Source organism: Prochlorococcus sp. MIT 0603 (genome assembly GCF_000760215.1).
Lineage (GTDB): Bacteria > Cyanobacteriota > Cyanobacteriia > PCC-6307 > Cyanobiaceae > Prochlorococcus_E.
This window is the reverse complement of sequence record NZ_JNAW01000001.1, coordinates 1-230,686: the sequence shown is the minus strand read 5'-3', so window position 1 is coordinate 230,686 and position 230,686 is coordinate 1. Positions and strand designations below refer to the sequence as shown.

Annotated in this window: 230 protein-coding genes, 2 tRNA genes and 2 pseudogenes; 119 read left to right on the top strand and 115 right to left on the bottom strand. The window is 36.6% G+C overall.

Translation table 11 applies throughout. From position 1 onward, the window contains the following. Positions 1-88 precede the first annotated feature (88 nt). The 6 genes from EV07_RS01170 to EV07_RS01145 all read left to right on the top strand — a co-directional run bounded on the left by EV07_RS01170 (position 89) and on the right by EV07_RS01145 (position 6,487). Complete coding sequence (locus EV07_RS01170; RefSeq protein WP_052043796.1) at positions 89-334, top strand: DUF2555 domain-containing protein; 246 nt, start codon at positions 89-91, stop codon at positions 332-334. Further along, positions 324-1,607 carry a bifunctional phosphopantothenoylcysteine decarboxylase/phosphopantothenate--cysteine ligase CoaBC gene (gene coaBC / locus EV07_RS01165; protein WP_052043797.1) on the top strand — a complete coding sequence of 428 codons (1,284 nt, stop codon included), beginning with the start codon at positions 324-326 and terminating at the stop codon, positions 1,605-1,607. Before EV07_RS01170 ends, coaBC begins: the two co-directional genes overlap by 11 nt. 221 nt (positions 1,608-1,828) lie before the next feature. Continuing rightward, positions 1,829-2,620: a photosystem II manganese-stabilizing polypeptide gene (locus tag EV07_RS01160; RefSeq protein ID WP_036916508.1), complete on the top strand. Its 792-nt coding sequence runs from the start codon at positions 1,829-1,831 to the stop codon at positions 2,618-2,620. A gap of 134 nt (positions 2,621-2,754) precedes the next feature. Beyond that, positions 2,755-3,927 carry a sulfate adenylyltransferase gene (sat, locus tag EV07_RS01155; protein WP_036916507.1) on the top strand — a complete coding sequence of 391 codons (1,173 nt, stop codon included), beginning with the start codon at positions 2,755-2,757 and terminating at the stop codon, positions 3,925-3,927. A 48-nt stretch (positions 3,928-3,975) separates the two neighbouring features. Further along, a complete protein-coding gene (gene ftsH / locus EV07_RS01150; RefSeq protein ID WP_036916506.1) occupies positions 3,976-5,826 on the top strand; it encodes an ATP-dependent zinc metalloprotease FtsH in 1,851 nt (616 codons plus the stop codon). Further along, entirely contained in the window at positions 5,810-6,487 is a 678-nt protein-coding gene (locus tag EV07_RS01145; protein ID WP_052043798.1) for a bifunctional 4-hydroxy-2-oxoglutarate aldolase/2-dehydro-3-deoxy-phosphogluconate aldolase, read from the top strand. The genes ftsH and EV07_RS01145 overlap by 17 nt, the downstream gene beginning before the upstream one ends. Before the next feature lie 90 nt (positions 6,488-6,577). On the opposite strand, the gene aroC is transcribed toward EV07_RS01145, so the two are convergent. From aroC to EV07_RS01130, 3 genes are all read right to left on the bottom strand, one after another. Further along, positions 6,578-7,666 (bottom strand): chorismate synthase, encoded by a 1,089-nt coding sequence (gene aroC / locus EV07_RS01140; protein ID WP_036916505.1) that lies wholly within the window; start codon positions 7,664-7,666, stop codon positions 6,578-6,580. Positions 7,667-7,821: 155 nt separating this feature from the next. After that, positions 7,822-8,904, bottom strand: coding sequence for a photosystem II q(b) protein (psbA, locus tag EV07_RS01135; RefSeq protein ID WP_036916504.1), 1,083 nt, complete (start codon positions 8,902-8,904; stop codon positions 7,822-7,824). Between the two features lie 277 nt (positions 8,905-9,181). Beyond that, positions 9,182-10,108, bottom strand: coding sequence for an aspartoacylase (locus EV07_RS01130; protein ID WP_036916503.1), 927 nt, complete (start codon positions 10,106-10,108; stop codon positions 9,182-9,184). A 54-nt stretch (positions 10,109-10,162) separates the two neighbouring features. Between EV07_RS01130 and EV07_RS01125 the strand changes: the two genes are divergently transcribed. The 3 genes from EV07_RS01125 to EV07_RS01115 all read left to right on the top strand — a co-directional run bounded on the left by EV07_RS01125 (position 10,163) and on the right by EV07_RS01115 (position 12,249). Beyond that, entirely contained in the window at positions 10,163-11,131 is a 969-nt protein-coding gene (locus tag EV07_RS01125; protein WP_036916502.1) for a glutathione binding-like protein, read from the top strand. Between the two features lie 46 nt (positions 11,132-11,177). Continuing rightward, complete coding sequence (locus tag EV07_RS01120) at positions 11,178-11,801, top strand: DUF2301 domain-containing membrane protein (RefSeq protein WP_036916501.1); 624 nt, start codon at positions 11,178-11,180, stop codon at positions 11,799-11,801. Positions 11,802-12,030: 229 nt separating this feature from the next. Further along, on the top strand, positions 12,031-12,249 hold the full coding sequence (locus EV07_RS01115) for a CP12 domain-containing protein (protein ID WP_036916500.1): 219 nt from the start codon (positions 12,031-12,033) through the stop codon (positions 12,247-12,249). A gap of 56 nt (positions 12,250-12,305) precedes the next feature. On the opposite strand, the gene EV07_RS01110 is transcribed toward EV07_RS01115, so the two are convergent. The 5 genes from EV07_RS01110 to hemB form a co-directional block, all read right to left on the bottom strand. Next, positions 12,306-12,488 (bottom strand): hypothetical protein, encoded by a 183-nt coding sequence (locus EV07_RS01110; protein WP_036916499.1) that lies wholly within the window; start codon positions 12,486-12,488, stop codon positions 12,306-12,308. A gap of 82 nt (positions 12,489-12,570) precedes the next feature. Next, positions 12,571-13,560 carry an Obg family GTPase CgtA gene (gene cgtA / locus EV07_RS01105; protein WP_036916498.1) on the bottom strand — a complete coding sequence of 330 codons (990 nt, stop codon included), beginning with the start codon at positions 13,558-13,560 and terminating at the stop codon, positions 12,571-12,573. Positions 13,561-13,792: 232 nt separating this feature from the next. After that, positions 13,793-16,213 carry an endonuclease MutS2 gene (locus EV07_RS01100; protein WP_052043799.1) on the bottom strand — a complete coding sequence of 807 codons (2,421 nt, stop codon included), beginning with the start codon at positions 16,211-16,213 and terminating at the stop codon, positions 13,793-13,795. 18 nt (positions 16,214-16,231) lie between these two features. Further along, positions 16,232-16,636 carry a VOC family protein gene (locus tag EV07_RS01095; RefSeq protein WP_036916497.1) on the bottom strand — a complete coding sequence of 135 codons (405 nt, stop codon included), beginning with the start codon at positions 16,634-16,636 and terminating at the stop codon, positions 16,232-16,234. A gap of 55 nt (positions 16,637-16,691) precedes the next feature. Continuing rightward, complete coding sequence (hemB, locus tag EV07_RS01090) at positions 16,692-17,690, bottom strand: porphobilinogen synthase (protein WP_036916496.1); 999 nt, start codon at positions 17,688-17,690, stop codon at positions 16,692-16,694. A gap of 523 nt (positions 17,691-18,213) precedes the next feature. Here hemB and EV07_RS01085 point away from each other — a divergent pair. Genes EV07_RS01085 through EV07_RS01075 form a run of 3 tightly spaced genes read left to right on the top strand, consistent with a single transcriptional unit; the run spans position 18,214 to position 21,176 of the window. Beyond that, entirely contained in the window at positions 18,214-19,869 is a 1,656-nt protein-coding gene (locus tag EV07_RS01085; RefSeq protein WP_036916495.1) for a SulP family inorganic anion transporter, read from the top strand. A gap of 25 nt (positions 19,870-19,894) precedes the next feature. Next, entirely contained in the window at positions 19,895-20,890 is a 996-nt protein-coding gene (locus tag EV07_RS01080; RefSeq protein ID WP_036916494.1) for a sodium-dependent bicarbonate transport family permease, read from the top strand. A gap of 4 nt (positions 20,891-20,894) precedes the next feature. After that, positions 20,895-21,176 (top strand): P-II family nitrogen regulator, encoded by a 282-nt coding sequence (locus EV07_RS01075; protein ID WP_036916493.1) that lies wholly within the window; start codon positions 20,895-20,897, stop codon positions 21,174-21,176. A gap of 64 nt (positions 21,177-21,240) precedes the next feature. Here the strand turns inward: EV07_RS01075 and EV07_RS01070 are convergent, their stop codons facing one another. Next, positions 21,241-22,197, bottom strand: a complete 957-nt coding sequence (locus EV07_RS01070; RefSeq protein ID WP_036916492.1) for an NAD(P)/FAD-dependent oxidoreductase — start codon at positions 22,195-22,197, stop codon at positions 21,241-21,243. A gap of 246 nt (positions 22,198-22,443) precedes the next feature. Here EV07_RS01070 and EV07_RS01065 point away from each other — a divergent pair, with 246 nt between their 5' ends. Genes EV07_RS01065 through EV07_RS01055 form a run of 3 tightly spaced genes read left to right on the top strand, consistent with a single transcriptional unit; the run spans position 22,444 to position 24,705 of the window. Then, positions 22,444-22,656 carry a hypothetical protein gene (locus EV07_RS01065; RefSeq protein WP_036916491.1) on the top strand — a complete coding sequence of 71 codons (213 nt, stop codon included), beginning with the start codon at positions 22,444-22,446 and terminating at the stop codon, positions 22,654-22,656. 40 nt (positions 22,657-22,696) lie between these two features. After that, on the top strand, positions 22,697-23,014 hold the full coding sequence (locus tag EV07_RS01060) for a hypothetical protein (RefSeq protein WP_036916490.1): 318 nt from the start codon (positions 22,697-22,699) through the stop codon (positions 23,012-23,014). After that, positions 23,011-24,705 (top strand): ABC1 kinase family protein, encoded by a 1,695-nt coding sequence (locus EV07_RS01055; protein WP_081936913.1) that lies wholly within the window; start codon positions 23,011-23,013, stop codon positions 24,703-24,705. Before EV07_RS01060 ends, EV07_RS01055 begins: the two co-directional genes overlap by 4 nt. Before the next feature lie 31 nt (positions 24,706-24,736). On the opposite strand, the gene eno is transcribed toward EV07_RS01055, so the two are convergent. Next, on the bottom strand, positions 24,737-26,035 hold the full coding sequence (gene eno, locus EV07_RS01050; RefSeq protein ID WP_036916489.1) for a phosphopyruvate hydratase: 1,299 nt from the start codon (positions 26,033-26,035) through the stop codon (positions 24,737-24,739). A 145-nt stretch (positions 26,036-26,180) separates the two neighbouring features. On the opposite strand from eno, the gene gloA reads away from it, so the two are divergent. The 11 genes from gloA to EV07_RS00995 all read left to right on the top strand — a co-directional run bounded on the left by gloA (position 26,181) and on the right by EV07_RS00995 (position 35,791). After that, positions 26,181-26,582 carry a lactoylglutathione lyase gene (gene gloA / locus EV07_RS01045; RefSeq protein WP_036916488.1) on the top strand — a complete coding sequence of 134 codons (402 nt, stop codon included), beginning with the start codon at positions 26,181-26,183 and terminating at the stop codon, positions 26,580-26,582. 36 nt (positions 26,583-26,618) lie between these two features. Then, on the top strand, positions 26,619-29,345 hold the full coding sequence (locus EV07_RS01040; RefSeq protein WP_193742682.1) for an ATP-dependent Clp protease ATP-binding subunit: 2,727 nt from the start codon (positions 26,619-26,621) through the stop codon (positions 29,343-29,345). A 79-nt stretch (positions 29,346-29,424) separates the two neighbouring features. Further along, positions 29,425-29,667, top strand: a complete 243-nt coding sequence (gene secE / locus EV07_RS01035; RefSeq protein ID WP_052043801.1) for a preprotein translocase subunit SecE — start codon at positions 29,425-29,427, stop codon at positions 29,665-29,667. 95 nt (positions 29,668-29,762) lie between these two features. Then, entirely contained in the window at positions 29,763-30,380 is a 618-nt protein-coding gene (gene nusG / locus EV07_RS01030) for a transcription termination/antitermination protein NusG (protein WP_081936912.1), read from the top strand. Positions 30,381-30,492: 112 nt separating this feature from the next. Beyond that, a complete protein-coding gene (gene rplK, locus EV07_RS01025) occupies positions 30,493-30,918 on the top strand; it encodes a 50S ribosomal protein L11 (RefSeq protein WP_036916734.1) in 426 nt (141 codons plus the stop codon). A gap of 81 nt (positions 30,919-30,999) precedes the next feature. After that, entirely contained in the window at positions 31,000-31,704 is a 705-nt protein-coding gene (gene rplA, locus EV07_RS01020; RefSeq protein ID WP_036916485.1) for a 50S ribosomal protein L1, read from the top strand. A 247-nt stretch (positions 31,705-31,951) separates the two neighbouring features. Then, a complete protein-coding gene (rplJ, locus tag EV07_RS01015; RefSeq protein WP_036916484.1) occupies positions 31,952-32,479 on the top strand; it encodes a 50S ribosomal protein L10 in 528 nt (175 codons plus the stop codon). A gap of 56 nt (positions 32,480-32,535) precedes the next feature. After that, complete coding sequence (gene rplL, locus EV07_RS01010; protein WP_036916483.1) at positions 32,536-32,928, top strand: 50S ribosomal protein L7/L12; 393 nt, start codon at positions 32,536-32,538, stop codon at positions 32,926-32,928. A gap of 76 nt (positions 32,929-33,004) precedes the next feature. Next, positions 33,005-33,505 (top strand): ribonuclease H family protein, encoded by a 501-nt coding sequence (locus EV07_RS01005; protein WP_036916482.1) that lies wholly within the window; start codon positions 33,005-33,007, stop codon positions 33,503-33,505. Then, complete coding sequence (locus tag EV07_RS01000) at positions 33,495-34,673, top strand: quinone-dependent dihydroorotate dehydrogenase (RefSeq protein WP_036916481.1); 1,179 nt, start codon at positions 33,495-33,497, stop codon at positions 34,671-34,673. The genes EV07_RS01005 and EV07_RS01000 overlap by 11 nt, the downstream gene beginning before the upstream one ends. After that, positions 34,664-35,791, top strand: a complete 1,128-nt coding sequence (locus EV07_RS00995) for a pyridoxal phosphate-dependent aminotransferase (protein WP_152557501.1) — start codon at positions 34,664-34,666, stop codon at positions 35,789-35,791. The genes EV07_RS01000 and EV07_RS00995 overlap by 10 nt, the downstream gene beginning before the upstream one ends. Here EV07_RS00995 and EV07_RS00990 read toward each other — a convergent pair. Next, complete coding sequence (locus tag EV07_RS00990) at positions 35,772-36,845, bottom strand: UDP-N-acetylglucosamine--N-acetylmuramyl-(pentapeptide) pyrophosphoryl-undecaprenol N-acetylglucosamine transferase (RefSeq protein WP_036916480.1); 1,074 nt, start codon at positions 36,843-36,845, stop codon at positions 35,772-35,774. The two genes, EV07_RS00995 and EV07_RS00990, sit on opposite strands and share 20 nt — an antisense overlap. Positions 36,846-36,901: 56 nt before the next feature. On the opposite strand from EV07_RS00990, the gene EV07_RS00985 reads away from it, so the two are divergent. After that, positions 36,902-37,660: a hypothetical protein gene (locus EV07_RS00985; RefSeq protein ID WP_036916479.1), complete on the top strand. Its 759-nt coding sequence runs from the start codon at positions 36,902-36,904 to the stop codon at positions 37,658-37,660. 16 nt (positions 37,661-37,676) lie between these two features. On the opposite strand, the gene EV07_RS00980 is transcribed toward EV07_RS00985, so the two are convergent. Further along, positions 37,677-38,885 carry a phosphoglycerate kinase gene (locus tag EV07_RS00980; protein ID WP_036916478.1) on the bottom strand — a complete coding sequence of 403 codons (1,209 nt, stop codon included), beginning with the start codon at positions 38,883-38,885 and terminating at the stop codon, positions 37,677-37,679. A 341-nt stretch (positions 38,886-39,226) separates the two neighbouring features. Here EV07_RS00980 and ylqF point away from each other — a divergent pair, with 341 nt between their 5' ends. Together ylqF and EV07_RS00970 are read left to right on the top strand one after the other, a co-directional pair. Next, the gene (gene ylqF / locus EV07_RS00975) at positions 39,227-40,090 is read left to right on the top strand and encodes a ribosome biogenesis GTPase YlqF (RefSeq protein ID WP_036916477.1); all 864 of its coding nucleotides are present in this window, start codon (positions 39,227-39,229) and stop codon (positions 40,088-40,090) included. Continuing rightward, positions 40,090-41,046: an RluA family pseudouridine synthase gene (locus EV07_RS00970; RefSeq protein WP_036916476.1), complete on the top strand. Its 957-nt coding sequence runs from the start codon at positions 40,090-40,092 to the stop codon at positions 41,044-41,046. The genes ylqF and EV07_RS00970 overlap by 1 nt, the downstream gene beginning before the upstream one ends. Positions 41,047-41,055: 9 nt before the next feature. On the opposite strand, the gene EV07_RS00965 is transcribed toward EV07_RS00970, so the two are convergent. Beyond that, complete coding sequence (locus EV07_RS00965; protein ID WP_036931440.1) at positions 41,056-42,669, bottom strand: ABC transporter ATP-binding protein; 1,614 nt, start codon at positions 42,667-42,669, stop codon at positions 41,056-41,058. 55 nt (positions 42,670-42,724) lie between these two features. Between EV07_RS00965 and EV07_RS00960 the strand changes: the two genes are divergently transcribed. Next, positions 42,725-45,046, top strand: coding sequence for a RelA/SpoT family protein (locus EV07_RS00960; RefSeq protein WP_036916475.1), 2,322 nt, complete (start codon positions 42,725-42,727; stop codon positions 45,044-45,046). Between the two features lie 244 nt (positions 45,047-45,290). Here EV07_RS00960 and EV07_RS00955 read toward each other — a convergent pair whose 3' ends face one another. After that, positions 45,291-45,755 (bottom strand): DUF2062 domain-containing protein, encoded by a 465-nt coding sequence (locus EV07_RS00955; RefSeq protein WP_036916474.1) that lies wholly within the window; start codon positions 45,753-45,755, stop codon positions 45,291-45,293. A gap of 71 nt (positions 45,756-45,826) precedes the next feature. Between EV07_RS00955 and mnmE the strand changes: the two genes are divergently transcribed. The 4 genes from mnmE to EV07_RS00935 all read left to right on the top strand — a co-directional run bounded on the left by mnmE (position 45,827) and on the right by EV07_RS00935 (position 51,092). Next, the gene (gene mnmE / locus EV07_RS00950) at positions 45,827-47,194 is read left to right on the top strand and encodes a tRNA uridine-5-carboxymethylaminomethyl(34) synthesis GTPase MnmE (RefSeq protein ID WP_036916725.1); all 1,368 of its coding nucleotides are present in this window, start codon (positions 45,827-45,829) and stop codon (positions 47,192-47,194) included. 99 nt (positions 47,195-47,293) lie between these two features. Further along, entirely contained in the window at positions 47,294-48,163 is an 870-nt protein-coding gene (nadC, locus tag EV07_RS00945; protein WP_052043802.1) for a carboxylating nicotinate-nucleotide diphosphorylase, read from the top strand. Next, the gene (argS, locus tag EV07_RS00940) at positions 48,163-49,962 is read left to right on the top strand and encodes an arginine--tRNA ligase (protein WP_036916473.1); all 1,800 of its coding nucleotides are present in this window, start codon (positions 48,163-48,165) and stop codon (positions 49,960-49,962) included. Before nadC ends, argS begins: the two co-directional genes overlap by 1 nt. Next, a complete protein-coding gene (locus EV07_RS00935) occupies positions 49,962-51,092 on the top strand; it encodes a pyridoxal phosphate-dependent aminotransferase (RefSeq protein WP_036916472.1) in 1,131 nt (376 codons plus the stop codon). The genes argS and EV07_RS00935 overlap by 1 nt, the downstream gene beginning before the upstream one ends. Here EV07_RS00935 and EV07_RS00930 read toward each other — a convergent pair. From EV07_RS00930 to prfB, 6 genes are all read right to left on the bottom strand, one after another. Then, positions 51,076-51,753, bottom strand: a complete 678-nt coding sequence (locus EV07_RS00930; RefSeq protein WP_241433972.1) for an MBL fold metallo-hydrolase — start codon at positions 51,751-51,753, stop codon at positions 51,076-51,078. The genes EV07_RS00935 and EV07_RS00930 overlap by 17 nt on opposite strands. A gap of 80 nt (positions 51,754-51,833) precedes the next feature. After that, positions 51,834-52,427, bottom strand: a complete 594-nt coding sequence (locus tag EV07_RS00925) for an anthranilate synthase component II (protein ID WP_036916470.1) — start codon at positions 52,425-52,427, stop codon at positions 51,834-51,836. 10 nt (positions 52,428-52,437) lie between these two features. Then, entirely contained in the window at positions 52,438-52,899 is a 462-nt protein-coding gene (locus tag EV07_RS00920; protein ID WP_036916469.1) for a diacylglycerol kinase family protein, read from the bottom strand. Then, the gene (gene ybeY / locus EV07_RS00915; RefSeq protein ID WP_036916468.1) at positions 52,899-53,477 is read right to left on the bottom strand and encodes an rRNA maturation RNase YbeY; all 579 of its coding nucleotides are present in this window, start codon (positions 53,475-53,477) and stop codon (positions 52,899-52,901) included. The genes EV07_RS00920 and ybeY overlap by 1 nt, the downstream gene beginning before the upstream one ends. A 2-nt stretch (positions 53,478-53,479) precedes the next feature. Then, positions 53,480-53,671: a DUF3285 domain-containing protein gene (locus EV07_RS00910; protein WP_036916467.1), complete on the bottom strand. Its 192-nt coding sequence runs from the start codon at positions 53,669-53,671 to the stop codon at positions 53,480-53,482. After that, positions 53,671-54,805, bottom strand: a protein-coding gene (prfB, locus tag EV07_RS00905) for a peptide chain release factor 2 (RefSeq protein ID WP_152557502.1) whose coding sequence is annotated in 2 segments (ribosomal slippage) — positions 53,671-54,729 and positions 54,731-54,805 — 1,134 coding nt in all. Because the reading frame shifts where the segments join, the coding sequence is not laid out codon by codon here. The genes EV07_RS00910 and prfB overlap by 1 nt, the downstream gene beginning before the upstream one ends. 78 nt (positions 54,806-54,883) lie before the next feature. Here prfB and grxC point away from each other — a divergent pair. Together grxC and gshB are read left to right on the top strand one after the other, a co-directional pair. Then, positions 54,884-55,141, top strand: a complete 258-nt coding sequence (gene grxC, locus EV07_RS00900) for a glutaredoxin 3 (protein WP_036916465.1) — start codon at positions 54,884-54,886, stop codon at positions 55,139-55,141. An 11-nt stretch (positions 55,142-55,152) separates the two neighbouring features. Beyond that, positions 55,153-56,079, top strand: coding sequence for a glutathione synthase (gene gshB / locus EV07_RS00895; RefSeq protein WP_036916464.1), 927 nt, complete (start codon positions 55,153-55,155; stop codon positions 56,077-56,079). Here the strand turns inward: gshB and EV07_RS00890 are convergent. Then, positions 56,043-57,470 carry an isochorismate synthase gene (locus EV07_RS00890; RefSeq protein ID WP_036916463.1) on the bottom strand — a complete coding sequence of 476 codons (1,428 nt, stop codon included), beginning with the start codon at positions 57,468-57,470 and terminating at the stop codon, positions 56,043-56,045. The two genes, gshB and EV07_RS00890, sit on opposite strands and share 37 nt — an antisense overlap. Positions 57,471-57,549: 79 nt before the next feature. Here EV07_RS00890 and menA point away from each other — a divergent pair, with 79 nt between their 5' ends. The 3 genes from menA to EV07_RS00875 all read left to right on the top strand — a co-directional run bounded on the left by menA (position 57,550) and on the right by EV07_RS00875 (position 60,723). Next, positions 57,550-58,506 carry a 2-carboxy-1,4-naphthoquinone phytyltransferase gene (menA, locus tag EV07_RS00885; RefSeq protein ID WP_036916462.1) on the top strand — a complete coding sequence of 319 codons (957 nt, stop codon included), beginning with the start codon at positions 57,550-57,552 and terminating at the stop codon, positions 58,504-58,506. 106 nt (positions 58,507-58,612) lie between these two features. Continuing rightward, entirely contained in the window at positions 58,613-59,494 is an 882-nt protein-coding gene (locus EV07_RS00880) for an o-succinylbenzoate synthase (protein WP_241433962.1), read from the top strand. After that, complete coding sequence (locus EV07_RS00875) at positions 59,491-60,723, top strand: AMP-binding protein (RefSeq protein WP_036916461.1); 1,233 nt, start codon at positions 59,491-59,493, stop codon at positions 60,721-60,723. Before EV07_RS00880 ends, EV07_RS00875 begins: the two co-directional genes overlap by 4 nt. On the opposite strand, the gene EV07_RS00870 is transcribed toward EV07_RS00875, so the two are convergent. Together EV07_RS00870 and EV07_RS00865 are read right to left on the bottom strand one after the other, a co-directional pair. After that, entirely contained in the window at positions 60,710-61,177 is a 468-nt protein-coding gene (locus EV07_RS00870) for an acyl-CoA thioesterase (RefSeq protein WP_036916460.1), read from the bottom strand. The two genes, EV07_RS00875 and EV07_RS00870, sit on opposite strands and share 14 nt — an antisense overlap. A 5-nt stretch (positions 61,178-61,182) precedes the next feature. Continuing rightward, positions 61,183-62,367, bottom strand: coding sequence for an NAD(P)H-quinone oxidoreductase subunit H (locus tag EV07_RS00865; protein WP_036916459.1), 1,185 nt, complete (start codon positions 62,365-62,367; stop codon positions 61,183-61,185). Positions 62,368-62,410: 43 nt separating this feature from the next. On the opposite strand from EV07_RS00865, the gene rsmH reads away from it, so the two are divergent. After that, a complete protein-coding gene (rsmH, locus tag EV07_RS00860; RefSeq protein WP_036916458.1) occupies positions 62,411-63,337 on the top strand; it encodes a 16S rRNA (cytosine(1402)-N(4))-methyltransferase RsmH in 927 nt (308 codons plus the stop codon). On the opposite strand, the gene EV07_RS00855 is transcribed toward rsmH, so the two are convergent. Next, on the bottom strand, positions 63,326-64,474 hold the full coding sequence (locus tag EV07_RS00855; RefSeq protein WP_036916457.1) for a cysteine desulfurase family protein: 1,149 nt from the start codon (positions 64,472-64,474) through the stop codon (positions 63,326-63,328). The genes rsmH and EV07_RS00855 overlap by 12 nt on opposite strands. A gap of 84 nt (positions 64,475-64,558) precedes the next feature. Between EV07_RS00855 and EV07_RS00850 the strand changes: the two genes are divergently transcribed. Beyond that, positions 64,559-65,287 carry a response regulator transcription factor gene (locus EV07_RS00850; RefSeq protein WP_036916718.1) on the top strand — a complete coding sequence of 243 codons (729 nt, stop codon included), beginning with the start codon at positions 64,559-64,561 and terminating at the stop codon, positions 65,285-65,287. A gap of 27 nt (positions 65,288-65,314) precedes the next feature. On the opposite strand, the gene bchM is transcribed toward EV07_RS00850, so the two are convergent. Together bchM and EV07_RS00840 are read right to left on the bottom strand one after the other, a co-directional pair. Beyond that, complete coding sequence (gene bchM, locus EV07_RS00845) at positions 65,315-66,028, bottom strand: magnesium protoporphyrin IX methyltransferase (RefSeq protein WP_036916456.1); 714 nt, start codon at positions 66,026-66,028, stop codon at positions 65,315-65,317. Positions 66,029-66,056: 28 nt separating this feature from the next. Next, the gene (locus EV07_RS00840; RefSeq protein WP_036916455.1) at positions 66,057-67,214 is read right to left on the bottom strand and encodes an N-acetylglucosamine-6-phosphate deacetylase; all 1,158 of its coding nucleotides are present in this window, start codon (positions 67,212-67,214) and stop codon (positions 66,057-66,059) included. A gap of 107 nt (positions 67,215-67,321) precedes the next feature. On the opposite strand from EV07_RS00840, the gene purE reads away from it, so the two are divergent. After that, on the top strand, positions 67,322-67,831 hold the full coding sequence (purE, locus tag EV07_RS00835) for a 5-(carboxyamino)imidazole ribonucleotide mutase (RefSeq protein WP_036916716.1): 510 nt from the start codon (positions 67,322-67,324) through the stop codon (positions 67,829-67,831). A gap of 11 nt (positions 67,832-67,842) precedes the next feature. On the opposite strand, the gene cysC is transcribed toward purE, so the two are convergent. Next, positions 67,843-68,445 carry an adenylyl-sulfate kinase gene (cysC, locus tag EV07_RS00830; RefSeq protein WP_036916454.1) on the bottom strand — a complete coding sequence of 201 codons (603 nt, stop codon included), beginning with the start codon at positions 68,443-68,445 and terminating at the stop codon, positions 67,843-67,845. A 73-nt stretch (positions 68,446-68,518) separates the two neighbouring features. Continuing rightward, positions 68,519-68,842, bottom strand: a complete 324-nt coding sequence (locus EV07_RS00825) for a translation initiation factor (RefSeq protein WP_036916453.1) — start codon at positions 68,840-68,842, stop codon at positions 68,519-68,521. Positions 68,843-68,888: 46 nt separating this feature from the next. Here EV07_RS00825 and trpB point away from each other — a divergent pair, with 46 nt between their 5' ends. Then, a complete protein-coding gene (trpB, locus tag EV07_RS00820; protein WP_036916452.1) occupies positions 68,889-70,139 on the top strand; it encodes a tryptophan synthase subunit beta in 1,251 nt (416 codons plus the stop codon). 23 nt (positions 70,140-70,162) lie between these two features. Here trpB and EV07_RS00815 read toward each other — a convergent pair whose 3' ends face one another. After that, positions 70,163-70,516, bottom strand: coding sequence for a rhodanese-like domain-containing protein (locus tag EV07_RS00815; RefSeq protein WP_036916451.1), 354 nt, complete (start codon positions 70,514-70,516; stop codon positions 70,163-70,165). A gap of 68 nt (positions 70,517-70,584) precedes the next feature. Here EV07_RS00815 and EV07_RS00810 point away from each other — a divergent pair, with 68 nt between their 5' ends. From EV07_RS00810 to EV07_RS00775, 8 genes are all read left to right on the top strand, one after another. Continuing rightward, positions 70,585-72,198, top strand: coding sequence for a DUF3352 domain-containing protein (locus EV07_RS00810; RefSeq protein ID WP_036916450.1), 1,614 nt, complete (start codon positions 70,585-70,587; stop codon positions 72,196-72,198). Positions 72,199-72,269: 71 nt separating this feature from the next. Then, positions 72,270-73,448: a citrate synthase gene (locus tag EV07_RS00805; protein WP_052043803.1), complete on the top strand. Its 1,179-nt coding sequence runs from the start codon at positions 72,270-72,272 to the stop codon at positions 73,446-73,448. A gap of 69 nt (positions 73,449-73,517) precedes the next feature. After that, a complete protein-coding gene (gene nuoH, locus EV07_RS00800) occupies positions 73,518-74,636 on the top strand; it encodes an NADH-quinone oxidoreductase subunit NuoH (protein WP_193742688.1) in 1,119 nt (372 codons plus the stop codon). A gap of 122 nt (positions 74,637-74,758) precedes the next feature. Further along, positions 74,759-75,412: an NAD(P)H-quinone oxidoreductase subunit I gene (gene ndhI, locus EV07_RS00795; protein WP_036916448.1), complete on the top strand. Its 654-nt coding sequence runs from the start codon at positions 74,759-74,761 to the stop codon at positions 75,410-75,412. A 1-nt stretch (position 75,413) separates the two neighbouring features. Beyond that, positions 75,414-76,016 (top strand): NADH-quinone oxidoreductase subunit J, encoded by a 603-nt coding sequence (locus EV07_RS00790; RefSeq protein ID WP_036916447.1) that lies wholly within the window; start codon positions 75,414-75,416, stop codon positions 76,014-76,016. A 34-nt stretch (positions 76,017-76,050) separates the two neighbouring features. Further along, the gene (nuoK, locus tag EV07_RS00785; protein WP_036916710.1) at positions 76,051-76,377 is read left to right on the top strand and encodes an NADH-quinone oxidoreductase subunit NuoK; all 327 of its coding nucleotides are present in this window, start codon (positions 76,051-76,053) and stop codon (positions 76,375-76,377) included. Between the two features lie 12 nt (positions 76,378-76,389). Beyond that, positions 76,390-77,310 (top strand): NAD(+) kinase, encoded by a 921-nt coding sequence (locus EV07_RS00780; protein WP_036916446.1) that lies wholly within the window; start codon positions 76,390-76,392, stop codon positions 77,308-77,310. A gap of 2 nt (positions 77,311-77,312) precedes the next feature. Further along, positions 77,313-77,813 carry a CYTH domain-containing protein gene (locus EV07_RS00775; RefSeq protein ID WP_036916445.1) on the top strand — a complete coding sequence of 167 codons (501 nt, stop codon included), beginning with the start codon at positions 77,313-77,315 and terminating at the stop codon, positions 77,811-77,813. Positions 77,814-78,044: 231 nt separating this feature from the next. On the opposite strand, the gene pedR is transcribed toward EV07_RS00775, so the two are convergent. After that, positions 78,045-78,332, bottom strand: a complete 288-nt coding sequence (pedR, locus tag EV07_RS00770) for a photosynthetic electron transport-dependent transcriptional regulator PedR (protein ID WP_036916707.1) — start codon at positions 78,330-78,332, stop codon at positions 78,045-78,047. 79 nt (positions 78,333-78,411) lie between these two features. On the opposite strand from pedR, the gene EV07_RS00765 reads away from it, so the two are divergent. Then, positions 78,412-79,305: a methylenetetrahydrofolate reductase gene (locus EV07_RS00765; protein WP_036916444.1), complete on the top strand. Its 894-nt coding sequence runs from the start codon at positions 78,412-78,414 to the stop codon at positions 79,303-79,305. On the opposite strand, the gene EV07_RS00760 is transcribed toward EV07_RS00765, so the two are convergent. The 5 genes from EV07_RS00760 to EV07_RS00740 form a co-directional block, all read right to left on the bottom strand. Continuing rightward, positions 79,286-80,464, bottom strand: a complete 1,179-nt coding sequence (locus EV07_RS00760) for a nucleotidyltransferase family protein (RefSeq protein WP_036916443.1) — start codon at positions 80,462-80,464, stop codon at positions 79,286-79,288. The genes EV07_RS00765 and EV07_RS00760 overlap by 20 nt on opposite strands. 59 nt (positions 80,465-80,523) lie before the next feature. After that, on the bottom strand, positions 80,524-81,408 hold the full coding sequence (locus EV07_RS00755; protein WP_036916442.1) for a segregation/condensation protein A: 885 nt from the start codon (positions 81,406-81,408) through the stop codon (positions 80,524-80,526). Between the two features lie 187 nt (positions 81,409-81,595). After that, entirely contained in the window at positions 81,596-83,236 is a 1,641-nt protein-coding gene (locus EV07_RS00750; protein ID WP_036916706.1) for an NAD(P)H-quinone oxidoreductase subunit 4, read from the bottom strand. A gap of 133 nt (positions 83,237-83,369) precedes the next feature. Then, the gene (locus EV07_RS00745) at positions 83,370-85,373 is read right to left on the bottom strand and encodes an NAD(P)H-quinone oxidoreductase subunit 5 (protein ID WP_036916441.1); all 2,004 of its coding nucleotides are present in this window, start codon (positions 85,371-85,373) and stop codon (positions 83,370-83,372) included. A 34-nt stretch (positions 85,374-85,407) separates the two neighbouring features. After that, complete coding sequence (locus EV07_RS00740; RefSeq protein WP_036916440.1) at positions 85,408-86,145, bottom strand: NnrU family protein; 738 nt, start codon at positions 86,143-86,145, stop codon at positions 85,408-85,410. A gap of 98 nt (positions 86,146-86,243) precedes the next feature. On the opposite strand from EV07_RS00740, the gene EV07_RS00735 reads away from it, so the two are divergent. After that, positions 86,244-87,200 carry a LysR family transcriptional regulator gene (locus tag EV07_RS00735; protein WP_036916439.1) on the top strand — a complete coding sequence of 319 codons (957 nt, stop codon included), beginning with the start codon at positions 86,244-86,246 and terminating at the stop codon, positions 87,198-87,200. Between the two features lie 9 nt (positions 87,201-87,209). On the opposite strand, the gene EV07_RS00730 is transcribed toward EV07_RS00735, so the two are convergent. Continuing rightward, on the bottom strand, positions 87,210-87,689 hold the full coding sequence (locus tag EV07_RS00730) for a DUF3172 domain-containing protein (protein WP_193742689.1): 480 nt from the start codon (positions 87,687-87,689) through the stop codon (positions 87,210-87,212). Between the two features lie 164 nt (positions 87,690-87,853). Then, a complete protein-coding gene (locus tag EV07_RS00725) occupies positions 87,854-88,201 on the bottom strand; it encodes an NAD(P)H-quinone oxidoreductase subunit M (protein ID WP_036916437.1) in 348 nt (115 codons plus the stop codon). Between the two features lie 92 nt (positions 88,202-88,293). On the opposite strand from EV07_RS00725, the gene pds reads away from it, so the two are divergent. Then, entirely contained in the window at positions 88,294-89,703 is a 1,410-nt protein-coding gene (pds, locus tag EV07_RS00720) for a 15-cis-phytoene desaturase (RefSeq protein ID WP_036916436.1), read from the top strand. Positions 89,704-89,741: 38 nt separating this feature from the next. Beyond that, a complete protein-coding gene (locus tag EV07_RS00715) occupies positions 89,742-90,653 on the top strand; it encodes a phytoene synthase (protein ID WP_152557503.1) in 912 nt (303 codons plus the stop codon). A 27-nt stretch (positions 90,654-90,680) separates the two neighbouring features. Here EV07_RS00715 and EV07_RS00710 read toward each other — a convergent pair whose 3' ends face one another. Next, positions 90,681-91,115 carry an RNA recognition motif domain-containing protein gene (locus tag EV07_RS00710; RefSeq protein ID WP_036916435.1) on the bottom strand — a complete coding sequence of 145 codons (435 nt, stop codon included), beginning with the start codon at positions 91,113-91,115 and terminating at the stop codon, positions 90,681-90,683. Positions 91,116-91,192: 77 nt separating this feature from the next. Further along, complete coding sequence (locus tag EV07_RS00705; RefSeq protein WP_036916434.1) at positions 91,193-92,422, bottom strand: CCA tRNA nucleotidyltransferase; 1,230 nt, start codon at positions 92,420-92,422, stop codon at positions 91,193-91,195. Here EV07_RS00705 and EV07_RS00700 point away from each other — a divergent pair. Both EV07_RS00700 and tsaB read left to right on the top strand, forming a co-directional pair. Beyond that, positions 92,421-92,672, top strand: coding sequence for a Ycf34 family protein (locus tag EV07_RS00700; RefSeq protein ID WP_036916433.1), 252 nt, complete (start codon positions 92,421-92,423; stop codon positions 92,670-92,672). The genes EV07_RS00705 and EV07_RS00700 overlap by 2 nt on opposite strands. Continuing rightward, a complete protein-coding gene (tsaB, locus tag EV07_RS00695) occupies positions 92,669-93,346 on the top strand; it encodes a tRNA (adenosine(37)-N6)-threonylcarbamoyltransferase complex dimerization subunit type 1 TsaB (RefSeq protein ID WP_052043804.1) in 678 nt (225 codons plus the stop codon). The genes EV07_RS00700 and tsaB overlap by 4 nt, the downstream gene beginning before the upstream one ends. Positions 93,347-93,919: 573 nt before the next feature. Here tsaB and EV07_RS00690 read toward each other — a convergent pair. Genes EV07_RS00690 through rpaB form a run of 5 tightly spaced genes read right to left on the bottom strand, consistent with a single transcriptional unit; the run spans position 93,920 to position 98,620 of the window. Beyond that, on the bottom strand, positions 93,920-94,570 hold the full coding sequence (locus EV07_RS00690) for a lysophospholipid acyltransferase family protein (protein WP_152557504.1): 651 nt from the start codon (positions 94,568-94,570) through the stop codon (positions 93,920-93,922). A gap of 1 nt (position 94,571) precedes the next feature. Continuing rightward, on the bottom strand, positions 94,572-95,468 hold the full coding sequence (gene fabD, locus EV07_RS00685; protein ID WP_036916431.1) for an ACP S-malonyltransferase: 897 nt from the start codon (positions 95,466-95,468) through the stop codon (positions 94,572-94,574). Positions 95,469-95,495: 27 nt separating this feature from the next. Further along, the gene (locus EV07_RS00680; RefSeq protein WP_036916430.1) at positions 95,496-96,515 is read right to left on the bottom strand and encodes a beta-ketoacyl-ACP synthase III; all 1,020 of its coding nucleotides are present in this window, start codon (positions 96,513-96,515) and stop codon (positions 95,496-95,498) included. A gap of 57 nt (positions 96,516-96,572) precedes the next feature. After that, positions 96,573-97,865 carry a phosphate acyltransferase PlsX gene (plsX, locus tag EV07_RS00675; RefSeq protein WP_036916429.1) on the bottom strand — a complete coding sequence of 431 codons (1,293 nt, stop codon included), beginning with the start codon at positions 97,863-97,865 and terminating at the stop codon, positions 96,573-96,575. An 11-nt stretch (positions 97,866-97,876) separates the two neighbouring features. Continuing rightward, the gene (gene rpaB, locus EV07_RS00670) at positions 97,877-98,620 is read right to left on the bottom strand and encodes a response regulator transcription factor RpaB (RefSeq protein WP_036916428.1); all 744 of its coding nucleotides are present in this window, start codon (positions 98,618-98,620) and stop codon (positions 97,877-97,879) included. A 110-nt stretch (positions 98,621-98,730) separates the two neighbouring features. Here rpaB and radA point away from each other — a divergent pair, with 110 nt between their 5' ends. Continuing rightward, positions 98,731-100,116 (top strand): DNA repair protein RadA, encoded by a 1,386-nt coding sequence (radA, locus tag EV07_RS00665; protein WP_036916427.1) that lies wholly within the window; start codon positions 98,731-98,733, stop codon positions 100,114-100,116. A gap of 19 nt (positions 100,117-100,135) precedes the next feature. Here radA and EV07_RS00660 read toward each other — a convergent pair whose 3' ends face one another. Then, complete coding sequence (locus EV07_RS00660; RefSeq protein ID WP_036916426.1) at positions 100,136-100,657, bottom strand: photosystem I assembly protein Ycf3; 522 nt, start codon at positions 100,655-100,657, stop codon at positions 100,136-100,138. A gap of 203 nt (positions 100,658-100,860) precedes the next feature. Here EV07_RS00660 and EV07_RS00655 point away from each other — a divergent pair, with 203 nt between their 5' ends. The 3 genes from EV07_RS00655 to EV07_RS00645 are packed head-to-tail and all read left to right on the top strand — an operon-like array spanning position 100,861 to position 104,741. Beyond that, on the top strand, positions 100,861-103,134 hold the full coding sequence (locus EV07_RS00655; protein WP_081936916.1) for a heavy metal translocating P-type ATPase: 2,274 nt from the start codon (positions 100,861-100,863) through the stop codon (positions 103,132-103,134). Then, positions 103,131-103,778, top strand: coding sequence for a dTMP kinase (tmk, locus tag EV07_RS00650; protein ID WP_036916424.1), 648 nt, complete (start codon positions 103,131-103,133; stop codon positions 103,776-103,778). Before EV07_RS00655 ends, tmk begins: the two co-directional genes overlap by 4 nt. Positions 103,779-103,781: 3 nt before the next feature. After that, the gene (locus EV07_RS00645; RefSeq protein ID WP_036916423.1) at positions 103,782-104,741 is read left to right on the top strand and encodes a hypothetical protein; all 960 of its coding nucleotides are present in this window, start codon (positions 103,782-103,784) and stop codon (positions 104,739-104,741) included. 4 nt (positions 104,742-104,745) lie between these two features. Here the strand turns inward: EV07_RS00645 and EV07_RS00640 are convergent, their stop codons facing one another. The 4 genes from EV07_RS00640 to EV07_RS00625 form a co-directional block, all read right to left on the bottom strand. Continuing rightward, positions 104,746-105,543 carry a response regulator transcription factor gene (locus EV07_RS00640; protein WP_036916422.1) on the bottom strand — a complete coding sequence of 266 codons (798 nt, stop codon included), beginning with the start codon at positions 105,541-105,543 and terminating at the stop codon, positions 104,746-104,748. A 286-nt stretch (positions 105,544-105,829) separates the two neighbouring features. After that, positions 105,830-105,901: transfer RNA gene (locus tag EV07_RS00635), tRNA-Asn, on the bottom strand. A gap of 43 nt (positions 105,902-105,944) precedes the next feature. Next, on the bottom strand, positions 105,945-106,643 hold the full coding sequence (locus EV07_RS00630; RefSeq protein WP_081936911.1) for an energy-coupling factor ABC transporter ATP-binding protein: 699 nt from the start codon (positions 106,641-106,643) through the stop codon (positions 105,945-105,947). 8 nt (positions 106,644-106,651) lie between these two features. After that, positions 106,652-106,912, bottom strand: coding sequence for a hypothetical protein (locus EV07_RS00625; protein ID WP_036916421.1), 261 nt, complete (start codon positions 106,910-106,912; stop codon positions 106,652-106,654). Positions 106,913-107,021: 109 nt separating this feature from the next. Between EV07_RS00625 and cysK the strand changes: the two genes are divergently transcribed. Together cysK and EV07_RS00615 are read left to right on the top strand one after the other, a co-directional pair. Next, positions 107,022-107,990, top strand: coding sequence for a cysteine synthase A (gene cysK / locus EV07_RS00620; RefSeq protein WP_036916691.1), 969 nt, complete (start codon positions 107,022-107,024; stop codon positions 107,988-107,990). Positions 107,991-108,014: 24 nt separating this feature from the next. Then, on the top strand, positions 108,015-108,671 hold the full coding sequence (locus EV07_RS00615; protein WP_036916420.1) for a J domain-containing protein: 657 nt from the start codon (positions 108,015-108,017) through the stop codon (positions 108,669-108,671). 7 nt (positions 108,672-108,678) lie between these two features. Here EV07_RS00615 and ndhO read toward each other — a convergent pair whose 3' ends face one another. Continuing rightward, complete coding sequence (gene ndhO / locus EV07_RS00610; RefSeq protein WP_036916419.1) at positions 108,679-108,927, bottom strand: NAD(P)H-quinone oxidoreductase subunit O; 249 nt, start codon at positions 108,925-108,927, stop codon at positions 108,679-108,681. Positions 108,928-109,006: 79 nt separating this feature from the next. On the opposite strand from ndhO, the gene EV07_RS00605 reads away from it, so the two are divergent. Beyond that, on the top strand, positions 109,007-109,942 hold the full coding sequence (locus EV07_RS00605; RefSeq protein WP_036916418.1) for a TIGR01777 family oxidoreductase: 936 nt from the start codon (positions 109,007-109,009) through the stop codon (positions 109,940-109,942). 25 nt (positions 109,943-109,967) lie between these two features. On the opposite strand, the gene EV07_RS00600 is transcribed toward EV07_RS00605, so the two are convergent. The 3 genes from EV07_RS00600 to EV07_RS00590 are packed head-to-tail and all read right to left on the bottom strand — an operon-like array spanning position 109,968 to position 112,045. Then, entirely contained in the window at positions 109,968-111,182 is a 1,215-nt protein-coding gene (locus EV07_RS00600) for a lipid-A-disaccharide synthase-related protein (RefSeq protein WP_036916417.1), read from the bottom strand. 1 nt (position 111,183) lies between these two features. Then, entirely contained in the window at positions 111,184-111,603 is a 420-nt protein-coding gene (locus EV07_RS00595) for a tetratricopeptide repeat protein (RefSeq protein WP_036916416.1), read from the bottom strand. A 46-nt stretch (positions 111,604-111,649) separates the two neighbouring features. Continuing rightward, positions 111,650-112,045 carry a HesB/IscA family protein gene (locus EV07_RS00590; RefSeq protein ID WP_036916415.1) on the bottom strand — a complete coding sequence of 132 codons (396 nt, stop codon included), beginning with the start codon at positions 112,043-112,045 and terminating at the stop codon, positions 111,650-111,652. Positions 112,046-112,155: 110 nt separating this feature from the next. On the opposite strand from EV07_RS00590, the gene zds reads away from it, so the two are divergent. Further along, complete coding sequence (gene zds, locus EV07_RS00585; protein WP_036916414.1) at positions 112,156-113,616, top strand: 9,9'-di-cis-zeta-carotene desaturase; 1,461 nt, start codon at positions 112,156-112,158, stop codon at positions 113,614-113,616. 2 nt (positions 113,617-113,618) lie between these two features. After that, positions 113,619-114,077: an SRPBCC family protein gene (locus EV07_RS00580; RefSeq protein ID WP_036916413.1), complete on the top strand. Its 459-nt coding sequence runs from the start codon at positions 113,619-113,621 to the stop codon at positions 114,075-114,077. Positions 114,078-114,103: 26 nt separating this feature from the next. On the opposite strand, the gene EV07_RS00575 is transcribed toward EV07_RS00580, so the two are convergent. From EV07_RS00575 to EV07_RS00560, 4 genes are read right to left on the bottom strand one after another with little or no spacing between them, the layout of a single operon-like run. Next, entirely contained in the window at positions 114,104-114,907 is an 804-nt protein-coding gene (locus EV07_RS00575; protein ID WP_036916412.1) for a uroporphyrinogen-III synthase, read from the bottom strand. 35 nt (positions 114,908-114,942) lie between these two features. Beyond that, positions 114,943-116,583 (bottom strand): glycoside hydrolase family 3 N-terminal domain-containing protein, encoded by a 1,641-nt coding sequence (locus tag EV07_RS00570; RefSeq protein ID WP_036916689.1) that lies wholly within the window; start codon positions 116,581-116,583, stop codon positions 114,943-114,945. Positions 116,584-116,585: 2 nt separating this feature from the next. Continuing rightward, on the bottom strand, positions 116,586-116,978 hold the full coding sequence (gene rbfA, locus EV07_RS00565) for a 30S ribosome-binding factor RbfA (RefSeq protein ID WP_036916411.1): 393 nt from the start codon (positions 116,976-116,978) through the stop codon (positions 116,586-116,588). A 2-nt stretch (positions 116,979-116,980) separates the two neighbouring features. Continuing rightward, positions 116,981-117,187, bottom strand: coding sequence for a DUF751 family protein (locus tag EV07_RS00560; RefSeq protein WP_036916410.1), 207 nt, complete (start codon positions 117,185-117,187; stop codon positions 116,981-116,983). A gap of 59 nt (positions 117,188-117,246) precedes the next feature. Here EV07_RS00560 and EV07_RS00555 point away from each other — a divergent pair, with 59 nt between their 5' ends. Both EV07_RS00555 and EV07_RS00550 read left to right on the top strand, forming a co-directional pair. Next, positions 117,247-117,972 carry a glutathione S-transferase family protein gene (locus EV07_RS00555; RefSeq protein WP_036916409.1) on the top strand — a complete coding sequence of 242 codons (726 nt, stop codon included), beginning with the start codon at positions 117,247-117,249 and terminating at the stop codon, positions 117,970-117,972. A gap of 12 nt (positions 117,973-117,984) precedes the next feature. Next, the gene (locus EV07_RS00550) at positions 117,985-118,245 is read left to right on the top strand and encodes a chlororespiratory reduction protein 7 (protein ID WP_036916408.1); all 261 of its coding nucleotides are present in this window, start codon (positions 117,985-117,987) and stop codon (positions 118,243-118,245) included. Here the strand turns inward: EV07_RS00550 and EV07_RS00545 are convergent. After that, positions 118,220-118,798, bottom strand: coding sequence for a shikimate kinase (locus EV07_RS00545; RefSeq protein ID WP_036916407.1), 579 nt, complete (start codon positions 118,796-118,798; stop codon positions 118,220-118,222). The genes EV07_RS00550 and EV07_RS00545 overlap by 26 nt on opposite strands. 53 nt (positions 118,799-118,851) lie before the next feature. Between EV07_RS00545 and EV07_RS00540 the strand changes: the two genes are divergently transcribed. The 5 genes from EV07_RS00540 (at position 118,852) to petL (ending at position 122,750) form a co-directional block, all read left to right on the top strand. Next, on the top strand, positions 118,852-119,754 hold the full coding sequence (locus tag EV07_RS00540) for a 6-pyruvoyl trahydropterin synthase family protein (RefSeq protein WP_036916688.1): 903 nt from the start codon (positions 118,852-118,854) through the stop codon (positions 119,752-119,754). Positions 119,755-119,757: 3 nt separating this feature from the next. Further along, positions 119,758-120,429, top strand: coding sequence for a RibD family protein (locus EV07_RS00535; RefSeq protein ID WP_275040986.1), 672 nt, complete (start codon positions 119,758-119,760; stop codon positions 120,427-120,429). Continuing rightward, positions 120,426-121,586 carry a GNAT family N-acetyltransferase gene (locus EV07_RS00530; RefSeq protein ID WP_081936910.1) on the top strand — a complete coding sequence of 387 codons (1,161 nt, stop codon included), beginning with the start codon at positions 120,426-120,428 and terminating at the stop codon, positions 121,584-121,586. Before EV07_RS00535 ends, EV07_RS00530 begins: the two co-directional genes overlap by 4 nt. 595 nt (positions 121,587-122,181) lie before the next feature. Next, a complete protein-coding gene (locus EV07_RS00520; RefSeq protein ID WP_052043806.1) occupies positions 122,182-122,583 on the top strand; it encodes a DUF4346 domain-containing protein in 402 nt (133 codons plus the stop codon). 74 nt (positions 122,584-122,657) lie between these two features. After that, entirely contained in the window at positions 122,658-122,750 is a 93-nt protein-coding gene (gene petL, locus EV07_RS10170; RefSeq protein WP_081936909.1) for a cytochrome b6-f complex subunit PetL, read from the top strand. 92 nt (positions 122,751-122,842) lie between these two features. Here petL and rimO read toward each other — a convergent pair whose 3' ends face one another. Then, entirely contained in the window at positions 122,843-124,234 is a 1,392-nt protein-coding gene (gene rimO, locus EV07_RS00515; RefSeq protein ID WP_052043807.1) for a 30S ribosomal protein S12 methylthiotransferase RimO, read from the bottom strand. A gap of 134 nt (positions 124,235-124,368) precedes the next feature. Here rimO and EV07_RS00510 point away from each other — a divergent pair, with 134 nt between their 5' ends. Next, positions 124,369-125,310, top strand: coding sequence for a vitamin K epoxide reductase family protein (locus tag EV07_RS00510; protein WP_036916404.1), 942 nt, complete (start codon positions 124,369-124,371; stop codon positions 125,308-125,310). Between the two features lie 5 nt (positions 125,311-125,315). On the opposite strand, the gene nadB is transcribed toward EV07_RS00510, so the two are convergent. Together nadB and EV07_RS00500 are read right to left on the bottom strand one after the other, a co-directional pair. Then, positions 125,316-126,989 carry an L-aspartate oxidase gene (gene nadB, locus EV07_RS00505; RefSeq protein WP_036916403.1) on the bottom strand — a complete coding sequence of 558 codons (1,674 nt, stop codon included), beginning with the start codon at positions 126,987-126,989 and terminating at the stop codon, positions 125,316-125,318. A 13-nt stretch (positions 126,990-127,002) separates the two neighbouring features. Then, on the bottom strand, positions 127,003-127,695 hold the full coding sequence (locus EV07_RS00500; protein WP_241433961.1) for a DUF3120 domain-containing protein: 693 nt from the start codon (positions 127,693-127,695) through the stop codon (positions 127,003-127,005). Between the two features lie 275 nt (positions 127,696-127,970). On the opposite strand from EV07_RS00500, the gene EV07_RS00495 reads away from it, so the two are divergent. The 5 genes from EV07_RS00495 to EV07_RS09710 all read left to right on the top strand — a co-directional run bounded on the left by EV07_RS00495 (position 127,971) and on the right by EV07_RS09710 (position 133,230). Further along, the gene (locus EV07_RS00495) at positions 127,971-129,338 is read left to right on the top strand and encodes a TIGR03279 family radical SAM protein (protein ID WP_036916402.1); all 1,368 of its coding nucleotides are present in this window, start codon (positions 127,971-127,973) and stop codon (positions 129,336-129,338) included. A gap of 3 nt (positions 129,339-129,341) precedes the next feature. Then, positions 129,342-130,994: a TolC family protein gene (locus EV07_RS00490; protein ID WP_052043808.1), complete on the top strand. Its 1,653-nt coding sequence runs from the start codon at positions 129,342-129,344 to the stop codon at positions 130,992-130,994. Positions 130,995-131,003: 9 nt separating this feature from the next. Further along, complete coding sequence (locus EV07_RS00485) at positions 131,004-131,813, top strand: inositol monophosphatase family protein (protein WP_036916401.1); 810 nt, start codon at positions 131,004-131,006, stop codon at positions 131,811-131,813. A gap of 139 nt (positions 131,814-131,952) precedes the next feature. Next, positions 131,953-132,894, top strand: a complete 942-nt coding sequence (locus tag EV07_RS00480) for a YihY/virulence factor BrkB family protein (protein WP_036916400.1) — start codon at positions 131,953-131,955, stop codon at positions 132,892-132,894. A 177-nt stretch (positions 132,895-133,071) separates the two neighbouring features. Continuing rightward, positions 133,072-133,230, top strand: coding sequence for a hypothetical protein (locus EV07_RS09710; protein WP_193742683.1), 159 nt, complete (start codon positions 133,072-133,074; stop codon positions 133,228-133,230). On the opposite strand, the gene xseB is transcribed toward EV07_RS09710, so the two are convergent. The 5 genes from xseB to EV07_RS00450 all read right to left on the bottom strand — a co-directional run bounded on the left by xseB (position 133,231) and on the right by EV07_RS00450 (position 135,681). After that, positions 133,231-133,539: an exodeoxyribonuclease VII small subunit gene (gene xseB, locus EV07_RS00470; RefSeq protein WP_052043809.1), complete on the bottom strand. Its 309-nt coding sequence runs from the start codon at positions 133,537-133,539 to the stop codon at positions 133,231-133,233. Then, the gene (gene xseA / locus EV07_RS00465; protein ID WP_036916398.1) at positions 133,539-134,693 is read right to left on the bottom strand and encodes an exodeoxyribonuclease VII large subunit; all 1,155 of its coding nucleotides are present in this window, start codon (positions 134,691-134,693) and stop codon (positions 133,539-133,541) included. The genes xseB and xseA overlap by 1 nt, the downstream gene beginning before the upstream one ends. 45 nt (positions 134,694-134,738) lie before the next feature. Further along, on the bottom strand, positions 134,739-134,888 hold the full coding sequence (locus tag EV07_RS00460; RefSeq protein WP_036916397.1) for a chlorophyll a/b-binding protein: 150 nt from the start codon (positions 134,886-134,888) through the stop codon (positions 134,739-134,741). An 85-nt stretch (positions 134,889-134,973) separates the two neighbouring features. After that, the gene (locus EV07_RS00455) at positions 134,974-135,357 is read right to left on the bottom strand and encodes a hypothetical protein (protein ID WP_036916396.1); all 384 of its coding nucleotides are present in this window, start codon (positions 135,355-135,357) and stop codon (positions 134,974-134,976) included. 54 nt (positions 135,358-135,411) lie between these two features. After that, positions 135,412-135,681: a DUF2973 domain-containing protein gene (locus tag EV07_RS00450; RefSeq protein WP_342626372.1), complete on the bottom strand. Its 270-nt coding sequence runs from the start codon at positions 135,679-135,681 to the stop codon at positions 135,412-135,414. Positions 135,682-135,840: 159 nt separating this feature from the next. Here EV07_RS00450 and EV07_RS00445 point away from each other — a divergent pair, with 159 nt between their 5' ends. Beyond that, positions 135,841-136,995, top strand: a complete 1,155-nt coding sequence (locus EV07_RS00445) for a trypsin-like peptidase domain-containing protein (RefSeq protein ID WP_036916394.1) — start codon at positions 135,841-135,843, stop codon at positions 136,993-136,995. Positions 136,996-137,042: 47 nt separating this feature from the next. On the opposite strand, the gene EV07_RS00440 is transcribed toward EV07_RS00445, so the two are convergent. Continuing rightward, positions 137,043-138,761, bottom strand: a complete 1,719-nt coding sequence (locus EV07_RS00440) for an ABC-F family ATP-binding cassette domain-containing protein (protein ID WP_036916393.1) — start codon at positions 138,759-138,761, stop codon at positions 137,043-137,045. Between the two features lie 87 nt (positions 138,762-138,848). On the opposite strand from EV07_RS00440, the gene EV07_RS09705 reads away from it, so the two are divergent. Then, positions 138,849-139,010, top strand: coding sequence for a hypothetical protein (locus tag EV07_RS09705; RefSeq protein WP_193742684.1), 162 nt, complete (start codon positions 138,849-138,851; stop codon positions 139,008-139,010). Between the two features lie 2 nt (positions 139,011-139,012). Here EV07_RS09705 and EV07_RS00435 read toward each other — a convergent pair whose 3' ends face one another. Then, positions 139,013-139,243 carry a hypothetical protein gene (locus EV07_RS00435; RefSeq protein ID WP_036916673.1) on the bottom strand — a complete coding sequence of 77 codons (231 nt, stop codon included), beginning with the start codon at positions 139,241-139,243 and terminating at the stop codon, positions 139,013-139,015. Positions 139,244-139,276: 33 nt separating this feature from the next. Beyond that, positions 139,277-139,633, bottom strand: a complete 357-nt coding sequence (locus tag EV07_RS00430; protein WP_036916392.1) for a hypothetical protein — start codon at positions 139,631-139,633, stop codon at positions 139,277-139,279. 208 nt (positions 139,634-139,841) lie between these two features. On the opposite strand from EV07_RS00430, the gene EV07_RS00425 reads away from it, so the two are divergent. Further along, a complete protein-coding gene (locus EV07_RS00425) occupies positions 139,842-140,141 on the top strand; it encodes a ribbon-helix-helix domain-containing protein (protein WP_036916391.1) in 300 nt (99 codons plus the stop codon). A 7-nt stretch (positions 140,142-140,148) separates the two neighbouring features. Here the strand turns inward: EV07_RS00425 and EV07_RS00420 are convergent, their stop codons facing one another. The 5 genes from EV07_RS00420 to EV07_RS00400 all read right to left on the bottom strand — a co-directional run bounded on the left by EV07_RS00420 (position 140,149) and on the right by EV07_RS00400 (position 146,574). Then, entirely contained in the window at positions 140,149-141,282 is a 1,134-nt protein-coding gene (locus EV07_RS00420) for an anhydro-N-acetylmuramic acid kinase (protein WP_036916390.1), read from the bottom strand. Next, complete coding sequence (locus tag EV07_RS00415; RefSeq protein ID WP_036916670.1) at positions 141,283-141,987, bottom strand: potassium channel family protein; 705 nt, start codon at positions 141,985-141,987, stop codon at positions 141,283-141,285. It abuts the gene before it with no gap. A 23-nt stretch (positions 141,988-142,010) separates the two neighbouring features. Next, positions 142,011-143,414 (bottom strand): TrkH family potassium uptake protein, encoded by a 1,404-nt coding sequence (locus EV07_RS00410; RefSeq protein ID WP_036916389.1) that lies wholly within the window; start codon positions 143,412-143,414, stop codon positions 142,011-142,013. 62 nt (positions 143,415-143,476) lie between these two features. Beyond that, positions 143,477-145,291: an SLC13 family permease gene (locus EV07_RS00405; RefSeq protein ID WP_036916388.1), complete on the bottom strand. Its 1,815-nt coding sequence runs from the start codon at positions 145,289-145,291 to the stop codon at positions 143,477-143,479. A gap of 95 nt (positions 145,292-145,386) precedes the next feature. Beyond that, positions 145,387-146,574, bottom strand: a complete 1,188-nt coding sequence (locus EV07_RS00400) for an NAD(P)/FAD-dependent oxidoreductase (protein ID WP_036916387.1) — start codon at positions 146,572-146,574, stop codon at positions 145,387-145,389. A 58-nt stretch (positions 146,575-146,632) separates the two neighbouring features. Between EV07_RS00400 and EV07_RS00395 the strand changes: the two genes are divergently transcribed. Continuing rightward, the gene (locus EV07_RS00395) at positions 146,633-147,412 is read left to right on the top strand and encodes a phosphoadenylyl-sulfate reductase (protein WP_036916386.1); all 780 of its coding nucleotides are present in this window, start codon (positions 146,633-146,635) and stop codon (positions 147,410-147,412) included. Further along, positions 147,399-148,085, top strand: a complete 687-nt coding sequence (locus EV07_RS00390) for a type III pantothenate kinase (protein WP_081936908.1) — start codon at positions 147,399-147,401, stop codon at positions 148,083-148,085. The genes EV07_RS00395 and EV07_RS00390 overlap by 14 nt, the downstream gene beginning before the upstream one ends. A 2-nt stretch (positions 148,086-148,087) precedes the next feature. On the opposite strand, the gene bcp is transcribed toward EV07_RS00390, so the two are convergent. Next, a complete protein-coding gene (gene bcp / locus EV07_RS00385; protein WP_036916662.1) occupies positions 148,088-148,555 on the bottom strand; it encodes a thioredoxin-dependent thiol peroxidase in 468 nt (155 codons plus the stop codon). A gap of 13 nt (positions 148,556-148,568) precedes the next feature. Between bcp and EV07_RS00380 the strand changes: the two genes are divergently transcribed. After that, on the top strand, positions 148,569-149,210 hold the full coding sequence (locus EV07_RS00380) for a 4'-phosphopantetheinyl transferase family protein (protein WP_052043810.1): 642 nt from the start codon (positions 148,569-148,571) through the stop codon (positions 149,208-149,210). 57 nt (positions 149,211-149,267) lie between these two features. On the opposite strand, the pseudogene EV07_RS00375 reads toward EV07_RS00380, so the two are convergent. The 5 genes and pseudogenes from EV07_RS00375 to EV07_RS00355 all read right to left on the bottom strand — a co-directional run. Continuing rightward, a pseudogene (locus EV07_RS00375) lies at positions 149,268-150,566 on the bottom strand (AAA family ATPase); the annotation flags it as partial. A 36-nt stretch (positions 150,567-150,602) separates the two neighbouring features. Beyond that, the gene (locus EV07_RS00370; RefSeq protein ID WP_036916383.1) at positions 150,603-152,264 is read right to left on the bottom strand and encodes an alpha-D-glucose phosphate-specific phosphoglucomutase; all 1,662 of its coding nucleotides are present in this window, start codon (positions 152,262-152,264) and stop codon (positions 150,603-150,605) included. Positions 152,265-152,324: 60 nt separating this feature from the next. Next, positions 152,325-152,495 (bottom strand): hypothetical protein, encoded by a 171-nt coding sequence (locus EV07_RS09535; RefSeq protein WP_036916382.1) that lies wholly within the window; start codon positions 152,493-152,495, stop codon positions 152,325-152,327. 18 nt (positions 152,496-152,513) lie between these two features. Next, entirely contained in the window at positions 152,514-153,626 is a 1,113-nt protein-coding gene (locus EV07_RS00360; RefSeq protein WP_036916381.1) for a DUF4912 domain-containing protein, read from the bottom strand. 298 nt (positions 153,627-153,924) lie between these two features. Beyond that, a complete protein-coding gene (locus tag EV07_RS00355) occupies positions 153,925-154,299 on the bottom strand; it encodes a hypothetical protein (protein ID WP_036916650.1) in 375 nt (124 codons plus the stop codon). 81 nt (positions 154,300-154,380) lie between these two features. Here EV07_RS00355 and sufB point away from each other — a divergent pair, with 81 nt between their 5' ends. The 4 genes from sufB to EV07_RS00335 are packed head-to-tail and all read left to right on the top strand — an operon-like array spanning position 154,381 to position 159,071. Beyond that, the gene (gene sufB, locus EV07_RS00350) at positions 154,381-155,823 is read left to right on the top strand and encodes a Fe-S cluster assembly protein SufB (RefSeq protein ID WP_036916380.1); all 1,443 of its coding nucleotides are present in this window, start codon (positions 154,381-154,383) and stop codon (positions 155,821-155,823) included. A 31-nt stretch (positions 155,824-155,854) separates the two neighbouring features. After that, the gene (sufC, locus tag EV07_RS00345) at positions 155,855-156,616 is read left to right on the top strand and encodes a Fe-S cluster assembly ATPase SufC (protein WP_036916379.1); all 762 of its coding nucleotides are present in this window, start codon (positions 155,855-155,857) and stop codon (positions 156,614-156,616) included. Beyond that, the gene (sufD, locus tag EV07_RS00340; RefSeq protein WP_036916378.1) at positions 156,613-157,836 is read left to right on the top strand and encodes a Fe-S cluster assembly protein SufD; all 1,224 of its coding nucleotides are present in this window, start codon (positions 156,613-156,615) and stop codon (positions 157,834-157,836) included. The genes sufC and sufD overlap by 4 nt, the downstream gene beginning before the upstream one ends. 2 nt (positions 157,837-157,838) lie before the next feature. After that, the gene (locus EV07_RS00335) at positions 157,839-159,071 is read left to right on the top strand and encodes an aminotransferase class V-fold PLP-dependent enzyme (RefSeq protein WP_052043811.1); all 1,233 of its coding nucleotides are present in this window, start codon (positions 157,839-157,841) and stop codon (positions 159,069-159,071) included. Here the strand turns inward: EV07_RS00335 and EV07_RS00330 are convergent. Beyond that, complete coding sequence (locus EV07_RS00330; RefSeq protein WP_081936907.1) at positions 159,068-161,023, bottom strand: alpha/beta hydrolase family protein; 1,956 nt, start codon at positions 161,021-161,023, stop codon at positions 159,068-159,070. The genes EV07_RS00335 and EV07_RS00330 overlap by 4 nt on opposite strands. 63 nt (positions 161,024-161,086) lie before the next feature. Here EV07_RS00330 and def point away from each other — a divergent pair, with 63 nt between their 5' ends. From def to EV07_RS00310, 4 genes are all read left to right on the top strand, one after another. Continuing rightward, the gene (def, locus tag EV07_RS00325) at positions 161,087-161,692 is read left to right on the top strand and encodes a peptide deformylase (RefSeq protein ID WP_036916376.1); all 606 of its coding nucleotides are present in this window, start codon (positions 161,087-161,089) and stop codon (positions 161,690-161,692) included. Positions 161,693-161,822: 130 nt separating this feature from the next. Continuing rightward, positions 161,823-162,164 carry a histidine triad nucleotide-binding protein gene (locus tag EV07_RS00320; protein WP_036916375.1) on the top strand — a complete coding sequence of 114 codons (342 nt, stop codon included), beginning with the start codon at positions 161,823-161,825 and terminating at the stop codon, positions 162,162-162,164. Between the two features lie 218 nt (positions 162,165-162,382). Further along, positions 162,383-164,374, top strand: coding sequence for an ABC transporter ATP-binding protein/permease (locus tag EV07_RS00315; RefSeq protein ID WP_036916374.1), 1,992 nt, complete (start codon positions 162,383-162,385; stop codon positions 164,372-164,374). Positions 164,375-164,383: 9 nt separating this feature from the next. After that, the gene (locus EV07_RS00310; protein WP_081936906.1) at positions 164,384-164,632 is read left to right on the top strand and encodes a chlorophyll a/b-binding protein; all 249 of its coding nucleotides are present in this window, start codon (positions 164,384-164,386) and stop codon (positions 164,630-164,632) included. 33 nt (positions 164,633-164,665) lie between these two features. Here the strand turns inward: EV07_RS00310 and EV07_RS00305 are convergent, their stop codons facing one another. Together EV07_RS00305 and psbX are read right to left on the bottom strand one after the other, a co-directional pair. Next, complete coding sequence (locus tag EV07_RS00305) at positions 164,666-165,637, bottom strand: Ycf66 family protein (RefSeq protein WP_036916373.1); 972 nt, start codon at positions 165,635-165,637, stop codon at positions 164,666-164,668. Positions 165,638-165,723: 86 nt separating this feature from the next. Next, a complete protein-coding gene (psbX, locus tag EV07_RS00300) occupies positions 165,724-165,900 on the bottom strand; it encodes a photosystem II reaction center X protein (RefSeq protein WP_036916372.1) in 177 nt (58 codons plus the stop codon). 85 nt (positions 165,901-165,985) lie between these two features. Between psbX and EV07_RS00295 the strand changes: the two genes are divergently transcribed. Further along, positions 165,986-166,300: a YggT family protein gene (locus EV07_RS00295; RefSeq protein WP_036916371.1), complete on the top strand. Its 315-nt coding sequence runs from the start codon at positions 165,986-165,988 to the stop codon at positions 166,298-166,300. 19 nt (positions 166,301-166,319) lie between these two features. Here the strand turns inward: EV07_RS00295 and accC are convergent, their stop codons facing one another. Then, positions 166,320-167,666, bottom strand: a complete 1,347-nt coding sequence (gene accC / locus EV07_RS00290; RefSeq protein WP_036916370.1) for an acetyl-CoA carboxylase biotin carboxylase subunit — start codon at positions 167,664-167,666, stop codon at positions 166,320-166,322. 109 nt (positions 167,667-167,775) lie between these two features. Between accC and EV07_RS00285 the strand changes: the two genes are divergently transcribed. Both EV07_RS00285 and EV07_RS00280 read left to right on the top strand, forming a co-directional pair. Next, a tRNA-Leu gene (locus tag EV07_RS00285) sits at positions 167,776-167,857 on the top strand. 11 nt (positions 167,858-167,868) lie between these two features. Continuing rightward, complete coding sequence (locus EV07_RS00280) at positions 167,869-169,167, top strand: glycosyl transferase (RefSeq protein WP_152557506.1); 1,299 nt, start codon at positions 167,869-167,871, stop codon at positions 169,165-169,167. 16 nt (positions 169,168-169,183) lie between these two features. Here the strand turns inward: EV07_RS00280 and EV07_RS00275 are convergent, their stop codons facing one another. From EV07_RS00275 to EV07_RS10095, 4 genes are all read right to left on the bottom strand, one after another. Continuing rightward, positions 169,184-170,254, bottom strand: a complete 1,071-nt coding sequence (locus EV07_RS00275; RefSeq protein ID WP_036916369.1) for a PRC-barrel domain-containing protein — start codon at positions 170,252-170,254, stop codon at positions 169,184-169,186. 61 nt (positions 170,255-170,315) lie between these two features. Next, positions 170,316-173,909, bottom strand: coding sequence for a chromosome segregation protein SMC (gene smc, locus EV07_RS00270; RefSeq protein WP_036916368.1), 3,594 nt, complete (start codon positions 173,907-173,909; stop codon positions 170,316-170,318). 48 nt (positions 173,910-173,957) lie between these two features. Beyond that, a complete protein-coding gene (locus EV07_RS00265; RefSeq protein ID WP_052043812.1) occupies positions 173,958-174,368 on the bottom strand; it encodes a hypothetical protein in 411 nt (136 codons plus the stop codon). 391 nt (positions 174,369-174,759) lie between these two features. Beyond that, on the bottom strand, positions 174,760-174,891 hold the full coding sequence (locus EV07_RS10095; protein WP_152557507.1) for a hypothetical protein: 132 nt from the start codon (positions 174,889-174,891) through the stop codon (positions 174,760-174,762). 242 nt (positions 174,892-175,133) lie between these two features. On the opposite strand from EV07_RS10095, the gene EV07_RS00250 reads away from it, so the two are divergent. Both EV07_RS00250 and EV07_RS00245 read left to right on the top strand, forming a co-directional pair. Beyond that, complete coding sequence (locus EV07_RS00250; protein ID WP_036916365.1) at positions 175,134-175,598, top strand: glycine zipper domain-containing protein; 465 nt, start codon at positions 175,134-175,136, stop codon at positions 175,596-175,598. Further along, on the top strand, positions 175,598-175,987 hold the full coding sequence (locus EV07_RS00245) for a phage holin family protein (RefSeq protein WP_036916364.1): 390 nt from the start codon (positions 175,598-175,600) through the stop codon (positions 175,985-175,987). Before EV07_RS00250 ends, EV07_RS00245 begins: the two co-directional genes overlap by 1 nt. Here EV07_RS00245 and EV07_RS00240 read toward each other — a convergent pair. The 7 genes from EV07_RS00240 to EV07_RS00210 form a co-directional block, all read right to left on the bottom strand. Beyond that, positions 175,981-177,105, bottom strand: coding sequence for a THUMP domain-containing class I SAM-dependent RNA methyltransferase (locus EV07_RS00240; RefSeq protein ID WP_036916363.1), 1,125 nt, complete (start codon positions 177,103-177,105; stop codon positions 175,981-175,983). The genes EV07_RS00245 and EV07_RS00240 overlap by 7 nt on opposite strands. 382 nt (positions 177,106-177,487) lie before the next feature. Beyond that, positions 177,488-178,492 (bottom strand): GDP-L-fucose synthase family protein, encoded by a 1,005-nt coding sequence (locus EV07_RS00235; protein WP_036916362.1) that lies wholly within the window; start codon positions 178,490-178,492, stop codon positions 177,488-177,490. Between the two features lie 14 nt (positions 178,493-178,506). Next, positions 178,507-179,634: a GDP-mannose 4,6-dehydratase gene (gene gmd / locus EV07_RS00230; protein WP_036916361.1), complete on the bottom strand. Its 1,128-nt coding sequence runs from the start codon at positions 179,632-179,634 to the stop codon at positions 178,507-178,509. A 95-nt stretch (positions 179,635-179,729) separates the two neighbouring features. Continuing rightward, complete coding sequence (locus EV07_RS00225) at positions 179,730-182,192, bottom strand: hypothetical protein (RefSeq protein ID WP_036916360.1); 2,463 nt, start codon at positions 182,190-182,192, stop codon at positions 179,730-179,732. Between the two features lie 9 nt (positions 182,193-182,201). After that, complete coding sequence (locus EV07_RS00220; protein WP_036916359.1) at positions 182,202-183,143, bottom strand: lysylphosphatidylglycerol synthase transmembrane domain-containing protein; 942 nt, start codon at positions 183,141-183,143, stop codon at positions 182,202-182,204. Continuing rightward, positions 183,144-184,538, bottom strand: coding sequence for a glycosyltransferase (locus EV07_RS00215; protein WP_036916358.1), 1,395 nt, complete (start codon positions 184,536-184,538; stop codon positions 183,144-183,146). Between the two features lie 58 nt (positions 184,539-184,596). Continuing rightward, the gene (locus EV07_RS00210) at positions 184,597-186,048 is read right to left on the bottom strand and encodes an ArnT family glycosyltransferase (RefSeq protein ID WP_193742685.1); all 1,452 of its coding nucleotides are present in this window, start codon (positions 186,046-186,048) and stop codon (positions 184,597-184,599) included. Positions 186,049-186,485: 437 nt separating this feature from the next. Here EV07_RS00210 and EV07_RS00205 point away from each other — a divergent pair, with 437 nt between their 5' ends. Then, positions 186,486-188,324 (top strand): ABC transporter ATP-binding protein, encoded by a 1,839-nt coding sequence (locus EV07_RS00205; RefSeq protein ID WP_036916356.1) that lies wholly within the window; start codon positions 186,486-186,488, stop codon positions 188,322-188,324. Positions 188,325-188,347: 23 nt separating this feature from the next. Here EV07_RS00205 and argJ read toward each other — a convergent pair whose 3' ends face one another. Then, positions 188,348-189,616, bottom strand: coding sequence for a bifunctional glutamate N-acetyltransferase/amino-acid acetyltransferase ArgJ (gene argJ / locus EV07_RS00200; RefSeq protein ID WP_413293956.1), 1,269 nt, complete (start codon positions 189,614-189,616; stop codon positions 188,348-188,350). Positions 189,617-189,629: 13 nt separating this feature from the next. Between argJ and coaE the strand changes: the two genes are divergently transcribed. Beyond that, complete coding sequence (gene coaE / locus EV07_RS00195; protein ID WP_052043813.1) at positions 189,630-190,262, top strand: dephospho-CoA kinase; 633 nt, start codon at positions 189,630-189,632, stop codon at positions 190,260-190,262. A gap of 3 nt (positions 190,263-190,265) precedes the next feature. Here coaE and gatB read toward each other — a convergent pair whose 3' ends face one another. Continuing rightward, positions 190,266-191,744: an Asp-tRNA(Asn)/Glu-tRNA(Gln) amidotransferase subunit GatB gene (gene gatB / locus EV07_RS00190; protein ID WP_036916354.1), complete on the bottom strand. Its 1,479-nt coding sequence runs from the start codon at positions 191,742-191,744 to the stop codon at positions 190,266-190,268. A gap of 106 nt (positions 191,745-191,850) precedes the next feature. Between gatB and EV07_RS00185 the strand changes: the two genes are divergently transcribed. Further along, a complete protein-coding gene (locus tag EV07_RS00185) occupies positions 191,851-192,963 on the top strand; it encodes an FAD-dependent oxidoreductase (protein WP_036916353.1) in 1,113 nt (370 codons plus the stop codon). A gap of 42 nt (positions 192,964-193,005) precedes the next feature. Here the strand turns inward: EV07_RS00185 and ndk are convergent, their stop codons facing one another. Continuing rightward, complete coding sequence (ndk, locus tag EV07_RS00180) at positions 193,006-193,461, bottom strand: nucleoside-diphosphate kinase (RefSeq protein WP_036916352.1); 456 nt, start codon at positions 193,459-193,461, stop codon at positions 193,006-193,008. Between the two features lie 148 nt (positions 193,462-193,609). Here ndk and speA point away from each other — a divergent pair, with 148 nt between their 5' ends. Beyond that, positions 193,610-195,562: a biosynthetic arginine decarboxylase gene (gene speA, locus EV07_RS00175; protein WP_036916351.1), complete on the top strand. Its 1,953-nt coding sequence runs from the start codon at positions 193,610-193,612 to the stop codon at positions 195,560-195,562. Between the two features lie 2 nt (positions 195,563-195,564). Here the strand turns inward: speA and alaS are convergent, their stop codons facing one another. Then, positions 195,565-198,243, bottom strand: coding sequence for an alanine--tRNA ligase (alaS, locus tag EV07_RS00170; protein ID WP_036916350.1), 2,679 nt, complete (start codon positions 198,241-198,243; stop codon positions 195,565-195,567). Positions 198,244-198,440: 197 nt separating this feature from the next. Between alaS and EV07_RS00165 the strand changes: the two genes are divergently transcribed. The 6 genes from EV07_RS00165 to EV07_RS00140 all read left to right on the top strand — a co-directional run bounded on the left by EV07_RS00165 (position 198,441) and on the right by EV07_RS00140 (position 207,254). Beyond that, a complete protein-coding gene (locus tag EV07_RS00165) occupies positions 198,441-201,626 on the top strand; it encodes a DEAD/DEAH box helicase (RefSeq protein WP_036916349.1) in 3,186 nt (1,061 codons plus the stop codon). Positions 201,627-201,632: 6 nt separating this feature from the next. Then, on the top strand, positions 201,633-202,526 hold the full coding sequence (locus tag EV07_RS00160) for an SWIM zinc finger family protein (RefSeq protein WP_036916347.1): 894 nt from the start codon (positions 201,633-201,635) through the stop codon (positions 202,524-202,526). Between the two features lie 116 nt (positions 202,527-202,642). Further along, positions 202,643-204,415 (top strand): diflavin flavoprotein, encoded by a 1,773-nt coding sequence (locus EV07_RS00155; RefSeq protein ID WP_052043814.1) that lies wholly within the window; start codon positions 202,643-202,645, stop codon positions 204,413-204,415. A gap of 14 nt (positions 204,416-204,429) precedes the next feature. After that, a complete protein-coding gene (locus EV07_RS00150; protein ID WP_036916345.1) occupies positions 204,430-206,250 on the top strand; it encodes a diflavin flavoprotein in 1,821 nt (606 codons plus the stop codon). Between the two features lie 30 nt (positions 206,251-206,280). Beyond that, entirely contained in the window at positions 206,281-206,823 is a 543-nt protein-coding gene (locus EV07_RS00145; RefSeq protein WP_241433959.1) for an NAD(P)H-dependent oxidoreductase, read from the top strand. Positions 206,824-207,020: 197 nt separating this feature from the next. Continuing rightward, a complete protein-coding gene (locus EV07_RS00140) occupies positions 207,021-207,254 on the top strand; it encodes a hypothetical protein (RefSeq protein ID WP_152557509.1) in 234 nt (77 codons plus the stop codon). Between the two features lie 16 nt (positions 207,255-207,270). Here EV07_RS00140 and mrdA read toward each other — a convergent pair whose 3' ends face one another. The 5 genes from mrdA to cbiD form a co-directional block, all read right to left on the bottom strand. Then, positions 207,271-209,064: a penicillin-binding protein 2 gene (gene mrdA / locus EV07_RS00135; RefSeq protein ID WP_081936905.1), complete on the bottom strand. Its 1,794-nt coding sequence runs from the start codon at positions 209,062-209,064 to the stop codon at positions 207,271-207,273. Between the two features lie 26 nt (positions 209,065-209,090). Next, positions 209,091-209,462 carry a hypothetical protein gene (locus tag EV07_RS00130; RefSeq protein ID WP_052043815.1) on the bottom strand — a complete coding sequence of 124 codons (372 nt, stop codon included), beginning with the start codon at positions 209,460-209,462 and terminating at the stop codon, positions 209,091-209,093. A gap of 9 nt (positions 209,463-209,471) precedes the next feature. Further along, positions 209,472-210,083: a hypothetical protein gene (locus EV07_RS00125; RefSeq protein ID WP_036916340.1), complete on the bottom strand. Its 612-nt coding sequence runs from the start codon at positions 210,081-210,083 to the stop codon at positions 209,472-209,474. A 371-nt stretch (positions 210,084-210,454) separates the two neighbouring features. Beyond that, positions 210,455-212,041: a glutamine-hydrolyzing GMP synthase gene (gene guaA / locus EV07_RS00120; RefSeq protein WP_036916338.1), complete on the bottom strand. Its 1,587-nt coding sequence runs from the start codon at positions 212,039-212,041 to the stop codon at positions 210,455-210,457. Positions 212,042-212,093: 52 nt separating this feature from the next. Continuing rightward, the gene (cbiD, locus tag EV07_RS00115; RefSeq protein ID WP_036916336.1) at positions 212,094-213,242 is read right to left on the bottom strand and encodes a cobalt-precorrin-5B (C(1))-methyltransferase CbiD; all 1,149 of its coding nucleotides are present in this window, start codon (positions 213,240-213,242) and stop codon (positions 212,094-212,096) included. A 75-nt stretch (positions 213,243-213,317) separates the two neighbouring features. Here cbiD and EV07_RS00110 point away from each other — a divergent pair, with 75 nt between their 5' ends. Next, entirely contained in the window at positions 213,318-214,469 is a 1,152-nt protein-coding gene (locus tag EV07_RS00110) for a pyridoxal-phosphate-dependent aminotransferase family protein (RefSeq protein ID WP_036916333.1), read from the top strand. A gap of 49 nt (positions 214,470-214,518) precedes the next feature. Here the strand turns inward: EV07_RS00110 and EV07_RS00105 are convergent, their stop codons facing one another. Then, the gene (locus tag EV07_RS00105) at positions 214,519-214,815 is read right to left on the bottom strand and encodes a LysR family transcriptional regulator (protein WP_036916331.1); all 297 of its coding nucleotides are present in this window, start codon (positions 214,813-214,815) and stop codon (positions 214,519-214,521) included. Between the two features lie 422 nt (positions 214,816-215,237). Here EV07_RS00105 and EV07_RS00100 point away from each other — a divergent pair, with 422 nt between their 5' ends. Continuing rightward, positions 215,238-215,630: a DUF6554 family protein gene (locus tag EV07_RS00100; protein ID WP_036916329.1), complete on the top strand. Its 393-nt coding sequence runs from the start codon at positions 215,238-215,240 to the stop codon at positions 215,628-215,630. A 123-nt stretch (positions 215,631-215,753) separates the two neighbouring features. After that, positions 215,754-216,164, top strand: a complete 411-nt coding sequence (locus EV07_RS00095; RefSeq protein ID WP_036916327.1) for an HNH endonuclease — start codon at positions 215,754-215,756, stop codon at positions 216,162-216,164. Between the two features lie 2 nt (positions 216,165-216,166). On the opposite strand, the gene EV07_RS00090 is transcribed toward EV07_RS00095, so the two are convergent. Continuing rightward, positions 216,167-216,439 carry a hypothetical protein gene (locus EV07_RS00090; RefSeq protein WP_193742686.1) on the bottom strand — a complete coding sequence of 91 codons (273 nt, stop codon included), beginning with the start codon at positions 216,437-216,439 and terminating at the stop codon, positions 216,167-216,169. Positions 216,440-216,452: 13 nt separating this feature from the next. On the opposite strand from EV07_RS00090, the gene EV07_RS00085 reads away from it, so the two are divergent. Both EV07_RS00085 and pdxA read left to right on the top strand, forming a co-directional pair. After that, positions 216,453-217,328, top strand: coding sequence for an SDR family oxidoreductase (locus tag EV07_RS00085; RefSeq protein WP_413293948.1), 876 nt, complete (start codon positions 216,453-216,455; stop codon positions 217,326-217,328). Positions 217,329-217,474: 146 nt separating this feature from the next. Next, on the top strand, positions 217,475-218,506 hold the full coding sequence (gene pdxA, locus EV07_RS00080) for a 4-hydroxythreonine-4-phosphate dehydrogenase PdxA (RefSeq protein ID WP_036916321.1): 1,032 nt from the start codon (positions 217,475-217,477) through the stop codon (positions 218,504-218,506). Between the two features lie 13 nt (positions 218,507-218,519). Here pdxA and accB read toward each other — a convergent pair whose 3' ends face one another. Together accB and efp are read right to left on the bottom strand one after the other, a co-directional pair. Beyond that, positions 218,520-219,038, bottom strand: a complete 519-nt coding sequence (accB, locus tag EV07_RS00075) for an acetyl-CoA carboxylase biotin carboxyl carrier protein (RefSeq protein ID WP_036916319.1) — start codon at positions 219,036-219,038, stop codon at positions 218,520-218,522. A 5-nt stretch (positions 219,039-219,043) separates the two neighbouring features. After that, complete coding sequence (gene efp, locus EV07_RS00070; RefSeq protein ID WP_036916630.1) at positions 219,044-219,604, bottom strand: elongation factor P; 561 nt, start codon at positions 219,602-219,604, stop codon at positions 219,044-219,046. Positions 219,605-219,667: 63 nt separating this feature from the next. Between efp and EV07_RS00065 the strand changes: the two genes are divergently transcribed. Both EV07_RS00065 and thiL read left to right on the top strand, forming a co-directional pair. After that, positions 219,668-220,744, top strand: a complete 1,077-nt coding sequence (locus tag EV07_RS00065) for a peptidylprolyl isomerase (protein WP_036916317.1) — start codon at positions 219,668-219,670, stop codon at positions 220,742-220,744. Further along, complete coding sequence (gene thiL / locus EV07_RS00060; RefSeq protein WP_036916315.1) at positions 220,737-221,741, top strand: thiamine-phosphate kinase; 1,005 nt, start codon at positions 220,737-220,739, stop codon at positions 221,739-221,741. The genes EV07_RS00065 and thiL overlap by 8 nt, the downstream gene beginning before the upstream one ends. 22 nt (positions 221,742-221,763) lie before the next feature. Here thiL and gap read toward each other — a convergent pair whose 3' ends face one another. Further along, positions 221,764-222,786, bottom strand: coding sequence for a type I glyceraldehyde-3-phosphate dehydrogenase (gap, locus tag EV07_RS00055; protein ID WP_036916314.1), 1,023 nt, complete (start codon positions 222,784-222,786; stop codon positions 221,764-221,766). Between the two features lie 187 nt (positions 222,787-222,973). Between gap and murC the strand changes: the two genes are divergently transcribed. Genes murC through EV07_RS00040 form a run of 3 tightly spaced genes read left to right on the top strand, consistent with a single transcriptional unit; the run spans position 222,974 to position 225,688 of the window. Continuing rightward, positions 222,974-224,413, top strand: a complete 1,440-nt coding sequence (gene murC / locus EV07_RS00050; RefSeq protein WP_036916312.1) for a UDP-N-acetylmuramate--L-alanine ligase — start codon at positions 222,974-222,976, stop codon at positions 224,411-224,413. A 9-nt stretch (positions 224,414-224,422) separates the two neighbouring features. Further along, the gene (gene murB, locus EV07_RS00045; protein WP_036916310.1) at positions 224,423-225,307 is read left to right on the top strand and encodes a UDP-N-acetylmuramate dehydrogenase; all 885 of its coding nucleotides are present in this window, start codon (positions 224,423-224,425) and stop codon (positions 225,305-225,307) included. A 33-nt stretch (positions 225,308-225,340) separates the two neighbouring features. Further along, complete coding sequence (locus tag EV07_RS00040; RefSeq protein WP_036916308.1) at positions 225,341-225,688, top strand: YbaB/EbfC family nucleoid-associated protein; 348 nt, start codon at positions 225,341-225,343, stop codon at positions 225,686-225,688. Here EV07_RS00040 and rsgA read toward each other — a convergent pair. The 5 genes from rsgA to msrB all read right to left on the bottom strand — a co-directional run bounded on the left by rsgA (position 225,675) and on the right by msrB (position 229,362). After that, the gene (gene rsgA / locus EV07_RS00035) at positions 225,675-226,595 is read right to left on the bottom strand and encodes a ribosome small subunit-dependent GTPase A (RefSeq protein ID WP_036916306.1); all 921 of its coding nucleotides are present in this window, start codon (positions 226,593-226,595) and stop codon (positions 225,675-225,677) included. The genes EV07_RS00040 and rsgA overlap by 14 nt on opposite strands. After that, the gene (locus EV07_RS00030) at positions 226,582-226,812 is read right to left on the bottom strand and encodes a sulfurtransferase TusA family protein (RefSeq protein ID WP_036916304.1); all 231 of its coding nucleotides are present in this window, start codon (positions 226,810-226,812) and stop codon (positions 226,582-226,584) included. The genes rsgA and EV07_RS00030 overlap by 14 nt, the downstream gene beginning before the upstream one ends. Next, on the bottom strand, positions 226,812-227,939 hold the full coding sequence (gene dnaJ, locus EV07_RS00025; RefSeq protein WP_036916302.1) for a molecular chaperone DnaJ: 1,128 nt from the start codon (positions 227,937-227,939) through the stop codon (positions 226,812-226,814). The genes EV07_RS00030 and dnaJ overlap by 1 nt, the downstream gene beginning before the upstream one ends. 44 nt (positions 227,940-227,983) lie before the next feature. Continuing rightward, positions 227,984-228,769 carry a nucleotide exchange factor GrpE gene (gene grpE / locus EV07_RS00020; RefSeq protein ID WP_052043817.1) on the bottom strand — a complete coding sequence of 262 codons (786 nt, stop codon included), beginning with the start codon at positions 228,767-228,769 and terminating at the stop codon, positions 227,984-227,986. A gap of 86 nt (positions 228,770-228,855) precedes the next feature. Next, entirely contained in the window at positions 228,856-229,362 is a 507-nt protein-coding gene (msrB, locus tag EV07_RS00015) for a peptide-methionine (R)-S-oxide reductase MsrB (RefSeq protein ID WP_036916300.1), read from the bottom strand. Between the two features lie 54 nt (positions 229,363-229,416). Here msrB and dusA point away from each other — a divergent pair, with 54 nt between their 5' ends. Further along, positions 229,417-230,415 (top strand): tRNA dihydrouridine(20/20a) synthase DusA, encoded by a 999-nt coding sequence (gene dusA, locus EV07_RS00010; protein ID WP_036916298.1) that lies wholly within the window; start codon positions 229,417-229,419, stop codon positions 230,413-230,415. Positions 230,416-230,425: 10 nt separating this feature from the next. Here the strand turns inward: dusA and EV07_RS00005 are convergent. Further along, a pseudogene (locus EV07_RS00005) lies at positions 230,426-230,686 on the bottom strand (RNA recognition motif domain-containing protein); the annotation flags it as partial.

Here is a 230,686-nt window from a genome sequence, read left to right as displayed (position 1 = left end):
TTTTAAAATGAGCACTCAAAATTTTAAAAGATATCTCAAGTCAATAAAGCAACTGAAAAGGAATTGATTCTATATACAATAAAAAACCATGACCAATCAAAACAAGGAAAATGGATGTTCAGATTCAGATGTAAAGATAACAGAAGAACTTCTCTTCACTTTTGATGATAAATCAACTGCTCAACTTGCCGAAAGACTCGAAGAAGAAGATTATCTCAGCCCATTTGAAAGCTTAAATGACTGGCATCTTCTTCGAGCATTAGCTATACATCGGCCAGAATTAACTCTTGATTATCACCATTTAATTGATCAGGAGCCATTTGATGAAGATTGAAGGGCAACAAAAATTAAAAAACCATAGAATCCTTGTTATTGCTTCAGGGAGCATTGCTGCTGTAAAGACTCCCCTTTTAATTAGCCAATTAATAAAAGCTGGGGCTGAAGTTCGCTGCGTGATAACTAGCAGCGCATCTGAATTAGTGAGTCCATTATCTTTGTCAACGCTTAGTAGAAATTATTGCTATCAAGATCAAGATCAATGGGACCCAAAAACCATAAGGCCTCTGCATATAGAGCTATCAGAGTGGGCAAATGTAGTTGTTGTAGCACCATTAAGCGCTTCATCACTTTCCAGATGGGTAAATGGGCTTGGCGAAGGTTTAGCAGCAAGTGTACTTTTAGCTTCAGAGAAACCAGTAATTGCAGTTGCAGCAATGAATACTGCTATGTGGGACAACCCAGCAGTTAAAAAGAACTGGATAGCCCTTAAAGAGTTTAAAAATGTAACCGCATTGTCTCCATCTGAAGGTCTCTTGGCATGCGATCGAATCGGAGAAGGTCGAATGAGTAATCCAGACATAATCCAATTAGCTATAGAGAGTGCAAAGGTTCAGATGGAAAAGAAAGTGGAATTTGAGAAGGACTGGGAAGGAATAAACCTTCTGGTATCTGCTGGGAAAACAATTGAAGACATTGATGCAGCAAGATATATAACTAATAGAAGTAGTGGAAAAATGGGAATTCTTCTTGCTCAAGCCGCAAGATTCAGAGGTGCAACTGTGCATTTAGTCCATGGTGAGCTGCAAATCAAACCATCACTATTAGAAGGTTTGAATAGTTTTCAAGTTAGAAGTGCTCAAGATATGTACAAAACCATGGAAAAACTTCAGAAAGAATCAGATGTAATTGCTATGACAGCAGCAGTGGCAGATATTAAAACAAATACACATGCAAATATTAAAGTCTCCAAGCGTGACCTTTTGGAAACACTGAAAGATAGATTTGAAATCGTTCCCGATTTATTAAAAAATTTAATTTCAAATAAAAAAGAGAATCAAATTTTCCTTGGTTTTGCTGCCTTAACTGGCAGTGATGAAGAAATAAAAAGGCTGGGTATTTCCAAAAAGGACCAAAAAGGATGTGATCTCTTAATGGCAAACCCTATTGACAGATTGAATCAAGGATTTGGATCCGAATTCAATGGAGGTTGGCTTATAGGGCCAGAACAACATGTAGAAAAAATTCCGGTCGATTGCAAATTATCGCTGGCTCATCATTTATTAGATGTGCTAAAAACTAATTTTATTGACCAAATCAAAATAAAATAACAACAGACCCAAGATTTCGTTAACAACGCTTAAAACAGTGAAAATGGCTGTGCCAGAATGAATCCTAGCGAAATTGGCCGTTTTTCAACGCCATAATTAAGCTACGAGTTGTTTAGAGCTGGTAAAGGCTATACATAAGGCGCATTTCCCCCTGTAAGCTCCGAACTGAGTAATAGGGCGGTTTTTATACCGCGTTCATTTGGCCTTTTGGCTTCACATCCATGAGATTTCGTCCTTTGCTAGCCCTGGTGCTTGCTTTCTGTCTCGCCTTTATAGCTGCCCCACTTAGTGTCTCTGCCTCTGGAGAAAGAGGTAATGCAAGATTTGCCGATGTTGTTAATACCGGCAAAGCAAATGATTGCCCAACAATATCTGCTGGATCTCAGGGATCACTCAGTATTGATGGAGGTCTTACTGACATCTGCATGCACCCCAGTGAGGTGTATGTAAAGGTTGCTAAATCAAAAAGAGCAAAAGCTGAGTTTGTACCAGCAAAAATTATTAGCCCAAGAAACAACACAACCGTTGAACAAGTCTATGGTGATGTTTCTGGAAGCACCTTCAAAGAGCAAGGTGGAATTGACTTCCAATTAATCACTGTTCTTTCTCCAACTGGAGAGGAATTTCCCTTTGTCTTCTCTGCTAAATCAATGGCAGTTGATTTTAAAGGAAAATCAATATCGCCAGGTGCTGAAGCATCAGGAACCACTTATACACCTAGCTATCGCACAGGTGACTTCTTAGATCCAAAAAGCCGGGCTAAGGATACAGGTGTTGAATACGCTCAAGGCCTAGTTGCCTTAGGTGGTGATGACGAGGATCTTGCAAAAGAAAACATCAAAAGAGACCTAGATGGCAAAGGGGTAATCACCCTTTCAATTGATAGTGTTGATTCTGATACTCAAGAATTTGCAGGATCTTTTGTAGCCATCCAACCTTCAGATAATGATCTTGGATCTAAAGACCCCGTTGACGTTAAAATCGTTGGCGAACTATATGGTCGCAAAGCCTAAAAGTTAAGCACTTCGTTTTAATCAAAACCGTAAGGCAAACAAAAAGAAGGGAGGCAACTCCCTTTTTTTTGTGATATCACACTAGTTTTTTTTCACCCTATCTGGGAGAATCTCCGGGGGCCAATAAATCAGTAATGACATCCAACCAATCATTATCTAATCCTAGATCTGAAGTTATAGAACCATATGGTGGGAAGCTAGAAAATTTAATGCTTCCAGAAGAATCTCGAGAAGAAAGTAAAGCAGCTGTTTTCACAACATTAGATTGCTCAGATCGTAATGCTTGTGATATTGAGCTGCTTTTAATTGGTGGCTTCTCTCCTCTGCAAGGATTTATGAATCAGGCAGATTATCAATCTGTCGTAAATACGAATAGAACAACATCGGGGTACTTATTTGGTCTACCAATTGTTATGGATACCGACCGTGATGATCTGAACATTGGAGACAGAGTCCTTCTGCGTTATCAAAATCAAGATCTAGCGATATTAACAATTTCAGATAAATGGATACCAGACAAGGTTCTTGAAGCGAAGCAGTGCTATGGAACTACATCGTTAGAGCACCCTGCTGTCAGAATGATTGCAATGGAACGGAAACAATTCTACCTAGGTGGAAAACTCGAAGGATTAAAACTTCCCCATAGAGTTTTCCCTTGCAAAACACCATTAGAAGTTAGAGAGGAACTCCCCATCAATCAAGATGTGGTTGCATTTCAATGCAGAAATCCTATACATCGTGCTCATTACGAACTATTCACCAAAGCTCTCGATGCGAAAAATGTAAGCAAGGGTGCCGTCGTTTTAGTTCATCCAACATGTGGACCCACCCAACAAGACGATATTCCTGGAGAAGTTCGTTTTAAAACTTATGAGCGTCTTGCTGCTGAAGTGAAAAATCCAAATATCAGATGGGCATATCTACCCTACTCAATGCATATGGCTGGTCCTAGAGAAGCGCTGCAGCATATGATCATCCGCAAAAACTATGGGTGTTCACACTTCATAATTGGTCGTGATATGGCAGGTTGCAAATCTCAATTAACAGGAGAAGACTTTTATGGCCCTTATGACGCTCAGAACTTTGCAAAAGAATGTGCTCCAGAGCTAGGAATGCAAACTGTGGCTTCTTTAAATCTTGTTTATACGAAAGAAGAAGGCTATGTCACTGCTGATCATGCTAAGAGTTGTGGTTTAAGCATTAAAAAATTAAGTGGTACTCAATTCAGAGAAATGCTTCGCAATGGAGAAGAGATCCCAGAATGGTTTGCATTTCGTAGTGTGGTGGAAGTACTACGTGGTGGCTAACAGATAACGCATAATTCTATTAAAATTGTTGTATCACGATTAAGACCTTTGAACAAACGCTGGCGAAACATAGCTATCTACTTCCTTATGGTTGTAGTAATAATATTTGTTGGGACTGCCTTTTTAGACAGACCCAATCAACCTCAAGAATCGAGAACACTTAGATATAGTGATTTCATTGAGGCTGTTCAAGAGAAACAAATTAGCAGGGTCTTCATCTCTCCTGATAATGGGACAGCACAGATAATTGAAAATGATGGTACTCGAGCAAAAGTAAATCTTGCTCCTGACAATGATCTCTTGCAACTGCTTACTGAAAACGATGTGGATATTGCAGTTCAACCAACACAACAAGCAAATCCCTGGCAGCAAGCAGCGAGCAGTTTAATCTTTCCAGTACTTCTTTTAGGAGGATTATTTTTTCTATTCAGACGTTCTCAGGGCGGCGGGGGCGGCGGAAATCCAGCAATGAGTTTTGGAAAAAGCAAAGCTCGCTTACAAATGGAGCCTTCTACTCAAGTTACATTTGGAGATGTGGCTGGCATTGAAGGTGCAAAACTAGAACTTTCAGAAGTTGTAGATTTCTTAAAGAATCCTGATCGATTTACTGCCGTTGGAGCAAAGATCCCCAAAGGGGTTCTTCTTGTTGGTCCTCCTGGAACAGGCAAAACTCTTTTAGCTAAAGCTGTTGCTGGAGAAGCTGCAGTACCATTCTTCTCAATATCAGGTTCAGAATTTGTAGAAATGTTCGTTGGTGTAGGAGCAAGTCGTGTAAGAGATCTTTTTGAACAAGCCAAAAAGAATGCTCCATGCATTGTCTTTATTGATGAGATTGACGCAGTGGGACGTCAAAGAGGGGCTGGTCTAGGTGGTGGTAATGACGAAAGAGAGCAGACTCTCAACCAGTTACTCACTGAGATGGATGGGTTTGAAGGCAATACAGGAATTATCATTGTTGCTGCAACTAATAGACCAGATGTTCTGGACTCTGCTCTATTAAGGCCTGGCCGTTTTGACAGGCAAGTCGTTGTTGACAGGCCTGACTATGTAGGGCGTCTTCAAATCCTAAAAGTCCATGCTAGAGAAAAGACTCTTTCAAAAGATGTTGATCTAGATCAAGTTGCAAGGAGAACTCCAGGTTTTACTGGAGCAGATCTGGCCAATTTGCTCAATGAAGCTGCAATTCTAGCTGCCAGAAGAGAGCATACTGAAGTAAGCAATTTAGAAATTGGTGATGCTATTGAAAGAGTAATGGCAGGACCGGAGAAAAAAGACCGTGTAATGAGTAATAAACGTAAAGAATTAGTTGCCTATCACGAAGCTGGTCATGCTCTAGTTGGAGCAGTAATGCCAGATTATGACCCTGTTCAAAAAATCTCGATTATTCCTCGAGGTCAAGCTGGAGGTCTTACATTTTTCACACCCAGCGAAGAAAGAATGGAATCTGGTCTTTATTCAAGGTCTTATTTACAAAATCAGATGGCAGTTGCATTAGGGGGAAGAGTTGCAGAAGAAATAGTCTATGGAGAAGACGAAGTCACAACTGGAGCATCTAATGATCTAAAACAAGTTGCACAAGTTGCAAGGCAAATGGTTACTCGATTTGGGATGAGTGAAAAAATAGGCCCAGTTGCATTAGGCCGTTCACAAGGTGGCATGTTTCTAGGAAGAGATATAGCGGCTGAAAGAGACTTTTCAGAAGATACTGCTGCAACAATTGATGATGAAGTGTCGTCTTTGGTTGATATAGCTTATAAAAGGGCAACTAAAGCACTTGAAGACAATAGATCTGTTCTTGATGAACTTGCTGAAATGCTCGTTGAGAAAGAAACAGTAGATGCGGATGATCTTCAACAATTATTGATCAAACGTGAAGTAAAAGTTGCTGAATACATCTAAAACAAAATCTTATAGATTATGGGAAGCCAAACAAGATGCATTAATTGCTTCGATAACTTCCCAACCTTTAATTGTATTGATAAGAATCTCTGAAGAAGATCTTGAGAGGTTATCAACAGCTTCAATAGTCGATTTAATAAATACTCTAAATTATTCTGGTATTAGAAACATAGAAATAGCCTGGTCAGAGCATCCAAATTGGATTCTTTTTATCAAAGAAATTAGAAATCAATTTAGGGAAATATCTTTTGGAGTAGCATCCATTAACAATACTAAAGCGTTAGAAGTAATTAAAGATCTTGGATTTAGCTTTGCAATGTCACCCTGTTGGAATGAAGAACTTCAATACAAGTCTAGAGAATTAGGGCAATTAGTGATACCTGGTCTATTTTCCCCCACAGAAATTCAACATGCATTTACATGGGGTTTTAGAGTGATTAAACTCTTCCCCGCATCAATTTTAGGGATTGACTATTTAAAACATTTAAAAAATACTTTAACCCCTTTACCACTAATTATTGCAGCTGGTGGAATGGAGATTAAGGATATTAAGCCATGGATTAGTGAAGGTTATAATGCAATTGTTCTAGGTAAATCATTGATAGAAAATAATCACATAGATCCTACTTTCGCTTCATCCATAAAAGCAGTGTTTAAATAAGTTAGAGTCTATTAAATAGAGAAGTCTTATAAGTTACGAAAAGTTTTATAGAAGAATGTAGTGTTTAAGTTGAGAGCTTATCCTTAATCCTTACCACAAGCTGCACTGACCTTGATTCCTTAAGAGGTGATCCGTCAAGACAATGGAAACCATTGCTTCAACCATTGGGACTGCTCTAGGTAAAACACATGGATCATGCCTACCTTTTGCCGCAAGCATAGTTTGATTACCTTCTGAATCAATAGTTTGCTGCTCCTTACGAATTGTCGCTGTTGGTTTAAATCCAACTCTAAGGATGATTGGCTCTCCATTACTAATACCTCCTTGAATGCCTCCTGAATTATTTGAAGCAGTTTTCAAGCCATTCCCATCGGAAGACAAAAAAGCATCATTATGTTCACTCCCTTTTAAGAATGTGCCCCCAAAGCCTGATCCAACTTCAAACCCCTTACTTGCTGGTAAAGACATTAAAGCCTTAGCGAAATCAGCCTCTAATTTGTCAAAGACAGGCATTCCTAGTCCTCCTGGTACATTTCGAACAACACATTCGATCAAACCACCACATGAATCACCTTCCCTACTAATCTCTTCAATCCTTTTGATCATTAAATTTGCAGTTTCAAGATTTGGACAACGAACAATATTTGACTCAATATCTTGAAAACTAATTTGATTTATATCTATCTGAGCTTCTATATCATGAATTCGCCTTACCCAGGCAAGGACCTCGGTTTTATAAGCCTTGTGAAGTATTTGCTTGGCAATTGCTCCAGCTGCAACTCGTCCGATTGTTTCTCGAGCAGAAGCTCTTCCCCCTCCACTAACAGCTTGAACCCCATATTTCAAGTGATAAGTTCCATCAGCATGAGATGGTCTGAAAACATTCTTTATACCCTTGTAATCTCCTGGCCTTTGATCTTGATTCCGTACCATCATTGCTATCGGTGTACCAAGAGTTTTTCTTTCAACTATTCCGCTCAAAATTTCTACTTGATCTAATTCCTTTCTAGGCGTGGTGATTTTACTCTGCCCAGGTCTACGCCGATCAAGTTCATTTTGTATTTTGCCAATATCTAATTCCAATCTAGGAGGACATCCTTCAACGATGACACCAACCCCTCCACCATGAGATTCACCAAATGTGGATACACGGAATAAAGCACCAAAACTACTTCCCATAAATTCTTTAATCTCCTGAATTAAGAAGAGTGTTCTTATCAAAAATCCTAATCAATCATTCGCTCATTTAAAAGGGATTAAAAAAAATCCCCCTCTTAATAATAAAGAGGGGGATCATAATTCAAGCTAAGAGCTTGAGGTTAGTTGATAACTAATTATCCAATTGAAGGAGCAACTAATGCCACAGAAGTGGATTCAGCAGCTGCCAAATCAAGAGGGAAGTTGTGAGCATTACGCTCATGCATCACTTCCATACCGAGGTTTGCACGGTTAAGTACATCTCCCCATGTAGGAACAACTTTTCCATTTGCATCAACCACTGATTGGTTGAAATTGAATCCATTTAGATTGAATGCCATGGTGCAGATGCCCATAGAAGTCAACCAAATACAAACAACTGGGAAAATTGCTAAGAAGAAGTGAAGACTGCGACTATTATTGAAGCTTGCATATTGGAAGATCAAACGACCGAAGTAGCCATGAGCTGCAACGATGTTATAGGTTTCTTCTTCTTGGCCAAACTTATAGCCATAGTTCAAAGATTCAGTCTCGGTGGTTTCACGAATAAGTGAAGAAGTCACCAAAGAACCATGCATTGCTGAGAACAAGCTTCCACCAAACATACCTGCAACACCAGCCATATGGAATGGGTGCATAAGTATATTGTGCTCTGCCTGGAACACAAACATGAAGTTGAATGTTCCTGAGATACCTAAAGGCATTCCATCAGAGAAAGATCCCTGACCAAATGGGTAAACAAGGAAAACAGCGAAAGCCGCAGAAACTGGTGCAGAGTAAGCAACACAGATCCATGGGCGCATACCTAAACGATATGAAAGTTCCCACTGACGGCCCATCCAACCACAAATACCAATGAGGAAGTGGAAAATAACAAGCTGGTAAGGACCGCCGTTATAAAGCCACTCATCAAGAGTTGCAGCTTCCCAAATCGGGTAGAAGTGAAGGCCTATTGCATTACTAGATGGAACAACAGCACCAGAAATGATGTTGTTTCCATAAATGAAAGATCCTGCTACAGGCTCACGGATGCCATCAATGTCAACTGGAGGAGCTGCTATGAAAGCAACTACAAAACAAATTGCTGCCGCTAGAAGGCAAGGGATCATCAATACACCAAACCAACCGACATAGATACGGTTGTCAGTAGAGGTAACCCACTCACAGAACTGCGGCCAACCTTTGAGCAGCGCAGAACGCTGCTGCCTAATGGTGGTCATGAGGACGTGAAATAAGTCCCAAACGGGACATTTTTATGTAAGAACGGGAGTAATAACCCGCCAGGAGGACTTTAAATGAAAAGCTGCAATAACGCGAGGCTTGTTAACAGGTTCTTATTAAGAAAATATAAAAATTGATCCAAACCAAGCCTCAAAAGACTTCAAAAGAATTTCTAAGTAAATAATACAGCCGATGCTTCAATTTCATTAACAAGTCTAAAGATTAAAAAGTCTTAAGAGAGCCATGGATTTCCTCTAAAAACAGATCAACCTTCATTTAAGAACCAATCAAACGATACAAAGCATCTTTCCAAGCAGGATCAAAGGTCAAAACCTCTCTCTTAGTCAAACTCATGGCAATATTTTTCTCTACATATGCAGCTTCATTTATAAAAACTGGCACAACCTCTTCAGATTCTAAAGATTGGTCTAAAAATCTAATCTCATTCCCATTGAGATCTGTAAATAATGGATGACCATATCTGATTGGATACCAATCTCTACCTTGAAGATCACTGTGAATAAATGCTGAAGGTCTTCCTAAAGAATCTCTAGGGAAATCAATGTTTTTTAAATGTCTATGAACTAGAAGCTTTTCGGGAAAAGAAGCACCACAATTAATGTATTTAGAGATCTCTTCAATACAAGATTTGACCGTATGAAATGTCTGGCTAATAATTCGACTATGAAGCAATCCTTGAGGAACAGGGCCTATTTCAACTACAAATCCACAAGGCCAAGACTCAACCATAAAACCTTGTTGAGATAGATCACCTTCATATAAATAAATAGGCACACCAAGTCGGTTTTGAATTAAAGACACTAATGCTAAATCAACTGGACGTCTTCCATAGACAACAAGACTAGTCCCCATAGATGATGTCGTGCTGTGGAGGTCAATAACTATTTGGCATGGGTTAGAACCATATTGACCATACTTATCCACTAATTCTCTAGCTCGATCAATTTCAATGCAATTGACTTGAGACGAATTCAAATTTTCTCGTAGAAAGCTTCTATTTAAATCTCTGTCTAAATACCTTTGAACTTTCTCACGTGCATCAGGATTACCTATCTCAGCAACAACCTTCAAACCGCTTTGATCAATCAGATTTAGATCCTTCTGCCACTGATCAAAAATCCAAGGTGCATTAATTTCATTCCCATGTGTACCTGCAACCAATAACAATTGAATGCTAGACATCACAAATTATCAAGACAATCAGGGATAGTTGAAAATATCTACCAAATAAATCCAATGTCAATACCTCCAGCAATAGTTGCAGCAGCCCGAAATGGTTGGAAGTGGCAATGGAATAAATTAATGAATGGTCTTGCACCTGCTGACCATTCAGGTAATTACAAACGCAAACCTAGCCAGGCAAGGAATTCCACCCCTCCAACAAGAGAAGAGCTCTTACATAGAACGCAAAGTGAATTGCCAGTTTTAATCATCGGAAGAAGCTGCCCGTGGGCACAGAGGACATGGATAATATATGAACTAAGGAATCTGAAAAATAACTTAAACCTTCTAATCGCTTGGGCTGATCATAAAGAAGGTTTATGGAAAATCTCGCCGCCTTGGAAGGGTTACAAAACACTTCTAGAAATTTACAAATTTTGTGATTCACCTCCCACCTATAGGGCAACAGTTCCAGTCCTAATTGATCCAAAACCTGCTAATAAAACAAATCCCTTATTAGTTGGCAATGAGAGTGCGCAACTCTTAGAAACTTTGAATGAATGGCCTGTAGACAATGGCGCACCTAATTTTTACCCAAAAGATCTTCAACCAGAAATCAATGCATGGCAAGAAGCAATCCAAGAGTCAGTAAACAACGGTGTTTATAAATGTGGTTTTGCTAGAAGCCAAGTTGCTTATGAAAAAGCAAGCGAAGAGTTATTTCATTCACTCAAAAATATAGAAGAAAGTCTTTCGATAAAAGGACCTTGGCTATGTGGGGACAAACTTACTCTGGCTGATATAAGATTATTCCCAACAATTATTAGATGGGAAAGTGTTTACTCTCCTTTATTTAGCTGTAGCCAAGAGTTTTTGTCTTCTTTTCCAAAACTGATTGCTTGGCGAAAAAGATTTTATAATCTGCCAAGAGTCTCAAAGACTTGTAATGCATTCCATTGGCGTAATGATTACTTTGGAGCATTATTCCCACTGAATCCAAGCAATATCATCCCAAAAGGACCTAAAATTGAAGAGATAGTTTGATCAAATTCAACTCTTTGCTGTCAAATTAAATCACCTTAGGACAACCATGGAAAATGCCTTATCAATAGAACTTCAAGGAATGTATGGGAAATATGTGATAACAAATGATGATCGGTTAGAAGTAAGAAACTATAGAATTGCACTATTGATATGTGGCTTATCATTCACAGCAGGTTTATCTCATTGGTTGATCATTGGGCAAGGTTATGCATGGATCTGGCTTATTCCAATGACTATTTCCTTGGGATTAGCTTTGAATTGGATTCACATTTATATTCGCTTTCTTCATAGAACTCTTCAATTCTTATGGGCTTTAGGGTCTTTAGGGATTGCTATTCTCATTTTCAAAGGGGATTCTCACGAATTACTATCTAACCTTGCTTCCAGACCGAGCTTAACAATATTGATTGGGCCTTATTTTGCAGCAATGACTGGATTAGGCTTTAAAGAATTCTTTTGTTTTCAACGACCAGAGGCTATTGGATTGACATGCTTACTGCCTATAAGCCTAGGAAGTCATTTTTTGGGAATAATAAGTAATCAAATAGCAATGATATTGATTTGTTTGTCGGCAGGACTGTTATTAATTCTTGCATTAAGAAAATTTGGCATGGATGCAGCTTCGGATATTGGTGACAAAAGTGTTTTTGAATATCTAAAAACGAAGTAAAAACTGCCTCTGGGAATTAGAGCTGTCTCCAAAAAACAATTCGAATTTCTAAATTAACCTTATGAATAACTTTGACTTTAAAACAAACTGCAGCCCTAACAGGCAAAAATGTATCTCAAGCTACAAAGGAAATACATGGTGTTGTAAACCAAACCAACTAATAGTGGCAGAAATCTCTAAAGTATTTAATGTAAATACGTTGAAAGCTAAGGCTTAAAGCAACGAAACAATGAACTCAATCGACGAACACATCCAGAAGGATCAATCAGAGATTCTTTCTGCCAAAGCCGAAGGCAATGCCCCCAAAGCAAGACATCTTGAAGAAGAACTACATTCACTAGAGGAATATAAAGAACACCATCCTGAGGACAAGCACGATCCAAATGCACTAGAGTTATTCTGTGATGCAAATCCAGATGAACCAGAATGTTTGGTTTATGATGATTAAAAAAGTGGGCCTATGCCCACTTTTTTAATGGTTACAAATTCAGACCTTTTTAAAATTTAATAATCCATATTGAAGTCTGAAGGACTTCCAGTAAGTGAACAAACAACTGCTTCTTCATTCTTCATTTCCCTAACCTCTTTAATAGGACGCCCCATACGTCTCAATACTTCAACATCTTGTGGTGTTTGGCATCTAGCGATTACACCACCTTGATCATCAAAACAAGTGTAGAAAGTCATAGAAAAAATAACCTTATACTAGTTATGACCAATTCTGTGAGTATCGACAACCATACATTGGCTATAAAACATAGAAAAATTGTTAAGTCTCTAGTTTTTCCCAAACTTTTTTGAGCAGAAGATCTAAGCCTTCATTCATTGCAGCAGAAATAACAAACAAGTCGTTTCCAAATGAAGGGTTTAAATTTTCTATGAGAACCTCAATCTTTTGCTGATTTATAAGCTCTTTCTTATTCAAGACTAAAATTCTTGGGCGATCGATAAGTCCATGGTCATAAGCTAAAAGTTCTTTCTCAACAACTTGAATATCTTCCAAAGGATCTAAAGATGAAGCATCTACAAGGTGAATCAACAATTTTGTCCGTTCTATGTGCCTTAAGAACTCATGTCCTAATCCAATACCTTGAGCAGCACCAGCTATTAAGCCAGGAATATCAGCAAAAACAGTTCCATCTCCACTTGGCTTGCGTACAACACCAAGGTTGGGAATTAATGTAGTGAAAGGGTAATCAGCAATTTTGGGTCTTGCAGATGAAAGAACAGAAATCAATGTGCTTTTCCCTGCATTTGGCAATCCAATAATTCCTACTTCCGCTAATAATTTTAATTCAAGATTTAATAACCATTCTTCTCCATCCCTACCTTCTGAGAATTTTTCAGGAGCACGGTTTCTATTACTTAAATAATGAGCATTCCCAAGACCTCCATTACCCCCAAAAGCCACCACTAAAGTTTCGCCATGAATTGTCAAATCACCAAATATTATTCCTGTTTCCATATGTCTAACTTCTGTGCCACATGGAACTTTCAAAATAAGATCATTCCCAGATGCACCAGTGCATTTATTAGGACCTCCTCTACAACCATCTTCAGCAAGAATTATTTTTTTGAATTTAAAATCCAATAAAGTTTGAAGATTGGAATCGGCCAGGAATACAACTTTCCCACCATTACCGCCATCTCCCCCTGAAGGGCCACCAGCAGGCACATACTTTTCTCTTCGAAAAGCAACTATTCCATCGCCACCACGTCCGGCTCTAACTGTTATGTGTGCTTGATCTATAAACTGCATTGTCGTGTATTAATAGCAATGAAAGATAGACGAGGTAGGGCTCCTCGATACTTGGGTAATGTAAGTAATAAAGACCCTGAACAGTCATTTAAGCTCCTCATGCATAATAACTAAAGCAGACAATCGGTCATGTCGAAAACCGAGAGAAAATATTTGATAACACATATCAAATTCATTTCAGCCTTTAGTCGTTCCAAGATTAAAAAATGATCTAAATTTCTCAAGAGTTGAATTACTTCACCCAAACAACGCTACATCCTGGACCACCATCAAAATGCTCAGCAATTGTAATTTTTTCGACATAATCAAGATTTTCCAACCACTCAATCAAACCCTTTTTCAACCTTCCTGTCCCAACGCCATGAATAATCCATAACGGGCCAGATGTATTACGTAATTTCTCTTCAACCACGGCTTCAGCTTCGTACACTCTCAAACCTCTTACATCAATTGTATTTCTTTTAGTGCGAACAGTAGGATTACCACCTAATTGAAGATTAGATTTTATATTGACTACAGGATGTTGATTTAAAGGCATAGGTTTTTGTCCATCTAAGCTTTCAACAAAATTCAAATCAACTGTACTTCTAAATACTCCACACATTACTGTAAGTTCTGAACCATCCTCTGATACTGCAATAACTTCACCCGATTTGCCTATCGAAGTTAATCTGACACGATCCCCTTTTTTAGGTAACCAATTATTATTATCTTTATTCATCCGTTGCTGTTGAAAAGCTTTTATTTGCCTTAACCTCTTACCACTTATTCGCGCAGTCTCACCATCCGCTGATCCATCACGCAAACGACGGATTAATTCTTTCACCTCCTTTTGTCCATCTCGAATAGAACTCTCTAATTCCTGGCGTCCTCTTTCCTGAAAGTCTTGAGATTCTAAACATTGTTTTTGCCAACGACTAATCAATTCCTCATGAAGAATCTCCGTACGAGCTAAAAGTGCAGCAGCTTCTTCTGCTGCCTCTTGCTGCCTATGCCGCTGCTCCTCAAGCCCTTCTATAACATGGTTTACATTGTCCACACCATTGCTTGTCAAAAGTTCTTGGGCTTTATTCATAACACTTCTCTCTAAACCTAATCGACGTGCGATTGCTAAAGCATTGCTTCGCCCAGGAATACCCCATTGAAGATGATAAGTAGGACTCATCGTTTCACTATCAAATCCAACAGAAGCATTCTCAAATCGTGAATCGCTATACTTCAAAGCTTTTAATTCGCCAAAATGTGTAGTTGCAACTGTCAATCTTGCTTTATCAGCCAATGCAAGCAACAAAGCGGTCGCTAATGCAGTTCCTTCTGTTGGATCAGTACCTGCCCCTAATTCATCAAGTAAAACTACTGACGGTCCAGAACATATAGCAATGGATTCCAAAATACGAGTAATTCGAACAATATGTCCACTAAACGTTGATAAATTCTGTTGAAGGGATTGTTCATCTCCAATATCTGCCAGGACTTGATTAACCCAAGGCAAAGATGGCTCCCCAGAACACGGCAACAACAATCCACACTTTGACATAAGTATTGCTAAACCTATACTTTTCAATGCAACTGTTTTTCCTCCCGTATTAGGCCCTGTAATAGCAATGACTCTCTGAGAAGAAGATACCTCAAAACTTGTTGGAATAACTGTATCGCCTTGTTCATAATGCTCTTTCCAAACAAGTAAAGGGTGACGAAACTCTTCAATGAGAAATGGACTATCAGAGTGTTCATTAAGACTAGGTGCAATACCCCCCAACCAATCGCTATATCTTGCTCTTGTTAAAGCAAAGTCTAATTCCAATAAAGCTTTATAAAGTTGATGAAGAGCAAGATGATTATCAGCAACTTCCCTACTCCACAGAGCTAATAATTTCTGCTCTTCTACTAAAATTTTGGCTTGAAGTGCTGCAATTCTATTGCCTAAAGGAATGATGATTTTTGGCTCTATAAAATAAGTATTTCCTGAAGCAGAAGTGTCATGAATGGTTCCTTGAACATGATCAATTGCACCAGACTTCAAGGCTATTACTGGTCGATTATATCGTTCAGATATGACAGTATCCTGAAGGACAGAATGCAGTCTCCTCATAAGATCCCTTAAGAAATCTTTCCTTTCCTGTCCTAACGCATGAGCCTGTCGACGAAATCCAGCTAATTGATCACTTGCCCGATCTGCTATGCGCCCACCATCTTCGATCCCAAATTCAATTAATTTCTGCAATTCGGGCAATGCTATCAAATTCGAGGCTAAGGAAGATATTGTTGGTCGACTCATTGGGTCATTTAGCTGCCGACGCAATCGCCTGGCAGCTCTTAATGTTTCAGAAACTTCTAACAACTCCATCCCGGACAAGACCCCTCCTTTTGAGCATCGCAACAAAATCGTCTCTAAATCTTTAACTCCAACAAAACTAATACCTCCTTCTAACTCTTTATCTAAAGTACTTATCTCTAATGTTTCAGAAAGCAATCTTCTGCTGATGAGCAAATTACTTGGTATTAAAGAAGTGATACATATACGTCGGCCTTGAATAGTGCTTGCAAATGATGAGAGCTGTTCACAAAGAAGTGGCCACTCCAACAGCTCAAGTGTTTCTTGAGAAGCAAGCTGAGCAATACTTAATTTCGAATTCTTTTGTTGAAAACCCATTCAAGAATTACTCATACTTTATTGATTTGATGGAATACCCTCAGGAGGGAGGTAAAGCATTTCCAACCAATTGCCTTCAGGGTCTTGCAAATAAAAAGAAGAGGTACCATCTCGATGAGCATGCAAACTCCCAACTTTAATCCCAGCCTGATGTAATTGCTTATGAGCATGCTCTACCTCAGCTTTATCAGAGAAGTGAAAAGCAAAATGTGGGCCTGCTGCTTTATAACCTGGGCCTAATAAGGCAAGTCCATCTTTATTAGGGCCTGCTTCTAAATAACACCATTCTGCATCATCCCAAACAACCGTCATCCCAAGGCTTGTATAAAAGGACTTAGCCCTATCTACATCTTTTACACGTATAGCTACATGCCCGAGTCTTCTAACATTTAAGCTACTGTTTCCTGAATTTTGTTGATTCATAATAGAAAACTAGACAGAATTTAATACAAGAAAAATGCCGATACACTTGATGTTTTTACCCTTTCAACCATGCAGCAGCATCACATGCGTGATAAGTCAATACAAGATCAGCCCCTGCTCTTTTAAAGCTCAACAAAGTTTCTAAAACAACTAATTTTTCATCAATCCAACCTTTTTGTGAAGCAGCTTTAATCATCGAGTACTCACCACTAACGTTATAAGCAGCAATAGGCAATTCAGATTCTTGTCTTAAACGATAAATAATATCGAGATAGGCTAAACCTGGCTTAACCATCAAAATATCAGAACCTTCTTGTTCATCAAGCTGAGCTTCAGTAATAGCTTCTCGCGAATTGGCAGGATTCATTTGATAGCTAGCCTTATCTTTAGGTATAGGTTTTGTACTCTCTAAACGTGGAGCAGAGTCAAGCGCTTCTCTAAACGGGCCATAATAAGCTGAAGAATATTTTGCGGTATAACTAATAATCCCTACATCCTCAAATCCTTCATCATCCAAAGATTCACGAATAGCACCAACTCGTCCATCCATCATGTCACTAGGTCCTATCAAATCAGCTCCAGCTTGGGCCTGAACAATAGCCTGTTTACACAAATGCTCTACAGTTTCATCATTTAAGACAATACCTTCGGCACTGACAATGCCATCATGCCCATCAATAGAGTATGGATCTAATGCAACATCGGTCATTATTGTCATATCAGGAATTTCTTGTTTTAGACGTCGAATAGCCTTAGGTATTAAACCATTTTCGTTAAAACACTCTTCACCACCTTCAGTCTTCAGTTCGTCAGCAATTTTAGGGAACAAAACAATGCATCTAATGCCCAAGTTCCACGCTCGTACAACCTCCCCAACCAATGTATCTAGAGTCCAACGATTGGCCCCTGGCATTGCTGATATGGCCTCGATTTCATTACCTTCATGCACAAATAGAGGGTAAATAAAGTCTGAGGCAGTAATTACATTCTCTGTCACCATGCTTCTCAAAGCAGAAGTTCTACGAAGTCGACGTGGTCGATATGTAAGTTCCATATGTTTAAGAACAAATGCAATTAATTAATGATGATCGTAAAGCCTTTATAGGCAAGCAGAGAGAATCCAATTCTTAGGGCCTCGATTGAGAGCAGATCATTGAATTTAATAAGCAGTAGATGAGCTTACGAAAAAAGCGATGATAACATCTTCTAAAAAGAAGAAAAGACTGTCCCAACAACCACTCTGCAGTGGCTAACCTTTCCTTGTAATATTAGGCTTTTGCCTGAAAAACGCATTTTGTTGGACAATCAACCTAATCACTCCATCTCAGCCTAGGCTGTAACAATTCCAGAGTGAAAAATTTTATCAAACGATACCATTGATTCTTTTTTTGAAATGCGTCTAAATTTCCTACCCATATAGCTCAACTTAAATATCTATAATAAATCATCCACTATTCTCAGTATTTTTCTATTGATAATTACCTTGTATCTGTAGCCTCGAATCGTGGCAACACTTAGCAATAAAGACCCGTAACAAGATATGCTGCTCAGAGTTAAGTGAATTTAGTTTCTCAAAAGTGTCCTTAATTCATGGTTTTCACCTAAAGAATGTACGAGGTGATGTTCTAGGTGGACTTACTGCAGCAGTAGTTGCCCTTCCACTAGCACTTGCTTTTGGCAATGCTGCTCTTGGTCCTGGCGGCGCAATATATGGTCTATATGGCGCAGTAGTTGTTGGTTTCCTGGCAGCATTATTTGGGGGCACACCTGCTCAAGTAAGTGGTCCTACTGGGCCTATGAGTGTAACGGTGGCAAGTGTTGTTGCAACCCTTGCGGCTGCAGGAGTTTCCGAAGACCTTTCGGCTGGAGAAATCTTGCCTCTTGTAATGGCGGCAGTAGTTCTTGGTGGATTATTTCAAATTCTTTTTGGCATTTTAAAACTTGGAAAATACATAACACTTGTTCCTTACTCAGTTGTTTCAGGCTTTATGTCTGGTATTGGTGTAATTATTATTTGTTTGCAAATTGGGCCTCTTCTTGGAATTAGTACTAAAGGTGGTGTAATAGCTTCACTATCAACTGTTGCATCTAATTTCGAACCTAATGGAGCAGCAATAGGTGTTGCTGTAATGACTCTTGGAATAGTTTTTTTAACCCCAAGAAGAATTAGTCAATGGGTACCGTCTCCGCTTTTAGCACTATTAATAGTTACTCCTATTTCTATTATTCTTTTTGGCGAAACTGCAATAGATAGAATCGGAGAAATACCAGAAGGGGTGCCATCTCTAACTATTCCTAGTTTCACTCAATATGCGCCAATAATTGTAAAAGCAGGCTTAGTTCTAGCAGCTTTAGGTGCAATAGATTCACTTCTTACATCTTTAGTGGCAGATAATATTTCTCAAACAAGGCATAATTCTGATAGAGAATTGATAGGTCAAGGAATCGGTAATGCTGTAGCAGGATTATTTACAGGGTTGCCAGGGGCTGGGGCAACAATGAGAACAGTGATAAATGTAAAGTCTGGAGGTTCCACTCCCTTATCAGGGATGGTTCATTCGATAGTTCTTTTAATTGTCCTCTTAGGAGCAGGGCCTTTAGCTGCACAAATCCCCGAAGCACTTCTTGCAGGAATTTTAATCAAAGTTGGTCTAGATATTATTGACTGGGGATTTCTTTTAAGAGCACATAGGCTTTCGCTAAAAACAGCCGTAGTTATGTACGGCGTGCTTTTTATGACTGTTTTCTGGGATCTGATTTCTGCAGTTTTAGTGGGTGTTTTCGTAGCAAATATGCTCACAATTGATTCAATAACACAAACTCAGTTGGAAGGCATGGATGCTGATAATCCATTAAATTCAAAAAGCGAAGATCTTCCACTTCCAGATGATGAGCAAACACTTCTAGACAACTGCCAAGGAGAAGTAATGTTATTTAGACTTAAAGGCCCTCTTAGTTTCGGAGCAGCTAAAGGGATAACTGAGAGAATGATGCTTATCAGAAAATATAAGATTCTTATATTAGATATCACAGATGTTCCAAGATTAGGGGTTACAGCAACTCTTGCTATTGAGGATATGATCCAAGAAGCAAGCATAAACTCAAGGAAAGCCTATGTAGCAGGGGCTACAGGGAGAGTAAGAGATAGACTTGCAAGATTTGGTGTCAAAGGCCTATTAAATACAAGAAAAGAAGCTTTAGAAGCTGCTCTTAATGAACTTAAATCTATTTAAAAAGGAATCCTAAAGATTATTACTTATGGAGCCTAATCTTGTACTTCAAAATGTATTAACACCTCCAGTTTTATTCTTTTTTCTTGGAATAATTGCTGTTGTTTTACGTTCTGATCTAGAGATACCAGCACCTTTGCCAAAATTATTTTCCCTATACCTTCTTCTTGCAATTGGGTTCAAAGGAGGCATGGAGCTTGAGCAAAGTGGCTTAGGAGGACAAGTCCTGCCAACAGTGACTTCAGCAATAGCTATGTCTTTAGTAATTCCACTTATTTGTTTTGCAATACTAAGGTTAAAGCTTGATGTATTTAATTCCGCAGCAATTGCAGCAGCCTATGGATCAATAAGTGCTGTTACTTTTATTACAGCAGAAAGCTTTTTAGAAAGTCAAAACATTCATTTTGATGGCTTCATGGTTGCTGCACTAGCATTGATGGAGTCACCCGCAATAATTGTTGGTTTATTACTTGTCAAGATAGCAAGCACAAAAAATAGGCCTAATTCAAGAAAAATGGAATTAAGCACAATCTTTAGAGAATCGGTTCTTAATGGATCAGTTTATTTACTACTAGGCAGCTTACTCATTGGATTCTTAACGGCTGCACATAATCCGATAGGAGTAGAAAAAATGCAACCATTTACAGGAAAACTTTTCTATGGTGCAGAATGCTTCTTTTTACTAGATATGGGAATAGTTGCTGCTCAGAGATTACCAGGCTTACGAAAAGCAGGCTCATTTCTTATTTTCTTTGCAGTTCTAATGCCTCTTTTTAATTCAATTCTAGGCATTTTTGTTGCCAAAGCTTTAGGACTTGAACCTGGAAATGCGCTCTTATTTGCTGTTCTTTGTGCTAGCGCATCATATCTTGCAGTTCCTGCTGCCATGAGAATGACAGTTCCCGAAGCTAAAGCAAGTTATTATATTTCCACCACACTTGGTCTAACATTTCCTTTTAACATTGTGATAGGCATACCCTTATACATGGGACTTGTTAATAAACTAATTCCTTATTCTGGCTAAATAAATGAAGCGACTAGATCTTGTTTTTAGCGAAAGAGAATTAGATGCAATAATCACAGCCCTAGAAAATGCAGGTGTTCCTGGGTATACAGTCATGAAGCATGCAACAGGCAGAGGTCCTGAAACAATAGTTTCAGAAGATATGGAGTTTTCAGGGCTAGGCGCAAATGCCCATGTAATAGTCTTTTGCAATGATGAGATTATTAATCGAATAAGAGAGAATGTAAAATCAATACTTAATTATTATGGTGGTGTTGCATATGTTTCAGAAGCCATTGAGCTATAAACTTTAAATAGAAAAGTAGAATATTAATTTATTAGAAATAGTTAAGCTAATAAGGGAAGATACCTTATGAATGGACCCAGTCTACTCGTATTGACTTCCGACTATTCAAATATCTATCTATTGCCATAGCAGCAATACATCCATCAGAAGCAGCTACAACAGCTTGCTTAAAAGGTGTATTTCTAATATCTCCTATAGCCCAGACTCCTTCAGATGTAGTTGCCATGAAATCATCCACTACCACACCTCCATCCTCTTTTAATGCAAGTTGATCTGCTAGAAAATCAGTAATAGGCTTTGAGCCACTCATATAAACAAATACGCCGTCAACGGGTAATGATTGAGTTTCTTCATCAGAACGCTTTTTTAAAATAATTGAAGTAACGCCTGCCTCGCTACCTTCAATTTTCATCAACCTTGTTTTACTCCAATGCTTAACTTTGGAATGTTGCAATAGAGCTTTTGCATGCAAATCATCTTCTTTCGGGTCATTGGATGTAATCCAATGAACGGTTGAGGCGAACTTTGTAAGGAACTGTGCTTCCTCAATAGCTTCCTTATTCATACCAACAACAGCCGCCTCTCTGTCTTTATAAAAAGCTCCATCACAAGTAGCGCAATAACTAACTCCTCTCCCCAAGAACTCTGCCTCTCCTTTAAAAGAAGCAGGTCTTCCCATAGCACCACTAGCAACGACTAGAGCCCGGCCCTTGAAAGTGCCTTCAGGTGTATAAACAGTTTTCCATGATCCATTAATATCTACTCCAAAGACCTGGGCTCGGCGATAGTCAGTTCCATATTGTATTGCCTGGTCGCGCATTAATTCCAGCAAGCTCTCCCCACTTATATCAGTTGGAACCCCAGGGTAATTAGCAATTTGATGAGTAATTGCAAGTGCTCCTACAGAAGGGTTTTTATCCAGAATGACCGTTTTCAAATCAGCCCTTGAAGTATAAAGAGCACAACTACATCCAGCAGGACCTCCTCCGACTATTACTACATCAGTTTCAATTGTTTCCAAGATGTTTTAATCTCCTTCGAAATTAACAATATTCTTTCAATAGCATAAAAGAAACAGACCCTAAAGGTTGAACGTCTTAGGAGCACTAAACAATCTTTATGAAAAGCCCATTGAAAGTCTCCATACAAAGCATATATCTCCTATAGAAAATATAAAAATATCTCTACAAGATTAAAAAATTCCTAATACTCATTCTCAGACTGCCCGTCACAGAATTAGGTTTACCTAGCATGAGCTCAAATCTGCATGAATATCACCAAAAGCAATCTAAAGAAAATTACAAATATCTGGATTATGCCATTTTTATTTGGTGGTTTTCTTGCAATAGGATATGAAGGCACAAAAAAAGCGTTGATCAGGCTTCAAGCCTCAAGTAAAGAATCGCTCACTTTACAAATAAAAAATCCATCCTCTGGGGATTGGCTTCAACACTTTCCAATACACCAAAAAGATAATTGAATCAAAATCTTATAAAGTCTATTTTAATAATGAAGCAACAATGAACTCCTCTGAAGCCTTATTCAGAGCTACTGTAAAACGACTTAAAGCTCGTCTAGAAAAATCAATAAATTATTCGGCGACAGAAACCGTCGAATTCATAAAAGATGCACCTGATCTTATTAAAAAAGAATGGGAAGACATCAAAAAAGAAATCATTGCAGAAGCATCGCTTTATGATGAGCTAGACAATGAAGAACAAAGTTTAAAGGAAGTCCAGATAGCAGGAAAACAAAAACCCTCATCTTCTCAAAAAAGCATAAGTAAAATAAGGGAAAAGATTATATACCTAACTAAGAATCTTGAGGAATTAAATTGATAATTCAAGGCTTATTACTGAAATTTTCACGAAGATATTTCCGTGCAATCACAATTTGGATATCTGTATTTACATTATTATTCTATCTATGGTTAGACTCACAAAGATGGTCTTATATAAATGGTTTCTCGTCAAAGAATGAACAAGGTAGACAAAAAGTTAGAGCCAAGTGGTTAACAAGAAAATTAATTAATCTAGGCTCTGCATTTATAAAGCTTGGGCAATTAATTTCAGCAAGACCTGATGTATTACCAAGAAACTGGATTATAGAGCTGGCAGATTTACAAGATCGAGTTCCACCTTTTGGTTTTGAAAAAACACAAGAAATCATAGAAAAAGAACTTGGCGATCGTTGCAAGGAGATCATTGATATTGATAAGAAGCCACTTGCAGCAGCTTCAATAGCGCAAGTTCATAAAGCATGCCTAAGCAGTGGGCGCAAAGTAATTTTCAAAGTACAGAGACCTGGATTAGAAGGCTTATTCAAACTTGATCTCGAAATAATGCAACAAGTAGCAGGTTTCTTGCAAAAAAATAAATCTTTTAGCAAAGGAAGAGATTGGGTTGCCATGGCAAAAGAATGTAAAAAGGTTTTATTAAAAGAACTTGATTTCAAAATAGAGGCTCAATATGCAGCAAGGTTCCGTCAACAATTCTTAGATGAGCCGAAAATCAAGGTTCCAGGCGTTGTATGGGAACTAAGTACAAAAAAAGTTCTTTGCTTGGATTATCTTCCAGGGATCAAAATAAATGATCAGTCAGAACTAAGAAATAACAATATCGACCCTTCAAAGATCGCCGAGCTAGGTGCATCTAGTTACTTAAAGCAACTTATTCAATTCGGTTTTTTCCATGCAGATCCTCATCCTGGGAATCTTGCAGTCGCATCAGATGGTTCTCTCATCTTCTATGACTTTGGGATGATGGGAATGCTTTCAACTAGGCTAACAAATAGGATTGGAAGCATGGTAAGAGCTGCAGCGCTTCAAGATGCACCTCAGCTTGTCAAAGAATTGCAAGATGCTGGCTTGCTCGCCAAAGGAATCGATTTAGGTCCTGTTAGACGGTTGATTCGAATAATGTTAAAAGAAAGGCTTACTCCACCATTCGACTCAAAGACAATTGAAAAACTATCTGTAGACCTTTATGAATTAGTTTATGGACAGCCATTTAGATTGCCTGTTGAGTTAATTTTTGTCATGAGAGCTCTGTCTACTTTTGAAGGAGTAGGAAGAAGTCTCGATCCAAGCTTTAATCTAATAGCAATAACAAAGCCATACCTAATTCCTCTAATGACTTCAAACAATTCCAACTCTAATGATTTAATAAATGAAATAGGTAGACAGTTTGGAGAGATAGGTAGCAAAGCAGTAGGCCTACCTAAACGGCTAGATGAAAATCTCGAAAGACTAGAGCAAGGTGACCTCCAACTACAAATAAGGCTAGGTGAATCGGATAGACAGCTTAGGCGAATGATTATTGCTCAACAATCAATGGGACAATCAATACTATTAGGTTGTCTTGGTATATCTGCTGCACTTTTAGGGTCCAACGGTAAAAATATCTTCGCGTTATTCCCTATAGCTATAGCTTTACCAATTACTTTGAAATGGTTAAGGCTACAAATGAGAATAAGAAGAGATGAGAATATTGAAAGGCTTCAGGAAAATAAAAAAGAAAGGCTAACTTAATTCAAAATAATGAATTTTCAAATTTAAATCATTAAGAAAATGAGCCTCTAGGGCCTAATCCTATAGCACCTGCATAAACAGCTTGTGCACCCAATTCATCTTCAATGCGAAGTAATTGATTATATTTAGCTATCCTTTCACTCCTGCTTAAAGAGCCTGTTTTTATTTGTCCAGCCCTTGTTCCAACTGCAAGATCAGCAATTGTAGTATCTTCAGTTTCTCCGCTCCTATGACTAATAACACTTGTATAGCCTGACCTTGTTGCGAGTTCTATGGCTTCTAGAGTTTCTGTCAAAGAACCAATTTGATTCACTTTAATCAAAATAGAGTTGGCTATATTCTGATCAATTCCTTTTTGTAATCGCCTTGAATTAGTTACAAACAAATCATCACCAACTAACTGTACATTTTTTCCTAATTCCTTAGTTAACAATTGCCAACCTTCCCAATCATCTTCAGCTAAACCATCTTCTATTGAGATAATTGGGTAAGAATTCACTAATGATTTCAATTCATCTATCATTTGCCGACTAGAAAGCTTATGAGTTCCAAAGCAATAAGATCCATCTTGAAAAAATTCAGTACTTGCTACATCTAAAGCCAATGAAATTTGTTCGCCTGGCAGAAAACCAGCTGTATCTATTGCTTGAATAAGCAAATCCCCAGCTGCTTTATTGCTTGTGAGATTAGGAGCAAATCCACCTTCATCTCCCACAGCAGTAGATAAACCCTTTTCTGAAAGTAAGTTTTTCAATGAATGAAAAACTTCTGCGCCCATACGCAGAGCTTCCCGAAAATTATTAGCCCCATGAGGGACCAACATAAACTCCTGAAAATCAAGATTATTTGCAGCATGTGCACCGCCATTAATCACATTCATTAATGGAACTGGCAATAAGGAAGACATTGGGTTCCCCAAATAGCGATAAAGCGGCATTCCCAACGCATTAGAAGCAGATCTAGCGGCTGCAATACTTACGGCCAGGATGGCATTTGCTCCAAGATTGGATTTATTTTCAGTGCCATCCAGTTCTTTCATTATGTTATCGATAGTTACTTGATCAGAAGCAGGCAAACCACAAAGAGATGGAGCTATACGTTCCTCAATGTTTTCAACAACTTTCCTTACACCCTTCCCCATATATCGATCACCACCATCTCGTAATTCATGAGCTTCATAAGCACCTGTACTCGCTCCACTTGGAACAATCGCTCTACCTTTAGCGCCCCCCTCAAGTAAAACTTCAGCCTCAACTGTGGGGTTACCCCTCGAATCAAGTACTTCTCTTGCAAAGATGGTATCAATCACTAAATCCAAAGAATCAATCACGTTAGAAAATTAGGCTTTACTAGATCTTATGATTTTCAAGGGCCTTTGACTTCCATTATTTTAGGGTTCTGGGATTTGACAGCTTTCTTAAAACTGTAAATACCAAGCAAAATAGAGATAACTTAAGAGAAAGAGTTGCTTAAACATGCAAATACTTCATACCATGCTTCGTGTCGGGGATCTGGAAAAATCCATTCGGTTTTACACCAAAACATTAGGCATGAAGCTTTTAAGACAAAAAGATTACCCCAATGGACGATTTACTCTGGCATTTCTTGGCTATGGCGCTGAAAGCAATTCAACCGTGCTTGAGCTTACTCACAATTGGGATACTTCGAGTTATCAATTAGGTAATGGTTTTGGTCATATCGCTTTAGGTGTTGAAAATATTTATGAAACTTGCACATTTATTGAAAAGAATGGTGGGACAGTTATTCGTCAACCTGGTCCCATGAAACATGGGAAAACAATTATTGCTTTCATCGAAGACCCAGATGGCTACAAAATTGAATTAATTAATATCTCCTCAAGGGATCTCCAAAACTGATTCAAAATCTTTATTCAGACAATCAGATCTAAATCAATGCAACAAAGTCTTACATCAAATCCTGATCATTTTAGTGAAGACGCATGGAATCTATTACTTGCAAGTGAAATAGAAGCTCGTCGATGGAGACATGAGTATTTAGATATAGAACACATTCTTCAAATACTTTTTAGTGAAGAAAAGTACAGAAATATTATTCAAGCAATACCTATCAATGACTCTGATCTCCTAGATAAACTGGAAGGGTTTCTTGCAGGAATAGAAACAACAGATTCAGATCAATTGTTTATAGGTGAGGATCTTGAAATACTACTAGATACTGCAAATAGTTTCCGTAAAAGATGGGGGTCAAATTATATAGAAATATCCCACTTACTTATTGCACTAGGTAGAGACAATAGAATTGGTAATGAACTTTTCAAAGAGTTTGGATTAACAAGCGAAATATTAGAGGGAGAACTAAGGCGGTTACCTAAATTAACCAAAGACAATATAATTAATAAATCTAACTATAAAACTGTAAATTCTACTAATAAAGATGGATTATCAAATAATGATAAAAGTAACTTTATTGAACCTAAGATAAATAATTCTGAAAAGGCTTTAATTATTGAAAAAGAACCTAATGCCTTAGAAATCTATGGTAAAGATCTTACCTTGGCAGCCAATTCTGGTGACTTCGATCCTGTCATTGGGAGGGATGATGAATTACATCTAACAATGAAAGTATTATCTCGAAGAAGTAAAAATAATCCTGTGCTCATTGGATCTCCTGGAGTTGGGAAAACAGCAATGGCTCAGTTATTAGCACAAAAAATAATTAAAGGAGAAGTTCCAGATTCAATGAAGGGTTTAAAGCTAATTTCACTTGATATAGGAGCTTTAATAGCAGGAACGAAATTTAGAGGGCAATTTGAAGAAAGATTAAGGGCTGTATTAAAAGAAGCAAGTAATACTAATACAGGTGTTGTTTTATTTATCGATGAAATACATACAATTCTTAGCAACGAGAGATCAACTACAGATGCAGGAAACTTATTAAAACCTGTTCTTGCTAATGGAGAGATTAGATGCATTGGTACAACTACACCAGAGAACTATCGTCAAACCATTGAGAAGGATCAAGCTCTTAACAGAAGATTCCAAAAGGTTAATATTAAAGAGCCTTCTATAGACTTAAGCATTGAAATTTTAAGAGGTGTTAAAGAGCGATATGAAAATCACCACAAAGTAAAAATTTCCGATGAGGCTTTAATAACAGCAAATTGTTTAGCTGATAGATATATCAGTGATCGCTGTTTGCCAGATAAAGCAATCGATCTTATTGATGAAGCTGCTGCTCAAATAAGAATGGAACTAACATCTAAACCTAAAGCAATTGAAGAAGCTGAATCAAATCTTGAAAAAATTCAAATAGACTTGGGTGAAAATAATCCTGTAAAGTCTGAAGATAAAACTGAAGAAATTAGATCTCAAAAGTACTTTCTAGAGAGAAAGCTAAGTGAACTAATTGAGGAATGGAATCATCAAAAAGAAATTATAGATGAATTAAATGATCTCTCTAAAGAAGAAAAAGATATTAATTTTTTAATTACTGAGGCTGAGGAAAATGGTGATTTAGAAGAAGCTGCAAAACTTCAATTCAATGATCTTCATTTCTTACAAAGAAAGTTTATTGATATCGAGAAAACTTTAAAAGAGTTAAAAATTCAGGGAAAAGCACTTATAAAAAATGAAGTCGAGTCCGACGATATTGCAGATATAGTGGCTCGTTGGACAGGGATACCAGTCAATAAAGTCCTTGCTGATGAAAGGCAAAAGTTATTAGAACTAGAAAATGATTTATCAGAAAAAGTCATTGGTCAAACACAAGCTGTTAAAGCAGTTGCTGCAGCAATAAAAAGAGCACGTGCTGGCATGAAGGATAGTCGAAGACCTATTGGATCTTTTCTTTTTCTAGGACCAACAGGAGTAGGTAAAACAGAACTTGCCAAAACTCTTGCCGCTTCTTTGTTTGATGAGTCAGAAGCACTAGTAAGACTAGACATGAGTGAATTCATGGAGCGCAATGCAGTAGCACGATTAATTGGCGCTCCTCCTGGATATGTGGGATATGAACAGGGGGGGCAACTGACAGAAGCAATTAGAAGACGCCCTTATTCAGTTCTTTTATTAGATGAAGTAGAAAAAGCTCACCCAGAAGTATTCAATATCCTTTTACAAGTGTTAGATGATGGCCGTTTAACAGACTCTCAAGGTAGAACAATTGATTTCAGGCATACAGTACTAGTCATGACAAGTAATCTAGCAAGCAGAGAAATTTTAAAAAATGCAAAATTATTTCAAACTAATGATTTTGATAAGAAAGAATTAGAAGCAAAACTCACAGATAGTATTGATATTGAGCTTGGTAAGAATTTTCGACCTGAATTTTTAAATCGAATTGATGAAGTGATCCGTTTCCAGCCACTTTCAAAAAATGATCTCAAACAAATAATCCAGCTTCAATTAGCCGATCTCTCAAAATTATTAGCCGAACAAGGTTTAGAACTTCGTATAGACACTACTACAATTGAAACTCTTGCTCTTGAAGCATATGAACCTGAATATGGTGCAAGACCACTAAGACGAATCATCAGACGTCGCATAGAGAACCCTCTAGCAACAAAAATATTAGAGAACGAGTTCCTTGGGACTAAAGCAATACGCGTTAGAGCTTCTAAGGAAAGCCCAAAATCATTAGAATTTTCTCCTGAACAATAATACTTATCTTCGCTATATAATCTATTATTTATATATAATCAATAGCTTAAAAGGGATCACTTCCTCAAGCTTATATAAAGTGACCAGTTCAACTCCTCAAGAGACACCAAATCCAATCACACCTGAAGGCGAGAATAAACCGACTCCCAAAAAAGGTTTTCTTGGCTCTACTATTGATGAATTAAAGCTAGTTGTATGGCCAAGCCGTCAACAACTATTTAGCGAATCAATCGCAGTCATCCTTATGGTTACTCTATCTGCAGCATTAATAGCTTCTGTCAGTCGTTTTTTCGGCTGGGGAGCATCACTCATCTTCCGTTGAATCAATAAAGTTTCAACACCTTTCCATTTCACTCATCTATTTTTAATTTAAACGTGTCAGAAATTGATCCCACACCCCAAGAACCTAACAAGGTGATGGATCCTATTATTCCTTCATCAGGAGAGGAGCCAAATTTATCTGGTAATACATCTATTGCTCGTTGGTATGCAATTCAAGTTGCATCAAGTTGTGAAAAGAAAGTAAAAGCTACCCTTGAGCAAAGAGCAGTAACACTAGGTGTTAGTACTAGAATCCTAGAAATCGAAATACCTCAAACACCTGCTGTAAAACTAAAAAAAGATGGGAGTCGACAATCTACTGAAGAGAAAGTCTTCCCTGGTTATGTCCTAGTTCGCATGATTTTGGATGAAGACACAATGATGGCAGTTCGAAGTACTCCTAACGTTATTAATTTTGTTGGAGCTGAAGACCGACGAGCAACTGGAAGAGGTAGAGGTCATATCAAGCCAAGGCCACTTAGTCGCCAAGAAGTCAATAGGATTTTCAAACGAGCAGCTGAGAAGAAAACTGTGGTTAAGCTCGATTTGGCTGAAGGAGATCAAATCATTGTAACTTCAGGGCCTTTCAAAGATTTCCAGGGAGAAGTTATAGAAGTTTCAGGTGAGCGAAACAAATTGAAGGCGCTTCTTTCAATCTTTGGAAGAGAAACTCCTGTAGAACTAGAATTCTCTCAGATCAGTAAACAGAACTAACTGATTCATTGCTCATGCATAATGTATGGGCAGACAAACAAGTAGGTTTACTAAAACCTTTTCGAAGCTTTCCTTTATCAAGGCATTTCGTAATTCATCATTTTCAATAAATATGGCAAAGAAAATTGTTGCTGTTATCAAGTTAGCCCTTCAGGCTGGCAAAGCTAATCCAGCGCCACCAGTTGGACCTGCTCTAGGACAACATGGTGTAAATATCATGGCTTTTTGCAAAGAATACAATGCAAGAACACAAGAAAAAGCAGGGTTTGTTATACCTGTAGAAATTTCTGTATTTGAAGATAGAAGTTTCACCTTCATAACTAAAACCCCTCCAGCCTCAGTTTTAATTACAAAAGCTGCAGGTATTTCAAAAGGTTCTGGAGACTCAGCCAAGGGTCAAGTAGGTAGTATTAACCGTGCTCAACTTGAAGAAATCGCTAAAACAAAATTGCCTGATCTCAATTGCAATAGCATTGAATCAGCAATGAAAGTAATTGAAGGGACTGCTCGAAATATGGGCGTTTCCATAAATAAGTAACTCTCTTCTCGATCTCCTTCAAAGTAGACTTTTATCAATTATCAGGGGGAGACATCCTTGTCGCAATAACCCCAAAAACCCATGACAAAAATCTCAAAAAGAATGGCTAGCCTTACCTCAAAGGTTGAGGCAAAGTCTTATTTACCTATCGAAGCAATCAAATTAGTAAAGGAAACTGCAAACGCTAAATTTGATGAGACGATAGAAGCTCATGCTCGATTAGGTATAGATCCAAAATATACTGACCAACAACTCAGGACAACAGTTGCATTACCAAAGGGTACTGGGCAAAAAATACGAATTGCCGTTATAGCAAAAGGCGAAAAAGTAAGTGAAGCAACCGCTTCAGGTGCAGACTTGGCTGGTGAAGAAGATCTTATTGATTCAATTAATAAAGGAGAAATGAACTTCGATCTCCTTATAGCAACTCCTGACATGATGCCTAAAGTAGCGAAGTTAGGACGAGTGCTTGGACCTAGAGGTTTAATGCCAAACCCTAAAGCAGGAACAGTTACTACAGACTTAGATGGTGCAATTAAAGAGTTTAAAGCTGGAAAACTTGAATTCAGAGCTGATCGAGCAGGAATTGTTCATGTACGTTTTGGTAAAGCAAGCTTTTCTGCAGAAGATCTTTTAGAAAACCTAAAAGTCTTGCACGAAACAATCGATCGCAATAAACCCAGTGGATCCAAAGGTCGTTACTGGAAAAGTCTTTATATCTCTTCAACCATGGGTCCTTCCATAGAAATTGATATTACTGCTTTACAAGACAGCAAAGAAGAATAAGCACCTCTTTAGTGTATGTTTAACTCATTGGTTGACACCAAACGGGCATGCGCCCGGCCAAAGACAGCAGGTAGTAATTTTTTCTTCAAAATCAATTTTTGTTGAGAAAGTCATATAAAGCCTGCCGAGGTAGACGCAAAGATTTTCCAACTCTGGATTGAATCGACAGCGGCCTCGAATCTCTTATAAATATTGAGATAAATTCGGCCGTGTGTCCGGCTTCTTCCCCCGATTCGATCCAATTACTATGGGCCGCACGCTGGAGAGCAAAAAACAAATTGTCGAAGAGATTAAAGGCCTCCTCGATGAAGCTGAAATGGCTTTAGTTCTTGATTACAAGGGCTTATCCATTAAAGAAATGTCCGATCTGCGTGCTCGTTTAGAAGCAAGCAGTGGCATTTGCAAAGTGACTAAAAACACTTTGATGCGTAAAGCTATTAATGGAAATTCGTCTTGGTCAGGCCTTGAATCACTCTTAACTGGGACAAATGCATTCGTTCTTGTAAAAGGCGATGTGGGTAGTGCCCTAAAAGCCGTACAAACATTCCAAAAAGAAACTAAAAAGTCCGAGACGAAAGGAGGCCTTTTTGAAGGCAAACTTCTAACTCAGGATGAAATCAATGCAATTGCTGCTCTACCTTCAAAAGAAGTACTTATGGCACAAATTGCAGGGGCATTAAATTCCATCACAGCCAAGATTGCTGTTGGTATTAATGAAGTTCCTTCTGGTCTTGTTAGATCGCTTAATCAACATGCTGAGAATAGCGAAAGCTAATTAGCTCAATCTTCGACTAAATCTTTTTCTCCCTAAATACTTGTTGAATTACAATCATGTCTTCAAAAACAGACGAGATTCTTGAGTCACTCAAAACTCTTTCCTTGCTAGAAGCCTCTGAGCTTGTTAAACAAATAGAAGAGGCCTTTGGGGTTTCAGCAGCACCATCTGCTGGTGTCGTAATGGCAGCACCAGGTGCTGGCGGTGGTGGTGGCGAAGCTGCTGCTGAAGAAAAAACCGAATTTGATGTTGTACTCGAAAGCTTCGATGCTTCTGCTAAAATCAAGGTATTAAAAGAAGTTCGTAATGCTACTGGTTTAGGCCTTGGAGATGCAAAAGCAATGGTCGAAGCAGCTCCGAAAACCATCAAGGAAGGAGCTTCTAAAGATGAAGCTGAGGCCCTCAAAAAAGCCATAGAGGAAGTTGGAGGTAAAGTAAGCCTGAAGTAATATCCATCTATTCTTCAGCAAGAATAATCAAACCCTCTAAATTACGCCGGTCTAAACGACCGGCTCTTTTTTTCAAATGATTAATAGACATGGGCGGGCAATAGCAGCAGCAACTGATGGTGCTTGTAGTGGCAATCCTGGTCCAGGAGGATGGGGGGCACTAATCCATTTTGAAGATGGTTGCATTGAAGAATTAGGTGGCTTTGAACCTAAAACAACGAATAATCGTATGGAACTCAAAGCTGGGCTAGAAGTATTAAAAAAACTAAGGGATCTAGAGAGGCATCCAAATCTTAAAATTAAAACAGATAGCAAATATTTAATTGATGGATTTGAAAATTGGATGACAGGATGGAAGAAAAAAGGATGGAAAAAATCTAATGGGAAACAAGTACTAAATGAAGATCTATGGAAAGAGTTAGATAACTCTCGCCTATTAGATGTATCTTTTCAATATGTCAAAGGACATAATGGTGATCCAGACAATGAAAGAGTCGATTATATCGCTGTGTGCTTTTCAAAAAAAATTGCGATAAAACTTCAATGTGATTATGACAAGCAACAAAATGGAAAATAAGTCACAACCAAAATTTTTCTCAAGTCAATATTTATACAAGCAATTTCTTGGTCCAATATTAGCTAATGATGAAGGAATAGATGCAGAGAACTTAACTCAACTTACCCTTCATAGCCTGCGACAAGCATCTCTTTATAAAGATTGGCCAGGAGTTTCGCATGCATTAACATCTTTAGCTAAAGAACTAAGTTTTGCAGATATTAAATTAGAACAAAACTTATTTGGGTGTAACTTTAAGAATCCCATAGGTCTTGCGGCAGGTTTTGATAAGGATGGTATTGCAGCTTCTATTTGGAATAACTTTGGTTTTGGGTTTACAGAACTTGGGACAGTAACTTGGCATGCGCAGTTAGGCAATCCGAAGCCTAGGCTTTTTCGACTTTCCAAAGAAAAAGCCGCTTTAAATCGTATGGGCTTTAATAATAATGGTGCTAAGCAAATGAAAAAAACACTAGAAAAACAAAAAGTTCCACCACCTGGCAGTAGAGCATCAATTATCGGTCTTAATTTTGGAAAATCAAAAGTAACCCCTCTTGAACAAGCAGCAGATGATTACGCTTCTTCTCTTGAAATACTCTCAGTATTTGCTGACTATGCAGTAATCAACGTAAGTTCTCCAAACACCCCAGGGCTAAGGAAATTACAAGATTCACATCAATTAAGTCGATTAATCAAACGACTCCGGCGTATTCCCTCCTGCCCGCCTCTATTGGCCAAAATTGCGCCAGATATAGACAATGATCAAATAGATAATCTTGTGGAAGTAGCCTATCAAGAGGGCTTAGCGGGGATTATAGCGGTTAACACTAGTCTCAACCGACTAGGTCTAGAGAATAGAATCATCACTCGAACTGGGAACCCCCTAAGCCTAGAAGATGGTGGTCTTAGCGGAAACCCACTACGTAATAGAGCTGTTGAAATAATGAAATTACTTAGAAAAAGTGCTGGAAAGGACTTGACTCTCATTGGCGTAGGAGGGATTGACTCCCCCGAAAGTGCATGGCAGCGTATTACCGCTGGCGCATCACTAATCCAGGTATATACAGGGTGGATTTTCCAAGGTCCCATATTAGTTCCAAATATTCTCAAAGGCTTAACTTCTCAGCTCAATCGACATGGACTTCAAAGCATCGAAGAGGCCGTTGGCAGTGAATTGCCATGGATTTAGCAAATTGTCCTTCAAAGGACATATCTAACAGCAATATGTTGAAACATGGTGGAAACCTTGAACAAGAAGCAAGAAGATTAGGAGTGGATATAAATTCTATAATTGACGCAAGTGCTTCCTTGACTCCATTCCCATTACCTCCATACCTACGTCATACATTAATACAATCCCTACATAGTGAACAGATTAGGTTTTACCCGGACCGCAACCATTCAGCCTTAAGAGAGGCAATAGCTCATTATCATAGTGTCAAAGCTTCTATGGTCTTACCTGGCAACGGGGCATCAGAATTGATCACGTGGGCCGGGCGTGATGCAGCAAGAACAGGAGTTAGCATATTGCCCTCGCCAGGGTTTTCTGATTACAAAAGAGCCTTGGAATGTTGGAATGCTCAATATATATATTCACCTCTTCCTTTGAAATGGAATTCCAACTTTCCTCAATCATTTCCCTTGCCACCATCTAAGAACGTCATATGGATTACCAACCCTCACAATCCTACAGGACAATCTTGGAGCCTCAATTCTTTAGAAGTTCTGCTTAGAACACATAGCCTAGTGATCTGCGACGAAGCATTTCTTCCACTAGTACCTAATGGGGAAAAAGAATCACTGATCCCATTAGTTCCTGACTACCCAAATCTTGTTGTTCTTAGAAGTCTTACTAAACTTTTTTCAATAGCAGGTTTACGATTAGGGTATGCCATTAGTTCAGCCAAACGACTTGAACAATGGCAAGCATGGAGGGATCCATGGCCTCTAAATGGATTAGCAATAGCATTAGGAATAATGCTTATGACTGAAGAAGGGCCTTTACGGCGTCAGATCGTTAAAGTCCAAAAGTGGATAGAACAGGAAGGATCTTGGCTTCAAGAGAATCTAGAAAGGCTTTCTGGATTAATTGCTCACCCATCATCAACAAATTTTCAACTAATCGAAAGCAATACTTCACTTTTAAGATTTCGTGAAGAACTTGCTCAAAAACAAATCTTATTAAGAGATTGCAGATCCTTTCAAGGACTAGGAGATAACTGGTTACGAATCAGTCTGCAGGAAAAATCAAGCAATCGCACAATAATAAAAGCAATGCAAGAAGTCATTAACCGTGATTTTGAATAACGTCAACGAGCTGTAGATGAGCATCTCTAATAGCAATCTTTTTCATACCTTCTCTCATCTTGGCAAGCAAATCACTCTGCATATCTCTAGAAGAAAAATAACTGTTTAGCAAAGTATTTAATGCTCTTCGCAAAGATTTGTGTCCAGCAGTATTTTGATGAACTATGACTGCTGCACCAAATTCTGCCGCATAAGCAGCATTGTAATCTTGATGATTGTCTGCCGCATACGGATAAGGAACAAAAATTGTGGGTGCATTACATATAGCAAGTTCGGTTAGAGCACCTGCTCCTGATCTGCTAATCACTAAATCAGCATGCTGTAATAAACCAGGGATTTCATGAGTAAATTCCTTTTCTACAAAGTTCTTATCGAAAAATTCAGATTTTTCATCATTCTTGCCTGTAATAAGGACTATTCGACATCCTTGTCCTAATAACCAAGGAACATTCTTTCTTACCATACTATTTAAACCAACAGCTCCTTGACTCCCCCCCATCGCCACGATTAATGGCCCTACTCCTTTGGGAACCCAAGATGGCAAAGGATTATCAATTAAGAATTCTGCCCTCACTGGAGTGCCTGTAAAGCATATCCTGCAATTCTTCAAGTCCTTAGCTGCATTTGGCAATCCAAGTGCAACTTGACTGCAAAGTCTTCCCAATAAACGTGTGGATTTTCCAGGGAAAGCATTGGACTCATGCAAAATCACAGAAATCCCACACAACTTTGCAGCAATAATCGCAGGCGCAGCAATATAACCACCTGTAGTAAAAACTGTTTCAATATTTTTCCTTCGAAGTAAACGAATTACAAAAAATGTAGACGCAATCAATTTAATGATTTGAACAATTTTTTTAATTCCTTTATTGGCTTGCAAACCTTCAATAGGGATTTTTGTCATTTCAAACTTGGCTGGGACCACTTCACTCTCAAGACGATTAGGGACGCCAAGCCAACTTATGTCCCATGAACCTGGTAATGCATTACATACAGAAAGTGCAGGGAAGATATGACCTCCCGTGCCGCTTGCAGCAATTAAAAGCCTAGGCATGAAGGATCCCTAGCCGTACTTACAATTAAGTTATAAGTAACTCAAGCAAGTCTGAAATGCAAAAAACTTTGAAATCTATTTTTTCTTTAGGGTTGTTTATCCTATTAACTTTTGTTCCTTGCGGTTTGTTGCAAGCTGCAGAGATTGAAATCCTTAGCGAGAGGCTACAAAATTCTCTAAATACTAATAAAAAAAGAGAATTATTTACTTTCCTTTCGGAAGAAATAGCTAAGGATATTGTTGAAGAGTATGATCAGTTTATTAAGAATTTTCCAAATGCTAAGTGGGAAATCAAGCCTATTAAAAAGAAAGGAAGTAATCAAAATTTTATTAAAATCATAGTGAGTGGGGACAAAGAAAAAGGTGATCATAAATATAGCTTAATGTCACAAAAAGAGATTGTAGTTATTGAGGATAGTGGAAAGATAGTAAGCAAAAAAATTCTAAGTGATTATTCAATTTTGAAAACTGGGAAAAACTTGTTAAATGTAAATATCAATATTCCAGATGCAGTTCTAACTGGTAGTAAATATGATATAGACATAATACTTGAGAAGCCTTTAGGAAGCTCAATAATTGCAGGAGGTATAATCTCTTTAACCCAGAAAAGTAAAGCAAAGAATAATAATCAAGCTATAGAACTAATCCCAATGGGTTCAGGAGGGATATTCAAATCAACTAGAGCCCCTATCAAAGCTGGCGAACAAAGATGGGGGGCTTTATTAGCTCACCCTGAAGGACTAATATCCATAACTAAAATGGTAAGAGTAGTATCAGATCCTAAAGAATTATTGCCACAAATTATTTATCCCTAGAAGATCGTATCTGCAATCAATTCTGATCATCTAAAGCAGCAACACCTGGAAGGATTTTCCCTTCAAGTAACTCCAAACTTGCACCTCCACCCGTTGAAATATGAGACATTTTGGAGGCCAATCCAGCCTTTTCAACTGCAGCTACTGAATCACCTCCTCCAATAATAGTGCAACAACCTTTTAGACTTAAATCAGCCAATGTTGTTGAAATAGCGTTCGTACCATTTGCAAATTTATCAAACTCAAATACTCCCATAGGACCATTCCAAATAACAGTCTTACAATCAGCTAAAGAATCCTGGAATAATTTTACTGATTCAGGACCTATATCTAAACCCATCCATCCTTCTGGGATTGAATCAATCGAGGCTAACTGACTATTTGCATCAGGTGAAAAATCATCTGCAAGAATAACGTCACTAGGCAATAACAACTCAACTCCTTTTGCTTTTGCTTTTTCTTCCAGAGACTTAGCAAGCTCAAGCTTGTCATCTTCAACTAAGCTTTTGCCTACTGTTAAACCTCTTGCTTTATAAAAGGTAAAAATCATACCTCCACCAATTAAAACCTTGTCACACTTATCAATCAATGACTCTAAAACGCCAATCTTACTGCTTACTTTAGAACCACCCACAATTGCCGCCAGAGGTCGCTGAGGAGAATCAATTGCACCTTGCAAATATTTAAGTTCTTTTTCCATTAAGTAACCAGCAACACTTGGAGCTAAGTACTTGGTAACACCCTGAGTAGATGCATGTGCTCTATGAGCTGCTCCAAATGCATCATTCACATACACTTCAGCTAAAGAAGCTAATGTTTTTGCAAAATTGGCATCGTTCTTTTCTTCCTCAGCAAAAAAACGAACATTTTCAAGCAAAATAACATCACCATCATTCATTACATCGATTTTTGCTTTTGCATCAGGCCCAATACAACTATCGGTTTTATTAACATTTTTACCTAATAGCTGACCCAATCGACTAGCTACAGGATTTAAACGCATGGAATCATTCACCTGTCCTTTAGGCCTTCCAAAATGAGCCGCAAGGATAACTTTTGCTTCCTTCTCTATCAAATGTTCAATAGTTGGGAGAGCAGCACGAATTCTAGTGTCATCGGTTATGCCCCCTTCATCATTTAAGGGAACATTAAAATCAACTCTAACCAAAACTCTTTTGCCACTTAGGTCCTCTACGCCGAGACTAGAAAGAGAACGCTTTGCCATGGATTACCTTTGAAATATTAAAACCCGATGAGACTAACTCGAGAACAGTACAAACAGATTTTCTATCAGCCAGAGCAATTATCTGACCACAGCCATAAATCCTCAAAGCCATTGCAAAACCACTAAATTTCTAACTAAATAAATGCGTTGGATTAAATTAATGTTAACTAAAAGCTCAGTTGTCAATATTTTAAGAGTCCCAATCTAAGGTTCTTCTCATTGATAAATATCAAAAAAAACCTTATGTCATCTTCAAAGGCAAGGTAAGTATTACTCTAAGTGAAGAGATTCAAATCACTGCATCCCTCATCACTGCTCTTTAGTTCAGTATTCATTCTGCCGTGAGCAATCAAATTATCCAGTGGTATCCAGGCCACATAGCGAAAGCTGAAAAGCAACTTAATGTCAATCTTGAGAAAGTAGATCTTGTTATAGAGGTTAGAGATGCTCGCATCCCTCTGGCTACTTCGCATCCATGTCTTGAAAAATGGATTACACACAAAAAACACTTACTTGTTATTAATCGCTTAGATATGATCCCCAAGAAAGCCTTCGAACTTTGGGATCAATGGTTCAAAAAACAAGGTCAATCTGTATTATGGTGCAATGCCAAAGATGGAACAGGGGTAAGGAAGATCAGAGAATCAGCTATACGTCTAGGTGAAGAGTTGAACAATCGTCGTACATCTAGGGGTATGCGCCAAAGAGCTGTTCGAGCACTAACACTAGGTTTTCCCAATGTAGGAAAGTCAGCTCTAATAAATAGATTATTAAACAAGAAGGTTGTACAAAGTTCAAGACGTGCCGGAGTTACGAGATCTCTAAGATGGGTTCGAATAGACCAACAGTTAGATTTACTAGACGCACCTGGTGTATTACCAACCCAATTAGAAGATCAAGAGGCGGCCTTGAAACTTGCTCTATGCGATGACATTGGTCATGCTGCATATGATGTTGAAGTTGTAGCAATACGATTTCTAGGATTACTTAATGAATTACAAAAAATAAATTTTGCAGAAAAACCAATTGAGATTCTTCAAACCCGTTATGGAATTGATTTCGAAACAGACCCCAAAGATGGATATCTATGGTTGAGGAATGCAGCTCAAAAACATACTTCAGGTGACATCAGTCGCATGGCTCTAAAGCTATTAGATGATTTTCGAAAAAGCTTGATTGGGCCAATCTCTCTTGAGCTTCCATAATGTTTGACAATCAAACAGAATCATTTGGGGAAGGAGAAGGCAAACTAGTGATACTTCGTTACCTCAAACCATTACCAATGCGTCTAGATAGGTGGCTAGTTAGTCAGAGACCAGAGCAAAGTAGATCCAGTATTCAAAAATTTATTGAGAATGGGTTGGTGCTAGTTAATGGAATCGCAGGGAAAGCTAAAACACCTCTTAGGACAGGGGATGAAATTCAACTATGGGTTATTCCACCAGAACCACTACCATATCTCCAACCAGAAAAAATGTCCTTAGACATTCTTTTTGAAGATACACACTTGATTATCATTAACAAACCTGCTGGCCTAACAGTACACCCTGCTCCAGGCAATAAAAGCGGAACATTGGTCAACGGCTTATTGCATCACTGCACTGACCTTCCTGGTATTAACGGTAAGCTACGTCCTGGAATAGTACATCGACTAGATAAAGACACTACGGGTTGTATCGTTGTTGCAAAGACTCAAGAAGCCTTAGTAAGGCTACAGCTACAGATTCAAAAGCGAATCGCCTCCAGAGAATACCTAGCTTTAGTGCATGGAGTTCCTGATGGCGATGCAGGACAAATAGTAGGAGCTATAGGCCGTCATCCAACTGATAGAAAAAAATACGCAGTAGTCAATGATGAATCAGGTAGGTACGCCTGTACTCACTGGAAACTAAAGGAAAGGCTCGGCGACTATTCACTTGTAAGCTTTAAATTAGACACAGGGCGTACACATCAAATTCGTGTGCATTCAGCTTATATAGGACATCCCATTCTTGGGGATTCTACATATAGCCGTTGCAAAAAATTGCCTACAAAAATTCCAACTCAACTCTTGCATGCAATTCATCTTGGTTTAAAGCATCCAATATCACATGAAGATATGTTGTTTAAAGCACCATTACCAGATGTATTTTTAAAGACACTTGGAATATTACGTAAATGAATAGATCACTTACATCAAGGAAGTAATTCGTGGAGAAGAGTTAACAAGTTTGATTGTCAAGGGAGATTTAGGGTTACGCATTAGTTCATCAGCAAGTCCTTCTTCAATAATCCTTCCTTGATCCAATACAATTATCCTATGACAAAATGCACTAGCAACAGACAAATCGTGAGTAATAAAAATAATTGCTAATCCAAGATTCTTTTGTAAAGAGCGAAGCAAATCTAATATTTCCGTCTGGATCTCAACATCCAACATACTTACACTTTCATCACAAATAAGAATTTCTGGGTTTAAAGCTAAAGCTCGGGCAATAGCTACTCTTTGTTGTTGACCTCCTGAAAGCTGATGAGGGAAACGGTTCTGAAAATCTTCTACAGGTATTAATCCGACTTGCTCTAAAAGAAACCTAGATTTTTCTTTAGCAGTAGACTTTGTCGCTAAGTCATGTATCAAAAAGGGGTCCGAAATGGCCTCTAGTACAGTCATTGTAGGATTCAAAGAGGCAAACGGATCTTGAAAAACCATTTGCAAGGACTGTCTCGGTAGTCTTAGCGCATTCCCCTTTGTTTTAGCAAGATTCCTTCCTGATACTTTCACCACCCCTCCTCGAATTGGTATTAAACCCAGAAGGGCTCGACATAAAGTACTTTTTCCACAGCCAGATACTCCTACTACTCCTAGAGTTTCTCCAACTCTCAATGAGAAGCTCACTTCATCAAGTGCTTTAATCCAATTTGTCTGCCAAGGCAAGCCTCTCAACGCATGCCAGCAACGCAATCTATCAACTTCTAAAATTACTTTTTTGTCATTTGGTTTTGCTATACAAATCAATTTCTCACGAGCTATAGCTGCGGTTACTAACCTCTTAGCTAAAAGGGATTTTGGAGAAGCTATCAAAGCTTGATTAGTGCTTTCTTCCACTATCTTTCCCTGCTCAAGTATTGCCATTTTTGAACACCATCTGGAAGCAAGAGCAAGATCATGACTTATTAACAAAAGAGAGCTGCCAAGCTCATCACAAAGAACACTTAATTCATCCATAATCTGATTAGCAATAGCAACATCAAGACTGGATGTAGGTTCATCAGCAATAATCAAAGGTGGATTCAAGGCAATGGCCAAGGCAATCGCCAAACGCTGTCTCATTCCACCACTAAATTCATGCGGATAAGAATCAAAACGTCTTGGGTTAATCCCTACCTTATCCAGTAACTCTTCTGCTCTAAATCTCATCCAAGAAGGACTTTTGTTTGGCTCATGTGATCGCAATGTGTCCAAAAGATGCTCCCCAATAGTCATTAATGGATTAAGTCTTGAACCAGGATCCTGAAAAACTAACCCAATCATTTCACCTCGCACTCTCTCTAAGTCATTGTTAGGTAATCTCATTAAATCCTGACCATTCAGAAGAACCTCTCCTCTGTAGAGGCTGCCAGGTGGGATTATTTGTAATAAAACCTTAGCAACAGTGCTTTTACCAGATCCCGAACTACCCAGCAAGGCAAGGCGTTCCCCCCTCTCAAGCTTTAAATTCAATTCATCCAACACCCACTTTTTACTATTCGGGTATGAAACACTCAAATCTTTAATATTTAAGATATTCTTGTGAGAACAATGCATAAGTTTTAGCAAGGCTGCTGAAGCCTGAATAAAATGAATTAACGCAATTGGTCGTATGTTAAACGCCACTTCTGCGTCTAATAAAACACAGCCCAAGTCGGACGCTCTGTCAGATGAACCTCAATTGAGAGTCGATCTCATTGAAAATTCAGATGACTATGGCATCCCACTCCCAGAATGGTTGATAAATTGCGTAGAGCAAGTGCCATCTCCTATTGGAGAATGCTGTCCCATTGATTCCGAAGCATTACTAGCATCTGCTTTCGATTTAGCATTTCGACTACATAAAGGGCAATTTAGAGTAAGTGGTGATCCATACATAGTTCATCCTGTTTGTGTGGCAGACCTATTAAAGGAGATAGGCGCTAGTCCTAAAGTCATTGCCGCAGGTTTTCTTCATGATGTTGTAGAAGATACCAGTATTAATCTTGACCAGCTAGAAAGTCTTTTTGGAAGTGAAGTTCGTGGATTAGTTGAAGGAGTAACCAAATTAGGGGGCATTCATTTCCCAAACAGAACTGAAGCTCAAGCAGAAAACTTACGAAAAATGTTTCTAGCAATGGCTAGGGATATTCGTGTTGTTCTTGTAAAGCTGGCAGATAGATTGCACAATATGCGAACAATAGATGCACTCCAGCCTGAGAAGCAACAAAGAATTGCACTGGAAACAAGAGAAATCTATGCTCCTTTAGCTAATAGACTTGGGATTGGACGCTTCAAATGGGAATTAGAAGACTTAGCATTCAAACTGCTTGAACCAGATGCATATCAGGAAATGCAACAAGAAGTAGATACAAAAAGAAGTGAACGGGAAAAAAGATTAGCAAGAACAGTGGAAAACCTAAGAAGCCGTCTCACAAAATCAGGGCTAACAAATTTTGACATTACAGGTCGTCCCAAGCATCTCTTTGGCATATGGAGCAAAATGAAGCGACAAGACAAAAAATTCCACGAAATTTATGACATTGCAGCACTAAGGATTATTGTTCCGAATTTAGAAACATGTTACAGAGCTTTAGCAGTTGTCCATGATACATTTCGCCCAATACCAGGACGTTTTAAAGATTACATTGGGCTTCCAAAAGATAATGGCTACCAGTCTCTTCATACAGCTGTTATTGGTAGACATAGAGCAATTGAAGTGCAAATACGAACTCCTGAAATGCACCAAGTTGCTGAATTTGGCATAGCTGCACACTGGAAATACAAAGAGGGTGGCTCGCCAGCCGCAAATGATACAGAACGTTTTAGTTGGCTTCGACAGCTGGTTGATTGGCAACAAGAAGAAGGAGGTTCTGATTACAATGACTATCTTTCATCTATTAAAGAAGATTTATTTGATGAGGAGGTTTTCGTTTTTACTCCGAAAGGCGATGTTGTTGGCCTGAGGAAAGGCTCGACAGCTGTTGACTTTGCATATCGCATACACTCAGAAATAGGGAATCACTGCCATGGAACCCGTATTAACGACAAGCTTTGTCCATTAGCCACGCCCCTAAGCAATGGTGATTTCATAGAGATCATTACTAGCAAAACAGCTCACCCTAGCCTTGACTGGTTAAATTTTGTAGCCACTCCTACTGCAAGGAATCGCATAAGACAGTGGTACAAAGTCAGTCATAGAGATGAAACTATTCAAAGGGGAAAAGATCTTTTAGAAAGAGATTTAGGCCGCAAAGGCTTTGATACACTACTAAACAGCGAGGCAATGATGAAGGTTGCAGAGCGATGTAATTTAAAGTCAACAGATGATCTATTGGCAGCACTAGGGTTTGGAGCGATTACATTACATCAAATTCTCAATCGTCTACGTGAAGAGATACGTCTTCAAAATATGAATACTGTTTCTTCAGATAAGTATAATGATGTAGATCAACATTTAACTAATAACAATAATCCCATACTTGTCGGCAAATCTTCTATTAAAACATCGCCAATTCTAGGTCTAGAAGGATTAGATTATCGTTTTGGTGGATGTTGCAGCCCCCTACCCGGAGAAGAAATTATTGGTACTGTTGCTCTAGGAAACCATGGAATCACAATACATCGACAAAATTGTATTAATTTAGGTTCTATTCCAACCGAAAGGCAGTTGCCTGTGAAATGGAATCAAAATTCACTTAATCAGCATAATAAATTTTCCACTCAAATAAGAATTGAAGTTATTGACCGCGTGGGTGTACTAAAAGATATTTTGATGCGTCTTTCCGAGAATGCAATCAATGTAAGTGACGCACGTGTCCAAACTGCATTTGGGAAGCCAGCTTGCATAGAACTCAAAATTGAATTACAAAACTCTGATCAACTGAAAAGCACTATAAATAAAATCCGAAACATGGCAGATGTTCTTGATATTGCACGAACAGAACTGACCTGACTATTAGGAGTTTTAGTGTTATACAAGCTATCAATCAAAGGGAATATTTTTGATCTCACAAAATTTCAAATCTTCAATTAACAAGCTATGGCAAGATTATTGTGATGTTGTAGAAGCAATAACATACCCCAAGAAATAAATTACATTTTTATAATGACTAGTTATTTAATTGCCTTGAAGACTTGGTGATGGGAAAACTCTCTCGACTATAATTGCTCTTTACCTCTCCATTTCAAAAAGCAAACTACATCAAAGTATTTTTATTTGAAGATGATTTAAACCCGATATAGGAAGCCAATCCTAAAAGCAATCCCAAAGCCAATCCAAGAATCAACGAGCCTAGCAAAATTTTACTACTGACAATCCAACCCTGATCCCAAATTTGTCGCTTAGTCAATTTGTGGAGATCATTAAATGAGCTAGCTCCCCCCAAAAAGAATGCTCCAATCTTATAATTAAACCAATAAAGAGGGATATAAGTGAAAGGATTACTTATCCAAGTAGCAGTAACTGCAAGCAAATGATTCCCCCTAAACAAACTAGCAAGACAGATTCCCATGAGAGATTGCAAGCCAAAAAAAGGGAAACACCCACTAAACACCCCAACTGCTATCCCACGGGCCCTTTCTGCAGGGGTGCCCTCATGACGCCAGATCCAAAGCATAGACCTTCTAACTCTTTTGCTCAAGTTGAGAAGGATTTGAAGCATTTGAACACCTCCTATGCTCTAAAGCACGAATATGAATTTAATCGTACGCAATAAAATTGAATGATTCATTTATGAACTCAACTTTCCCTACAGAAGAAACAATCGCAGCTATCTCTTCAGCAATCGCACCAGGGCAAGGAGCTGTTGCGATTATCAAGATATCTGGCCCTTCGGCAAAAAAAGTTGTTTCAAATATCGTCAAAATTCCAGGAAAACAGGTTTGGGATACACATACAATTCTTTACGGTCATGTCATAAATCAAACAACTAAAAAAAATATCGATGAGGTTTTAATTTTAACAATGGAAGCCCCTCGTAGTTTTACAGGGGAAGACGTAGTGGAAATCCATTGCCATGGGGGGGTAATTGTCGTTCATGAGGTGCTTGATGAGGTTTTAAAACAACCCAATACCAGAAGAGCATTCCCTGGGGAGTTTAGTCAGCGTGCTGTTATCAATGGAAGACTTGATATAACACAAGCAGAAGCAATTCAAGAATTAATAAGTGCTAGAAGTCAAAAAGCAGCCCAACTAGCAATAGCTGGCATAGATGGAGATATTACTAATCGCATAAATTTTTTAAGAGAAAAGCTGCTTGATCAACTTAGTGAAATAGAAGCTCGCATTGATTTTGAAGAAGATTTGCCACCATTAAACCCAAAAGCAGTATTAACTGAAGTGATTTCAATACGTCAAGAACTAATTCAACTGATTTCTGATGCTAAACAAGGTTCATTAATACGTAATGGGCTCAAAGTCGCACTTATAGGATTACCAAATGTTGGGAAAAGTTCTTTACTCAACCTTCTTTGTAAAAATAAAAAAGCCATCGTAACAGAATTACCTGGAACTACAAGAGATGTCTTGGAAAGTGAGATTGTTCTAGAAGGAGTTCCAATTACACTTCTTGATACTGCAGGAATTCGAGACACAAACAATGAAATTGAAAAGATCGGAGTCTCTTTAAGCAAGAAAATATTAATGACCGCAGATGTGGTTTTACTTCTATTTGATGTGAGTCAAGGATGGACAACTAATGATCAAAAGATTCTGAATCAGATTCCAAAACAAACTCCCAGATTAATAATAGGTAATAAGGCTGATATTAATATTCAAGATATACCTATAGATTCAGATGCTACCATCAGTGCCCAAACAGGAGAAGGCCAGGAAGAGATGGTGAGAAAATTATTACGCACCTGCGGTGCTAATGAAACAGGAGGATTAGAATTAGCCCTAAATCAAAGACAATTGGATTTAGTCAAACGTGCAAGCAATTCTTTAGATCAGATTGAAGAAATCTCTAAACAGGGTTTACCTTGGGATTTCTGGACTATAGATTTAAGGGAAGCTATTTCCAAATTAGGAGAATTGACAGGCAAAGAAGTCACAGAAGCATTGCTTGACCGAATATTTTCAAGATTTTGTATAGGGAAGTGAAACAACATAGTATCTACAAGTATCCTCTAACTTTTCTAAAACAATGAAAAATAAGTACACTTGATCAAATACATATCTATTCGCATTATCCTTTAACTCTTGCAAATTATCACACCATATATTAAGAACCTCTTTGAGACCTGGCTGAATGAAGATATAGGTCGAGGTGATCTAACTCAATCAGCTATGAACAATAGTCACATTGTTAAGGCACACTGGGTAAGCAAGCAAGCTGGAATCTTCTGTGGAGGAGAGCTCGTAAAATGTCTTTATGAATATCTGGACCCATCGATCATAATCTCTGTAAACAAAGCGGATGGTGAAAGTTTAATTACAGGAGAAAGGGTACTCGAATTAAGCGGGCCTGTTGCTTCTCTCCTGGCAGGGGAGCGAACTGCGTTAAACCTAGCAATGCACCTTTCAGGCATAGCTACAGAAACTAAGAAACTGGTTTTAGAACTTGAAGGTACAGGTGTTCAATTAACTGATACCAGGAAAACAACTCCAGGTCTTCGTCAATTAGAGAAATATGCTATTAGATGTGGAGGCGGTATTAATCATCGTTTAGGGCTCGATGATGCAGCTATGTTAAAAGAGAATCACATAGCTTGGAGCAATGGAATATCAAACTCAATCAAAAGCCTTAGGATGAGCATACCTTGGACTACAAAAATTATTGTCGAAGCTGAAACAGCTCAACAAGCAAAAGAGGCTATATCAAGTGGTGCTGATGGAGTACTTCTTGATGAGATGTCTCCATTAATGATACGTAAAATTATTCCTGACTTACGAGAAATAGCAAGTAAGTCATCTAAGCAAATTGTTATTGAAGCCTCTGGAATTGATCCTACGCAAGTTAAGAATTATGCCTCTACAGGAATTGACATAATTTCTAGTAGTGCACCAATCACAAGAAGCAGTTGGATAGATTTGAGTATGCGTTTCAACGAAAATGGAGACAATGAATAATGTATTACATTTACCAATTATTAAATCAACAAATTAAACATGCTTTAGATTCTGCATACCCTGAAGCAACATTAGCAACTAAAGAGTCAAGTGAGTTCTTCAACTCTCAGTTAGTACCGACAACAAAACCTGAGTTTGGAGATTTTCAAATTAATAGTGCAATGGTACTTGCCAAGCAATTAAATAAGCCGCCACGTGAAATTGCAAAGACCATTGTTTCTGAACTTCAAAACAATGATCAATTCAATGATCTTTGTTGTCCACCTAAAATAGCTGGACCTGGATTCATCAATTTAACTATTCAAAAAACTTGTCTTACTAGGGAGCTGGTTTCCAGAGTCAACGATGACTTTCTTGGTATACCACGTGTACAAAGTGACGATGATAAGCCAATAATTGTTGATTTCTCTAGTCCTAATATCGCGAAAGAAATGCATGTTGGACATTTACGTTCAACCATTATTGGCGATGCAATTGCACGTATTCTGAGTTTTCGTGGTTATACAGTACTTCGTTTAAACCATGTTGGTGATTGGGGGACGCAATTCGGCATGCTCATAACATATCTTAAGCTGACTGTTCCAGAAGCATTAACTACAGCAAATTTTATAGGAATTGGAGATTTAGTTGATTTTTACCGTCAAGCAAAAAAATGCTTTGATGAAGATGAACACTTCCAAAAATGCTCAAGGGAAGAAGTAGTTAAGCTGCAGCGAGGTAATCAAGAAAGTTTAAAAGCTTGGAAACTCCTATGTGAGCAATCTCGCCAAGAATTCCAAACAATATATGATCGACTTGATATCCAACTTTCTGAAAGAGGTGAGTCCTTTTATAACCCTTTCCTACAAAATGTAGTCGATGATCTCACACAATTAAATTTATTAGTTGAAGACGAGAAAGCAAAGTGTGTCTTTTTAAATGGTATGAATAGAAAAAATGGCAATCCTTTAGCGTTAATCATTCAAAAATCTGATGGTGGTTTTAACTATGCAACAACAGACTTAGCTGCAATTCGATACCGATTGAAAGAAGAACCTTCAGGTGATGGCGCTAGTCGAATAATCTACGTTACTGATTCTGGACAATCCAGCCATTTTGAAGGAGTCTTTCAAGTTGCAAAACGGGCAAACTGGGTCCCCGAGGACTGTCGAATCGAACATGTCCCATTTGGACTAGTTCAAGGGGAAGATGGGAAAAAGCTGAAAACACGTTCTGGCGAAACAGTACGTCTTAAAGATCTTCTTGATGAAGCAATTGACAGAGCTAAACAAGATATTGAAAGGCGCCTTAATGAAGAAGGGCGCAATGAAAGTGAATCTTTCATCAATGAAGTGTCTGAAAAGGTTGGGATTGCAGCAGTGAAATACGCTGATCTCAGTCAAAACAGAATTACTAATTATCAGTTTTCTTTTGACCGTATGCTTTCACTGCAAGGCAACACAGCTCCATATCTTTTATATGCATTAGTCCGTATCGCCGGCATCAGCAGGAAGGGTGGAAATCTTAGCTCATCAACAGATCAACTGAAATTCACAGAGCCTCAAGAATGGAGATTAATTAGAGAAATTTTAAAATTTGATGATGTTATCCTAGAAGTGGAGGAGGAATTATTACCTAATCGACTCTGCAATTATTTATTTGAATTAAGCCAAACATTCAATCGATTCTATGAGCAAATCCCTGTCCTTAAAGCTGAAGAACCATCAAGGTCATCTAGATTAACTCTATGTCGACTTACTAGAGATATTCTGAAGCAAGGAATGTCTCTTTTAGGTATTCAAACTTTAGAGAGAATGTAATGAAACTCTTTGAGAAACTCTCATCTAAGAATATACCTCAAGCACGACTTGAGGTGGAAAGAATGACTCCTTATTCTGCTCCTTTAGAAGGTCGCCGAGGATTCCTTCGGCTTGACTTCAATGAAAATACCATTGGTCCTAGCCCAAAAGTATTAGAGGCAATTAAAAATATCACTTCAGAAGAAATTTCAATTTATCCAGAATACCAAGGTCTTAAAGAAGTATTCGCAGAGCATATCAATTCCTCTGTGGTAGTAGCACCTATTAAGTCTAATCAAGTTGGGCTCTTCAATGGAGTAGATGCTGCAATCCATGCTATTTTCCATTCATATGGAGAACATAAGGGGAAATTACTCACTACAGTCCCAACTTTTGGTTACTACTATCCTTGTGCATCTATGCAAGGGATGGAAGTCATTGAGGTTCCTTATAAAGAAAAGAATTTCCAATTCCCTTACGATGCAATATATAAATTACTGATTGATTTGACTCCAAAGATTTTAATGATATGCAACCCTAACAATCCTACAGGTACAAGCCTTCCAGCAAAGAAAGTTTTAGAGTTAGCGAAAGCATCACCTGAAACATTAGTCGTAATTGATGAGCTTTACGAGGCATTCTTAGGTGATAGTGTTTTATCAGTAGTCGATTTCAATCAAATACCTAATCTAATTGTATTAAGATCGCTCTCCAAGACCTCAGGCTTAGCGGGCTTGCGAATGGGATTTGCTATAGGAGATTCTAGGATCATTGATCGTATTAGTCGTGTGACTGGACCTTACGATGTCAATAGTTTTGCTGTTACTGCAGCATTTGCAGCACTTAAAGATCAAAAATATATCGATAATTACGTTGCTGAGGTGTTAGAAGCTAGATTATGGATTCAAAAAAAATTAATGGAAGGAGGAGTCCAACATCATATAGGTGCTGGAAATTATTTTCTACTATGGCCAAAGCGAGAAAGCAAGTCAATCGAAAATTGTCTAAAATCATCTGGAATCCTGGTTAGGAATATGCAGCAAAAGCATTTAATAACTGGTTCACTAAGAGTTAGTATTGGAACTACTGATCAAATGAAAAGTTTTTGGGAGATATACAAAAAAGCAGACCAAGTTATGGCATCAGATTGATAATTGTCTTTTTAGGGAGAGTATTGGAAAGGACATAGGTCCTACCGACCTTTCTACTTTCAATTCCTTTTGTGGCATCTAAGAATGGCTGAATACCTGTTTGATCACAGTTTTCCAAGGGTTTACCTCGTACATATTGAACAGGAATAACAACTCTAGGGTTCAACTGATTGACAATTTGAGCAGCTTCCTTGGCGTTGTAAACCTTAGCACCACCTCCAACACCTATGAATAAAACATCTGGTCGCCCTAAAAGCAACTTATCCTGAGAATCTAAAGGACCTGCTATACCTCCTAAATGTACAAAATTCAAGCCACCTTGATTCCATTGCCAAAATGTTCCATATCCAAACCTTCTTCCGCCTAAACGATCATGAGGATTAGAGAAGCCCTCCAACCTCAAGCCATTAATCCGATATGACCCAGGTTTGACAAAAAACACACCTTTTTTTTTCCAATAACCCTCATCAGGTAACTCAGAACTAGCCAAAATAATATCTGGATTGGCAATTGGTTCTATCAATCTAGCTGCACATCCAACTGCTTTAAATGGGTTCAACAATACTGAGTGGCCACCACCTTTTACTAACAAAGAGCTGTGACCAAAACTTGTAATCTCCAAAACTTCGGCAATGCCAGGTGAAATGAAAGCAAAGACCATTGCAATGGAAATAGATAATTGCTTAAAAAAAGATTTTGACGATAAAGATGCAGGAGTCATAGGTAGATAGAAAAGTTTTGTTAGGCCTCAGCCAATCCTAAGAAATTACTAAGCAAAAGATGTCCGGATTCTGTAAGTACACTTTCGGGATGAAACTGTACTCCATGCAAACAAGGAAAATCTCTATGGCGAAGCCCCATAATTGTGCCATCTTCAAGCCACGAAGTCACTTCAAGACATGCAGGTAGGGAAGCCTTATTGGCAATTAAACTGTGATATCTCGTCGCAACGAGAGGGTTGGAAATTCCCGTATATATTCCATCACTGTTATGAAAAACCTTTGATGTTTTTCCATGCATAAGTTCATTGGCTCTAACTATTTTTCCACCAAAAGTTTGAGCAATTGCTTGATGACCTAAACAAACACCAAGAATAGGTTGGGAACCAGCAAGCTCAGTTAAAATTTCCAAACAGACTCCAGATTGATCAGGATCACCAGGTCCAGGTGAAAGGACAATAGCTTGTGGCTTTAAATCCTTGATTTTAGAAATAGATATTGCATCATTGCGTTCTACCACAATTTCTTTTGCCCACGAGTATTTTGAAGCCAACTCGCCAAAGTACTGCACCAAATTAAAAGTAAAGCTGTCATAATTGTCAATAACTAATAACATAGAGCGATTTTCAACCTCCTAATTTTTTCAAAAGCGAAGGAAGAATTAAAAGAAGAGCAATGATTACAGAACTAGTTGCAGAAATAAGTACAGAAGCAGCAGCACAATCTTTAGCAACTCGAGCCAAAGGGTGAAAGCGTCTACCAATAGATAAATCAACTACAGCTTCAATAGATGTGTTAATTAATTCCAAAATCAGAACCGTCGAAATAGTAAGAGCAATGATTGAAAGGCTCGTAAAAGATAAATTCAAGAAAATTCCAAATACAGCAACAGATATGCCAATGAAAATATGAATGCGAAAATTTCGTTGACTTCGAAATGCATATCTAATACCTTGCACTGCATATTGAAAACTAGAAAATAAGTTTTTTGAAATAATCCATGACCTTCTTCTTGGAAAACTATTGATATGATTAGATGATTCTGTAACTGAATCAATCTTATTTTGTTTAAAATTCGGAATACTCATTAATCTTCAGCAATACGATTCTGAGAATGTGAACCTAACTTGATTTTGATTAATTGCTCTTGCATTTTCAACATTTTATCAAGACTAGATGAAGAAGGATGATCCCAACCCAGCAAATGCAAAAGACCATGACTTACAAGCCATCTTAATTCTTCTAATAAAGAATGGTTGTTGATCTTTGCTTGCTTAAGAGCTGTCTCCACAGAAACAATAATATCGCCCAATTCTACAAATTGATCAGAAGGAAGAACAATATCATTATCTAAAACCGGGAAGGAAAGAACATCCGTTGGCATCATTTTATTCCTCCAATCTTGATTCAGTTTTTGAATCAACAAGTCATTAGTAAATACTAGTCCTAGACTTAGCCGATTATTTGTTCTTATCATCTCTGGATAAGTTAGCTTAGGGTTATTTCTTACACAATCAATCCAGCATGCTAAGGCATCACGCCAAATTTCAAAACCAGTAAGAATACTTTTACTTTCATGATCAAGATCATCCTCTATTATCTCTGGTACAAAGCCACTAAATGTCAAGTCAACCATTAGATCTTTTGAAATTAAAGGTTGATGCATTTTCAATGAGGAATAGATGGTCTACCAATAGCAGCTATAACGAGAATAAAAGCAATGAAACCAATAGCAGTTAAACCAAAATGAAAAATACTTTGACTACCTTTCTTTACCATATTTTTCATAGCTAATTTTACAAAACTTGCTGGTGGCGTTCTTTTATTAGAAGAGTTTTTTAAAGAGTGATCTTGTTTCATTAATTTGAATTACCTATTTCATTATGTTCTTTTTCAATTCCTTGTAACAAAAGAGATTGAATAAAGAAATCTAAGTCCCCATTCATAACACCCTCAACATCTGTAGATTCTTTATGTGTTCGCAAATCCTTAACCATTTGATAAGGGTGGAAAACATAGTTTCTAATTTGATTTCCCCAAGCCGCCTCAACCATGTCACCTCGAATATCTGCAATCTCTGCAGCACGTTGTTCCTGAGCAATAATCATCAGCTTTGCTTTTAATAAAGCCATAGCCTTCTCTTTATTTTGAAGTTGAGAACGTTCTTGAGTACAGCGAACAGCTAATCCAGTTGGAATATGAAGAATCCGGACTGCAGTCTCAACCTTGTTGACATTTTGTCCTCCAGCTCCTCCTGATCGACTAGTAGTAACTTCTAGATCTTTATCAGGAATATTCAACTTCACATCTTCATCAAGTTGAGGCATAACTTCTACCCCAGCAAAACTTGTTTGGCGTTTTCCATTTGCATTGAAAGGGGAGATTCTTACAAGACGATGTGTACCTTTCTCGTTTTGCAAATATCCATATGCATAACGTCCCTCTATCTCAATGCTGGCACTTTTTATGCCGGCCTCTTCTCCTTCTGACAGTTCATTGAGTGTTGCTTTCATTCCATGCGCTTCTGCCCAACGGGTATACATTCTCAAAAGCATCTTCGCCCAGTCTTGCGCATCTGTACCACCAGCTCCAGCTTTTATTGCCAAGACTGCTCCCCCCTTATCATAAGGACCACTTAAAAGTCGTTCAAGCTCCCAAAGATCAAGATCATTTTCTAGTTTGCTTAAGCCCTCTTGAGCCTCTATAAGCATCTCTTCATCAGGCTCAAGACCATATAGGTCTAAACAAGCCTTTGCGTCATCAAGAGAGCTCTGCCATTCACGTATTTTCTTAAGTTGATCTTTAACTTCATCCAATTGGCGCATTTTTCTTTGAGCCTTCCCTTGATCATTCCAAAACTCAGGTTGAGCAGCAATTTGCTCAAGATCAAGTTTACGTGCATTTAATGCGGGTATGTCAAAGATAGTCCTGAGCTTTGCTCAGGCGATCAGTTAATAGTGAAATGGACCTTTTGAAATCAGTCAGATCATGCACAGCAAGAAACCAAAAACAACTAAAAAAATACCATCATTACAATGCTACTTACAATAAATAAGAAACCTACATAAACTCATGGTAAAAGTTGAGATATACACATGGCAATACTGCCCGTTTTGTATTAGAGCAAAAGCTCTTCTTGAAAAAAAAAGAATTAATTTTGAGGAGTACCCAATCGATGGAGACCAAGAAGCTCATACAAAAATGTCTATTAGGGCAAATGGTCGAACTACAGTCCCTCAAATATTTATTAACGAAAAAGGAATCGGTGGTTGTGACGAACTTTATGAGCTTGAAAGCACTAATCAATTAGATCAGCTAATCAACCCATAACAATAAATACCATGAAACAGCTATTTATCGTTGATCCGATTGAGTTAATTAATCCGTCTAAGGATTCTTCAGCAGCATTAATAGAGGCGGCTTATAGAGCATCTCTTGACATTTGGGTATGCACCCCTGCAGATCTTCAAGCAAAAGGGGCAAAAGCCGGAGTAATCGCAAGAAATGCAATTCCTTGTCCATGGATAAAACTGGGAGAACCTAAAAATCTTGCTCTAAATGAATTTCATTGCATTTGGATGCGTAAAGACCCACCTGTCGATGAAGCCTATTTATATGCAACCCACCTATTAGAAGTCGCTGAACGAGAAGGAGTACTCGTTCTAAATAAACCAGCCTCACTCCGAGCATGGAACGAAAAGCTTGGCGCACTAAGATTCAGCAAGCTCATGGCTCCCACGCTTGTTGCAAGTCGAGTCAATGAATTAAAGGCTTTTGCTAAAGAGCAAGGAGAAGTAGTTTTAAAGCCATTGGGTGGGAAAGGCGGTCAAGGTGTAATTCGCGTCGCGGATGCTGCTGCAGGGATTGATGCACTTCTGGAACTAGTAACATCTCAAGAACAAATACCGGTGATGATGCAGAAATTTCTACCCAAAGTAATTGAAGGTGATAAGAGAATCCTGTTAATTAACGGTAAGCCTTTAGGAGCTATTAACCGTAGGCCAAAAAAAGGAGATTTTAGAAGTAATCTAGCGTTAGGAGGACAAGCCGAAACAACAACACTTTCAATCCGTGAAACAGAGATTTGTGAAGAACTAGGCTTATCACTTAAAAGAGAAGGTCTCTTCTTTGTAGGAATTGATGTTATTGGAGGAATGTTAAGCGAAATCAATGTGACAAGTCCTACAGGTATTAGAGAAGTAGAGCGTTTAACTAACATCCCACTTGCTGATCAAGTAATAGAACGTCTACTAAAAGACTTCCCATAAGTAGGAAAATGAAGGTTTAATTGATCGGCAAGAACCATTAGTTTTAATTTCACTTCGTGCAATTCACTCTCGACAGATGATCCTTTGACAAGACCTGCACCTGCCATTAAATGTAGATGTTTTTCTCGTGTATAAGCACATCGAATAGCAACTCTAAACTCGGCATTGCCAGAATTATCTACCCATCCAATAGGGGCTGCATAACATCCCCGATCAAAAGGTTCGAGGGTACGTAACCATTGTATTGATTGACCCCTTGGCAAACCTGCGACAGCTGGAGTGGGATGCAATATTTCCACCAACTGAATAGCAGAAAGCCCCTGGGCATGAGCCTTAATTGGAGTATGTAAGTGAATTAAATGACCATGCCTTGCTAATCGAGGGTGTCTCAAACGATTGGGATCTAAGCCATTATCTATTAATTGTTTCTTGATTGAAGAAACAACTAGTTCATGCTCTCTCAAGTTCTTTTCAGAATTTAGCAAAGAGACCCCTTCATCATTTTGTCCTGCTGTGCCTGCAAGAGCATCAGTCTGAAGATTACCTTGCTTCAAACTCAATAATCTTTCTGGCGAGGCTCCAAAAAATGATTCATTTTCAAACCGCTTCCAAAGGAAACGACAACTGCCCCGTTGATGCTTTCGTAAACTCGCCAGTAATACAAGTGGATTTAAAGGCTTTTTCAAGATAACTGATTGCCTCACAGCAAGCACCAGTTTCTTCAACTGACCAGAATCAACCAAATCTATTCCCTTTATAAGAGCTAACCGATAACTCTCCTCCCACTCTTGAAACTCTGGAATAACAAAATCTATTTCCTTTGGGTTATTAAGCTGTTCAGACCCTGAAATTGGTATAGAAAGTTTCTCACGCATCAACCAAAATTGCTCTACAAAATCTCTAACACCAGCTTCGTCTGCAACAACAGCATTAAAACGTAAATATGCCCTTCCAGCCTGACAAGTTAACTGCCAACGAGGAAGTACAGCCTGAACTGCGGGTCTAGTTTGAATAGCAATCTCACCATCAGCCGCTTGTTCGAAAAACGTAAATGCAAATAGAATTTTTGGTTTTGCGTGAATGGGGGTATGTGGGGATACATCAATTAACCGAGAAAGGGTCTCATGACTGAATCTTTCTGCTAATTCAAACCTCCTTTGACCAATTAATTCAAAATTTTGACATTGACCAGCAGCCGCTATAGATAAGCCCGGAGATTGATCCCATAAGAAACTAAATTGCAATTGATGAGAAATTACAGTTAATTGATGAAGTGGATCAATAGTATTAATTGGTAATGCCAGGCTTAACACACACTCATCAGATCGCCTTAAACTCCAGCCTCTTAAAGAAGCTTGAAGAGTTTCACTGAATGTTAGGCCAGTCTTCATACCTAAATTAAATGATAATCAACGAAACTAATCAAATGAATAAACCTAATTCACATTAGAGGCAGGAATTCAAAATCCTATGAAAGACAAAAATGCTGTTGCATCACTTCATTCTTCAAGTAAGCACAGAAAAAAATTATGGCAAAAGGCTATTAAATGGCCCTTATATTCAGTTGCAATTATGCCTATAGTGTTAGCGGCAGGTTGGAAATATTGGATTGGAGAGGTTGTTCGTATAGATCAACTATTCGGTTTTCTAATTGCATCCATTACTCTTTTGATCTGGGAGAATCTAACAAACGACCTTTTTGATGCATCAACAGGAGTAGATGAATTTAAACTTCATTCAGTAGTTGCACTAACAGGCAAAAAAGGATTAATACGCAACCTTGCTTATTTAATGCTTTTTGGAGGCCTTTCACTAATTTTAATCCTAGCCATAAGAAGTCACTCTGCCGTTTTTGCCTTAGTGCTAGGGAGTTGCTTCCTAGGCTATCTATATCAAGGCCCACCTTTTCGACTTGGCTATCAAGGGTTAGGAGAACCCTTATGTTGGATTGCTTTTGGGCCTTTAGCGACTGCCGCGGGCCTATTAGTTCTTTCACCTAATTACAATAATGCAAATACAATCCCTTGGAAAACAGCAATATTACTAGGAGCAGGTCCTGCTGTCGCAACAACTTTGGTGCTTTTCTGTGCAAACTTCCATCAGGTAATCGAAGATTCTATTCATGGAAAAAAAACATTACTAGTTCGACTAGGCACAAAAAGAGCAGCCTCACTTGTGCCTTGGTTTATTATGCTTAGCTTTGGATTGGAATTAGTCCCAATCATCAATCGGCAATGGCCTATAACAGCTTTACTTGCAATTATTGGATTACCTCCAGCAATAGGCTTAATACGTTTACTAAAAAGACATCACAATCATCCAAATGAAATTAGTGAAAGCAAATTTTTAGCTTTGCGTTTTCAGGCTCTTAATGGAATTGGTTTGAGCATTGGTTTTATTGCAGGTCGTTTCTTTACGACATATTGATGAATTCAAATTATATATGCCTTTAAAACTAAGAACCAAACCCTTTTCCTTCCACTTAGCAAGGTCTCTCAAAAGATCACAAGGGGTCATAAAGAGAAAGGAAGGTTTGCTTATCAAGCTTGAAGATCCATCAGGTAACTTCGGATGGGGAGAAATCTCTCCCTTCAATGCATCAGAGCTTTACTTCTGCAAAACAATACTTGAAGGTCTAGGCAATTCACCTTCTAGACAGAACTTAGAAGAAGAGATCAATAATTGGCCAGGGAGTCTTGGATTTGCAATAGGTGCTGCTCTAGCAGAAATGGACTACTTAATTGGGAATAATTCCAATCAAAAGTGGCTGCAGTCTTCAACATCTGCTGTGTTATTACCTAATGATGAATCATTGCTAAAAAAAACTCTTGATTCGACACTGGAAAATCATTCTAAATTGCAGCACAAATTAACGTTCAAATGGAAGGTTGGTATTAAGTCAAATGACTTAGAAGAAAGATTACTTCAGGAAATTCTTTATAAGCTACCTGCCAATGCAAATCTAAGAATTGACGCCAATGGAAGTTGGGAGCGAAGCCAAGCTAAGGCATGGATGAGCCAATTACAGCATGAGCCAAGACTAGAATGGTTAGAACAACCATTGCCTATGGATGATATTGAAGGACTAAAGAAATTGTCTCAACATATTCCAGTCGCACTTGATGAATCTCTACTTCTAAAACCATCGTTACGTAAAACTTGGAAAAGCTGGCAAATACGTCGTCCATTAATAGAAGGAGATCCTCGCTACCTACTAAAAGAATTAAATGAGAATGTTGGATATAGAGTTATCAGTACATGCTTTGAGACAGGCATAGGTCGACGATGGGTTGAGCATCTGGCTTCACTACAACAACAAGGTCCTACACCTACATTGCCTGGCTTGGCCCCAGGATGGTGTCCCGATGGTCCTCTTTTCAGTAATAATCCTCAATCAGTTTGGGAGGCAGCATGAAAAGAGTTTCTACTATATTTTGCGATCGCCAACAAGTTGAAGAATGCTCAAACTCTCTTGCCCATGAATTAGGCAATGGGAAGTGGGTTGAATTGCTCCCTAAGAACACCAATCAAAATTTTTCCAAAAGAATAATCTCAACACAAGAAGTTGGCATTATTATAAACGGTGGTGGTAGTAGTGGTATAAATAAGCAATGTCTACATCCATGTAGCAATCTAGATAAATCGGCATTAGCTACAGCACAATGGCTTGAAAGACAAGGGTTAAAACCTCAGGAATGCCAAATTATCAATCCTTTACCACTCCACCATGTCAGCGGTTTACTACCTTGGTGGAGAAGTCGTTGTTGGAATACCAATCATATTTGGATAACACCTAAATTAATCAATAATCCAAGGCTACTAATGGAAACCAGTCATTATCTTATTGATAAAGGGTTAGGTCCAATGCTTACATCCTTAGTTCCAACCCAACTAACCCGACTAATTCAACATCCTGAAGGTCTGAATTGGCTCAAACTATTCTCTGTTATATGGGTAGGAGGTTCTGCTATACCCGAAAACTTAGCTGAAAGAGCAAGGAACTTAGAGCTTCAGCTAGCACCATGTTATGGGACAACAGAAACGGCAGCAATGGTAAGCATTCAAAGTCCAAAGGATTTCCTTTCAGGCATTAATAGCCTGGGGGAACCATTAAGTGATGTTGAATTACGGATTGGAAAATCAAATGCATTGCAAATCCGTACTCAACGATTAGCCAAAGTCCTTAACAAAGATGGAAGTCTTCAATCTCTTGGAGACAAAGAAGGATGGTGGGAGTCAGGAGACAATGCCGAATTAATACTCTCTCATCACGTACAGCAACTAAGCATTATTGGAAGAAGAGATACAGCTATTAATTCAGGGGGTGAGATTATCTTTCCAGAAAAACTTCAAGCTCGTCTACTGAATGCTGCCCAAAAAAACGGCATCGCAATAAAAAGGATTTTAATGCTATCCACTAAGGATGAGGAATGGGGAGAACGGTTAGTAGCACTTGTAAGATTCAAAACTACTAAACAAACTAATCCACATCAATCTTTACAGAAACTTAAAAGGCTTACCGAAGAATGGCCTTGCTTTGAAAGACCAATTCAATGGCACAATTGTCCAGAACTATCACCAAATCAATTAGGAAAATGGGAAATCACAAAATGGCAATCCTGGTTAGAAGCTAAAGAGAGCTAATACCTTTATTTAATGAAGAGGCTTCTAACCAAAGTTGAATACCTTCTGGGAGAGAACAAGGATGACGTGTTTCAATATTAATAGAACGATGTCTAATAAGAGCAACCGCAACAATATTTTTTCCTTGATAGAAATTGTATTTCACTTGAAAACTTCCAGGATCTAACTTGATTGGAACAAGCTCAATCTCCAAGTTTTCTGCTATTCGAATAGGTGCAAAAAAATCAGCTTCACAATGGACAATTGGTAAAGCAATCGATATCAAAGACTTGTGATCTATAATTGAAGGGAAAACATCAACAGCATTAATTCCATACCTCTCTAAACTTTCCTCCCAAGCCTCATGACACCAACGGAATAGGTTATGAAAATGAATAACTCCTGCAGTATCAATATCACCAAAACGAGAAGCACGTTGTAAATGTAGCCAATCAGGAGGCTTCTTAGATAACACTGCAATTAACGATCTACTGAACCCATTATGACGTCTATTGAGCCAAGAATTGCCATGATATCAGCAACTTTGGCACCCTTTAAAATATGAGGCAAAATTTGTAGATTATTTAGATCAGCAGCTCTAATTTTAAATCTCCATGGAGTCACATCATTAGTCCCTTGAATAAAAACACCTATTTCACCTTTTCCAGATTCCAACCGTGTATATAACTCTCCGTGAGGAATTTTAAAAGTTGGTGCAACTTTTTTAGCAACATACTGATAATCAAATCCCGAAAAAGAACTCTTTTTTCCCTCTACTTCACGATATGCCTCAAGGTTCTCTGTAGGCCCACCAGGAATCTGCTCACAAGCTTGATTTAATATCCTTAAAGATTGACGCATCTCTTCAATCCGAACTCGATACCTAGCATAACAATCACCTTCTTGTTCAAATGCAACATCCCAGTCAAAATCGTCATAACACTCATAATGGTCAACCTTTCTTAAATCCCAAGGGACTCCAGATGCACGTAACATTGGGCCAGAAAGACTCCAATTAATTGCTTGATCCTTTTCGATAGTGCCCAAACCCTCTATACGCCGCCGAAATATTGGGTTGTTGGTGATTAGTTTCTCGTATTCATCAATCTTAGGGCCAAACCAATCGCAAAAGTCTTTACATTTCTCAAGCCATCCCCAAGGCAAATCACAAGCAACGCCACCTATACGAAAGAAATTATTATTAATCAACCTTTGACCTGTAGCTGCCTCCCAAAGGTCATAAATCATTTCACGCTCTCTAAATATATAGAAGAAAGGAGTTTGGGCACCTACATCTGCCAAGAACGGGCCTAACCAAAGCAGATGGTTGGCAATCCTATTTAACTCAAGCATTAACACACGTATATAACTTGCCCGCTTAGGTATAGAAATATTTGCCAACCGTTCAGGAGCATTTACAACAATTGCCTCATAAAACATACCGGCGGCATAATCCATCCGACTGACGTACGGAACAAACATTACATTTGTTCTGTTTTCAGCAATTTTCTCCATCCCCCGGTGTAGGTATCCAATTACTGGCTCACAATCAATTACATCTTCACCATCAAGGGTGACTACTAAGCGCAAAACACCATGCATGGAAGGATGATGCGGGCCAAAATTCACCACCATTGGCTCCGTTCGCGTTTCCAGCTGCGACATGTGGCGAAATTTTTAATAGATACTTAGATATTAGGAAGTAGTCATGAAAGAAGAATCCAACTTGGTCAAATCAAAATTCAAACACACACCTGTACTATCTAAAGAAATAATTGAAGCAATTCGCCAACTCCCTGCAAGCCTACTCAATAAAAGCAAGGTTATTGATGCAACTCTGGGGGGGGGAGGGCATGCCAGCTTAATCCTAGAAAAATTTCCAAATCTTCACATAATCGGCCTAGATCAAGACCCAACTGCCATAACTGCTGCATCAAAAAAGCTACTGAAATTTGATTCAAGGGTAAAAATTATTTCATCAAACTTTGCAGATTTTTTTTCTGAAGAAAAAGTATCGTTTATTTTGGCTGATCTAGGTGTCAGCAGTCCACAAATTGATCAAGCATCTAGAGGGTTTAGTTTTCGCCTAGATGGACCACTAGATATGCGCATGAATCCTGAAAAAGGAATCAAAGCGCAAGATTTAATAGAACAAACTGATGAAAAAGCATTAGCAGATTTAATCTATAAATATGGTGAAGAAAGATTCTCAAGGCGCATAGCAAAGCGAATAAAGAATGATTTATCAAGAAAAGGTTCTTATGAAGGTACTGCCTCGCTTGCATATGCAATAGCAAGTTGCTACCCACCTAAAATGCGAAATGGGCGAATTCATCCTGCAACCAGAACCTTTCAAGCTTTACGTATTGCTATTAATAATGAATTAGAAAATCTTGAAACCCTTCTAAAAAATGCTCCAAACTGGCTACTACCTGGTGGAGGTTTTGGGATCATTAGTTTTCATTCTTTAGAAGACAGATTAGTTAAACATTCTTTTATTAATGATGAACGTCTAGAAAGAATCACTCGCAAACCAATTACTGCAAGCTCTGATGAAAAGTCAATCAACCCACGAAGTAGAAGCGCAAAGTTCAGATTAGCTATCAAAAAGCAACCTAAAATATTAGCCTCTTAACTGATACACAACCTTTGAAATAATATTGATAGCAATATCCACCTCATCGAAATTTGTTGCGCGACCTAAACTAAGACGCAATGAAGCTTCAGCTTCTTGTGTGCTTCTTCCAATTGATAAAAGAACATGGGAAGGAGCACCATTGCTGCATGCAGAACCACTGCTGCAAGAGATAAAAGGTCGCAACTGTTTATGTAATTTACTGCCAATAACTCCTTTTACTGTAAAATTCAAATTATTAGGAAGTCGCTTTTCCAAAGAGCCATTAAGTATTAAGTCAGGAATTTTTTGATTCAAGCCTTGCCATAATTCATTTCGCATATCTTTTATGTTCTTTGCATAAAAAGATTGGTTTTGATTAGCAATTTCAGCTGCTTTTACAAAGCCAACAATCAAAGGTACAGGAAGGGTACCAGCTCTTAAACCATTCTCTTGATCACCTCCCCATTGCAAAGGTTCGATAATGCAATCTTCTCCTACAACTAATAAACCAATGCCTTTAGGGCCGTATATTTTATGACCACTAAAACTCATTAGATCAATTCCTATATTACTAAAATCAATAGTTAAGTTTCCAAAGCCTTGTGACATATCAGAATGAAAAGCAACCCCACGTTGATTACATAGAGAAGCAATTTCAGAAATAGGTTGTACAACACCTATTTCATTATTTGCAATCATTACACTTACTAATAAAGTATCTTCTAAAAATGAGTCTTTTAAGCTTTCCAAAGAAATAATTCCGTCTAAGTCTGGGGTTAACTCTGTAATATGAAACCCTTCTTTTCTAAGTTGTCTAATTGGTGCAATTACAGAATTATGCTCAGTTGAAAGTGTAATTAAATGACCAGGAAAACCATTCTGACGCGCCTTTGCCCTTGCATGGCCAAGCAAAGCTAAATTATTTGCTTCCGTCGCTCCACTAGTGAAAATCAATCTTTTGGGAGAGATTTTCAGCAAGTCTGCTAATTGTTCACGTGCCAAACTGATGGCAGCTGAAGCCTTAATGCTAATTCGATTGTTACGACTAGAAGGATTACCCCAATCCTGATTCCAATAAGGAAACATTGCCTCAAGAACCTTGTTATCACAAGGGGTGGTTGATTGGTAATCAAAGTCAAGAGGGGTTGTCTTCATTAAATGATTCGTAAAAGTCTCTCAAACACCAATATCCTGGATGATATTGCTTTAAAAGTCCTAAACCTCCCAAAACTAAATTTCATGAATGAACAACAAGTGTCAACTCTAGAAGATCAGCAAAAAGCTCGCGTCTTACTAGTAGATGATGAACCTGGGATTAGAACTGCTGTAAAAGCCTACTTAGAAGACGAAGGTTTTGAAGTTCAAACTGCAATAGATGGCGAAGATGGCTTACAAAAAGCAAAACAAATGATGCCTGATGTTGTCCTTACTGATGTAATGATGCCTAGATATGACGGATACGACTTATTAAAAAAACTTCGTGAAGATGAACGGTTGGGGGGAACACCAGTAATTTTCCTCACAGCCAAAGGAATGACCTTAGATCGCACTCAAGGATATCAAGCAGGAGTAGATGACTATATTTCGAAACCATTTGATCCTGATGAATTAATAGCGAGAGTCAAAAATGTCGTTAGGCGTCAAGAAAGATTATTGGCTGAGGCAGCTCGTTTTGCTGATACAGATGTTGGGCAAATGGCCAAACAAATTACTGAAATCAAGTCGATGCTGACTCAAAATGATACTAATTCTTCAAGGAAGGATCTGATTATTCCAAATTTTACTCCCAGGGAAGCAAGCGTTCTTCAGCTAGTAGCAGAAGGTTTAATGAATAAAGAAATTGCAAGACAACTAGAAACATCTATTCGAAATGTAGAAAAATACGTAAGTCGTCTATTTATTAAAACTGGAACTTCTAGTAGAACAGAGCTGGTTAGATATGCTCTAGAAAATCATTTAGTTACATAATATCTTTGTCGTTAATCAGCAACTAAACTATACCCTTTCAAATTCTATTAATTGTGAAAAATAAAAAGGTGCTTGATTTAATTTTCTGCGCTTAATCTTGAAACCACATTTCAATGCAGAGTTTACTATTCCTTTTTCTTTAAGTATATAAGCACGAGTAGTTTTGCTTGGCCCTGGGAAAAATTGGCCTATTAATTTCAACAAAGCCAAGAAAGGCGTATATGGAGCAAAGCTTACAATCAATCTTTTTTCACTCATATCACATAAATGACGAACCATTTCTTCTGCTGCAATTTGTGGATAATGAATAAATACATCCAAGCAGATTACTGTATGGAATGAACCCTCCAAATTCTCTAAATCAGAAGTATGAAAAGTCACTCTATCTAAATTTAGTCCATCGATTTCGGCTCTGCGCTTAGTTTCTTTAACCATTGCGTCAGAAATGTCACTAGCAAAAACAGAAGCTGCTCCCATTGATATCAGAGGCAAAGTAAGACTCCCAACACCACATCCAGCATCACAAAAACTCATTTTTCTAATCCCTTCATTTTCTTGAATCCAAGACAACACATCATCAACCGTTTTTTGGTGACCTAGCCGAATATTCCTCTGAACCTTATTGACTTCATCACTATTGCTATAAATCCGATTCCATCTTTCAAAACCAGTCCCATTAAAGTAATCTAAGACTTCAGCCTTCTCAGACTGCTTTAATTTGTTTAGACCTTTCTCGTTCATTTAAATAATCATTAATAAACGAAGAATACTACTTAGCTGATTTCCAATTAAGAGAATAAGAATCAAAATTTAAATTCCATCTCAAAAATTTTTCCAAAGAATGGCCAACAAAAAATTCTTTAATGCCTTTTCCTTTTTCTAATACATGTCTAGGGGAGACTGTGGCTGCCCAAATAGCAAAAGAAGGATCTTTGGTCCACTTGGCAAGTCGTTTACAACCCTCTAATAAAGAAAGAGTTGTTCCAGCCAAAGTGCCATCATCTAATCTACAAACCCCTTCATCAATAAATACTAATCTTTGATCCCACTGATATTGTTTTGCTTCCAATCCATAAGGAGATAAAGCATCACTAACCAAGAACAGGCTATCTCTAGCTAACTTTTGAAGAATAATTACCATATTTGGATGTACATGGATTCCATCAGCAATAAGTCCCATTGAAATCTGGCCATGAGATATTGCTTCACCTACTGGGCCTGGATCTCTATGATGAAGTCCTGGCATAGCATTAAAAGCATGAGTAATCATGCTTATTCCTAAATCAAAAGAAGATCTACAGATATTCGAATTAGCTGATGAATGGCCTAAAGAGACAAGAATTCCAAGATCATTCAATCTTTTAATAACTTCTGAAGAGCCTGGTAATTCAGGAGCCATCGTTACCAAAGCAATTTCTCGTTCAAAGCCATTAATCCTTTTATCTAAAGCCGATAAACTTGGCAAACAAAAGTGATTATGATTATGAGCCCCTTGATAATTCATTGATAAAAAAGGCCCCTCAAGGTGAGCTCCCAGTAGTTTTGATCTATTAATACAAGTTTCCTTTCGAGCTAATTGTATAACCGCTAGAGATCTTCTTAAAGATTCAATACTGCAGCTTACTAATGTTGGTGAAATAGCTTCTATTCCATCTCTCCAAAGTAAATTCAAGAATTCATTTAACTTGGGTAATTGTTTAAAGTCTAAATCAGTAAATGCTAGTCCAAGCCCCCCATTGATTTGAAGATCTATACCTCGTGGACTTAGCCAATCACCAGCCCAATCTTCTCCAATTTCGGATATTTCACTTTGCATTGGATTCAAAGAAAGAATGTGGTCATTCTCATCAATCTGAATCGACCACAATTTTTCCTTCAAAGAGAAAAAATGTGGATCTGGTATCTGAACATTAATGAGATTACGCATTTAAGTAGATTCTTTTAATAGCCTATGCAGAGTTTCGAGATTCTCGTCATTATTAATATTGAACCCTGCTTAATAATAAAGTGATTTCAGCAGATGCTGATCAATCAATGATAGTCGCTGTAGTGATGGGTAGTGATTCAGATCTACCTTCTCTAGAACCAGCAATTAAGCTTTTAGAGGGGTTTAGCCTAAAAGTAGAGACTAGGATTCTTTCAGCCCATAGAACTCCTATTCGTATGGTTGATTTTGCTAACCAAGCAGAAGACAAAGGTCTAAAAGTTATTATTGCTGGAGCTGGTGGAGCAGCCCATTTACCAGGAATGATCGCATCGATTACAAGCCTCCCAGTTATTGGAGTACCAATAGAATCAAAAGCATTAAAAGGAATTGATTCCTTATATTCAATTGTTCAAATGCCAGCTGGAATACCAGTTGCAACAGTAGCTATAAACGGTGGTTTAAATGCTGGTTTATTAGCAGCTCAAATCTTGAGCACATCAATACCATCACTAAAATCTAAAATATTAAAATATAGAGATGATCTTAGAAATAACGTTATAAAAAAAGATAACAAGCTAAATAGCTTGGGAGCATCAACTTATTTAACACAGATGTGATTTAGGTTGAATCAAATAATTTTTAATTCAATTAACTTAGTAATAACAACCTCAACACATTCTTCTAAGTCTTTGATTCCAGTATCAATAATTAAATCTGGATTTTCAGGGGCCTCATAAGGACTAGAAATTCCTGTAAAATCTTTAATATGTCCTGCCCTAGCTTTAGCATAAAGTCCTTTTGTATCTCGTTTTTCGCAAACATCTAAATTTGCAGCACAAAAGATCTCAAGAAAATCGTTTTGATTGACCAAATTTTTAGCTTTTTCCCGATCACTTCGAAAAGGGGAAACAAAAGCCGTTAAAACTATTACTCCAGCATCAAGAAATAATTTTGAAACTTCGCCAATGCGACGAATATTTTCTTCCCTATCAACATCAGAAAAACCCAAATCTTTGCATAAGCCATGTCGAATATTGTCGCCATCCAAAACATAGGTAGAAAAACCCTTTTCAAATAAATAAGAATTCACAGCATTTGCCAACGTACTTTTCCCTGACCCTGATAAGCCTGTGAACCAAAGGATTATACTTTTATGACCTTTTTGCCCTTCAACAGACTGACGATCAACTGAAGCTTTATGCCAAACAATATTTGAAGCATTGTCAGTCATTTTTTCTAATGATTTGTAGGTATTTCAATAACAATTTTTACATGGGAGCGGGATAAATTAACCCTTGAGTTAATTATCCACCAGATTGTTTTGGTTGAAACCCCTCTTTCTTGAGCAGTTCAATTGCTTGTTGAATCTGATCCCCTTGCAACTCAATAATGCCTTCTTTGAAGGTTCCACCAGAACCACATCTGGTTTTCAGTTTCTTTAAGAGGATTTTTGAATCTTCATGGTTTAAACCTAATCCTTTAATAACAGTTACCATCTTTCCACTCTTTCCAACTCTTGTCCTTTGAACTCTTACTGTCCTATCACCCTTTAACGGACTATTTGAATAGCTTTCCACATTAGTATTAGTTTCAAGATTTTCAAATTCTCGCCAATTCCCTTGAGGCATTTTTTTCGAAGTCTTTAACCTATTAAATATATTCCTCCTTAACAAGGTGAAAAGTACATTTTCTTCTCAAATCAAAAATCAAAGTCTTCATATAAGTGAACGCCCATCTCCCTTGGGAAGATTTGGACGCTATGGAGGGCAATATGTACCTGAAACACTTATTCCTGCTCTAACTGAACTAGAGAAAGAAGCAAAGGAAGCATGGCTAGACGAAACCTTTACTAGTGAACTCTCTCTATTATTAAAAACATATGTAGGTAGACAAACACCTTTATATGAGGCGAAAAGACTTAGCGAATATTACCAAAACAAAAAAGGCGGACCAAGGATTTGGCTAAAGAGAGAAGACTTAAATCACACAGGAGCTCATAAAATAAACAATGCCCTAGGGCAAGCCTTGTTAGCAATGAGGATGGGAAAAAAAAGAATTATCGCAGAAACTGGTGCTGGACAACATGGTGTCGCAACAGCAACTGTATGCGCAAGATTCGGACTGGATTGTGTTATCTACATGGGTAAAGAAGATATGAGAAGACAGTCTTTAAATGTATTCCGTATGAAATTACTTGGCGCAAAAGTTCAGCCAGTCTCTGCCGGCACAGCCACATTAAAAGATGCCACCAGTGAAGCAATTCGAGATTGGGTTACCAACGTAGAAACGACACACTACATTCTTGGATCAGTCGCTGGTCCCCATCCTTATCCAATGCTAGTAAGAGATTTTCATGCAGTAATTGGCGAAGAAACAAAAGATCAATGTCTTGAAGCATTTGGACGTTCACCAGATATCCTCCTTGCTTGCGTAGGAGGAGGATCAAACGCAATGGGTTTATTCCACCCCTTTGTAGAAGATAAGTCAGTAAGAATGATTGGAGTCGAAGCTGCTGGGGAAGGAGTCAATACAAAACATCATGCTGCAACAATTACCCAAGGACGAATAGGGGTCTTACATGGGTCAATGAGCCTTCTACTGCAAGACTCAGATGGGCAAGTCAAGGAGGCTCATTCAATTAGTGCTGGGCTCGATTATCCAGGAGTTGGTCCTGAGCACAGCTATTTGAAAGAAATAGGCAGAGCTGAATATGCTGCTGTCACTGATAAAGAAGCTCTTGACGCCCTTCAACTACTAAGTAAAAAAGAAGGCATTATTCCAGCACTAGAAACAGCGCATGCTTTAGCTTTTCTGGAAAAGCTTTGTCCCACTCTTTCAGCAGGCATAGAAATTGTTATTAACCTCTCTGGACGTGGTGATAAAGATGTAAATACAGTTGCAGAAAAGCTGAATTCAACCAATTGAAGATTTTCTTTTAGAACTGCTAATTAATAGCGCTTCACAGAAGGATCAATTGATTGACTCCAAGAGTCTATCCCTCCCTCTAGGTTCCAAACTTGGTATCGAGAATCTTGTTCTATTAACCAGATACCAAAATTAAAACTTCTGATTCCAGAGTGGCATATAGCTACAACTGGTTTCTCTATAGGTAATTGGTATGAAATATCTTTAGCCCAAGAAGTAAAATCACTTAAAGGCAAATGAAAAACTTTGTAGGTAAATGGGGCAATAAGCAATTCTTCTTTCTCTCTAACATCTACCAAACTAAGGCTTGGAGAGGCTTCATTAAGAAACTCTTTTAATTTCTCAGGAGAAATTTGACTAGGATTTTTCTGATTCATTTCTTTATCTTAAAGAATCAAAAAAGAATTCACGCTTATCTTATATAGAAGGATAAGCAAGCAAACTTTTGAGAAATCTAAAGTTACCACAGGCTGTTATTAGATTAGTTTTAATAACAGTTCTGCTACTTATCATTGCGTTTGGGATATGGAAAACTACCAATCACAAAGAGTCTTCCATTCTAACGAATAAACAATTAGAACTTCCTAAAGCAGCAAAATATTTTTCAAACGATGCTTACCTGACAATTCATTTTTATTTTAATCCTAATAAAATACCAAAATATTTTGAATCATCAGCTAACAACAAAAAAAGAAATGTTCCTTACAAAAATGGAATTAAGATTAGAGATGGTTTATTTGATTTAACTAGTCTAGACTTTAATACTGATTTATCAGATTGGATAAGTTCGAATTTCAGTTTTACTATTTCAAATTCCTACGGAAAAACAAATAGTCAAAACTGGATTCTAGCTTTGGAGGCAAGATCAAACGAAGAAGCAAAGACTTTTCTCAATAGATATTGGGGAGATAAATCATCGAATAAAGCTGATATCAAGAGAGATATGTATCAAAGTCAAGAGGTAATTTATACAGAATCATTGTCCACTAAAGGCAAGAATGGGAATATAGCAATGACATTAGGTGAGGACAGTATAGTTCTAATTTCATCTAACAAAGAAATGCTTATTCAAGCAATTAAAATAAGCAAGGATTCAAAGGCTAATCAACTCAATAATATTCAGCTTAAGAATTCAATAAAAGATTTGGATCAGGGCTTAGCTTTAATACATGCATCAAACAAGGCATTGAATTCATTTATTAAAACGCCTGAATATAGTTATGAAGACATGACTTATAATGGCTTTGTAGGTTCAATAAATTTAAAAGGAAAGGACATTTTTTTAGATGGATTTTGTATACTTAAGGACAAAATTACAGCTAGCGAATATCAGATAAATTCAGGCTATGAGTTAATAGGCAATGAAATCAATGGTGCTCTTGAAATTTCTATTTTGAGTGAAGATAGGAAAGTTATAAGTAGAGATAGTACTGATATTTACTCTCTATATATTAAAGGATTATTAGAAGAGATAATTAATGAATTTGACTCTAATGTAGCAAAGCAGATAATAGAGTTAGGAAAAGGTCCATTAGTATTAATTAAGAAAAAAGATGGGTGGATTATTGAGTCAGATGATTACGGACAAGTCCAAAAGATAGAAACAATTATAGAAGAAAGAGGTTTTAATAAATCAGTTCTACATGTGAAAGATAAGGATATAATAGTTTGGTCCAAACTAATTACAAAGGAGATTAATTCAGATTATAAATTAATACCTGATATAGGAGTAATTCTATTTGAGGAGCAAAATAAGCTTATTTGGACTAATTCAATATCTTCAATTGATAGCTTTTATCAAGAAGATTCATCATACCCTGATAAAAATGAATTGCTAAAAATTAATGTTAGCGATAACAAGAATTTTCACCAACAATTATACCTTAGGGAAAATTCTGCAGAAAAATTCTTAGCAAATTGGGGACCATTTCAATTACTAAAAACAATATCTAGTGGGCCATCAAAGCCAAAAATCAAATCCCTAAATTTAGCTCTTGGGACAAAAGATGAAAATCAGGAGTCCAAATTAAATTTCAAAGCAATGCTTTCAATCAATTGAAATATTTGCTTTGACAAACTGATCCATCGCTTAATAGGAAGGATTTCTCACTATCGTTATAGTGGCAAGTATTGGAGCATGAATCTATAGAAAACCTCGAAAATAAAAGCACAGCAATCTTAAGACCTGGACTTGAAGGAGTGCCAGTTGCTCAGTCTGCCATTTGTGATATCAATGGAACTAAAGGGGAGCTGAAATACAGAGGATATCCAATCGCAGAGTTAGCAGCCAAAAGCAGCTTCTTAGAAACAACTTATCTGCTTATCTGGGGAGAACTACCAAGCTCTCAAGAATTAAGGGACTTCGAAAATGCAATACAAATGCATCGCAGATTAAGTTTCAGAGTGAGGGATATGATGAAATGCTTTCCAGCGACTGGGCATCCTATGGATGCACTTCAATCAAGCGCTGCATCTTTAGGTTTATTTTACTCAAGAAGGGCAATTGATGATCCTGAATATATCTACGACGCAGTAGTTAGGTTAATTGCAAAAATCCCTACAATGGTTGCAGCATTTCAACTAATTAGGAAAGGGCAAGATCCAATACAACCAAGAGACGATCTACCCTATTCAGCAAATTTTCTTTATATGCTCACTGAACGCGAACCAGATCCTCTAGCAGCAAGGGTTTTTGATAGATGTTTAATTCTTCATGCAGAGCACAGCTTGAATGCAAGCACATTTAGTGCTCGAGTAACGGCAAGCACACTCACAGATCCATACGCAGTCATTGCATCAGCAGTTGGAACACTCGCAGGTCCATTACATGGAGGGGCAAACGAAGATGTTATCGCAATGCTAAAAGAAATTAATTCACCAGATCAAGCAAAGTCATTTTTGACAAATGCTATAAACCAAAAAAGTAAAATCATGGGCTTTGGTCATAGAGAATATAAAGTCAAAGACCCCAGGGCTACTCTCTTGCAAAGTTTTGCAGAAGATTTATTTGCAAGATTTGGTAAAGACGAAATGTATGACATTGCAAAAGCTGTAGAAGAACAAGCTTCTCCCTTACTAGGGCCAAAAGGTATTTATCCAAATGTTGACTTTTATTCAGGTCTTGTTTATCGAAAACTAGGGATACCAAGAGATTTATACACACCTATTTTTGCTATTTCAAGAGTAGCTGGATGGCTTGCTCATTGGCGAGAACAGTTGAGTACTAATCGCATTTTCAGGCCAACCCAAATTTATACAGGTGAGAAAACTAGAACTTGGAAACCATTAGAGGAGCGAACAACGAAGTAATAGGACTAAATTAGTAGTAATTGATTATCCAGAATGGTCACTACGCTTAAATCAGTTTTAATTGCTGTAGTGAACGAAGGTTTAAACCTTGAGGAAAGCTTCAGCAATCTTTTAGAAGGTATAGGTTTCTCATCAAGCATTTCTCACCTTCTTTGGCTGCCACTGCCAATGCTTTTGGTGTTAACAGTGGCTTTAATAGGTGTCCTAGTGACTGTATGGCTGGAAAGGAAAATATCGGCAGCAGCACAACAAAGAATCGGACCAGAATATGCTGGGGCATTAGGAATTTTACAACCTATGGCCGACGGCTTAAAACTTCTTGTCAAGGAAGATGTTATACCTCAAAAAGCTGATGGTTTACTTTTTACACTTGGACCTGTTTTAGTTTTAATTCCAGTAATTTTATCTTGGTTAATCATCCCATTTGGCCAGAATTTGTTGATCAGCAATGTAGGAATAGGAATTTTCTTATGGATTGCCTTAAGTAGTATTCAACCAATTGGATTATTAATGAGTGGATATGCATCCAATAACAAATATTCACTCCTTGGTGGCCTTAGGGCAGCAGCACAATCAATCAGTTACGAGATACCACTTGCTTTAGCTGTTCTAGCAGTAGTCATGATGAGCAATTCATTGAGCACAATTGATATTGTCAATCAACAAAATAGTATTGGTTTCCTTAGCTGGAATATATGGCGACAACCTGTTGGGTTTCTGATTTTTTGGATATGTGCTCTTGCCGAATGTGAAAGACTCCCCTTTGATCTGCCTGAAGCAGAAGAAGAACTGGTTGCTGGATATCAAACTGAATATGCAGGAATGAAATTCGCCTTATTTTATTTAGGGAGTTATATCAATTTAGTTTTATCGTCTTTGTTGGTATCTGTTCTATATCTAGGTGGCTGGGGATTCCCTATCCCAGTTGAATGGATAGCCAATATTTTAGATCAACCTATCAATGCCTCGGTGATTCAAATCATTACTGCCTCTTTAGGCATAGTGATGACAGTGTTCAAGACTTACCTTTTAGTATTCGTAGCAATATTACTTAGGTGGACAACTCCTAGAGTCCGAATTGATCAATTACTTGACCTTGGATGGAAATTTTTACTACCAATTTCTCTAGTCAATTTACTATTTACTGCAGCTCTAAAGCTTGCATTTCCAATAGCCTTTGGTGGTTGAGAGGCCCAGAAGTAATTAGCAATTGAAAACAATTCACATTTTTAAAAATAAAGCTACTTATTTCTCTAGAAATCGCTGTAAGATCTAATTAATAGGTTCACCAAATAATTAAAGAAATTACAATGGGTACCTTTTTTCAAAAAATAACTGAATACAGTGAAAATGCTGTAAGTGCAGGTAAATATCTATTGCAAGGTTTAGCAGTTACATTTGATCATATGCGTAGAAGACCTATAACAGTGCAATACCCATATGAAAAATTAATACCTTCGGAACGATATAGAGGCAGGATTCATTATGAATTTGATAAATGTATAGCTTGTGAAGTTTGTGTAAGAGTGTGCCCAATTAATTTACCTGTAGTTGATTGGGTAATGAATAAAGAAACCAAAAAGAAAGAGCTTCGCAATTACTCAATAGATTTTGGTGTTTGTATTTTCTGTGGAAATTGTGTTGAATATTGCCCTACTAATTGTCTTTCAATGACAGAAGAATATGAGCTTGCAGCTTTTGATAGGCATAGTCTTAATTTTGATAATGTAGCACTTGGAAGACTTCCCACAAATGTAACTTCAGATCCATCAGTCAGGCCATTAAGAGAACTAGGTTATTTACCTGTAGACATTATGGACCCTCATGAATTGCCTAACGATGCATCTAGAGCTGGCAACTTACCTTCAGAATTAATTGATTTAATCAAAAACAAAAAGTTAGCCCAAAGTAAAACTGAAGGATCAAATATCAATGCAGATGAATCTACTTTAGATCAGGAATAAAATGAGTATTGCAAGTGTTACTGAACAGATTTGCTTCTTAATTTTATCAAGCATTATTATTAGCGGAAGTCTAGGAGTTGTTTTGATAGAAAATATTGTTTATTCCGCTTTTTTACTTGGTGGCGTTTTTATGTCTGTCGCAGGTTTATACCTTTTATTAAATGCAAGTTTTGTTGCTGCTGCTCAAGTTCTTGTCTATGTAGGAGCAGTCAATGTTTTAATTCTTTTTGCAATAATGCTAGTTAATAAACGTGAAGAACTTCAACCAATCAAAGGTTTAAGAGTAAGGAAATTCTTTTCTGGAGCAGTATGTGCAGGACTACTTGTACTTTTATTTAGAGTAGATTTAACTACAAATTGGTCAACACCAGGTCCTCAGGCTATAGGAGAAGAGGCAACAGAAAGAATTGGCGAGCATCTCTTTACTGATTATCTTCTGCCTTTTGAATTGGCATCTGTACTTTTGTTGATGGCAATGATTGGAGCAATAGTTTTAGCCCGGAGAGATGTTTTATCTTATAAATTTAGTGAAAATGATTTTAACAATAAAGAAGTTATTGCAAATACAAGTGGTGGTAGCTTAATTGATCAATCTGAAGATTGATCAATTAAAAATTGTAGCTTCAGTATTAGATTCTATGTTCAATTTAAAAGAGCCAATACCTTTGGAGGCTTATTTATTGGTAGGTTCAATGCTTTTTTGCATAGGTGTTTGGGGCCTAATTAATAGCAGGAATGCAGTGCGCGTATTAATGAGCATTGAGCTAATGCTCAATGCTGTTAATATAAATTTAATGGCATTCTCCTCCTATATTGATGGTAATCTAATTAGAGGCCAAGTGTTCACTGTCTTCGTAATTACAGTTGCAGCAGCGGAAGCTGCTGTTGGACTAGCAATACTACTATCTCTATATCGCAATAGAACAACTGTAGATATGGAAAGCTTTAATCTCCTTAAATGGTAAATATATAAAAATATGAAACTAAATTTAGTTTGGATTATATATAAGTCAAATAGTAAATCAGCAGAAAAAGAAGCATCATTTTGTTCTGATCAACTTCAATCATTAGGGATTAAAGTAGTCTCTGCCCAAAGTGGTATTGAAGCAAATACTTTTCCCGATCTTTTAGAACAATCACTAATTTTACCTGATTTAGCTTTAGTTTTAGGGGGTGATGGAACCGTTCTTGGGGCGGCAAGATATCTTGCAAGTCATCACATACCTATTTTAAGTTTTAATGTTGGGGGCAATCTTGGTTTTCTTACACATGATCGGCAAATTTTAAAAAGTAAAAGTTTATGGAAAAGAATTAAAAATGATCATTTTGCTATAGAGAGGAGAATGATGCTTCAAGGTAGTTTGGGTAGTCATAAATCAATTAATCCTCAAATAGTAAAAGGAAATATCTTCTGGGCATTAAATGACATTTACTTTCGTGCATACCGTGATGAAATTTCACCAACATGTACTCTTGAAGTTGAAATAGATGGTGAATCTGTAGATATTTATAAAGGTGATGGTCTAATTGTATCTACTCCTACTGGTTCAACCGCATATGCAATGGCAACTGGAGGGCCAATACTGCACCCTGGAATTGAAGCAATAATTGTTAGCGCAATATGTCCAATGAGTCTATCCAGTCGACCCATTGTTGTGCCTGCAGGTTCAAATCTGACTATTAAACCTATCGGGGTCAAAAAAGGTAGGGTGAAAGTTTGGCAGGATGGTGTGGGAAGTGCTCTCATTGAAGAAGGACAATATTGCTCAATTCAAAAAGCTAGACATCTTGCTCAAATGGTAATTCTCGAACAAAGTCCTTCCTATTTCAGAACCCTCACAAAAAAGCTTCATTGGGCAGGCAGCTTGGCAAATGTAAACACGAATCCTACTAATTAGAAATGGGTCTTGAAATCGAGCGTCGCTTTATTGTCCAAGGGAATGCATGGAAAGAATTGTCAACTGAAGTCAAAGCATTCCACCAAGGTTATTTCTCAACAAGTTTTGAAGAGTGGATCGTTAGACTTAGAATAATTAATGAAAAACACTCTGAAATCACACTGAAAGCTCGGGCAACTGAAATGATAAATCATGAATTCGAATATCCCATCCCTATAAAAGATGCTCTATACATGTGGGATCTAATCTCCAATAAAATTAAAAAAAAGCGACATATTCTCAATTTTGAACAAGGCAAATGGGTTGTTGATTGTTTTGAGGGTAAAAATTTCCCTCTTGTACTAGCAGAAGTAGAATTAAATTCAGAAAAAGAAAAGATTACAAAGCCAAGTTGGTGTAGTCATGAAATAACTGGAGTAAAGTCATTCAGCAATGCAGCACTCGCTAAATCACCAATCACTGAATGGTCTATAACAGAACGTCAACGTTTCAATCTTCAATAAATAAAAGCCCCTAGCTCTCTTAATATTCTTTTTATATTTCCTTTCTACCTGGATTCTTCTTAGCAATCTAATTTTCAGGAGGTCTGACTTTGTATAACTTATACGATATAGACGGTATCCTCCGTTTCACTGGTTCTGACAAGGAGTCCTGTATAGCCTATGCAGAGCTTTTAGATATTTCCTCTGAAGAATACTCGTTAATTAACTTACCCGATCCAAACATATTAGACCTTAAGTATCAGTCGAAGAATCCTCAGTCTCATCTGGCAAAGAACAACAATTAAAACCATCCCTACAGATTTTCCCATGATCCATAGCCCAATTCAAAAGAGCAACCCGATTCTTAGATCCAGTTTTCGTAAACATATTGCTCACATGATTATCTACAGTACGTTTACTAATGGTTAACTTTTGAGCTATCTCTTGATTAGTTAGCCCGTCAGCAACTAGTTCAATAATCTCCATCTCTCTTGCCGAAAGGGACATTTGAACCGAATTGGAGAAATCTCCTGAAAACATGCCCTCCATCTCGACTTATTTAATTCATATTACGCAGGCTAGGGTCATTGATAAGCAATAGTAATTATCTCATAAGAAATTGAATTCCATTCTTCAAAAATCTCTTGCATCTAGTGACATTACAATCACTGCTGAAGTCATGCCTCCAAGAGGAGGAGATATCTCTAAAACCCTTGCTGCTGCTGAAAATCTGAACGGGTTCGTACATTCAGTCAATGTTACTGATGGGAGCAGAGCAATAATGAGAATGAGTAGTCTTGCGGTTTGTAAATTACTACTAGAAAACAACATAGAGCCTATCCTTCAAATAGCATGCAGGGATAAAAATCGTATTGGAATACAAGCAGAAATCCTTGGAGCACATGCACTTGGAATTAGAAATCTACTATGTCTTACTGGCGATCCAGTCCGGGCAGGAGATCAACCAAATGCAAGGCCAGTGCACGATTATGAATCGGTAAAACTTCTCAAACAAGTTGCTGCATTCAATAAAGGCGAAGACCCTGTTTCTGGATTGCTACCTAATGGACCAACTGAATTATTCCCTGGTGCAGCTGCAGACCCTAATTCAACAAATGCAAATAGCTTAAGAAAAAGATTAGAAAGGAAGAAACTTGCAGGAGCTCGCTTCGTCCAAACTCAGATGATTATGGACGCTAGAAATCTAGAGCAATTCTGCAAAGAAATTTCAGATCCACTTGAGTTACCTGTTTTAGCAGGTGTCTTCTTACTGAAATCTGCCAAGAATGCTGAATTTATAAACAAGGTAGTGCCAGGTGCATGCATTCCAACTTCTATAGTAAATAGACTTGCAAATGCTAAAGACCCTTCTTTGGAAGGTATACAAATAGCCGCTGAACAAGTCAGAAGATTTACTGGGATAGCAAAAGGAGTACATATTATGGCAATAAAAGCAGAGCATCACATACCTGCCATACTCAATCAAGCGAAAATCAACTTGCCGAGCCTATAAGATCTGTCCCTAATAACTCCGCCATAGCCTTTTGCTGAGGTGATGGTTCACCTAAATCTTGCCTTCGTGAATCTGTAATCAACCAATCAAGAGCAGCTTCCTGCAAATCAAAATGATCACCATTTTTATCAACGCAATACCTACCAAAAACTAACTTTTCTAATAGTTGAACTCCAGGACCTATACGAGAATAATCAAAAATAATTGAATTATCTATAGTTGCTCCTTCACAAATACAACAACTTGGTCCAATCATCGAAGGTCCAATAATTGTTGCCCCATCTTCTATACGTGTCATTCCACCCACATAAATGGGTCCTTTAACATTAATTTTATCCCAATTCGCAGCAACATTTAAGCCAGTAAATATGCCTGGCCTTACTTCTTTACCTGGAATATCTACTTGACGTACTTCACCCAACAAAACATTACGAATTGCTTTCCAATAATCAGGAACTTTACCTATATCAACCCATTCAAAGTCCATAGATAATGCAAAAAACGGTGCCCCTTCTTCAACTAATTTAGGGAAAAGATCTGATCCAATATCAAACGGCTTATTGGAAGGTATATATTCAAAAATCTCAGGTTCAAACAAGTATATCCCTGTATTAATCTTATTACTAAGAGCTGAATCTATCGAAGGTTTTTCTTGAAAAGCTTTTACCCTATCTTGATCATCAGTAACCACAACACCATAACTAGTTACTTGATCCTTAGGGACAGATTTTGTAATCAGAGTAGCTAAAGCTCCTTTCTGCTTATGCCGTTTGACTGCTTCAGTAAGATCTAAATCTATTAAGGCATCTCCACAAAGGACAACAAAAGTATCATCAAAAAACTGTTGGAAATCTTGAATTTTTTTCAGCCCTCCCGCTGAGCCAAGGGCATCTCCAACAAGCTCACCATCTTCTATTCGCCCCTCAAAGCTATAAGCAATCTCTACTCCAAACCTTTGTCCATCTCTGAAATAATTCTCTATTTCTTCTGCTAAGTGAGAAACATTCACCATTATTTCTTTAAAACCATGTTCCTTCAAAAGTTCCAACAAAAATTCCATTACAGGCTTCTGAATGATTGGAATCATTGGTTTAGGAACTACATGGGTAATAGGTTGAACACGGGTCCCTTTACCTGCAGCTAGAATCATCGCCTTCATAGGCGTTTTAGGCCTCATTTTTCAATAGGCCGAATAATAAAAGGTATTTATACCACTAATCATGCTGCAGCGGGAGAAGAAGCTGTCACGTCTAATTGATTTATAGGAAGTTGAGCAATCATTCCTGGCTCTAGAATTCTTCTTAATTTTAATGGTGCATATAAAAATCCTTCTTGAGTCAGCTCTATTTTTCCTTGTGAAGATAAAAATAACAAAGCCCAAAAAACACCCACTCGATCAGTATCTAAATCATCACATGCAACATCCTTCCAATTTATTACCAAGAAATTAAAATCTACCCAATGCAAAGCCTGCTCCCAGTTATTTAAAAACAAACCTAAAGCAGCAGTAGTCTCAGGTAATTTCTCTCTATGAGCTAAAGATGTCACTTGTTCAATAATTTGTTTATCACTAAATCTTTTTTCCCTTCTTCTTCTTCGACTATTAAGCTCATCAGCCTCAATTGTTTCAGCAATCGACTCAAGTTGTTCTATAAGCTCTCCTAAAGAGACAGCTCTTCTAAAAGGGGGTGGGGCTACTGGGCGGCGATAAAGATGTTTCTCGGGCTTCAAAGGAAGATCGAGTCTTGGATCCAGCCATCCTTGTTCGGCAAAAGATACTTCAAAAGATTCTTCAAGATCATCTTCAATAGGGAAAGTGTCAGATTCTAAAACTTCTGCTTTCAAACCAACTAGCACAGAAGCTGCTAGAAAAGCCTCACTACTATCAGCTAAATCCCTTTCAAAAGTACCACCAGATTGAGATAAAACTCTCTCAGAAAAATCAATTCTCTGACGCAATTGATCTAAAAATCCATCTATTACAGGAATTACGTCTATATCCCAAGGGTCTATATCTCCATTCTCTGCAGCATCCTGCAGTAAACGTATGGCAAGCCGAGCACCTGCTGCATTGGATTTATTTTCAAGCCCCTCTACAGGCAAAGTAATTAAGCTTCTTCAATAAAATTAGCGAGAGTATGCTGTTCTTGCCAGGTAAAGAAAAAACCAGAAATACTATTAAAGTAATTTAATAGTATTAACTATCTTAGAAAAATTAAAACCTTTATCAAAAGGATACTTTTAATAAATGAATTATATTCTTAATTGCTTAATTAAAAAATAATATCTTCTAACTTCCAGAATTATAAATAGTTAATTTAGGAGCCTGACTAGAAGGTTGTGAAAACTCAACCTTCCCAGAACTTACTTCATCAGACATAAGAATCCTTTCTATAGCAAGCTTATCTCTCGCGACTAATCCATCTATAGAAGCTGTATACGTCTCAGTCATAATTCTGGGATACAAGCCAATACCTATTATCGGGACAAGAAGACTGCCAATGATATAAATCTCTCTTGGCTCAGCATCTACAAGCTCTCTTTTAGCAAGTAGATCAACATTTTCTTTTCCAAAGAAGATTTCCCTAAGCATAGAAAGTAAATAAATAGGGGTGAGGATTACTCCAATCGCTGCAAGCCCTGCTATCACAATTCTAAAAGGCAAGGTATACGCTTCATCCGTTACAAAACCAGCAAAAACCATTAATTCAGAAACAAATCCACTCATTCCAGGGAGAGCTAAAGAAGCTAATGAGCAAACAGTCCAAAGTGCGAACATAATTCGCATTTTTTGGCCAACACCCCCCATTTCATCAAGTTGAAGAGTATGTGTACGATCATAAGTTGCGCCAACCAAGAAAAAGAGACTGGCACCTATCAATCCGTGGCTAATCATTTGAAGCATTGCGCCACTAGTTCCTAAAGAACTAAAACTCCCTATTCCAATAAGCACAAAGCCCATATGACTTATTGAGCTATACGCAATTTTTCTTTTTAAGTTTCTTTGGGCAAAGGAAGTAAGCGCAGCATAAATAATATTTACAACACCAAGAACAATTAACAAGGGAGCAAATTGTGCATGAGCATCAGGAAGCAATTGAGCATTAAATCTTAAAAGCGCATATCCACCCATCTTTAACAAAATTCCAGCAAGAAGCATATGAACGGGAGCTGTGGCTTCTCCATGAGCATCAGGCAGCCAAGTATGTAAAGGGACTATTGGTAACTTGACTCCAAAGGCAATCAGTAATCCTCCATAACAGAGCAATTGAAAACTAGTCCCAAAATTCTGATTAGCTAAATGTGTAAATTCAAAATTTGGAGAACCCCCTCCAAAAAAGCCCATTGCTAAACCTGCAAGGAGAATAAATAAAGAGCTTCCTGCTGTATAAATGATGAATTTTGTAGCCGCATATTGTCGTTTTTTACCTCCCCATATAGCTAATAATAAATAAACTGGCAAAAGCTCTAATTCCCAAGCCAAAAAGAAAAGAAGCATATCTTGAACTGCAAAAACTGCTATCTGCCCCCCATCCATTGCCAAGATCAAAAAGAAAAATAGCTTTGGTTTGAAACTCACAGGCCATGCTGCAAGAACAGCTAATGCTGTAATAAAGCTCGTTAAAAGAATAAGAGGCATAGAAAGACCATCTGCACCAACAGACCAGGTCAGTCCTAAATCAGGCAACCAAGAAACTCTTTCTGAAAGCTGTAAACCTTCTTGGGAAGGGTCGTAACCCTTTAAGTAAGCAGCAACTGTAATTAAAAATGTTATTAAGGCTATTGCTAATGCATACCACCTCACTTGTTTGCCATCTCCCTCATCGGGTATGAAAGGCACTAAAAGCGAACAACCAATTGGGAATAGAATAGACAAACTTAACCAAGGGAAATCAGCCTGGATAGGCTCTGGCACTTGACCAGGAATCATTGCCAAAAATACATCTGAGACGCAGTGAAGCACTAAATTAATTTTCCCTACTCTTTTGGAGTGTAGAAATACTTACGGGTCTCGCATCCAATCGATAGGGGATGACACACACAATAAAAATTCTTCTTGAAAATTAATTCCCAAGAACTCCAAAAAGAGCCACTAAACCTATGACTCCTCCAAAAACAATTAATGCATAGAACTGAGCTCTACCTGTCTCGAAATATTTCAAACCCTCTCCGCTTCCTAAAGTTAAAAGGCCTGTCAAATTAACGACACCATCAACAACTTTTGCATCAACCTCTAAGACTTCACGAGCCAATCTCCTGCTGCCTTTAACAAAAACCTTTTCATTAAAATCATCCAGATACCATTTGTTAGAGAAAAACGAATTAATAAATGAAAATCTCTGTACTACGGATGATTTTAAGTCTACTTTTTTTAAATAATAAGCTAAAAATGCCAAAGAAATACCAGCAATAGATATAGCAACTGATCCAAAAGCTAAGGGAAGGAATTCTCCCCAACTAAAATTCGCTGACATTGCCATAGCCTCCTCAGAATTTAACAATTTCGCAAAGCCACTATTCCAAGGAATACCTACAAACCCAATTAAAACAGAAGGAACAGATAACACTATTAAGGGGACTGTCATAGGCCATGAAGACTCATGTATAACTCCTGAGCCATGGAAATCATCCTCCTCTTTTTCTTTTCCAGCTAAAGCTAATAAAGTATTCTGAAGTTCCTCATTATTACCCCTGAAACTTCCTTCAAATGTTAAAAAATAAAGCCTAAACATATAAAAAGCCGTCATTCCTGCAGTCATAAAGCCAACAATCCATAATATTGGGAAAGTTTTAAATGCTTCTCCAAGTATCTCGTCTTTACTCCAAAAACCTGCCAATGGTGGAATCCCACTAATAGCAATACAGCCAATCAAAAAAGTAATTGCTGTTATAGGCATTTTTTTTCGCAAACCACCCATTAACCTCATATCTTGAGCCAGAATTGGTTCATGCCCAACAACTTCCTCCATTGCATGAATTACCGATCCTGAACCAAGAAAAAGCATTGCCTTGAAGAAAGCATGGGTGACCAAATGAAACATTCCAGCAATAGGGGCTCCGCAACCCATTGCAAGCATCATGTAACCCAATTGAGACACAGTGCTATACGCCAATCCTTTTTTTAAGTCCATTTGGGTAAGGGCTATAGAAGCACCAAGGAAACAAGTAATGGTTCCGAAAATTGCTATCAATAAGTTAATAAAAGGAAATTGACTATATAAAGGCTCAAGCCTGGCAACTAAGAAAACACCTGCCGCGACCATTGTTGCAGCATGTATCAAGGCCGAAATAGGGGTAGGCCCCTCCATTGCATCTGGTAACCAAACATGCAAAGGGAATTGAGCTGATTTTGCCATTGGTCCCATGAAGACCAAAAAGCAAAGCAGCAAAGCAGCCCATAAAGGGATAACGTCTGAAGCTATGGCATCTGAGAGACCTATTGCAATTCCGTTAAAATCAAAGGTTCCAGTAGCCCAGAAAAGCCCAAGTATTCCAAGTAAAAGACCAAAATCACCGACTCTATTTACAACAAAAGCCTTTTGTGCAGCATGAGCTGCTCCATCTCTGTCGTACCAGAACCCAACAAGTAAATAAGAACACATGCCAACTAATTCCCAAAAAACATATATTTCTAATAAATTTGGACTAATAATTAGCCCAAGCATAGAGCTACTGAAAAGAGCTAGATAAGTAAAAAACCTGACATACCCTTTATCGTGAGACATATAGCCATGGGAATATACCATCACCAAAAGAGCAATAGTTGTAACTAAAGCAAGCATTACCGCACCTAAGGGATCCACTACATAACCCATTGGGAGGGTAAAGTCTCCCGCGCTAGCCCAAACAAATAAATGCTCCACTGAATGTGGGCTTATGATTTGTTCTAAAAGAACGGCATAACTTAATACAGCAGAAGAACCAACACATGTAAGCAAAGTAATTGCGACCGGTTTTTTTAATCGGTTCATAGCCTGATTGAAACCAATTAATCCCAAGCCAGATGCAATTGCACCGACAAGAGGAAGCAATGGAATTAACCAAGCAATTTCAGCTGTAGATAGCATTCTGTCTTTTCATATGTTTGTGAGTGTAGGCACTTCATGCAAACAGTTCTGATAACTTGGAAGATAAAAACATTTGTGTGCCAACTGAAATAAACCGGTGTGACCACCACAAGGCAGCTATTGCAATCAATATGCCCAACTGAGAGGGGCGAATGAATTCATTGAATTGCAATTTTTGACGCCCATCAAGTACTGCAATAAATGGAATTACTGATGTATTTCTTTTGAGTTCTTGAAAATCCTTCCCAAATTTCGCCTCCAATCGCCTATCTCCATGCCAAACAGCAAAAGCATGGTGTGCAATGAGTCCTAATGATGTTACAAGCATAAAGCTACTACCAATCCAAAGACCATGAGCAAAACACCAAAGCACTTGACCAATTGCTTGAGGATGCCTACTGACTCGAATAATTCCCTGCGCATAAAGCCTGACTTGAGGTTTTACCAATGCAGGGATTTCTAAGAGGTTATAAGTTGCAGGATATAAAAATAAAAAGCTTATAGCTGTTGTGATCCAAACAAAAGGAACAACCCCTGGTATACCTTGTACGTTCCAAAGGCGAGCTCCATCATATCTATGAGCTAAAAAATAAAGAATCAATAGAGATGCAGAAGGTATGCTTGCGCTTGCAAAAACGACTCTCCAAGCCCTAGCTCCAATAACCTTTTCAGCATGAACTCTTAATGCAGCCCCACCGCTGTGAATTACTGCAAATACAAACAATAACCCAATCATTACTAGGCTACTGTGATGAATGGCTTCTGGAAACATTTGTGGCAGAAGTTTTCTCGAGGAATTGTTAGATTCAGCGGAACTTAGATAGAGTTCCCAAGTACAAGTCTGTTTAGCTCTCCTTTATAGCAGCCGCTATGGCCGAACTGCCTTTCACTCTAGATCAACTGCGTATTCTCAAGGCAATAGCCGATGAGGGGAGTTTCAAGAAAGCTGCTGAGAGTCTTTATGTGACACAGCCTGCTGTAAGTCTCCAAATTCAAAACTTAGAAAAGCAATTGGAATTGACAATATTTGATAGAGGAGGAAGAAAGGCCCAATTAACCAAAGGAGGAAAACTATTACTGGAATATTGCGAAAGAATACTTAACCAATGTGATGAAGCATGTGGTGCGATTGAAGATTTACATAATTTAAAAGGTGGTTCTTTAGTAATTGGAGCTAGTCAAACAACCGGAACATACCTAATGCCTCGTATGATTGGTTTATTCAGGCAAAAATTTCCTGATGTATCTGTTCAGCTTCAAGTACATAGCACCAGACGTACTGGTTGGAGTGTAGCTAATGGACAAATTGACCTCGCAATTATTGGAGGTCAACTACCCTCCGAGCTAAATGAAATATTAGAAATAGTTCCCTATGCAAATGATGAATTAGCCTTAATCCTTTCACAAAAACACCCCTTCTCAAGGAGAAAAGAACTAACTAAAGAAGACTTGTATAGGCTAGGTTTTGTTACACTCGATTCTCAGTCCACTACCAGAAAGGTTGTTGATCAATTATTAAAAACTTCTGGATTAGATGTACAACGTTTACGAATAGAAATGGAATTAAATTCTCTAGAAGCAATTAAGAATGCAGTCCAATCAGGTCTTGGGGCAGCTTTTCTACCTGTAGTTTCTATTGAAAGAGATCTTTTAGCAGGAACACTACATAAACCAAAAGTTGTAGATCTAGAAGTGAAACGAGAATTGAAATTAATTAGTAATCCAATGCGATATACATCAAGAGCTGCCAAAGCTTTTACCAACGAAGTGCTCCCAATTTTTGCAAGTGAGAATAGCCCTATTAAAAAAAAGCTTAATAACAAATAACAAGAACTATTAGAATTGGATGGCCTCCTGATTTACACGAATTCCTTCTTCTTCAACACCTTTAATAATAAATTTATTATCATTCACATCAGCCTGATAAACACATCTGACTATTGGTTTATCTCTAATAGAACCAATATAAGCAAAGGTATTCATACGTTGCTTACATTCTCGAACATCCTCATTAGTAATTGCTCCTTGCTTTTGCAAAAGAGACCAGTTCTCTCTCCTGATAACACAACCAGGCTGTAATGCTGGTTGTGTTACAAAGCTAGTTGAAGGATTCAGTGTTGTATACATCTCTATATCAATTACAAAAGCACTGGCACCCCACTGTCTACAAAATTCAGGATCTGGGACAGCCATATCCAATTGCTGCTGACTAGCAATATTGCCTGAACCACCTTGAGTAGTGCTTGTAATAGCACTACCAATTCCAACACCTAAAACCAGTACACCTGCAAGAACAGCAATAGTACCTGTATTCATATTGATTCCACTCTCTCCACTCGATGGTTTTATAGATCCTCTTCCATCAAAATCTTGAGAGCCATTTCTTTTGGAACGACCTCTATTAGGACCGAGTCTTGGATCAGTATTCCTTGAGGATCTAGAAGAACCCAATCTCCTAGACGATCTATATGGTGGTCTACTCACAATAAATCTGGGGTTCTAGGTAGTCCCATTGAATAATTTAGTACTCGACATTCTGGGTTGTAAGTTAGCTCTCCTGCTTGAAGCATTTTTCGCATATACGACTCAAGGTCAGTACCAATCTTTCTAAGAGAATAATCGCTTAATTCCTTATTAGCTTGAGCAGCAACCAATTCACTAAATCGAGTTCTTACTTTCTCTATGGATTCCTGACACCAAAGGAACTCATTGTCAGGGTCTATATCAAGTGTCAAATGAGAGTCATCTTCAATTAAATTATTTTGCTCCTGAATAGCTGTGAAAATCCGAACATGCCTTGTGGTGCATTTAAGGAGAGGATTGGACATAAAGAAACACCTAAAAAAATTGAAAATAAACAATATATAGAAATTTTAGGGCCCTTTTCTCACTACAGTTGCAATCAATCTAAAAAAAAAGCATGCGTGTTGCCATTGCTGGAGCTGGTCTAGCAGGACTTTCATGTGCAAAATACTTGGCTGACCAAGGGCACACACCGATTATTTTTGAAGCTCGCGATGTACTTGGGGGCAAAATAGCCGCCTGGAAAGATGAAGAAGGAGACTGGTATGAAACAGGTCTTCATATTTTCTTTGGTGCATATCCAAACATGCTTCAACTTTTTAAAGAATTAGGAATTGAAGACAGACTTCAATGGAAAAGTCATTCAATGATTTTCAATCAACCTGAAGAGCCAGGAACATATAGTCGTTTTGATTTCCCTGATCTGCCTGCGCCAATAAATGGAATTGCAGCAATATTAAAAAATAATGACATGCTCACCATTTCAGAAAAAGTCTCGTTTGGCTTGGGACTGATCCCAGCCATGCTTCGTGGGCAAGAGTATGTTGAAGAATGTGACTCAATGTCTTGGAGTGAATGGCTACGTTCTCGCAATATTCCAGAGAGAGTTAATAAAGAAGTATTTATTGCTATGAGCAAAGCACTCAATTTTATAAACCCTGACGAGATTTCTTCAACTGTATTACTAACTGCTTTAAATAGATTTTTACAAGAAAAAAATGGATCTAAAATGGCATTTCTTGATGGAGCACCGCCAGAAAGATTATGCCAACCAATTGTTGATCATATTAAATCACTAGGTGGTGAGATTTATATGAATAGTGCTTTAAGAAGTATCAATCTTAATGATGACTCAAGTGTAAAAAGTTTTAGCATAAATAAAACAAAAGAAGGTATTACGGAAGAATTTTTTGCCGATGCTTATGTAAGTGCTTTGCCAGTAGATTTATTCAAGCTTCTTATACCTGAAGCTTGGAAATCAATAGATTCATTTAGTAAATTAGAAGGTCTAAGAGGAGTGCCAGTAATAAATATTCATCTTTGGTTTGATAAAAAACTTACGGATATTGATCATTTACTATTTAGTCGCTCATCTTTGTTAAGTGTATATGCTGATATGAGTATAACTTGTAAAGAATATGAAGATCCCCATAGATCAATGTTAGAGCTTGTTTTTGCACCTGCTAAAGATTGGATACATAAAAGTGATGAAGATATAATTGAAGCCACTATGAATGAATTAAAAAAACTCTTCCCTATACATTTCACTGGTGAAAATAAGACTGGGTTAAGAAAGTACAAAGTTGTCAAAACACCACTGTCTGTCTATAAATCTACACCTGGCTGTCAAAAACTTAGGCCAAATCAAGAAACTCCTATTAGCAATTTCTTCCTTTCAGGTGATTACACCATGCAACGATATCTTGCATCTATGGAAGGAGCTGTACTGAGTGGAAAACTTTGTGCTGATAAAGTTAATAAATCCACGGAAAAATTATTTAACTCCCAAACCAAAAACCCACTTTAAGCCTAAGTGATAAATCTTACATACTAAGAAACACCATAATGAATATTGAAAATTCAGTAAGCCTCAATAATGCCTATGAATTATGTGGGAAAGAGACAGCTAAATGGGCTAAAACATTTTATTTAGGAACACTTCTTCTTCCTCCAATTAAACGTAAAGCAATTTGGGCGATATATGTATGGTGCAGAAGAACGGATGAACTAATGGATAGCGAAGAAGCTCAACAACTCTCGAAATCTCAATTATCAGATCGACTGGATCAATGGGAATTACGAACTAGGGAAATCTTCAAAGGAAATATAAATGATGAATTAGACAGTGTTTTGGCAGATACTATAGAAAACTTCCCACAAACAATTGATCCATATTTAGACATGATCGAAGGACAAAGAATGGATTTAGAGAAAACAAGATATTCAACTTTTGAGGAGCTTGAACTTTATTGCTACAGAGTTGCAGGCACTGTAGGTCTTATGACACAAAATGTTATGGGCATAGACCCCGCATACACAAATGCGCCTTGGAGTGCTCGACCTGACACATCTAAAGCAGCTGTAGCTCTTGGGATCGCAAATCAATTAACCAATATTTTAAGAGATGTTGGTGAAGATAGATCTAGAGGCCGGATATATTTACCTCAAGAGGATTTACAAAAATTTGGGTATTCTGAAGAAGATCTAATGCAAGGAAAAATTAATGCTGAGTGGAAAGAACTTATGGCATTCCAGTTAAAGCGAGCAAGAGAATGGTTTTCGATATCAGAGGAAGGAGTAAAATGGCTTTCCGCGGACGCAAGATGGCCTGTATGGACATCGCTTAGGCTCTACAGGGGGATTCTAAACTCAATAGAAAGACTCGATTATGATGTTTTTAATAACAGAGCTTATGTAAGTCAATTCATGAAATTCATAGAACTACCTATAAGCTTTCTAATCGCACAAACAAGATAAACATTCAACATGAACCAAAGGTATTAATTAAACAGGTGTTTTTTGATTAGCCAGTAGTTCCTTTAATTTAGATAGTTCACCAGCCCATCTTGGGTCAGGGGCTTCTTTAGTAGGTGCATCACTATGTACAACTTTCTTAACATCTTTGCGAGCAGACCCCTTTCCCTTAGAGCCTCCAGAAGCATTATTCCGTCTTCCTGAAGATGCATTAGATTCTTTCCGCTCGGAACGTTCAACTCGCAAATTAGTACCATTAAAGTCATGCCCATTTAGCTTTTCAATCACTTCTTCAGCCACTTTCTCGTCATTAATATTGGCAAACCCAAACCCTCGACATGCCTTAGTATCTCTATCTAAAACGGCTTTAAACCGAATTCCCTTTCCAATAGTAGAAAAGAGTGCTTCTAACTCTTTAATTTTTAAATTTTGCGGCAAATTACCGACGTAAAGACGAACACTCATAAAACAGAAGGGCTAAGGGAAATAAACCACATCAGTTAGAAAACTGACTTCCTTATGTGTAGTTAATCACAAAAGGGTTAGTTATGTTCCAACCAGTAACGAGCTAATGTAAAAGCTTCTTCCAATTTCTGCAAGCGGCCAAAGGCTCTTTCCTTTGTAAGAAGATATATTAACTTCCCAATTACAGGACCTTCTTTAACCTGAAAAGTCTCTTTTAAAGCATTTCCATTGATCGGAGAAGAAGGGTGGAAAAGGGGGTCTAAAGGATCTCTCCATCGTTCCAACCAGATTTGCTGATCATCACTAGAAAGAAGGAGAATCAATGCAGGCAAATGGTTTTCTAAATCCATATGTAACTGTAAGCGTTCAACTTCATTAAGCCCGGTATACCCAAGGTCATCATATTTGTGATGCCAGAACCTAAGAAAATTACAACTTTTTATGATTTTCCTACTGAAGCCTAAATCAACCAACCCTTCCTCACTTAATAAATAGGTAAGACGAACTAAAGGCAAGGCTAGCTTTAATTCGTTAGGTGAAAAAGAAGAAACATTTTTTAAAGATACACAATCTGATACGTATGGATAATAACTTCCACGCCAAGGATCTTTTAACAAATCTAATTTAATTAAAAATCGTATTGCATCATCAGCCCAGTTTCCTTGGATTAATCTTTCAATTTCAACTTTAATCCGTTCTGATGCAACTCCTTTTAAAAGAGTTGCATTTTTTTTAAGCAACTCTTGAGTTTGATGATCAATTGCAAAATTGAACTCTGAAATTAGTCGCACTCCACGAAGAATTCTTAATGGGTCCTCCAAGATATTCTTTTCAGCAATTGCTACAAGCTTTTTATTAAATAGATCCTCAAGACCACCTGAAGGATCTAGTACTTCTAGTACAGGAAACCACCTCAATGCTATTGCATTAATAGTAAAATCTCTTGCCAACAAATCCTCTTTCAAATTCTTACCAATCTGACTAGCTAAGTCAATTTTCCATTCTTTAAAAACATATCTTGCTATATCTCTTTTAGGGTCAAGGACTATTGCTTTACCACCATACTTTTGTGCAAGCTTTATACAAGTATCAATAGAGTGTTTAGGTAAAACAAAATCTAAATCATGGGTCATATATTGCTTGTTCAGCAATATATCTCGTATTGAACCGCCTACTAGAACACTTCCTTCAGGAAGATCATCAAGATTAAAAGGCCATTTGTCAGGCTTCAAACGTTTCAAAAGACGCTTTACAAGCAATGATCTATTAATCTCAGTGTCAGTTGGATTATCAGATCTGGAAGTCATGTGTATATGTGTTGACTGCAAATGGGTAGATCGATGCAAGGCTTATCACGCTGTTGAAAGACAGCATGGAGTAAATCACTTGAATTTGAAACCAGATTTTGAGCCAACAGATCCAGTAATCCATATCAGTTTGATGGATCCACCTCAGGGAAACACAGAAATTGAATGGGATGTACAAGCTTGCAAAAGTTTTGATATAGATAGTGGGCGATGGTTACGTTTGCGTCCAAATGAAAAAATCCCTTCATGAATCTAAGACAAAATAAACATCTCATTAGTGAAGATTCTCAATACTTATTAGCTTTGCATAGTTCCACTGAGGATTTTGGAGTGGGATTAATTCAGCTAAACGCTCCTGAAAAAATATTTAAGACCTCAACTTTTAAAATGGGAAAAAATCTATCAAATCATATGTTTTATTGCATAAAAGAACTTTTGCCGTATACATCATGGAAACAGATTTCACGATTAGCAGTTGCAACTGGTCCAGGAGGTTTTACAGGTACAAGATTAACAATAATACTAGCAAGAACAATATCTCAGCAATTAAATTGTCCAATAGATGGTATAAGTAGTTTCAAAATCATGGCACCTAGGCTGGCAAATGAATTAAGTCTTACCAACAAAGATGAATCGTTTTGGATAACACATTCACTGAAACGTCGTGGGGTAGTGGCTGGCAAATATATTTTAATTAAAAATAATAATGATCCAGAAGATGTAAATATAGAAGAAGTTGAAAAGCCTCATCTAATAAAAGATAATACAAAGATTTCACCATCAATAGAAGCAAAAGAAGATATAGGAAAAGACATTAAAAATCTTATCAAGCTAAGCTTGAAATCACATGAAGAAAATAAAGAAAGTAAGTGGAATAATGTTTTACCAATCTATCCAACATCTCCTGTAGATAATAATAAATGAGATTGCATCAAAATATTGTAGTGATTACGATCTTAGGCTAGTCATGGTTGTTATTATTTAGGCCTTTAACGCTTTTCAGATCAATAACAAATAACAAATTACCACAGTTAATTCTAGTTCTAGGAGGAGATATAACTAGAGAAATAGCAGGAATAAAAATTACTCAAGAATTACACTTTTAATTAGCAATGAGCAGGGTTAGTAATCAAAAATATTCAGATTTACTTATTAAAAAGAAGTCATTCCTTCTAATCTTATAAAAAGGGGTTACAGGGAAAAAGAGACACTTTCAAGCTTTACATCAATAGTAGATGATCTCTCTTATGAGAAAGTCAACCATATTTTATTAACAACAAGTTCCTAGCATTTTAATAGAGTAAAAGATGTTGATCAGATAATCTTGGGCAGTAGAGGTATTAGATTAACAACATTATCTATTCCATTTAATAGTTATTGTATAAAAGAGCCTAATGGCAAAAAAATGTTGACCTACTTCGTTCAGGAGGGATTATTTTCACAGGGAAAGACTTCGAAAATATAATTGATTTCTTTGTAAAAAATCTAGTTTTATAATTAGTCTACAAGCCCCTTATCAATCATTGAATTAATAGACAACTGAAGCTCACGAGTGGTTTGCTCCAGATCAACTTTTTTGCGACTTGCAGGCGGGAGAATCACTTGACCTATTCGTAAATGAATTGGGATGAACCGAGGAAAAGCAAAACCCTTTCTAAGAGCTTTATGGCTATTAATTATTGCAACTGGAAGAATCGCGGAGCCAGTGCGTGCAGACAGCAACGCAGCCCCTGCCATAGGTTTATTAACTCGACCATTGTTTTGACGCGTACCATCTAAAAAAACTCCTGTTGCCCAGCCTGAATTCAATCGGGCAGTCGCAACTCTTAAAGCCTCTCTATCACTTGCACCTCTACTAACAGGATATGCTCCGCATGCTCTAATTACGAAAGAAAGAAATGGTATTTGAAAAAGTTCTTCTTTTGCCATAAATGCAACTGGCCTTCCTAAAGCATGTCCTAAAAATGGAGGATCAAGATGAGAACCATGGTTAGCTACTACAACTAAAGGACCAGAAAGTGGAACATTTTGATTGCCAAAAGTTCGGCCCCTAAACAAAATTCTATAAAGTGGGAAAACGAAAAAATAACTAACCAATCTATAGATAAAACTTGGTTGAGGGATGGCAATCTTAGTGGTTCTATTCAATTTAATATCCTAAATCAGTTGCAGATGAAACTTGGTTCAAGGAAATCCCATTAATTGATCTTTTTGCAAGGCCACTCAATACTTTTCCAGGACCTATTTCTACAAAAATAGTTATACCTTCGTTTTGCAAAGTTGTCATAGTCTCCCTCCATCGAACTCCTGTAGTCATTTGCTGTTTCAACCTTTTCTTAAGCAAATCACCACTTTTTGAAGGGATTGGGTCAGCATTACTTAAAACAGGAATAATTCCATCATGAAAAAGGGCCTGATCCAACTTAAGAGAAAAAGCATTGGAAGCATTCTCCATAAAAGGGGAATGAAACGCACCAGAAACTTTTAAAGGGACGGCTCTCTTGCAATTCAGATTTGAAGCAACTAACTCCACAGCATGAGGTGTACCAGATAAAACAACTTGCTCAGAACTATTATCATTAGCAACAACCACTCCATCTGTATTAGAAATCAAATCTTCAAGTTGATTACGATCAAAACCTAATACTGCAGTCATAGCGCCTCCTCCTGCAGCCGCCATCAACTCAGAACGAGTCTGGAGCAAAAGCAATGCTGTATTGAGGTCAAATACCTCGGCAGCATAAAGAGCTGCAAACTCACCCAAACTATGACCCGCAACAAAACTAGGCTTTCGTCCTTGCCTTTTTAAATCATCTATCAACAATGACTGAACTACAAACATAGCGGGCTGAGTATTGCGTGTGTCATTCAAATCATCAAGGTCAGCATCGGACTGATTAGTCCCACGACAAATCTCAAGCAAATCTCTCCCCAATATTGATGAAGCTAATTCAAACCTTTCTAATCCTCCTTTAAGAGAAATAACTGCATCAGCCATCTCAGCTTTTTGAGAACCTTGTCCAGGGAACGCCCAAGCAATTGTCATTGCAATTTGAAAAACATTAATATCAGACTAGGATGGACCATCCCATCTAAATAAAGCAACTCCCCAACTCAATCCAGCACCAAAACCACTAGCAGCAATTAAGTTACCAGGCTGAATTCTTCCATCTCTCACAGCTTCATCAAGCATTATTGGAATTGTCCCTGCTGATGTGTTCCCATAATGTTCAAGGTTACTTAAAACCTTGTGATAAGGAATTGAGAAACGATCAGCTACAGCATTTAAAATTCTTTGGTTAGCTTGATGCAAAAGCAGCCAATCAATTGATTCATAAGGAACTCCATAAGTTTCTAATACCTCTTTGAGAAGAGAAGGTACTTCTCGAACAGCAAATTTATAAACTTCCTGACCATTCATCTGAACATTTGAGAACCCACCTTTTTGATATTGATAAGAACCAAGTAAGGGAACAAAATCTCTTTTTTGATGAAGATTTAAACAATCTCCACGTGCGCCATCTGACTTAACCTTAAATCCAATTAAAGAATCCGATCCATTCACGGTAGCTTCTATAGCGATTGCACCTGCACCATCTCCAAAAAGAACACAACTACTTCGATCATTCCAATCCATCCATCCACTTAATTGATCTGCGCCAATAATCAAGGCTCTTTTAAAAGATCCATTTTTTAAAAATTGTGCTGCCGTTACAAAAGCAAACAAAAAACCACTACAAGCTGCTGTCAAATCAAAAGCTACAGAATTAATAGCACCTAATTCACCTTGCACTTTGGGAGCCATCCCAAACAAATCATCTGGCGTAGAAGTGGCAACCAAAACCATATCTACAGACTCTGCATTCCATCCAGCCATGTCTAAAGCTGATTGTGCAGCATTGACACAAAGAGAAGTCAGAGATTCTTCTGGGCCAATTATTCTCCTTGCTCGAATACCTGTTCTTGTTCTAACCCATTCGTCATTAGTCTCAACACGTAAAGCCATCTCATCATTAGTAATCTTCTGTGCTGGAGTTGCACTACCGCTGCCTACTAAAGACACTCCGAAAACAGTTGAGGGATAACCAGTCAAAGAAAAAATCTACAAAAAATCAGCAGTGAATAACCACACTAAAACAATTCTATTCATCTAAGTCACTGATTTAGGACTTTGAAGCTCAGCTAAATCGTCCATAACTCCATGGTTAGCTGCGGAATGTGCAATTCTGAGAGCACTAACAACTGATAAAGCCTTGCTGCTCCCATGCCCAATGACACAAATGCCATTGACCCCTAGCAAGAGTGCTCCCCCATGCTCAGCATGATCCAAACGTTTTTTAATTCTTTTAAGATTATTTCGCAGAAAAGCCGAACCAACTTTTCCGCGCCTCCCTCTTGGTAACTCTGCTCGCAAAACATCTAATAAAACACCACCAACCGACTCAAGAAATTTAAGCAAAACATTTCCTGTAAATCCATCACATACAACTACATCAAAATCTCCAGAAAGAACATCTCTACCTTCACAGTTACCAACAAAGTGAAAACGTTCTTCTGAACTCATTAACTCATAGGCTCGAAGAGAAAGATCATTACCTTTGCATTCTTCTTCTCCAATATTGAGTAAACCAATTCTTGGTTGCTTAACCTGCAATACATCACGAGAATATATGTTCCCTAATAATGCAAATTGATGCAAATAAGCAGGCTTGCAATCCATATTTGCCCCAACATCTAAAACCATAACTGGTTGTTCTGGATCCTTAGTAGGAAACAAAGCACCTATTGCAGGCCTATCAATTCCTGATAGGCGGCCTAAACGGAAGATTGCTGCTGCCATTAATGCACCTGAATTACCTGCGGAATAAACAGCCAACGCTTCGCCTTTCTTGACTAAGTCCATTGCAAGATTAATGCTTGCATCTCGTTTTTTTCTAACCACAGTGGCCTCCTCATTCATCCCAACGGATGGGCCACTTGCAATAAGTTCTAAATAACCTTCTTTAATTGCAAGATTTAAAAGATCTGTAAGTCCCATTTGTTCGGCAGACTCAAGAACTTTATGAGATTCGCCAACAAACTTAATACAAAGTGGGAGACGCTCTATCGCTTTGAGGCAACCGTCCAGAATAGGGCCTGGAGCATTATCTCCGCCCATCCCATCAACTGCCACCCAAAGTCTTTCCTCCTGCGGGGAAGGCTTGTCGAAATCATTTTGCGCGCCCTGTAGCCTCCTTAAAGGGTCAAAAACAAGTGGATCAAGAGTATTTCGCGCCATTGAGCCTGCGCCTGATACAACCGAACCTGCTACGTTACCTGCGGCAGAAGCAGAACTAGCTGCTGTATCAACCAAAGAAGTGACAGCAGCATTTCGCCGATACCAAATCACTAATCTTCTAATAGCCTTAGACCTACTACTTTTAGAGCGAGAATCCTTTTCCACAGAATTTATTTCTAATGCTCTGATGTAAGAGGATCAACGATACGTTGAAACAAATAACCTGTGCCACGAGCGGTAAGAATTAACTCAGGATTTGCTGGATCATCTTCTAATTTTGAACGCAGCCGAGAAATATGAACGTCAACAACTCTTGTATCAACATGCCTTTCTGGAGTATATCCCCAAACTTCCTTAAGAATTTCCCCTCTACTAAAAGGTTCGCCAGAGCGACTAACAAGAAGCTCTAATAAACTAAACTCCATGCCGGTAAGTCTTATACGTTCATCACCTCGATAAACCTTGCGCCTATTTGTATCTATACGGAATGCAGCAACTTGAATGACTCCTGAATTAGGTAAACCTGCAATTTGCTCCTTTTCTACTCGTCTCAAAACACAGCGAATACGTGCCTCAAGTTCCTTTGGACTAAAAGGTTTAACAACATAGTCATCTGCACCCAATTCAAGACCAGTAATTCTATCTGCAACGTCACCTAAAGCAGTAAGCATTACTATCGGGACATCAGACTCCTTACGTAATTCCTGGATCACGCCATAGCCATCTAATTTAGGCATCATTACATCAAGCACAACCAAATCTGGCTCGCAATTTTGGAACTGCTGTAAAGCCTCATTCCCATTGCAAGCCGTTATAACTTGATAGCCAATCATGGACAAGCGCGTTTCCAGGATTCTCCTGATACTCGCCTCGTCATCAGCTACGAGGATAATTTCTTTAGATTGACTAGCGGCAGTCATTGTATCTGTGGCTGAATCCGCTGAACTAAGTCGATTTTAGACAAAACAAAGCTTAAAATCATCTAAAAACTACTTCATTCAACTACACCGAACTTTCTTTAGACAACCTCGTGACACGAACTAGCACTATTTATACCTGCCAAACCTGTGGAGCAGAAACACGCCAGTATTTTGGTAGATGCACAAGTTGTGGGGACTGGAACTCAATCATTGAAGAAGTCATAAAATCATCAAATATAAAGTCCAAAAACAAAAAAGATTTAGCGTCAAAGGGCTTGAGCCAGAATCATTCTCAACTTATATCATCCATAGAAAATCACGCTACTGAACGTATGACTAGTGGATACCAAGAATTCGATCGTGTTCTTGGTGGAGGCCTGGTTCCAGGCTCTCTAATCTTGATTGGTGGAGATCCAGGAATTGGTAAAAGTACCCTGCTATTGCAAAGTGCAACTGAAATGGCTCTTTACAAATCAGTTCTTTATATAACAGCCGAAGAATCAAGCCATCAGGTACAACTTCGCTGGAAACGTCTAGAAAAAGAAAAATCTAATCTTCATCTGTATGCAGAAACAAATATTGATTTAATCCTTGATGAAATAGAAATCTTTAATCCAGATATTGCAATAATTGACAGCATCCAAGCATTGCAAGACGATTCCTTAGGTGGTACTCCAGGCTCAGTAACTCAAGTAAGAGAATGTGCAGCAGCTCTGCAGCGATTAGCCAAGAGTAAAAATATTGCATTAATTCTGGTTGGCCATGTCACGAAAGAAGGAATGTTAGCTGGTCCGAAAGTTCTGGAGCATCTTGTGGACGTTGTTCTCACATTTGAAGGAGACCGATTTGCTAGTCATCGAATTCTTCGAACAATCAAAAATAGATATGGAGCCACCAATGAGTTAGGTGTATTTGAAATGCAAGGTCAAGGTTTAATTGAAGTTCAAAACCCCAGCGAACTATTTTTAAGCTCAGAGAACGCACCTGGTGTGGCAACCATAGTCGCTTGTGAAGGCACACGACCTATTGCTATAGATCTTCAAGCATTAATCAATCAAACAAGTTATCCATCACCTCGAAGAACAACTACAGGAATCGAAAGCAACAGACTGCACCAAATACTTGCAGTCATAGAAAAGCATATGAATATCCCCCTATCTCGTTTTGATTGCTATTTAGCTGTGGCAGGAGGTTTAGATGTTGAAGAACCAGCTGCTGATCTTGGAATTGCCGCAGCAGTTATTTCAAGTTACAAACAGATGGAACTCCCAAAAGGCATAGTGCTTATTGGTGAAGTTGGGCTTGGAGGACAATTGCGTTCAGTTAGTCAAATGCAATTACGACTTCGAGAAGCAGGTCGCCTTGGGTTCAAACAGGCAATTATACCAAGAGCCAAAAGCATGGATTTAAAAAGAGAAAAGGACTCTAAAATCGAAGTGATACAAGCATCTAATATCAATGAGGCACTAGAAAATACGTTAAAAATTAAAATCTAAAATATCATTTGTCCTCTGATTACAAATAAACATCTATTTTACTTCTGCCAGTTGTCTTTAACCAATTTTCAATATCTAAATACCCACCTGGATAGAGCCTTACAGCCTTAGACCAAACCTCAGCTGCTTTATCAAACCAAATATCACTCTCATCTTGCTTTCCTTCCTGCTGCAAAGACCTACCGCGTTTTTCATATATTAATCCCATATTTTTAAGACATGAAGGTTGCTTAGGATTTTCATCTAATGCCTTAATATAAGTACTCAGTGCTTTTTCTTCATCCCCATTGCTCATATAGATAATTGCCATATTTTTCAATGTTTCACCTCTATCAATTGAATTTTCCTCGAGCTTGAGACTCTCTTCATAATTTTCAAGTGCCTCTGAATAGTCACCATTATTTTGAGCTGCAAAACCTTCTCTGTAATATATGTAGGCTTGCTTTTCCTTTGCGGCAATAGGCATAAACTTCACGATGCCTTCAGCAATTACAGTGAATGCCTTATCAAGAAAATTGTCTTTGTTATTACTACTAGGCACGATGAATTAAATAAAAAAACTTAACCTTCCCATCCTGCCTCTATTATTCATTTCTTGCTCGTAGGACTTAATTTTTTTTAAAAGCAAAAATACTTCTTTACAAATACTTATTAGATTTATGGTATGAAAACAGTTGAGATTGATCCTTGAGTATTCAAAACATTAGACCAAAGTACAAGTCCATTTTGATTGATGTTCAAGGGATGAAGTGCGGAGGTTGCGTAAGCACAGTAGAAAAAACCCTAATCGATCAACCGAATATCAAAGAAGCAAGTGTCAATCTAATTGAGCGAACTGCCTTAATAGAACTAGAGAATGGAGATGAGAGTATTGAAGGAATACTTACCGCACTAACTAATCGGGGTTTTCCTGCAAAGCAAAGAGTAAAGGATCAATCAATTAATCACCTGGACGAGTTAAATACAAAAAAAGAATGGTGGGAACAATGGAATCAATTAATGATTTCGCTAGTTTTACTTCTTCTATCAGTCATTGGTCACCTAGCTGAGAGAAACATAATACAAGTCCCGATTTTAGGGAAACTCTCATTCCACGCCTGGCTGGCAACTTTTGCAATTTTTGGTCCAGGGTTATCGATTCTTAAGAGCGGAATCAAATCTGCTTTTTACTTCACTCCCACAATGGATACCCTTGTTGGAATAGGAGTGCTTAGTGCTTACTTCACTAGTTTAAGTTCATTACTATGGCCTGATGTTGGCTGGCCCTGCTTTTTTAATGAGCCAGTTATGCTTCTTGGGTTTGTTCTGTTAGGAAGGTTCTTAGAAGAACGTGCAAGATTTCGAACTGGAAAAGCCCTCAAAGAATTAGCTCAATTACAACCTAATAAAGCCAGACTGCTTATTAACAACAATCAAACCAAGGAAATCAGAGTAGGGGCTCTTAAGGTAGGCGAGAAAATTGAAGTGTTGGCAGGGGACCGAATCCCCATTGATGGAATAGTCGTTAAAGGAAGCTCAACAATAGATATATCAAGTCTCACAGGCGAGCCATTGCCACTTACAGCCTCTGCAGGCAGTGAAATCTCTGCAGGGACGTTAAATCTTGATGGGACAATAATTGTTCAAGTAAATCGAATAGGTGCTGAAACAGCATTAGCTAGAATCATTGGATTAGTTGAGCAAGCTCAAGCTAGAAAAGCACCTATTCAAAGTCTTGCTGATCAAGTTGCAGGAAATTTTTGCTATGGAGTGGTTGCTCTCTCATTCGCTACATTTATTTTTTGGTGGAAAGCAGGAACAAATTTCTGGCCAGAGGTACTTCAATATTCAGATCAGGCTCTCCTAGCGCATAGTCATGAACATATATTGCATTCGTCACTCGGGGCCAATGCTCAAACACCTTTAGGACTGGCAATTCAATTATCCATAGCAGTATTAGTGGTTGCATGCCCTTGTGCCCTAGGACTTGCAACACCCACAGTAATTAGCGTCGCATCAGGGAAAGCAGCCCAAAAAGGATGGCTGTTCAAGGGAGGTGACATAATTGAAAAGGCCGCCTCTATTGATCAAATTATATTCGACAAAACTGGCACATTAACTGTTGGGAGACCGGTCGTAACTGGTTATTTAGGGACAGAAAATAAAGCTAAGCTTATTCAATTAGCAGCAAGTATTGAAAATAATAGTCGCCATCCAATTGCTTATGCAATTTTACAAGAAGCACAAATTTTGAATTTACCCTTAATTAAAACTTCCAATGTAAAAAGTATTCCTGGTAAAGGAATTTATGGAGAAATTGAAAACATTAATGGAATTGTTAAAGTAGGTACTATTGAATGGTCTAAAAGCGAATTTGTCGAATGGTCTGAAGAAATAGATAATCAATTAAAAAATTCAGAGCTCTACAATCAATCAATTGTTGCAGTGTCAATTGAAAAAGAGCTACTTGGCTTAATATTAATAGATGATCAAGTTCGAAAGGATGCTAAAATTGCTCTTATAGAACTAAGAAAGCAAGGTCACAAGTTATCAATAATGAGTGGAGATAGGCGTGAATCAGTATTAAAAATAGGTAAGCAATTAGATTTTCAGCCTAATAATTTAAATTGGCAATTGTTACCTGAAGAAAAACTCAAGAATCTAGAAGATATCAAAATAAAAAGTAAAATAGCAATGGTTGGCGATGGAATTAATGATGCACCAGCCTTAGCAAGTGCAGATATTGGTATTGCAATTGGTACAGGTACTCAAATCGCACAAGATTCTGCGGATTTAGTATTACTTGGAGATCGACTAGGAAGTTTACCAGAAGCATTTCTCCTAGCTAAAAAAACCATGAATAAAGTTAAGCAAAACCTGTTTTGGGCATTTGGTTATAACATAATTGCTCTTCCAATTGCTGCTGGTATTTTATTGCCAAAATTTGGAATACTTTTATCACCTCCTATTGCAGCTTTATTAATGGCAATAAGTTCAATAACTGTAGTTATAAATGCATTATCTCTAAAAGTCTCATGAAAGGAATATTTATTGTTCTAGAAGGTATAGATGGATGCGGTAAAAGCACACAAATCAAGCATTTATCAAAATGGCTACCTAATAGTGGTCTAATGCCTTCAGGATCTAAACTTATTACAACAAGAGAACCTGGGGGAACAATATTAGGAAGTTCCATTAGAGAATTGCTTCTAGATAATTCGCAAAATATTGCACCAGAACCAACAACAGAACTTTTATTGTATGCAGCAGACAGAGCTCAACATATAAGCGAAGTCATAATGCCTGCTATAAATAATGGGGATTGGGTTATCAGTGATAGGTTTAGCAGTTCAACATTGGCATACCAAGGATTTGGTAGAAATTTAAATAGAGATTTGATTTATAAGTTAGAAGAAATTGCAACACAAGGAATCAAAGCAGATTTAACACTATTACTTGATATTTCAGTTACTGAAAGCATCAAAAGAAGGAAGGATCTTTTGAAAGATAGAATTGAAGCTGAAGGTAATTTATTTTTAGAGCGTGTTTGTTCTGGGTTTGCATCAATAGCAAAGAAAGAGGATTGGATTACAATCTCTGGTAATCAAGATCAGAAATTAGTTGGCGAGGAAATTCAAAAGAAACTAATTAATTCATTACAAAAACTGTCATTTAAAAATTAATTAATGAAGTTATATAAAGAGCTTTTTGAAGAGTTTGATTATCAAACATCAGCAGTTGAAATCTTATCTTCTTCGATTGCAAAAAACCGTATAGCTCCATCATACCTATTTGTAGGTCCGAAAGGAGTAGGCCAAAAAGAAGTTGCGCTAAGATTTCTAGAGGGAATAGCAAAACAAGGTTCAGAAATAAATAATATTCGTAAGCGAATACAAAACAGAAACTATCCAGATTTGCACTATGTAGAACCTACGTACTTGTATCAAGGCAAGTTAATTAATCAATCAATTGCAAAGGATAAGGAATTGAAAAATCATATAAAGCCACAAATCAGAATAGATCAAATCATTGAATTAAAGATGTTTTTAAATAAAAAGCCTATTGAATCAAACTTAAGTATGATTTTCTTAGAAGATGCAGAATTACTTAATGAATCAGCCGCTAATGCCCTTCTTAAAACAATGGAAGAGCCTATTAATGGTGTATTAGTATTAACATCCTCTAGACCTGATAGGTTACTGAAAACAATTAAATCGCGTTGTCAAATTATCAATTTTAAGGGTTTCAATAATTTACTTCTAAAAGAAAAGATAATGAACTACAAGTCTTCGGAAAGATTTGCAACCAATCAAACAGAGCTAATATCTATTTCAAATGGATCGCCTGAGTTATTACAAAACAATCTTGAATTTTTAGAGGAAATACCAGAAAGTATTTGGTATAAAATTACAAATCTTCCCACAGAAGCATTGGATGCGTTATTTTTAGCGAAAGAAATTACTGAGACTATAAATTCAGAAGAGCAAATCTGTATGATCAATTGGATGCAACAATTTTATTGGTTAAGGGAAAAAAATATATTAAAAGTAAAAAGATTAGAAAAACTCAAAATACAACTAAAATCATATGTTAATTCTCGAATAGCATGGGAAGTTACTTTAATAGAACTATCCTATGTAAAATAAATAATTACTGATTACTAGTATCATTTTCTTGATTAGACGATTGTCCTTTAGTCATTTTATTAAATATAAGTTCTTTAACTTCCTCAATCTGATTACCTTTAGGCAATTCCAAACAATAACCAGCACCATAGACTGTTTTAATAAATCTAGGTTTTCTAGGCTCCGGTTCTAGCTTTGTTCTCAAATGACGAACATGTACTCGAATTGTTTCAATATCATCATCAGGTTCATAACCCCAAACTTCTTTCAAAATTAATGATGGAGCAACGGTTTGACCATGCCTTTGAAGCAAGCAATGTAACAATTCAAACTCTAGATGAGTTAAGCGAACAGGACTCTCAAACCAAATGGCTTCAAATCTTTCGGGAACTAAAGTTAAAGGTCCATAATTAAGAATTTCCGGTTGCCCAGTGCTCCCCAAGGGAGCACGATTTGTTCTCCTTAGAAGAGCTTTAATACGAACATGTAATTCTTCAAGATCGAATGGCTTTGTTAAGTAATCATCAGCACCAGAATTGAAACCTGTCACTTTATCTTTTGTTGCACCCAAAGCTGTAATCATAAGAATAGGAATGGAAGCAGTCCGCTCGTCTCTTCTCAAACGCTGGCAAAGAGTAAGTCCATCAACATTAGGCAGCATTAAATCTAGAAGGACTAAATCAGGGGTATATTGCAGCGCTAAAGCTTGGCCTTTGATCCCATCTTCCGCAAGCTGAACATCGAAACCTGTATGTGTTAAATGACCTGCAACTAATTCGCGCATATCCTTATCATCTTCTATAAGTAAAACGCAAGGTTTCATTAGATCCTGGTGAGTTATAAAAACAAGTAGAAATTACTACTTGATCAAGATTTGTACGATTCTGTCAAGATGTCTTATTTAATTAAGAATCAAGAGCTCAAATAAAACCTACAAAAATTGTTTGGAAAAGTTTGTTAAAAGGAATTGTAACCTTTCAAAGGTCCAACTCAGTAATTTAACCTATAGGATTTTTCTAAATTCAATGAATATGCATCAAAAATCACCAAATAATTACAAAAAATAAGACCCCTAAATCATCAAGGGGTCTTAGTAGAGGTAAATCAAACTCCCCGGGCGGGATTCGAACCTGCGACCAATCGGTTAACAGCCGATCGCTCTACCGCTGAGCTACCGAGGATTAAACAAACAGAACCTAGCCTTGATACCCCTCGTATCGCAAGTCAAGTTAATTTGGTAATTACTTCAGAACCAGGAAACCATTGTCCTAAACTCCCTTGTTCCATAATTGCAGCACCATCACAATATGTGAGCTCTTCAAGACGATGCGTAATCCAAAGGGCTGTTATTGGATGTTTATTAGTATTACTTGCAATGTTTCTGACTATTTCCAAGATAGATTTTTGACTCTTAGGATCTAACAAGGCAGTTGGTTCATCAAGCAAAAGCAAATCAGCTTGACTTAATAAAGCCCCAGCAAGAGCTAATCGCTGCTTCTGACCTCCACTAAGTGTATGAATAGGTCTGTCGGTCATCTCCTCTAATCCAACTTGATTTAAAACATGTTGAATACGTTCATTTCTTTCTTTAGCATTCAAGTTAGAAGGAAGACTTAACAACAAATCACTAGCACAAGTCGGTAAAAGCAACTGGTGATCTGGGTTTTGCAAAAGCAATGAAGGTTTAAATGAACAAAAAAATTGGCCCTGCTGTGGAGTAATCAAACCACTTATTAAGCGAAATAAAGTACTTTTCCCACTACCATTCCCTCCAACAAGCATCCACAAACCAGGGAATGGAATAGACAAAGTGCAATTTCTTAAAGCATTCGTTCCAGGTTTCCAAGAATAAGAAACATCCTTCAAAATCATCTCTTTGGAAGGATTCTGCCTGTTAGAAAATTGCTTTAATGGTTCTACCATTTCACTTATTAATCAAAAGTAAATCCAGGGCGTCTACTTCCACTTGGTCCAGCGGTTTTTTCATACATCTGCACAGCTAAAACTTCACTGAGTAATACGGCTATCTGCTTGTCTTCTACTTGCTCACAATTAATTTCCAACAGTTTTGGATCACCATTCTTCATCGCTTCTTTTAAGGAGTTATAAAGCGCCTTAGCTTCTTTTAAATCCTTACGTTGTACAGACAATGGAAATGGGCTCAATTTCAGAGCAAGCTCAATTAAATACACGGTGATTTCTCAAACTTATTGATTTTATTGATTTTCACTCCTAATTGAAAATAATATAGAAATGAATTCAACTTATACATCTTACTCAGGCAAATTATTAAAGGAAGTAATGCCAATAGCAACCGACATAACACAGTTAGTAGGGCGAACACCCCTAGTGAGACTAAATCGTCTTCCTCAAATATATGGATGCAATGCTCATTTATTAGCAAAGCTCGAAAGCTTTAATCCAACATCATCTGTCAAAGATCGTATTGCTGGCGCAATGGTCGTAGAAGCTGAACAAAAAGGTACCATCAGTCCAACAAAAACAGTTCTTATAGAGCCAACAAGCGGTAATACAGGGATAGCACTAGCAATGGTTGCAGCCGCAAAAGGGTATCGATTAATTCTTACAATGCCTGATTCAATGAGTACTGAAAGAAGGGCCATGCTTCGTGCTTATGGCGCTGAAATCCAACTAACTCCTGGGAATGAAGGGATACAAGGAGCTATTAACCTTGCTAAAGAATTAGTCAATCAAATTCCAAACTCATATTTATTACAGCAATTTGATAATCTTGCAAATCCAAAAATCCATGAGACAACTACAGCAGAAGAGATTTGGTTAGATTGTGAAGGAGATATTGATGGCTTAGTTGCAGGGATTGGTACTGGTGGGACAATCACTGGATGCGCAAGAGTTCTTAAGAAAAAAAACCCAAACATCAAAGTTTTTGGAGTAGAGCCTGCAAATAGTGCTGTACTGTCTGGGGGACAACCTGGTGCACATATTATTCAAGGTATAGGTGCTGGTTTTATCCCCAAAGTACTAGACACTTCATTAATTGATGAAGTTTTAAAAATTAGCGATGATGAAGCAATGGAAACCGGCAGACAACTTGCTCGTCAAGAGGGACTCCTTAGTGGAATCAGTAGTGGAGCGGCTGTTGCTGCGGCTCTTAAAATAGGATGTACATCTAATATGAGCAATAAAAGGTTGGTTGTTGTTTTACCCAGTTTTGGAGAAAGATATTTATCTACACCTATGTTCAACAATGTTTCATCATTTCAGCCAAAAATCGATGGATGCATTTAAAAGATTCATTCGAAAATAATTAAAATGAAACAAGATCCCTACAAAGTTCTAGGCATTTCGCACAACTCAGAACTGAAGGAAATCAAAGCCGCATACAGAAAGCTGGCAAAAAAATACCATCCTGATACTGGAGGCGATCAAAATAAAATTCTTGCTATAAATGCAGCGTGGGAAAAACTAAGAAATGATAAAACCAATGGGCGGAATAGCCCAGTACAGGAAAATTCCAAAAGAAATCATGAGGAATATCAAGTTCCCAAGAAGAAAGGTCATGTCACTGACCATGCAATAGGTCTATGGATAAAAATTGTTTATTCTCCAATAGATAGATTAATGGGTGAAATCCTCAATCAATTTCCTGTAAAATTAAAAGAGCTATCAGCTGATCCTTACGACGATATGTTGATGGGATGTTTCTGTAAATATATTACTAGCAGTCAAAGAAAAATAAACCAAGCAAAAGATATTTATCAGTCTCATCCAACTCCTGTTGAAGCAAATTACTTTAGTCTCAGCCTTTATCAATGTTTTTCAGAAATACAAGATGGTATTAATGAATGGGAAAGATATACATCAGGTTATGTAGAAAATTATCTACATGATGGTAACGAAATGCTACGTCAAGCATCAAAAATGCGACTGAAGCTAAAGAAAGAAAGAAAGCACTTAACAGCTTGCTAACAACCCATCAAGCAGTCCATGTCTCTAATTGATCAAGCCGGAACCAAATATCAGGAACAGGCCTGCGCCAACGAACTTGAGCATAATCACCCTGAACAAGCAGCAGCTCTCCTGGACCTTCAAAAATATAATCCGGAAGAGATGTGTCACTCGCTAAAGATTCAACACTATTTTTATAGGCTTCTGCATTCACACGAACTAAGGATCCCTTGCGAAAAGGCCTAGGAACTTTAACTGAAGAGGGTTGTTCAGTCATAAAAGAGTTTATTCTACTCAAATGATAAGCATTTAATTATTTAACACCAATGCTCATTCCATCAATGTCATGAGGTTTTATGCGTTTACTACTACTTGGATGTTCAGGTTTTATTGGCTCTGAATTAGTCCCTAAACTTCTAAAGTCCGGTCATCAACTAACAATAGTTAGTCGAAAGGAGAAAGAAAAATTAAAGTTTTATTGTGCAAATAATGAAAGTACTTTCATAAAGAGTAACCCAACTTTGCATTCGAGTTGGGAGAAAGGTGCTCTCATGGATGCCCTAATAAATGCTGAAGGTGTAATCAATCTTGCTGGTGAACCTATTGCAAACAAACGTTGGTCCAAAAAAAATTGCCAAGCCATAAAAAGCAGTCGGTTAAAAACAACTTCCTATTTAATACATGCAATGTCAAAACTAAAAACGCCTCCACAAATATTAGTAAATGGCTCAGCAATAGGGTTTTATGGTACAAGCTCAGACTCAATCTTCACTGAAAGAAGCAGGGCAGGTACAGACTTTCTTGCTGAACTATGTGCCGAATGGGAAGATAATTCTTTGAAGAAACCTATGCAAACAAGATTGGTAATAATTAGAACAGGAATAGTACTTGAAAAAGATGGGGGCGCATTAGGTAAAATGCTACCGATTTTCAAAGCAGGTTTTGGAGGACCGATTGGAAATGGAGAGCAATGGATGAGCTGGATTCATAGAAGTGATTTATGCAATATGATTGAGAATGCACTAATCAATCGCAATTGGGAAGGGGTTTTCAATGGTGTAAGTCCAAACCCTGTAACGATGTCTAAATTCTGCGAGACTTTGGGCAAAACTCTTAATAGACCAACACTTTTACCAGTTCCAGAATTAATTCTGAAACTTTTATTAGGCGATGGGGCAAAAGTAGTTCTTGAAGGACAGAGGGTTGATTCAGAACGCCTCTCAACAGTAGCTTTTAAATTTACTTACCCTATGCTTAACGAAGCACTCTCGGCAATTACAATCGCCTCATGACAACCTACAATATTCTTTTTGGGTTTTATACATTATAAAAAATCAAGTTTTTAATAGATTCTGCGATACGTTGTGTTCCTCCATCTGTGCCAAGTCTCATAGAAGCCTCTTTCCTACAATTTTCTTTGAGTTCAATATCTCTGTGAACTCGATTAAATATATCTACAATTAAATCAGCTGTACTTAAAAATATATTGCTTCCCTTAACAACATTGCCTTCTGCACAAAAAACTGTTTTACCAAGTAATCTTCTCTGAGCTTCAGCAAAAGCAGATGTAAATTGGGGGCCTTTACCAGGAATTTGAATTACTGGTTTTCCCAAACCAACAGCTTGCTCAACTGCAGTGCCAGCCATACATAAAAGAACATCACTGCTTTGCAAAACCTGTGCAAAAGAGTTCCTATGCACTTTCACTGAGCAAAAACCATGATTCAAGATATGTGAAAAACTATTCGCTTCCGAATTTGCAATTATTTGCCATCCATCTTTACTAATTAATTTCCACAAAGCTCTATCATTTAAAGCATTTACCAATGCCATATCAAAACTAAACTCTGAGTTAGTCAGAATAGATTGAGGTAAAGACTGCAATACTCTTAAAATTATCAACAAGTTTTGATCTAGTTCAGGTCGACGACTACCTGGCAATAACCCCAAACGAAACAATCTTTGAGGTAAAGGCTTCTTAGGCTTTAAAACAATATCCATAAATGGATTGCCTAAGAAAAGAACCGAACGCTTCAATTGCAATGTTAAATCTTTAGCAGTCAAGTCATCCCTAGTAAAAATCTCTAAACAACGCTTGCTTTTCAAACAACTTGCAGCAGGCCAGGGTAAACGCAATTTACCTTCATAATGACTTGAATATGCAACCAAATAAACAACCATCTTTCGATGGCTTAACCATGCAGCCAAAATTGGCACAACATCTCCAACAACAATAAGGAAGTCGTAACTCCTTGCTATTTGTAATAAACGCAAAAAAGTCCAAATCAAATAAAATAGTTGCCCTTGCACCAACTCAGTTAACCTTCCTATCAAACTTGTATAACCTAGACCCCCAGTACTAAATTCTTTCCGCATACCATGCGTTTTTATATCTGATTTGGTATAAGCATTACCCTTGCCAACCAAAGGGAATGCAGCAACCTCATGACCTTGTTTTTTCAGCTCATTTCCTAATATCGAACCTGAGAGATCCTCTCCATGACCATTACTAATTAAAAGTAATTTAGTCAAATCAGAAGTCCAGCCAGGTTTGAATCTTTTTCAACGAGTCCCAATCAGGCTTACGACTAAGTCCATCGTTTATTGAATCTTTCAATTCTTTCTCAAGTTCTGGAACTATCAATACAGCTCTTTTAACAAAATCAATATGTTCTCTAACTCCTTTGGAATTGGTTTCTAGCAAGGCAATACTCAGATTAATTCTTGATTGAGGGTCTTGAGGGTTTAATTTAACTGCAATTCGAGCTGACTTGAGAGCATCTCGGTGCTTATTGCAGAGCAATTGCAACCAAGACAAGCACGTCCAACCTGCTGATTGATTAGGAGAAGAATTCGTAATCTCTTCAAAGTCTCTAATTAACTCACTTGCCTCTTCGCCAGATTGATATCTAGACATAGCATTGTCAAAGAGACTCTCGTTATTAAGATCCATTAGATGACAAGTTATGGGTGAATTGAATAAAAGATACGGTTAATTTTCAAACAGCAAATGAACTTCCACAACCACAGGTTTGTGTGGCATTTGGATTTGTAAAATTAAAGCCACCACCTATTAGTTCATTACTGAAATCTAATTGCATGCCATAGATATATAAAAGGCTTTTGGGATCACAAACCACTCTAAAAGCTATTCCATCACTAGTGACATATTCATAAACTTCATCATTTTTCTCTATAGAAACTGCAGTTACAAAATCCATTGTGTAACTCATGCCACTGCATCCACCTGAACGAACCCCTACACGCAATAATTGATCATCCCCTTTCTCCTTGCAAAGTCTCGCCAATTGCTCCATCGCCATTTGAGTAATTAAGATTCCTTTGCCATTTTGTGCGCTATGGGTCTCATTACTTGATAAAGGAGAAATACTCATCAGTGTTTTTCATATACCCTAATCTCAGTCTATTAATAAACATTCCATTTTGTCTTATACAACATTTCAACTATTGTTATTAGCGTTAGCAAGTTCCTACAAATAAATCCATGAAAGTGGCCATAGTTGGCGCTGGCCTAGCTGGCCTTTCTGCAGCAGTAGACCTTGTAGATGAAGGCCATGAAGTTGATCTTTATGAAGCCAGGCCCTTCTTAGGTGGGAAAGTAGGGAGTTGGGAAGATAAAGACGGAAACCATATAGAAATGGGTCTCCATGTTTTTTTCTTTAATTATGCAAATCTTTTTGCCCTGATGAAAAAAGTGGGGGCATTAGAAAATTTGTTACCCAAAGAGCATATGCATTTATTTGTAAATAAAGGAGGAGAAGTAAAACCACTAGATTTTCGTTTTGTACTGGGTGCACCATTCAATGGTCTTAAAGCCTTCTTCACGACTTCACAACTAAACTGGATCGATAAACTAAGGAATGCGCTTGCTCTAGGAACTAGCCCAATTGTGCAAGGTCTTATTGATTACGAAAGTGCAATGAAAACGATTAGAGCGTTGGATAGCATCAGTTTTCAAGATTGGTTTTTAAGTCATGGTGGAAGTCTGAATAGCATTAAAAGGATGTGGAACCCCATTGCTTACGCTCTTGGGTTTATTGATTGTGAAGCAATGTCAGCCAGATGCATGCTGACAATATTTATGATGTTTGCAGCAAAAACAGAAGCCTCTAAATTAAATCTCCTCAAAGGCTCTCCTCACAAATGGCTAACAAAACCCATTCTCAAATATCTTGAAGCTAAAGGTGCAAAACTACACCTTCGAAACAGAGTCAAAGAAATTCGTTATAAAAACTCCAAAGCACCTACGGTTACTGGAATAATTCTGAATACGCCTAATGGAGAAATAGAAATTCAAGCTGATAAATATCTTGCAGCCTGTGATGTTCCAGGCATTAAAAAAATAATCCCACAGGAATGGAAAATATACCCGCAATTTGCAGCTATCGATAACTTAGAGGCAGTTCCAGTAGCGACAGTTCAACTTAGATATGATGGATGGGTGACTGAATTAAAAAATAACTCAGCACAAATGAATCTCAAAACACCATCAGGGCTTGATAATCTCTTATATAGTGCTGATGCTGATTTCAGTTGTTTTGCTGATTTAGCACTGACAAGTCCTGAAGATTATCGCAAAGAAGGACTTGGATCTCTTCTACAATGCGTTCTAACCCCAGGAGATCCATGGATTCCAAAATCGAAAACACAAATAGTTGAGCATACAGATGCTCAGGTAAGAGAGCTTTTCCCTTCCGCTAAAAATCTAAAGTTAATTTGGAGTAACGTTGTAAAATTAACTGAATCTTTATATAGAGAAGAACCAGGGATGGAGCCTTTTAGACCTAAACAGTCAACACCAATACCAAACTTTTTCTTAGCGGGTAGTTATACGCGCCAAGATTATATAGATTCAATGGAAGGTGCAACAATGAGTGGGCATTTAGCAGCCGCAGCAATACTTGGTAAATCAATAAAATTAGAAAAAAATTCATCAGTTTCTTAAATATGGGTCAATGGCTTGAACATAAAGTAATTAGCACAATCAATGCTCCTGTCGAAAAGGTATGGAACGTTTGGAGTGACCTAGATGCAATGCCTTTATGGATGACATGGATAGAATCAGTTAAAACAATTGATGACGAGACAAAAACTCTCCCAGATCTTACAGAATGGACATTAGCTGCAAATGGCTTTCGCTTTAAATGGAAAGCACAAATCAATGAAAGAGTTGAAAAAGAAAGACTTAAATGGTCATCAATTGGAGGCTTACCTACAAAAGGTTGTGTTACATTTTTCGAAGAAAATCAAAGTTGTACAATTGTTAACTTAAAAATCTCATACGAATTACCTAAGGGTCTGGCTAGATTTATGAAAGAAGATATTCTTGGAAAGTTAGTCACAAATGAACTTCAAAATAACCTGAACAATTTTACAAAGCTTGTTGAAAGTGGTTATGGTAATTAACAGTAAGGTCCCTTATATTATTGAAATTATATATTGAAAGATTCAATACAAGCCTCGATCAAGCCATCTAAGTCATATTGCTTTGCTTGCTGATCTACCTTATCAAACTCTTTTTTACAGCTAATAGTTGTCTGAGGACCTATAGAAATAATATTCACATCTAAAATTATTTTCTTCCATTGATCTCCAAAAATACTAAGCAACAATTTCGAGGTATTAATAGCTGTTTTAGCACTGGTAAATACAATTGCATCAACTTTTGCATTTTCTAATGCTATAACAGTTTCACTAGGAATATCTTTTGGACACTTAGATTCATATGCTGGAACTTGAACAACAAGTCCCCCTAATTTACACAGAGCTTCTGCCAAAATATTTCTACCTCCACTTTGAACTCTTGGTATCAAAATCCTTAATCCCTCTACTGAAACAGGGAAATGATCAATTAAACTATCCGCTACAAATTGTGGCGGTACAAAATCAGGAATAACACCAAAAGTTTTTAGATACTGAGCAGTCTTCTTTCCAATAACGGCTATCTTCAAACCTTTTGACACGCTTGAAAGAGACTTACCAATCAATTTCAATCTTTGCTCTACTCCTTTCACACCATTAATACTTGAAAAAATTATCCAATGAAATCCTTCTATTTCTAACAAAGCATGATCTAAAGGTTCCCATTTGTCTGGAGGACCAATTACTAAAGCTGGCAGGTCTAAGACCTTAGCACCTCTACTCTCAAACAAAGTTCGAGCTTCAGCTTGCTGGTTCTGAGAGCGTGTCAAAACAATAGTTTTTCCACTTAAAGGGAAACTGAGCTCGGAAATCATAGCTTGTCAAAAAGATAGCTTCATTTGAGTCTGATTTAATTAGTGAACTCTACATTTTTATCTATAAGGTCATGCCCAGAAGTTTTAAAGAGAGACTGAAGAATCTTCAATTGTGCTTGTCGCATCTGTCCAGGACTATAAGCAAGAGGTATCGAAGGGGTTAGAACTTGATGTAACTCTTTCCAAAAGTAAAAGCTTCCATAAACTACAACTGCTGAAAGCAACTCATTACGTTGCAATTGTTCGACAGCGGCGATCCATCGTTCATTTATATCTTGATTACCTCTGAAAGGATTCCCTCGTACAAATAATTGAAGAAGAAAAGGACCTTGCCCCAAACGCTCTAAAGCCAATGGCTCCAAATCATTATCCTGCCATGGGGACACGCCAAAGGGATGACAGAGAATAGTTTTACAACCATATTCCTGAGGAATCAACAAGGCGGGAGACGAGTTATTGAAATATGGGCAAGGCAATACAGTATCCACGGTAATTAGGTTTATCAAATCTCCAGAAATTTGCATATGGGAAGGTTTGTTAATCTGTACAGAAATATCAATTAGTCTCTTCACTAAGGAATGATCCTCTGGCTGCTCAAATATTAGTACGTCATTGCATTCCGCTTCCTTCTCAGACGAGGCAAAGTTTGTTGTTAAGTTAGACATAGCTCTTCTTCTCCGCTGTAATGATTCTTCAAGCCTTGAAATGGGTACTTTCCCATCCATTATTGACTCAACGATTGAGTCAATTGCTTGAAAAGGATCTTCAGGCATAAGGATTAAATCAGCGCCTGCTTCAAAAGCCATGACTGCTGACTCGGCGCAGCTAACGCTCTCACTAATTGCTCTCATAATCAAAGCGTCGGTAACAATCAAACCATTAAACCCAAGTTTTTGCCTGAGTAGATTAGTGACAATCATTTTTGAAAAAGTTGCCAAATTCGTGGGATCTATATTTCTGAACAAAACATGTGCAGTCATTACGCTATTAATCCCTTGATCTATCAACGCCTTAAAAGGAACGAGTTCTATTTCCTCCAAACGTGAAAAGTCGTGATCAAGCAGGGGTAATTCCAGGTGTGAATCGACTTTGGTATCCCCATGGCCTGGAAAATGTTTTGCACAACCCATTACCCCTTGGGAGCTTAAACCTTTGTTAAAAGCACATACAAGAGCAGCAACTGTTAAAGGATCTGTCCCCCAAGCTCTCATATTGATTACAGGATTTAAAGGATTACTATTAACATCACAAACAGGAGCTAATACCCAATTCAATCCGCAACGTCGCGCTTGCGTACCTATACATTTTCCATATTCCTCCGCCAGTAGAAGCGATTCTTCAGAGTCTTCTAAATAATTCAGGCCAAGGGTCATTGGAGGTGGGAGAAATGATCCTCCCTCAAAACGCTGACCTACCCCTTCTTCCACATCAGCAGAAATCAAAATTGGGTGCTTAGACCAATTTTGTATATTTCTTGATCTTTCTTTGATTTCGTTAACAGTACCTCCGTACAAAATGACACCTCCAAGCCCATTTTCTAAAAGTGTTTTCAATTTGCTATTAGATAATTCCCATGCTGGATACTGTCTCTGTGAATCCAGGAGATAACCACTTGCCCTAACAACAAAAATCTCAGCAACCTTTTCTCGAAGCTTTACAAATTCATTAGAAGGCACAATCAATCTTGAAATTCAACCATATTCTGATTTTTTGTTTTTCTTTCTTCGTCTAATTTACCTAAGAGATCAAGAACAGAATTACCTTTTTCCATTCCACGGTCTAATTTGAAAATAATTTCAGGAGCTCGTCTCATTTCTAATCTTCGGCCCAATTCACCCTTTAAAAAGACTTGAGATGCCTCTAAGGCAGAAAAGACTGCATCTATTTTGCCTGGGTCACCAAAAATGCTTACAAAAATCTTGCAATGTTGGAGGTCTCCCGAGACCTCAACATCAGTAATAGTAATCATTGTGGAGTGTACTCTCTGATCTCTTAGTCCATTTAGTAAAAGCTGACTCATCTCCTTTCGAATGAGTGCAGCCACTTTCTCAACTCGTCGACTTTGAGCCATAACTAATGTAAAGATGACGGAAGCACCATACCCCTGACAATAAAAGACAAAGTAAGCAAACCACTGATTAAAGCCCCTATAAGAGCTACCGCTGTAATAGGGTTCTTGCTCCTACTAACTAATGGACCAAAAGAAGCAGCAAAGACACCAAGAACAATTGTTATGAGATATTTGGGATATCTAGAAACATTCGAAAAAAACTCGCCCATTGCTATTACTCTTTCATATCCTTAATAGCCAGTCTTACCATCTTTGACTCTAAATCTTCATGTTAGAACTCTATCAGTTTCAGCATTCCCCCTTTTGCCTGAAAGTGCGAATGGTTCTAAATGCCAAGCAACTAAGCTACAGAACCGTTGAAATCTCTCCAGGCATAGGACAAGTGGATGTTTTCAAAGTTTCTGGACAAAGGCAAGTTCCAGTTTTAAAAGATGGTGAAACAATTCTTTCTGACTCTAGTGCAATTATTAAATATCTAGAAACTATCACAAAGGATCCTCAACTATTACCTTCTCACACTGAAGAATTGGCGATGTCTCATCTAATTGAAGATTGGGCAGATACTAGGTTGGCCAAATCTGTACGAAGAGAATTAATCAAAGCAGCTGCATTAGACTCATCTCTTCGAGTAGCCCTTTTACCTGAAGATTTTCCAAAACCATTTAAAGAGTTTGTAAACAAACTTCCTTGTGAGTTAATCAGTGGGGTGGCAGAAGTAATCAATCAAGATGAAAGCAAGGAACTGCTAAACAACCTTGAGCAATTATCAAATTTAGTTTCATCTAATAAATGGTTAATTGGAGATTCCCTAAGCATTGCTGATATAGCAGTAGGCGCTCAATTATCCTTACTTCGCTTCCCAGTCTCATCAGGTGAGCAGCTTCATGGCAAAGGTTGTCCAGGTTTCAATGACAATCCAAAATTAGAAACGTTATTTGAGTGGAGAGACCAACTAGAAGATATGCTTATGGCAACAGATCCTGCGACTTTATAAACCACTGAAAATATGTCTAATCCCCTAATACGTGATAATGAAAATTATGTAGTTATGGAACCAAACAAAGATGAGCAATATTTAACATCCGAAGAAACACTAAAATGGCTAGAGAATTGGCTTAACAAATTAGAAGCAATACCAAAAGATTTACTGAATGAAGCATCTAAGCAAGAAGCTGCCAAAAGATTATTAGATACTGCATGTGATCTGGAAATTAAGCCTGGATTTACTGTGCAATGGTTTGCTATACGTCTAACTCCTCCGGGCTAGTAAGTATTGCAGGTAACTTATTACAAATATCCAAAGCAACTTCTTCAGCGGTTTCGTTGGCTACGGATATGTACAAATCAGATTCAGCATAAAAAGGTTGGCGTTCCTTTATTAACGAGTCAAGCGCAGCTATAGGATCTCTATTTGTAAGCAAAGGTCGCTTGGTTTGATCAGATTCCAACCTTGCAATAAGACGATCCCGTGATGGAGAGATCCAAATAACTATCCCTTGATGAAGAATACCCCAATTGTGACTTCGTAAAACGACCCCTCCTCCTGTGGCAACAACTAATGAATGTCTCTTGCCAATTTCTTTTAAAACTTGAGCTTCAAGCTCTCTAAAACCACTTTCACCGTCTTGATCAAAAATTTCAGGAATAGATAATTTTGCAACTTCCTCAATCAATTTATCCTGATCAACAAATTTATATTCCAGAGCTTTTGCAAGATGTGGACCTGTGCTGGACTTGCCTGAACCCATAATTCCTACAAGATAAAGATTACGACCTCCTAATATGTTGCGTAACGAGTTCACAGTGTTCAAATTGGTCATACAAACAAAAAAACGTAGAACAAATTAAAATGGTGCCAGTGATTGAAAATACTATGAATACAATCACATCTGAGCACAAACACGGGCAAGGACGGACCTGTGTGATCACAAGGCGAGCATTATTTAGTGCAAGTCATCGATATTGGCTGCCAGAGTTATCAACTGATGATAATTCAAAACACTTTGGTGCATGTGCAATCGCTCCTGGCCATGGTCACAATTACGAATTAATTGTCTCAATGGAAGGAACATTAAATGCAGATGGAATGGTTTTAAATCTTTCAGAAATAAAGCACGCAATTAAAGAGAAAGTCACTAATCAACTGGACTTTCGATTCCTTAATGAAACATGGCCAGAATTTGACATATCCAAAGCTAACGGCTGCCTACCTACAACAGAGGCTTTAACACGTGTGATATGGTCCAGGTTAGAATCTGACATACCACTAAAATCGCTAAGATTATATGAAAATCAAAATCTCTGGGCCGATTATTTAGGCAATAATATGGAAGCTTACATAACAATTAAAAGTCACTTTGCGGCAGCCCATAGATTGGCAAGGGAAGAGCTATCTCAAGCGGAAAATGAAGCAATATATGGGAAATGTGCGAGAACCAATGGTCATGGTCATAACTATCTTGTTGAAATAACTGTAAAAGGAAATATTAATTCTAGAACAGGAATGATTTGTGATCTTGGATCACTTCAACAATTAGTTGAAGATTTAGTTGTAGAGCCTTTTGATCATACTTTCTTAAATAAAGACATCAAACACTTCTCCAATTGTGTTCCTACAGCAGAAAATATTGCTCTTCATATATCAGATAAATTAAAATATCCAATTCAAGAAATCGGTGCAAGCCTTCATAAAGTTCGTCTACAAGAAAGCCCGAACAATGCTGCAGAGATTTATTCTGACTCAAGTAACTTGATTAAGAAAGATACTTCTATTTAAAGATTGCTCTACTTGCCTACAGTTCGTCTAGTACTAGCAATGAGCTTAGACGGAAGGATTGCTCTTTCCTCAGGCGGCAAAGCCAATATAGGAGGCAAGGGGGATAGAGAAGCTTTAGAAAAGGCCTTAAGCTGGAGTGATGCGACGTTAATGGGAAGTGGGACCCTAAACGCACATGAAAGTACATGCTTGATTCACAATCAAAAATTAATCAATCAAAGGGGTCATGAGAAACGTTCTTCGCAACCAATTTCTATAATAGTCAGCCAAAAAGCAGCATTTTCTGAAGATTGGGCTTTCTTTAAACAACCAATATCCAAATGGATATTAACTCCCAACAAAAATCACAGATTAATACAATCAGGTTTTGATCGGCATTTAATTATGGAAGAAAAGTGGACGCAAACTTTGAATAAAATCTATAATGAAGGTATTTCAAAAATAGTTTTACTAGGTGGAATGAAACTAATTTCATCTTTATTATTAGAGGATAGGATTGATGAATTACAGCTAACATTTTCACCTAAAATTCTTGCTGGTAAATACACATGGACCCATACAGCAATAAATAACTTACCTGTGCAATTAACACAAGCTGAAGCATGGAAATTAAAAGACATAAAGGATCTAGGAGCAAATGAAGTCATGCTTTCATACATAAGAAATAGATTTTGAAATCACTAATAACTCCATCCTGGCATCACTCAATTGAAGAAGTTTCAGAACAACAATGGGATGGTATTTTAGGTAAAGACATAATTCCTTTTTATCAATGGAAATGGCTTCATGCATTAGAAAAATCTGATAGCATCTCAGCAAAATATGGGTGGATTCCATTACATTTAACACTCTGGGAAAAAGGTAAATTAATAGCTTTAGCACCCCTTTATTTAAAAAATCACAGCTATGGAGAATTTATTTTTGACCAGTCGATTGTAAGGTTATCGGCCCAACTTGGCTTGAAATATTATCCCAAGCTAATAGGTATGAGCCCATTAAGTCCTATAGAAGGTTATAGATTTTTCATTGCAGATGACAAAGATAAAAAAGAAATCACTAAAATCATTATGGAAAATATAGATAAATTTGCAGAGAAAAACGGAATCTTAAGCTGCAACTTTCTATATGTAGACCAACGATGGATGGAGTATGGGGAAGTAGCAGAGTGGTCTTGTTGGATAAATACTCAAACCGAGTGGAAATCAATAGGAGAAAAAAGTTTTGATGATTACCTAGCCAGGTTCAACTCCAACCAAAGAAGAAATATTAAGAGAGAAAGAAAATCGATAAAAAATAATAATATTAAAATATCCGTTTTGAATGGGAAAGAAATTGATTTAAAAACGATGAGGATTATGCACAACTTTTACGCGAATCATTGTTTAAAGTGGGGGGAATGGGGAAGTAAATATTTAACAAGCAAATTCTTTGAAGAATTATCCGATAACGATTTAAAAAGCAAAGTAGTATTATTCAATGCTTATAAAGATGATCCTAAGAAGCCTATTGCAATGTCTCTATGTATAACTGATTGGACAATATTATGGGGAAGGTATTGGGGATGCAAAGAAGAGATTCAGAATCTTCATTTTGAGCTTTGCTACTACTCTCCTATTTCATGGGCAATAGAAAAAGGTATCAAAAGATTTGATCCAGGCGCAGGAGGGAATCATAAATTCAGGAGAGGTTTCCAGGCTTCTCAAAGATTTAGTCTACATAGGTGGTATGACAAAAGATTAGATAGTATAATGAACTCATTATTACCAGAAGCCAATCAACTAATGAAAGAATCAATAATTGCATCAAATAATGAACTTCCCTTTAAGCATTAATAGTTGGATTTATAATGTTAAAAATATCAAGTCTATGGAAGATAATAAAACTCAAGATAAGATAAAAGAAGACGATTCAACGAAAGGTCTATTATCTTACGATAACGATGATAAGCAAACATTATTTAGTATATTTGGAATTGAACTTACAGCTCCAAAAGGGTTAAAAAACCCAAGAATTGTTTACATTTCATTTATTATTATAAATTTTCTTTTGCTAATATTTCTTAAAAATATAATTTCAAGATAGATCTTTCCCTACCATCTTTTCAACTCAAGCTTTGATCCACAGTATTTACAAAATTGTTCTTTAGGATTAATAGTGATAAAAGGTAAAAAAGTTTGAATTGAAAACCAGTTAATACATTTCGGACAATGGCCTATAAATTTCATGATTGATTTTGCAATAAAAATAAGTTCTTATATGAAAAGACAGTATTAATTTCCTTCAATTCTACAATTCCGTATGCCAATAATTTTTCAAGATCTTGATAGATATACTTAATAATATTTAACCTCCTATAAGCTTTAATCAAATTATTTCTTTTTGATAGCTTTACTTGTATAAATATGACCTAATTTGTAATTTAAAGATATGGGCACAAAGTTTTCCAAAACAAATACAGAAAAACTGATCAAAGATATCGACGAAAAATATTCTGGAAGGAATATTGCACTCGATCCAAATGGGTATTTTTTAATCATCGTAGACGAAAAAACAAAGGAATTAGTAGTTAAGCATTTCAGCAATAATATTGATGACACAGGAAGAGCAACAGACCCCACAACTGGAAAAGTAATTAGCTGCAGTAATGGGAACGAAAGATACCCTGTTCAAATATTTAAAGGGAAAACCGCAAAAGAACTGGGAATTAAAATAACTGAAGGGGAGGGACCATTACCACTTTCCAAGCTTGATCATGCTCTTTATCTTGGCAGAGAACTACAAAAGGCTGAGTATTGCCTAATCCATGGGAAGCCTTACATACAAGATTAAATTTCAAAAGCTAAATAGTTTTGGCACAAAAGGGACCTAGATCTGTTCTAATAAGTACAAATTGATTTTTGCTAATGGGAGTTTTATTTTATTTTGCGCTAGTTGGAATCGGTCTTGGTGCAGCGTTTGGTATCAATAAAGTCTTAAAAGCAATAAAGCTAATCTAATTATCTTTAAAAAGCCAATTGAAATTCAATGCAAAGATAAGTTGCTACAAAATATATTGAGGGAAAATAAAAGGAATATTCTTTTTATTTATCTAAAGTTTAGTTCTTGCAGACAAAACCATTTCCTTAGCTCCAATAACTCTTCCTGTCAAATCATATAAATCAGAACCAGTAATTAATGCTGGAACCATGCTTCCAGGAATGAAACTCTTGTCGGAACTATCTCCTTGCAATCTCACTGATCCATCAACTTCTGGAGCAAAGCGATAACATCTACCCAATATTTCTCCTGTTTCTAAATCTTCTTTCTCAATTAATACATCCAGAGTCCTTCCAATGGAATTTCGATTTTTTCGAGCCGCAATAGGTTGCTGAATGGAAATTATTTTATCTTTGCGTGATTGCGCAACGTCCAAAGGAACTTGATTATCTAAAGATGAAGCCTTCGTTCCCTCCTCCAAGGAAAATGTAAAGACACCAACATGATCAAATTCCTGATTTTCAACAAAAGAAACAAGATGATCAAATTCAGATTCCGTCTCGCCAGGGAAGCCCACAATAAAAGATGTTCTAAATACAGCATCAGGCAATTGGTCTCTAATGCTATCTAATAAAGAAGAATTAAGATCAGCCTGCCACGGTCGATTCATTGCTCTGAGTACATCTGGATGGCTATGTTGCAAAGGCAAATCAAGATAGGGCAGTAAGTTAGGTACTTCTTTAAAAACCTGGATCAATTCAGATGTGATCCCTGTAGGGTATGCATAGTGAACTCGAATCCAAGGGATATCAACCTCTCCAAGAGCTCTTAATAAATTACCTAGAGCAGGAAATCCATAAATATCAATTCCATAATTAGTAGAAATTTGGCTAATTAAAATTAATTCTTTTACACCATTTTTGGCTAATTCATTCGCTTCAAAGACAATTGATTCAATTGAACGGCTTCGTTGATTTCCTCTTAATTTTGGAATAATGCAAAAAGCACAACGATAATCGCATCCTTCAGCAATTTTTAAATAAGCAATGGCCTGACCTTTAGCTCTAAAACGAGGTAACTTTTCATCCCCAACAAATTTAGGTATCTGAGAAACTTGGTTAACTCTTTCTCCCTTCTCAATTCTTTTCAAGACCTTTAAGATGTGCTGATAATCTCCAGTACCAATAATTGCTTTTGCTTCTGGGATTGACTGCATCAATTCATCTTGAAAATGTTGCGCAAGGCATCCAGCAATAATTAGTTCTTTCCCCTGATCTGCCAAACCTATTAATGTTCGAACGGATTCTTCGCGGGCATCTTGAATGAAACTACAGGTATTTACAACTACTAAAGAAGCATCAGAAGGATTAGAATTAACTGCATATCCTGCTTGATCAAGTAAACCCATCATGTGTTCAGTATCCACAAGATTTTTTTCACACCCAAGGTGAACAAAAGCTACTGACGGATGCAGTTGGGGAAATGATTTCGTCTTATCTATGATTTATTGCCTTTTACTATCTCAATCATTATGGAAACTTAAAAGAAAATCAATCATCATAAAAATAATATGATCGTTCTAACTCATAAAAAGACTATTCTTAGAAAAACTCTAAAGATCCAAAAATTACTAACAAAATGGGGACATCTCGCATAAAAAGTCGTAGAAGACAGGATCCAGGCTCCAAGATTGCTCGGACTCTTATAGGAGTCTTGGCAACCATAGGAATTATTGATACAGGTTCTATCACTCTCCATAGATGGGGTTGGATTAGCACTCTTTCTTGTCCTGGGGGAACAGGCGGTTGCGACAAAGTTCTCAATAGCCCTTGGGGTACAGTCTTTCAAATTAATGGGTCAGATATTCCACTATCTTTTATTGGTTTTATTTGTTATCTAAGCGTATTACTTCTAGCGACAATTCCTTTTCTGCCTTGGATATCTACAAGCAAGCTAGAAGTCACTAGAAAAGCATGGTGGGGATTATTTCTTATATCAAATTCTATGGCCATATTCAGTTTTATATTGATGGGAATAATGATCATAAAAATAAAAGCTTTTTGTTTTTTCTGTATTCTTTCAGCTGTAATATCCAGTTTTATTTTTATCTTAACAATAATTGGAGGAGGTTGGGAAGACCGTAGAGAATTATTTTTTAGAGGTTTAATTGTTACTATAGTTATTTTATTAGGAGGATTAATATGGACATCGTCAGTGGATCCAAGTAAAGCTCAATCTCCAATTTTAAATCAAGGAGAGGCTCCTATAATCAACAATAAAAGCTCAAAATCTTCAATTCAATTAGCACAGTATTTAAACAAGAAAAATATAATTCTATACAAAGCATATTGGTGCTCTCATTGCCATGATCAGATGGAAATGTTTGGAAATGAAGCATCAGATAATCTTAAATCAGTTGAATGCGCTATTGACGGGGTCAACAGCAAAACAGATTTATGTAAAAGAAAAGGAATTGAAGCCTTCCCCTCATGGGAAATCAATGGAGAGATACAATCAGGTGTAAAATCTCTTGATGAATTAGCTAACATAAGTGGCTATAATGGGCCTAGAGATTTCTAATAGAGTTAATTTCTTACAGGCCTTGTTTTTATTGATTCACCTCTTATCTGTTGAGAATGACATCTCCAGTATGGCAAAGATTGAGGGGCATCGACTCTATAATGCCCACCCCTGCTTTCACATCTAAATAAGCAAGCATTTAATGTTAGAATACTAGTTAGTTGTCGATGACTCAAATCAAGAAGTAAATTTATTTTCTTTCTTGTTATTTCATCAAAGTAGTTGCATATATCTATATTTTGATTCTGGACTAAACTTAATAAAGTGTGTTGGGATAAATTGTTGAAATCTGATCTTATATTTTTGATAGCTCGTTGCATACCCTTCTTAGATCGATTTACTCCCACCTCATTCCAAAATAATTCTCTTAATTCGTTAATAGATGATCTCAAAAAATCATCATTACTAGCTTCATCTATATCAGAAAGAATATCAACATGAAAACAATATTTTGGAATATCTCTGTTCGGATAAAGGTAATCATTTAAATGAATATTAGACATTTGGCCAGCAAATACAAGGCACTCCAATAAAGAATTACTGGCCAATCTATTGGCCCCATGAACACCAGTGCATGCTACTTCCCCTACTGCATACAAACCAGTCAATGATGTTTCAGCATGCATGTTTGTTGCCACACCGCCCATCCAATAATGCGCTGCAGGTGCAATAGGAATCAAACTATGTAAGGGGTCAATTCCCATTTCTCTACATCGTTGAAGAATTGAAGGAAAACGTTCTTGAATTTTTTGATAAGGAATCCGCATTAAATTGAGGCCAAGAGAACTAACTCCTTGAGATTGCATGGTCTTCACCAGAGCCCTGCTCACTTGATCTCTAACTGAAAGATCACGGTGAGATAAATGGGCTACGGGACTTTTTCCATAGCGATCAACCAAAACCGCGCCTTCACCTCTGACCGCTTCAGAAATCAGAAAACAAGGCGCACCTTTCATTTTTAATGCTGTGGGATGAAATTGAAAAAATTCAAGGTCCTCGATCGAAGCTCCTGCTTTCCAAGCCAAAGACAACCCTTCTCCACAAGCCTGAGGAGGATTAGTGGTATTAGCAAATAAATGACCACCACCACCAGATGCCAAAACAACAGCTCTAGATTGAATCCAATAAAGGAAAGGTCCATCTAAAACCTGAACACCAATGCACCTATTATTTTCAACCCAAAGTTGAGTAACTCTTACACCTCGACGATGAAGAATATTAGATCTTTTCTCAACTTGATCTCTCAAGACATCAATCAATGCTCTCCCAGTTTGATCTTGAACATGTAGCACACGTCTATAGCTATGTGCAGCCTCTAAAGTAGTTGATAGTCCATTTAGATCTCTGTCAAATTCCATGCCTAAATTTTGAAGTCTGTCAACGCATATAGGTGCATTTTCCACCAACATTCGAACAGCATCTCCATCGCATAAACCTCCGCCAGCTTTAAATGTATCTTCTGCATGACTAGAGAAACTATCTTCTTTTCTAGTTACCGAAGCAATCCCCCCTTGAGCCCATCGACTTGCTGACTTTTTACTTGTATTGCGATTGACTAGCAACACATTCAAGTGAGAAGGCAATTCGAGACAAGTCATCAATCCTGCTGCACCTGCTCCTATGACAATCACATCCCATGATCCCTTAGATATAGGAGTTGAATTACAGGAGACATCCATAAATCAAATCTCGCTATATCAATCCACTAAACCTTGGCTGAAGAAGCGCAGTCACCAAAAACAACCCATCAACCCAAAGTGTTGTTGTTAAAGCCGCGCCAGCAACTAACCAAGCGCGTCCACCAGGTGAATTAAGAGTGCCTCTTTGATTCATTTGATTAGAGAGAAGAATAATTAAAACAGCTGCTAAAAAAATCAAAAACAACTTTATGGGGCTAAAAAGATTAATAGAAGTGTCACTTAATATCTGAGCAGCTTCTTCAACAGATACTGAAACGACAGCAGGCCAGAATCTCATTACTCCAGTCAAAACCATCATCAGATCTGTAAAAGCAGTGCCAAGCAAGCAAGCCAAATAAAAAGCAGCCCCAATTCTCCATTTTGAAAAAAGACCTACGCAAGCCAAAGGGAGAGCAACAGCTTCTACAGGCAAATGTAAAACAGGGTGAATTCTCAACCAACCCCAAAACAAACATCCACCTAACCAACTCCCACTCACTCCTATTAGAAGAGAACCAATCCTAAACCATTTATCATCAACAAATTGTGCTAAGAGTATCCCTAAACCCACCAAAATAAAAGTAAACAATAATGCAGATAAAGGATGAAAATGGACCCAGGGTGCTTGCAGAAAAACTGGTAAAACCACAAGGGCTCCAGCACAAAATCTCAAGGTTGATGGCCTAGATAAATATCCCTCCGACAATTCTGAAGAGTCGTTAGTAGTGAAAGAGTGGCTCAGAGCAAAAGCTATCTAATTGTTTGATGATGAGAAAAGAGTCTCCAGATCAAGCTTCTCAAACTAGCTCAATTCAAACGCAATAGTAAAGCATCTAAACACTTACTTATTTTGAAAGGACCTACTTAGTTCTAAAATAAAAAATATATGGTTCTGTATTTGTTGGGCTTATAAAAATTGCCTAATCTAACTAGAAGAATCATTCAATTTGATAGCAAACTAAATCAACACTTTTCTAATCCGTGTGGACAGAACCTTCTCAAAATAATGCAATTCCATCCATTAACGATGCGCCACATCCTGCTGTTGTTGAAATCGTCGAAAAAGATTCAATAGGTGAGGATCTTGGGTTTGAACCTGGAGATAAATTAATAAGCATTAATGGAATAAGACCAAGAGATTTAATAGATTACAGATACTTAATTTCTGAAGAAGACCTACAAATTGAAGTAATTGATCAAGAAGAAAAACTCCATAAGATTCATATTGAAAAAGATCAAGATGATGGATTAGGACTAGTCTTCACAGAAGCCTTATTTGATGGTCTCAAACAATGCAACAATCACTGTCCATTTTGTTTTATTGATCAGCAACCTCATGGTAGGCGTAAAACACTATATCTTAAAGATGATGACTATCGCATGAGCTTTCTATACGGTTCTTATTTAACACTAACTAATCTAACAAAAACTGATTGGCAAAGAATTGAGAATCAACGCTTATCTCCTCTATTTGTCTCTGTTCATTCAACTAATGGGGACTTAAGAGCACAATTGCTAAAAAATAAAAAAGCCAGTCTCATCATTAATCAAATAAAATGGTTTTCAGAGCGAAAACTACAATTACATGCTCAAGTAGTTGTCTGCCCTGGTTTAAACGACGATGAAAATCTTGAGAATACACTAAATGATCTATTTGCTTTTTCCCAAGGTGAATTCCCAACAATACTATCAACTGCAGTCGTGCCAGTAGGTCTTACAAGATTTCGCCCTGATAATGATGGGCTTAAACCTGTAGACCAAAATTGCGCAATGAAAGTAATTGCATTGGTAGAAAAATTACAAGCCACCTATCAATCTGTGATTGGAACTCGCTTTGCATGGTTATCAGATGAATGGTATTTAATCGCAGATATACCGCTGCCCAATCGAGTTGCTTATGAAGATCTCCCACAAGAAGAAAATGGGGTAGGTAGTATTAGATATTTTCTAGAGAATATGGATAAAGCAACTAAAAAACTGCCAAAAAAAATCTCTGTACAGCGCAATTGTAGTTGGGTAGTAGGTAAACTAGTAGGAAAAGCACTAGAACCTATATCAAAAAGGATGAATGCAATTGATGGACTTACATTGAACATGTTCAGCCTTACAAGCCCTTACTGGGGAAAAGAGGAAGTAGTTACTGGCTTACTAACCGGTCAAGATGTAATAACTGGATTACAAAATAAAAATCTTGGTGATGTCCTTTTATTGCCATCTGTGATGCTGAAACATGGTGAAGCTACTTTTCTAGATGATATAAGTATTAAAGAAGTAGAGGAAAATCTTAAAATACCTATAAAAATAGTTTTTGGCCCAGAAGACTTTGTAAAGAGAGTAATCGAAGGTTAGAAAATGAGAAAGAATATCTCTTTAGCTAATATCAAAAAAATATCCGCCAATATTATTTTCTTATTTCTACTTGGAAATGATGGATTAAACTACGCACAATCCAATGAATTAAAAACATCTAATGATTATTCTTCTGATAAAATTTTATGGGAAAAAATAATTAATCATTCACCGAAAGAAAAAGTAAATAAGGAAGATTTTAAATTAAAAAAGACAAATCAAAAAACGCAAAAGATAAAGAACGAAATAAAAAATAGATATATTAAAGCCCATAAAAAAAACAAAGATACTGTTATTATTAAGCGATACGAGTTAGAGAATTTAATAAAGTCTAATAGCGCTGAAATTAAAATAATGGAGGCAAGAGTTAATGAAGCCAGATACTTATTGAAAAGTGAACTAGCGTCTTGGTATCCAAAATTAAACTTATCTAGTAATGGTTTCCCTCAATATCTAAAGGGTAATGTCTATAATGATTTATCTACTAATACATCAAGTGATCAAAAAAAAGCTAGCATAAAAGCTACATTAAAATGGGATATAATTAATCCTTCAAGGATTCCTCAAATATCAGCAGCAAGAGATCAATTTGAGAATTCCAGAATTGCTTATTCAATTAAATTACGTGATTTATTATTGGAAGCTAATACACAATATTTTAATCTTCAAAAATCATTTCAAGATATACGTATTGCAAAAGATTCCATAGAAACATCAAAAATATCATTAAAAGAAGCACGAGTTAAGTTCAAATCAGGTTTAATATCTAAACTTGAAGTTTTAGAAGCAAAGACACAATTATATAAAGACAAGCAGTTATTAACAGAAAAGCTAGGAATGAAGAAGATTAATCAAAGAAAATTTGCTCAATTATTAAACCTTGATCAAAATATATCTCCCAAAATTAATTCAGAGCCAAGAATTATTGGAATTTGGGAACCTTCTCTAGAAGAAAGCATAGATTCTGGATATAAATATAGAAAGGAATTAGATCAATTAAAGAGGAAAGTATCCATCAATAATAATAAAGCAAAAATAGCCCGGTCAACTAATCAACCTAAAGTCTCTATCTATAATACCTTTGACAGTTCCATATCAAAAGGTGAAATAGCATCTTCATCTCCAAGAACTAACAATAGTATTAATAGTACAAGTAATACTGTTGGCATTCAATTTGAATGGCCAATCTTTGATGGTGGATATGGGAAATCAAAATACTACGCCAGCAAGGAGAAGGTTAAAGAATTAGAATCACAATTTTATTTAAAGAAAACACAAATAAGAAAAGAAATTGAAGAGGCTTTCTTTAAATTAGAAATTGCACAAAAAAATATTAAAAATTCATTTGAAGCCATACAATCAGCTAAAGAATCTTTAAGATTGTCTATCTTAAGATTACAAGCAGGTATCACAACCCAACGAGAGGTTATTACTAGTCAAAGAGATCTTACTCAAGCAGAAGTTAATTACATCAAATCTATTACTGACTTCAACACAAATATAATAAGTTTAGAAAGAAAGACCGGGCTTAGAAGCTTAAATGATTGCACCAAAATAAGTATAGAAAGAAAATCTTTAAATACTGATAAATTAAATTATAAAAATTCGCTAGAGCAATTATCATTTGATAAAGATACCTGCATGGAACTTTTATAGTTTTAAATCATGAATAGTGCTCAGCAGGATAAGCTGGATCAAACTCAATTTGAAGCTCTTCATACTTTAGTGAATGAGGTAGCAGCAAGACAATTGAAAGATTTTGGTCAAATTAATTCTGAGTTAAAAGCAGATGGAACATTAATCACCAGCTGTGATCGCTGGAGTGATGAGCATATTGTGAAGGGCATATCAAATATTACTGGTAATCAAGAAGGTGTGTTGAGCGAAGAAGGATCTAAGTTAATACCTTCTACTAATTCATATTGGGTAGTAGATCCACTAGATGGAACAACAAACTTTGCTGCAGGTATTCCTTTCTGGGCAATCTCAATAGCACGTTTTACAGATGGTCAACCCGAAACAGCTCTCCTTGATATCCCTGCACTCAAAAAAAGAATTCTTGCAATTAGGGGTAGAGGAGTATGGATGAATAACAAGTTAATTAATAGTCAACCGATCAGAACTCAAAGTGACTGTGTGTCTGTTTGTAGTCGATCAATTAGTGTATTGCAAAAACAACCACATGAACGTTTTCCTGGAAAGATAAGGTTGCTTGGGGTTTCTAGTTTAAATATGACAAGTGTTGCAACAGGTCAAACATTTGGGGCACTAGAAGCAACTCCTAAAATATGGGATATAGCCGCAGCATGGTTAATTTTAAATGAGCTTGGTTGTTCAATTAAGTGGTTAGATCTTAACCCTGAAAATATTGAGCGAGGAAAAGACCTTACTTCAGTTGATTTCCCTTTAATAGCAGCTAATTCCAAACAAAACTTAGATAGACTTGTTCCTTGGGGAAATATATTAATGAATTAGATAATAAATAAAGCTAATTTTAAAAAATTATTTTTACTCAAACAAAATAAGGAAATCTACCCAAAAAAAATTAATCATCCATTTCACACTATATTTCCTTTACTTCCACTAAAATATGGAAGTCTAAACTAATAAAAGTGTGGTAACCAATTGGAAGCGTCAGTTTAATTGGCTTCTTAGAAGCTTATGGCAAGCTTCTCAAAGATGGAATCGATGTGACTGTGTAGATCTAAGTGCAGCATTTGCCTATTACACATTACAGTCTTTCTTTCCAATCCTATTAATCTCCTTGTCTTCTGCCTCATGGTTTTTAGGTAAGCAACAAGGACTAGATCAACAAATTATTGGTTTAGCAGCACAAGTATTACCTCCCTCTGTAGTTGGACTGGTAGAAACAACTCTCATCAAACTTGTAAATCAAGGATTCGGTGCAGGAATATTAGGTGCGATGTTTTTAATTATCACTGCAGGCAATGCATATCTAACTCTTCAAAGAGGTGCCGATAGACTTTGGGAAGATGCTTTACCATCCAAAACAACCTCCATTCCTCTGCGAATGCAAGCTTTTAGATTAATTAGAAACAGAATAGAAGCTTTCCTAGTTGTATTACTAGTCGGACTATTTATGGTTATTGATGAAGTCAGCTCTTATTTAAAAATGATACCAGGTGCTGTATGGACTGAACTTCAAGATGCTAATCCTCAATTCACAGATACATTATCAAAAATTCCATTAATCGAAGCTGGGCAAATAATATTACCTTTTATAGGTTTTACAATCATGGCACTATTATTACAAGCATTAGTTCCTAGAAGAAGGGTCCCTATTCGCCCTCTTATTCCAGGAGCAATAATGATTGGCGGATTACTAACAATATTAAACTCAGCAGTTAGCAGAACTATTTTATCTCTAGGTTCAAGATTTCAAGCATATGGAATTATTAGCGGAGTTTTAGTGTTAACACTTTGGATATGGTTAGTTGGTTTAATTATTTATTTTGGTCAATGTTGGAGTGTTGGATTAGTAAGCAATCAAGTAAATAGACATAGAAAAACAAAAACTCTGCATATATCTATATAAATAATGTATAGAAATAACACAATATTTTGGTTATTAATTATTTTTCTTTTTATATTTCCTACTTCAATAGGAAGATTTTTTATAGATATCGCTGGCAGTATAATAGTAGTTTTTTTAATTTCTACGTTAGTAATTAGCGGTCTAGCCTGGTTCAGTTGGAAAAAATTGAAATCTAACATGCGCAATTGTAAAAATTGCGGATCTACTTATTTCTCTAATTCAGAATCATGTCCTATATGCGGCTCAAAGGAAACAGTGAATGGAGATCAATATTCAAAGGCTAATATACCAGCGAGTTCTGCTACTATTGATATTTCAGCAGAAGAGACTGAATAATTAATCACTATAAGATTCAATTTTACTAGAGTCAAACTCTATCACTTTTTGTTCAACATTATCTAAAAGAAGCTCACAATGCTCTAGGTATAGAGTTGCAAGAAGATAATTTTCTTCTAACTCTTCAACAAGCAAAGATTGATTATGAAGTTTACTAATAATCAAATCTAATTCTTTTAAAGAGTCTTCATAAGATAATTTTGATATACTTAGAAGAAGATCTTTTTTCTTTGATTCTTTATGTGATATTTTAACATCTTTTGAGCGTACAAATTTAGAGTTTTTATTGATTGAATTTGAATTTGACATTAACGATTTATTTTATTGGAAATAGATTTTACAATAGTTTGAATCTTCCCATTGCTAAATTCAATCATTAATGAATCACCAACTATAACATTCTTAATAGTATTTAATGTCATATTCTGACTATTGCGTACTATACAGAAACCCCTATTTAAAATCTGCTTAGGTGATAATGCTTGTAATAATTGTTTCTTTTGCAAGAGAAGGTCTCTCTTTGTGTTCAACAATTTGATAGGTGAATTATTAGATAAAATCCTCATTCTTTCTAAAAGATTATTACTTTTATTTTGAATAATCCAAGTAAAGTAATCTTTGTATCTTTGTCTAATCTGCGCACAATGGCTTTTTGCAATTTCTCTACTAGGTAATAAATCTACTATTGATGCTGTAGGAGTTGAGGATCTATGATCAGCAACAAGATCAGCAACAGTTAAATCATCTTCATGGCCAATACCTGTTATCACTGGTACTGGGAATTTTGCCAATTGTCTACATAACTCCTCATCATCAAAAACCATTAAATCCTCCCTACTCCCTCCACCTCTTGCTAAAACAAGTGCTTGAAAATCTAATTCCTTGTATCTATAAGACAGATGCTTTAAAACTAATTGGATTTTCCGTGATACATCACCTTGAACTGGTATAGGAAAAATTAACAACTTTGTGAGGGGCCAGCGCTCTTTTGCAGTTCGAATCATATCTGCATAAGCTGAGCTTGGCACACTTGTTAAAATAGCAATGGCATTGGGGAATTTAGGCAATGGTCTACTCTTCTCAAGATCTATCAAACCTTCTTGAAGTAAAACGTTTCTGGCTAGTTCAAATTGTCTTAAAACTGTTGAAAGAGTAGGCCTAATATTGATTACTTGAACAACTAAAGTTGCTCTAGTCTCCCAAAAATTTAATTTGCCAAATATTTCAACACCATCTTTTTCATTAGGACGAAAATCAAGGTTTTTCAATATTGAAGACCATATAACGGCTGATACAGTTGCTTTACCATCGGTCAGAGTGAGCCATAGATGACCATTTTTCAATTGAGACTTGGATACTGAACCATGCAATAAAAATTTGGGAGCAAAGCCCCTTGATAGAAGTTTTCCTATCGCTTCATTTAACTCAGCAATAGAAAAATTTGGGAGTGTTTCAGTATCCAAAATCTAATTAATCAGAAACCAACCAAAAAGTTTGAAATTTCGAAATCAACCAAAGCCAATTTGACCTAGAATTCCTTGCCCTGTTAATAATTCGGTACTTAACCCGACAATTATTCCAAGCATAGCTAGCCTCCCATTCCAAATTTCAGCATAATTGACAAATCCATAACGAGGTTCAACATCATCAGGTGCCATGATCTGTTTTTGAAATTAAACAAATTGTATCTAGTTAAGAAGAAAAAAGGGGATCATAATCACAAACAAAGTTAATTCAACAAGTTCATCGAACATGTCTTGCCCCATCAACAGGGTGATACTCCTCTCCAGTTAGCTCTTCATAAATAATTGCAGGAAGACCAGTCTCAAACATTGTTTGCAAGGCTTCTTTTAGGAAAGGATTCCAACCACCCGTACTGACCTTCCCATGACGAACAGTCCAATCCCAAGTTCCTTGCAAATCTCTTGGGATCCTTCCCTCTCTATCTCTACGAGCAACCAAGTCAAGCGACTCAACCAAACCAACTTGGATGGGATCTTTCCCATAAGCAGGAGTGAGACTGAGCTCTAGACGGACAGGGTCTTCCTTTAAGAGTCGCAATCTAAATCTTGGAGGCAACCTCAAAGTTTTAATGACTGCTACGACAACACGTGTTCTTTGCTCCAAAATGACCCCCTTAAGTTTCGAAAAATACTTGCCTTACTAAGAATCTCATATCGTCTATTCAGAAGAAGGTTGTGTTGGCTTAGGAGGATCCAAATCATTAGAAAAACGAACAGTGAGAAGTTCCTCATCTGTAATTTTCCCTTGCTCATTAAGCAATTCAGGGTGGATTGTAAATTGACCAGTACGATCTTTCTTTAAAGGAATTTGTTGGTTATCAAACTCTTGAAAAGCAAAAAAACCTTTTGCCATAACTTGAAATGCTTTCCACAAAAGCCCAATGACAACTAAGACGTATAAAAATGGGAAAATAGAACCAAACATCATTTTATAAGCATCAAATTATTTTAGAGCTATAAATCTAAGCAAGGTCTTCAACCAATTATGAAGATTGCTTGAAAAATTTACAAGATTTAGAAGAAACAGTAGAATCATCCTAAATCAAAATAGTGATATAAAGCTAGTCTAATTTTTATCAAATAAATTATGATTAAAAGTGACTATAAACACTATCTTATTGGTCTATACATATTAACTTTAGGAATACCAAGTCCTGCAAGGCCATCTCTATCAGTACCTATGTTTAAGGGAATAGAGGCCAAAAGTAATGCAATTTATACTAAGAAATCATTTGTTTCAGAAGCTTTAAAAAAAAGCGGCCCTGCAGTAGTAACTATTGAAACAAAAAAGAGAGTTATAACTAATAACAGAAGCAAGTTACCTCAAGGTTTTTTAATAGATGAATATTTTGAAAGATTCTTTGGAATCCCTAATTTTCAATATCCAAAATCTAGTATTGAAAGACGTCAAGGCAGCGGTGTTATTTTTTCAACTAAAGGTCTCGTCCTAACTAATGCTCATGTTGTGGAAGGGACAGATGAACTAATTGTAGGCCTGTCAAATGGTCAAAGAGTTTCGGGTAAAGTGGTTGGCCAAGACATGCTTACAGATCTAGCCGTAATTCGACTAGACACACCTGGTCCATGGCCAAAAGCAGTCCTAGGTAATTCTGAGAAAATAGAAGTAGGAGATTGGGCCATTGCTGTTGGCAATCCATATGGACTAGAAAAAACTGTAACTCTAGGTATTATCAGCAATCTAAATAGAAATGTATCTCAGCTAGGAATTGCAGATAAGCGACTAAACCTAATCCAAACAGATGCTGCGATTAACCCTGGAAATTCTGGAGGCCCCCTATTAAATGCTCAAGGAGAAGTTATTGGTATTAATACACTAGTGAGGTCAGGACCAGGCGCAGGCTTAGGATTTGCAATACCAATTAATAAAGCAATTAATATTGCCAATCAATTAGTACTAAAAGGTAAAGCAATTCATCCAATGATTGGTGTGCATCTAGCCAATATAAATGAAGATGGTAATCGTTTTGAGAATCAGTTAAAGCAAGGTGCACTGATTATATATATCCTCCCCAATGGACCTGCAGATAAAGAAGGTCTTATGGTAAATGATATTATAATGAGTGTAAATGAAGAAAAAATAAGATACCCACAAGATGTAGTTAATTTTATTAATAATAATGGAGTAAATAAAGAAATACAGTTCACTATTTTAAGAAGAAGTAGAATTCTTAAAATTAATATTAAACCAGAAGATATTAGTAAATTCAGAAGGGTAAGATAATTTGAATATTCAGCTTAAGCAACTCCAGAACTGATAAGTTTAAACTATCATTTCTTTTTCTTGGATTTATTTTTACTCTTTAATTTTCGTTTTTCTATTCTCTTTGCTTCTCTTTCAGCCTCAGCAATTAATTTCTCAGTCTTTTCTTTTTCTTGAATCTTCTTCTCCTTATAATATTCATAATTACCTCTGTAAAGATATAATTGTCCATCTTTAATTTCAACTATTGTATTCGCTACCTTTGAAATAAAATAGCGATCATGTGAAACAACAAGTAAGGCTCCCTGAAAATCTTTTATTGCAGTTTCAAGCATTTCTTTAGCGGGGATATCTAAATGATTAGTTGGTTCATCTAGAAGAAGTAAATTACAAGGTTTAATAATAATTAAAGCCAATGCAAGTCTAGCTTTTTCACCTCCACTTAAATCAGAAACTGTTTTAAATACATCATCATTACTAAAGCCAAAACTTCCTAATAAAGATCTTGCTTTGGTTTGTGTCCAATCTGGAGCTGAATCAAAGAAGGTATCTAAAACGGTTTTCTGCAAATTAAGTGCTTCAGATTGATTTTGCTCAAAATAACTAGGAAAAACATTATGAGAACCTATTTCTATTATTCCATCAACAGGTTTTTCTATACCCATTATTAAGCGAAGCAAGGTTGACTTACCTGATCCATTAGGACCTAAAATTGCGATATGATTACCTGGTTCAACTTCTAGTTGAGCTCCTAAAAAAATAATTTTTTCATTATAAGTATGAGATAAATCATCTACTTTAACTACATTTTTGCCGGATCTAGGAGCATCTGGAAAATTAAAAATAGGCTTATTTAACTCTGAAATTGGTAAATCTACTCTTTCTATTTTAGTCAACAACTTTTCTCTACTTTTTGCTTGTGTACTTCTGGTTGCACTTGCTCTAAATCTGTCAATATATTGTTGTTGGGATGAAAGTTCTTTTTGCTGACGCTCAAAAGCAGACTTTGCAGAATCTAATTCAAGTTTTTTTTGTTCTAAATAATAACTATAATTCCCTATATAAGTTCTTGATATACCTCTTTCAGTACTAACAATATGCGTGCAAATCTTATCAAGAAAACTTCTATCATGACTTATTATTACCATCGCAGAATTTTGATTTAATAAATAATTCTCTAGCCATTCAATAGTATCTAAATCTAAATGGTTTGTAGGTTCATCTAACAACAAAAGATCAGGATCCTGAAGAAGAATTTTGCCTAATGCAATCCTCATTTGCCAACCACCAGAAAAATCCCCAACTAAAGAATCTCCCTCATTAGAGCTAAAACCAATTTTGGGAAGTAATTTCTCAATCTTTGCCTCTAATTCATATCCATGTAGTGACTCAAAACGAATCTGAAGGCTACCTAATTCCTTAATTAAATTATTAAGATAAGTATTGTCTAATTTGGCTCTATGGGAAGCCATATCATGTTCGATGGATTTTTTTTGAGTTAAAACATCTGCAGCATCAGCAAATGCTTGAAACAACTCCTCTCTAACAGTCCTATTTAAATCAACATCAAATTCTTGTTGCAAATAAGCTATACGAGGCTCACCCTCATATATCACTTCTCCTGTCGTCGGATCTTCCAAACCCGCTATAAGCTTCAATTGGGTTGATTTACCTGCACCATTAATGCCAACTAATCCGATCCGTTGTCCAGCCCTTATTTCCCAAGTGATTTCTTTAAGGACTTCAGCAGTTGGATAAATTTTGCTAACACGTTCAAGTCTGATCACTAAGACAAATCCTCATATAGATAAAATTAAACTGCTCTTGTATGCAGACTTGCAATACTAAACTTTAAACATTCCGGATCTTAAGTAATGGTGAGACTGGAACAAATCACTGCTCTAGTATTAGCCGCAGGGCTAGCGATCCCTAGTTATTGGTTTTTTTGGACATTAGCTGGTGGTGGTGGATATGACAAACGAGGTGTCGATCAAATTCCTGCGTTAGAAAAAACAATCTTAAAAGAAGAAAAATAATTTCATAGCCCGCCTCTAGCTTTTATAAGCCATTGCTTAGTTTCCATATCATCAAGTTGAGACAGATATTCTTTTACTTCTTCAGCAGTAACAGGTAGTCCAAGATCATCTCCAATTTCAGAGATTGTCTGTAAAGCACCCTGAGGGTTTTGAAGAGCTTGGCGAAAAAGGGCCCTTCTATAAGCAGGCTCAGCCTCTATCCGTTGATATAGCTCTGCAACATTACTAGTCATTAGAAAATATTCAACTGCTTTTACCCTATTCAATTAAGCAACTTTTGGCCCAAAGTTTGTTTCATACAACTTTCCTGAATCTCTCTCTTGCTTACCTAGGGCAGAAGCATCTCTCATACTTCTTGCATCCATGCATAGAACTTTGCGCAATTGTGCAAAGTTGTCGGCATGAACAGTTCTTCCTTCGTTAAAAGCTAAAATTTCTTCTTTTTGTAATACATGATGCAAATGTGTCAACAGATATGAACTTATAACAGCTGAAACTAATACATCACTATTTTCTTTCCCTCTCCTAGGTTTGTTCTGATGAACCTTTGTTCTGACATTACTAGTCATTAAACTTGATCTTTGAGGGCTAGGTGATGCAGGAAGTGTGGGTTTTTTAGTCATTGAAAATACTTTGCGGTGAGGAGATGCCAAAACTGAAGAACTTAAGAACTTAAGAACTTAAGCGGTGACATAAAAGGAGGACTTGCAATGAAAAGATCAATCATCTGCTTGAAAAGCGAAAGAGCTTGATCTCGAAACAAGCATAGTACAGGATACTATCCTTGACTATAAGTGTACACTATTAAGTACCGGTTACATTTTCTGTGTCATGGCTACCCGGCAAAATTCATCCAACGGAAAGCCAAAATCGCCAAGGGTTCAGGTAGTTCTTCCTGAAAGCCTTTGTGACCGGTTAACTGTTTTGGCTGAAAAAGAATCACGCACAATAAGCAATATGGCAAAAGTTCTTATTCAAGAGGGCGTAGATCGATTGGAATCAAAGAATCTCTCCAATACAGAAAGTCTTGCTGATTCATCTAATACAGATCAATTCAGATCATCTCTTGAAGGACAACAAGCTAGAAGATTAAGAGGTGCACCAAGGAGAATTAAATTTTTGAAGCCCTAATAATTCTTTAAGGGCTCACAGAACTACCAAGAACAACAGGTCTTTCTGCACCAGTTATTAAATTGCTACAAGGTTTTTGACAAATATTCCACCATGCCAATAAAGCAAATGCAATGGCTTCTCTTATTTGAACTGGAACTCCAATATCATCCATATATGAAATTCTTATCCCTCGGCATCTTCGCCTAATTTCATTAACAAGAAAAGGGTTTTTACTCCCCCCACCAGCTAATAACAATTCAATAGGCCTAATAGAGTAACGATGGTTTAAATTTTGTATATCTTGAGAAATAACCGAAGCACTAAAAGAAGTGAGAGTTGCAATCCAATCATTATTATTGTCAGAGTTAATCTCCTCCAATCTCCTTTCTAAATCTTGAGTTCCAAAATATTCTCTTCCGGTAGACTTCGGAGGGAGAGCTTGAAAAAAATCCTCCTTAAGCCATTGATCAATAACCGCAAAATCAGGGTGTCCCTCTAAAGCAATTAATCCATCACAATCGTATTTTAATTGACCATTCGTAATCTTTTGCACAGCAAGATCTATAAGAGTATTTGCAGGACCACAATCCCATCCCAAAACTTCACAATTCCTGTCAGGTCCAACGCTTGGCGGAATCAAAGTAAGGTTTGCAATGCCACCAAGATTAAGCACTCCTCGCCAACCGTTACCTTTATCTAACAATGCACTATCTAAGAAGGGTGTTAAAGGAGCTCCTTGCCCTCCTAAAGCAAGATCTTTTGCACGAAAGTCATAAATAACAGTTCTTTCTAAAAGAGTTGCCAACAATGGAGCCTGAAGAATCTGACAACTAGCTCCTTTAGAAGAAATATTTGGAGGCCTATGAAATACAGTTTGACCATGACAACCTATAGCATTTGCAATACCTTGAGGATCACAAATAGTTGCTGCAGAATAATAAACCTCAGTAATGCTTTCAGAAAGCTCTAACCATTCAGCAGCACTGAATTGCACTCCTTGTCCAGCAGCAACAACTTTTTCTTGTAACTTTTTAGGATATTCAACTGATGTGGAATTAATTAATTTCCATTTGGGTTTGTCATATCTACCTTTAAACTCCACCAAAGCGGCATCAACCCCATCGGCACTGGTACCACTCATTAAACCCAAAACATACATTCAAACTTCAGGCAATTTTTGTAAATCTTCCATTAATCCCATAACAACTAAAACATGATCTTCACTCAAAATATATTTAGCAGGAGGATTAATTGTTAACTGTCCGGAAGGCCCTGCTGCCAAAACATTCACTAAATAATTTTTACGAAGATTAAGATCTCTTAAAGAACGACCTACAAATATTTCTGGAACTTTAATTTCATCAATACCAGTTTGATCATCCAATTCCAATCTCTCAATTAAATTAGGACGTACTAGCTCTAAACCCAATCTTTCACCTTGCATTCGTGAAGGGAAAACTACTCGGTCTGCTCCAACTCTCTTAAGCATCCTTTCATGTAGGTCACTGGTCGCTCTTGCAATAACTTGTCGGACACGGCTACCTTCACTATCTTTGGCAATAAGAGTCGTAGTGATACTTGCTTCAATTGGCTTACTTATCCCTACAACTACTGTTCCCATTTCAAGAACGCCTGCTTCCCTTATAGATTCCTCATCTGTTGAGTCAACTACTCTTGCTTCAATTGATGGTTCAAGCTGACGTAATTCTTCAATGGCTCTCTCAGAAGAATCAACTGCTAGAACATCAGCTCCATTTCGAATCAATTCCCGACAAACAGCCGTCCCAAAACGGCCTATACCAACCACTGCGAATCCTAAAGACTCTTCGTCTGGTCTAGATAACCATTGCCACCATTCACTCATTGAATTGCCTCCAATAAAAGAATTCAAACATAAAGATCCTCACGTGGATAGCCAATACGATTCTGATGTTGGATTCTTTCCCTATTCAATGCCTGCCAAACAGCACTTAAAAGAAGGAGTATCCCAAGCCTACCCACAAACATACCTAGCACCAAAATCAATTGCCCAAAGATACTTAGATTCTCCGTCACTCCAAGATCAAAGCCAACAGTTGCAAAAGCTGAAATGCAAGTAAATAATATTTCTAAAAAAGAAAAAGACTGCTGATCGCCCAAATTACTTGTCATTGTTATCAATAAAGCCATTATCAGAACAAACAATAAGGATCCAACTGTAATTCCAACTGCTTTCAAGACAACTTTATCTGAAATCTGTCGGTGACGAATTACGACACTATCTTGTCCTCTTAAAGTAGATCTAGTTGCTGCCATAAGAGCAGCAATAGTTGTTGTTTTGATTCCGCCACCTGTGCCACCAGGACTTGCACCTATAAACATTAATGTCATTAACAAAAGGAGTCCTGAATCTGAAATGCTTTCTACGGAGATAGGGATATTTGTAAAGCCAGCAGTCCTTGCACTAACAGATTCAAAAAAAGCAGTTGTAAAACGCTCGGACCAATTCATAGATAAGAAAAAAGAACCTTGTTCAATGAACTCAGTTAAAAGCAATCCAAAAGTGCCTAAAAGAACTAGCAAAAAAGAAGTTCTGATTACCAAGCGGCTATGCAAACTTAGTTTTCTAAAATGAAAATTTTTTCTATTAGCCCAAATGTCACTAGTTACTCTCCAACCTAAACCACCTAATAAAATCAGAACAATCACAACGATGTTGACGACAGTATTATTTCGATAATTTTGCAAACTTTCTGACCAAAGTCCAAAACCAGCATTGTTATATGCAGAAACGCTGTGGAATATAGCTGCCCACCACCGTTCTCCTAAATTGGGTATATCAGTAAATCCATAATAAAAAAGAATTAATGCTCCAAAAATAATTAAAACAGCGGCAGTGAGAGCAATGCCTCGAAACGTTCTACCAACTCCTCCAACTCCAAATTCATCAAGTGTTTTTCCACGGTCCAAACGACATCTCAATTCTGTTCCACTAACAACAAAACCCTGTAAAAACGTAGTAATCGCCATCAAACCCAAACCTCCGATAAGAAGCATTATTGCGAGTAAGATTTGCCCATAAATCGTTAAATCTTCTCCTACATCAATTATCGTTAATCCTGTTACTGTTACTGCAGATGTAGCCGTAAAAAAAGACTCCCACATTCCAACAGCATTAGAAGAACACAAAGGAGTGGAAAGAAGGATGGTTCCAGCAAAAATAACTAAAAGTCCAGTAATTACAGTGAACTGAGGGACTGATAGCCTTCGGTACCAAGCAACTTTTAATTTTACTGGATTAGGAAAAGACACTGAGCAATCTCAAATTAGAGTTAAAGTGGGATCTGCATAATTATCTGTCTGATTCAAACACCTTAGTATTGCCAGAGAATTAGTAAAGGTACAGTCAAAGTCATTAACAACGTTAAACCTGCTCCATATCGTGTTACATCAAGAAACCTATAACGTCCAGGGCCAAAGACCATTAAATTTGTCTGATATCCCATAGGCGTTAGGAATGACTGACTAGCACCAAATAATACAGTCAACAAAAGAGCTGAAGCAGGTAGATTCATGCCTGGGGCAAGTTGTACAGCAACCGGTGCGAGCAAAGCAACAGAAGCGGCATTACTTATCACTTGCGTAAATAAGGTTGTCGAAAAGAAAATAACTAATAATGACGCATAAGTAGGCAATCCCTCTAAATAATATTCAAGTCCTCTAGCAAAAGCATCTGCAAGACCAGTAGATTGCATTGCAACACTGAAACTTGAAAGAGATCCCAATAGCAAAATCACATCAAGTCGTATAGATCGTTGGACTTCAGCTGGTCTAATACATCCACCCATGACCATAGCGACAACAGCAATCAAAACTGAGGAAACTAAAGGCAAACTAGTAAAAGTAGGCAAAAGAATCATTGCAATTGCAATTGCAATTGCAATTGGTTTACGCTTCACAGTTGGTAGATCATTTTCAAGTTGATCCAGCACAAGCAAATCATTACTTGCCTGAAGACCGCGAATTGAATCAATAGGAGCTTGTAAAAGCAACACATCCCCTTCATGCAAAATCGCCTGGCCTAATCGCTCTTGAACAGTTTGCTGGCCCCTCCTTAAGGCTAAAACAGTGGCGTTATGACGCTGTCTAAATCTTAATTCTCGTAAACTAGCTCCAGCCAAAGTTGAGCCCGCTGGAAGAAGAACTTCAACAGTCTTTTGTCCTTCAACCTCAAACCAGTCCAATCGATTTAAAGAGTCTTCATTTAAATTGCGCTGAGCAAGTTGCACTGTATGTTCTTGTTGGAGTCGTAAGAGGTCAGAGCGAGTGACTCTTAGTAACAATCTGTCACCCGGCTCAATAGTACGATCTGCAAGGGGTGGTAATAATCGTTCTTTTCCTCTTTGAAGCTCTAAAACATCTACATCAAAACGACGTTGCAGCCTACTATTATGCAAAGATTGACCTACGAGTTCAGAATCAATTGGAATGCTTACCTCAGTAAAGTAGCCAGTTTGATCAGGATTACTACCAAAATCACTCTTTTCCCTTCCTCGATCAGGTAAAAGATTTTGCGGAGCTAATAATAAATAAGCAGTTCCAATCAACCAAATAGGAACCCCTATTGCAGTAAAACTAAATAGTTCCAAAGAGCCATATCCAAGTTGAGCACTAATATCACTCACTAGTAAATTAACCGAGCTTCCCAATAGAGTGAGAGTCCCACCTAGCAAAGTTGCAAAAGATAAAGGCAATAAAACTCTTGATGGAGAAAGATTTCGCTTGATACACCAAGCTTCTATTACAGGTAAAAGTGAGGCAACGACAGGCGTATTGGGAACAATGCCTGATATTGGAGCCACAACAAGTCCTAAAACTCCAATTAAACGGCGGGGTGTATTAATACTCTCAAAGGCTATTAGCTCCCGCAAACGATCCAAAGCACCACTTTTAAACAAGGCTGCAGAAACAGCAAATAAACCCATCAGAGTAATCAAAGCTGGACTTCCAAAGCCTGCCAAAGCTTTTTGAGGGTCAAGGACACCAGTTGCCATTAATAAAGCTACACTCAATAGGCCTGTAAGTTCAGGGGCTAAAAAACCACTTATAAATAGCACCACAGCTAAAAACAAAACAGCTAAAGTAATTAGCGCCTGAGGATTCTCGAGAACAGTTCTTAGTTCATTCATATTTCTCTGTTTGCATTTTTCTTATAATTCAATAAATACTGGCTGAAATAGATAACTCATATTCCAGTTTTAGTACATCATCTACATTCTCTCAATTAAATGAATTTATTTCTATAACTTAGCAACCAAGATCCGGCAGACCTAATACCCAATGACAAGTTTGGAAACTTAGATAAATAAGCCATTCGTCGCACTTGAAACGCAAGAGGACCTGAAAGCGTGAAGCCCATACTGGTAATTGTTGCTTCCCCAATACCCATGCTCAGCATTTCTCCACGATCTACAAAGTTAAATGATGTCAATTCTTTTCCTTGGTGATACGCAATTAAATTCTTGGCCAAATGATCACCTTGTTGCATAGCAACTTGGGCTGTCCCTATCAATGGTTGTCGAATATCAAAAGAGACATCACCAATAGAAAATACATTGTCATATCCCAAAACCTGTAATTTTGAATTAATTAAGAGTCTTCCATCTTTTAATAACGATGAGGCTAAGCCATCAGGAGCGGATGCTTTAACACCTGCAGTCCAAATAACACCTGCATAGGTTAAAGAATCTGATTGTTTAGAGTAGTTCTCATTCGCATTTTCGATTTCCACAACATGCTCAGTAATCTTTACAACACGAGTATTTAAATGAAGTTTGATGGACCGTTTATTTAAAGCTTGTTGAATTTGTTCTTGATTGAAAGACTTACCATTAGGCAAAACTTTTTCGTCAAGTTCAATTAAATGAACTGTATGATTTCCATGTAAGAGATCAGAAAGCTTGCAAGCCAATTCAACTCCTGTAGCCCCCCCACCAACAATCACTATATTGTCTTTTGATTCAGTAGACCTATTTAAAGCCTCTACTAATTTTTTTATTTTTATTACATCTTCGTATTTATTAAACATTAAGCAATGTTCTTCTACTCCTGGAATACTGAAATGATCGACTTTTGAACCAGTACTAATAACTAATTGAGAATATTTAATAACCTGTCCTAAAGAAGTAATGACAACCTCACCCTCCAAATCAATGTTTGCTATTCGCTGTTTGATTAAAACAATTCCTCTTGAAGCAAGCAAAGAGCTATAAGAAGGTGCTACTTCCCATGCTTTCATTTCTCCACTTAAAAGTTCATATAGCAATGGAAGAAAGACAAACCTAGAACGAGGCTCAATGAGAATAATTGTGGGCCTTCCTTTACAACTACTCAAAGAGAGTGCTGTAGTCAAGCCACCAAAACCACCACCAACTACAACAACAGCATTACTTTTTAAAGAATTAGACTTCATCTGAACAATAACTTGAAATGATTAAAGGAAAGTAAAAATACGCTAATTAAAAGCCACAATGGATAAGAACATAAAGCATCAGGGAAAAGTGAAAGAGAGTCTATTCTTAAACATCCCTTTAACTGAAGCCAGAAGGCATCTTGAGCAATTATCCCCTCAGAAGCGTTTGGAATGGGCTGTGAAACAATTTGGGTCAAAACTAGCTATAACAACAAGTTTTGGAATTCAATCATCAGTCTTACTTCATATGATTCATGAACTCAATGACAGCAATATAATAAAAATAATCTGGGTGGATACAGGATACTTACCAGCAGAGACATATAAATATGCAGAGACACTTTCAAATCAGCTAAAACTTGATATCACCGTAGTACAAAGCAATTTATCACCTGCAAGAATGGAAGCTTTATATGGGAAACTTTGGGAAAAACAGTCCATCAAAGATTTAGAGAAATATCACGACATTCGAAAAGTTCAACCTCTAGAAGACGCCTTCAAAAAATATCAAATCGATTGCTGGGCAAGTGGAGTAAGAAGAGGGCAAACCGAAAATAGAAAAGCTATGAGTACATTAGATCCAATAAGAGAAAGACTGTCACTAAGACCAATACTTGAATGGTCTCAAAAAGATATCTTTTATTATATGGAGCAAAATAATCTGCCTCAACATCCTTTATTTGAAAAAGGTTTCTCGAGTGTCGGTGATTGGCATTCTAGCGCTCCAGATACTGATGAAATAACAGGAAGAAAAACACGTTTTGGAGGATTAAAACAAGAATGTGGGATTCACATTACAAATACAAACGAGGAAGAAACAAAAAGTGACGTCAAATAAATGTTGCCTCTTCATTGGAAACACTCGCTGGCATTGGGGATTTCAAACACAAGCCAAATGGATTTTTGAAGATACTTTTCCTAACAGCAATCAACTCAAAGAGAATAAAGACCTTATCTGGAAATGGGGTGCAGTTGGACCAGTTCCAGCAAATAGTCAATTAGATCCTAATAAATGTATAAAGATTGAAGAAATACCTCTTTTAAAGTTACCTGAATGGATAGGTCTTGATAGAGCGTTAGCAAGCTGGGCTGCATTCCAAAAAGCAAAATCTGCAAATCTTCATTCTGAAGGAATTCTCATTGCAGACGCAGGAACAATTTTAAGTCTGACACGCATTACTGCAAAAGGAGAGTTTGCAGGAGGGCAATTAATACCCGGTTTACAACTACAGAGATCCGCGATGTCTAATAGAAGTGAAAAACTAAGTCCAGTAAAAAGCCAAAATATACCTACCAAACAATTCCCTTCATCTACTGAAGAAGCAATGTTAAGAGGTAGTTTTCAAGCCTTACTTGGAGCACTTTTAGAAGCTCAAAAAGAAGCAAGTATGCCTTTATGGTTATGTGGAGGAGATTCAAAAATACTTTTTGACCATCTCAAAAGTCGTAATGTAGCCGTATACCATCACCCTAATCTAGTCCTAGAAGCAATGATTAAAATCAATTGCTAAATTTACTCAAGACTTAAATCTGCAAGAATTTGATCGGCCATTGTTGCAGCTTTAACTTTTAAATAAATTAATTCCAAGTTACCTTGAGAATCAACAACATATGTTTGTCTCTTCATTCCCATATATTCTTTTCCCATGAATTTCTTCAACCCATAACTTTCATAAGCAGTAGCAACTGGACACGGTTCCAAATCACTAAGAAGGCTAAAAGGCAACTGATATTTATTTATAAACTTTGAATGCTTTTTGGCATTGTCTTTACTAATACCAAGTAATTTTATTTGATGGTCTTGAAAAACACTCCAACGATCTCGGAAATTACAAGCTTCCTTTGTGCAGCCTGGGGTGTCATCTTTCGGATAAAAGTAAATAACAACTCTCTGACCCTGAAAGGATGAAAGTTTAATCAATTGCCCATCTTGATCAGGGAGACTAAAATCTGGTGCTTTTTGACCAATTAAAAGAGACATTGCAATCATTTAAATGAAGAACACAAGCGTACTTCCTCTTTGGCTATTTCCAACTAATTCTCCATTAAAAAAAATCTCCGACAATGAAGAAAAAATAGCGAATTGTTTATCGGGAATACGATCTCATCAATACAAATTGACCAGGGGGTATACACGATTTGCTTTATCAGAATTTCTGAAAATCAATCCACTAGAAATCCCATTAAAATCATTACCTGGGGAAGCTCCAACCTTAGGGGGTAATTTAGGTTATGTCAGTTTCAGTCATTGCGATGATGCACTTTTAATAGGATGTTCACCTAATAAGCTAGGTGTTGATATAGAAAGAGTCGATCGTCAATTTAATGCAAGAAAAATAGCAAATCGTTTCTACACCAAAACGGAAAACAAAAAGCTAGAAGATTTTAAAAAAGATGAGTTCCGCTTAAAAGTATTAGAAAGCTGGGTGAGAAAAGAAGCGCTAATTAAATGGCAGGAAGGAACAATTTCTAAAGATCTAACAAAGTGGAATATTGACAATCAATCTCTAAAAGCAAAACATGACGAATTGGAATCTGAAGTTAATGTCTATCTAATACAATACAAGTCATGGGTAATTGGAATAGCTTCTAATCAAATAGTAAATAGAAAAAATCTTATAATTTGTAGCGATTAATATCGCTAGTTATTCTTGAGACAAATCATTTTTATCTGACATACATTGTATTTTCTCCATAGCTCTGATCCTTATACTTTCCCAACCATGCAAACCTGGTTCCCAAAATCTCTGTCCAGAAAGTTCAGCAGGTAAATAATCTTGATCAACCCAATTCCCAGGAAAATCGTGGGGATAGAAGTAATCATTACCTTCTCCCTGAGGAATACCATCTCGATGAGAATCACGGAGATGTAATGGAACATCTTGCTTTTGAGAATCTCTCACGACACGCTGTGCTTTATTAATGCCTAACACACTATTGCTTTTTTCAGTACATGCTAAATACAGTGCCGCCTGAGAAAGAAAATAAAGTCCTTCTGGTAAACCAACTCGATCAAAAGCCGCAGCACAGGATTGAACAATAACAATTGCTTGTGGATCTGCTAAACCAATATCTTCTGAAGCTGCAATAAGCATTCTCCTAAAAATATACCTAGGATTTTCACCTGCTTCTAACATCCTTGCCATCCAAAATAAAGAGGCATCTGGATCAGAACCTCGAAGGGATTTTATAAATGCACTAATAGTGTCAAAATGAGCATCACCTCCCTTATCATATAAAATAGCTCTTTGTTGAATAGATTCTTCTGCAATTTGTAGAGTTATATCTACCGAACCTTCGTCATTAGGGGAAGTACTTTCAACTGCTAATTCAAGGGCATTTAGTAAGGTTCGCGCATCTCCATTAGCAACATCAACTAAATGATCTGCTGCTTCACTTCTCAGATTTACCTTTTTCTGTCCAAAGCCTCTTTCATTATCTGTTAAAGCTCTATTAAGGAGTTTATACAAATCTTTGGATTCAATTGGTGATAAGCGAAAGATTCTAGAACGACTTACTAAAGCTTTATTGACTTCAAAATATGGATTCTCTGTAGTTGCACCTATCAAAGTAAAAGTACCATTTTCCACCCATGGTAATAATGCATCTTGCTGTGCACTATTAAAACGATGAACCTCATCAAGAAAAAGAATCGTTTTCAATCCATGTTTACCTAACCTTTCATGTGCAGCTTCAACTTCTTTACGAATCTCCTTAACTCCTGCTAATACTGCATTCAGAGAACAAAAGTGTGCGCTAGCATGTGCGGCAATGATTTTTGCTAAAGTCGTTTTACCTACTCCAGGAGGACCATGAAGGAGGGTATTACCAACCCTATCAGCCTCTATAGCTCTTCTTAGAAGTCTTCCCTCAGCAAGTATTGAATGTTGCCCAACAAATTCAGTTATATCAACCGGACGCAATCTATCAGCGAGAGGTGCATGTCTCCTAAGTTTTTCATTTGTATGGAAAGCAAATAGATCTTGATCCAAAATAATTTACTTAGAAAAGAAATCCTTCATAACCAATTATGTAATTACAGTAGGTCGCATTAATCCAGTTCTACTTGTGATTTCCGCCATGGAATCTATAGCTTCTATAAGATTAGAAAGAGCACTTTGAGGGTCTTGATTTACATCTCCCATAGATGGTACATAACTTTCTAAATAGACTCTTAAAGTCGCACCTTGAGTTCCTGTCCCTGATAAACGCAATACTACCCTGCTACCATTATCTAAAAGAATTCTCAATCCTTGACGACTAGTAATAGAATTATCGACAGGGTCTGTATAGGTAAAGTTATCAGCAAGAGAGACTGTATGACCAGCAAATGAACTACCAGTTAGAGAAGGTAAAAGCATTTCCACCCTATTATATAAATCAGTAGCTTTTTCCTGAGAGATTGATTCATAATCATGGCGAGAATAATAATGGCGTCCAAAACGAGACCAATGCTGCTGCATTAACTCCTTTACAGAACATTGTTTGTTAGACAAAATTTGCAACCAAAAAAGAACTGCCCATAGTCCATCTTTTTCCCTTACATGATTACTACCTGTTCCAAAACTTTCTTCGCCACATAAAGTAATTTGACCAGAATCCAAAAGATTTCCAAAGAATTTCCAACCAGTAGGTGTCTCAAAGCATGGGATCCCTAAGTCTTTAGCAACAACATCAACGGCTGTGCTCGTTGGCATTGACCTAGCAACGCCTAATAAACCATTTGCATATGCAGGAACACAATCTGAATTAGCTACTAATACTGCAAGGCTATCACTTGGATTAACAAAACAATCTTGGCCCAATATCATGTTCCGATCTCCATCTCCATCACAGGCTGCGCCAAAAGAATATTCTTTTCCTGAAAGCAATAAGTCAGCTAAATCTTTTGCATAAGTCAAATTAGGGTCAGGATGCATACCTCCAAAATCCTCTAAGGGCATGCCATTGCGAACCGTACCAGTCGGAGCCCCTAAAATATCTTCGAATAATTTCTTTGCATAAGGTCCTGTAACAGCATTTAAAGCATCAAAAGCAATTAAAAAGTCCTTAGTTAGAAAAGAACGAATTTTGTCAAAATCAAAAATATTTTCCATTAATGCAATGTAATCATCAATCCCATCAATAACTTCTACATTTGTAGCTCCAATAGAATATTCACCAGGATTATTCAGTGAAACTGATTGTTTTTTAACTATCCGATAACCATGAAGTGTTTTTGTTTTTTCAAAAATCTCATTGGTTAAAGATTCTGATGCAGGCCCACCATTAGGTCCATTAACCTTGACCCCAAAATCCCCATTGGGTCCACCAGAATTATGACTAGCTGAAAGAATAATTCCTCCCACAGCCTTCCTAGATCTAATTAGATGAGAGGCCGCAGGGGTAGAAAGAATCCCATCAACGGAAGTGACTACTTTTTGTACGCCATGAGCAGCAGCCATACGAGTAATAACATCAATTCCCTGCCTATTACCAAAACGACCATCGCCTCCTAAAATCAAAACCCCTCCCTGTATGCCAGGTAAAGTTTGTAAAATAGCTTCTACAAAACTTTCCAGATAATGTGGTTGTAGAAAATGCTTTGTACTCTTACGAAGACCTGAAGTACCTGGCTTTTGATCAGTAAAATGTTTACTTAACAAGACATTTACGTCATTATCTTGTGGTGAGAAATCATTGAGAGGCATTAGTTAAAAATCATCCTAAAAATAAACACATGGAAAAGTAAGATGTACTCATCTATAAATTCAATGGGGCATCTCAGAAGTGCTCAACATCGCAACAAACCATAAGGTACTCAAAACTAATGCAGTAATAACCCCATAACTTATTCCTAAACGACTGATAACAATAGGAACCAAAATAGGAAAAATCAATGCACCTGCAATAGGAGTTGTTGCAACAAACCAACGAGTCATATTAGTCAGTTGGAGAAGTTAAAACCATTCTGACTTCGCTTTGTCTATTGGGTTCGTATTGTCTTGAGGAGTAATACGTTCGAACTTCATACTAATGTTGCGTTTCTGATCACCAGCAGAGTCAGTAGCCTCAATAAGATAATTCTGAACACCATCTCTAAAAGGCACTTGTAATCTAAAAGTTCCATCTGCAGCTAAAGGTATCTCTTCACCACCTATTTTTAATTTTGCTGAAGGGTCTGTAGATCCATAAACAATTAATTCAGCATCGGCAATCAACCAAAAAGAACGCTCTCTTGGTTCCAAAGCGCCAATACCAGATTCATTCCTGCCACTGGCCCAAAAACCAGCACCAGAATCATTAACACCCTCGAAGATATCTCCTGAAGACACCCTTTCCTGGAATTCTTCTGATCCAATACGTGACTTACGGAAGTTTGTTGTAGCTGTTTGATATAAACGTTCATGTAAACCACTGTCTTTTTGATCAGATGGAAAACCCCTATCTTGATCAATCACATCATCATTATTATTAATATTTGATTCCAAGCTAAAGGGAACAAATTGATCAAGAACTTGTTCACTTGGATGTAAAGAAGGTACTCGTGCGACAGATGAAGATGCCAGGGATATCCATTGAACACCAAATCTATATCCAAGCTCAACTTTGTAATCTCTATCTCCAAGTGGAATGGGTAAATACCACTCGGTGCTATGACTATCCACAGTTACTTCTCTAAGAGTTCCTGAACATGAATCACCATTTTTCATATTGGTAACGTCAGACAACCTTAAACATAGTCTGCTTGCACCTTGAGACTGAGCACGTTTCTTATCTGATTCTGAAATCTCCCAAAACACATATGCCCATTCTGGATCTCTTGGAAGAAAAACCACTCTCGTGTTTTTAATAGAAGAAGAAAAAGCCTTGGAAACCTTTTCTTTGAATGGATTCAGTGCAGAAAGACCTAATAAGTTCTTATCTTCTTTCTTCCTAGCTTCGTACAAAGAGATCTCTTTGATTAAAGACGCTTTTGACTTGCGGCTATAAAGAGGGATTTTGAAATCACTAGCTTTAATCCGCAGTTGGCGAAGGGTTAAACGTGACAATGATTCGTTATCCTGGGCCACGTTTGTAGAACCTCCGTTTTTGTTCGGGATCAGTATGTTCTGATTTTCCTCCGATTGGAAGTTTTTCGTGGCTGTGGTCAGGATCTACTGACTACCAATCAATGAATCAAAATAAGAAGATCGGTGGAAAAGCCTTGATATCAAAGGAAAATTAATTCCTTAGAACAATTTCCCAATAGGATTTTTTACCAACAAAATCAGGCCTAAAAAGTATTTACTGGAAACGCTTGCTCAGCTTTTCTTTGGGATCACAGGATATTTCTTATTTTTGGAAAGTGGCCCTTACACAACAAGCTCATTAATTTCGTTCTTCCTCAGAGGTCTGAAAAAATTCAATTAAGTGATCTAACTTCAATTCCAAAGGAGAGATATGGTTACGTTTAGCCAAAAGTTCTAATTGATATGCTGCTGAACCAAACTGCTCTAGCAAAACCGAGGCAAAAGCTTGATCTCTTTTTAACTTATATTTCATCATTAACCATTCGAAACGAATAGCCTCATTGGGCAAAGATCCACTTTCTACAAAATTACTCATTTCTTTAAAACAAGACAAACAATGCGCTAATAGTTTGAGGAAATGCCTGTCGGATACAGACAAACCACTGTTTTCTATAAGAGCAATTTCTTCAACGCTCAAAGGACTATCAATATCTACATCTGATTCTTGAGACATAAAAGGATACATGTATGTATAGGATGTAACCTAGTAGATACATGTCATTTTTACCCTCACTGGGTAGCGCTTTCAAGAGCCATGACTAAGAGCACTTCAGTCTCCAAAGTTTTGGAGCAATCATATCGTTACGGTTTTCTTACTGAGATTGAATCAGAAAAGATCCCTAAAGGTATTAATGAAGAAATCATTAGGTTAATATCAAAGAAAAAGGATGAGCCAGATTTTCTATTAGATTTTCGGTTAAAAGCTTTTAATATATGGAAAAAGATGAAAGAGCCTAAGTGGGCTGATTTAGGTTATTCAGATATTAATTATCAAGACATAATTTATTATGCGGCACCAAAAAATATTGAAACAAAAAAAAGTCTGGATGAAGTAGATCCTGAAATATTAAAAACCTTTGATAAACTTGGAATACCTTTAAATGAGCAAAAAAGGCTGTCTAATGTTGCTGTAGATGCAGTATTTGACAGCGTATCAATTGCAACAACTTTCAAGGAAAAGCTAGCTGAAGATGGTGTAATATTTTGCTCAATTAGTGAGGCTGTTAAAAATCACCCTGATTTAATTAAAAGATATCTAGGTAAAGTAGTTCCTATCAATGACAACTTTTTTGCAGCATTAAACTCTGCAGTATTTAGTGATGGGTCATTTGTTTATATACCAAAAAATGTAAAATGCCCTATGGAATTATCTTCATATTTCAGAATCAATTCTGGAGATACAGGCCAATTCGAAAGAACGTTGATTATTGCAGAAGAGAACTCATCCGTGAGCTATTTAGAAGGTTGTACTGCTCCAATGTTTGATACAAATACTCTCCATGCTGCTGTTGTCGAACTAGTCGCACTAGATAATTCTTCAATAAAATATTCAACAGTGCAAAATTGGTACTCCGGAGATGAAAATGGGGTGGGGGGAATTTATAATTTTGTAACTAAAAGAGGTCAGTGCAAAGGGAAGAAAAGCAAAATCAGTTGGTCTCAAGTAGAAACTGGTTCGTCGATAACATGGAAATATCCAAGTTGTGTGTTAGAAGGTGAAGGCTCTACTGGGGAATTTTATTCAGTTGCATTAACTAATAACAAACAGATAGCAGATACTGGCACTAAGATGATTCATATTGGTAAAAATACAAAGTCAACTATTATTAGTAAAGGTATAAGTGCTGGCAACTCAAAAAATAGCTATAGAGGTCTAGTTCATATGGGAGCCAAGGCATTTGGCGCAAAAAATTATAGCCAATGCGATTCTTTATTAATTGGAGATAATGCTGAAGCAAATACATATCCTTATATCCATTCCAAACAAATGGATGGCAGTGTAGAACATGAGGCAAGCACATCAAAAATTTCAGAAGATCAATTATTTTATTTACAAAGTCGCGGGATAGGAAGTGAACAAGCTATTTCAATGGTAGTTAGTGGCTTCTGTCGGGATGTCTTTAATAAATTACCTATGGAATTTGCATCAGAAGCTGATAGTCTATTAGGACTAAAATTAGAAGGAACTGTAGGGTGAACAAACTTATACTAAATCTATTAGATAACAAATGAAATCAGAAGAAGTCATATTAGAAATCAAAGATCTTCATGTTGGAATAGAAGATGAGAATATTTTGCGTGGCATAAATCTGACCATTAAAGAAGGAGAAATCCATGCGATAATGGGACAAAATGGCAGTGGAAAAAGCACATTATCCAAAGTTATTGCAGGACATCCTGAATATTCTATTTTATCAGGGCAAATTATATTTAACAATATCAATATTAACAACCTAGACCCAGAAGAAAGATCAAATCGAGGAATATTCCTTGGTTTCCAATATCCTATAGAAATAGCAGGTGTAAGAAACATAGATTTTCTTAGGGAAGCATTAAATAATCGAAGAAAGGAATTAAAACAAAGTGAGCTTGATGTATTTGAATTTCAAGAATTAGTAGAAAAGAAACTAGACATAGTAAAAATGGAAAGTAGTTTTCTAGAAAGGGGTGTGAATCAAGGGTTTTCTGGAGGAGAGAAAAAACGCAATGAGATACTTCAAATGGCACTACTTGAACCTTTAATTTCAATTTTAGATGAAACAGATTCAGGTCTAGATATAGATGCCTTAAGAATAGTTGCAGCAGGTATAAATAAAATTCACTCAAAGAAAAATGCCATTATTTTAATTACACATTACCAACGACTATTAAATGAAGTAAAGCCAGATTTTGTTCATATTATGGAAGAAGGGAAAATAGTTAAAACAGGGACTATTGACCTTGCTATAGAACTTGAAAAATCAGGTTATGCAGGAATTAAAAATAAATGAAGGATAAGTTTGATCATGAATGGATAGATTCTCTACCAATAAGTGAGGGTGTATTGAAAAACTCTCAGAAACAAGCAAAGAAATTATTAATAGAAAATGGTTTTCCAACAAAGAAAATTGAAGAGTGGCGTTTTACAAATTTAAATCGTCTGAGTGAGATCTTAAAACTTCCTGTCCAATTAAATAATAATAAAATTAATCTTGCTGCAACTTCCCATTCGAAGGGAGGTTCATATCAACTATTTATTAATTGCAAAGAGAAATTAAAGTCTAATAATTTACCAAAAAATATTAAGTTAATGAATGACAATGAAATTCAACAATATTTGTCTAAAAGTGATCAAACAAAAAATGATTTTATACTAAATCTTAATTCAGCTATAAATAATAGCATAATTGGCCTTAAAGTAAGTGGGAAAGAACTTACATCAATAGAAATCATACTATCCAGTAAAGAAAAAGAATTAATTCCATCTAAGATTATATTAATAGTCGAAAAAGATTCAAAGTTAGATCTTTTAGAAATACTAGAAGGTTCTGAATTTACAGCATATAGTCACGTAATTGATATTTATATTGAAGAAAATTCAACTGTCAATCATGGGGTCCTTGCTATTGGAAGAGGGCACTCAAAATTATTAGCAAAGATTGTAGTAAATCAGGAAGAAAAAAGTAATTATTCCCTAAGTTGTTTTCAAGAAGGTTGGAATCTTAGCCATATAGAAAAAAGCATTATTCAATTAAATGGAAATGCAGTAACTAAAATAAATGGTCTACAGATTTGTGAAGAAGATCAAGAGTTAGCGACATTTTCAATTATGAACTTTAATGGGCCAAATGGTTGCTTAGAGCAAAATCAGAAATCAATTCTCAATAATAAATCACATTCAATCTTTAATGGATTAATTAATGTGCCTAAAATTGCTCAAAACACTGATGCATCACAATTAAATAAAAATCTTCTACTTTCACCTCAATCAAAAGTTGATACTAGTCCAAAACTAAAAATTATTGCAGATAATGTTCAATGTAAACATGGTGCAACAGTTAGCAAGTTAGAAGAAGAGCAACTCTTCTACTTACAAAGTAGAGGAATTAATTCTAATAAAGCCAGTCAATTAATGATGAAAGGTTTTTGCAAAGATATCTTGGCTTACCTCCCTTTGCAAGCGGTTAATTGGTCACATCTATCAGGATATCTAGATTACCTAAAAAAATAATAATGAATTTATCCCATAAAACAAGAAAAGATTTTCCTTTACTTTCTAAAAAAGAGCATAATTTAATTTATCTAGATCATGCAGCCACTAGTCAAAAACCTAGACAAGTAATTGAAGCTCTAGTTCATTATTACAGCAATGAAAATGCAAATGTTCATAGAGGTGCTCATCAATTAAGTGCAAAAGCAACATACGCATTTGAACAAGCTAGAGAAATAACTTCTAAGTTCATTAAAGCAAACTCTAGTAAAGAGATTATTTTTACCCGTAATGCAACCGAAGCAATTAACCTGGTTGCGTATTCATGGGGTAACAGTCAGCTAAAAGAAGGAGATGAAATCTTAATTAGCCTAATGGAACATCATAGCAATATAGTCCCTTGGCAACTTCTAGCAAAACGCAAAGGATGCAAGCTACGTTATATAGGAATTACTGAAACAGGAGAATTAGATATTAATGATTTCAGAAAGCAAGTAAATGAAAAAACTAAGATAGTAAGCATATTACATATCAGTAATACTTTAGGAAGCTGTAATCCAATTAAAACAATAACTGAAATAGCTCATAGCGTAGGAGCCATAGTTCTTATCGACGCATGCCAAAGTCTTGCACATCAAGCTATCAATGTGAATGAATTAAATATAGATTTCCTTGCAGGTTCTTCCCATAAGATATGTGGTCCAACTGGATGCGGATTCCTTTGGGGTCGAGAGGAAATCTTAGAAATAATGCCTCCTTTTATTGGTGGGGGTGAAATGATAAACAATGTCTCTTTATATGAAAGCGACTGGGCAGACTTACCATTTAAGTTTGAAGCTGGAACTCCAGCGATAGGAGAAGCAATTGGTATGGGAGCAGCAATACTGTATCTAGAGTCTATTGGCTTAGAAAATATACACTCATATGAAAGAATGTTAACAGAATATCTTTTTGATAAGCTTAGTAATCTAGATAATATTGTTATTTTAGGGCCAAGTCCAAAACAACAACCCAAAAGAGCTCCTTTGGCTACTTTCTACATTGAAAATGTGCATTCAAATGATATAGCTGAATTATTAGATTCCAAAAATATTTGCATTAGAAGTGGTCATCATTGTTGTCAACCACTTCATGCATTTTATGAGATTAATTCTTCCGCACGTGCAAGTCTCAGCTTTACTTCAACAAAAGAAGAAATAGATGAATTTTATGAATCACTATCATCCAGTATTAAGTTTTTATTAGATCACTCTTAAATGCCTAAGTGATATAAAAAGAACTTTTCAGTTAGTTCTAAAGCCTCAATCTTGACCTTAATATCATGAAAGCCATGACCTTCGTTTGGAAAAGTCTTTAACTCTACAGCAATAGAATTATTTTTAAGTCTGGAAATAAATTGATTTACCTGTTCAAAATGAACAACATTATCTTTTAAACCATGAAAAAATATAATTGGAGTATTAATTTTATCTATATTGTTAATTGGTGAGCGGTCAATATAGATGCTTTTATTGTCAGAGAAAGTCCCCAACAAATGGTCCAAATAACTAGCTTCGAAACGATGGGTTTTCTTCTGCATAGAAATTAAATCTGTTACAGGGTACTTACATGCCGCTACTTTAAAAATATTCGAACTGGATAAGCATGCTAATGCTGTAAACCCTCCTGCACTAGATCCTTCGATAGCAATATATTCTTCATTAACTTTGCCTAACTCAACCAATTTTAATGCTGCAGCGCAACAATCAAAGACATCGGCATGACCCCAAGCTCTTTTAAGACGATCACGATAATCTCTACCAAAACCAGAAGAACCAGAATAATTAACATCCACTACACTCCAACCTCGCGAAGTCCAAAATTGAATACCAAGATTCAAACCTCGCGATGCCATAGAAGTAGGTCCACTATGGATTTTGACTAAAAGAGGACTAGGCGCAGAATATCCAGAAACAGGAGGGTAGTACCAGGCATGAGTTAGATGATCATTAAAGCCATTAAACCAAAAACTTTCGCCTACACTAATGTTTTCTTGAAGTATTGGGAGAGAGCTATTATCGAAGTAATTTGTCCAAACATTTTTGTTTAAATCTACTTCTAAGATGGAGAAATCCTGATAAGAATTACTAGCAAACATAACTGCATAATCATTATCTGAATCTAAGTAAGACAAATCATCAAAAGGAATATCTATATTTTTTAGACTTGAGTCCTCAGTTATTATATTAAGTCTCCACATAGAATCTTTACAACTTAAAGCTACAATCTTTTCATCATAAACAGAAATAGTAGACATTCCAGCAACCCATTGAGGTAAAGCAAATTCCGCTTCTATTCTATGAATATTTTTACTATTCTTTATTAAATTATTCGTTATACAAAGTTCAATAAGTTTTAGATTCCACCAACCACTTTCGTCTTCGGAAATCAAAATTTTATTATTATTGAACCAAGTTGGTTGAAACACTGAAACAGGTATATCAGATGAATCACCAAGCAAAGTATTAATTGAAATTAGTTTATCTCTATTGGATAAAGAGCCTACTAAAAGCTTACTTTGATCCCATGGCATTGAAAGACTTTGCCACTCAACCCAAGCTAATTTCTCAGAATTAGGAGATAATGTTGGATATCCAATAAAATCTTTCGCTTGATAAATAATGTTTGGATCTTGTGATTGATCAAATAATGAAAATGTGACTAAATAATCTTTCTTTTCTTTTTCCATAATGCCTATCCATATCATTCGTTTTAGATCAATCAAACCATCTCCAAAACAAACATTAGCTGTTCTAGAAAGACAAATTGATTGATTAACTGGACTAAAATAAGTCTTTTCTTGATTGGAAGAATTATTTAATTTCCAACATTGAGTCCACACAGAAGCATTCGTGTCATCCACCCAAGCCAACCAGAGTTGCTCCTCAGAAATTGCAGATGCAAATGCGCCGCCGCCATACCCATGAATACGAGTACGAACATCACATGGAAAAGACGTTAATTCCTGAGCTGATAAATTACTGTTACCTAAGGGTCTGATAAGTGCTGTTGTTCTACCACCCTCATCAGACCTTTGCTCTAACCACAAAACAAAACCATCACGTAATTTTATCTCCTTGAGCTTGGGTCTGGAGGCAAAAACACTTCCTGCATCTAACTTCATACTATGAATTGATGAGAAATTAGAATCTCTATCCTTAAAGTTCATCGAACAAATCAGCTAATTAGTTCATAAAATAGGTAAAATTCATATGAGTTCCAAATAAGCTCCTTGGCTCGCACTTTTACACAGCTTGCAATTAATGCTGAAAAGCAACGAACATCTAATGATGTTTCCAAAAAGCCACTGGATACTCCTGAACTAAAGATACATACTCTAGGAAACTCGGTTTTACGTCAATCAGCCCAAAGAATCAGCAAGGTTGATTCGTCTATTAGAGATCTAGTAAAACAAATGCTCCATAGTATGTATTCTGCTAAAGGAATTGGATTGGCAGCACCTCAAGTAGGAATACACAAGCAGCTCTTAGTAATAGATTTAGATATCGAAAATTCAACTACTCCCCCAATTATTCTCATTAACCCTGAAATTACAGAATTTAGTGCTTCTATAGATACATATGAAGAAGGTTGTTTAAGTATTCCAGGCGTATACCTTGATGTCATTAGGCCATCTTCCATTAAAGTTAATTTTAGAGATGAGATGGGGCGGCCAAAAAAAATAAGCCCTGATGGATTACTTGCAAGGTGTATTCAACATGAAATGGATCATTTAGATGGAGTATTATTTGTAGATAGAGTAACCAATCAAACTGAATTAAAAAAGGAATTAAAAGATAATGGATTCCAAGCTAAAGATGTGATTGCAATAACATAATTTAGCATGAGTTTTTCTAAGTAAAATCTTTATATTGCACATTTGATTACAAATAAATTCTTAATTGAATCTAACAAGTCAAAACTTTTTAAAAACTATAGAATCTAAAAGTTAGATAAAAAAGTTTCTTATGACTGAAGAAACAATCTTTAGCAGAATTTTGAATGGAGAAATTCCATGTGATCAAATTTACAGCGATTCAAGCTGTATTGGATTTAAAGATATCCAACCACAAGCTCCGGTACATATTCTGATAATACCAAGAAAAAAAATCAGTAGTCTTCGTGAAGTACAAGATGAAGATAAAGAATTACTTGGCCACTTACTTCTTGTATCTGCACAAATTGCTAAAAAGGAAGGATTAAGCAATTGGAGAACAGTAATAAACACAGGTGAAAAAGCCGGACAAACAGTCTTTCACCTCCATATACATATCATTGGAGGACGTGAATTAAATTGGCCACCAGGATAATCTCAAATACACAAGGAGCCCAAGATAAAAGTTTTCTAGATACTTCGAAAATGAAAACAATGACTAAAAACCCTCTAACAAATGGATTCTGAAGTTCAAACAATATTAAATAAAAAAATTTGATGAGAATTTGAAGCTTTTAGTTAACATTCGCAAGCAATGAATAATAGAATTGGATTAAATAGGTTCTTACAAGGATAAACATTGCTTATATTGCCATGACAGAACAAAGCATTTCTAATCATAAAACCCTAAAAGATCAACTAGGTAGTTTAAGAAAATTAGCTCAGCCCTTTTTTCTTCCACTCGAACATAATAGTGGTTGGACTTTTATATGGCTTCTTATATCACTTTTATTTTGTGTAGGAGGAATAGTTCTTATTTTATTAACTGGTTTAATAGAATTATTTGAAAAAATACAACCTATTTTATTAGAAAAATATTTTGGCGGTGTAGTTGGAATAGTAGATTCAATATGGTCAAGTTGGTGGGGAGTTTTCTTTATAGGAATATTTTTAATTGGAAGTATATCATTCTTTAATTATAGACATGAGCTACGTAATAAGAAATGGATTCACTGGTCTTTCCTTGGAATTATTGTAATAATGCTTTTAGCTGTCAATGGAATAAATGCTGGTATTGGTTTTATAGCAAGAGATCTCACAAATGCATTAGTAGAAAAACAAGAGTCTGGATTTTATAAAATATTATGGATTTATGCTTTTTGTTTTATAGTCGCTTTACCAATAAGAGTTTCACAAATATTTTTCACATATAAGCTAGGACTGATATGGAGAGAATGGCTATCTAAAAGTCTAATTTCAGATTATATGAAAAATAAAGCATATTATATTCTAAACCCAAATGATGAAGAAGAAACTGATGTAGACAATCCTGACCAACGTATTACAGATGATACAAGAGCTTTTACAGGACAAAGTCTATCGTTTACTTTAGGAATATTTGATGCATTACTGACTTTCTCATTAAATATTATTATTTTGTGGACTATAAGTAAAACACTCACCTTGTCTCTTTTTACTTATGCAGCGTTTGCAACCAGTATATTACTTATTGCAGGAAAGAATCTTGTACGGATTGATTTTGATCAACTTAGATACGAAGCTGATTTTAGATACGGTTTAGTCCATATTAGAGATAATGCAGAATCCATTGCTTTCTATTCGGGAGAAAAGCCTGAAAAGGCAGAGACACAAAGAAGACTTTCTGAAGTAGTTGATAACTTTAACCTCCTGATTATTTGGAGAGTAATTATTGATGTAATGAGAAGATCAATAAATTATGCCGGTAATTTCTTTCCATATTTAATTATGGCTATTCCATATTTTGCAGGTGAGATTGATTATGGAAGATTTATTCAAGCAAGTTTTGCTTTTGGAATGGTGGAAGGATCATTATTTTTTGTAGTAAATCAAATTGAAGAGTTAGCAAAATTTACTGCTGGTATTAGTAGGCTAGAAGGTTTCCAATCAAAAGTAGAAAAAGTAAGCAATCAAATCATTCCAAATCAAAACGATTTGGAATTAGCAAGTGATTCTATAATTATAAAAAATGCAGACCTAAATCCACCAGGAAGTGACAAACAAATAATCTTAGATTTAAGTCTCAACATCAATCAAAATGATAGTTTGCTAGTTGTAGGTCCTTCAGGGTGCGGAAAAACATCATTACTAAGAATGATTAGTGGTTTATGGAAGCCCAGTAATGGAAATATTGATCGACCAAAGCAAGGGGATCTATTGTTTATCCCTCAAAAACCATATATGCTCCTTGGCTCTCTTCGAGAACAATTATGTTATCCAACAGATCAAAGTAAATTTAGTGACGACCATCTTAGATCAGTCCTAAAAGAAGTAAATCTTGCATCACTTATAGATCGGTATCCTGATTTAACTATCAAACAAGATTGGCCACGAATCCTTTCACTAGGAGAGCAGCAAAGATTAGCATTCGGAAGATTACTTTTGAATTCACCAAGATTTGCAGTTTTAGATGAAGCAACAAGTGCTTTAGATATAAATACAGAAGAGCACTTATATAGTCTGTTAAAGAAAAGAGATCTAGCTGTCATAAGTGTTGGCCATAGACCAACACTTTTAGACTTCCATGAATCTGTTCTCGAACTTACAGGGAATGGTTCATGGCGTTTACAGCCATCCTCCAGCTATGCATTTGAAAAAAAATCTTAATTTGATTCCATGAACTCAAACAATCCAGAATCATCCAACTTGGAATCCTCTAACAAAAACGCTCAAGAAATTAACAATGAAAAGAGCGAAGTAGATAACACTCCAAGTGCAACAACTCCTGATATTCCTTCATTTGGATGGAGTTCTTATGCAGAAAGAGTAAATGGAAGATTTGCAATGATTGGATTTACAGCGATTTTGCTAATAGAGGTTCTTAGTCATATGGGTTTCCTTCATTGGGCTGGGTTAATTCCTTAATAGGAACAGAGAAAGCATTCTTAAGCCTTTTAATTAATCATCAAACCTAGAACTATTGTCTCTAGGTATTGAATTCTGTCTGGGGGATCTTTGTTTTCTATCGTTCTCACCTGAATACCTTCTTCTATCAGAGGGTTCTGTGTTGTCAACGTTTCTCCTCACTGACTTAGATGAAGAAGAAGGCCTAAAAGCTGCTTCTTCAGCCTTATTGGAAATGGGCGTGCCCTTTGGAGAACCGTATCTATCTGATCTAACTGAAGAATCTACAAAAGTTCTATTATTAGATTTAGTATTTCTTTCTTTATCTCTACCATCTATTGTTCCTCTTGAAGTCTGCGAGTTTGGCCTTGGCCTACTGCCCCTCTTTTCTTCTTGTCTATAATTTCGTCGATCTCCGAAATTAGATCTTCTAACAGCGTCGTCTTCATAATTATTATTGCTAAACCTATCCCTTCTTCTAGATTCTCTGGATTCAGGCTTTACAGAATCTCGTCGCGTTCTAATTCTCCTGCTTGCAGCTTGTTCAGGAATTGCTGCTCGTGAAGTTCTTCTTGATCTATAAAAATCATCGTCATCTGATTCATAATCTGAAGACTCTCTATTTGCAAACCTTCTACTGATAGGCTCCACTTCTTGAAACTGGTCAAAATCATCATCACCTCTAGATCTAAACCCAGGATTAGATCTAGAAGGTGAATCAAACTCATCATCGAAATAAGAAGAACGCCTTGCTTGATCTGTAGAAATACCCCTTAATCGAACACTCTCATATGCAAAAAATACTGTGGTTCCTGCAAGTAAAAATTGACCAAATTGAAGAATTGGGTCAAGACGCCATCCTTGAAAAAAAAGTATTCCACCGCAAAGCAAGCCTATTGCAGCAAAAAATACATCGTAATCTCGCGCAAGAGCTGGCTTAAATGATCGCAAGAAATATAGACCTCCACCACAAATGGCTAAGGCTATACCTACAATGCTGGCCCAATTCAGACTGGCATTGACCAAAATAAAGCTCCACGAAACATCTAGTAAACGATTGGAAATCCAACTCGTTTACATCAGTCTAAGAAATAAGCACGAATTGCCTAGTCCTAGCGTCCTCGTTGAAGAGCATCTTTTTGTGACACCCAAATCAAAACAAAGGCTGCGGGAACAACTATTAAAGCGGCGGCAGCAATAAAACTCCCAATCATGCCGATAGCTGAATTGGTAGCAGCTTGATTAGAAACTGCAGCACCAAAAAGAAGATTTGACAAATGAAAAGCCATTACAGCTCTTTTAAAAGCAAAAGCACTACAATCTTACGAAGTAAAAGCATTTTTATACGATAGATGTACAGATGCTTAGAGCTTTGTGACGCCAATCTTGATAGAAGCACTTCCAACAATCCATTTTTTGACAGGTTTGCTCTTAGCAGCCTGGACTTTGGCATTCTTAATGAGAATAGTGCTTACCTGGTATCCACAAGTCAAGATTCACAAGGGTTTTTGGCTTATTTTTTTCATACCTACCGAAATTTTTTTAGCGAACACAAGGCGCTTTATTGCACCAATTGGTGGCGTAGATATAACGCCTGTAATCTGGTTTGGCATCATTAGCCTTAGTAGAGAATTATTAGTTGGTCCTCAAGGAATAATCTCTCAAATATTACTAAATCAAGTAAATTGAAGTTCAAACTGGACCTAATTCAATTAAGCATTTCCTGCTCTACAAACTTTGTATGAACGTCCCCTTTAAGAAATTCATGGCGATCAAGTAATTCCAAGTGGAAATCAATAGTTGTGGGTATTCCTGTCACAGCGCATTCATTTAAGGCTCTTTTCATGCGTTTTAAAGCTGTTTCACGATCTTGTCCCCATACAATCAATTTTCCTATTAAAGAATCATAAAAAGGTGGGATATCATAACCCGTATAAACATGGCTATCCACTCTTACACCAGGTCCTCCAGGAGGCAACCATCCTGTAATTCGTCCAGGTGAAGGGCGAAAATTATGAGATGCATCTTCAGCATTAATCCTGCATTCAATAGCATGGCCATTAAGTCTTATATCATCTTGCTTAAAAGAAATAGATTCCCCACCAGCTATTCGCAGTTGTTCAGCAACTAAATCAACTCCTGTAACCATTTCTGTAACAGGATGTTCAACTTGAATGCGAGTATTCATTTCCATAAAATAAAAATTCCCTGAACGATCTAAAAGAAATTCAACTGTTCCTGCTCCTTCATATTTAATGCTTTTTGCAGCTGATACTGCTGCCTCGCCCATACGTACGCGCAATTCACTATCTAAAGCTGGGCTAGGAGATTCTTCCAATAATTTCTGGTGTCTTCTTTGAATAGAACAATCTCTTTCTCCTAAATGAACAACATTTCCAAAACTATCTGCCAAAATCTGGACCTCTACATGTCGAGGCTTATCGATAAACTTCTCCATATACAAACCACCATTTCCAAAAGCTGCTTCTGATTCGCCTTGAGCAGCCTTAAAAAGATCCTCAATAGATTCAGGCGCCTGTACCAGCCTCATGCCCCTTCCGCCGCCTCCTGCAGTTGCCTTGATCATGACTGGATAGCCCATCTCAGTAGCAAGAGAAGCAGCATCCTCCCAGTTAGCTAATAAACCTTTACTACCAGGCACTGTTGGGACCCCGACCGCCTCCATTGTTGATTTAGCAGTTGCCTTATCACCCATCGACCTAATCGCATGGGGAGATGGACCTACAAACACAATTCCATGATCGGAGCAAATCTCAGCAAAACGATCATTTTCCGCAAGGAAACCATAACCTGGATGGATGGCATCTACCCCCCTAGAAGTTGCAGCAGCGAGAATATTGGGAACATTCAAATAGCTTTTATTACTAGGAGAATCACCAACACATACGGCTTCATCAGCAAGTTGAACATGTAATGCATTTCGATCAGTCGTGCTATAAACAGCAACTGTTGCTATGCCTAACTCCCTGCAACTGCGGAGTATTCTTAAGGCAATTTCGCCACGATTAGCTATAAGTACTTTGCCTAGTGACACTCAAGATTTTGAATGATATAAAAAGATTTTATCAGTGCTTAGACCCATACTTAGTAAAGCTATACCGTATATGATCATCTTTGACTTAGTTCATAACTTTGTTTCGATTGCGGATGTGGTGGAATTGGTAGACACGCACGTCTAAGGAGCGTGTGGCTTAGGCCTTGCGAGTTCAAGTCTCGCCATCCGCATAATCAAAAAATTGAATTCAATAAAATCAACTACATCAAAAGATCCTGCTCTTGTAGTAGTGATGGTCTCAAATGGGCCTGGAGAGTTAACGACATGGGTGAAACCTCTTGCAGAAAAATTACACGAAACTTTATGTCTCAGCTCATACAAGAAAAACTCATTAATTAGCCTGAGATTAGTTTTAGTACCCTGTCCAAATTCAACAGGAAGGGAAAAGGAACTTGCTGAAAAATGGGAAGTTTTTGAACAAGTATCTACTGCCAAGAGTTTCTGGAAACTCTTAATCAATCCTAGAAAATATGGATTTTGGCCTTCCAAAGGTGTCGTAGTGTTTTTAGGAGGAGATCAATTTTGGAGTGTATTACTAGCGGCAAGACTTAAATATAAAAATATTACGTATGCGGAATGGATTGCAAGATGGCCTTTTTGGAATGATCGAATTGCAGCCATGTCTCCTAAAGTAAAATCTCTTTTACCCAAAAAGTTACAGAAACGTTGCGTGGTGGTAGGGGATTTAATGGCAGATATTCCAGAAAATGCCACCAAGAGTAATCCACTTCCAAAAGGTAAATGGATAGCAATCTTACCTGGCTCAAAAAAAGCAAAACTTTCTATAGGAATACCATTTTTCCTTGAAATGGCAGATCATATAAAGAAAATAATTCCAGAATGTAATTTGCTGATTCCTATTGCACCAACAACGAATATAGAAGAAATAGTCTTTTTTAATGGTCCTGAGAATTCAATTGCAAAACAATACAAATCTAAAATCCAATATATAAAAACTGGAAGTCAAAATTTTCCCTGGAAGAAAATCATTACCCAAATGAAAACTGAGATTCATTTAATCGAAGAATACCCTGCACACAATTTGATCAGTCAATGTAATTTAGCAATAACCACAATTGGAGCTAATACAGCAGAGTTAGGTGCTTTAGGGATACCCATGATCGTCGTTGTCCCAACACAGCATTTAAATGTGATGGAAGCTTGGGATGGTTTTATTGGAATAATTGCAAGATTACCTATATTAAAATGGTGTTTAGGATTATTAATTAGCTTATGGAGAATGCGTGGCAAAAGATATATGGCATGGCCAAATATAACAGCAAAAAAAATGATTGTACCTGAAAGAATTGGCAAGTTTGAACCAATTGATATTGCACGCGAAGCAGAAGAATGGATCAATTCACCTACAAGACTTGAAGGTCAAAAAGAAGACTTAATGTCATTAAGAGGTAAGCCTGGTGCCATAAAGCTAATGATTAAAGAAATTAATTATCTAATAGATAAATTATTAATTGAATAAACGCCTTATATATTTTCTACCAAGGATCCTCTATCTCTAAGTTATTTGTAGCTTCTTCTTCAGAGTCTATACTCTGCCTATCAATTCTTTCTAATTTGATAGGCTCAATATCTAAAGGATCATCTGAATTAATCAAAGATTTTCGAGTATTCCCGTTGTTTAATCTTGATAGATTAGATTTTGATTCAGGAATATTATTTGAAAAATTATTTCCCTGAGAGAAGTCAAATTGATCATTATTCCTAACATAAGAGTTTCCAAAATCAGTAGATTTTGGAGGGTTAATATCTTCTAGATATCTTGATTTTTTCTCATAGTATTGATTTTGATCTTCTAGCTCCACATATTCCAATTCTTGCTCTTCCTCAGGAAGAGCAAGGTCTTCTGAAGCCTTTAAGGCTCTTTGATTTTCTTGAATTTCTTCTCCTGAAGTTAATTGATTCTCAACTGGAACTAAATTTACCCGATAACGCTCATTTTCTCTTTCATCCCAAGCCGCACCACCAACTCCAATCTTTTCAAGTAATCCACTACTTAGTTGTTTTAATTTTTCTTCAGCACCTTCATAAACAATAATTCGATCAGCGCCACTGCTAACTATTTCATTTACTGGTATTTCCCAAGTACTCAAAACCCCCTCTCCTAAAAGAGGTACTCCAAGAGCTCCCATAACCAAACTAATTAATTCGCCTGTTTCAATATCAAATGAAAATCCAAGAACTCTTCCCAATTGTTCTCCAGATTCAGTGATCACTTGGCAATTTATAACTTTGCTATATCTATCAGGATTGAAATCTTCACTTAAAGAATCAATGGAATCCACAAGAATCACATCTCCAACCTGACGAATTCGATCAAGAATCATCCATTTTGGGAGTCCAGGTAGGTACCTCGTTAAAGGATTATCCCTAAGACCAAGTGCTACAACTTCTCGCCTATCAATATCAACAACAACCTCTCCAACAACACCTAAGCGCCTCCCTGTATCACGAGTAATCACCTGAGTTCCCATCAACTCTGAGCGAAGCCAGAGTCTGTCACTGGGAACTGTGTCACCTAAATCGTTAGGAAATTGAGTGTTGATCAAACTAGAGATCTAGATTTGGACTATTCAAATCATTGTGACGCATAACATGCTCATATTCATTTCAAGCTGCCAAAGGCAAACCAACTACCTGTGTATTAGAACCTCTAGCTTGGGTGACACCAATAGTTCGAGTAGCAGCTCCTATCATGGGACGTCGATGACTAACAACCATAAATTGAGCATTTTCTGATTGTTTTGAAATCAGTGATGAAAGTCTTTCCACATTAACTCCATCCAGAAAACTATCAACTTCATCTAAAGCATAAAAAGGAGAAGGCCTAAAACGTTGTAATGCAAAAAGGAAGCTAAGAGCAGTTAATGATTTTTCCCCTCCTGACATAGCTGCTAAACGCCTTACAGCTTTACCTTTAGGGTGCGCTACCAAAGTCAAACCACCATCTAATGGGCTCTCATCATTTTCCAACTGAAGATGTCCATCCCCTTCTGAAAGACTCGCAAAAATTTCTCTAAAATGTTTATCTACTTCCTGAAAAGCTTCCATAAAAGCCTCTTGTCGAAGAGTCGCAACAGTTTCAACACGTAACAATAATTCCGAACGTTCTTCTGTTAAGACTTCAAGCCTTTGAACAAGATCATTTAAACGAATATCTAACTTTTCCAACTCTTCTAAAGCAAGCATATTTACAGGTTCTAAAGACTCAATTCTCTCTTGTAAGTTTTGCAAATGATTCTGAAGATGCTCTAAACCGTTTTCTCTAACCTCCTCAGGTATTTCTGGCAAAGGGTCTGGTAGAAGCCTTTCTAATTCTTGAATACGTATATTTCCACTTCGTATTTCTTCTTCCATAGACTTTAAATCTTCCCTTAATCGTTCCAGTTTCCATTGAATGTCTTGGACTTTTTGTCTATCTCTAGATACTTGCAATTCAGCAGCATCTCTAGCCCTTCTTTTCTCACCAAAAGATTTTTCTAATTCTTCCTTTTGCAATTCCAGTTTCTCTTTTTGAATGGTTAAAGCTTGATTTTCATTTCTCCAATTCTTATGATTCTTAGTTAACAAATTCACCGCTTCCTGCAATCTCTCTTCTTGTTGCAAGAGTGACTTTTGTTGATCATCAAGCCTTTCCAAGGCTAATTCTTCATGACGCTTTTCATTAATCAAATTATCTCTTTCGTCTTTTGCATCCCTAAGACTTACTTCTGATAACTCAAGATCTACTTGTAATTGCTTAATATTGTCACTCTGTTCTTCAGATAAAGGTCGGGTTTCTTTTTCATCTAGTTTTTCTAAATCAAACAAAAATGGTGCGATTTCTTCTGCAATTAAAACCAATCGATGTTCATTCTCCTCTTTAGATTTTTTAAGGCTATTTAAACGATCGCTTTGTTGATTATGTCTATCTAAGAAAGGAGCATTAGAACGTTTAAATGTAGAACGCTGAGCATCTAAAGAAGCTTGTCTCTTTTCAAGTGTTTTTAATTTAGGCCTTGATTCATCTAATAGTTGAATCAAACGAGATTCTTCTTTTTTAGAAGTTACAAGTGTCTCACCAAGCTCTAGCAATCGTTTTCTAAGAGGCTCAATATCATCATTTTCGTTTGTACTGCCAAAACTTAATGAACTGCTTCTAGCCAAAAAGCTACCTCCAGTCATCGCACCACTCTTCTCTATTAATTCCCCAGCAAGAGTTACAGATCTAAAAGATCCTAGTTGAGTTCGCGCTGTATTTAAATCATTAAAAACAAAAGTTTCTCCAAAAACATATCTAAAAACCTCTTTATAAATACTCTCAAACTTAATAAGATCTATTGCTTTACCTATAAATCCATTATTTGTATGTTGTTCTACTGATCTCTGAAAAACATTTTTTGAATTAGAGTTTTTGATCTTATTAAGTGGAAGAAATGTCAATCTTCCTGCTTTACGCTTTTTTAACAACTCAATAGATTTAGCCGCAATTGAATCATCATCAACAACAATTTGACCAATCCTTGCTCCAGCTGCTACCTCAAGAGCAAGTCGATATTGTTTATCAACTTCACCTAAATTAGCTACAGGTCCATGGATTCCTTCTAAGCCTGATTCCAATAATAATCTTAAAGCTCCAGTACCTCTACTTTCTTGTAATGTTTCTCTTCGACTTTCAAGACGAGCTATATCTTTTTCTAATTTAGCTTGGTCATTTTCGAGACGCAATCTAGTTCTTTGTTGTATAGATAAGTCAGAGATATATTTATCTATTTCTACCTGCTTATTGTTAATTATTTTTAATAAAGAGTCCCATTCTGTTTCAAGATTCAATAACTCATCATTTAATTTCTGATTTTCTATTAAATCTCTATTATGATCAATATTTAATTCTTCTAACCGCTCATTAATTTGTAATAAACCTCCCTGTAGTTCTTGTTGCTCTTCTTGTAATGGTTTCAATTTAATCTGAATCTTCTGTCGAATTAAATTGCGCTCTTTATATTTCTCTACCCATTCGCCTGATCGCCCTGCAACATCAGTAAGTCGTCTACGTGATACTTCAACTGCAGATTGAGCATCTTTAAGAGTTTTTTCTGCAATTTCCAGTTTCTCAATAGGAAATATGCTTGCTCTCTTCATAGAATCTTCTTTTAATTGCAATTGTAGATTTTTTAATTCATTTCTTTCATGTTGAAGCTTCTCACCTTCGTTTTTATGTTGCATAGCCTGTCTTTCTAGTTCGCGTGTTTGGCTATCTAACCCTGCAATTTCCCCCTGAATTGAAATTAATTTATCTTCACCCAAAGCTTTTACTTCAACTTGTAATTTATTTAACTTCTCCTCTGAATCCTGAACTCTAACTTGAGACTTTTCTAAAAGTTGTTTATCAACAACTTCTTTTTCAATTAATTCCTTTTGACGTAAAGCCAGATTTCTACTTTCTTGTTTAGCTAATTCAAAAACCAAAACGGACTCTTGTTTCCTAGCAATTTGCATCTTCTCTTTAAGTTCTTTGTAGAGCAGGGCCTTTTCACAATCTTTCTCTAACCTTTGTTTGGATGAAAGAAGCTCTTGTTCAACTATGCGGCATCTTTCCTGACGCTCAAAAACATCATCTAACTTTAAGCGTGTCTGCTCTATTCGATTATCAAACAACGCGACTCCAGCAAGCTCATCAATTAAACCTCTACGGTCTTTATTACTCATGGAAACAACTCTTGTTACATCACCCTGCATAACGACGTTGCTGCCTTCAGGATCAATCCTTAACCTCCGAAGTTGAGTCTGAAGTTGCTGCAAATTGCAAGGTTCTCCATCGGCGCTATACGAAGAGCTATAAGAGCCTCCTGGCATTACTCGCAAACGCCTAGTGACAGTCCATTCCTTTTGTCCTGGTTTAATCCAGGGTCCTTCTTCCGGAGCCTCTAACCCTTCCTCTGCAGAATCAGGCAACCATCCTTCTAGATCAAACCTCACACTGACAACAGTTTCAGAAGACTTACCAGCTCGCAAAACAGCACTATTAACTAAATCTGGAAGGCGCTCGGCACGCATTCCTCTGCTAGTAGCTAATCCAAGACAAAAGAGAACCCCATCAAGAATATTACTTTTACCAGAACCATTAGGACCTGTAACGACAGTAAACCCCTCCTCAAGGGGAATAGTCATTGAACCCCCAAAGGACTTAAAATTTGTTAGACCCACCTGATTGATGTAAACCAACAGGAATAATGTTCTTAAAATTAAAGATTAGCGAAACATCTGAGAAGCTCAAGTATTAAGTACTGAAATGAAATCGATTTCTGAATCAGAGCTGAATTTGCACTTATCATTTCCAAATCCTAAATAGCCAAACATACTGGTGCTATTAAGTTCTATACAAAAAAAATCCAACTGATTCAACGGTAAAGAACCATGAAATTCCCCCCTGCTAATACATTTTGCCCAACCTCTTCCACCTGAAACAAGAGATTCTTCTATCTGCAACCAATAAAGTTTATGAGGGGCAATAGGAATTGCTTCAACTACCGGCCCATCTATATGAGGAAAGCTAGCTAGACGCCAAGTTCTACAAGAATTACCATCTTCTAACAAAAAATCAAAATGCAAGCCTTCTAATGAATCTTTTGAAAGAGTGTGTTGAAGAATCGCCCATCTATTATTGATCGTATTTATTTCCATTATTTTCTATTCTAATTGATTGCAAAAATAATAAGTAAGTATGAATAAAATCTCCTAATATCAATTTTCATATTTGTTTCGATGCAATTTTAGATATTATAATTTTTTTCTTACATAATTCCAATAATTGCATAGATATTTCTTTAAGAAGATCTATGTCATTAAAGTCTGCAATGGAACGCTTTAAGGTTTCTAGTTCAAATTGGTATTGCATACTCAAGTCATAATTGTTGTCTATTAGTGACATTTAAATGAAATTAAATCATTAAAATAAAATAGCAGATCTTAATATTAACTGAATTAAATCAAAGAATTTTCATACTTACAAAGCATCAAGAAAAATCCCTATATGGGGATTTCCTTTATGAGACTTTGACTTTTTAGCAATAGTTTAATCGCTTGGGACAAATCTTAAGGCGATTAAAAGCAAGCTGCCAGCCCCTGCAAGAGCTGCTAGAACTAGACCAAAATCTGTAGGAACGGTATTCGACGCAAAAAACATTGCAGACAACCCGACATCCATGATAGCTAAATTAGATACATGATGATACTTAGCACTAGAAGCCTTCATATAGCAATAAATGTAATCAAAGACGACGTCTGAATGTTATTAAATCAAAGGAAAAAGCTGGAAATCGTAGAACTTGACTTTTATTTCAAGTGTTAGTTACTTGCATCCACGCTATTCTTTGAAAGAATGAAGTAATAGCTGGGTTCCTTATAGCCCAAGAGCTCACTACTTTTTTGTAAAACAGTCTGGAAATTATGGAATCAGAGAATTCCGCATCTTACGAGGCCCAGGCATCGTTGAACGCTCCAACCTCTGAAAATCAAAGCCTCTCTAACCAATGGTTTAGTGAGCAATTTGATGAGCTGCTGCCAAAAATTCAAGAAAATTGGCCGGATTTAGCAAAACAAACAATTGAAGCAACCCGAGGAAGTCTAGATGAATTAGTTAAAGTCATCTCATCCCATTCAGGTAAAACGTCTAATGGAGTCCTTAATCAACTAGAAGATCTTTTCAATTCAGCAAGTGACCAAACTAAATACATTGCAGACAATCTTGAGCCATTAGAAAAACAATTAGAAGATCTTTTAGATGAATTAAACAGCACACTAAGACCGCGTATTGAAAAGCCTGTAAGACAAAGACCCCTTCTTGCAATTGGCATAGCAACTGGTTTGGGTGTACTTTTAGGAATACTTCTTTCTGGTGGGAGAAGACCTTAATGCAAGATCAAGATCGCTCTAAAAGTGGGGGAGCAGCAGCAAGAGTTACTGCATTAGCAAGTTCAATTATGGATCTTCATGTCCGAATTGCACTTAAAGAAGTTGATCGTGAAAAAAGAAGGCTAATCAGTGGAGGTATTTTTCTAGCAATGGGAGGTCTTTTAATGCTTTTCACCTTATTAGCACTAGAGATCATCTTAGTAATTTGGATGCAAACAACGTTTAATTGGAATATAGAGAATGCATTATTTGTCTTAGCATTGATTAATGTATCACTAGCTGGAATTAGTCTTCGCTTAGGAGGTTATTTAACAAAGGGGCCATACTTACCAGAAACTCTAGAAGGAATCTCTAAAAGCACAAAAGCTGTTTTTGGAAAGACTCAATGAATTTTGTAATGTAGCCATCTACAATCAATCCCTCCATTACTTACAGGAAAACGTCTAGAACACTTCATTCCTAGAAAATTACTTAATTTTGCATTGCCATTAAGCAACCATAGGTCCCATCCAGAAGCATATTCTTTTAAAAATTGCCCAAACTCTTGGTACAAAGTCTTCAAATCATTAAACTTACCAATTCGTTTACCATAAGGAGGATTACAAACAATTACTCCTGGTAATTGAGGAAATCTAATCTTAGTAAAATCAGCACTAATTATTTCAATATCTTTATTAAGACCAGCACTTAAAATATTATCTTTGGCTTGATTTGCTATTTGAAGATTCTCCTCATATCCCACAATTCTAGGCAACTTTTTTTGAGGTAAAAAGAGTGTTTTTGCAATAGATCTTTCATTGATCCATAAGGATTTATCAAAATCTGGCCAAGTTTGAAAGAGAAATTCCCTATTCAATCCACTGGCAATGCCTCTAGAGATACTTGCAGCCTCTAACAAAAATGTTGCTGAGCCACAAAACGGGTCTAACAAAGTCAAAGAATCATTCCAATTGGAAAGTTTGATTAACCCTGCAGCAATATTCTCTTTTAAAGGAGCAATGCCCATAGCAGCTCTATAACCTCGACGATGCAAACTAGTGGCAGAGGTATCCAAACTTAAAATTCCATATCCAGAAAACAGATGTAAGTGAATGCAAAGAGCTGGACAATGCAAATTAATATCTGAACGCTTTCCCCAAATACTGCGCTGTAAATCCACTAAAGCATTTTTCACTTGTAAAGCTGTGAAATGACTATGGTTTAAATCACCTGTTTTTCCAGTGACATCAACTCTAAAACTAGTCGAAGGTTTTAACCATTTAGACCAATCAAAAGCATTTTGAACACCTGTGTAGAGTGATTCTTGGTTAATACAAGGAAACTGACTAATTTCTCTAAGAAAGCGAAATGGTAATCGAGCTTGAAGGTGTAATCGATAAAAACATGCTAAATCAACCTTGCATCTGACACTTCCACGAGAAGAAGAAACAGATGTAGCACCAAGATTCTTCAATTCCACAGAACCAGCCTCTTCTAAACCTTGAGGTAAAACTGCTAATAAATTCATTTATTAATTGTAAGAAGTAATACATAGTCATTTAGAAATATTTTTTTAGAACTAGATATTGGTAGATCTGTCAGAATAGAGATGTCCATTTTTGAATGGACTAGGTGATTCAAACCAGCTTCTCGGACAGCGGTTCGATTCCGCTCAGCTCCATTTATTTGGGGCTGCAATGGTTTCGACGGGATTCAAGGAGTATGACTGAAGCCTGCTCGGTTAGAGCTAAAACACAAATGCTAACAAAATCGTTAGTTTCTCCCGTCAAACAGCCCCTGTTGCTGCTTGACCCTTTAAGGGAGATGAGGTGAGATCAGCCTTATCAACCAAATGATTCATTGGGGCTGGAAGGCCCCATCAAATTAAATAATGAAGAAGCAATCATTACTCAAAATCTTACATTCTTATTTTTAAATTGCTCTTTAAAATCTAAAATTGTGCTAATTAATCCTTCATCTAAAGAAATAGAAGATTTCCAACCTAAATTTGATAAATTAGCAACATCTAACTGCTTTTTAAGAGTTCCATCAGGCTTTGTTCTATCCCACTTGATCTCACCCAAATAGCCAACTGCCTTTGCTACTGCTTGAGCCAAATCACTGATTCTAATATCCACACCAGTCCCGACATTTAAAAAATTTAAAGGTTTACCATAAGAATCAATAGGAGCATTTAATGATTGAGGGTCCCAATGATTCAGAGCAAAAAGACAAGCCGATCCCAAATCGTCAACATGAAGAAACTCTCTATAAGGTGAACCACTTCCCCAACATTCAATAATTGAATCTCCATTATTTTTTGCCTCATAAAATCGTCTAATAAAAGCAGGTAGAACATGACTATTTTGAATATGATAGTTATCACCAGGTCCGTACAAATTTGTAGGCATTAAAGTAATCGCATCAAATCCATATTGCTGTCTTAATGCTTGACATAACTTTAAACCTGAAATTTTAGCTATCGCATACCATTCATTAGTTGCCTCCAAGGAACTGGTTAATAAACTTTCTTCTTTAATAGGTTGGGGAGCAGATTTAGGGTAAATACAACTACTACCAAGGAAAAGAAATCTTCTTACATTATTCTTCCAAGAATTCTCAATGACATTATTTTGTATTTTCATATTATCTAAAATAAAATCTACAGGATAACTTCTATTAGCTTCAATCCCACCTACTTTTGCTGCAGCAAGAATTACTATTGTTGGCTGGTGATTAGAAAACCAACTTCTCACCTTGTTAAAGTCAGTTAAATCTAATTGATTGCGATCAATAGTTAAAATATTTTCAAATCCATTATTCAGTAAAGAGCGGCAAATAGCAGATCCAGCCATGCCTTTATGCCCAGCAACAAAAATTTTATCCTCTTTTTTTATCAAGCCATTAGAAATCATAATTTATAAAAAAATTATATAATTGTGGAATTAGATGGGGGCGATTCAACAGGGCTCATGACTGAGAAACCTTGACTGTTTAATAAAGCTTCTTTAGCAGCTTCTTGTTTATCTAAAGAAACCATCTCAGAAACTATTTGCTCAAGAGTTGTTGTCGGTTTCCATCCTAACTTTTGATGGGCTTTTTTAGCTTCACCTAATAAAGTTTCAACTTCAGCAGGGCGAAAGTAACGGGGATCAATACGTATAACTAATTGCCCAGTATCCTCTCGAAAACCAATTTCATTAATATCTCTGCCTTCCCATTTAATAGAACCCCAACCTAGTTCCTTTGCAGTTAACTCAATAAAATGCCTAACACTTTCCTGACGACCTGTTGCTATAACGTAATCTTCTGGTGTTTCTTGTTGAAGCATTAACCATTGCATTTCAACATAATCCCTCGCATGACCCCAATCTCTTAAAGAATCAAGATTGCCCATATACAAGCAATGATCTAATCCAGCATCTATTCGCGCTAAACCACGAGTAATTTTCCGTGTAACAAACGTCTCACCTCTTCTAGGAGATTCATGATTGAAAAGAATGCCATTACATGCGTACATTCCATAAGCTTCTCTATAATTCACAGTTATCCAATAAGCATATAATTTTGCAACCGCATAAGGACTACGAGGATAAAATGGTGTTGATTCAGTTTGTGGAGTTTCTTGAACTAATCCATAAAGCTCACTTGTACTAGCCTGATAAATTTTAGTTTTTTTGGAAAGACCCAACATACGAACAGCTTCTAAAATTCTCAACGTACCTAAACCATCACAGTTGGCTGTATATTCTGCAGCTTCAAAACTTACTGCGACATGACTTTGAGCCCCAAGGTTATATATCTCATCAGGCTCTACTTGTTGCACAATCCTAATGAGATTTGTGCTATCGGTTAAATCGCCATAATGAAGAATCAAACTTTGTTCTGATACATGAGGGTCTTGATATAAATGGTCTATTCGATTTGTATTGAAAGTACTCGCTCTTCGCTTAATACCATGCACTATATAACCCTTTGATAAAAGCAATTCAGCAAGATAACTTCCATCCTGACCAGTAATTCCAGTAATCAGTGCTGTTTTTTTATTGACTTGCATAGATTGCCTAAAACCACTAAAAACTAATATAAAAATATTCTATATTATATTCGAAAATGCTAAAGCTTATAGATAGTAGTATATCCTCTAAAATCTTATGAAATATATTCTATAAAAGGTATTATATTAAGCATGATTAAATTAGCTATAATCTTCACATAACTTGCAATTTCGATTATATAAGGGTCTGATGAAAGTTGAAGTACTGTTTCTGTAAGTTCAATTGAATTTTTAGGATGGAAGCTATATAGTTCTACAATTGCTCTGGCTAAAAATGCATATTCATTAGAAGGATCTAGTAAATTCAAAGTTGCCAATGTATGAGAGGCTAATTTTGCCTTACGTTGTAATACCTGAGTAAGAGTAAGTGAATATAGGTAATCTAAATTACTTGGATCTTCTTGTATTCTATATAAAAATATATGTTCAGCATCAGATAAATAAAATTGGTAAGGATCACTTTGATTGATTTGAGCGACTTTATCAAATAAGTTATCAAATTTACCATTCCTAAGCATCTTACCCATCTTTAATAACTCATTAATTCTATTGCTTGATAGGCTTATATTAGTATTAGAGGAATCGTAAAGAAATGGTTCTCTACTATATGAGATAGGTGTATAGGATCCATTATCTGAAATTAGTTTAACACTTGGCTGAAGACTAAGGGAATCTTCATTAATATTACTATCTATGTTTAATTGAAAGTTTTGAGAAATTTGGATGCATCTATTATCATTTATTTGTTCTCCCTTAATCATTCCCTGACCTAATCTATGATCGAAATTTAAAGTTTTTTTATCAGTTTTGAAATCTAAGATTATACTGTGATTTCGTAATTGCTTCATAAATCCATTTAGTGCAATATTTAAACCTCCAGGAATAGAACTGAAATTTACATTAATAGAATTAATACTACACTTACCATCTCCAATAATCACACTTAAAGGTTCTCTTTTTAGCAATATTGCCTTGCTTTCATCTGGCAAGTTCCACTCTCTAAAAACAACAAACGAAGGTGAGTCTAAGAGTAATTTTGTCAATTTAATTTGCTTGTCATTGCTCATAATTCCCTGATCACCTGTCTTAATTAAAAACCAATCAAAATTATCTAAATCTTCCTGGATATTATTGATATTACTAACTATTTGTCTTGCAGAAACAAGTGCATTCTGTCTTTGCCCTTCTGCTTCCAAGTTAAAGGCATTCAAATAGGGTGAATCAGGTAAAACTGCTAAAGTAGATATTAGATTTGGACTTTCTCTTCGGATTTCTTCTACAATTGATTTTAATGGCCATTGAGCAATCCTAATAGGCTTATTAGATGGAAAAGAAGAAAGATTAAATCCTATTCCAAATTGATTCCATAAAAATGACAATAATGTTATACATATCAGCAAATTATAGAAGTATCTACTAAAGATGGGCTTTAGATTGAATGAAATTAATGTTGTGGCTAATAAAATACAAAATTGAGGTATTAGAGGCAATATAAAACGATAGTCTTTTGTTGTCATTAAAGTACAAATTATTATTCCACCTAGTGGCAAACTTAAAAGCCATAATCTAATACTCTTATTAGATGTATTTTTAGAATATAAAGTTGTTAAAGATAATCTATATTTAAAGATTAAAGAAACAACGAAAACAGCCAGGATACTTCCTACTAAAGAAGCACCTATCATTTTTGGTATCAAAAATGGGTAGTAGATAAATCCACCTAAAGTATTAGCTTCAAGTCCTTCCTGATAAGATATACCCCACTGTCTAGCCTTATTTAAATTAGTTAAAATAGTTAACCAATTAATACTGAACCAGGGATAAATAATTACAATGAAAGATGTAGATAAGACTAAAGAATTAATTATAGGATAATAATTTCGCTTAATAATAGAAAATAAGATTTTGAAGAGTATAATTAAAAATGGAAATATTAGGAAAATGATTCCTGTAGGCCTAACTAAAAAAGTCAAGCCTAAAAAAGAACCTGCTAAAATTGAAAGAATAAGATTTAATTTATTTAACTTATAATTCCAAATAGTTAAGATTAACCAACAACAAGAAAATATTGATGTCAAACTAAAATCAATCAAATAATCAGTTCTTTGCGTAACTAATGCAGGTGCAAATGTAGTAAAAAATGATCCCCATAAAGCAATATCTCTAGATCCAATAAATCTACCTAGACAGTATATAGAACCGATAAGCAAAAAATTAAAAGCGCTATTTGATAAAATAGCTGCTTTATATGTTGAGCCTAATAATAAAAATATTGGAGTTGAAAGTATATAGGTAAGGGGACCACGATAACTATCAGTAACCGTAAGGATTTGATGCCACCAACTATTATTAAAAAGTTCATAAGATTCTAACAAGTAAGACATCTTATATAGATTTGATAAATGAAAAGCCTGGTCCCATCTAGGGGGTGCTTGATGTAATATCACCCATATAAGATCTGAAATTACTGAAAAGAGCCATAAACTTAAAAGAAGAATAATATCCCTTCTATTATTTTTAATTAGTCCTTTAGATAATAAATTAGATGCCAAATTCATTTTATAAATTTACTTAGAAAATTTAAGGTCTTTTTGGATATAAAAAGTTAATAAACCAATAACAAATGGAAGGAATAATGTATATAATCGTATGAATATTGTTGCAACCAAGGCTTCGATGCGGCCTGAGCCTAAAGCTATGGATAATCCAATTGCCGTAGATTCTGACGCAAGTAAACCAGCAGGCAAAAAAGATATGACACCACCTATTCCCATACATGTTCTAATTAAAGCTGAATATTTAAAAGACATATCAATATTCAAATAAGAGAATATGCTATACAACAAGTAAGACTCTATAATCCATGCAATTAAAGATAAGAGTATAGATATTGAAAGAGGATAAGGCATGGAAAGCAAGCGGCTTTGTTTAAATAATCGATATATTTTCCTGAAATATTTGTTTTGATTCAAATTAAAATTGAATCGATTAGAGTTGAATAAAAAATTTATTATAGAAATACCAATCTTTAAATGATTAACAACAAAAATAAAAGTTATAAAAATAACATAAATAATTGGTATTATATAAATATCTGAAAAATAAACTGACCAGCATATAATTAGTAAAGCACTAATTAAATCTCCTATCCGTTCAACAAAGGTAGTCGAGATTCCTATTTCGATAGGAAGTCTAAATCGACTCTCAAGCCATAATCCTCTAATAGCCTCTCCAGATCTAGCAGGAGCCGCAATCAAAGATAAACCAGGAAGATATAATCCTAAGGATTCTCTATAAACTAATTGGCAACCTAAAAATTTTAGAAAAATAAACCATCTAATAGATAAAATAAAATGGACTAATAAAGGAACTAATAATGAAATCAACCAAAACTTTATTGGTAATATTGAAAGGGTTTGATTAAAATCTATAATTGCAAGACAAAGTAAGGAAATCGTATAGAAAAGCAATCCAAATACAAATAGTTTTATCCAATTAATCTTCAACATTTATGGAATAAAGCGCATTTTAAAAGCTGCTATTAAACACATTTTTGCTAAAATTAAACCTTCTTTGATATGGGATATGTTTGAAGAACCATAAATTCTTTCCTGATATCTAATAGGAACTTCAACAATTTTCAAATTTAACTTGCTAGCACCAAACAAAAGATCAAAATCACCAAATGGATCAAAATCACCAAAATATTTTCTTCCTTCTTTAATCTTCTGATAATCGTTCTTCCAAAGAACTTTGGTTCCACAAAGTGTGTCTTTTATTCTTTGTCTAAGCAACCAAGAAAATACGGAGGCAAAAAATCTATTAGCAAGAGTATTTAATAATGGCATTGCTGCATTAGTTCTAGGGTATACAAGTCGACATCCATTGATAAATTCTCCATTACCAGAGAGTAATGTTTTTACAAATAAAGGAATATCCTCAGGCCTGACAGTCAAATCTGCATCTAAAATTACTAAAATATCTCCTTTTGCTTTCTCAAAACCTAACCAAACTGCGTCAGCTTTACCTTTACCTTGTTGCCTAAACTTCTCTAAAGATATTGAGCCTTGGTATTCTGAACAAACACGATTAATTTCTTCCCAAGTATTATCCTTAGAGTGACCTTCTACAAAAATCACTTCCGTTGGAATGCCAAAATCAGGCATTCTCTTAATTGCTGAAGCAATATTTCCAGATTCATTCCTTGCAGGTATAACAATACTTATACTTGAATCTTTATGTTTTACTGGTGATGGTCTCGCTACCATCCAATGAGTAACACATAAATTCTCAATAATAGGCAACTGGCTTAACCATCTATTTGCAAAAGATGTCACAATTGGGATGTTTCGAGGCAATAAGCATCTTTGTCCATGCTTCAAAATTTCCCATCCTGAAATATCCAAGAGGTTACTAACGTCACCTGGTGTAAGCCAACTTTCAGGAGGTTGAGGTTGCCTCTGACCTAACTTTTCAGATAGTTTAAGTAATGGCTGCCAAAGCCAATTATGAAAACTAATTACCAATCTGGTTTGAGAATTACTAAATGCATCAAGTCTCTCTAAAAGAACATTTACATCATTAACTATATTTAATGTATTATTGATAATGATAAAATCAAAAGGTACATTAGTATTGATATCTTTAGGAAATATATTTTCTGCGTTTGCATTATATATTTGAAGATTCTGATGTCGCTCACGAGCAAAATTTGCAACAGTATCGTCTAACTCAATTCCAACACCATAACTAGGTTTTAAGGAAGAAAGTAAATCTCCTACACCACAGCCAATTTCTAATATTCGTTGTCCTTCAGGGATAAGTAATTCATGAATAGACTCAAGATCCTTATAATATGTTCTATTTAGATTTCTATAATAAAGTTTAGAATATACCTTTTTCATAGAGGTACTTGAGTGAATATAGTTTATTCTACAACAATAAAGAACAAGGTGAAATAGATTATTCTAAATGAACTAACATCCATGGATCAAACTCTGAAGAAAGTGAAACTTTCCTTAATCCATATAGATCTAGTTTTGGTTTAAGAGAAATTGGGATCCAGGCATAATGATCTTTTTTGATGGACTCTAAATTAGGCAATCTAGATCCTAGTTTTCTTTGATTTAGAGCTAACTTTATTAATTTAGAAAATGTCTTATTCTCCAATTGATAGTCTTCTATTAGAAAGTCAACTTGATTATTATTTGAAAGGGTTATCAGATTCTCATTTTCAAGAGCATTGCGCAAAAGCGGGTCTCGATCAGTAAATAGATTGGACTGGGAAGCAATGCTAAATGATATAAGAGGTGCCAATAATAAACAAATGATAAATTGATTATTATTTAAAGTAAAAAATGTTAATGATAAGCAAAAACCGAAGAGCGTTAATATTAAGTATAAGGTCAGGAAATTAAAAGGTCCAAATCCAGTAAATCCAAAGTATATTTTATTAATAAGTAGAATATTGGAATATATGATAATAAATATTCCAGTTAAGGATATTAATCTTTTAAAATAAGTTTTTATCGGTTTACTACCCTCAATGATTTTAAACAATCCTAAATATGCATTAATTGCAATAAAAGGAGTGATTTGAAGAGGGTAATAAGGAGTTTTAGTTCTGAAACAAGTTAAAAGCAGGATGAAAATTATTGGATATATAAACAGGATAAAAGCAGATTCTGATTTGAAATTCCTTAAAAAAGTTGAAACGCCTATAAGAGAAAATATCGACCAAGGGAAAGTTGTTAATGGAATATTCCAAAAGTAATATAAAGATGACTTAGTAAATTCAGTATTGGAAGATAGATAATAAATTTTATTCCATAATAAGGATACTTCTGTGAAGCTATATTTATTTATAGAAAGCAAAATCCAAAAAATAAAGGGAAGCAAACTAATAAATATTGAAGACCAAAAGGCTAATGAATAAAATATATTTCTTCTATACAAAAAAACATAAGGTAGAATAGAAAATAATGGTATTAATACCATTACGCTCTTTAAAAAGAATGATATACCAATAGATAAACCTACAATAAAAAAATATCTAGAACTTTTATTATTACTCTTTAATAATGACCATATCCCTAATAATTCTAAAGATAGCAATGGCATATCTTGTGTGCTCATATGTGCATAATCAACCCAAATATATGTAGTACATAATATTAAAGTGCTAATCCAATAATGGCTTTTACCTAACAGAATTTTTGTGATGCTTCCTGTAAGTATTAAAGAGATAACTGCACAAATTATTGAAGGTATATGTGCTGAAAATACAGATGGGCCAAAAATACTATAAGAAGTTGCAATTAACCATTGCACTGCAATAGTACGATCAAACACAACCGTATCCCACCACATAGGAGCTAACCAATTGGAATGCTCTAATATCCATCTAGCTTGCAATGCATAATATCCCTCATCCTGAGCTATGAAGCTTCTTGATCCAAAAGGAAAAAGTATACAAAAAATAAACGGTATAGTTGAGAAGAAACTAGTGAAAGGGTTAATAAATTTCTTAATTATAGAATGATAAAAATAATTTTCCATAAACCAAAGAAAAGAATTAGAGTGAAAGATTAGTTCTTAATAAAAATTTGAATCTCAAGTGATAGAAGAACCTAATAATCATAAAAGTAATTAGGCAAATCAAAGTAATCACATTGAATTTCAATAAATATTTAAAAATATATTTTCACAATATTCAAGATTTTATACTTGTAAACTTCTCATTCACGAAGATAGTTGAAATAAAAAAAAATTGTCAAATGACCAGAATCAAACAGCCTACAAACTGGTCTCATAGATAGAAGCAAAAGCAGATAGATGATTAATTTAATCTTATGAAACAGCCCAGCGAAACCTTAGGTCTTCTGTTACGTCTCCTAAGGACTCTGCCAAAACAAAGGAAACGTTCCATACTTTTGTTGCTGCCAGCAGCAGCATTTACTGGCTTAGCTGACGTTTTAGTAGTTGGATTAGTTTCTCGTTTATTTACAGTTGTTGTAGGACAGCCCAACAAGCCGCCGATACCATTTAACGAATTAATACCTGACGATCCTAAAACAAAAGTCATTCTATTAGTTGCCTTATACATCGGAATGAATTGGGTAGCATCCTTCTCAAAATTGATGCTAAGAGGCTGTCAAGAGCATTTAAGATCATCTATCTGGCTGGATCTATCAGAACTTGCTCAAAGAAAAGTACTGTCTCAAGAGTATGAATTCTTTCTAAGTAATAAAAGCTCTGATTTGTCTGCAAAAATACTACTTAATATTTCAAGAGTTTCAGAAAAATTAATTAGACCAATTCTTCAAATAACAAGTGGTATATTTGTTGTTTCATTTATATTTATAGCAATACTAAGTTTTGCAAAAGTAACTGCACTTTACTTAATAACATGCTTGGTTATTTGTTACGCATTAATATCATTAATAGTTACACCATTTATTAGATCGTCTGCACAACAAAGAATAGCACTTGAATCAGAAACAAATAATGTATTAACTGAATCAATGAAGACAATTATAGATGTTCATATGACCAGTTCTGAAGAATATTTTGAAAAGAGATATGCTAAAGCTGGTAGAAAAGCTTTTCCTTTCCTTTGGAAGGCTGAAACATTGCCAGAATTTCCTAGATCATTAATAGAACCATTTGGAATAACACTAATATTTTCAATAGGCTTGTTTCCTTTAATAAGTAATAAAAATCCTACTGCTTTAGTAGAAATTGTTCCTTTTGTTGCCACTATTGCAGTTGCTTCATTAAAACTTACTCCACCTTTGCAGGACCTCTTTCGAGGCATTACAGATTTAAGGTCAGGTATACCTGACCTTAAAGAAACGCTAAGGATAATTGAATTACCAGGACAAAGACTTACCTTGAAATCACCGTCAGTTCCATCTCCTCAAGGATTGGCACCTAGAAATTATATAAGACTCAATAATGTAAATTACAAATATCCTTCTAGTAATAATTTTGTTATTAAAGATATTAATTTAACTATTCCTGTTGGTTCAAGAATAGCATTTATAGGTAAAACAGGTAGTGGAAAAACCACTACAGCAAATCAAATACTATGTTTACTCAGACCTACAAAAGGTTCATTACAAATAGATGGTATAGATGTTAGTGATCTAGAAGTTCCAGCCTGGCAAGCATGTTGTTCATATGTACCACAATCTATAACATTACTAAATACAAATATTATAGAAAATATTGCCTATGGTCTGGAAAATCAAGAAATAAATCAGCAAAGAGTATGGGAGTCAATCAAAGCTGCTCAATTAGAGGAGTTAGTAGATAATATGCCGATGGGTTTATATACACACATAGGCGATAATGGAGTTAGGCTATCAGGTGGTCAAAGACAAAGAATTGCAATAGCAAGGGCATTTTATAGAGAATCAAAATTACTTGTATTAGATGAAGCAACTAGTGCACTAGATAACAAAACAGAAGCAGACGTAATAAATGCAATCAATCTAATAGCAAGGAGATGCACGATCATTTTTGTTGCACATAGATTATCAACTATTAGACAGTGTGACAGGATATATGAGTTCGAAGAAGGTAGAATAAAAAGCAGTGGTAATTACAAGGAATTATTAGAAAAATCAAAAAGTTTTAATGATATGATCAATACTTCTAGAAAGAGTCTAAATGATATTGATATATAGTATAAAAATAGAATGATTTAATTTTATGTAGTGTAATCGGCATTAATTTTTACATAATCGGAAGATAAATCACAACCCCAAGAGAATCCTTCGTAAATGCCTTTACCTATATTTAAATTAATGTTTAATGTTTCCTTACCATCACCTTTAACAATATTCCTCATATAATTAGAAACAGAATCTCGGTCAAATAAAAGAGGCAAACCTTTCTCCATTAATTGATATTTGCCAATCCAAAGAGAAACATCTTCCAAATCAAAAGGTATGCCTGCATTACCAGCAGCAGCAACAATTCGACCCCAGTTTGGATCACATCCATGAACTGCTGTTTTCACCAAAGAAGAACTAGATATTGTACGAGCAATAGTTTGAGCATCTAAAATGCTTTCTGCACCTTCAATTTTAATCTCGATAAGACAATTAGAACCCTCGCCATCCCTTGCAATTGATTTTGCAAGAGATGTAGAAACAATTTTCAATCCCTCTTCTAAAACTTGAAAATACTTTTGTTCTAAATCTTCTCCTTGTGCAAATGCAAGAAAAGAATCATTTGTACTTGTATCTCCATCGACACTTATTGAATTGAAAGAGCAATTAACCACACGTTTTATCATTCCTTGCCAGATAGCTTTAGGTAGACCAACATCACATGTCAAAAAACCCAACATTGTTGCCATATTAGGATGAATCATTCCTGAACCTTTTGCCATACCTCCAATGCGGACACATCTGCCTCCAAGGAAAGCTTCTATAGCAATATGTTTCTCACAAAGATCAGTCGTCAAAATTGCCTTAGCTGCATCAGAAGCACCACTCTTACTTAATGATTCAACAAGAAGATTCACACTTCCAAGAAGCTTTTGAATTGGAATTGGTTGACCTATTACGCCAGTAGAGCAAATAAGAACCTCCTCTTCTAATAGACCTAATTTTTTAGAAACAGCATTTGTTGCAATTAAGCTATCTGTTAAGCCTCTATTACCTGTACAGGCATTGGCTTGCCCAGCATTCACAAGAATTGCGCGAACTAATCCATCAGTCTTTCTTAACCGCTCCACAGAGAGATCAACGCATTTAGCCCGAACTTCTGACTGAGTAAAAGCACCTACGCACAAAGCATCCTGGGGTGCCAAAATTAATGCTAAATCAAGCTTCTGAGAAGGTTTTAATCCAGCGCTAACACCAGATGCGTGAAATCCATTAGGAGCTGTTATTCCTCCAGGAATAAAAGACCAATATGATGATTGGAAAGAACTCAAGGCCCTGCCTGAGAAAGTAAACTCTCTATATATCCTGCGCTATTTCTTGAAAGTTTTAAAGGTTACAGCTGAAAACCGTTGGAATGGTAACCAACGACGTATAGGCATTACTGGTGGTATCGCTAGTGGGAAAAGCTCTGTTGCTAAATACTTAAGCAACATCAAAAACATTCCAATTCTTGATGCAGATCTATTTGCAAGAGAAGCACTTACACAAAAAATAGAAATAAATCAGCAAATAATTAAAAGGTATGGCCTTAGGATTGCTAGAGAAACAAAGTTTCCCCAGGAAATAAATAGATTAGAATTAGGCGAAATAATATTTTCCGATCCAAAAGAAAAGTTGTGGATTGAAAGCCTAATTCATCCTTATGTAAAAAGAAGATTCTATGACGAACTGAAGAGATACAAATCAAGACCAATATTAGCCTTAGTTATTCCATTATTATTTGAAGCCAACCTTACAAATATATGCAGCGAAATTTGGCTTATTTATTGTACAATTAGTCAACAATATGAACGTCTTAATATACGAAATAATTTTAACTATGAGCAATCTAGGTGTAGAATAGAATCACAAATAGCAATCGACAATAAAAGAGATATGAGCGATAAAATTATTGATAATAGTAAAAGTATTGAATTTTCATATAGGCAAATAGATAAGCTATTAGAATAACTTTTAAGTGCTATTAAGCTTCTCAGACAGAATTTGATTTGCGAGCTTCGGATCAGCCTTGCCACTAGTCATTTTCATTATTTGACCAATAAAGAAACCTTGCAATTTCTTCTTACCTCCGCGATAAGCCTTTACTTCATTCGGGTGATTGGAGATTAATGTATCAATTATTTCAGCAATAAGAGTAGGGTCACTAATCATTCCCAAACCTTTTGAATCAACTAACTCTTTAGGAGATCCGCCGTGTTTGAGGAGTTCTGGCAAAATTTCTTTTGCAATCTTCCCACTGATCTTTCCTTCAACAATTAATTGAACCAACTCAGCAAGTTCTTGTGGAGTAAATACAAGGTTCCCAAAAGTTTTTCTATTAGCATTTACAGAGGCTGCAAGATCACCTGTTATCCAATTGGCTGCCAACTTTGCATCAGCTCCTGATAAAACAGCAGTTTCAAAGTATTGAGCCATCTGTGCATCATCGGTCAAAACTCGTGCATCATATGCAGAAAGAGCAAGTTCTTGCACATATCTATGGCGTTTAGCAGAAGGCAATTCAGGTAATTCTGATCTCCATTTTTCCTGAAGCTCATTACTTACTTCAATAGGACCAAGATCTGGATCAGGAAAATATCTATAATCGCTACTGCCTTCTTTAGAGCGCATGCTTTTAGTAAGTTGTTTGTTTTCATCCCAAAGTCTGGTTTCTTGAAAAACTTTCTCTCCACTTTCATAAGCTTTTATTTGACGTTGAATCTCATATTCACAAGCCTTCTGAATCGCAGAAAATGAATTCATATTTTTAATTTCAACTTTTGTACCAAAAGGAGCCTCAGGTCCTCGCCTAACAGAAATATTCACATCACATCTTAAAGAACCCTCTTGCATATTGCCATCAGAGACACCTAAATAACGAACGATCCTTCTTATTTCAGAAGCATATTCTGATGCTTCCCTACCTGAACGTAAGTCTGGCTTACTGACAATCTCAGCCAATGCAACTCCAGCACGATTGTAGTCAACTAAAGAATATGTAGAGCCTGCTAAACGATCACTTCCTGCATGAACTAATTTGCCAGCATCCTCTTCCATATGCAATCTCTCTATACCTATCTTCTTTAGATAAGTTTCTTTACCTTTTTCCGCTACTTCCACTTCAATCCATCCCTCTTCTGCAATAGGTTCGTCATATTGAGAGATCTGGTAATTCTTAGGTAAATCAGGGTAAAAATATTGCTTTCTATCAAACTTACAATGATTAGAGATTCTTAAATTCAAAGCCATAGCTGCTTTCACGGCATACTCAAGAACTTTTTTATTTAGGACAGGTAGAGTCCCAGGAAGGCCACAAACCACAGGATCAATATGAGTATTGGGCTCATCACCAAAATTTGTAGAAGCACCAGTAAATATCTTGCTATCTGTACCTAGCTGTACATGAGTTTCTAAACCAATAACTGGTTCCCATTCAACTGCAACTTCTGGCATTACTCACATATCCGGTTATTTACATGCATCCTATGGACATATAGACCAAATTGGATAGACATCTTGATCTTAAAGGCTCAAACTTAGCAATAAACAAGCCAAAACAATGGCTCTACCGATCAACAATCCTTTACTAATCCTAGGTGGTGGCTTGATGGGGCTGGCATTGGCTCATTCATTAGCCAAAAAAGGTCGTTCAGTCGAAGTGTTAAGCCGAAGACGTAATGAAGCTGCTGGATTTGTCGCAGCTGGCATGCTAGCCCCACATGCAGAAGGCCTTTATGGAAACCTACTAAAGCTTGGACAGGCAAGCCTTAATGAAGTGCCTCATTGGGTACAAACAATAGAATCTGATAGTGGTATTAGCTGTGGATTACGAGAATGTGGAATAGTGGTTCCTTTTAAAAGAATTGACCATAGAAAAGCATACCCAACTGCACATCTTGGTGAATACCTAAATCAGCATGAATTAAAAGAAGAAATCCCAGGAATTGCATCTCACTGGAAAAGCGGGTTACTCTTCAAACAAGATGGGCAAATAGACAATAGACGAAGACTAATGCGAGCCCTCGAGAAAGCATGTGTGGAGCTAGGGGTAGGTTTCCAAGAAGGAGTTGAAGTTTTAGAAATACTCCACGAAGAAAATATTTTCACAGGAATTTACTTGAGGAATGCAGAAGGAAAAACAAAAAAAATAACGGCAGAAGAAGCTGTTTTATGTAGTGGCGCGTGGAGTAATCAATTATTTAACGAAATACCTATTTCCCCAGTAAAAGGCCAAATGTTTTCAATACAAGGGCCCAAAGACTCTCTAAAACGAATCATATTTGGACCAGGGATTTATTTAGTTCCCCGTGAAGATGGCCTTATAGTTGTTGGTGCTACAAGTGAAGCTAATGCTGGCTTTGCTGAAGGTTTAACACCTGATGGTCAAGCACAATTACAAGAAGGCCTAAACTCCTTGCTTCCTATAGCAAGTTCTTGGCCACATATGGAGCGATGGTGGGGCTTTCGTCCATGCACACCAGATGAGGCACCTGTACTTGGTAATTCATCAATAAAGGGTTTGTGGCTTGCTACAGGGCATCACAGAAACGGTGTCCTATTAGCAGCTATTACATCCAAATTACTAACAAAGCTTATATATCAAGAGCCTCTGTCTAAAAAGGAAAAAGATCTACTCTTAGCCTTCAAATGGAATCGATTTACTGCTGAGTAAATAGAGAATGGAGTTTCATTGATCTCTTCGACTGAGCACTATTTATTCCACTTTCCAAGACTGATCAGAAGGGGTCCAATCATTTAATTCATCAGAGTTAAACCATAAAGCAATCTCAAAACCTGCAGTCTCAGGACCATCAGAGCCATGAATCACATTTCTGCCGATGTTAATAGCAAGATCTCCACGAATAGTGCCGGGTTCTGCTTCGAGAGGTTTGGTTCCACCAATCAATCGTCTTGCACTAGCAATAACACCATCACCCTCCCAAACCATTGCCACCACAGGTCCACTAGTAATAAAGTTCACCAAGCCTCCAAAAAAAGGACGTTCTCGATGGACACCATAATGCTTTTCAGCTAAATCCTTGCTAGGAATTAGCTGTTTTAAAGCAACTAATTTAAAGCCCTTACGCTCAAAACGCCCCAGAATCTCACCAACTAATCCCCTTTGAACACCATCAGGTTTGATAGCCAGAAAAGTCCTTTCAACAACCATAAAACTAAATAAATTACTAATGAAGCTATCGTCTTCTGAAAAGTACCCTCTTGGCAAGCAAAACAATAGGATTAGATAAAACTTTTCTTAGACTGCTTGCAAAAATTGAAATCCTTTAGGTTTTCACTATTAACTTTCATTTTCGCACTTGACACAACTTGACCCCACCAGCAAGAAAAACACATGGACTGTCAACGACAGTGCCATTTTATATGGTCTTGACCGATGGGGGGGAACCTATTTCACAATAAATAAATCTGGGAATATTAAAGTTAGTCCTCGAGGTGGAGAAAATCATGGCATAGACCTTACACATCTTTTAAATGAATTAAAAGGAAGAAACTTAAAGCCACCCATATTACTTCGCTTTGATGACATTCTTGAAGACAGAATCACAAGACTCCATCAAGCTTTTGAACATGCAATTAATAAGTACAGTTATCAAAATAAATACAAAGGTGTCTTCCCAATCAAATGTAATCAGCAACGGCATGTTGTCGAAGAAATAATCAAAATTGGTCAAAAATGGCACTTTGGACTTGAAGCAGGAAGTAAAGCCGAACTACTAATCGCTCTGTCCTTAATTGACGACCCAGAAGCTTTCTTAATCTGTAATGGCTACAAAGATATGAGGTATATAGAGACAGCTATACTTGCACGACAACTTGGAAGACAACCGGTAATAGTAATTGAACAAGTAGACGAGGTGAAGCGTATAATCACAGCAAGCAAAACTCTTGGTGCAGCACCCTTAATTGGACTAAGAGCAAAGCTATCAAGTCAAAGCAGTGGGCGATGGGGAACTTCATCTGGAGCAAACTCCAAGTTTGGGCTATCAATACCTGAAATTCACCAAGCAATCAAAGAATTAAAAGCTGCTAATCTCCTCAAAGAATTACACTTGCTTCACTTTCATATAGGAAGTCAGATTAACGATATTGCTATTCTTAAAAATGCTTTACAAGAAGCTGGGCAAATTTATGTCGAATTAAAGCGTCTAGGTGCGCCAATGGGATATCTAGATGTAGGAGGTGGACTAGGCATTGACTATGACGGTAGTCGAACATCAACTTCTGCATCTACAAACTATTCGCTTCAGAATTATGCAAATGATGTAGTAGCAACAATTCAGGAATGTTGCAAATCAAAAGATATAAAAGTTCCAACCTTAATAAGTGAAAGTGGGCGAAGTATATCAAGTCATTTTTCAATTCTGATCTTTAATGTTCTAGGTACCAGCTCAGTCCAAACAAATATTCCAAACCAAACAAATGATGAATGTCTAACTCTAAAGAACCTTCGCGATACGTTAAAGACCCTTCAAAATAATTGCGATTCAAAAGAAATCGATATAACAAAACTCCAAGAAGCATGGAATGACGCCTTGAAATTCAAAGAAGACGCATTGGCAGCCTTTAGGCTTGGTTTCATTGATTTAACCACCAGAGCCACAGCAGAACAGCTCACCTGGGCATGTGCAAAAAAATTGAGAGACTATATCCCAAATGACCTAAATCTTCAAATTCCAGAAGAACTCAAAGATCTAAATGCTGCACTTGCTGCTACATATTATGCAAACATTTCTATTTTTCGTTCAGCTCCAGATACATGGGCAATAGAACAACTTTTTCCAATTATGCCAATTCATCGACTCAACGAAAAACCAAGTGAACTAGGACATTTTGCAGACCTAACATGTGACTCAGACGGAAAACTTGCAAGATTTATTGATAATGGAAAAGTCAAGTCGTTACTGGAGTTACATACAGTTCATCCAGATAAGGAGTATTTCATAGGGATGTTCCTTGGAGGAGCCTATCAAGAAGTAATGGGCAATCTACATAACCTTTTTGGTAATACTAATGCAGTGCATATACGTTTAACTACACATGGGAAATACAAACTTCATCATGTTGTTCGAGGAAATACTAAAAGCGATGTACTTCATGCAATGGAACATGATTCAGAACAATTATTAGAAAGACTTCGAATGGCAAGTGAATTAGCCATAGAACAAGGAGTCCTAAAGATACATGATGCTCAACGTCTCATAGAACATATAGAAACAAGCCTCCGACAAAGCACCTATCTGCAAGAATAAAGTCAATCCAAAAATTTAATTAACTGATCTCTTGCAAAATCCAAAGCTTTATCCAGTGCATGAGGATCACGTCCACCAGCTTGAGCTAAGTTTGGGCGGCCTCCTCCACCTCCTCCACAGAGCTTAGCTATTGGAGAAAGAAACTTACCAGCATGAAGGCCCTTATTAATAACTTCTGAGCCAAAAGCAGAGACTAAGATTACTTTTGTTCCATTTTCAAGCTCTGGTGTTCCAGCTAATACAACAGCTGAATTGACACCCAATTGATCAACTATGATTTTTGCTGCAGACTGTAAGGCGTCACCAGTAACACCATCAAGACGTTCAACAAGGTATTGACTCTTACCAAGAGATATAGATTTAGTAAGTAGACTTAAAGCCTTGGAAGAGGCCAGTTCAATATTGGATTTATCCAATGATTTAGTTAGTGCTTTAACCTCATCTTGTAAGGTAATTACTCGATCAACAATCTCATTAGATTGGACCTTAAACGTTTTACTTAGAGTTCTCACAACTGCATCTCGCTCATTTAAATAACTGAGAACACCTTGACCTGAAATAGCTTCAATACGACGAATACCTGCAGCAATACCAGTCTCATTGACAATTTTAAACAACCCTATTTCAGCTGTATTGGAAACATGTGTGCCACCACAAAGTTCCATGGAAACACCAGGGACATCAACGACTCGAACTGTATCTCCATATTTTTCACCAAACATTGCAACAGCACCAGCAGATTTGGCATCATCAAGAGTCATGTCTCTAAAAACTAACGTATGTTCCTCTGCAATCCAAGAATTGATTAGTTTCTCAATTTCTTGCAATTCCTTAAATTCAACTGGACGTGAAGAATGAAAGTCAAAACGTAGGCGATCAAACCCTACTAAAGATCCTGCTTGACTAATCTCAGAGTCGACAACCTTCTTCAAAGCAGATTGCAACAAATGAGTCGCAGTATGATTTGAACGGGCACATCTGCGACAAAACCTATCAACACTAACTTGAACAATATCACCCAAATGCAGAATGCCATGCCTGACAACTCCGGAATGAACAAAAGCACCTTTGACTCGTCGTACAGTGTCAATTTCAATTAAACAATCCGTCTTATCTGAAAAGGTCCGACTAATCAGTCCTCTATCCCCTACTTGCCCACCACCTTCACCATAGAAAGTAGTGGTATCAAGAACTAAATCAATTTTGTCTCCTATAGCACATTTCGATGTAGAAACTCCATTTAAAACTATGGCTTGAACCGTGCTTGATTGCTCTAACTGTTGATAGCCTTGAAAAGTAGTTTCACCTAATTCACTTACAACTTTGTTAATAGCATCTTGAAGTGTTAAGTCAATAGTCGAAACAGCAGCCTTGGCTCTCTGACGCTGTTTATCCATTGCCAAATGAAACCCGGTTAAATCAACCCGTAATGAATTTTCCTCAGCAACCTCCTGTGTTAACTCAACAGGGAAACCATAAGTGTCATAAAGTTCAAATGCTTGCTCTCCTGTAATCTCTTTTGGATTAGAAGCAAGCATATCAGACAATAACTGTTCTCCCCTTTCCAGAGTTTCGAGAAAACGAGATTCTTCTCTCTGAAGCTCTTGCAAAATCTTCAAACGTCTTTCAACTAATTGTGGGAAAGTAGTCTGCATATGTTCAATAGCAACTTCTGCAATCTGAGTTAAAAATGGTTTCCGAATTCCGAGCAAACGTCCGTGTCTAACTACACGTCTAAGTAATCTCCTTAATATATAACCCCGGCCAAGATTACTAGCAAAAACCCCATCACTTATCAAATGAACGCAAGCTCGAGTATGATCACCAATAACCTTGAAAGATACCCTGTCTTTTTCCACTACTTTTCGGTAGTCAATATTTACTAAAGAAGCAACCTTTTGAAGCAAAGGGAAAATCAAATCAGTTTCATAATTATTAGAGACTCTCTGTAAAATTTGTGCCATTCGCTCCAAACCCATTCCTGTATCAATATTGCAATTTGCTAAAGATTCCAATCTCCCCTGAGCATCTCGGTTGTATTGCATAAAAACCAAATTATAAAATTCTATAAATCGACTATCATTTTCTAAGTCAATTTGCTCATTTCCCTCTTCTGGATGAAAATCATAATAAAGTTCTGAACAAGGACCACAAGGCCCTGTCGGACCAGATGACCAAAAATTATCAGCTTCATCCATCCGAATAATTCGAGAAGGATTCACTCCAACGACATCTCTCCATATATCTTCTGCTTCTTTATCTTCTCGAAAAACACTTACAACTATATTATTGGGATCCAAGCCAAAAACACTTGTACTCAGCTCCCAGGCCCATTGAATTGCTTCCTTTTTAAAATAATCACCAAAAGAAAAATTTCCTAGCATCTCAAAAAAGGTATGATGTCGTGCTGTCTTACCAACATTTTCAATGTCATTTGTTCTTATACATTTCTGACTAGTTGTTACTCTTTTTGATACGATTTCTTCATGCCCAAGAAAAACAGGTTTAAAAGGGAGCATTCCAGCAATAGTAAGTAATACAGTTGGGTCTTTAGGCACTAAAGATGCACTAGGCATGATTTTATGCCCGCGTTGCTCAAAAAAATTCAAAAATGCAGACCTTATTTCATCTCCTGTAAGAGATTTCATAGTAGATTTTGACGACACTCGTTCAACTTCCATAACAAACTTGAGAGTTGGGAAACAATGCACCAATACATGGCGCAAGTTCAAAATAGAAAAGAAATAACTACCTTCTCATAAATCTACCTAATTAACTGTCATTATTAGCTATGAAATTTATCAAAATAACTATTGTTATTGCATGCTACAAAGGAAGCAAAGAAGAAAAGCAATTAGATGTGTAATACATTCCTCATATGAGCTTGCTACATGCTACTTGGTTGACCTCCTCTGAAGAATTGCCAAATGGCAAATCTTCAGTGTTATTTCTTTGGGCAGAGGCATGGAAAATGGCCATGCCAGAAGAAGCAAAAACCAGTCCTTGTGATAATCCATTGGCACTATCTTCAAAAGAGTTAAAACTTTGGTTAAAGAAAAAAAACTTATTGCCTCAAGAGTTAAAAGAAATCAAAGCATCGCTCACACTTCCAAGTAAGTTTGCCATAAGTAACAGGACTACTGACAATAAAAACAGCTCTAAAGAAGAAGGATGGACTACTCTCCCCTTACTCGCAGGTGAAGCAACCCCAGAAAAATATGAATGGTGGCCATGGCAAATAGAAGGCATAACACTCACTGCTTTGGAAGCTTCCAAATGGCTAACACAATTACCTCTATCACAAAAAGATTATGACCTTAGCGAAGAAATACTTTGGTGGACACATTTACAACGTTGGACATTTAGTCTAATCGCAAATGGATCATGGCTGCCACAGATCGAGTTATTCAAAAAGGAACCACAACAATATCGCGCTCGATGGGTTCCATTATTGAACCAAGAAAATGAGCGAAAACGATTAGAAGAATTTGTTCAAAAAATGCCTATGGCTGCCATGTGTGCAGTTCCTTGGATAGATGCAAGAAAACAAAAAAGCAAGAAAATAGGAACAGCTATTCTCCCAATAAACCCCATTGCATCATTACGGGTCGAACAAAACCGTTTTGTAGTTATCAAAATAGTAGAAGAAATTCTTGATGCTCAACTTCGAAAAGATTTTGAAGAAAAAAGCAATAGTCTAGACCCATTGCTCTCAGCTTGGCAAAAAGCACTGGGATCAACAGATGGATTTATTGACTTATCAGATGTAGAAATAAAACGCTTGGAAAAGGCTAGTACAAATTGGAAAGCAGGGCTATCTAGCAATCTCAGAGATGCAAAAACATGCCTCCAATTAATTCCACCAAATGATAATGAAAGTCTATGGGATTTACATTTCCTATTACAAGCAGAGTCCAATCCAGAACTTACAATTTCTGCAGCCAAAGTGTGGGAAGCAGAATCCAATAGTATAGAAATCGGAGAAGTTAAAATTGCACAACCTAGTGAAATTCTCCTAGAAGGTCTAGGAAGAGCTCTGAATATTTTTCCTACTATTGAAAGAGGTTTGGAAAGCGCAACACCTCATATGATGCAACTATCACCAGTTGAAGCTTTTATACTTATCAAAACAGCATCAAAAAAACTTCGTGATGCTGGAATTGGTGTAATACTTCCAAAAAGTTTATCAAAGGGGTTATCAAATCGACTAGGTCTAACTATCAACGCTGAGCTTAAAGAAGCATCTAAAGGAGCAATGGCTCAAGAGCAACTTGACTGGAGTTGGGAGTTAATGATAGGTGGTCTACCATTAACAATGAAAGAATTAGAAGGCCTTGCAAAGAAAAAAAGTCCTCTAGTTAATCACAAAGATACTTGGATCGAGTTACGGCCAAACGATCTAAAAAATGTTGAAATTTTTTTTTCTAATCCACCTCAACTCAATTTGAATGAAGCATTAACGCTGACTGCAACTCAAGGGAACACCCTCATGAAACTTCCCATACATTTATTTGATGCTGGGCCACGATTAAGAACTGTATTAGAGCAATACCACCACCAACAATCACCAGAAGCTTTACCAGAACCGGAAGGATTTGATGGTCAATTAAGACCTTATCAACAAAGAGGTCTTGGGTGGCTTGCTTTTTTATATCGTTTTCATCAAGGTGCTTGCCTCGCAGATGATATGGGATTGGGAAAAACTATTCAATTACTAGCATTTATCCAAAGGTTAAAAAACCAAGGAGAGCTATCAAAGCCTATATTACTTATTGCACCTACTTCGGTTCTAACCAACTGGATAAGAGAAGCAAAAGCATTTACTCCAAAATTACGCCTTATTGAGCACTATGGCACACAAAGAGCAAGTACTATTGAAAAGCTAAAGCAATTACTGAAACAAATTGATATCTGTATAACAAGTTATAATCTAGCTTTTAGAGATAATGAGCTCTTAAAGAATGTCGACTGGCAAGGTATTGTTATAGATGAAGCACAAGCTATAAAAAATCCACATGCAAAGCAAAGTATTGCTATCAGAGATATCAGTAAAGACCTAAAACAGAATCCTCTGCGCATTGCACTCACAGGAACACCCGTCGAAAACCGTATCAGTGAACTATGGGCTCTGATGAATTTCCTAAACCCTAAAGTATTAGGAGAAGAAGATTTTTTTAATCAACGCTACAAACTTCCTATTGAGCATTATGGAGATATCTCTTCTTTAAAAGATCTAAAAGCACGTGTAAGTCCGTTTATATTACGACGATTAAAAACAGACCAGTCAATTATTTCAGATTTACCAAATAAAATTGAGTTAAATGAATGGGTAAGTCTCAGCAAAGAACAAGAACATCTATACAACAAAACAGTGGAAACCACTCTCAAAGAAATCGCAACATCACCACTAGGACAACGGCATGGGAAAACTCTAGGGCTACTTACTCGTCTCAAACAAATTTGCAATCACCCCGCACTTAGTCTAAAAGAAACAGAGGTTACTCAAGATTTCCTAGAGCGCTCTTCAAAGCTACAACGACTTGATCAGATACTTGAAGAGGTCATTGAAACGAAAGATAGAGCTTTACTATTTACCCAATTCACTGAATGGGGCTACTTATTGCAATCGTATCTACAAAAAAAATGGGCATCTGAAATTTATTTTCTCCATGGAGGTAGCTCCAAAATGCAAAGGCAAGAAATGGTAGATCGGTTTCAAAATGATCCACGCGGACCACAGCTTTTTTTACTCTCATTAAAAGCAGGAGGATTAGGTTTAAATTTAACTAGAGCAAATCATGTTTTTCATATTGATAGATGGTGGAATCCAGCAGTAGAAAATCAAGCTACTGATCGTGCATATCGAATTGGGCAAACTAAAAGTGTAATTGTTCATAAATTCATTACCACAGGTTCTATTGAAGAAAAAATCAATCAAATGATCTGTGAAAAATCACAGCTTGCTGAAGATATCATTGGATCAGGAGAAAATTGGCTAGGCAAGCTTAGTGTTGAAGAGTTAAGCAAATTAGTTGTCTTAGAAAGCAATGCATCAAAGAGCTGAAGAAGAATGAATAACTCTGAAATAACAACAGCTATTGGTAGAGAAGGGCTTGGGAAGCAATCCTGGTGGGTTGAGCAATGGATGGAACTAATAAACTCCTATCGCTACAAAAAACGCCTAGAACGCGCCTGGGGCTATGCGAGAGAAGGTAATGTCACGTCAATTCGCTTCGAAGGTCGAAGAATTCATGCAAGGGTTCAAGGTACAGAAAACAAACCATACAAAGTAAAAATTTGGCTGGATATTCTAGATGATGAGGATTGGGGATATGTCATAGACGCATTAGCACAAAAAGCAAAATGGTCAGCACAATTATTAGCTGGAGTGATGCCAAAAGACATAGAACAAGCTTTTGCCACTACAGGTAAAAGATTATTTCCCTTCAATCTTCAAGAAGTAAAAAGTGAATGTAACTGTCCTGATCCAGCAAACCCATGCAAACATGTAAGTGCTGTTTATTTTTTAATGGGAGAACAATTTAAAGAAGATCCTTTTATTCTTTTTCAATTACGTGGAAAGGATAAAAATACATTGTTATCAGACCTAGTTAACAAAAGACGTTTCAAGAAGAAAGAGAATGTAAAAGCAACTGATAAATTGAAAAATACATCTAATAGTAAAAATAAAAGGTTTAAAGATAAAATAATGAGCACTCCAGATCTTTGGTGGTCATACACAAGTACTTTAGATGATGACTTGGTAGTAATAACCTCATCAACAGAAAAAACATCTGGGGCTTCAATTGCCGGAGATCTACCATTAGCTGCAAATCCAGAATTCCCTGAATCGCAAATTAGGTTCATTAAAGATTTAATTTCTTTCAGTCAAGTTCAAGCCCAAAAAGCAATGATAAGCGCAATGTCAGTCAATACTGAAAATGAATCCAGTGAAAGTATTTGATAAATAGAAAGGAGCTGTAGTCAAAACAATCAAGAACGATATGGTTTCTTTTCTCTCGAATAAGTCTCATATCCAGACTTCACAACTTAAAGTATTCAACATGATCGGCACAATACATGACGACTAACTCACCATCCGTCATAGAAAAAACAGCAAATAGACCTAAGCTTTCATTGCAATGCAAGGGCATAGGTCCAAATACCACCACTATTCGTTCACTGGATTGGGAGCGGAGTCGATTTGATATTGAGTTTGGGTTGCGCAATGGAACTACATACAACAGTTTTATTATTCAAGGAGAGAAAACTGCTTTAATCGATACAAGCCATGCGAAATTTCAAGGCTTATGGTTGAAAGTTTTAGAAGAAACAATCGATCCGAAAACTATTGATTATTTAATAGTCAGTCATACGGAACCAGATCATTCAGGATTAATTAGTAACATCCTTGATCTAAATAACGAAATTGAAATTTATGGTTCAAAAGTAGCATTGCAATTTCTAGAAAACCAAGTTCACCGTTCATTCAAATCAACAGCTATAAAAACTGGTAATACACTTGAGCTAGGAAAGAATCCATCAAATGGTATTAATCACAACCTTGAATTTATAAGTGCTCCAAATCTTCATTGGCCAGACACTATTTTTTCGTTTGATCATGGCACAAAAATTCTTTATACATGTGATGCCTTTGGACTCCATTACTGTACTGATGAGCTATATGATCTAAATCCTGAATTAATTAATGAAGACTTTCGTTACTATTATGATTGCTTAATGGGACCAAATGCTCGCAGTGTACTTCAAGCACTAAAAAGAATTAAAAGCTTACCAGAAATAAACACAATCGCAGTTGGCCACGGACCTCTACTACACCATAATATCGAGCTATGGCTAAATAATTATCATTCCTGGAGTAGTCAACGAAATACAGCCGATGGATATGTAGCAATTTGCTATATCAGCCAATATGGTTTTTGTGATCAACTTAGTCAGGCAATTGCATTAGGAGCTAATAAAGCTGAAGCACAGGTACAACTTGTTGATATCCGATCCTCTGATAGTCAAGAACTTAGTGCACTAATTGGAGATGCAAAAGCAGTCATTCTACCAACATGGCCAAATGAAGCTGATGAAGAACTGCAAAGCTCAATAGGAACACTACTTGCAGCATTAAAACAAAAACAATGGATAGGTGTATATGAAAGTTTTGGAGAGAGTGATGAGCCAATTGATGTGATTGCCAACCAACTCAGAGGGCTTGGCCAAAAAGAAGCTTTCTCGCCATTAAGAATAAAAAAATCACCTGATGCAAATACATTTCAACGGTTTGAAGAAGCTGGAACTGATCTAGGGCAAATACTCAACCGCAAAAAGAACATTGCTACTATAAAGAGCTTAGATGGTGATCTCGTGAAAGCCCTTGGCCGTATTAGTGGAGGTCTATATGTCGTAACTGCTAGTCAAGGCAAAGGGAAAGATAAAAGAAGAGGTGCAATGATAGCAAGCTGGGTCAGTCAAGCAAGTTTTTCACCTCCTGGACTCACTGTTGCAGTTGCAAAAGATCGTGCAATCGAGAGTCTCATGCAGGTGGGTGATCGCTTTGTCTTAAATGTCTTAGAAGAAAACAACTACCAGAAATTATTTAGACAATTTCTAAAAAGATTTCCTCCAGGAGCGGATCGTTTTGAAGGTATTCCCATAATAGACAATATCGCACAAGGAGGTCCAGTATTAAGTGAGGGGCTAGCATATTTAGATTGTCTGGTAAAGCAAAGACTAGAAACTACTGATCACTGGATTATTTATGGAGTAGTAGAACATGGCAATATTTCCAATTCAGAAGCAAAAACAGCCGTTCACCATCGCAAGGCCGGAACCTCTTACTAAAATCAAATCCTGAAATGAATCAATTATCTACACAAGAGGAAAATCAAAAAAGTATTATAAATCTTTCAATTGACGATGGATTTATATCTCTGAGATGTCTCAGTCCTAAAAAACTAAGATTTGGAGTCGAATATTCCTTAGGGAAAGGAACAACGTCTAATTCATTTCTTTTTTTTAATACTAACTCTTCAGCAATATTAATTAATCCTCCTGGATCCAATTTTGAAGAGATATATATCCCAACTTTACAAACAATCATCTCTAAAGAAATTAAAGAGCTAATAGTAATTGTTGGCCACATCAACCCTAATCGAGTAAATCTCCTTAGAAAGCTTGCCTCCACATATAAGAATCTAAAAATAATCTGCTCTAATCCAGGTGGGAAAATACTTCAAGAACTATGGACACAAAGCAAGCCTAACAAGAATGAGCCTATTACAAGCTCAAAGCCAAAAACGCCTCCAATCCCAAAAATTGAGTTGATAAAACAAGATCAATCTATTTCTATTGCTAATGGTTACGTTCTCAAATTAATCCCATCGCCAACAGCTCGTTGGCCAGGTGGACTAATAGTTTTTGAAGAAACAACAGGTTTTCTTATGAGTGACAAGCTTTTTGGGGCACACATTTGCACCGCAGAATGGTCAGAAAGAAATAGAGCCAGTACAGAAGAAGAGCGCAGGCATTACTTTGACTGTCTAATGACTCCTATGGTGAGTCAAATTAATAGAATTGTAGAAAAGCTCGAATTACTTAACATCAGTTCGATTGCACCTAGTCATGGTCCAACTATTGAAAGTAGTTGGCGTAGTTTATTAAATGATTACCAAAGATGGGGGGATCAACAAAGTAAATCATCTATCAATATTGTTATGTTATTTGCAAGCGCTTATGGAAATACAGCAGCTATTGCAGATACTCTTGCAAAAGGAATTAGCTCAACAGGCATTCACGTAAAAAGTCTGAATTGTGAATTCACCTCAACTAATGAATTATTAACTGCTATACAAGAAGCTGAAGGGTATCTCATTGGATCGCCAACTCTAGGTGGGCATGCACCAACTCCTATTATCTCTGCTCTTGGCACTCTTCTTTCCGAAGGAGATAGAAAGAAGCCTGTTGGTATATTTGGTAGTTATGGATGGAGTGGAGAAGCTATAGATCTATTAGAAAAAAAATTACTTGATGGTGGCTTTGAGTTTGGTTTCAATCCTATCAAAATTAAATTCAGCCCTAATGCTGAGATGTTAAAAACATTAGAGGAAACAGGAACAAAATTTGGGCGACAACTAATTAAAGAAAAAAATAGGCAAGAACGTCGATTAACAGGAGGTATTAATATCAGCAAAAGCGATCCTGCGTTATTAGCATTAGGAAAAGTGGTTGGATCATTATCTGTATTAACAGCACAAAAAACGGGGGAGGAGAGTGATATAAATAGTGCAATGGTTGCAAGCTGGATTAGCCAAGCAAGTTTTTCACCCCCTGGAATCACAATTGCTGTAGCCAAAGACAGGGCTGTAGAATCTCTTCTGCATATTGAAGACCTTTTTGCCTTAAATATCCTTAATCAGAGTAATCACCAAAAACTACTTAAACAATTTCTTCAACCTTTTTTACCAGGAGCAAATCGTTTATCAGGCCTTGATCTACTGAGAACCCCAGGTAATCAACCAATACTACCAGAAGCATTGGCATGGCTTGAATGTTGTGTCAAGCAACGTATGGAATGTGGGGATCATTGGCTAATATATGCAGAAGTTATATATGGCAAAGTTTTAGATAAAAGTGGGGTTACAGCTGTACATCATCGTCGTACAGGAGCAAATTATTAAGCATGAATTCTGATAAATATAAGTAAAGGTATGATTCCCAACCATTCGATGGCCTCTACAAAAAGCTTACTGATCATTACTGCTAGTGATGGCGAAAATCTAAAGTTAGCAAAACAGTTTGCTGCTATTGGGAAAGAAATAGTGAAAAACCCTGAAATAATTGACCTTACAACCCTTGATATCCCTATTTTTACTCCAAAAACACAAAACAATTCATGTATTCCATCAGACATAGATAAACTTAACTCTCACATGCTCTCAAAAAGCCACTGGGTTGTTTGTGCGCCTGAATACAATGGTTCTATCCCACCCGTTTTAACTAACGCGATTGCTTGGCTGTCAGTACAAGACAAAGATTTTCGTAAATTATTCAATGGACGTCCTATTGCAATGGCCAGCTTTTCTGGAGGAGGTTGCATGGAATTACTGATATCAATGCGTATACAACTCACTCACCTTGGTGCACAAGTAGTTGGACGGCAATTAGCTAGTAATAAGAGCAACCCAGCAAAAGATGAATCAATCAAAGATATTTTACAAAGATTACTAGCAATGAATCCTTTGAATATTTAAAAGCAAGTCTCTCCTTAGAACTCACTATATATAGAGTCATTAAAAATTTAAAACTTTCCAAGGGAAAACCTGATTACATGAAGAATCATGCAGTTATGTTGCAGTGCAATGGTTTCTCGTCAATATTTTTTTCTCGTTAAAGGAGACAAAAATCGATCTTATGCCTTGGTACACTATATATAGTTTAAAATAGCAACATGGCAGTTTTACCCTTTAAAAATCAAATGAGGATTTTTTCTACATCAAAGTCTGTAATTCGCTATAGAGGTTTTGTTTTAATAGAACAACTCAACAAAAGTTGGTTGATTAGGCCGGAGAAAAGTCCGCTTGTCTTGCTCCCGTTTAGAACGTCAATTTGTTCATTAATAGAAGCAAAACAGATTTTGGAAAGCAAGTTATCTGAACAAGAAAGAAGTTTAGAAGTTGCTTAACATTTGAACTAAACAACTAATTACTAGTATATTTCTCATGCCATTTTTGTAGAATTTTTTGAGCCATGGGAAGAGCATGAACTGAACCTCCACCAGGTGTATTTTGAGCAAAAGCAACAATAACAATTTCACTTGATTCAAAGGGTGCAAAGCATGCAAACCAAGCATGGTCTTGTCCACCAGTACTATCCTCAGCCGTTCCTGTTTTTCCTGCAGCTGGAGGCAAAGTTGGTAGATTCCATGTTAAATTTCTACCCGTGCCAGAATCTACAACTCTTCTAAGCCCTTCTCTTATTGTCTCCAAAGTACTAGCTTTAATATCTACCTTTGTTCGATAACGAGAAGACATCCAATCAATATCACCGTCAACAAAATGAGGAGTAATTAAATAACCTCCATTAGCAAAAACAGCATAGGCTCGGGCTAATTGCAAAGGTGTAACCTGTACTACTGCCTGTCCTATCGATGCACTTGCAATATCTTCAGGTATCCATGGTGTCGAGCCTGGTCGACCCCAGCCTCTCCCCCTAGATGCCCACTCCTTATTCCCAACAAACCCTTTACTCTCCTCTGCTCCAATCTCAACGCCTGTATGCTTATTAAAGCCTAATTGGATAGCAACTTTATATAATTCATCAATACCAACCCCAACACCTACCTGATAAAAAAAAGTATTACTTGAAACCCTAAAAGCATCCTCATAACCTATTGCTCCCCATCCTTTACGATTATGCTCAGGGAAGCAATGACCTCCGTACTTTATACAGGAAGCTGTTTTTAAAATTATGTTAGGTGGAAACTTACCAGTCTCCATACCAGCCATACCTGTGACAATTTTCCAAGTACTTCCAGGATCATAAGCATTTAATGCTCGACTGAATAATGGTGAATTATTGGATAAAAATATTTCCTTATATTCCTTTTCTGTTCGAAGAGATCTTGTGAAAAAATTAGGGTCAAAACCTGGCTTACTAGCCATAGCTTTAATAGCACCAGTATTAGGATCTAATGCAACGATTGCGCCAGCAACTTTATCTGCTAAGACATCTTCAGCAATATTCTGTAGATCAAAATCTAGTGTTACTTGTAAATCATTCCCTGCCTTAGGAGATTCAAAACCAAGACTTCGTTGAATCTTTCCAGAAGCATTGACTTCTAACATTTCCCCACCCCATTTACCCCGTAAATGTTTTTCAAAAGCTGCTTCTAAACCAATTCTGCCTATAACATCATTCATTTTATATCCCTGTTTATAAAGCCTACGATATTCATCAAGATTAATTGATTGTGTATAACCAAGAACGTGAGAGGCCCAATTTTTATTAGGGTAATAACGCACTGATTCTGTTTGAATTTGGGCTCCAACAAAAGTGCTCGCAAGCTCCTTAAACTTCAAAACTTGTATATTAGATAAATCATATAATAAATTAATGCTGAACTGATTATTTAATATTCCTTGTTTATAAGAATATTCGAGATCTTCTAAATCAACTTTAAGCAAATTAGATAATCTACTTAATAGGATAGGCAATTTTATTTTATCAACTAAATGAGGTTGCAATATCAAATTAAACCTTAATTTATTATCAGCCAATAAACGACCATTGGCACTAATTATCTTTCCTCTAATTGGTGGATTAGATACTAATCGTATACGATTCTCATCTGAAAGTTTTCTATAAAATGATCCTCTAATTATTTGCAACCAAAAAAGTCTTCCTGTAATAGAAGAAAATAAAAATATTATCAATAGGAGTAAAATATTACTCTGATTTGTTTTATAATTGAATTTACGATGCTTTAAATTCACTAGGATAATTTCTAATCTTTTTCAATTCAGTCAACTGGTTTATCTAAATAAGAACTAATTAAATTAAGCCTTTTATCTATTCTATTTAAAATGTATACCAGAGAATCTTGATCCGTAGAATTCACTTCTTCAGAGACTTCTTGAGGGTTCACAGATACTTCGATATCAACAACTGGGTTACCTAAACCAGGATATAATTCATCAAGCTTTTCTCTAACTAATTTAGATGAAAAAGAGCCTTCTTCACGAAGCTGATCTAATGAATAATTAGAAGAGATAAAATCTTGAACAACTTTTGTCGGTCCTGCTTTCTGTACTCGATTTGTAAGTGCGAGTCCCACAGGCAGCACATTATCCATCAACATAAAATGAATATCTTTTAGTTGAAAACCTGACATAAATAAAAGTTATTTAATTCCAGAGTTATTAGGCGAAGAAAAATATGGAGTACAACTATTGCTAGAAAAACCTAATGACCAACCTCCAAAGACAGAAAGACAACAAACTACAACGAAAGGAAAAAGGGCTTTTTGGGTTGTATCTATAGAAAGCCACTCTTTCCACTCCCTATAAAAACGCTCTCTAGCAAAACGTTTTCTTTCTTTTAACTCAAGATTTGATCGCCGTTTGAAAGAGTTGGTTACCCACTTTTCAAACGCACGTTTTTTCGTAACTGCCATCTTACGCTCGATTTCAAGCAACTGTCCAGAAGTTAAGTCTGGATGAAAAGTGCTTATCAACTCAAGACTTTTCAAAAACATTTCTACTGATGCATCCTTAATAAGCCTTTGATCCTCATCTAAAAAATTCCAATCAATCTCCGGATAAAAACGAGTTCGATTCAAAGTAATTTGATCTTCACCAATTTGGCCAGGCTCTCTTAACCAACGGTCTGTATTAGTATCAAACCGTCTCCAATATAGAAAAGGATTAAGGAAGATGGTTTTACCGGCTAATTTAATGCTGTCATGTTGAAGTCTACGATCAACACTTAATTCCGACTGATTAGCTACTGTCAATGTATTTATAAGCTGTTAATTTAGACTAGCTAAAATCTTATTTTTTACCAGCCCACAACAATAAACTACATATCTAAATGGTATGAATCTTTAAGTAAAACAACCTGATAAAACCTTTATTTCTTAGGAACTTCCTTTTGAAGAGCTTAGACAAATCAAACAGTGTCTAGTCAAAACTACATAGAAAAAATATGATTTACGCCCATTCAATATTCTTTTAATAATCATCATAGTGCTTGCAAAAGCTAATCTATTTACAAGCTATGAAAATCGTTAATCACAAAACTTGCAATTATTGTTGACTAATTTTACTTTTTCTATGGCGTGAGTATACCTATTTTTAGTGTATAACTACATTTCAGTAGTCATTGTTATTCCCACTCAATCGTACCAGGAGGCTTGCTAGTAATATCTAAAACCACGCGATTAACTCCTGCAACCTCATTTACAATTCGATTGGAAATTTTTTCTAATAAATCATGTGGCAAACGAGACCAATCCGCCGTCATACCATCTTCACTCGATACACATCTCAAAACAATGGGCCAAGCATATGTTCGCTGATCACCCATTACACCAACTGATCGCACTGGCAATAAAACAGCAAATGCTTGCCAAATATCATGGTATAACCCAGCTTGAGCTATTTCTTCCCTAACAATTAAATCTGCATCACGAAGACAATTTAATTTTTCATTTGTTACATCACCAAGAATTCGAATAGCCAAGCCAGGTCCTGGGAAAGGATGGCGACGAACAATCTCTTCTGGTAAACCCAAAGTTCTCCCAACTTTCCTTACCTCATCTTTAAACAAGGACCTTAATGGTTCGACCAATTTAAACTGCAAATCTTTAGGTAAACCACCAACATTGTGATGGCTTTTAATCTTCACTGCAATTCTTTCGCCTGTTTTAGGGTCTATATTTGTTCCAGAACTTTCTATAACATCAGGGTAAAGCGTGCCTTGTGCAAGGTAATCAAATGGTCCCAAACGCAAACTCTCTTCTTCAAAAACACGTATAAATTCTGTCCCTATGATCTTCCTCTTGGTTTCAGGATCACTGACTCCTTTCAACTTGGTAAGAAAACGCTCTCTAGCATTAATATATTGAACATTTATATGAAACTTTTTGTCAAAGAATTCCATTAAAAACTCTGGCTCACCTTTACGCATAAAACCTTGGTCAATAAACATACATGTCAATTGATTCCCAATAGCCTTTTTCAAAAGAAATGCCAAAGTTGATGAATCTACTCCACCTGACAAAGCCAATAAAACCCTTTTATTACCAACTTTCTTTTGGACATGACTAATTGCTTCATCAATAAAAGTTTTAGTAGTCCAATCAGGCTGACAAGAACAAATATTATATACAAAATTCCTGATCATTATCATCCCATCTGTGGAATGAACCACTTCAGGATGAAATTGCACGCCATAAAAGCCCCTTCTATGTAAGGCAATAGCAGCATCTGGAGTATTTGCAGTGTGTGCTAAACGCACAAAGTCATCAGGAAGTTGTTGAACAGAATCCCCATGACTCATCCACATAGTCGAACCATTCTCGACATTAGTTAACAATGCAGTTGGATCATCAACCTCTAAAGGTGCTTTCCCATATTCAGCTTTACCAATAGCAACACCTACAAGACCACCTAATTGCTTAACCATAACTTGCATTCCATAGCAAACACCTAAAACAGGGATCTCTAAATCCCAAATCCCCAAATCAGGAAGAGGAGCATTTGCTTCATAAACTGAACTAGGTCCACCACTGAGAATTATTCCCTTTGGAGCTAATTCACGTAATTTCTCAGCTGGAGTGTTGTAACTTAAAACTGTCGAAAAGACTTCCGTCTCTCTAATCCTTCTTGCAATTAACTCAGAATATTGAGAGCCAAAATCAAGAATGACAATTGATGGTTTGCGTTGGTTTTCTACTGTTGACTCGCTCATATCTGCAAAAAACCAAAATTTCTTAAAAATTTAAGATAAGGTAACCATGCTACTAGTCTTCTAATTGAAAACCAAGAGATTTCATCTTTTTTATACCATTAAGTCCAGCCCACCTAATTTTTCTTTCTCTATCAAACAATACTGCTCCTATTTCCATTGAACTAGATAAATATCTACTAACATAATCCATGCTTTTTTTCTCCACTTCTAAAGAAATACGATCCCACAACTTTTTGGCACTTAAACTATCTTGATTTTCAAGAGTAATTAACGCTGACTCTACTGTCAGTGCTTCCTGAAAAGATTTTATTAAAGAAAGCGATAGTTCTTCTTTAACGGCCAAAGATATAAGAGTTTCTAAACGATTATCTGCCAAATGATGGTGGGTATGAAATACTCCACCAGCTAATTTTATTAATTTCCCATGATAGCCAAATAAAAGCAAGTCATTAACTTCTTCTTGAGCAGCCGCGACAAGTAAAGGTCCTAACCAATTGCCTGTTTTAATAATTTGATGATTAAATAACCCAGCTTCCAAAGCTAAGTTCATACCATTTTCACCAATTACAAAAGTTAAAAAGCCAGAAAAATCTTTATGGGAACAACGTTCTCGCAAGAGCTCAATACTATTTTGTAATTGATTAGGCGATGCACTTACTTGTACTTCAGCTTGAGTGCCAATTAAAGCAAGGCCATCGATTACTCCAAAAGCATGGTTACTTGTTTTTTCCGCTAAATCTTTCCCTTTAGGGAAAACTATTTCTATATTTAAAAAATATCCTTTTTTTCTAAAAGGGCGAAGATTAAAACATAATAATTCTCTAGCAAATTCAGAAATGGAGATCTCATTTGTTGAGCATAATTTCCCCACACCTGGTCCTGGTAGAATTTGGATCCATGAATCAGGAGTGCAAACGGCATCAGAGACAGCTGGAAACTTTCCCTTTAGGACGTATTCAATACAAACCCAAATTTCCAAACCATTTGTTATATCAAGACATTCTCCAGAATTGCAATGAGTAATACCTATTGCTTTCTGACCATTATCAATAGAGGAAGCTGCTCTAACTGGAACAGTTATTGATTCATCATTATTAGAAAAATCAATTCTCTGATTCGGATTAAAAGATTGTCCAATTAAAACCTGTGCTGCCGCTTTCGCAGAAGCTACAACCCAAATTGGAAGAGTAAATCCTCTCAAATCAACAAAAGAATAAAAGACTAAGCAAATTTCCTGGATAGTTTTTTAAGATAGCTATTACAAAGTAACTAGTCCATGAAAGAAAAACTTACTTTAATGATACCTGGGCCAACCCCAGTCCCTGAAAGAGTATTAAAGGCTATGGGGAAACATCCTATTGGCCATAGAAGTCCTGAATTCCAAGAGATTGTCAAAACAACTACTGATCTTCTGAAATGGCTTCATCAAACAAAAGACGATGTTCTCACAATCACAGGTAGTGGGACAGCCGCAATGGAGGCAGGTATCATCAATACGCTTAGTAAAGGTGACAAAGTTATTTGTGGAGAAAATGGAAAATTTGGTGAAAGATGGGTGAAAATAGCAAAAGCATATGGACTGAATGTAAAAACAATAAAGGCAAATTGGGGAGAACCTTTAAATCCTCAAGATTTTAAATCTGCTCTAGAAAATGATAATGAAATACGTGCAGTAATAGTTACCCATTCTGAAACATCAACAGGTGTAATTAACAATTTAGAAGAAATAAGTTCCTACGTAAGGTCACATAAAAATGCAATCTTAATAGCAGATTGCGTGACATCCTTAGGAGCATGTAATGTGCCAATGGATGATTGGGGAATAGACGTTATAGCATCAGGATCACAAAAAGGCTATATGATGCCTCCTGGGCTCAGTTTTGTTGCTATGAGTCAAAAAGCATGGATAGCAAACCAAAGATCCAACCTGCCAAAATTTTATCTAAATCTTGAGTCTTATAAAAAAACAGCCGATAAAAATAGCAACCCATTTACACCAAGTGTGAACTTATATTTTGCACTTGAAGAGTCTCTCAAAATGATGAAAGAAGAAGGACTAAATAGAATCTTTAACCGGCATAAAAAACATATGCAAGCCACTCAAGAAGCAATGAAATCTATTGGCTTAAATCTTTTTGCCAAAAAAGATTTTGGAAGTCCTTCAATTACATCTGTATTGCCTGGTGATATAGATGCTGAAGAAATAAGAAGAGTTTTAAAAACAAATTTTGATATCTTAGTTGCTGGTGGTCAAGACCATCTAAAAGGAAAAATATTTCGTATAGGTCATCTTGGATTTATTAATGATCGAGATATCATTACAGCCATAGGAGCAATAGAGCTATCTCTTGATAAGTTAAATTCTCTGAAAAAGCCTCTTGGAACAGGTATCGCGAAAGCAGCTGAAATACTGAACAAGTCTGATTAATATATAAAATATTGGTTATTTAGCCATGAAAATCCACGGAAAAGAGAGTTTAATTAATTAAATTGTCTATCACATTATTTTCTTCTATTTGATCAAGCGAACATTCATCTGATTCTGAATCATTAGAAGTGTGATTAAGAATACCCTTACACTCTTGTAAGAGTTGGTCTACTCCATCAAGCATATCCATTTCTTCATCAGATTGATCTTGATTAGGTTCAATTGCCTGCAACTCTAAAGCCTCCAAGCGCTGCTCAAGCTTGATTAATCTTTGTGAGATTGCAGTAACTGTCTGGGCAAGGTCCTCAGCAGTGCGAGTAATTCTAAATGAACAAGAAGATGACATTTAATAAACTTTAAGCTTGCCCTGATAAGAACACATAAATCGATATTTCTCAAGTGTTATTCAATCAGATAAAAGTTATTGATGTTGCTAAGGTAAAAATATGGAGCTTTTTTCCCAATCTTAAATATTCTTAGCAACTTATTAAGTGTGATCATAGTAGGAACCCTATTGGAATCTAAGAAAGAATAGAGATATTCCTTCTAACCCTCTTCCTAAGGTCGTAAGATTAATTGATATAAGCTGGGGTTTCAAGACAAGAAAAAATCAAAGTCAATGCATCTTCAAATTAGAATGAAAGTGTTGAAAAATATTCCATTTATAGCTCAAGCATTAAAGGTATTGGGAATATTAGAAATCAGCGAGAAAAGCTAGACATTCCAAAACAGATCGATATCTTTAAGAAACAGCACATAAATCAAAAGATGTCCCTAAGAAGAAAAGTGTTACTGCTGCCAATTTCAATAGTCGCACTAACAACATCAACTCTTATTGGTTCAATAACAAATGCAGGATCACAAGGTGTTGATATTTACTGTGTAATGAGAAATGGAGGAAATGATCATGCATCCAGTTGGCAAGCAGCATATCAATCAATTAAGAATGAAAGAGGCGGGCTATTTAAAATATCTCCAAGACAAGCTGCAACAATAATTGTTCAGCAAGTTGTGGGAAGTCAAGATAAATATAGTGATTGTACAAAATATCTTGGCGAACTATATCCTAAAGCAGAAGAAGAACTTACATCAACAACATCAAATGGGAAAGGACAGCCAACAAAACAAGATCAATACATGGATGATAGATATGACTATTAAGAGAATTTAGGCGAAAGTCAAATCTTTATACACATAAAAAATCAAACTGAGATTAAAAGTCTATGTATTAAATATTGACTAAGCTAAATTATCAGTCAATATAATATTAATTCAAATCATAGAATGCACAGTAAGGATGCAGTCTTCCTCGAAGATTTATGTCCAAAATTCAGAGATAGGTGCTGGCGGAAATCACTTCATAAATTCACTAGTAATAGCTGCATATACTGTGGAAATAAGTCCGAATCAATTGACCATTTAATCCCCCTTAGTCAAGGTGGATCGAGCATTACTCAAAACTGTGTTCCAGCATGTCTTTCTTGTAATGGGAGTAAATCAGATGTAGAAGTATTTACTTGGTATAGAAGACAAAGATTTTATGATCCAAGAAGGTCCATGGCTATAAAAGCCTGGATCGATGGTGATATGAGATTGGCGATGAGATTGCTACAATGGGCACAACCAGAAGAAAATAAACAACGTAAGGAAGCAAAATTCAACGAGGAAATTGACGTAGACTTAAAAGCTGCCTGACCTTACCAAATTTGACAAGCATTAGTTGTATTGTATTTCTCACAAATAGAGGCAAATTCATGTGGTCTTTCAGGTACAAATAAAATTGCCATTGCTAAAAAGCAAATGGCTATTCCTAAAATAAATTGGAACCTATTTTGTTCTTCGATACCAAAGGTACTTTGATCAATCTCATCACACGGAGCATTAGGGAATTGCAAGGCTTGGGAAGAATAGCTTTTCATCGAAAAATCATTCGCTAATACATTTGTACTCATGCTAGAAGAAATTGTCAAGCGATCGGCTCAGATGCCTTCACAGTCAAAGGTATTAATCTTTGGAGGAGGCTTTACTGGGCAACATATAGCAAAAGTACTGAGAAGTCTTGGCGCAGAAGTGCTATGCAGCCGAAGAGCTTTGGCAAAAGAAGGGGCGGATTTTGTATTTGACAGCACAAAACAAACATTATTATCAGAAAAAATTTTTCACAACGTTACTCATATCATTAGCTGTATACCTCCTTCAAAAAACGGGGAGGATCCTGTCTTGTCTAGTTGCAGCAAAATAATCAAGATGATTCCCCTTAAATGGGTTGGTTATCTCTCAACTACAGGTGTATATGGAGACTATAAAGGTGACTGGGTAACAGAAAACAGTCTTACCAAGCCGCAACAGAAACGTAGTATTAGACGTCTATCGTGTGAAAAAGAGTGGGAGGCATTACAAATACCTTTGCAGATACTAAGACTTCCAGGAATTTATGGTCCTGGAAGGTCTGCATTAGAAGTGATTCAAGCCAAAAAAAATTATATGGTTCATAAACCAAACCAAGTTTTCTCTAGAATTCATGTTGATGATATTGCAGGTGCAATAATTCATTTAATTCATTTATTTTCAAAGGGTGTTAATCCAAAAGTTATTAATTTAGCTGACAATTTACCTGCAGGAAATATTGAGGTCATGTCTTATGCATCAAAACTATTAAATCTACCTTTGCCTCCTATAGAGAGCTTTGAAAATGCTTCAAAAAAAATGAGCCCAATGGCATTATCATTTTGGCAAGAAAATCGAAGAGTAAGCAATAAAGTATTATGCAAATTATTAGGCTATGAGTTACTTCATTCAGACTATAAAATAGGCTTAGAAGATTGTTTGAAATCCATTCCACTAAATAACTATGATTAATCATCAAGACCTTATTCTAAAGTGATATTACACAACTAACAATCATTCATTTCATACTAGATTGAACTTAATTAAATCGAATATTATGAAGCAACTGACAAAACCCATAAAGCATCTATTAAGAAAAATTTAGTGTTAATAAGCTAATGATCAAAACAAAGCAAAAAAAATCTTTTGATGCAAAAAAGCGAATAGTTATAGCTTTAGGAGATCCAGTTGGAATAGGCATAGAGGTAACTCTGAAAGCACTTGGATCGACAGAGTTACCTAAAGAAATGCAACCGGTACTAGTTGGTTGTACAAAAACTATCAAAATTATTTATTCAAAGCTTAAAGCTCAAGGAATTTCAAACCTTGTTTCTTTAGAAAAATTAGACATAGAGGATATTCCATTTGATCAAGTACTAAAAGAAGGAAAACCTAGTAAGCAATCAGGGAAAATTAGCTTTGAATGGTTAACAAAAGCTACTGAAATTGTTCTTGAAAAAAAAGCACGAGCTCTTGTTACAGCACCAATAGCCAAACATTCTTGGCAGGCTGCAGGTTTTAATTATCCAGGCCAAACAGAACGACTAGCAGAGTTAGCAAAAATAAAAAATCCCTCAATGATGTTTACTGCAAAATCACCTCATACTTCTTGGCAATTAAACACCCTTCTAGCAACCACACATATACCCTTAATTGATGTTCCTAAAAGCCTTTCACCAGAATTAATAACTTCAAAATTGGATACTCTATTGCAATTTTGTAAAAAATTTAAGCAAAGTCCAAGGTTAGCGATAGCTGGCTTAAACCCTCATGCAGGAGAAGAAGGGAAATTAGGGTGCGAAGAAATTAAATGGTTAATACCTGTAATTAAACAATGGAGGGCTAAGAATCCTGAGATCACTCTTATAGGACCTGTATCACCAGACACTTGCTGGATATCAAATGCAGAATCTTGGAACTTACAGATCAACGAAAGAGCTCCTGATGGAATACTTGCTCTATATCACGATCAAGGGTTAATACCAATAAAAATTATTGCTTTTGACTTTGCAGTTAATACAACCTTAGGACTGCCCTTTGTAAGAACATCTCCCGATCATGGAACTGGATTCGATATCGCAGGGAAAGGAGTTGCAAAATCTCAAAGTATGTTGTCTGCAATTAAAGCTGCTTGGGAACTTTCAACTTAATTAAAGACATAAATCAATTGGGCTTAACTTTTATCAAAGGCTGCCCGAATTCAACAGGAGTACCATTTTCAACAAGGATTTCAACAACCTCACCAGTCACCTCAGATTCCAATTCATTCATCAATTTCATTGCTTCTAAAATACATACAGTTTGTCCCACTGAAACTCGTGATCCAACCTCAACAAAAACAGGCTCACCAGGGGCAGGAGCAGTGTAAAAGGTTCCTACCATAGGAGCTGTAATCTCTACAAATTCTCCTTTGGAAGACGAGACAGCTGGGGGCGGATTACTAGTAGTTAGTGGCTCGCTGGCTGTAACTCCTATTGAAGGATCACAAATGATCTGTGAAGGCACTAAAGACACCTCATTAGATGCAATAGAGGATGTTCCAGAAACTGACCCAGAAGAGGTAACAGGTAAATTCCGCTTAATTTCCAAGCGAAAACCCTTCCCTTCCAAACAGAATTCTTGAATGTCACTATCAGCCAAAGTGGCTAAAAGATGATCTAATTGTTGATGATCAAGATTCATTGTGATTAGTTCTCCCGACCTAGATAACTATCATTACGTGTATCTACTTTGATCTTCTCACCTACTGAAATAAATAAAGGAACCATTATTTGAGCACCTGTTTCAAGTATTGCAGGCTTGGTACCTCCTGTAGCAGTATCGCCCTTAACTCCAGGGTCTGTTTCCTTCACCTCCAAAACAACTGAATTTGGCAATTCAACCTCAAGCGGTTTTTCCTTCCACAAGATTACATTCACTTCCATACCTTCTTTAAGATATTTTTTACTTTCACCAATTTGCTGAGCTGTAAGTCTCGTTTCTTCATAGGTACTCATATCCATAAAGACAAAATCTCCTGATTCCATATAAGTATGTTGAAGTTTAGCCTTTTCAAGTAAAGCTTGAGGAACCATCTCACCAGCTCGAAAAGTTTTTTCTACAACACTTCCGCTTTGTACAGCTTTTAATTTTGTACGAACAAATGCTGAACCTTTACCAGGCTTAACATGTAAGAATTCCACTACTCTCCAAACAGCACCATCTAATTCAATAGTGGTACCAGTCCGGAAGTCATTACTTGAAATCATTTCCGCAGACCATACCACGCGATCATAAGACTGTGCGAAAGTTGTGCATGAGTTGAAAACCACATGACAAAAAAAATCCTCCTCCTAATTCTTGTAACACTATTTATTCCAGTAGGGTTGATTTGCGTAAAACCAGTAAACGCTGCACTTCCTACAGGGAATCGTGTAAAAGACCCCTATGCAATATTAAGAAATTCTCTGCCAATTGATCAAAAAGATTTACGAGAAATTCAACACACTCTTGAAGATACTAGTGATTTAATTAGAGGTAATCGATGGCCAGCAGTAAATAAAGCAGCTTCAAGAAGCCAATTCTTAGTAAATACTCGTAAGGAACAAATACTCAAATCAATACCAAATGGAGAAAAAGCTCAAGCTGAAAAAATTTTATCGGAATTAACAAAAGAGCTAACAAATTTAAATGAGGAGGCCAGCCAAAAAGATAAAATTAACTTTATAAAGACTCGTCGCATATCTCTTCAAAAAATTGGAAAGATAGAAGCTTTGCTTTTACCAGAAAAATTTCCATATACAATTCCTCCTGAATTCAATAGCCTCCCTCGCCTTTTAGGGAGAGCAAATGTCAATATTAAAACTACGAAAGGTGATATGTACGCTGTAATTGATGGATATAATGCTCCACTGACTAGTGGTGCATTTATAGATTTAGCTAAAAAAGGTTTTTACAATGGCTTGCCTATGAATAGAGCAGAAGAGTTTTTCGTTCTTCAAACTGGTGATCCTAAAGGCCCTGAAATTGGCTATATAGACCCTGAAACCAAAGAAGAACGTCATGTTCCTCTTGAGATTAGAGTCTCAGGCAAACAAGACCCTATTTACAATCAAACCTTTGAAGAACTTGGCTTATATACAGAAACTCCTGTACTACCCTTTGCAACCCTAGGAACTCTAGGATGGGCTCATTCTGAAGAAGCATTAGATGATGGGTCATCGCAATTTTTCTTTTTTCTCTATGAAGCAGAATTAAACCCTGCTGGAAGAAATTTAATTGATGGAAGGAATGCAGCTTTTGGCTATGTAGTAGAAGGGGAAGAAATTCTGAATGAATTAGGAGTTGATGATGAAATTCTTTCGATAGATATTGTTGGAGGTTCTGAAAACCTTCTTCCACATGCTTGAAAACAAAAGTGAAAGTGAAACTCTTAATCAAATCGGTGAAGAAAAAATTCTCAACCGACTCAAAAAATATATGGATATTGGTCAAATTGAAGACGACACAGCATTAATTCAAAATTGCAGAAAAGATTTAATTATTAATACTGACATCCTTGTAGAAAATATTCACTTCAATAACACTACTAGCTTCCCAAATGCCATTGGATGGAAAGCTGTCGCAGTAAATATATCTGATCTTGCTGCAAGCGGGTTCCACGAGTTTCTTGGGATCACAGTTGGATTAGTATGCCCTCCATCAACCCCATGGAGTTGGGTAGATGGAGTTTATGAAGGAATCAAAAATGCATTAGATACATTTGGCGGAAAATTACTAGGCGGTGACTGTTCAAATGGCAAACAAAAAATGTTGTCAATTACTGCGATAGGAACAAAAGGTATTTTGGATCTTCATAGGTCTAATGCAAGGCCAGGTGATTTGCTGGTCGCGAGTGGACCTCATGGCCTAAGTCGTTTAGGACTAGCTTTACTAATATCTGATCCAATTATAAAAGATGCGAACTTATCTCTTGGACTTCAAAAGAAAGCTATTAAGACCCATCAAAGACCTGAACCTCCTGTTGATGCACTGAAGAAACTTCTTGAATGCAAGCCTAAAAATCTCAAATGGAAAGCAGCCGCTATAGACAGCAGTGATGGGCTATTAGAAGCTGTTGAATCTCTATGTAAAAGTAGTGAATGCGGAGCAATCCTTGAAAAGAATAAGCTACCTACTAATAAAGGATGGCCGTCTGGATCTCACTGGGATCAATTGTGCTTAATAGGAGGAGAAGATTATGAACTCATTGTAAGTTTGCCTCCTAGGTGGGCGCAAGCCTGGATAAAAGCAATGCCATCAAGCTCAGTCATAGGAAGAATGGTAAAAGGAAACCCTAAAGCTATTTGGTCAAACGGACAGGAAATTAAAAAAGAGTATGGAATAAATTGTTTTAAGCACTTTTAAAGTTAATGAAATAACCGAATATTTATTTCCAATTCTTTGCAACAACTTCAGCCAAGTCAACAACTCTTTGACTGTAGCCCCATTCATTATCATACCAAGCTACAACTTTACCTAAATTATCTCCTATTGCCATAGTTAAAGCAGTATCTACGATTGTCGAATCATTAGTACCTGCATAATCACTTGAAACAAGAGGAGTATCGCCATATTTAATAATTCCTTTCATAGAACTTTCAGAGGCAGTTTTTAATGCTGCATTTATTGATTCTGCAGTAATTGAACGCGCAGATTCAAATACCAAATCAACAGCAGAAACATTAGGGGTTGGAACTCGCATGGCAATTCCAGTTAACTTGCCCTTCATTTCTGGATAAACTAAAGCCACAGCTTTCGCTGCACCAGTAGAAGTAGGAACAATATTCATTGCAGCAGCACGAGCTCTTCTAAGATCTCTATGGCTGTTATCGAGAATCCTTTGGTCGCCGGTATAACTATGGATTGTGGTCATCAATCCTTTATTAATACCAAAAGATTGATCCAATACTTTCACAATAGGTGCAAGACAATTAGTAGTACAACTTGCATTACTCAAAACATTAAAATCATCATGCCGATATTGATCAGCATTTACTCCAACAACGAAAGTACCCACACCTTCTCCTTTTCCAGGAGCTGTAAGAATCACCTTTTTTGCTCCAACTTGTAAATGCTTGCTAGCACCCTCAAATGTATTAAAAACACCAGTAGATTCAATAACCAAATCAATCCCCCACTCTTTCCAAGGAAGATTCATTGGGTTTCTATCAGAGAAACATTTTATGGTCTTACCATTGATAATGAAAGTGTCATCCGTGTAATCAATTTCAGCATCTTTAATTTGTCCAAGTATGGAGTCATACTTCAACAAATGGGCATTTGTTTTGGGATCAGAGGTGACGTTGACTCCTACAAGATCAAGTCCTGTATTTTCACCTCGACTTAACCAACACCTCATGAAGTTGCGACCAATTCGGCCGAATCCATTAATCGCAACACGCAAAGTCATTTGAAAAAACCGCTAAACCAGAAGGGCCTGTGATCATACAGAAAAGTTGCGCAATTAATAAATTTTTTTAGCTTCTTCATGAAAAAAAAGTCAAAACGTCAATAAAACCGTTAAAAAAATTGCCAAAATTAAAAAACGAGCCTTATGAGACAGAGCGAGTTATCGTTCATTGGTCTAACAAATCCATTTGACTGAACGAAGAAACCAGCAAAAGCACTTCCACTTCATTGGAGTAGGAGGAATTGGAATGTCCGGTTTAGCTTTAGTTTTATCTAAAAGAGGGTATTCTGTTTCTGGATCAGATAGAATTTATAATCCATCAATAAGAAACTTAGAAAGAATTGGAGTCACTCTTTTTAAAAAACAAGAATCAAGCAATATAGAAAAACTTATAAAAGAAAATAAAATTTATAATGATGAATTAATAATAGTTATTAGCACTGCAATACCAAAAGAAAATGCGGAGCTCATCTGTTCTTATAAAAATAAATTAAAGATCTTACATCGTTCTGATGTTCTTGCTTTTTTAATTAAGAAACAAAAATCAATCCTAATAGCTGGAAGCCATGGAAAAACAACAACAAGTACTATAATTGCTACATTAATGGCAAAGAATAGTCAAGATCCAACTGCAATTATAGGAGGTATTATTCCTTATTATGAAAGCAATGCATATTCAGGTAAAGGTGAGTTTATAATCGCAGAAATAGATGAGTCTGATGGTAGTATATCAAAATATAGTGGAAATATTTCGATATTAACTAACCTTGAACTAGACCATACAGATCACTATAAAGATCTTGAAGATTTAAAAAAATCTATTCATATTTTTATAGAACAATCTAATCATATTATAGCAAATTTTGATTGCCCTAATCTTCGTCAATGCATTCAATCTAAAGCAATATGGTGGTCAACAAAAAATTTTAAGGATGTTGATTATTCTGCAATTCCTATAGAAATGAATGGAGAAAGAACAATTGCAAAATATTATGAAAAAGGAAATTTAATTGATAAAATACTAATCAATCTTCCTGGTGAACATAATTTAAATAATATATTAGGTGCCATCTCAGCTTGTAGGCAAACAGGTATTCCTTTTAACAAGCTTAAAAAAAGTCTTTGCAGTCTTGAAAGACCACAACGTCGTTTTGAATTTAAAGGAAATTGGAAAGGAAGGATAATTGTTGATGATTATGCTCATCATCCAAGTGAAATTAGAGAAACAATCCGAATGGCTAGATTAATAATTAATAGCAAAAAGTCAAATTTACCAAATAAACCTGAAAGACTGGTAGTTATTTTTCAGCCTCATAGATATAGCAGGCTCAGAGACTTAATGCTTGACTTTGCTAATTATTTAGGTGCAGCTGATTTTCTCATTATTGCTCCAATATATAGTGCAGGAGAAAAAGCAATTAAAAATGTAAATATTGATATCCTGAAATCGTTTATATTAAAAAAATATCCAAAACTTTCTATTTCACTATCTGGTAGTCTAACAAAAATCATAGATATTTTACAAGAAAAAACTTATGAGAATGATCTCATATTAATTATGGGGGCTGGTGATATCACACAATTGTCAGATAATCTTATCAACAATGAGCTAAAAATCAACATTTAAAAAAATATAATGTTGTATAAAAAAATTAAAAATTGTATTTCTCTTTCTAAATTTACTACATGGAAGATTGGTGGTCCAGCACAATGGATCGCCGAACCAAGTACTATAAGTGAGGTCATAGAATTAATCGAATGGGCTGAGAATAAAAAGATTAATTATCAAACAATTGGAGCTGGTTCAAATCTTCTAATAAATGATAATGGCTTGCTAGGGCTAACAATATGCACAAAAAAAGTACAAGGATGCACAATTGATAAAACTACAGGTGTTATTGAAGCTTTAGGAGGGGAACCAATGCCTAATGTAGCTAGAAAAGCTGCAAGGGAAGGACTTCATGGACTCGAATGGGCAGTAGGTATACCAGGAACAATAGGAGGAGCATCTGTTATGAATGCTGGAGCTCAAGGGAATTGCACAGCAGATAGACTCATTTCAGTCAAAGTATTTTCTACAAAAACAAAAGCTTTGTATGAGATAAAAAATCATGAACTTAATTATTCTTACAGAAGTAGTCTTTTACAAGAAGAAAAACTGATTGTGTTATCTGCTCGCTTTTCTCTTGAACCTGGACATAACCCTAAATCAATAACTGATTTAACAACTAATAACCTTAATCATCGCTTAAAAACTCAACCATATCATCTTCCTAGCTGTGGAAGTGTTTTTAGAAATCCTACAGGGTACAAAGCAGGTCAAATAATTGAAAATCTAGGCTTAAAAGGCCTACGAGTAGGGGGAGCAGAAATTTCCTCTATACATGCAAATTTTATAGTCAACAAGAACAAAGCTTCAGCTAAAGACATCTTGCTTCTAATATCAACGATTCAAGAAAAAGTAAAAGAGAAACATGGCTTTTTGCTTCATACAGAAGTAAAGAAGCTTGGTTTCAACTAAATCATCTAATGTAATGCATAGATGATTAAGAACATGGCAGCATTCGGACTTCCAAATTTTGGGCAAATAACCGAGGCCTTTAAGAAAGCCCAGCAAATCCAACAAGATGCACAAAAGTTACAAGAAGAGTTGGAGGAAATGGAATTAGAAGGCACTAATGAGGATAGGACTGTTACTGTTTTCGTATCAGGAAATCAAAAGCCTATGAAAGTAATGATCGAAGACTCTCTCTTGAAAGAAAATAAAGAAATTATCGAAAGTGCAATACTTGAAGCAATGCAAGTAGCACATGAAACATCAACAACAAATATGAAAAATAAAATGCAAGAGTTAACAGGTGGTTTAAATCTGAACTTACCAGGAATTACTAACGAAGATTAACCATTTCTTGAAGAATTTTAGTATATATAGGATATCTCTCCCAATTCTTAGAAACAATGCAACCTGGCTCATGTAAATGTAAACAATCTCTAAACTTACAATTACGTTTATCTAATTGATCTCTCAATTCTGGAAAGAGTTTAGAAAGTTTATAGGGTTCTAAACTTAAGAAAGGTTGATTAAAGCCAGGTGTATCTGCCAGAAAAATAGTATCATAAATTCTAAAAAGTTCTACATGTCTTGTTGTATGCCTACCACGTTTTAATTTTTTTGATAGATTACTAATAGGTAATGAAACTTCTGGAATTAAATAATTGAGTAAACTAGTTTTACCTACACCTGATGGTCCACATAATACTCCTAATTTTATAAATTTTAGTTTTTCTTTTAAATTATTAATACCTTCTCCAGTAAGAATAGAGACTGAAATAGAATTGTATCCCCATTTTTGTAATCTATCAGAATATCTATTCAACAAATCTTTTGGGATGAGATCACTTTTTGTTAGAATTATCGTAATGTTTTTAGATATATCTTCCGCTGAAACTAAGAAACGAGTTAATTGATTTGAGTCAAAAGAAGGTTCATTACAAGAAAAGACTACAAATAAATCACTGAAATTAGCAACAGGTGGTCTTGATATAAATATTTTTCTAGGCTTAACATTAGTAATAACTCCTCTTAATTCTGTCCAATCAATTGAATCAACTAAAACATTATCTCCAACGCTGACTGAGAAGCCATAATATGATAAACGATTTCTTTTAGTACAAAGCAATCTTATTGTATTACTGCTCTTAAATTTTTGTGAAATATCAGTTAATTCATCAAAATTAATTTCAACTATTAAATAATTTGCCTTTAAAGCAACTACAATTCCTTGAAAAGATTGATTATCTAATTTCATTGCGAGTAATAATTAATCTAATCCAATTATTCTTAACAAGTATTTGTTCTATTTTATGACCTTCTTTGGTTAAACCTGACACAACCATATCCTCAGGTTCACCTCTATCAAGATCCACTTTTAATTTCTGATTATGATCTAAGCCTTCAAGTTCTAAGCGGCAACGAATAAAATTAACGGGACATGGTGTACCTCTAAGATCAATATATCTAAGCATCAATTATCATTATTTCTAAAAAGACTACTAAATAAACCACTTTTATGGTGATGATTTTGAGGTCCACGTGCAGAATAATGTCTGGCTAACTTTTCCAACAGTGATTTCTCATCATCTGTCAATCTTGATGGGATCCTAATATTGACTGAAACACAATGATTCCCTCTGGCAACAGGGTTACCTAGTTTGGGTATTCCTTTATTTTCTAAGGTTAAAACAGCACTTGGTTGAGTACCTGAAGGAATCTGAAGGCTAGTAGGACCATCAACAGTTTCTATCTCAATTGTGTCTCCAAGAATTGCTTGTAAATAACTAACATTAACTTCTGAGAGAATATTTAAACCCTCTCTTTTTAAACGCGAGTGACTTTTGACTTTCAGAAAGACATATAAATCTCCAGAAGGGGCACCTCGTAAACCAGCATTGCCTTCTCCAGAGACCCTTAACCTAGTGCCAGTGTCTACACCTGCAGGAATATTAATTCTAAGCTTTTTTCGTACTTGCTTTACTCCCTGCCCGCCACAAGTAGAACATGGATTTGAAATAACCTGACCAGATCCACCGCAACTAGGACAATCAGAAACCTGAGTAAAGCTTCCAAAAGGTGTTCTGGTAGCTCTCCTAACCTGCCCAGCTCCGCCACAAGTGGAACAATTTGTAGGTCCAGTTCCTGGCTTTGAACCATTCCCGTTACAAGTATCACAAGTTTCCAAATGAGGGATTTTTATTTCTCTCTCTTGGCCAAATACAGCTTGATTAAAATCAATAGTTAAGTCATATCGTAAATCATCTCCTTGAACAGGACCTCTTCTTTGCTTCCTGGCGCCAGATGCTCCTGCTCCCCCAAAAAAAGTTTCAAAAATATCTGCAAAGCCTCCCATATCTCCCATATCAGGCATGCCAGCACTTCCACCTAGTCCAGCTTCACCAAATTGATCATATCTAGCTCTCTTATCTGGATCACCTAAAACTTCATATGCACGACCAATTTCTTTAAAGCGATCTTCCGCTCCAGCTTCTTTATTAATGTCAGGATGATATTGCCTAGCCAACCGTCGATAAGCTCGCTTTAAACTATCAGCGTCAGCATCTCGACTTACTCCTAAAGTGTCATAAAAGTCTGCCATTAGTTGTTAAATCTCTATTGAAGGTGGAACTTTAAAAAAAAATTTCATGAGACTGATCCTTCTTGTAAGTCGTCAGAATCATTATCATTAACAGTCTGTTTAACTTCATCTATTTGCTTTTCTTCATCATTACTTTTAGGACCAGGCCCCATAGAAACTTTCACTTGAGCATGACGCAAAACTCTTCCATTCAAATGATATCCGCGAACTAATTCTTCAATAATTATATCCTCAAGAACTTCATCACTTGGCTCTTTAAGAAGGGCCTCATGAAGAGTTGGATCAAAAGCTTGGCCTACAACTCTCATAGGGGCAACACCCAGCTTCTTTAAAACATCAACAAGTTGCTTATAAAGATTTTGATAATTCCTATGAAGGTTTAAGGCTTCTTCTCCTTCTGGGATGATTTGTTGTCTAGCCCGCTCAAAATTATCTACAACTGGCAAAATTTCACTCAAAGTAGTACAAGTAAGCTGCACTTTTAAATCATCTTGATCTCGAGTTTGACGTTTTCTGAAATTGTCAAAATCTGCGGCTATCCTCATATATTGACTTTTCAAAGTCTCATGTTCACTTTCTAACTGCTGAAGACGAGCTTCATTATCAAGAGGTTGCTTAATTGATTCCGTATCTAGTTCAGAGTCTGAAGTAGCGTCAGAATTGGGGGTAGAGTCGGGATTAATTTTATTCTCGATCATATCAATTTGATCCTCTTGTAATGAATCAACTGATGATTTTTCATTAAAAGAGGAATCAATTCGCTCAGATTGATCACTATTAGAATCTATTTCTAGACCTTCTTGACTTGATGTTGAAAGTTCTTCAGCCATATGAAACCTTTTTTAAACTCTAGTCCTTAATCTTGAAGCAAAGAGTGAAGATCTAACAAGCTACGGAAGCCCGCACCAAGGTAAATTCAATCCAATGGGCGGAAAAGAAGTGCAACACCATTATTGCAATATCTTTTTCCCGATGGCCTAGGTCCATCATTAAATACATGACCTTGATGACCACCACATTTACTACAATGATATTCGGTACGAGGGACAATTAATTTAAAATCCTTTTTGGTATTTATTGCATTTGGCAACGGTTCCCAAAAACTTGGCCATCCAGTTCCACTATCAAATTTCTTAGAAGAATCAAACAAAGGCTGCTCGCATCCAGCACAAACAAAAATTCCTTTTCTTTTCTCATTATTCAATAAACTAGAAAAAGGTCTTTCAGTACCTTCTTTTCTCAAAACATTAAAGGCCTCTGGAGAAAGTCGTTTTTTCCAATCTTCTTTTGTTAAAACAAAAGAATATTGATCAGAATCAGATGCAGCTAAGACTTTTTTAGGGCGAAAAAAACTCCCTAAAAAAAATGACCAAAATCCCATTAAAAAAGACCTACGACTAAACAACAAAAATTTGCTATTCATAAGATAAATAAATCAAAGCTTTCTAAGTGAAAACTAAATGTATAAAAACAAAAAATGATCAACGAAGTAAAGCCATTACTAACAGAAGCCTATCAATTCAGTGTAGCTCCAATGCTCGACTGTACTGATAGACATTTTAGAGTGCTAATGCGGCAAATAAGCAAAAGAGCTCTTTTATACACAGAAATGATTGTCGCAAAAGCTCTTGAATATAATTGTTCAAAATTGCTTGATTTTGACGAAATAGAACGACCAATTGCACTTCAGGTAGGAGGAGATGATCCAAAAATACTCTCTGAAGCTGCTCATCTAGCAGAGATTTGGGGATATGATGAAATCAATTTAAACCTTGGATGCCCTAGTCAAAAAGTAAAATCTGGGAATTTCGGTGCATGTTTAATGGCTAATCCAGATCAAGTGGCAAAATGTATTGAAGCGATGAAACAAACAACCAATATTCCAGTAACAATTAAGCATAGAACAGGAATAGATGATCTTGATAGTGAAATATTTCTGCTTGAATTTATAGACAAAATAGCTTCAGCAGGGGCAGAAAGATTTTCAATTCATGCAAGAAAAGCATGGCTAAGTGGTTTAAACCCTAAGCAAAATCGCACAATCCCCCCTCTTCAATATGAAATGGTTGCGAGAATCAAAAAATATCGGCCAAAATTAAAAATCGAATTAAATGGCGGGTTGAAAAATCAATCTCAATGTATAGAAGCCCTCAAAACATTTGATGGAGTAATGATAGGAAGAGCAATATATTCAAATCCACTTCTATGGAAAAATATTGATCATTTTTTCTTTGGAGAAAAAGAAAAAAGAATATCTGCTTCTTCAACAATTAAAGGGTTAATTCCATACGCTGAAAAACATTTAAAACAAAATGGTCGCTTATGGGATATTTGCAAACACACATTAAACCTAGTTCAAGGAGTTAAAGGTGCACGGAAATGGAGAAATGAGCTCAGCATGAATGCTCAGCAACAAAAAGCAGATTTGAATATTCTAGTAAAAGCAGCCCGACAATTAGAAGATATCGGGCTGTAAACGTTAAGAGTTATCCCTCCGCACCACCATAATCGACATTTTCGTCATTACTAACATCTGAATCAGAGGAAGTTCCTCTTCTTCGCTTGCTGCGAGTGTCATCTCTCTCTGAAGACTCAGAAGAAGAACCATAACTCCTATCTTCCCAACCTTGAGCGCCAGAAGCACGCTGATCAACTTGTTGCTGTGCACCGCCACCGCCGTAACCGCCTTGACCGCCACCGCCGTAACCGCCTTGACCGCCACCGCCGTAACCGCCTTGACCGCCACC

Bases quoted from the DNA above. Each gene is read 5' to 3' on its own strand.
- EV07_RS01170 (WP_052043796.1), top strand. From the start codon at position 89: ATGACCAATCAAAACAAGGAAAATGGATGTTCAGATTCAGATGTAAAG.
- coaBC (WP_052043797.1), top strand. From the start codon at position 324: ATGAAGATTGAAGGGCAACAAAAATTAAAAAACCATAGAATCCTTGTT.
- EV07_RS01160 (WP_036916508.1), top strand. From the start codon at position 1,829: ATGAGATTTCGTCCTTTGCTAGCCCTGGTGCTTGCTTTCTGTCTCGCC.
- sat (WP_036916507.1), top strand. From the start codon at position 2,755: ATGACATCCAACCAATCATTATCTAATCCTAGATCTGAAGTTATAGAA.
- aroC (WP_036916505.1), bottom strand. From the start codon at position 7,666: ATGGGAAGTAGTTTTGGTGCTTTATTCCGTGTATCCACATTTGGTGAA.
- psbA (WP_036916504.1), bottom strand. From the start codon at position 8,904: ATGACCACCATTAGGCAGCAGCGTTCTGCGCTGCTCAAAGGTTGGCCG.
- EV07_RS01130 (WP_036916503.1), bottom strand. From the start codon at position 10,108: ATGTCTAGCATTCAATTGTTATTGGTTGCAGGTACACATGGGAATGAA.
- EV07_RS01125 (WP_036916502.1), top strand. From the start codon at position 10,163: ATGTCAATACCTCCAGCAATAGTTGCAGCAGCCCGAAATGGTTGGAAG.
- EV07_RS01120 (WP_036916501.1), top strand. From the start codon at position 11,178: ATGGAAAATGCCTTATCAATAGAACTTCAAGGAATGTATGGGAAATAT.
- EV07_RS01115 (WP_036916500.1), top strand. From the start codon at position 12,031: ATGAACTCAATCGACGAACACATCCAGAAGGATCAATCAGAGATTCTT.
- EV07_RS01110 (WP_036916499.1), bottom strand. From the start codon at position 12,488: ATGACTTTCTACACTTGTTTTGATGATCAAGGTGGTGTAATCGCTAGA.
- cgtA (WP_036916498.1), bottom strand. From the start codon at position 13,560: ATGCAGTTTATAGATCAAGCACACATAACAGTTAGAGCCGGACGTGGT.
- EV07_RS01100 (WP_052043799.1), bottom strand. From the start codon at position 16,213: ATGGGTTTTCAACAAAAGAATTCGAAATTAAGTATTGCTCAGCTTGCT.
- EV07_RS01095 (WP_036916497.1), bottom strand. From the start codon at position 16,636: ATGAATCAACAAAATTCAGGAAACAGTAGCTTAAATGTTAGAAGACTC.
- hemB (WP_036916496.1), bottom strand. From the start codon at position 17,690: ATGGAACTTACATATCGACCACGTCGACTTCGTAGAACTTCTGCTTTG.
- EV07_RS01080 (WP_036916494.1), top strand. From the start codon at position 19,895: ATGGAGCCTAATCTTGTACTTCAAAATGTATTAACACCTCCAGTTTTA.
- EV07_RS01075 (WP_036916493.1), top strand. From the start codon at position 20,895: ATGAAGCGACTAGATCTTGTTTTTAGCGAAAGAGAATTAGATGCAATA.
- EV07_RS01065 (WP_036916491.1), top strand. From the start codon at position 22,444: ATGAATATCACCAAAAGCAATCTAAAGAAAATTACAAATATCTGGATT.
- EV07_RS01060 (WP_036916490.1), top strand. From the start codon at position 22,697: ATGAACTCCTCTGAAGCCTTATTCAGAGCTACTGTAAAACGACTTAAA.
- gloA (WP_036916488.1), top strand. From the start codon at position 26,181: ATGCAAATACTTCATACCATGCTTCGTGTCGGGGATCTGGAAAAATCC.
- EV07_RS01040 (WP_193742682.1), top strand. From the start codon at position 26,619: ATGCAACAAAGTCTTACATCAAATCCTGATCATTTTAGTGAAGACGCA.
- nusG (WP_081936912.1), top strand. From the start codon at position 29,763: ATGGATCCTATTATTCCTTCATCAGGAGAGGAGCCAAATTTATCTGGT.
- rplK (WP_036916734.1), top strand. From the start codon at position 30,493: ATGGCAAAGAAAATTGTTGCTGTTATCAAGTTAGCCCTTCAGGCTGGC.
- rplA (WP_036916485.1), top strand. From the start codon at position 31,000: ATGACAAAAATCTCAAAAAGAATGGCTAGCCTTACCTCAAAGGTTGAG.
- rplJ (WP_036916484.1), top strand. From the start codon at position 31,952: ATGGGCCGCACGCTGGAGAGCAAAAAACAAATTGTCGAAGAGATTAAA.
- rplL (WP_036916483.1), top strand. From the start codon at position 32,536: ATGTCTTCAAAAACAGACGAGATTCTTGAGTCACTCAAAACTCTTTCC.
- EV07_RS01005 (WP_036916482.1), top strand. From the start codon at position 33,005: ATGATTAATAGACATGGGCGGGCAATAGCAGCAGCAACTGATGGTGCT.
- EV07_RS01000 (WP_036916481.1), top strand. From the start codon at position 33,495: ATGGAAAATAAGTCACAACCAAAATTTTTCTCAAGTCAATATTTATAC.
- EV07_RS00995 (WP_152557501.1), top strand. From the start codon at position 34,664: ATGGATTTAGCAAATTGTCCTTCAAAGGACATATCTAACAGCAATATG.
- EV07_RS00990 (WP_036916480.1), bottom strand. From the start codon at position 36,845: ATGCCTAGGCTTTTAATTGCTGCAAGCGGCACGGGAGGTCATATCTTC.
- EV07_RS00985 (WP_036916479.1), top strand. From the start codon at position 36,902: ATGCAAAAAACTTTGAAATCTATTTTTTCTTTAGGGTTGTTTATCCTA.
- EV07_RS00980 (WP_036916478.1), bottom strand. From the start codon at position 38,885: ATGGCAAAGCGTTCTCTTTCTAGTCTCGGCGTAGAGGACCTAAGTGGC.
- EV07_RS00970 (WP_036916476.1), top strand. From the start codon at position 40,090: ATGTTTGACAATCAAACAGAATCATTTGGGGAAGGAGAAGGCAAACTA.
- EV07_RS00965 (WP_036931440.1), bottom strand. From the start codon at position 42,669: ATGCATTGTTCTCACAAGAATATCTTAAATATTAAAGATTTGAGTGTT.
- EV07_RS00960 (WP_036916475.1), top strand. From the start codon at position 42,725: ATGTTAAACGCCACTTCTGCGTCTAATAAAACACAGCCCAAGTCGGAC.
- EV07_RS00955 (WP_036916474.1), bottom strand. From the start codon at position 45,755: ATGCTTCAAATCCTTCTCAACTTGAGCAAAAGAGTTAGAAGGTCTATG.
- mnmE (WP_036916725.1), top strand. From the start codon at position 45,827: ATGAACTCAACTTTCCCTACAGAAGAAACAATCGCAGCTATCTCTTCA.
- argS (WP_036916473.1), top strand. From the start codon at position 48,163: ATGTATTACATTTACCAATTATTAAATCAACAAATTAAACATGCTTTA.
- EV07_RS00935 (WP_036916472.1), top strand. From the start codon at position 49,962: ATGAAACTCTTTGAGAAACTCTCATCTAAGAATATACCTCAAGCACGA.
- EV07_RS00930 (WP_241433972.1), bottom strand. From the start codon at position 51,753: ATGGTCTTTGCTTTCATTTCACCTGGCATTGCCGAAGTTTTGGAGATT.
- EV07_RS00925 (WP_036916470.1), bottom strand. From the start codon at position 52,427: ATGTTATTAGTTATTGACAATTATGACAGCTTTACTTTTAATTTGGTG.
- EV07_RS00920 (WP_036916469.1), bottom strand. From the start codon at position 52,899: ATGAGTATTCCGAATTTTAAACAAAATAAGATTGATTCAGTTACAGAA.
- ybeY (WP_036916468.1), bottom strand. From the start codon at position 53,477: ATGCATCAACCTTTAATTTCAAAAGATCTAATGGTTGACTTGACATTT.
- EV07_RS00910 (WP_036916467.1), bottom strand. From the start codon at position 53,671: ATGAAACAAGATCACTCTTTAAAAAACTCTTCTAATAAAAGAACGCCA.
- grxC (WP_036916465.1), top strand. From the start codon at position 54,884: ATGGTAAAAGTTGAGATATACACATGGCAATACTGCCCGTTTTGTATT.
- gshB (WP_036916464.1), top strand. From the start codon at position 55,153: ATGAAACAGCTATTTATCGTTGATCCGATTGAGTTAATTAATCCGTCT.
- EV07_RS00890 (WP_036916463.1), bottom strand. From the start codon at position 57,470: ATGAAGACTGGCCTAACATTCAGTGAAACTCTTCAAGCTTCTTTAAGA.
- menA (WP_036916462.1), top strand. From the start codon at position 57,550: ATGAAAGACAAAAATGCTGTTGCATCACTTCATTCTTCAAGTAAGCAC.
- EV07_RS00875 (WP_036916461.1), top strand. From the start codon at position 59,491: ATGAAAAGAGTTTCTACTATATTTTGCGATCGCCAACAAGTTGAAGAA.
- EV07_RS00865 (WP_036916459.1), bottom strand. From the start codon at position 62,367: ATGTCGCAGCTGGAAACGCGAACGGAGCCAATGGTGGTGAATTTTGGC.
- rsmH (WP_036916458.1), top strand. From the start codon at position 62,411: ATGAAAGAAGAATCCAACTTGGTCAAATCAAAATTCAAACACACACCT.
- EV07_RS00855 (WP_036916457.1), bottom strand. From the start codon at position 64,474: ATGAAGACAACCCCTCTTGACTTTGATTACCAATCAACCACCCCTTGT.
- EV07_RS00850 (WP_036916718.1), top strand. From the start codon at position 64,559: ATGAATGAACAACAAGTGTCAACTCTAGAAGATCAGCAAAAAGCTCGC.
- bchM (WP_036916456.1), bottom strand. From the start codon at position 66,028: ATGAACGAGAAAGGTCTAAACAAATTAAAGCAGTCTGAGAAGGCTGAA.
- EV07_RS00840 (WP_036916455.1), bottom strand. From the start codon at position 67,214: ATGCGTAATCTCATTAATGTTCAGATACCAGATCCACATTTTTTCTCT.
- purE (WP_036916716.1), top strand. From the start codon at position 67,322: ATGATAGTCGCTGTAGTGATGGGTAGTGATTCAGATCTACCTTCTCTA.
- cysC (WP_036916454.1), bottom strand. From the start codon at position 68,445: ATGACTGACAATGCTTCAAATATTGTTTGGCATAAAGCTTCAGTTGAT.
- EV07_RS00825 (WP_036916453.1), bottom strand. From the start codon at position 68,842: ATGCCTCAAGGGAATTGGCGAGAATTTGAAAATCTTGAAACTAATACT.
- EV07_RS00815 (WP_036916451.1), bottom strand. From the start codon at position 70,516: ATGAATCAGAAAAATCCTAGTCAAATTTCTCCTGAGAAATTAAAAGAG.
- ndhI (WP_036916448.1), top strand. From the start codon at position 74,759: ATGGGTACCTTTTTTCAAAAAATAACTGAATACAGTGAAAATGCTGTA.
- EV07_RS00790 (WP_036916447.1), top strand. From the start codon at position 75,414: ATGAGTATTGCAAGTGTTACTGAACAGATTTGCTTCTTAATTTTATCA.
- nuoK (WP_036916710.1), top strand. From the start codon at position 76,051: ATGTTCAATTTAAAAGAGCCAATACCTTTGGAGGCTTATTTATTGGTA.
- EV07_RS00780 (WP_036916446.1), top strand. From the start codon at position 76,390: ATGAAACTAAATTTAGTTTGGATTATATATAAGTCAAATAGTAAATCA.
- EV07_RS00775 (WP_036916445.1), top strand. From the start codon at position 77,313: ATGGGTCTTGAAATCGAGCGTCGCTTTATTGTCCAAGGGAATGCATGG.
- pedR (WP_036916707.1), bottom strand. From the start codon at position 78,332: ATGTTTTCAGGAGATTTCTCCAATTCGGTTCAAATGTCCCTTTCGGCA.
- EV07_RS00760 (WP_036916443.1), bottom strand. From the start codon at position 80,464: ATGAAGGCGATGATTCTAGCTGCAGGTAAAGGGACCCGTGTTCAACCT.
- EV07_RS00750 (WP_036916706.1), bottom strand. From the start codon at position 83,236: ATGATTCCTGGTCAAGTGCCAGAGCCTATCCAGGCTGATTTCCCTTGG.
- EV07_RS00745 (WP_036916441.1), bottom strand. From the start codon at position 85,373: ATGCTATCTACAGCTGAAATTGCTTGGTTAATTCCATTGCTTCCTCTT.
- EV07_RS00740 (WP_036916440.1), bottom strand. From the start codon at position 86,145: ATGTTTCCAGAAGCCATTCATCACAGTAGCCTAGTAATGATTGGGTTA.
- EV07_RS00735 (WP_036916439.1), top strand. From the start codon at position 86,244: ATGGCCGAACTGCCTTTCACTCTAGATCAACTGCGTATTCTCAAGGCA.
- EV07_RS00730 (WP_193742689.1), bottom strand. From the start codon at position 87,689: ATGAATACAGGTACTATTGCTGTTCTTGCAGGTGTACTGGTTTTAGGT.
- EV07_RS00725 (WP_036916437.1), bottom strand. From the start codon at position 88,201: ATGTCCAATCCTCTCCTTAAATGCACCACAAGGCATGTTCGGATTTTC.
- pds (WP_036916436.1), top strand. From the start codon at position 88,294: ATGCGTGTTGCCATTGCTGGAGCTGGTCTAGCAGGACTTTCATGTGCA.
- EV07_RS00715 (WP_152557503.1), top strand. From the start codon at position 89,742: ATGAATATTGAAAATTCAGTAAGCCTCAATAATGCCTATGAATTATGT.
- EV07_RS00710 (WP_036916435.1), bottom strand. From the start codon at position 91,115: ATGAGTGTTCGTCTTTACGTCGGTAATTTGCCGCAAAATTTAAAAATT.
- EV07_RS00700 (WP_036916433.1), top strand. From the start codon at position 92,421: ATGTGTATATGTGTTGACTGCAAATGGGTAGATCGATGCAAGGCTTAT.
- EV07_RS00705 (WP_036916434.1), bottom strand. From the start codon at position 92,422: ATGACTTCCAGATCTGATAATCCAACTGACACTGAGATTAATAGATCA.
- tsaB (WP_052043804.1), top strand. From the start codon at position 92,669: ATGAATCTAAGACAAAATAAACATCTCATTAGTGAAGATTCTCAATAC.
- fabD (WP_036916431.1), bottom strand. From the start codon at position 95,468: ATGACAATTGCTTGGGCGTTCCCTGGACAAGGTTCTCAAAAAGCTGAG.
- rpaB (WP_036916428.1), bottom strand. From the start codon at position 98,620: ATGACTGCCGCTAGTCAATCTAAAGAAATTATCCTCGTAGCTGATGAC.
- EV07_RS00655 (WP_081936916.1), top strand. From the start codon at position 100,861: ATGAAGTGCGGAGGTTGCGTAAGCACAGTAGAAAAAACCCTAATCGAT.
- tmk (WP_036916424.1), top strand. From the start codon at position 103,131: ATGAAAGGAATATTTATTGTTCTAGAAGGTATAGATGGATGCGGTAAA.
- EV07_RS00645 (WP_036916423.1), top strand. From the start codon at position 103,782: ATGAAGTTATATAAAGAGCTTTTTGAAGAGTTTGATTATCAAACATCA.
- EV07_RS00640 (WP_036916422.1), bottom strand. From the start codon at position 105,543: ATGAAACCTTGCGTTTTACTTATAGAAGATGATAAGGATATGCGCGAA.
- EV07_RS00630 (WP_081936911.1), bottom strand. From the start codon at position 106,643: ATGGTAGAACCATTAAAGCAATTTTCTAACAGGCAGAATCCTTCCAAA.
- cysK (WP_036916691.1), top strand. From the start codon at position 107,022: ATGCCAATAGCAACCGACATAACACAGTTAGTAGGGCGAACACCCCTA.
- EV07_RS00615 (WP_036916420.1), top strand. From the start codon at position 108,015: ATGAAACAAGATCCCTACAAAGTTCTAGGCATTTCGCACAACTCAGAA.
- ndhO (WP_036916419.1), bottom strand. From the start codon at position 108,927: ATGACTGAACAACCCTCTTCAGTTAAAGTTCCTAGGCCTTTTCGCAAG.
- EV07_RS00605 (WP_036916418.1), top strand. From the start codon at position 109,007: ATGCGTTTACTACTACTTGGATGTTCAGGTTTTATTGGCTCTGAATTA.
- EV07_RS00595 (WP_036916416.1), bottom strand. From the start codon at position 111,603: ATGGATCTTAATAACGAGAGTCTCTTTGACAATGCTATGTCTAGATAT.
- EV07_RS00590 (WP_036916415.1), bottom strand. From the start codon at position 112,045: ATGAGTATTTCTCCTTTATCAAGTAATGAGACCCATAGCGCACAAAAT.
- zds (WP_036916414.1), top strand. From the start codon at position 112,156: ATGAAAGTGGCCATAGTTGGCGCTGGCCTAGCTGGCCTTTCTGCAGCA.
- EV07_RS00580 (WP_036916413.1), top strand. From the start codon at position 113,619: ATGGGTCAATGGCTTGAACATAAAGTAATTAGCACAATCAATGCTCCT.
- EV07_RS00575 (WP_036916412.1), bottom strand. From the start codon at position 114,907: ATGATTTCCGAGCTCAGTTTCCCTTTAAGTGGAAAAACTATTGTTTTG.
- rbfA (WP_036916411.1), bottom strand. From the start codon at position 116,978: ATGGCTCAAAGTCGACGAGTTGAGAAAGTGGCTGCACTCATTCGAAAG.
- EV07_RS00560 (WP_036916410.1), bottom strand. From the start codon at position 117,187: ATGGGCGAGTTTTTTTCGAATGTTTCTAGATATCCCAAATATCTCATA.
- EV07_RS00555 (WP_036916409.1), top strand. From the start codon at position 117,247: ATGTTAGAACTCTATCAGTTTCAGCATTCCCCCTTTTGCCTGAAAGTG.
- EV07_RS00550 (WP_036916408.1), top strand. From the start codon at position 117,985: ATGTCTAATCCCCTAATACGTGATAATGAAAATTATGTAGTTATGGAA.
- EV07_RS00545 (WP_036916407.1), bottom strand. From the start codon at position 118,798: ATGACCAATTTGAACACTGTGAACTCGTTACGCAACATATTAGGAGGT.
- EV07_RS00540 (WP_036916688.1), top strand. From the start codon at position 118,852: ATGAATACAATCACATCTGAGCACAAACACGGGCAAGGACGGACCTGT.
- EV07_RS00520 (WP_052043806.1), top strand. From the start codon at position 122,182: ATGGGCACAAAGTTTTCCAAAACAAATACAGAAAAACTGATCAAAGAT.
- petL (WP_081936909.1), top strand. From the start codon at position 122,658: ATGGGAGTTTTATTTTATTTTGCGCTAGTTGGAATCGGTCTTGGTGCA.
- EV07_RS00510 (WP_036916404.1), top strand. From the start codon at position 124,369: ATGGGGACATCTCGCATAAAAAGTCGTAGAAGACAGGATCCAGGCTCC.
- nadB (WP_036916403.1), bottom strand. From the start codon at position 126,989: ATGGATGTCTCCTGTAATTCAACTCCTATATCTAAGGGATCATGGGAT.
- EV07_RS00490 (WP_052043808.1), top strand. From the start codon at position 129,342: ATGAGAAAGAATATCTCTTTAGCTAATATCAAAAAAATATCCGCCAAT.
- EV07_RS00485 (WP_036916401.1), top strand. From the start codon at position 131,004: ATGAATAGTGCTCAGCAGGATAAGCTGGATCAAACTCAATTTGAAGCT.
- EV07_RS09710 (WP_193742683.1), top strand. From the start codon at position 133,072: ATGCGCAATTGTAAAAATTGCGGATCTACTTATTTCTCTAATTCAGAA.
- xseB (WP_052043809.1), bottom strand. From the start codon at position 133,539: ATGTCAAATTCAAATTCAATCAATAAAAACTCTAAATTTGTACGCTCA.
- EV07_RS00460 (WP_036916397.1), bottom strand. From the start codon at position 134,888: ATGGCACCTGATGATGTTGAACCTCGTTATGGATTTGTCAATTATGCT.
- EV07_RS00450 (WP_342626372.1), bottom strand. From the start codon at position 135,681: ATGATGTTTGGTTCTATTTTCCCATTTTTATACGTCTTAGTTGTCATT.
- EV07_RS00445 (WP_036916394.1), top strand. From the start codon at position 135,841: ATGATTAAAAGTGACTATAAACACTATCTTATTGGTCTATACATATTA.
- EV07_RS09705 (WP_193742684.1), top strand. From the start codon at position 138,849: ATGGTGAGACTGGAACAAATCACTGCTCTAGTATTAGCCGCAGGGCTA.
- EV07_RS00435 (WP_036916673.1), bottom strand. From the start codon at position 139,243: ATGACTAGTAATGTTGCAGAGCTATATCAACGGATAGAGGCTGAGCCT.
- EV07_RS00430 (WP_036916392.1), bottom strand. From the start codon at position 139,633: ATGACTAAAAAACCCACACTTCCTGCATCACCTAGCCCTCAAAGATCA.
- EV07_RS00425 (WP_036916391.1), top strand. From the start codon at position 139,842: ATGGCTACCCGGCAAAATTCATCCAACGGAAAGCCAAAATCGCCAAGG.
- EV07_RS00420 (WP_036916390.1), bottom strand. From the start codon at position 141,282: ATGTATGTTTTGGGTTTAATGAGTGGTACCAGTGCCGATGGGGTTGAT.
- EV07_RS00415 (WP_036916670.1), bottom strand. From the start codon at position 141,987: ATGAGTGAATGGTGGCAATGGTTATCTAGACCAGACGAAGAGTCTTTA.
- EV07_RS00405 (WP_036916388.1), bottom strand. From the start codon at position 145,291: ATGAATGAACTAAGAACTGTTCTCGAGAATCCTCAGGCGCTAATTACT.
- EV07_RS00400 (WP_036916387.1), bottom strand. From the start codon at position 146,574: ATGAAGTCTAATTCTTTAAAAAGTAATGCTGTTGTTGTAGTTGGTGGT.
- EV07_RS00395 (WP_036916386.1), top strand. From the start codon at position 146,633: ATGGATAAGAACATAAAGCATCAGGGAAAAGTGAAAGAGAGTCTATTC.
- bcp (WP_036916662.1), bottom strand. From the start codon at position 148,555: ATGTCTCTTTTAATTGGTCAAAAAGCACCAGATTTTAGTCTCCCTGAT.
- EV07_RS00380 (WP_052043810.1), top strand. From the start codon at position 148,569: ATGAAGAACACAAGCGTACTTCCTCTTTGGCTATTTCCAACTAATTCT.
- EV07_RS00370 (WP_036916383.1), bottom strand. From the start codon at position 152,264: ATGCCTCTCAATGATTTCTCACCACAAGATAATGACGTAAATGTCTTG.
- EV07_RS09535 (WP_036916382.1), bottom strand. From the start codon at position 152,495: ATGACTCGTTGGTTTGTTGCAACAACTCCTATTGCAGGTGCATTGATT.
- EV07_RS00355 (WP_036916650.1), bottom strand. From the start codon at position 154,299: ATGTCTCAAGAATCAGATGTAGATATTGATAGTCCTTTGAGCGTTGAA.
- sufB (WP_036916380.1), top strand. From the start codon at position 154,381: ATGACTAAGAGCACTTCAGTCTCCAAAGTTTTGGAGCAATCATATCGT.
- sufC (WP_036916379.1), top strand. From the start codon at position 155,855: ATGAAATCAGAAGAAGTCATATTAGAAATCAAAGATCTTCATGTTGGA.
- sufD (WP_036916378.1), top strand. From the start codon at position 156,613: ATGAAGGATAAGTTTGATCATGAATGGATAGATTCTCTACCAATAAGT.
- EV07_RS00335 (WP_052043811.1), top strand. From the start codon at position 157,839: ATGAATTTATCCCATAAAACAAGAAAAGATTTTCCTTTACTTTCTAAA.
- EV07_RS00330 (WP_081936907.1), bottom strand. From the start codon at position 161,023: ATGAACTTTAAGGATAGAGATTCTAATTTCTCATCAATTCATAGTATG.
- EV07_RS00320 (WP_036916375.1), top strand. From the start codon at position 161,823: ATGACTGAAGAAACAATCTTTAGCAGAATTTTGAATGGAGAAATTCCA.
- EV07_RS00315 (WP_036916374.1), top strand. From the start codon at position 162,383: ATGACAGAACAAAGCATTTCTAATCATAAAACCCTAAAAGATCAACTA.
- EV07_RS00310 (WP_081936906.1), top strand. From the start codon at position 164,384: ATGAACTCAAACAATCCAGAATCATCCAACTTGGAATCCTCTAACAAA.
- psbX (WP_036916372.1), bottom strand. From the start codon at position 165,900: ATGGCTTTTCATTTGTCAAATCTTCTTTTTGGTGCTGCAGTTTCTAAT.
- EV07_RS00265 (WP_052043812.1), bottom strand. From the start codon at position 174,368: ATGGAAATAAATACGATCAATAATAGATGGGCGATTCTTCAACACACT.
- EV07_RS10095 (WP_152557507.1), bottom strand. From the start codon at position 174,891: ATGGATGTCGGGTTGTCTGCAATGTTTTTTGCGTCGAATACCGTTCCT.
- EV07_RS00250 (WP_036916365.1), top strand. From the start codon at position 175,134: ATGGAATCAGAGAATTCCGCATCTTACGAGGCCCAGGCATCGTTGAAC.
- EV07_RS00245 (WP_036916364.1), top strand. From the start codon at position 175,598: ATGCAAGATCAAGATCGCTCTAAAAGTGGGGGAGCAGCAGCAAGAGTT.
- EV07_RS00240 (WP_036916363.1), bottom strand. From the start codon at position 177,105: ATGAATTTATTAGCAGTTTTACCTCAAGGTTTAGAAGAGGCTGGTTCT.
- EV07_RS00235 (WP_036916362.1), bottom strand. From the start codon at position 178,492: ATGATTTCTAATGGCTTGATAAAAAAAGAGGATAAAATTTTTGTTGCT.
- gmd (WP_036916361.1), bottom strand. From the start codon at position 179,634: ATGCAAGTCAATAAAAAAACAGCACTGATTACTGGAATTACTGGTCAG.
- EV07_RS00225 (WP_036916360.1), bottom strand. From the start codon at position 182,192: ATGAATTTGGCATCTAATTTATTATCTAAAGGACTAATTAAAAATAAT.
- EV07_RS00220 (WP_036916359.1), bottom strand. From the start codon at position 183,143: ATGTTGAAGATTAATTGGATAAAACTATTTGTATTTGGATTGCTTTTC.
- EV07_RS00215 (WP_036916358.1), bottom strand. From the start codon at position 184,538: ATGAAAAAGGTATATTCTAAACTTTATTATAGAAATCTAAATAGAACA.
- EV07_RS00205 (WP_036916356.1), top strand. From the start codon at position 186,486: ATGAAACAGCCCAGCGAAACCTTAGGTCTTCTGTTACGTCTCCTAAGG.
- gatB (WP_036916354.1), bottom strand. From the start codon at position 191,744: ATGCCAGAAGTTGCAGTTGAATGGGAACCAGTTATTGGTTTAGAAACT.
- EV07_RS00185 (WP_036916353.1), top strand. From the start codon at position 191,851: ATGGCTCTACCGATCAACAATCCTTTACTAATCCTAGGTGGTGGCTTG.
- ndk (WP_036916352.1), bottom strand. From the start codon at position 193,461: ATGGTTGTTGAAAGGACTTTTCTGGCTATCAAACCTGATGGTGTTCAA.
- alaS (WP_036916350.1), bottom strand. From the start codon at position 198,243: ATGGAAGTTGAACGAGTGTCGTCAAAATCTACTATGAAATCTCTTACA.
- EV07_RS00165 (WP_036916349.1), top strand. From the start codon at position 198,441: ATGAGCTTGCTACATGCTACTTGGTTGACCTCCTCTGAAGAATTGCCA.
- EV07_RS00160 (WP_036916347.1), top strand. From the start codon at position 201,633: ATGAATAACTCTGAAATAACAACAGCTATTGGTAGAGAAGGGCTTGGG.
- EV07_RS00155 (WP_052043814.1), top strand. From the start codon at position 202,643: ATGACGACTAACTCACCATCCGTCATAGAAAAAACAGCAAATAGACCT.
- EV07_RS00150 (WP_036916345.1), top strand. From the start codon at position 204,430: ATGAATCAATTATCTACACAAGAGGAAAATCAAAAAAGTATTATAAAT.
- EV07_RS00145 (WP_241433959.1), top strand. From the start codon at position 206,281: ATGATTCCCAACCATTCGATGGCCTCTACAAAAAGCTTACTGATCATT.
- EV07_RS00140 (WP_152557509.1), top strand. From the start codon at position 207,021: ATGGCAGTTTTACCCTTTAAAAATCAAATGAGGATTTTTTCTACATCA.
- EV07_RS00130 (WP_052043815.1), bottom strand. From the start codon at position 209,462: ATGTCAGGTTTTCAACTAAAAGATATTCATTTTATGTTGATGGATAAT.
- guaA (WP_036916338.1), bottom strand. From the start codon at position 212,041: ATGAGCGAGTCAACAGTAGAAAACCAACGCAAACCATCAATTGTCATT.
- EV07_RS00110 (WP_036916333.1), top strand. From the start codon at position 213,318: ATGAAAGAAAAACTTACTTTAATGATACCTGGGCCAACCCCAGTCCCT.
- EV07_RS00105 (WP_036916331.1), bottom strand. From the start codon at position 214,815: ATGTCATCTTCTTGTTCATTTAGAATTACTCGCACTGCTGAGGACCTT.
- EV07_RS00100 (WP_036916329.1), top strand. From the start codon at position 215,238: ATGTCCCTAAGAAGAAAAGTGTTACTGCTGCCAATTTCAATAGTCGCA.
- EV07_RS00095 (WP_036916327.1), top strand. From the start codon at position 215,754: ATGCACAGTAAGGATGCAGTCTTCCTCGAAGATTTATGTCCAAAATTC.
- EV07_RS00085 (WP_413293948.1), top strand. From the start codon at position 216,453: ATGCCTTCACAGTCAAAGGTATTAATCTTTGGAGGAGGCTTTACTGGG.
- pdxA (WP_036916321.1), top strand. From the start codon at position 217,475: ATGATCAAAACAAAGCAAAAAAAATCTTTTGATGCAAAAAAGCGAATA.
- accB (WP_036916319.1), bottom strand. From the start codon at position 219,038: ATGAATCTTGATCATCAACAATTAGATCATCTTTTAGCCACTTTGGCT.
- efp (WP_036916630.1), bottom strand. From the start codon at position 219,604: ATGATTTCAAGTAATGACTTCCGGACTGGTACCACTATTGAATTAGAT.
- EV07_RS00065 (WP_036916317.1), top strand. From the start codon at position 219,668: ATGACAAAAAAAATCCTCCTCCTAATTCTTGTAACACTATTTATTCCA.
- thiL (WP_036916315.1), top strand. From the start codon at position 220,737: ATGCTTGAAAACAAAAGTGAAAGTGAAACTCTTAATCAAATCGGTGAA.
- gap (WP_036916314.1), bottom strand. From the start codon at position 222,786: ATGACTTTGCGTGTTGCGATTAATGGATTCGGCCGAATTGGTCGCAAC.
- murB (WP_036916310.1), top strand. From the start codon at position 224,423: ATGTTGTATAAAAAAATTAAAAATTGTATTTCTCTTTCTAAATTTACT.
- EV07_RS00040 (WP_036916308.1), top strand. From the start codon at position 225,341: ATGGCAGCATTCGGACTTCCAAATTTTGGGCAAATAACCGAGGCCTTT.
- rsgA (WP_036916306.1), bottom strand. From the start codon at position 226,595: ATGAAATTAGATAATCAATCTTTTCAAGGAATTGTAGTTGCTTTAAAG.
- EV07_RS00030 (WP_036916304.1), bottom strand. From the start codon at position 226,812: ATGCTTAGATATATTGATCTTAGAGGTACACCATGTCCCGTTAATTTT.
- dnaJ (WP_036916302.1), bottom strand. From the start codon at position 227,939: ATGGCAGACTTTTATGACACTTTAGGAGTAAGTCGAGATGCTGACGCT.
- grpE (WP_052043817.1), bottom strand. From the start codon at position 228,769: ATGGCTGAAGAACTTTCAACATCAAGTCAAGAAGGTCTAGAAATAGAT.
- msrB (WP_036916300.1), bottom strand. From the start codon at position 229,362: ATGAATAGCAAATTTTTGTTGTTTAGTCGTAGGTCTTTTTTAATGGGA.
- dusA (WP_036916298.1), top strand. From the start codon at position 229,417: ATGATCAACGAAGTAAAGCCATTACTAACAGAAGCCTATCAATTCAGT.